General features: G+C 65.5%; 200 protein-coding genes, 5 tRNA genes, 2 pseudogenes and 1 riboswitch (1 of these 208 running past the window's edge). Of the genes and pseudogenes, 115 read left to right on the top strand and 92 right to left on the bottom strand.

Going from position 1 to position 211,827, the window contains the following annotated elements:
* The 4 genes from GGR17_RS14330 to GGR17_RS14345 form a co-directional block, all read left to right on the top strand.
* Positions 1–121 carry the end of an 8-oxoguanine deaminase gene (locus tag GGR17_RS14330; RefSeq protein WP_054539301.1) on the top strand. The gene continues 1,220 nt to the left of window position 1, outside the view, so the window shows 121 of its 1,341 coding nt (coding positions 1,221–1,341); its start codon lies beyond the left edge, outside the window; its stop codon occupies positions 119–121.
* 175 nt (positions 122–296) lie between these two features.
* Positions 297–1,676, top strand: coding sequence for an aminotransferase (locus GGR17_RS14335; protein WP_207642705.1), 1,380 nt, complete (start codon positions 297–299; stop codon positions 1,674–1,676).
* Positions 1,677–1,679: 3 nt separating this feature from the next.
* On the top strand, positions 1,680–3,107 hold the full coding sequence (locus tag GGR17_RS14340) for an aldehyde dehydrogenase family protein (protein WP_054539300.1): 1,428 nt from the start codon (positions 1,680–1,682) through the stop codon (positions 3,105–3,107).
* Between the two features lie 23 nt (positions 3,108–3,130).
* Positions 3,131–3,964 carry an ABC transporter ATP-binding protein gene (locus tag GGR17_RS14345; RefSeq protein ID WP_235974506.1) on the top strand — a complete coding sequence of 278 codons (834 nt, stop codon included), beginning with the start codon at positions 3,131–3,133 and terminating at the stop codon, positions 3,962–3,964.
* Between the two features lie 25 nt (positions 3,965–3,989).
* On the opposite strand, the gene GGR17_RS14350 is transcribed toward GGR17_RS14345, so the two are convergent.
* Positions 3,990–4,439 carry a VOC family protein gene (locus GGR17_RS14350; RefSeq protein WP_054539299.1) on the bottom strand — a complete coding sequence of 150 codons (450 nt, stop codon included), beginning with the start codon at positions 4,437–4,439 and terminating at the stop codon, positions 3,990–3,992.
* Entirely contained in the window at positions 4,436–6,013 is a 1,578-nt protein-coding gene (locus GGR17_RS14355) for an ABC transporter permease (protein WP_054539298.1), read from the bottom strand. Before GGR17_RS14355 ends, GGR17_RS14350 begins: the two co-directional genes overlap by 4 nt.
* A gap of 452 nt (positions 6,014–6,465) precedes the next feature.
* On the opposite strand from GGR17_RS14355, the gene GGR17_RS14360 reads away from it, so the two are divergent.
* From GGR17_RS14360 to GGR17_RS14370, 3 genes are read left to right on the top strand one after another with little or no spacing between them, the layout of a single operon-like run.
* Positions 6,466–7,446 (top strand): ABC transporter substrate-binding protein, encoded by a 981-nt coding sequence (locus GGR17_RS14360; protein ID WP_054539297.1) that lies wholly within the window; start codon positions 6,466–6,468, stop codon positions 7,444–7,446.
* Positions 7,446–8,573 (top strand): NADH:flavin oxidoreductase/NADH oxidase, encoded by a 1,128-nt coding sequence (locus tag GGR17_RS14365; RefSeq protein ID WP_054539296.1) that lies wholly within the window; start codon positions 7,446–7,448, stop codon positions 8,571–8,573. The genes GGR17_RS14360 and GGR17_RS14365 overlap by 1 nt, the downstream gene beginning before the upstream one ends.
* Positions 8,570–9,589: an aldo/keto reductase gene (locus tag GGR17_RS14370; RefSeq protein ID WP_054539295.1), complete on the top strand. Its 1,020-nt coding sequence runs from the start codon at positions 8,570–8,572 to the stop codon at positions 9,587–9,589. The genes GGR17_RS14365 and GGR17_RS14370 overlap by 4 nt, the downstream gene beginning before the upstream one ends.
* 20 nt (positions 9,590–9,609) lie before the next feature.
* On the opposite strand, the gene GGR17_RS14375 is transcribed toward GGR17_RS14370, so the two are convergent.
* From GGR17_RS14375 to GGR17_RS14415, 9 genes are all read right to left on the bottom strand, one after another.
* Positions 9,610–10,359: a maleate cis-trans isomerase family protein gene (locus tag GGR17_RS14375; RefSeq protein WP_054539294.1), complete on the bottom strand. Its 750-nt coding sequence runs from the start codon at positions 10,357–10,359 to the stop codon at positions 9,610–9,612.
* Positions 10,360–10,365: 6 nt separating this feature from the next.
* Positions 10,366–11,826, bottom strand: coding sequence for an amidohydrolase family protein (locus tag GGR17_RS14380; protein ID WP_054539293.1), 1,461 nt, complete (start codon positions 11,824–11,826; stop codon positions 10,366–10,368).
* Positions 11,823–12,719, bottom strand: a complete 897-nt coding sequence (locus GGR17_RS14385; RefSeq protein WP_054539292.1) for a polysaccharide deacetylase family protein — start codon at positions 12,717–12,719, stop codon at positions 11,823–11,825. Before GGR17_RS14385 ends, GGR17_RS14380 begins: the two co-directional genes overlap by 4 nt.
* Positions 12,716–13,906: an amidase gene (locus GGR17_RS14390; RefSeq protein WP_054539291.1), complete on the bottom strand. Its 1,191-nt coding sequence runs from the start codon at positions 13,904–13,906 to the stop codon at positions 12,716–12,718. The genes GGR17_RS14385 and GGR17_RS14390 overlap by 4 nt, the downstream gene beginning before the upstream one ends.
* A gap of 2 nt (positions 13,907–13,908) precedes the next feature.
* Positions 13,909–15,390 (bottom strand): 4-hydroxyphenylacetate 3-hydroxylase family protein, encoded by a 1,482-nt coding sequence (locus GGR17_RS14395; RefSeq protein ID WP_054539290.1) that lies wholly within the window; start codon positions 15,388–15,390, stop codon positions 13,909–13,911.
* Between the two features lie 236 nt (positions 15,391–15,626).
* Positions 15,627–16,610, bottom strand: a complete 984-nt coding sequence (locus GGR17_RS14400; RefSeq protein ID WP_054539289.1) for a type 2 periplasmic-binding domain-containing protein — start codon at positions 16,608–16,610, stop codon at positions 15,627–15,629.
* Between the two features lie 3 nt (positions 16,611–16,613).
* Positions 16,614–17,645, bottom strand: a complete 1,032-nt coding sequence (locus tag GGR17_RS14405) for a DUF5591 domain-containing protein (protein WP_054539288.1) — start codon at positions 17,643–17,645, stop codon at positions 16,614–16,616.
* A 10-nt stretch (positions 17,646–17,655) separates the two neighbouring features.
* Entirely contained in the window at positions 17,656–19,110 is a 1,455-nt protein-coding gene (locus GGR17_RS14410; RefSeq protein ID WP_082386611.1) for an NAD(P)-binding domain-containing protein, read from the bottom strand.
* Between the two features lie 308 nt (positions 19,111–19,418).
* The gene (locus GGR17_RS14415) at positions 19,419–20,858 is read right to left on the bottom strand and encodes an acetamidase/formamidase family protein (protein WP_054539287.1); all 1,440 of its coding nucleotides are present in this window, start codon (positions 20,856–20,858) and stop codon (positions 19,419–19,421) included.
* A 343-nt stretch (positions 20,859–21,201) separates the two neighbouring features.
* On the opposite strand from GGR17_RS14415, the gene GGR17_RS14420 reads away from it, so the two are divergent.
* The 4 genes from GGR17_RS14420 (at position 21,202) to GGR17_RS14435 (ending at position 29,050) form a co-directional block, all read left to right on the top strand.
* Entirely contained in the window at positions 21,202–23,562 is a 2,361-nt protein-coding gene (locus tag GGR17_RS14420) for an acetamidase/formamidase family protein (protein ID WP_054540417.1), read from the top strand.
* A 130-nt stretch (positions 23,563–23,692) separates the two neighbouring features.
* On the top strand, positions 23,693–24,274 hold the full coding sequence (locus GGR17_RS14425) for an ImuA family protein (RefSeq protein ID WP_037208999.1): 582 nt from the start codon (positions 23,693–23,695) through the stop codon (positions 24,272–24,274).
* Entirely contained in the window at positions 24,189–25,670 is a 1,482-nt protein-coding gene (locus tag GGR17_RS14430) for a Y-family DNA polymerase (RefSeq protein ID WP_054539286.1), read from the top strand. The genes GGR17_RS14425 and GGR17_RS14430 overlap by 86 nt, the downstream gene beginning before the upstream one ends.
* On the top strand, positions 25,667–29,050 hold the full coding sequence (locus GGR17_RS14435; RefSeq protein ID WP_054539285.1) for an error-prone DNA polymerase: 3,384 nt from the start codon (positions 25,667–25,669) through the stop codon (positions 29,048–29,050). Before GGR17_RS14430 ends, GGR17_RS14435 begins: the two co-directional genes overlap by 4 nt.
* Before the next feature lie 193 nt (positions 29,051–29,243).
* Here GGR17_RS14435 and GGR17_RS14440 read toward each other — a convergent pair whose 3' ends face one another.
* Both GGR17_RS14440 and GGR17_RS14445 read right to left on the bottom strand, forming a co-directional pair.
* Positions 29,244–29,849, bottom strand: coding sequence for a TetR/AcrR family transcriptional regulator (locus tag GGR17_RS14440; RefSeq protein ID WP_054539284.1), 606 nt, complete (start codon positions 29,847–29,849; stop codon positions 29,244–29,246).
* Positions 29,850–29,933: 84 nt separating this feature from the next.
* Entirely contained in the window at positions 29,934–30,656 is a 723-nt protein-coding gene (locus GGR17_RS14445; protein WP_157445576.1) for an alpha/beta fold hydrolase, read from the bottom strand.
* A gap of 202 nt (positions 30,657–30,858) precedes the next feature.
* Here GGR17_RS14445 and GGR17_RS14450 point away from each other — a divergent pair, with 202 nt between their 5' ends.
* Positions 30,859–32,622: an ABC transporter ATP-binding protein gene (locus GGR17_RS14450; protein WP_054539282.1), complete on the top strand. Its 1,764-nt coding sequence runs from the start codon at positions 30,859–30,861 to the stop codon at positions 32,620–32,622.
* Here the strand turns inward: GGR17_RS14450 and GGR17_RS14455 are convergent.
* Both GGR17_RS14455 and GGR17_RS14460 read right to left on the bottom strand, forming a co-directional pair.
* Positions 32,619–33,662: a glycosyltransferase family 2 protein gene (locus tag GGR17_RS14455; RefSeq protein WP_054539281.1), complete on the bottom strand. Its 1,044-nt coding sequence runs from the start codon at positions 33,660–33,662 to the stop codon at positions 32,619–32,621. The genes GGR17_RS14450 and GGR17_RS14455 overlap by 4 nt on opposite strands.
* Before the next feature lie 32 nt (positions 33,663–33,694).
* Positions 33,695–34,783: a polysaccharide deacetylase family protein gene (locus GGR17_RS14460; protein WP_054539280.1), complete on the bottom strand. Its 1,089-nt coding sequence runs from the start codon at positions 34,781–34,783 to the stop codon at positions 33,695–33,697.
* 232 nt (positions 34,784–35,015) lie between these two features.
* Here GGR17_RS14460 and galE point away from each other — a divergent pair, with 232 nt between their 5' ends.
* A complete protein-coding gene (gene galE / locus GGR17_RS14465) occupies positions 35,016–36,065 on the top strand; it encodes a UDP-glucose 4-epimerase GalE (RefSeq protein ID WP_054539279.1) in 1,050 nt (349 codons plus the stop codon).
* Between the two features lie 36 nt (positions 36,066–36,101).
* Positions 36,102–37,196: a glycosyltransferase family 2 protein gene (locus GGR17_RS14470; RefSeq protein ID WP_162231823.1), complete on the top strand. Its 1,095-nt coding sequence runs from the start codon at positions 36,102–36,104 to the stop codon at positions 37,194–37,196.
* On the opposite strand, the gene GGR17_RS14475 is transcribed toward GGR17_RS14470, so the two are convergent.
* The 8 genes from GGR17_RS14475 to GGR17_RS14510 all read right to left on the bottom strand — a co-directional run bounded on the left by GGR17_RS14475 (position 37,151) and on the right by GGR17_RS14510 (position 45,089).
* Positions 37,151–38,638, bottom strand: a complete 1,488-nt coding sequence (locus tag GGR17_RS14475; RefSeq protein WP_157445575.1) for a hypothetical protein — start codon at positions 38,636–38,638, stop codon at positions 37,151–37,153. The two genes, GGR17_RS14470 and GGR17_RS14475, sit on opposite strands and share 46 nt — an antisense overlap.
* Before the next feature lie 112 nt (positions 38,639–38,750).
* Positions 38,751–39,686, bottom strand: coding sequence for an AEC family transporter (locus GGR17_RS14480; protein WP_054539276.1), 936 nt, complete (start codon positions 39,684–39,686; stop codon positions 38,751–38,753).
* A gap of 3 nt (positions 39,687–39,689) precedes the next feature.
* Entirely contained in the window at positions 39,690–40,487 is a 798-nt protein-coding gene (locus tag GGR17_RS14485; RefSeq protein WP_054539275.1) for an MBL fold metallo-hydrolase, read from the bottom strand.
* Positions 40,487–41,293, bottom strand: a complete 807-nt coding sequence (locus GGR17_RS14490) for a TatD family hydrolase (protein WP_054539274.1) — start codon at positions 41,291–41,293, stop codon at positions 40,487–40,489. Before GGR17_RS14490 ends, GGR17_RS14485 begins: the two co-directional genes overlap by 1 nt.
* Positions 41,290–42,426, bottom strand: a complete 1,137-nt coding sequence (locus tag GGR17_RS14495) for a DNA polymerase III subunit delta' (RefSeq protein WP_054539273.1) — start codon at positions 42,424–42,426, stop codon at positions 41,290–41,292. The genes GGR17_RS14490 and GGR17_RS14495 overlap by 4 nt, the downstream gene beginning before the upstream one ends.
* On the bottom strand, positions 42,423–43,049 hold the full coding sequence (tmk, locus tag GGR17_RS14500) for a dTMP kinase (RefSeq protein ID WP_054539272.1): 627 nt from the start codon (positions 43,047–43,049) through the stop codon (positions 42,423–42,425). The genes GGR17_RS14495 and tmk overlap by 4 nt, the downstream gene beginning before the upstream one ends.
* Positions 43,050–43,051: 2 nt before the next feature.
* Positions 43,052–44,212 carry a D-alanyl-D-alanine carboxypeptidase family protein gene (locus GGR17_RS14505; protein ID WP_054539271.1) on the bottom strand — a complete coding sequence of 387 codons (1,161 nt, stop codon included), beginning with the start codon at positions 44,210–44,212 and terminating at the stop codon, positions 43,052–43,054.
* Between the two features lie 28 nt (positions 44,213–44,240).
* Positions 44,241–45,089, bottom strand: a complete 849-nt coding sequence (locus GGR17_RS14510) for an SPOR domain-containing protein (protein ID WP_054539270.1) — start codon at positions 45,087–45,089, stop codon at positions 44,241–44,243.
* Positions 45,090–45,307: 218 nt separating this feature from the next.
* On the opposite strand from GGR17_RS14510, the gene GGR17_RS14515 reads away from it, so the two are divergent.
* From GGR17_RS14515 to GGR17_RS14540, 6 genes are all read left to right on the top strand, one after another.
* A tRNA-Ser gene (locus GGR17_RS14515) sits at positions 45,308–45,397 on the top strand.
* A 322-nt stretch (positions 45,398–45,719) separates the two neighbouring features.
* Positions 45,720–46,751, top strand: coding sequence for a BMP family protein (locus tag GGR17_RS14520; protein WP_054539269.1), 1,032 nt, complete (start codon positions 45,720–45,722; stop codon positions 46,749–46,751).
* A complete protein-coding gene (locus GGR17_RS14525; protein WP_054539268.1) occupies positions 46,752–48,302 on the top strand; it encodes an ABC transporter ATP-binding protein in 1,551 nt (516 codons plus the stop codon). It abuts the gene before it with no gap.
* A complete protein-coding gene (locus GGR17_RS14530; RefSeq protein WP_054539267.1) occupies positions 48,292–49,341 on the top strand; it encodes an ABC transporter permease in 1,050 nt (349 codons plus the stop codon). The genes GGR17_RS14525 and GGR17_RS14530 overlap by 11 nt, the downstream gene beginning before the upstream one ends.
* Before the next feature lie 3 nt (positions 49,342–49,344).
* Entirely contained in the window at positions 49,345–50,289 is a 945-nt protein-coding gene (locus GGR17_RS14535) for an ABC transporter permease (protein ID WP_054539266.1), read from the top strand.
* The gene (locus GGR17_RS14540; protein ID WP_054539265.1) at positions 50,289–51,578 is read left to right on the top strand and encodes an amidohydrolase family protein; all 1,290 of its coding nucleotides are present in this window, start codon (positions 50,289–50,291) and stop codon (positions 51,576–51,578) included. The genes GGR17_RS14535 and GGR17_RS14540 overlap by 1 nt, the downstream gene beginning before the upstream one ends.
* A 17-nt stretch (positions 51,579–51,595) precedes the next feature.
* On the opposite strand, the gene GGR17_RS14545 is transcribed toward GGR17_RS14540, so the two are convergent.
* The 3 genes from GGR17_RS14545 to GGR17_RS14555 all read right to left on the bottom strand — a co-directional run bounded on the left by GGR17_RS14545 (position 51,596) and on the right by GGR17_RS14555 (position 53,611).
* Complete coding sequence (locus GGR17_RS14545; RefSeq protein WP_054539264.1) at positions 51,596–52,642, bottom strand: YeeE/YedE family protein; 1,047 nt, start codon at positions 52,640–52,642, stop codon at positions 51,596–51,598.
* A 49-nt stretch (positions 52,643–52,691) separates the two neighbouring features.
* On the bottom strand, positions 52,692–52,979 hold the full coding sequence (locus tag GGR17_RS14550) for an ArsR/SmtB family transcription factor (protein ID WP_037208673.1): 288 nt from the start codon (positions 52,977–52,979) through the stop codon (positions 52,692–52,694).
* Between the two features lie 242 nt (positions 52,980–53,221).
* Positions 53,222–53,611: a hypothetical protein gene (locus tag GGR17_RS14555; RefSeq protein ID WP_235213598.1), complete on the bottom strand. Its 390-nt coding sequence runs from the start codon at positions 53,609–53,611 to the stop codon at positions 53,222–53,224.
* A gap of 69 nt (positions 53,612–53,680) precedes the next feature.
* Here GGR17_RS14555 and GGR17_RS14560 point away from each other — a divergent pair, with 69 nt between their 5' ends.
* The 10 genes from GGR17_RS14560 (at position 53,681) to GGR17_RS14605 (ending at position 62,220) form a co-directional block, all read left to right on the top strand.
* On the top strand, positions 53,681–54,418 hold the full coding sequence (locus tag GGR17_RS14560; RefSeq protein ID WP_054539263.1) for a cytochrome c biogenesis CcdA family protein: 738 nt from the start codon (positions 53,681–53,683) through the stop codon (positions 54,416–54,418).
* Positions 54,419–54,435: 17 nt separating this feature from the next.
* Complete coding sequence (locus GGR17_RS14565) at positions 54,436–55,002, top strand: thioredoxin family protein (RefSeq protein ID WP_054539262.1); 567 nt, start codon at positions 54,436–54,438, stop codon at positions 55,000–55,002.
* A 156-nt stretch (positions 55,003–55,158) separates the two neighbouring features.
* Positions 55,159–55,644, top strand: coding sequence for a sulfur oxidation c-type cytochrome SoxX (soxX, locus tag GGR17_RS14570; protein ID WP_054539261.1), 486 nt, complete (start codon positions 55,159–55,161; stop codon positions 55,642–55,644).
* A gap of 35 nt (positions 55,645–55,679) precedes the next feature.
* A complete protein-coding gene (gene soxY / locus GGR17_RS14575) occupies positions 55,680–56,096 on the top strand; it encodes a thiosulfate oxidation carrier protein SoxY (protein ID WP_054539260.1) in 417 nt (138 codons plus the stop codon).
* Between the two features lie 17 nt (positions 56,097–56,113).
* Entirely contained in the window at positions 56,114–56,443 is a 330-nt protein-coding gene (gene soxZ / locus GGR17_RS14580) for a thiosulfate oxidation carrier complex protein SoxZ (RefSeq protein ID WP_054539259.1), read from the top strand.
* Positions 56,444–56,472: 29 nt separating this feature from the next.
* Complete coding sequence (gene soxA / locus GGR17_RS14585) at positions 56,473–57,327, top strand: sulfur oxidation c-type cytochrome SoxA (protein ID WP_054539258.1); 855 nt, start codon at positions 56,473–56,475, stop codon at positions 57,325–57,327.
* A gap of 130 nt (positions 57,328–57,457) precedes the next feature.
* Positions 57,458–59,149 (top strand): thiosulfohydrolase SoxB, encoded by a 1,692-nt coding sequence (gene soxB / locus GGR17_RS14590; protein ID WP_054539257.1) that lies wholly within the window; start codon positions 57,458–57,460, stop codon positions 59,147–59,149.
* A 68-nt stretch (positions 59,150–59,217) separates the two neighbouring features.
* Complete coding sequence (gene soxC, locus GGR17_RS14595; protein WP_054539256.1) at positions 59,218–60,483, top strand: sulfite dehydrogenase; 1,266 nt, start codon at positions 59,218–59,220, stop codon at positions 60,481–60,483.
* Positions 60,467–61,516 carry a c-type cytochrome gene (locus GGR17_RS14600; protein WP_054539255.1) on the top strand — a complete coding sequence of 350 codons (1,050 nt, stop codon included), beginning with the start codon at positions 60,467–60,469 and terminating at the stop codon, positions 61,514–61,516. The genes soxC and GGR17_RS14600 overlap by 17 nt, the downstream gene beginning before the upstream one ends.
* Positions 61,517–61,626: 110 nt before the next feature.
* Positions 61,627–62,220 (top strand): thioredoxin family protein, encoded by a 594-nt coding sequence (locus GGR17_RS14605; RefSeq protein WP_157445574.1) that lies wholly within the window; start codon positions 61,627–61,629, stop codon positions 62,218–62,220.
* 9 nt (positions 62,221–62,229) lie between these two features.
* Here GGR17_RS14605 and GGR17_RS14610 read toward each other — a convergent pair whose 3' ends face one another.
* Positions 62,230–62,724, bottom strand: coding sequence for a flavin reductase family protein (locus GGR17_RS14610; RefSeq protein WP_255353429.1), 495 nt, complete (start codon positions 62,722–62,724; stop codon positions 62,230–62,232).
* A 201-nt stretch (positions 62,725–62,925) separates the two neighbouring features.
* Between GGR17_RS14610 and phnC (GGR17_RS14615) the strand changes: the two genes are divergently transcribed.
* From phnC (GGR17_RS14615) to GGR17_RS14635, 5 genes are all read left to right on the top strand, one after another.
* Positions 62,926–63,750: a phosphonate ABC transporter ATP-binding protein gene (phnC, locus tag GGR17_RS14615; protein WP_369817398.1), complete on the top strand. Its 825-nt coding sequence runs from the start codon at positions 62,926–62,928 to the stop codon at positions 63,748–63,750.
* A gap of 53 nt (positions 63,751–63,803) precedes the next feature.
* On the top strand, positions 63,804–64,706 hold the full coding sequence (gene phnD / locus GGR17_RS14620; RefSeq protein WP_054539253.1) for a phosphonate ABC transporter substrate-binding protein: 903 nt from the start codon (positions 63,804–63,806) through the stop codon (positions 64,704–64,706).
* A gap of 71 nt (positions 64,707–64,777) precedes the next feature.
* Entirely contained in the window at positions 64,778–65,650 is an 873-nt protein-coding gene (gene phnE, locus GGR17_RS14625; RefSeq protein ID WP_054539252.1) for a phosphonate ABC transporter, permease protein PhnE, read from the top strand.
* Positions 65,647–66,978, top strand: coding sequence for a phosphonate ABC transporter, permease protein PhnE (gene phnE, locus GGR17_RS14630; RefSeq protein ID WP_054539251.1), 1,332 nt, complete (start codon positions 65,647–65,649; stop codon positions 66,976–66,978). Before phnE (GGR17_RS14625) ends, phnE (GGR17_RS14630) begins: the two co-directional genes overlap by 4 nt.
* 69 nt (positions 66,979–67,047) lie before the next feature.
* Positions 67,048–67,665, top strand: coding sequence for an LbetaH domain-containing protein (locus tag GGR17_RS14635; RefSeq protein WP_054539250.1), 618 nt, complete (start codon positions 67,048–67,050; stop codon positions 67,663–67,665).
* 235 nt (positions 67,666–67,900) lie between these two features.
* On the opposite strand, the gene GGR17_RS14640 is transcribed toward GGR17_RS14635, so the two are convergent.
* From GGR17_RS14640 to phnF, 3 genes are all read right to left on the bottom strand, one after another.
* Positions 67,901–69,130: a glycerophosphodiester phosphodiesterase family protein gene (locus GGR17_RS14640; protein WP_054539249.1), complete on the bottom strand. Its 1,230-nt coding sequence runs from the start codon at positions 69,128–69,130 to the stop codon at positions 67,901–67,903.
* Between the two features lie 92 nt (positions 69,131–69,222).
* Positions 69,223–70,404 carry an alpha-D-ribose 1-methylphosphonate 5-triphosphate diphosphatase gene (locus GGR17_RS14645; RefSeq protein ID WP_037208629.1) on the bottom strand — a complete coding sequence of 394 codons (1,182 nt, stop codon included), beginning with the start codon at positions 70,402–70,404 and terminating at the stop codon, positions 69,223–69,225.
* An 81-nt stretch (positions 70,405–70,485) separates the two neighbouring features.
* Entirely contained in the window at positions 70,486–71,196 is a 711-nt protein-coding gene (gene phnF / locus GGR17_RS14650; protein WP_037208631.1) for a phosphonate metabolism transcriptional regulator PhnF, read from the bottom strand.
* Between the two features lie 105 nt (positions 71,197–71,301).
* Here phnF and phnG (GGR17_RS14655) point away from each other — a divergent pair, with 105 nt between their 5' ends.
* From phnG (GGR17_RS14655) to GGR17_RS14665, 3 genes are read left to right on the top strand one after another with little or no spacing between them, the layout of a single operon-like run.
* On the top strand, positions 71,302–71,748 hold the full coding sequence (gene phnG / locus GGR17_RS14655; RefSeq protein ID WP_054539248.1) for a phosphonate C-P lyase system protein PhnG: 447 nt from the start codon (positions 71,302–71,304) through the stop codon (positions 71,746–71,748).
* Between the two features lie 3 nt (positions 71,749–71,751).
* Complete coding sequence (gene phnH / locus GGR17_RS14660) at positions 71,752–72,351, top strand: phosphonate C-P lyase system protein PhnH (protein WP_054539247.1); 600 nt, start codon at positions 71,752–71,754, stop codon at positions 72,349–72,351.
* Positions 72,351–73,439 carry a carbon-phosphorus lyase complex subunit PhnI gene (locus tag GGR17_RS14665; protein ID WP_054539246.1) on the top strand — a complete coding sequence of 363 codons (1,089 nt, stop codon included), beginning with the start codon at positions 72,351–72,353 and terminating at the stop codon, positions 73,437–73,439. The genes phnH and GGR17_RS14665 overlap by 1 nt, the downstream gene beginning before the upstream one ends.
* A 5-nt stretch (positions 73,440–73,444) precedes the next feature.
* Here the strand turns inward: GGR17_RS14665 and GGR17_RS14670 are convergent, their stop codons facing one another.
* Positions 73,445–73,588 (bottom strand): hypothetical protein, encoded by a 144-nt coding sequence (locus GGR17_RS14670; protein WP_157445573.1) that lies wholly within the window; start codon positions 73,586–73,588, stop codon positions 73,445–73,447.
* A 56-nt stretch (positions 73,589–73,644) separates the two neighbouring features.
* On the opposite strand from GGR17_RS14670, the gene GGR17_RS14675 reads away from it, so the two are divergent.
* The 5 genes from GGR17_RS14675 to phnN all read left to right on the top strand — a co-directional run bounded on the left by GGR17_RS14675 (position 73,645) and on the right by phnN (position 77,627).
* Positions 73,645–74,523, top strand: a complete 879-nt coding sequence (locus tag GGR17_RS14675) for an alpha-D-ribose 1-methylphosphonate 5-phosphate C-P-lyase PhnJ (RefSeq protein ID WP_054539245.1) — start codon at positions 73,645–73,647, stop codon at positions 74,521–74,523.
* 85 nt (positions 74,524–74,608) lie between these two features.
* On the top strand, positions 74,609–75,379 hold the full coding sequence (gene phnK / locus GGR17_RS14680; RefSeq protein ID WP_054539244.1) for a phosphonate C-P lyase system protein PhnK: 771 nt from the start codon (positions 74,609–74,611) through the stop codon (positions 75,377–75,379).
* Positions 75,380–75,407: 28 nt separating this feature from the next.
* Positions 75,408–76,376, top strand: coding sequence for a magnesium transporter CorA family protein (locus tag GGR17_RS14685; RefSeq protein ID WP_054539243.1), 969 nt, complete (start codon positions 75,408–75,410; stop codon positions 76,374–76,376).
* A 28-nt stretch (positions 76,377–76,404) separates the two neighbouring features.
* Positions 76,405–77,085: a phosphonate C-P lyase system protein PhnL gene (gene phnL, locus GGR17_RS14690; RefSeq protein ID WP_054539242.1), complete on the top strand. Its 681-nt coding sequence runs from the start codon at positions 76,405–76,407 to the stop codon at positions 77,083–77,085.
* The gene (phnN, locus tag GGR17_RS14695; protein WP_054539241.1) at positions 77,085–77,627 is read left to right on the top strand and encodes a phosphonate metabolism protein/1,5-bisphosphokinase (PRPP-forming) PhnN; all 543 of its coding nucleotides are present in this window, start codon (positions 77,085–77,087) and stop codon (positions 77,625–77,627) included. The genes phnL and phnN overlap by 1 nt, the downstream gene beginning before the upstream one ends.
* Here phnN and GGR17_RS14700 read toward each other — a convergent pair.
* The gene (locus tag GGR17_RS14700; protein WP_054540414.1) at positions 77,609–78,298 is read right to left on the bottom strand and encodes a DUF1045 domain-containing protein; all 690 of its coding nucleotides are present in this window, start codon (positions 78,296–78,298) and stop codon (positions 77,609–77,611) included. The two genes, phnN and GGR17_RS14700, sit on opposite strands and share 19 nt — an antisense overlap.
* 80 nt (positions 78,299–78,378) lie before the next feature.
* Here GGR17_RS14700 and GGR17_RS14705 point away from each other — a divergent pair, with 80 nt between their 5' ends.
* Complete coding sequence (locus tag GGR17_RS14705) at positions 78,379–79,518, top strand: alpha-D-ribose 1-methylphosphonate 5-triphosphate diphosphatase (protein ID WP_054539240.1); 1,140 nt, start codon at positions 78,379–78,381, stop codon at positions 79,516–79,518.
* A gap of 172 nt (positions 79,519–79,690) precedes the next feature.
* Entirely contained in the window at positions 79,691–80,008 is a 318-nt protein-coding gene (locus tag GGR17_RS14710; RefSeq protein WP_054539239.1) for a phasin family protein, read from the top strand.
* Between the two features lie 75 nt (positions 80,009–80,083).
* On the opposite strand, the gene GGR17_RS14715 is transcribed toward GGR17_RS14710, so the two are convergent.
* From GGR17_RS14715 to GGR17_RS14780, 14 genes are all read right to left on the bottom strand, one after another.
* Positions 80,084–81,769 carry a bifunctional protein tyrosine phosphatase family protein/NAD(P)/FAD-dependent oxidoreductase gene (locus tag GGR17_RS14715; protein ID WP_054539238.1) on the bottom strand — a complete coding sequence of 562 codons (1,686 nt, stop codon included), beginning with the start codon at positions 81,767–81,769 and terminating at the stop codon, positions 80,084–80,086.
* Positions 81,770–81,885: 116 nt separating this feature from the next.
* Positions 81,886–82,560 carry a phosphoglycolate phosphatase gene (gene gph / locus GGR17_RS14720; protein WP_037208650.1) on the bottom strand — a complete coding sequence of 225 codons (675 nt, stop codon included), beginning with the start codon at positions 82,558–82,560 and terminating at the stop codon, positions 81,886–81,888.
* Entirely contained in the window at positions 82,557–83,114 is a 558-nt protein-coding gene (locus tag GGR17_RS14725) for a thioredoxin family protein (protein ID WP_054539237.1), read from the bottom strand. The genes gph and GGR17_RS14725 overlap by 4 nt, the downstream gene beginning before the upstream one ends.
* Positions 83,114–84,058, bottom strand: a complete 945-nt coding sequence (locus GGR17_RS14730; RefSeq protein ID WP_054539236.1) for an MBL fold metallo-hydrolase — start codon at positions 84,056–84,058, stop codon at positions 83,114–83,116. The genes GGR17_RS14725 and GGR17_RS14730 overlap by 1 nt, the downstream gene beginning before the upstream one ends.
* 68 nt (positions 84,059–84,126) lie before the next feature.
* Positions 84,127–84,825, bottom strand: a complete 699-nt coding sequence (rpe, locus tag GGR17_RS14735) for a ribulose-phosphate 3-epimerase (RefSeq protein ID WP_054539235.1) — start codon at positions 84,823–84,825, stop codon at positions 84,127–84,129.
* The gene (cbbX, locus tag GGR17_RS14740; protein WP_037208658.1) at positions 84,822–85,742 is read right to left on the bottom strand and encodes a CbbX protein; all 921 of its coding nucleotides are present in this window, start codon (positions 85,740–85,742) and stop codon (positions 84,822–84,824) included. The genes rpe and cbbX overlap by 4 nt, the downstream gene beginning before the upstream one ends.
* Positions 85,743–85,889: 147 nt before the next feature.
* Entirely contained in the window at positions 85,890–86,279 is a 390-nt protein-coding gene (locus GGR17_RS14745; protein WP_037208660.1) for a ribulose bisphosphate carboxylase small subunit, read from the bottom strand.
* 11 nt (positions 86,280–86,290) lie between these two features.
* A complete protein-coding gene (locus GGR17_RS14750; RefSeq protein WP_054539234.1) occupies positions 86,291–87,757 on the bottom strand; it encodes a form I ribulose bisphosphate carboxylase large subunit in 1,467 nt (488 codons plus the stop codon).
* A gap of 20 nt (positions 87,758–87,777) precedes the next feature.
* A complete protein-coding gene (gene fba, locus GGR17_RS14755; RefSeq protein WP_054539233.1) occupies positions 87,778–88,857 on the bottom strand; it encodes a class II fructose-bisphosphate aldolase in 1,080 nt (359 codons plus the stop codon).
* Positions 88,858–88,869: 12 nt separating this feature from the next.
* Positions 88,870–90,075, bottom strand: a complete 1,206-nt coding sequence (locus GGR17_RS14760) for a phosphoglycerate kinase (protein WP_054540413.1) — start codon at positions 90,073–90,075, stop codon at positions 88,870–88,872.
* Positions 90,075–91,076: a type I glyceraldehyde-3-phosphate dehydrogenase gene (gene gap, locus GGR17_RS14765; RefSeq protein WP_054540412.1), complete on the bottom strand. Its 1,002-nt coding sequence runs from the start codon at positions 91,074–91,076 to the stop codon at positions 90,075–90,077. Before gap (GGR17_RS14765) ends, GGR17_RS14760 begins: the two co-directional genes overlap by 1 nt.
* A 13-nt stretch (positions 91,077–91,089) precedes the next feature.
* Entirely contained in the window at positions 91,090–93,075 is a 1,986-nt protein-coding gene (tkt, locus tag GGR17_RS14770; RefSeq protein ID WP_054539232.1) for a transketolase, read from the bottom strand.
* 12 nt (positions 93,076–93,087) lie between these two features.
* Complete coding sequence (locus GGR17_RS14775) at positions 93,088–93,960, bottom strand: phosphoribulokinase (RefSeq protein ID WP_037211442.1); 873 nt, start codon at positions 93,958–93,960, stop codon at positions 93,088–93,090.
* A gap of 11 nt (positions 93,961–93,971) precedes the next feature.
* Positions 93,972–94,979, bottom strand: a complete 1,008-nt coding sequence (locus GGR17_RS14780) for a class 1 fructose-bisphosphatase (protein WP_054539231.1) — start codon at positions 94,977–94,979, stop codon at positions 93,972–93,974.
* Positions 94,980–95,084: 105 nt separating this feature from the next.
* On the opposite strand from GGR17_RS14780, the gene cbbR reads away from it, so the two are divergent.
* From cbbR to cueR, 3 genes are all read left to right on the top strand, one after another.
* Positions 95,085–96,005, top strand: coding sequence for a LysR family regulator CbbR (cbbR, locus tag GGR17_RS14785; protein WP_054539230.1), 921 nt, complete (start codon positions 95,085–95,087; stop codon positions 96,003–96,005).
* 82 nt (positions 96,006–96,087) lie between these two features.
* The gene (locus GGR17_RS14790) at positions 96,088–98,517 is read left to right on the top strand and encodes a heavy metal translocating P-type ATPase (protein ID WP_054539229.1); all 2,430 of its coding nucleotides are present in this window, start codon (positions 96,088–96,090) and stop codon (positions 98,515–98,517) included.
* Positions 98,514–98,906: a Cu(I)-responsive transcriptional regulator gene (cueR, locus tag GGR17_RS14795; protein ID WP_054539228.1), complete on the top strand. Its 393-nt coding sequence runs from the start codon at positions 98,514–98,516 to the stop codon at positions 98,904–98,906. The genes GGR17_RS14790 and cueR overlap by 4 nt, the downstream gene beginning before the upstream one ends.
* Before the next feature lie 109 nt (positions 98,907–99,015).
* Here the strand turns inward: cueR and GGR17_RS14800 are convergent, their stop codons facing one another.
* From GGR17_RS14800 to phnC (GGR17_RS14830), 7 genes are read right to left on the bottom strand one after another with little or no spacing between them, the layout of a single operon-like run.
* The gene (locus GGR17_RS14800) at positions 99,016–99,504 is read right to left on the bottom strand and encodes a hypothetical protein (RefSeq protein ID WP_054539227.1); all 489 of its coding nucleotides are present in this window, start codon (positions 99,502–99,504) and stop codon (positions 99,016–99,018) included.
* Positions 99,501–100,052 (bottom strand): permease, encoded by a 552-nt coding sequence (locus tag GGR17_RS14805; protein WP_054539226.1) that lies wholly within the window; start codon positions 100,050–100,052, stop codon positions 99,501–99,503. The genes GGR17_RS14800 and GGR17_RS14805 overlap by 4 nt, the downstream gene beginning before the upstream one ends.
* A gap of 46 nt (positions 100,053–100,098) precedes the next feature.
* The gene (locus GGR17_RS14810; protein ID WP_054539225.1) at positions 100,099–100,752 is read right to left on the bottom strand and encodes an LbetaH domain-containing protein; all 654 of its coding nucleotides are present in this window, start codon (positions 100,750–100,752) and stop codon (positions 100,099–100,101) included.
* On the bottom strand, positions 100,734–101,591 hold the full coding sequence (phnE, locus tag GGR17_RS14815) for a phosphonate ABC transporter, permease protein PhnE (protein WP_054539224.1): 858 nt from the start codon (positions 101,589–101,591) through the stop codon (positions 100,734–100,736). Before phnE (GGR17_RS14815) ends, GGR17_RS14810 begins: the two co-directional genes overlap by 19 nt.
* On the bottom strand, positions 101,588–102,508 hold the full coding sequence (phnE, locus tag GGR17_RS14820) for a phosphonate ABC transporter, permease protein PhnE (protein ID WP_054539223.1): 921 nt from the start codon (positions 102,506–102,508) through the stop codon (positions 101,588–101,590). The genes phnE (GGR17_RS14815) and phnE (GGR17_RS14820) overlap by 4 nt, the downstream gene beginning before the upstream one ends.
* 52 nt (positions 102,509–102,560) lie before the next feature.
* Positions 102,561–103,466 (bottom strand): phosphonate ABC transporter substrate-binding protein, encoded by a 906-nt coding sequence (phnD, locus tag GGR17_RS14825; protein WP_054539222.1) that lies wholly within the window; start codon positions 103,464–103,466, stop codon positions 102,561–102,563.
* 30 nt (positions 103,467–103,496) lie between these two features.
* On the bottom strand, positions 103,497–104,303 hold the full coding sequence (gene phnC / locus GGR17_RS14830; protein ID WP_054539221.1) for a phosphonate ABC transporter ATP-binding protein: 807 nt from the start codon (positions 104,301–104,303) through the stop codon (positions 103,497–103,499).
* Between the two features lie 463 nt (positions 104,304–104,766).
* Between phnC (GGR17_RS14830) and GGR17_RS14835 the strand changes: the two genes are divergently transcribed.
* The 17 genes from GGR17_RS14835 to GGR17_RS14915 all read left to right on the top strand — a co-directional run bounded on the left by GGR17_RS14835 (position 104,767) and on the right by GGR17_RS14915 (position 120,465).
* Positions 104,767–105,636, top strand: coding sequence for a phosphate/phosphite/phosphonate ABC transporter substrate-binding protein (locus GGR17_RS14835; protein ID WP_054539220.1), 870 nt, complete (start codon positions 104,767–104,769; stop codon positions 105,634–105,636).
* A 4-nt stretch (positions 105,637–105,640) separates the two neighbouring features.
* Positions 105,641–106,423: a phosphonate ABC transporter ATP-binding protein gene (locus GGR17_RS14840; protein WP_054539219.1), complete on the top strand. Its 783-nt coding sequence runs from the start codon at positions 105,641–105,643 to the stop codon at positions 106,421–106,423.
* Positions 106,416–107,216: a phosphonate ABC transporter, permease protein PhnE gene (gene phnE, locus GGR17_RS14845; protein ID WP_054539218.1), complete on the top strand. Its 801-nt coding sequence runs from the start codon at positions 106,416–106,418 to the stop codon at positions 107,214–107,216. The genes GGR17_RS14840 and phnE (GGR17_RS14845) overlap by 8 nt, the downstream gene beginning before the upstream one ends.
* Entirely contained in the window at positions 107,213–107,869 is a 657-nt protein-coding gene (locus GGR17_RS14850; RefSeq protein WP_054539217.1) for a class I SAM-dependent methyltransferase, read from the top strand. The genes phnE (GGR17_RS14845) and GGR17_RS14850 overlap by 4 nt, the downstream gene beginning before the upstream one ends.
* Positions 107,869–109,083, top strand: coding sequence for an alpha-D-ribose 1-methylphosphonate 5-triphosphate diphosphatase (locus GGR17_RS14855; RefSeq protein WP_054539216.1), 1,215 nt, complete (start codon positions 107,869–107,871; stop codon positions 109,081–109,083). Before GGR17_RS14850 ends, GGR17_RS14855 begins: the two co-directional genes overlap by 1 nt.
* Positions 109,080–109,856, top strand: coding sequence for a class I SAM-dependent methyltransferase (locus GGR17_RS14860; RefSeq protein WP_054539215.1), 777 nt, complete (start codon positions 109,080–109,082; stop codon positions 109,854–109,856). The genes GGR17_RS14855 and GGR17_RS14860 overlap by 4 nt, the downstream gene beginning before the upstream one ends.
* Positions 109,838–110,293, top strand: a complete 456-nt coding sequence (phnG, locus tag GGR17_RS14865; RefSeq protein WP_054539214.1) for a phosphonate C-P lyase system protein PhnG — start codon at positions 109,838–109,840, stop codon at positions 110,291–110,293. The genes GGR17_RS14860 and phnG (GGR17_RS14865) overlap by 19 nt, the downstream gene beginning before the upstream one ends.
* Positions 110,294–111,376: a carbon-phosphorus lyase complex subunit PhnI gene (locus GGR17_RS14870; RefSeq protein ID WP_054539213.1), complete on the top strand. Its 1,083-nt coding sequence runs from the start codon at positions 110,294–110,296 to the stop codon at positions 111,374–111,376.
* Positions 111,373–111,966, top strand: coding sequence for an HAD family hydrolase (locus GGR17_RS14875; protein ID WP_054539212.1), 594 nt, complete (start codon positions 111,373–111,375; stop codon positions 111,964–111,966). Before GGR17_RS14870 ends, GGR17_RS14875 begins: the two co-directional genes overlap by 4 nt.
* A gap of 97 nt (positions 111,967–112,063) precedes the next feature.
* Positions 112,064–112,930 (top strand): alpha-D-ribose 1-methylphosphonate 5-phosphate C-P-lyase PhnJ, encoded by an 867-nt coding sequence (locus GGR17_RS14880; protein WP_054540411.1) that lies wholly within the window; start codon positions 112,064–112,066, stop codon positions 112,928–112,930.
* Positions 112,931–112,943: 13 nt separating this feature from the next.
* Positions 112,944–114,098: an alpha-D-ribose 1-methylphosphonate 5-triphosphate diphosphatase gene (locus tag GGR17_RS14885; protein WP_054539211.1), complete on the top strand. Its 1,155-nt coding sequence runs from the start codon at positions 112,944–112,946 to the stop codon at positions 114,096–114,098.
* A 66-nt stretch (positions 114,099–114,164) separates the two neighbouring features.
* Positions 114,165–114,364: riboswitch (cobalamin riboswitch) on the top strand.
* Between the two features lie 140 nt (positions 114,365–114,504).
* The gene (locus GGR17_RS14890) at positions 114,505–116,397 is read left to right on the top strand and encodes a TonB-dependent receptor plug domain-containing protein (protein ID WP_054539210.1); all 1,893 of its coding nucleotides are present in this window, start codon (positions 114,505–114,507) and stop codon (positions 116,395–116,397) included.
* A gap of 20 nt (positions 116,398–116,417) precedes the next feature.
* The gene (locus GGR17_RS14895; protein WP_054539209.1) at positions 116,418–117,254 is read left to right on the top strand and encodes an ABC transporter substrate-binding protein; all 837 of its coding nucleotides are present in this window, start codon (positions 116,418–116,420) and stop codon (positions 117,252–117,254) included.
* Positions 117,251–118,240, top strand: a complete 990-nt coding sequence (locus tag GGR17_RS14900) for a FecCD family ABC transporter permease (protein ID WP_037210690.1) — start codon at positions 117,251–117,253, stop codon at positions 118,238–118,240. The genes GGR17_RS14895 and GGR17_RS14900 overlap by 4 nt, the downstream gene beginning before the upstream one ends.
* Positions 118,237–118,995, top strand: a complete 759-nt coding sequence (locus GGR17_RS14905; protein ID WP_054539208.1) for an ABC transporter ATP-binding protein — start codon at positions 118,237–118,239, stop codon at positions 118,993–118,995. Before GGR17_RS14900 ends, GGR17_RS14905 begins: the two co-directional genes overlap by 4 nt.
* Positions 118,992–119,609 carry a MotA/TolQ/ExbB proton channel family protein gene (locus GGR17_RS14910; protein ID WP_054539207.1) on the top strand — a complete coding sequence of 206 codons (618 nt, stop codon included), beginning with the start codon at positions 118,992–118,994 and terminating at the stop codon, positions 119,607–119,609. The genes GGR17_RS14905 and GGR17_RS14910 overlap by 4 nt, the downstream gene beginning before the upstream one ends.
* Positions 119,610–119,676: 67 nt before the next feature.
* The gene (locus GGR17_RS14915) at positions 119,677–120,465 is read left to right on the top strand and encodes an energy transducer TonB (protein WP_054539206.1); all 789 of its coding nucleotides are present in this window, start codon (positions 119,677–119,679) and stop codon (positions 120,463–120,465) included.
* On the opposite strand, the gene GGR17_RS14920 is transcribed toward GGR17_RS14915, so the two are convergent.
* From GGR17_RS14920 to GGR17_RS14945, 6 genes are all read right to left on the bottom strand, one after another.
* A complete protein-coding gene (locus GGR17_RS14920) occupies positions 120,462–120,683 on the bottom strand; it encodes a formate dehydrogenase subunit delta (RefSeq protein ID WP_054539205.1) in 222 nt (73 codons plus the stop codon). The genes GGR17_RS14915 and GGR17_RS14920 overlap by 4 nt on opposite strands.
* Complete coding sequence (gene fdhD, locus GGR17_RS14925; protein ID WP_054539204.1) at positions 120,673–121,497, bottom strand: formate dehydrogenase accessory sulfurtransferase FdhD; 825 nt, start codon at positions 121,495–121,497, stop codon at positions 120,673–120,675. The genes GGR17_RS14920 and fdhD overlap by 11 nt, the downstream gene beginning before the upstream one ends.
* On the bottom strand, positions 121,494–124,367 hold the full coding sequence (gene fdhF / locus GGR17_RS14930; protein ID WP_054539203.1) for a formate dehydrogenase subunit alpha: 2,874 nt from the start codon (positions 124,365–124,367) through the stop codon (positions 121,494–121,496). Before fdhF ends, fdhD begins: the two co-directional genes overlap by 4 nt.
* A gap of 106 nt (positions 124,368–124,473) precedes the next feature.
* Entirely contained in the window at positions 124,474–126,006 is a 1,533-nt protein-coding gene (locus GGR17_RS14935) for a formate dehydrogenase beta subunit (protein WP_054540410.1), read from the bottom strand.
* 2 nt (positions 126,007–126,008) lie between these two features.
* Positions 126,009–126,485 (bottom strand): formate dehydrogenase subunit gamma, encoded by a 477-nt coding sequence (locus GGR17_RS14940; protein ID WP_054539202.1) that lies wholly within the window; start codon positions 126,483–126,485, stop codon positions 126,009–126,011.
* Positions 126,486–126,574: 89 nt separating this feature from the next.
* The gene (locus tag GGR17_RS14945; protein ID WP_054539201.1) at positions 126,575–127,465 is read right to left on the bottom strand and encodes a LysR family transcriptional regulator; all 891 of its coding nucleotides are present in this window, start codon (positions 127,463–127,465) and stop codon (positions 126,575–126,577) included.
* 142 nt (positions 127,466–127,607) lie between these two features.
* On the opposite strand from GGR17_RS14945, the gene GGR17_RS14950 reads away from it, so the two are divergent.
* The 5 genes from GGR17_RS14950 (at position 127,608) to GGR17_RS14970 (ending at position 134,070) form a co-directional block, all read left to right on the top strand.
* Positions 127,608–129,407 (top strand): ATP-binding protein, encoded by a 1,800-nt coding sequence (locus GGR17_RS14950; RefSeq protein ID WP_054539200.1) that lies wholly within the window; start codon positions 127,608–127,610, stop codon positions 129,405–129,407.
* Positions 129,404–130,630 (top strand): sigma-54-dependent transcriptional regulator, encoded by a 1,227-nt coding sequence (locus tag GGR17_RS14955; RefSeq protein ID WP_054539199.1) that lies wholly within the window; start codon positions 129,404–129,406, stop codon positions 130,628–130,630. The genes GGR17_RS14950 and GGR17_RS14955 overlap by 4 nt, the downstream gene beginning before the upstream one ends.
* A gap of 247 nt (positions 130,631–130,877) precedes the next feature.
* Positions 130,878–131,882: a DctP family TRAP transporter solute-binding subunit gene (locus tag GGR17_RS14960; protein ID WP_054539198.1), complete on the top strand. Its 1,005-nt coding sequence runs from the start codon at positions 130,878–130,880 to the stop codon at positions 131,880–131,882.
* A 98-nt stretch (positions 131,883–131,980) separates the two neighbouring features.
* Positions 131,981–132,667, top strand: coding sequence for a TRAP transporter small permease (locus GGR17_RS14965; RefSeq protein WP_054539197.1), 687 nt, complete (start codon positions 131,981–131,983; stop codon positions 132,665–132,667).
* A 5-nt stretch (positions 132,668–132,672) separates the two neighbouring features.
* Positions 132,673–134,070, top strand: coding sequence for a TRAP transporter large permease (locus GGR17_RS14970; protein WP_054539196.1), 1,398 nt, complete (start codon positions 132,673–132,675; stop codon positions 134,068–134,070).
* Between the two features lie 130 nt (positions 134,071–134,200).
* Here the strand turns inward: GGR17_RS14970 and tpiA are convergent, their stop codons facing one another.
* The 7 genes from tpiA to rimK all read right to left on the bottom strand — a co-directional run bounded on the left by tpiA (position 134,201) and on the right by rimK (position 139,305).
* Complete coding sequence (gene tpiA, locus GGR17_RS14975; protein WP_054539195.1) at positions 134,201–134,947, bottom strand: triose-phosphate isomerase; 747 nt, start codon at positions 134,945–134,947, stop codon at positions 134,201–134,203.
* A gap of 90 nt (positions 134,948–135,037) precedes the next feature.
* Entirely contained in the window at positions 135,038–135,394 is a 357-nt protein-coding gene (locus GGR17_RS14980) for a TfoX/Sxy family protein (protein ID WP_054539194.1), read from the bottom strand.
* A complete protein-coding gene (locus GGR17_RS14985) occupies positions 135,394–135,744 on the bottom strand; it encodes a HesB/IscA family protein (RefSeq protein ID WP_054539193.1) in 351 nt (116 codons plus the stop codon). Before GGR17_RS14985 ends, GGR17_RS14980 begins: the two co-directional genes overlap by 1 nt.
* Positions 135,745–135,772: 28 nt before the next feature.
* Positions 135,773–136,501, bottom strand: coding sequence for a DUF3307 domain-containing protein (locus GGR17_RS14990; RefSeq protein ID WP_054539192.1), 729 nt, complete (start codon positions 136,499–136,501; stop codon positions 135,773–135,775).
* A gap of 150 nt (positions 136,502–136,651) precedes the next feature.
* Complete coding sequence (locus tag GGR17_RS14995; RefSeq protein WP_054539191.1) at positions 136,652–137,281, bottom strand: hypothetical protein; 630 nt, start codon at positions 137,279–137,281, stop codon at positions 136,652–136,654.
* 84 nt (positions 137,282–137,365) lie between these two features.
* The gene (locus GGR17_RS15000; protein WP_037208014.1) at positions 137,366–137,728 is read right to left on the bottom strand and encodes an SUF system Fe-S cluster assembly protein; all 363 of its coding nucleotides are present in this window, start codon (positions 137,726–137,728) and stop codon (positions 137,366–137,368) included.
* Between the two features lie 158 nt (positions 137,729–137,886).
* A complete protein-coding gene (gene rimK / locus GGR17_RS15005; RefSeq protein WP_369817396.1) occupies positions 137,887–139,305 on the bottom strand; it encodes a 30S ribosomal protein S6--L-glutamate ligase in 1,419 nt (472 codons plus the stop codon).
* 70 nt (positions 139,306–139,375) lie between these two features.
* Between rimK and tgt the strand changes: the two genes are divergently transcribed.
* Both tgt and GGR17_RS15015 read left to right on the top strand, forming a co-directional pair.
* Entirely contained in the window at positions 139,376–140,506 is a 1,131-nt protein-coding gene (tgt, locus tag GGR17_RS15010; protein ID WP_054539190.1) for a tRNA guanosine(34) transglycosylase Tgt, read from the top strand.
* A gap of 244 nt (positions 140,507–140,750) precedes the next feature.
* Positions 140,751–141,848 (top strand): alkene reductase, encoded by a 1,098-nt coding sequence (locus tag GGR17_RS15015; RefSeq protein WP_037208008.1) that lies wholly within the window; start codon positions 140,751–140,753, stop codon positions 141,846–141,848.
* Between the two features lie 46 nt (positions 141,849–141,894).
* Here GGR17_RS15015 and GGR17_RS15020 read toward each other — a convergent pair whose 3' ends face one another.
* Positions 141,895–142,899, bottom strand: a complete 1,005-nt coding sequence (locus GGR17_RS15020; protein ID WP_054539189.1) for a Hint domain-containing protein — start codon at positions 142,897–142,899, stop codon at positions 141,895–141,897.
* Positions 142,900–143,256: 357 nt separating this feature from the next.
* On the opposite strand from GGR17_RS15020, the gene lon reads away from it, so the two are divergent.
* From lon to GGR17_RS15040, 4 genes are all read left to right on the top strand, one after another.
* A complete protein-coding gene (gene lon, locus GGR17_RS15025) occupies positions 143,257–145,665 on the top strand; it encodes an endopeptidase La (RefSeq protein ID WP_054539188.1) in 2,409 nt (802 codons plus the stop codon).
* 172 nt (positions 145,666–145,837) lie between these two features.
* Entirely contained in the window at positions 145,838–146,236 is a 399-nt protein-coding gene (locus GGR17_RS15030) for an HU family DNA-binding protein (protein ID WP_054539187.1), read from the top strand.
* 19 nt (positions 146,237–146,255) lie between these two features.
* Positions 146,256–146,330, top strand: a tRNA-Val gene (locus GGR17_RS15035).
* Positions 146,331–146,484: 154 nt separating this feature from the next.
* Positions 146,485–146,560, top strand: a tRNA-Val gene (locus GGR17_RS15040).
* A 149-nt stretch (positions 146,561–146,709) separates the two neighbouring features.
* On the opposite strand, the gene GGR17_RS15045 is transcribed toward GGR17_RS15040, so the two are convergent.
* Positions 146,710–147,078: a hypothetical protein gene (locus tag GGR17_RS15045; protein WP_054539186.1), complete on the bottom strand. Its 369-nt coding sequence runs from the start codon at positions 147,076–147,078 to the stop codon at positions 146,710–146,712.
* Positions 147,079–147,260: 182 nt separating this feature from the next.
* Here GGR17_RS15045 and ade point away from each other — a divergent pair, with 182 nt between their 5' ends.
* From ade to GGR17_RS15075, 6 genes are all read left to right on the top strand, one after another.
* Positions 147,261–148,961, top strand: coding sequence for an adenine deaminase (gene ade, locus GGR17_RS15050; RefSeq protein ID WP_054539185.1), 1,701 nt, complete (start codon positions 147,261–147,263; stop codon positions 148,959–148,961).
* A gap of 93 nt (positions 148,962–149,054) precedes the next feature.
* Entirely contained in the window at positions 149,055–149,993 is a 939-nt protein-coding gene (locus GGR17_RS15055) for a pirin family protein (RefSeq protein ID WP_054539184.1), read from the top strand.
* 115 nt (positions 149,994–150,108) lie between these two features.
* A tRNA-Asp gene (locus tag GGR17_RS15060) sits at positions 150,109–150,185 on the top strand.
* Between the two features lie 32 nt (positions 150,186–150,217).
* Positions 150,218–150,294, top strand: a tRNA-Asp gene (locus tag GGR17_RS15065).
* 60 nt (positions 150,295–150,354) lie between these two features.
* Positions 150,355–150,573 (top strand): hypothetical protein, encoded by a 219-nt coding sequence (locus GGR17_RS15070; RefSeq protein ID WP_054539183.1) that lies wholly within the window; start codon positions 150,355–150,357, stop codon positions 150,571–150,573.
* A gap of 114 nt (positions 150,574–150,687) precedes the next feature.
* Positions 150,688–152,226, top strand: coding sequence for an alkaline phosphatase D family protein (locus tag GGR17_RS15075; protein WP_054539182.1), 1,539 nt, complete (start codon positions 150,688–150,690; stop codon positions 152,224–152,226).
* Positions 152,227–152,435: 209 nt separating this feature from the next.
* Here GGR17_RS15075 and GGR17_RS15080 read toward each other — a convergent pair whose 3' ends face one another.
* Positions 152,436–153,809, bottom strand: coding sequence for a M20/M25/M40 family metallo-hydrolase (locus tag GGR17_RS15080; RefSeq protein ID WP_054539181.1), 1,374 nt, complete (start codon positions 153,807–153,809; stop codon positions 152,436–152,438).
* A 487-nt stretch (positions 153,810–154,296) separates the two neighbouring features.
* Here GGR17_RS15080 and hemA point away from each other — a divergent pair, with 487 nt between their 5' ends.
* The 3 genes from hemA (at position 154,297) to ispG (ending at position 158,031) form a co-directional block, all read left to right on the top strand.
* Positions 154,297–155,520 (top strand): 5-aminolevulinate synthase, encoded by a 1,224-nt coding sequence (gene hemA / locus GGR17_RS15085; RefSeq protein ID WP_054539180.1) that lies wholly within the window; start codon positions 154,297–154,299, stop codon positions 155,518–155,520.
* 117 nt (positions 155,521–155,637) lie between these two features.
* Positions 155,638–156,831: a helix-turn-helix domain-containing protein gene (locus GGR17_RS15090; protein ID WP_054539179.1), complete on the top strand. Its 1,194-nt coding sequence runs from the start codon at positions 155,638–155,640 to the stop codon at positions 156,829–156,831.
* A gap of 72 nt (positions 156,832–156,903) precedes the next feature.
* Positions 156,904–158,031: a flavodoxin-dependent (E)-4-hydroxy-3-methylbut-2-enyl-diphosphate synthase gene (gene ispG, locus GGR17_RS15095; protein ID WP_054539178.1), complete on the top strand. Its 1,128-nt coding sequence runs from the start codon at positions 156,904–156,906 to the stop codon at positions 158,029–158,031.
* Positions 158,032–158,051: 20 nt separating this feature from the next.
* On the opposite strand, the gene GGR17_RS15100 is transcribed toward ispG, so the two are convergent.
* A complete protein-coding gene (locus GGR17_RS15100; protein ID WP_037207972.1) occupies positions 158,052–158,792 on the bottom strand; it encodes a DsbA family protein in 741 nt (246 codons plus the stop codon).
* A gap of 174 nt (positions 158,793–158,966) precedes the next feature.
* Entirely contained in the window at positions 158,967–160,286 is a 1,320-nt protein-coding gene (locus GGR17_RS15105) for a M48 family metalloprotease (protein ID WP_157445572.1), read from the bottom strand.
* A 59-nt stretch (positions 160,287–160,345) separates the two neighbouring features.
* On the opposite strand from GGR17_RS15105, the gene GGR17_RS15110 reads away from it, so the two are divergent.
* Positions 160,346–161,491, top strand: a complete 1,146-nt coding sequence (locus GGR17_RS15110) for a pyridoxal phosphate-dependent aminotransferase (RefSeq protein ID WP_054539176.1) — start codon at positions 160,346–160,348, stop codon at positions 161,489–161,491.
* Positions 161,492–161,551: 60 nt separating this feature from the next.
* A complete protein-coding gene (locus GGR17_RS15115) occupies positions 161,552–162,781 on the top strand; it encodes an N-acetylmuramoyl-L-alanine amidase (RefSeq protein ID WP_054539175.1) in 1,230 nt (409 codons plus the stop codon).
* Here GGR17_RS15115 and GGR17_RS15120 read toward each other — a convergent pair.
* Positions 162,771–163,373, bottom strand: coding sequence for a class I SAM-dependent methyltransferase (locus tag GGR17_RS15120; RefSeq protein WP_054539174.1), 603 nt, complete (start codon positions 163,371–163,373; stop codon positions 162,771–162,773). The genes GGR17_RS15115 and GGR17_RS15120 overlap by 11 nt on opposite strands.
* Before the next feature lie 154 nt (positions 163,374–163,527).
* Between GGR17_RS15120 and GGR17_RS15125 the strand changes: the two genes are divergently transcribed.
* The 3 genes from GGR17_RS15125 to GGR17_RS15135 all read left to right on the top strand — a co-directional run bounded on the left by GGR17_RS15125 (position 163,528) and on the right by GGR17_RS15135 (position 168,134).
* Entirely contained in the window at positions 163,528–166,080 is a 2,553-nt protein-coding gene (locus tag GGR17_RS15125; protein ID WP_054539173.1) for a penicillin-binding protein 1A, read from the top strand.
* Positions 166,081–166,154: 74 nt separating this feature from the next.
* On the top strand, positions 166,155–167,282 hold the full coding sequence (prfB, locus tag GGR17_RS15130) for a peptide chain release factor 2 (RefSeq protein ID WP_037207958.1): 1,128 nt from the start codon (positions 166,155–166,157) through the stop codon (positions 167,280–167,282).
* A 75-nt stretch (positions 167,283–167,357) separates the two neighbouring features.
* On the top strand, positions 167,358–168,134 hold the full coding sequence (locus tag GGR17_RS15135) for a DUF2189 domain-containing protein (RefSeq protein ID WP_054539172.1): 777 nt from the start codon (positions 167,358–167,360) through the stop codon (positions 168,132–168,134).
* Between the two features lie 72 nt (positions 168,135–168,206).
* Here the strand turns inward: GGR17_RS15135 and GGR17_RS15140 are convergent, their stop codons facing one another.
* The 4 genes from GGR17_RS15140 to bcp all read right to left on the bottom strand — a co-directional run bounded on the left by GGR17_RS15140 (position 168,207) and on the right by bcp (position 171,475).
* Positions 168,207–168,695 (bottom strand): bactofilin family protein, encoded by a 489-nt coding sequence (locus tag GGR17_RS15140; protein WP_054539171.1) that lies wholly within the window; start codon positions 168,693–168,695, stop codon positions 168,207–168,209.
* A complete protein-coding gene (locus GGR17_RS15145) occupies positions 168,685–170,007 on the bottom strand; it encodes a M23 family metallopeptidase (RefSeq protein WP_235974507.1) in 1,323 nt (440 codons plus the stop codon). The genes GGR17_RS15140 and GGR17_RS15145 overlap by 11 nt, the downstream gene beginning before the upstream one ends.
* A 185-nt stretch (positions 170,008–170,192) precedes the next feature.
* A complete protein-coding gene (locus GGR17_RS15150; protein WP_054539170.1) occupies positions 170,193–170,993 on the bottom strand; it encodes a ferritin-like domain-containing protein in 801 nt (266 codons plus the stop codon).
* Between the two features lie 20 nt (positions 170,994–171,013).
* Positions 171,014–171,475 carry a thioredoxin-dependent thiol peroxidase gene (gene bcp / locus GGR17_RS15155; protein ID WP_037208507.1) on the bottom strand — a complete coding sequence of 154 codons (462 nt, stop codon included), beginning with the start codon at positions 171,473–171,475 and terminating at the stop codon, positions 171,014–171,016.
* A gap of 105 nt (positions 171,476–171,580) precedes the next feature.
* On the opposite strand from bcp, the gene GGR17_RS20555 reads away from it, so the two are divergent.
* The 5 genes from GGR17_RS20555 to lpdA all read left to right on the top strand — a co-directional run bounded on the left by GGR17_RS20555 (position 171,581) and on the right by lpdA (position 179,421).
* On the top strand, positions 171,581–174,850 hold the full coding sequence (locus GGR17_RS20555) for an AsmA-like C-terminal region-containing protein (RefSeq protein WP_054539169.1): 3,270 nt from the start codon (positions 171,581–171,583) through the stop codon (positions 174,848–174,850).
* On the top strand, positions 174,847–175,896 hold the full coding sequence (queA, locus tag GGR17_RS15165; RefSeq protein WP_054539168.1) for a tRNA preQ1(34) S-adenosylmethionine ribosyltransferase-isomerase QueA: 1,050 nt from the start codon (positions 174,847–174,849) through the stop codon (positions 175,894–175,896). The genes GGR17_RS20555 and queA overlap by 4 nt, the downstream gene beginning before the upstream one ends.
* A 92-nt stretch (positions 175,897–175,988) precedes the next feature.
* A complete protein-coding gene (locus GGR17_RS15170; RefSeq protein ID WP_054539167.1) occupies positions 175,989–177,260 on the top strand; it encodes an MFS transporter in 1,272 nt (423 codons plus the stop codon).
* Positions 177,261–177,338: 78 nt separating this feature from the next.
* Positions 177,339–177,911 (top strand): DUF924 family protein, encoded by a 573-nt coding sequence (locus tag GGR17_RS15175; RefSeq protein ID WP_054539166.1) that lies wholly within the window; start codon positions 177,339–177,341, stop codon positions 177,909–177,911.
* A gap of 115 nt (positions 177,912–178,026) precedes the next feature.
* Positions 178,027–179,421 (top strand): dihydrolipoyl dehydrogenase, encoded by a 1,395-nt coding sequence (gene lpdA / locus GGR17_RS15180; RefSeq protein WP_054539165.1) that lies wholly within the window; start codon positions 178,027–178,029, stop codon positions 179,419–179,421.
* A gap of 60 nt (positions 179,422–179,481) precedes the next feature.
* On the opposite strand, the gene GGR17_RS15185 is transcribed toward lpdA, so the two are convergent.
* Positions 179,482–179,775 (bottom strand): DUF1330 domain-containing protein, encoded by a 294-nt coding sequence (locus tag GGR17_RS15185; RefSeq protein ID WP_054539164.1) that lies wholly within the window; start codon positions 179,773–179,775, stop codon positions 179,482–179,484.
* 112 nt (positions 179,776–179,887) lie between these two features.
* Between GGR17_RS15185 and GGR17_RS15190 the strand changes: the two genes are divergently transcribed.
* Complete coding sequence (locus GGR17_RS15190) at positions 179,888–180,784, top strand: LysR family transcriptional regulator (RefSeq protein ID WP_054539163.1); 897 nt, start codon at positions 179,888–179,890, stop codon at positions 180,782–180,784.
* A gap of 5 nt (positions 180,785–180,789) precedes the next feature.
* Here GGR17_RS15190 and GGR17_RS15195 read toward each other — a convergent pair whose 3' ends face one another.
* On the bottom strand, positions 180,790–181,158 hold the full coding sequence (locus tag GGR17_RS15195) for a rhodanese-like domain-containing protein (protein WP_054539162.1): 369 nt from the start codon (positions 181,156–181,158) through the stop codon (positions 180,790–180,792).
* Positions 181,159–181,403: 245 nt separating this feature from the next.
* Between GGR17_RS15195 and uvrA the strand changes: the two genes are divergently transcribed.
* Complete coding sequence (gene uvrA, locus GGR17_RS15200; protein ID WP_054539161.1) at positions 181,404–184,268, top strand: excinuclease ABC subunit UvrA; 2,865 nt, start codon at positions 181,404–181,406, stop codon at positions 184,266–184,268.
* A 13-nt stretch (positions 184,269–184,281) separates the two neighbouring features.
* Here the strand turns inward: uvrA and GGR17_RS15205 are convergent, their stop codons facing one another.
* The 5 genes from GGR17_RS15205 to GGR17_RS15225 form a co-directional block, all read right to left on the bottom strand.
* Complete coding sequence (locus GGR17_RS15205; protein ID WP_054539160.1) at positions 184,282–184,488, bottom strand: YgaP family membrane protein; 207 nt, start codon at positions 184,486–184,488, stop codon at positions 184,282–184,284.
* Between the two features lie 163 nt (positions 184,489–184,651).
* A complete protein-coding gene (locus tag GGR17_RS15210) occupies positions 184,652–184,984 on the bottom strand; it encodes a hypothetical protein (protein WP_054539159.1) in 333 nt (110 codons plus the stop codon).
* Between the two features lie 108 nt (positions 184,985–185,092).
* Positions 185,093–185,680 carry a L,D-transpeptidase gene (locus tag GGR17_RS15215; protein ID WP_037208472.1) on the bottom strand — a complete coding sequence of 196 codons (588 nt, stop codon included), beginning with the start codon at positions 185,678–185,680 and terminating at the stop codon, positions 185,093–185,095.
* 122 nt (positions 185,681–185,802) lie between these two features.
* Positions 185,803–186,936 (bottom strand): carboxylate-amine ligase, encoded by a 1,134-nt coding sequence (locus tag GGR17_RS15220; RefSeq protein ID WP_054539158.1) that lies wholly within the window; start codon positions 186,934–186,936, stop codon positions 185,803–185,805.
* Between the two features lie 137 nt (positions 186,937–187,073).
* Positions 187,074–188,573: a CoA-acylating methylmalonate-semialdehyde dehydrogenase gene (locus tag GGR17_RS15225; protein ID WP_037208467.1), complete on the bottom strand. Its 1,500-nt coding sequence runs from the start codon at positions 188,571–188,573 to the stop codon at positions 187,074–187,076.
* Between the two features lie 103 nt (positions 188,574–188,676).
* Here GGR17_RS15225 and GGR17_RS15230 point away from each other — a divergent pair, with 103 nt between their 5' ends.
* The 4 genes and pseudogenes from GGR17_RS15230 to GGR17_RS15245 form a co-directional block, all read left to right on the top strand.
* Complete coding sequence (locus tag GGR17_RS15230) at positions 188,677–189,573, top strand: LysR family transcriptional regulator (RefSeq protein WP_037208466.1); 897 nt, start codon at positions 188,677–188,679, stop codon at positions 189,571–189,573.
* Between the two features lie 52 nt (positions 189,574–189,625).
* Entirely contained in the window at positions 189,626–190,060 is a 435-nt protein-coding gene (locus GGR17_RS15235; protein WP_054539157.1) for a CBS domain-containing protein, read from the top strand.
* 68 nt (positions 190,061–190,128) lie between these two features.
* Positions 190,129–190,620 carry a pantetheine-phosphate adenylyltransferase gene (gene coaD, locus GGR17_RS15240; RefSeq protein WP_054539156.1) on the top strand — a complete coding sequence of 164 codons (492 nt, stop codon included), beginning with the start codon at positions 190,129–190,131 and terminating at the stop codon, positions 190,618–190,620.
* Between the two features lie 1,094 nt (positions 190,621–191,714).
* Positions 191,715–191,972, top strand: a pseudogene (locus tag GGR17_RS15245) (addiction module antidote protein); the annotation flags it as partial.
* Positions 191,973–192,068: 96 nt separating this feature from the next.
* Here GGR17_RS15245 and gap (GGR17_RS15250) read toward each other — a convergent pair.
* The 4 genes from gap (GGR17_RS15250) to GGR17_RS15265 all read right to left on the bottom strand — a co-directional run bounded on the left by gap (GGR17_RS15250) (position 192,069) and on the right by GGR17_RS15265 (position 195,075).
* Entirely contained in the window at positions 192,069–193,070 is a 1,002-nt protein-coding gene (gene gap / locus GGR17_RS15250; RefSeq protein WP_054539154.1) for a type I glyceraldehyde-3-phosphate dehydrogenase, read from the bottom strand.
* A gap of 99 nt (positions 193,071–193,169) precedes the next feature.
* On the bottom strand, positions 193,170–193,313 hold the full coding sequence (locus tag GGR17_RS15255) for a hypothetical protein (protein ID WP_037208460.1): 144 nt from the start codon (positions 193,311–193,313) through the stop codon (positions 193,170–193,172).
* Between the two features lie 39 nt (positions 193,314–193,352).
* The gene (gene gap, locus GGR17_RS15260) at positions 193,353–194,357 is read right to left on the bottom strand and encodes a type I glyceraldehyde-3-phosphate dehydrogenase (protein WP_054539153.1); all 1,005 of its coding nucleotides are present in this window, start codon (positions 194,355–194,357) and stop codon (positions 193,353–193,355) included.
* 166 nt (positions 194,358–194,523) lie between these two features.
* Positions 194,524–195,075: an HPF/RaiA family ribosome-associated protein gene (locus GGR17_RS15265; protein WP_054540407.1), complete on the bottom strand. Its 552-nt coding sequence runs from the start codon at positions 195,073–195,075 to the stop codon at positions 194,524–194,526.
* 172 nt (positions 195,076–195,247) lie between these two features.
* Between GGR17_RS15265 and GGR17_RS15270 the strand changes: the two genes are divergently transcribed.
* The gene (locus GGR17_RS15270; protein ID WP_054539152.1) at positions 195,248–195,679 is read left to right on the top strand and encodes a DUF2267 domain-containing protein; all 432 of its coding nucleotides are present in this window, start codon (positions 195,248–195,250) and stop codon (positions 195,677–195,679) included.
* A gap of 57 nt (positions 195,680–195,736) precedes the next feature.
* Here the strand turns inward: GGR17_RS15270 and tkt (GGR17_RS15275) are convergent, their stop codons facing one another.
* Positions 195,737–197,752 (bottom strand): transketolase, encoded by a 2,016-nt coding sequence (gene tkt / locus GGR17_RS15275; protein WP_054539151.1) that lies wholly within the window; start codon positions 197,750–197,752, stop codon positions 195,737–195,739.
* 216 nt (positions 197,753–197,968) lie between these two features.
* On the opposite strand from tkt (GGR17_RS15275), the gene GGR17_RS15280 reads away from it, so the two are divergent.
* Positions 197,969–198,481, top strand: coding sequence for a hypothetical protein (locus tag GGR17_RS15280; protein ID WP_054539150.1), 513 nt, complete (start codon positions 197,969–197,971; stop codon positions 198,479–198,481).
* Entirely contained in the window at positions 198,474–198,854 is a 381-nt protein-coding gene (locus GGR17_RS15285; RefSeq protein ID WP_037208450.1) for a cell division protein ZapA, read from the top strand. Before GGR17_RS15280 ends, GGR17_RS15285 begins: the two co-directional genes overlap by 8 nt.
* Before the next feature lie 18 nt (positions 198,855–198,872).
* Here GGR17_RS15285 and grxD read toward each other — a convergent pair whose 3' ends face one another.
* The 4 genes from grxD to GGR17_RS15305 all read right to left on the bottom strand — a co-directional run bounded on the left by grxD (position 198,873) and on the right by GGR17_RS15305 (position 202,970).
* Entirely contained in the window at positions 198,873–199,235 is a 363-nt protein-coding gene (gene grxD / locus GGR17_RS15290) for a Grx4 family monothiol glutaredoxin (RefSeq protein WP_054539149.1), read from the bottom strand.
* 109 nt (positions 199,236–199,344) lie between these two features.
* On the bottom strand, positions 199,345–199,587 hold the full coding sequence (locus tag GGR17_RS15295) for a BolA family protein (protein ID WP_037208446.1): 243 nt from the start codon (positions 199,585–199,587) through the stop codon (positions 199,345–199,347).
* A 58-nt stretch (positions 199,588–199,645) separates the two neighbouring features.
* Positions 199,646–201,805 (bottom strand): phosphoribosylformylglycinamidine synthase subunit PurL, encoded by a 2,160-nt coding sequence (gene purL, locus GGR17_RS15300; RefSeq protein WP_054540406.1) that lies wholly within the window; start codon positions 201,803–201,805, stop codon positions 199,646–199,648.
* 259 nt (positions 201,806–202,064) lie between these two features.
* Positions 202,065–202,970: a LysR family transcriptional regulator gene (locus GGR17_RS15305; protein ID WP_054539148.1), complete on the bottom strand. Its 906-nt coding sequence runs from the start codon at positions 202,968–202,970 to the stop codon at positions 202,065–202,067.
* A 383-nt stretch (positions 202,971–203,353) separates the two neighbouring features.
* Between GGR17_RS15305 and GGR17_RS15310 the strand changes: the two genes are divergently transcribed.
* From GGR17_RS15310 to GGR17_RS20635, 11 genes and pseudogenes are all read left to right on the top strand, one after another.
* Entirely contained in the window at positions 203,354–204,226 is an 873-nt protein-coding gene (locus tag GGR17_RS15310) for a lysophospholipid acyltransferase family protein (RefSeq protein WP_054539147.1), read from the top strand.
* Complete coding sequence (locus GGR17_RS15315) at positions 204,226–205,038, top strand: glutamate racemase (protein WP_054539146.1); 813 nt, start codon at positions 204,226–204,228, stop codon at positions 205,036–205,038. The genes GGR17_RS15310 and GGR17_RS15315 overlap by 1 nt, the downstream gene beginning before the upstream one ends.
* A gap of 57 nt (positions 205,039–205,095) precedes the next feature.
* A complete protein-coding gene (gene argC / locus GGR17_RS15320) occupies positions 205,096–206,124 on the top strand; it encodes an N-acetyl-gamma-glutamyl-phosphate reductase (protein ID WP_054539145.1) in 1,029 nt (342 codons plus the stop codon).
* A 14-nt stretch (positions 206,125–206,138) separates the two neighbouring features.
* Positions 206,139–206,585, top strand: a complete 447-nt coding sequence (gene ccmE / locus GGR17_RS15325; RefSeq protein WP_054539144.1) for a cytochrome c maturation protein CcmE — start codon at positions 206,139–206,141, stop codon at positions 206,583–206,585.
* 62 nt (positions 206,586–206,647) lie between these two features.
* Positions 206,648–207,259 (top strand): holin-associated N-acetylmuramidase, encoded by a 612-nt coding sequence (locus GGR17_RS15330; RefSeq protein ID WP_054539143.1) that lies wholly within the window; start codon positions 206,648–206,650, stop codon positions 207,257–207,259.
* On the top strand, positions 207,250–207,786 hold the full coding sequence (locus GGR17_RS15335; RefSeq protein WP_054539142.1) for a holin family protein: 537 nt from the start codon (positions 207,250–207,252) through the stop codon (positions 207,784–207,786). Before GGR17_RS15330 ends, GGR17_RS15335 begins: the two co-directional genes overlap by 10 nt.
* Positions 207,783–207,923 carry a hypothetical protein gene (locus GGR17_RS15340; protein ID WP_157445571.1) on the top strand — a complete coding sequence of 47 codons (141 nt, stop codon included), beginning with the start codon at positions 207,783–207,785 and terminating at the stop codon, positions 207,921–207,923. Before GGR17_RS15335 ends, GGR17_RS15340 begins: the two co-directional genes overlap by 4 nt.
* Before the next feature lie 79 nt (positions 207,924–208,002).
* Entirely contained in the window at positions 208,003–209,982 is a 1,980-nt protein-coding gene (locus tag GGR17_RS15345) for a heme lyase CcmF/NrfE family subunit (protein WP_054540405.1), read from the top strand.
* A 5-nt stretch (positions 209,983–209,987) separates the two neighbouring features.
* On the top strand, positions 209,988–210,443 hold the full coding sequence (locus GGR17_RS15350) for a cytochrome c-type biogenesis protein (RefSeq protein WP_054539141.1): 456 nt from the start codon (positions 209,988–209,990) through the stop codon (positions 210,441–210,443).
* Positions 210,444–210,516: 73 nt separating this feature from the next.
* Entirely contained in the window at positions 210,517–211,293 is a 777-nt protein-coding gene (locus tag GGR17_RS15355) for an enoyl-CoA hydratase-related protein (protein WP_054539140.1), read from the top strand.
* A 176-nt stretch (positions 211,294–211,469) separates the two neighbouring features.
* Positions 211,470–211,580 (top strand): annotated as a pseudogene (locus tag GGR17_RS20635) (hypothetical protein); the annotation flags it as partial.
* Positions 211,581–211,827: the final 247 nt, after the last annotated feature.

The following is a 211,827-nucleotide window of genomic DNA, read 5'->3' on the forward strand; positions in this document are numbered from 1 at the left end:
CGACCGGGTGATGGTCGGCGGCGAATGGCGCGTGCTCGACGGTGTGCCGCTCGGTGTCGATCTGGACGCCTTGCGCCGCGACCACGCCGCCGCTGCCGCGCGGTTCCTGCACGCCGCGTAGCCGCGCCGATCCACCCCCGAAGCGCCGCCGGCCCGGCGGCCCGGTGCCGCGCATGTCCCGACATGTTTTGTCGCCAGTCGGGGCCAGAGGGTCCGATGGCCCCGTCCGGCGCCGCGGTGTTTAGTGGGGGCAGGCGGCCCCGTTGGATGGCCGCGCCGGAACGGGAAGAAACACCATGTTCTATCGACAGATGGAAACGCGGAAATGGCAGGAGCTGGATCAGGCGCATTACCTGCATCCTTTCACCGATCACAAGGCGCTGCGCGAGATCGGATCGCGCGTGGCGGTTCGCGGCGAGGGCGTCCATGTCTGGGACACAGAAGGCCGGAAGATCATCGACGGGCTGTCCGGCCTGGGCTGCGTGAACATCGGCTACGGGCGGCCCGAACTGGTGGCCGCCGCCAGCGCGCAGATGAGCGACCTTTCCTTTTGCCAGTCCTTCTTCAACACCACGCATCCCGCCGCCGTTCTGCTGGCCGAGAAGCTGGTGAAGCTGACGCCGGAGGGGCTGAACCACGTCTTCTTCCAATGCTCGGGCTCCGAGGCGAACGAGACCGCCGTGCGCGCGATCCGGCGCTATTGGGATCTGCAGGGGCAGCCCGGCAAAAAGCTGATCATCGCCCGGGAATATGCCTATCACGGCTCGACCCATCTGGCGGCGTCGCTTTCGGGGCTGGAACCGATGCACCACGCCGGCGGTGACGTGCCGATGCCGGTGGTTCACCGCATCAAGACCGCCTATCCCTATCGCGAGAAGCCCGCCGCGATGCCGGATGACGAATTCGGGCGCCTTGCCGCATCCTGGCTGGAAGACAAGATACTGGAGCTGGGCCCCGAGAATGTGGCGGCCTTCTTTGCCGAGCCGGCGCAATCGGCCGGCGGCTCGATCGTGCCACCGATGAGCTATTGGCCCGCGATTCAGGATATCTGCAGGAAATATGACGTGCTGCTGGCGCTGGACGAGGTGGTGATGGGCTTTGGCCGCACCGGCAAATGGTTTGGCTCTTTCCACTATGGGATCACGCCGGATCTGATGCAGATCGGCAAGGGGCTGACCTCTGGCTATCTGCCCTTGTCGGCTTGCCTCATGTCCGACCGTGTCGCCGATGTGCTGATCGACAAGGGTGGCGAATGGGCCCATGGCTATACCTATTCCGGGCACCCCTCGTGCTGCGCCGTGGCGCTCGCCAATATCGAGGTGATCGAGAGCGAGGGGCTGATCGAGAATGCCGCCGACACGCTGATCCCGCATTTCGAGGCAAGGCTGGCCGAATTCACCGATCATCCGCTGATGGGGGATGTGCGCTCTGTCGGGCTGATGGCCGGGCTGGAGCTGGTGGCCGACCGGGCGACCGGCGAGGCGTTTGACGGCGCGTTGCGGGTTGGTCAGCATTGCTCGGCCGAGGGGCTTTCGCGCGGGCTGGCGTTTCGTGCCAATGGCGATACCATGGCGCTGATGCCGCCGCTGGTGATGACGGTCGGGCAGATGGACGAGATGTTCGCCATCGTGCGCGCGGCGCTTGATGCCACCGCCCGGCATCTGGGGATGGCGTAGCGCATGGTGCGGACCGACAAGTTCTATATCGACGGGGGCTGGGTGGCGCCTGCGGGGGAGGCGACAGGCCCGGTGATCAACCCCGCCACGGGCGAACCGGTCGCCGAAGTGGCCTGGGGCGGGCCCGAGGATGTAGAGCGTGCCGTGCGCGCGGCGCGGGCCGCCTTTCCCGCCTTTTCGGCGGCACCGGTGGCCGAGCGCGTGGCGCTGCTGCGCCGCATCGCGCAGGTATTCACGGCGCGCAAGAAGGAACTGGAAGCGGCGGTGACCGCCGAAATGGGCAGCCCCGCCGATCTGTCCGACTGGATGCAGACCGGTTCCGCGATCCTCTATTTCAACGAGGCCGCCGACACGGCCGAGGCCTTCGGCTTTGAACAGCCGCATGGCACGACGCGGCTGCGCTATGAGGCGATTGGCGTGGCCGGGCTGATCACGCCGTGGAACTGGCCGCTGAACCAGATCGTCACCAAGCTGGCCCCGGCGCTGGCGGCGGGCTGTACGGTGGTTCTGAAACCTTCGGAAATCTCGCCGCTGTCGGCGCTGCTTCTGGCCGAGGTGCTGGACGAGGCCGGGGTGCCGGCGGGGGTGTTCAACCTGATCAACGGGTCGGGGCAGGATGTGGGCGCGGCGATCTGCCGTCATCCGGGGATCGACATGGTGTCTTTCACCGGCTCCACCCGAACCGGAATCGCGGTGGCGCAGGCCGCCGCGCCCACGGTAAAGCGCGTTCATCAGGAGCTGGGCGGGAAATCCGCCAACATCATACTGCCCGATGCAGATCCGGGGCGGGCGCTGGCCGACGGGGTGGGGCGGTGTTTCATCAACTCGGGCCAGAGCTGCATCGCGCCCAGCCGGATGCTGATCCCCCGCGCGCGGCAGGCGGAGATGCACGCGGGCCTTCTGGCCGAGGCGGCAAAGGTGCGTATCGGCGATCCCGCCCGCGCGGAAACGACGATGGGGCCTGTCGCGTGCCGGGCGCAGTGGGACCGGGTGCAGGCGATGATCGCGCGCGGCATCGCGGAAGGGGCGCGGCTTTTGTGCGGCGGCACCGGCCTGCCCGAGGGGATGAACCGGGGGTTCTATGTGCGCCCGACGATCTTCGTGGATGTGACCAACGACATGGATATCGCCCGGCAGGAAATCTTCGGCCCGGTTCTGAGCGTGATCGCCTATGATACGGTCGATGAGGCCATCGAGATCGCGAATGACAGCGAATACGGGCTGGCGGGCTATGTCTACGGGCGAAACCCGGATGAGGCCGAAGCGGTGGCACGGCGCCTGCGCGCGGGGCGCATTTTCATCAACAACCCGCCCTTCGATTTCTCGGCGCCCTTCGGCGGGTACAGGAAATCGGGGAACGGGCGAGAGCTTGGCCTGTTCGGCCTGACCGAGTATCTGGAGGTCAAGGCCATGCTCGGGTATCGCAACTGACCGGCGCCGGGAAAGGACGACAGATGGACATGGGTCCGAGTGCCGAGGCCACCCCGCCTGCCGGGGGCGATGCGGGGAACAATCCCGTCGATATCCTCGTCGATCATGTCGAGAAGAATTTTCAGACCAGAAACGGTGTGATCAAGGCGCTGGAGGATGTCACGCTGAAGATCCGCCGGGGCGCGTTCGTGGCGCTGATCGGCCCTTCGGGCTGCGGCAAGTCCACCCTGCTGCGCCTGGTGGCGGGGCTGGATGCGCCGGATGACGGATCGGTCCGGATCAGGGGGCATCAACCGCTGGAGTTTCGCAACCAGGGCCGCCTTGGCATCGCCTTTCAGGACGCGGCCCTGATGCCCTGGCGCTCGGTCTATCAGAATATCGCGCTGCCGCTTCAGGTTCTCAAGCGCCCGGTCAGGGCGCATGACGACAAGATCCGCGAATTGATCGAGTTGGTCGGCCTGAAGGGCTGCGAGGATCATCTGCCGGCGCAGCTTTCGGGGGGCATGCGCCAACGGGTGGCCATCGCCCGTTCGCTGGTCAGCGCGCCGGAGGTGCTGTTGATGGACGAACCTTTCGGCGCGCTCGACCAGATCCTGCGGCGCACGATGAATATCGAGTTGCAGCGGATCTGGAGCCGGCAGAAGACGACGACGCTTCTGGTCACGCATGGGATCGACGAGGCATTGTTTCTTGCCGATCAGGTCGTCGTCATGCATGCGCGCCCGGGGCGCGTGGCCGAGGTGGTCGATGTGCCCTTTGCGCGCCCGCGTACCAAGGCGCTGTTTTCGGACCCGCAGTTCCACGCGATGTGCGAAGACCTGATGGAAAAGCTGCATCCCGGCCACAAGGACGGCTGAAAGGCATCACGCGCCGAATGTCGTCTCAGGGCGTCGGTTCGGCGGGGACGATCCACTCCAGCTCGACAAAGGCACCGCCGGGGCTGCGCAGATAGCAGCAGCGCCCGCCGGGAAAGCCGATGACCTCGCCCAGCAGTTCGGCCCCGGCGGCGCGGCAGGTGTCGAGCGCCTTTTCCAGATCGTCGACGTGAAAACAGATGTGGCCCGCCCCCGGCCGCCACGGCAGCGCATCCCCCTGCGGCGCGGGGCCGGCGGCATCGTGAAAGCAGATCAGCTCCAACACCATACCCGGGCCCGGCGCGCGCATCTGGGTGAAGGCGCAAAGCAGCCCCGCGTGCCCTGCCATGCGGGCGATGTCGGGGCCCATGTCTTCTTCCACGAAATCGGCGTGAAAGCCGAAAGCCTTCGTGAAAAACGCCATGGCCGCGGGCAGATCGCCGACCGTGAGAGAGACGTGGTGAAGATGAAAGCTCATCGCCGGGTCTTGCGTTCGAGCATGCCGACCAGTTCGTAAGTGCCGGCCGAGATCAGGATGGAGACCAGCGCGCCGGCCCAGATGGTTTCGTAATCCAGCGCCGGGCGGGAAATGTTCAGCAGATTGCCCAGACCGACCCCGCTGACCAGCCATTCCGCCACCATGACGCCCAGCAGCGCCATGGGCGCGACCATCTTGGCCGCCGCGAAGAAATAGCTGATCGAATAGGGCACCGCGATGCGCCACAAAAGCTGCCAGCGCGACCCGCCATAGACCGACACCAGATCCCGCGCCGCCGCCGGGATGGCGGCAAAGCCCTGATTCAGCAGCACATAGGCCGGGAAAAAGACCACCAGCATCGCCAGAAAGACCGAGGCCGTGATCCCGCGCCCGAAGGCCAGCACGACAAAGGGCACCAACGCCACCAGCGGCGTGTTCTGAACGAGCATCGCCACCGGCACCAGCGCCCGCGCCACTGCCGGGGCGAGGATCGACAGCGCCGCCAGCACGAAGGAAAAGGCCAGCCCCGCGATCAGCCCCAGCGCCGCCATCGGCAGGGTAACGCCTAGCGCCTTCCAGATCGGATAGGCGTTTTCGGTAAAGATGAACCGGATCGTCTCGATCGGGGTGGGCGCGATGATCGGCGGCAGGTCGGCGCCCTTGATCAGAAGCGCCCAGAGCACGAAGGGCAGCAGCAGCGCGATCAGGCCAAAGCCGGCCCGCCCCCACCGGCCGCCGGCAGGAGGGTCGGTGTGCAGCGCGGGCGCCAGCGTCACGCTTTGCGTGGTGCGTTGCAGCCAGACGGCGGGCAGAAGAAAGACGAGATAGCCGCAAAGCGCGATGGCCGAGGTCGAGATCGCGATGCCCCAGAGCCGCGCCGGATTGGCCTGCGGCAGGGTCGAGAGCAGGAAAGAGCCAAAGCCGAAGCGGGTGCCGGAGCCGAACTCGCCCAGCACCGCGCCCAGCACCGCGATCGGTGCGGCCACACGCAGCCCGGCGAAGATCTGCGGCAGGCTGCCGCGCAGGCGCACATAGCGCATCAGCTCTGCCTCGCCGCCACCATAGACCTCGATCAGGTCCGACAGGCGGCGGTCGACCTCTTTCAGGCCAAGCAGCATCGTTGACATGGCGGGGAAATAGACCATCAGCGCCGCCAGGATGGTCTGCGGCCAGTCGCCTTTGAAGAACAGCACCAGAAGCGGGCCGATCACGATCGCCGGCATGGTGTAGATCGCGATATTCACCCCGCGAAAAACGGTATGAAGCCACGGCACGAGGCAAAAGAGCAGCGCGCCGATGAAGGCCGCGCCGCAGCCTAGGGCGAAGCCGGTCAGCGCGACCCTGATCGTCGCGACCCCGTGCATCACGAAAAGATCCGCGCCGATCCACAGTTCCCGGAGGATGTAGACCGGGCTGGACAGGATCAGCCGGCCCGTCTGTGTGCCCGAGCCGAGCAGATGCCAGGCCAGCAGCACCAGAGCCGCCACAAGGACCCGCCCCAAGGCCCGCGCAGCGCGGATGCGGGGCCGCGAACGGGCGAGGCGGGGGGAAAGGGAAAACATCTTGGCGGGCATGTGAACCGATCTTGGCCAGTAGGGAGGCGCGGCAGTCTGGACGGCCATGCCGGGATGCCCGCCCTGTCTGACAGATTGCCGTGTTGGCGCGGGGGCGGCCACACTCGTGGCTCGACCCGTGACGCGGTAAAACTTGGCCGCAGATGCGGGCCTGTCATGAAACTGTATAAAAGCTGTGCAACGGGCCGTGACACTCGGGAAACGCGCGCGGCCCGGCGGCTTGTGAAAGTGCAAAACCGGCTTCAAATTCAGCGTTTTGCGGCGTTTCGCTTGGTATTTTATCGCTTTTCGGCGCTTGTCGCGGCCGCGCGAAATTAAACAAGTCAGCGCGCAGTGGCAGGCAAGACAGCCAAATTGACCGTGCCCCACAAGGCTTTCTAAGCTTTCGCGACGGGAACCGGAAAAACGGACCGCGCCGAAGCTTTCAACAATCCCAACATCAGGATATTGCCATGACCAAGCTTTCCCGCCGCGCTTTCACCGCCTCCGCCCTGGGTGGCCTTGCCGCCGCTGCCGTGCTTCCGGGCCGGGCAGCGCTTGGCGCCACCACGAAACTCACCCTGCAGGCCATCTGGATCAACGATCCCGAATTCAACGGGTATTACATCGCCATGGAAGAAGGGTTCTACGCCGAGGAAGGGCTGGAGATCGACTATATCCCCGGCGGCCCCGATGTGATCCCGCAGGCCTCGCTTCTGACCGGCAAGGCCGATGTCGCGCTGACCTCGCCGCTGGAAACCGCCGAGGCGATCTTTGAAAAGGGCGCCAGGTTCAAGGTGATCGGCGCGCAGTTTCAGAAAAGCCCCGACAGCGTGATCTTTCTGAAGGAAAGCGGCATCACCACGCTGAAGGATCTGGAAGGCAAGACCATCGCCTGCCCGCCGCTGAACATCGGCCCGTTCAAGATCGTGCTGGACCTGAACAATGTCGATGCCGACAAGATCACCTTTGTTCCCTACACCTTCGACCCGACCCCGCTTGCGCTGGGGCAGGTGGATGCGGTCGTCGATTTCATGACCTCGATGCCCTATGTCGTGGCCCAGGCGGCGCAAAAGGAAACGGGCTTCATCCTCTTTTCCGATGTCGGCATGGTCTATGGACAGGATCTCGTGTGCGTGACAGAGGATACGCTGGCCGCGCGGCGCGACGATTTGGTCGGGTTTCTGCGCGCCTCGCGCAAGGGATGGGTCGAAGAGTTCAAGGCCCCCGGCAACGCCGCCCTCGGATGGGAGGACAGCTGGTTCAAGGGCAACGGTTACACCCCGGACATGACCCAGTTCCACTCGAACATCCAGGTGGGCCTGATCGACCATCCCGAGGGGGTCTATTCGATGGATGACGTCTGGATCGAGCAGACACTTGCCTCGCTCAACAATGTCGGCATCCCGGCCACCAAAGACATGTTCGACACGTCGCTGCTTGCCGAAATCTGATGAACGACATGAAACTCGGGCAAGGGATTGCCCTGTTCACACCCCTGACAATCAGGGGTGTGACCTTTCGCAACCGCATGGTTCTGTCACCCATGAGCCAATATGCGGCCGAGGATGGCCGGGCGGGCGGCTGGCATTTCGATCATTACGCGCATATGGCGCTTTCCGGCCTCGGCGGCGCGCTGGTCGAGGCGACGGCGATCAGCCCCGAAGGGCGGATCACGCCCGACTGTCTTGGCCTTTGGCGGGATGACCAGGTCGAGGGCCTGTCGCGCGTCGCGGCGATCTTTCACCGCCATGGTATCCCCGTCGGTATCCAGATCGGCCATGCCGGGCGCAAGGGGTCAACCGATGCGCCCTGGAACGGGGGCCGGTTCCTGCCGGAGAGCGATCCGCGATATTGGCAAACGCTGGCCCCTTCGGCGCTGAAATATCACGATGACTGGCCCACGCCCCGCGCGCTGACGCTGGACGGGATCGTGCAGGTGCGCGCCGATTTCGTTTCCGCCGCCCGGCGCGCCGTGGCCGCCGGTTTCGATTTCATCGAAATCCACGGCGCGCATGGCTATCTGCTGCACAGCTTCGTGTCGCCGCTGTGCAACGCGCGCGAAGATGGCTATGGCGGCACGGCCGGCAACCGCATGCGCCTGCCGCTGGAGATCACGGCCGATCTGCGCGGCGTGATCCCCGCCGATATGCCGCTGTTCTACCGCGCGTCCTGTATCGACCGCGTCGAGGGCGGGTTGGTGATCGAAGATACCCTGGCCCTTGCACAGGGGCTGAAAGAGGCCGGGGCCGATCTGGTCGATTGCTCCGCCGGTGGCGCGGCGATGAGCACGAACGGCGCCTATATCAAGGGCGACATCACCGAGCAGCACGATATGGCGGCAACGATCCGCGCGGAAAGCGGGCTGGCGACCATGGCGGTGGGCGGCATCCACAGCCCCGAGACGGCCGCCGGTATCCTGGATGCGGGCAAGGCCGATCTTGTGGCGATCGCCAGCGAGATGTTGAACAATTTCGACTTTCCGCGCCAATGCGCCGAAGCACTGGGCGCTGAACGGCCGGATTTCGTGCAGCCGCTGCGCTATGCCTTCTACAACCAGTTCCGCCGGGCAAAGCCATGAGACCAGCGCGGGCGGAGCTTGGCGAAACCGGTCTGGGCGTCAGCCGGATCGGTTTCGGCACCGCCCCGCTGGGCGATTTCTATGCCCGGCTCGAAGAACACGAGGCGATCGCCACGGTCGAGGCCGCGCTGCGCGCCGGGATCAATCTGGTCGATACCTCGCCCCATTACGGCAATGGGCTGGCCGAGCATCGCACCGGCACCGCGCTGCGCGGCGTCGCCCGGGACGAGGTGGTGATCTGCACCAAGGTCGGCCGGGTCATGCAGCCGCAGCGACAGGGAAAACCGGCCGCTCCCGCGCGCGGTTTCGTCGGCTCTTTGCCGCATCGGCCGCAGTTCGATTACAGCTATGACGGCGCCATGCGGTCGGTCGAACAATCGCTGCTGCGTCTGGGGACCGACCGGATCGACCTGTTGCTGATCCATGACACAGACCCCTGGACCCATGGCGCGGACCGGATCGAAGCCGGCTACCGCGAAGCGGTGGAGGGCGCCACGCGCGCGCTTTCGGATCTGAAATCACAAGGGGTTATCGCGGGATACGGCCTTGGCCTTGACGATCATGAGATGGCCGAGCGGTTCCTGGGCGATGCGGATTACGATGTGATCCTGCTTGCCGGCCGCTATTCGCTGCTCGAGCAGCCCGCGCTTGCCACGCTGATGCCCAAGGCGAAAGCCACCGGCACGGCGCTGATCCTCGGCGGGGTGTTCAACTCCGGCATCCTTGCCACCGGCGCGGTGGCCGGGGCCCGGTATAACTATGAAACCGCGCCCCCAGACATCATGGCCCGCGTCGCGCGGATAGAGGCGGTTTGCGCCGCCCATGCCGTGCCGCTGCCCGATGCCGCGGTGCAATTCGCGCTGGCCCATCCCGGCGTCGCCTCGGTGGTGCTTGGCGGGGTCAAACCGGCCGAGGTTCTGCGCAACCTGGCCGCCCTTGAAACTGTCATCCCCCCGGCGCTCTGGTCCGACCTGAAATCCCAAGGGCTGCTGGTGCAAGACGCGCCGACGCCCTGAGCATCGCCGCCGGGACAGTATCACATATCGAACATCTTGCCCCAGCCGGTGATCCTCGGCGTCACCCCGGCCTTCAGGCAGGCGTCGAGATAGGTGACCGAGATGGAATCCGCCATGGCGATGCCTGTCTCTGCCTCGATCTCCTCTGCCAGGGCGGTGGCCGGAAAATTCGTGCAGACCACGGCGATGCAATCGGCGGCGTCATGGGCGGCGGCGCGCAGCAGCGCGCGCACCTTGTCCGGCGGGGTCGCGCCGATATCGACATTCGCCACGCAGCCGAGCGAGACCGCATGCACCACCTCGAAACCGGAGCGCGTGTAATTCTCGACGATCGCGGCGGTCACGTCTTCGGTATAGGGCACGGCGAGGGAAATCTTCTTCCAGTTCTTCCGCGCGAAGAGGTCATAATAGCCGATGGTGGCCGAGGTCGCCTTGATCCCCGTTTCGGCCTCGATCGCCTCGCACAGCCTGAGATCCTGCTCTATCCCGCGCCAGCTGGCGGCAGTGCCGTTCCAGGTGATCACGTCGAGCGGCGCATCGGCCAGCAGACGCGCGGCGGCGCGCATCGGTTCGAACTGGAAATGCGCCTCGGAAGCGGCATTCAGCGCCAGTTTCTGCACCGTGATGCGCGAGAAATGGTGCGATATCCGCCCGGCCTCCTGCATGTTCATCGCGTAGGTCAGCGGCTCTGCCCAGGTGTTGGACGAGGGCATGATATGGCCGATGCGCGTGTAGCTCTCGGCCGGGTTATAGGGATAGGGCAGGGGCATGGGACCTCATTCGCAGGGCAGGTTTCGGGTAAAGCCCAGATCGGGGCGGCGGCGGTTGTCCAGGAAACGGCGGACATGGGGCACGGTGGTTTCGGCAAGGGCGCGGATGTCGGCGCGGTTCGCCTCGAGCCGGGGCATGAATCCTGCGATCCGGGCGCGCAGGGCGTCGGGGTCAAAGCCGGTGGGGCGGCCCGCATGCAGCACCTCGCGCCCGGCGACGAAGACATGGGCGACAGAGGCGCCGTTTTCGGCCGTGACCATCTGGGTAATCGGCGCGTTGAGCGGACAGAAAGCCGGGCTTTGCAGTGACAGGCAGACCAGATCGGCCGGCGCACCGGGGGCGAGCGTCGCGGGCGCCAGCCCCATGGCCGCGGCCCCGCCCAGCGTCGCCATCCCGTAGGCCTGCGCGGCGCCGACCCAGCGGCGGGCCGGCGTCTCCCACAGCCGCGACAGGTTGGTGGCGTGGCGCATCGCCTCGAACATGTTCATCGCGTCCGAGGAATTGGCGCCATCGGTGGCAAGGGCCACGGTCACCCCTTCTTCGAGCATCATCCGCAGGGGGGCGACACCGGCGCCAAGCCTTTGATTGGACGCGGGAACATGGGCGATCGTCGCGCCATAGCGGGCCAGGGTGGCAAAATCGCGCCGCTCCAGCCAGACGGCGTGGCCGACGGTGAAGTCGGGGCCCAGAATCCCAAGCTCGTGCAGACGATCGACCGGCGAGGCGTTCCAGAGCGCGCGCGCCACCTCGGCCTGAAGGCGGCTTTCGGCGACATGCATATGCAGGCGCCAGCCCCGCGCGCGGGCCAGGTCGGCGGCGCCTTGCAGAAACTCGGGCGTGCATTGGTGCGGAATTGTCGGGGCAAGGCCCCAGACGATCCCCTCGGGCAGATCAAAGCCCATGGCCTCGTCGATCCTGCGCAGCAGGGTCTGGGGATCCTGCGGCGTGCCGGTCAGCGCTTTGGCCCTGCCGGCGGGCAGCGCGTCGGCCAGGCCGGGGATCGAGTCGGCGAAGCCGATATCGGCGACCATGGGGGCGATGACGGCACGCAGCCCGGCGTCGTGATAGGCCCGGGCCACGGCGTGCAGATGCTCGGGTTCCGGCGCGGGCATTCCGACGACCAGATCATAGACCGCTGTGACGCCGCTCGACAGCATGTCCCACGCGCCCAGCAGCGTGGAATCGTAAACCATCTGCGCGTCGCGCCCGGCAGCCATCCAGCCGCCATGCGTCAGCGAAAATTCCAGCGGCCAGAGGTCTGCCACCCCCTTGTTCAGGTTCGCGTGGCCGTGGGTATGGGCATTGATCAGCCCCGCGATGACCATATGGCCCGAAATGTCGCGCTGCGGCAGGTCGGTGCCGTGATCCCCGGCGATCCGCCCGTCACGGATCACCAGATCACGCGGCACGACCTTTGCGGTCAGCGGGCAGGCGACGAGCCCGCCCTTGAGCACCAGCCCGCTCATGCCGCCGGGGGCGGCGGGCAGACGCCTGCGAAATGACGCGCCACATCGGCGCGCCCGGCGAACCACACGCCCTCGGTTGCGCGGATGTCGGCCAGGAAGCCGCGCAGCGCGTCGAACCGCGCCGGCTGACCCGAGACGCGGTTGTGCAGGCTGATCGTCATCAGCCGCGGCGAGCTCCGGCTTTCGCGCAGCAGCGTGGTGAACGCAGAGGCCAGATAGGCGCGGAAATCCTCGGCCGTGGGCAGCTTGGCGCTGGCCAGGCGGTTGTCGTTCAGCGTGAAGCTGTGCGGTACGATCAGCCGCCCGTCATGCCAGAAAGGCAGATCGTCGGCATAGCTGTCGGCGTCGTAGAACAGGCATTCATGCTCTGCGATCAGCGCGCGGGTGCGGACCGATGGCGCATAGCGGCTCTGCCAGCCGGTCGGCGGCCGCCCGATGGCGCGGGTGATGCCCGACACGGCATTGGCGATGGCGGCGCGTTCCTGTGCGTCGTCCATCAGGAAATGACGCATGAACCGGTCGCCATGGGCGCAGACATCCCAGCCCGCTTCGGCGATCAGCCCGGCGGCGTCGGGGTTGCGCGCCAGCGCCTGTGCGCAGGCCGAAACCGTCGGTGGCAGGTCCAGCTCGGCAAAGAGATCGGCCAGCCGCCAGAACCCGGCACGGCTGCCGTATTCAAAAAGGCTTTCGGCCACCAGATCGCGCGTGCCGGCGGGCACCTCGCCGATGATCGCATCGGTGAGCGCAAGTTCGGTTGCCGGATCACCGTCGGGGATCGAGGGCTCGGCGCCTTCCTCGAAGTTCAGCACCACGACGATGGCCAGACCCGCCCCGCCGGGCCAGCGGAAATCGGGCTTGTGCCGCCCGTAGCCGATGAAATCGCGCTGGCTCATGCGGCCCGCCCTGCCGGGAGTTGCGCGTGGAGCGTGGCGGCCATGGCCAGCAGGCGCTCCTCTCCGCGCGGGCCGGCGATGAACGAAAGGCCGACCGGCACGCCCTCGACCATCGTCGCGGGGATGTTGAGCTGGGGCAGGCGGGCGAGCGAGGCCACGCAGGTCAGCGCAAGGGTTTTCTCGCGGAACTCGATCAACTGCTCCAGACCGCCGCCCACGAAGGGGGGCAGATCGTGGGCTGTGGGGATGCAGATCACCCCGTCCGCGCCCAGCAGATCTATCATGTGCTCCGTCAGCCCTTCGCGCCAGCGCGCGGCGGGGGCGATATCGGCGGCGGTCACTGTCGCGGCCAGTGCCATGCGTTGCGCGATCGAGGCCGAGACCTGCCGCCCCTCCGCCGCCGCCCAGGTGCCGAGCGTGGCGTGAAGATCGCCCAGTTGCAGCGGGCGGAACGTATCGAGCCAATGCGCCACGCCGCCGCGATACAGATCGACCTCGGCCACGGGGCCAAGCGCCCTGGCCAGCGGCAAGAGCGCCTGCGCCACGCGGGGGTTGGGGATCGCGAAAGCATCGCGCGCCAGCAACAGGCGGGTGGCGGACAGATCGCCCGTGGGGCCGAAGTAAACCTCGCCCACACGGGACATCACGGCCGGAGAACGCGCCATCCAGCCCACGGTATCAAAGCTGGGCGCCATCGCCATGACACCGGCCACGGAGATCCGTCCGAAGGTGGTGCGCAGCCCGAAGATGCCGCAAAAGCTGCCCGGCACCCGGATCGAGCCGCCGGTATCGGTGCCAAGCGCGAAATCGACCAGCCCGCCCGCCACCGCCGAGGCCGAGCCGGCGGAAGATCCGCCCGGCACCCTGTCGGGGGCGGCGGGGTTGATCGGCGTGCCGAAGAACTCGTTGTCGCCGAACATGCCGCAGGCGACCTCGTCGGTATGGGTCTTGCCGGCGCATTGCGCCCCGGCGGCCAGCGGAATCTGCACCGCGGGCGCCGTGGCGCGGGCGATCACCCCCGCCTTCAGCCGGTCGGGGTTGCCGCAGGCTGTCACCGCGCCTTCGATATCGAACAGATCCTTCACCGCGAAGGAGAGATCGGCCAACGGCCCTTCCCATGTGGCGCGAAAGGGCGCGGGGCTATGCCCGACGAAGGCGGCCCGGCGGATCGTTTCAATCTGCGTCATGATCACTCCGCCGCGACGTTCAGCTTGTTCTCGACGTCGAGATCGTAGCTGGCCATGAAATCATCCACCCGGGTCTTGGCGTTGTCCCAATCGAAGAAGCGGAAGCTGTTGCCGCGGGTCACGAATTGCGCGCCGGAATAGAACATCTCGTATTGCAGGTGCCGCGAGCCGAACTCTGACCCGACCGCATCCCACGCCAGTTTCATCAGCTTCACCCGGTCGTGCGAACCGGCAACGGGCGAACGCTGGGTGCGGGCGATGATGTCGGCGGTTTCGTCCGCCGCGAAATCCAGATGCGATGACGGCACCATGATCATGCCGCCCCCCGACAACAGGCGGATCGCCTCGACGATCTCGGGATAGGTCGTCTGCGCCACCACCTGCGCGGTACACAGCAGGCTGCGGTCGGGGACGAAATACTGCCCGAACTGCTCGCCTTTCGCTTCCATCGCGATGACAAGCGCATCCATGTTGGCGACCTTGGCGGCGATAAGGCCGAGCTGTTCGCGCACCTGCGGATAGGTGATGATGTTGTTCAGATCGGCGATCTTGCGCGCCAGACCCAGCAGGAAATGCAGCTTCTGCGTCAGCCGGATCATGCTTTGATAGTTCTGCATCACATGGGCGCGGGTCTGGTGCCACTGGGCCTGCGCCATCTTCAGATCCCTGTAGACGAAGACCCGCTCCCACGGCACTTTGACATCGTCGAAGACCACCACCGCGTCATTCTCGTCGAAGCGCGCGGAGAGCGGGTAGTCGAAGGTCGAGGTGGCCGCGCCTTCGTAAGAGCGGCGCGACAAGAGTTTCAGCCCCCTGGTCGCCAGCGGCATGGCGACGGTAAAGGCGTAATCCTCGTCGCCCTGCTGCAGTGCCTGAAAGCCCGACACCATGATCTCGTTCGCCAGGATACCGGAGGTGGCCAGCATCTTGGCCCCCCGGATCGTCACGCCCTCGGCGTCTTCATCAACGATGGAGGCGACGAGGTTCTTGTCGGGCTGGCCGGAGGCGGATTTCGCCTTGTCTGCCTGCGGATTGACGATCACGTAGGACAGGAACATGTCATTGTCGCGGATGTAGTCGAAATAATCGGCCAGCGCGGCGGCGCGTTTGGGATCATTCGCGCCGAACACATCCAGCCCCATGCGGAAACCCACGAAGGTCGAGGCGACGTGATCGGGCGACCGGCCCAGCATGCCGCAGGTCTGTGCCGACCAGCGTTCGATCGACACGCGCCGCGCGACAAGCTCGGCGTGGCTGGTGGGCATCATCCAGGATTTGTTCACCCGCGCGCCGGTCTTTGGCGAGGCGAAGGTCATCGTCTCGATATTCTCGGGTGCGGCCTGGTAATCATAAAGGGCGCAGGCCGAGGCCACGGCGCCCCTGAAGGCGGGATCGGTGGTGACATTCTCGACCCGCTTGCCATCGATGAAGACGCAGCGGTCGTCCTGAAGGCTTGCAAGGTGGGCGGCGCCGTTCTTGGGCATGGGGTAAACTCCGGTCTCGGCGGCGCAGGGGAATCTTATCCTGCGATGCACCGCGGGCATCTGGTTTGCAAACGGCCCCCGTCTCCACTTGCCCTTTTTCGGATCCGGCGACGGGGTGTCGCGGCAAGTCTGGAAAGGCGGCGCAAGTGGGTCAATCCCGCAGAAAACGCCCCGCAGGCACAGGCATTTCAGAGCGCAGGGGCGGCCATATCCTGCCTGCCCCCGTGCGGGGCTTTTCAGGTGGCGCGCATATCGGCATCGAACATGTCCCCGGCCGTCAAATCTGTCGTCAGCAGGCCCTCGTTCCTCATGTAGCCTATCACGGTCTCCAGCGTCTCGCGATTGGCCGCGAAGCCGGCGGCCCAGTAATCCGCGCCGAGCCTGCGTTCGCTTTCCAGCAGGTGGTCGAACAGCCATGGCAGCATGACGTTGAGCGCGGCGCTGTTGAAAAGCCGTGCGCGCGCCTCGCCCTGCGCATCGCAGAGCGCGGCGTAAAGGCGCCGTGTCAGGCCCGGATTGGCCTCGGCGATCTCGCGTTTCAGGGCGAAGATATGCATCGGCGGGAAGATCCCGGTCTTTTGGTAATAGGCCGTCTCTGCCGCCACCGGATCATCAAACAGCCGCGCGACGGGGCAATCCGGATCATGGGGGGCATAGGTTGACGGGGCGCCGGCGGTGTAGAGCGCGTCGATCTTGCCGTCCGCCAGCATCTTCGCCAGCCCGCCGTCATCGCTGGCGTGGATGATCTCGAACCCGCCGGGATAGGCCTGCGGGTGCTCGTCGGCGGTGCGGCCGAACTCCAGCCCGTTGGTCACATAGACCGGCGCCCGCATGTCGAGGCCATGGTGTTCGTCGAAAATTCCCCGCAGCCAGACGGCGGCGGCCATGTCCCAGATCGGTATGCCGACACGCTTGCCGGCCAGATCGGCGGGGGCCTTCAGCCCGGCGGCCTTGTTCACGAAGACGCAGGAAAAGCGGAAATGGCGCGAGGGAAAGACCGGCAGCGCCAGATAGCGCCGCGCGCCTTCGAGATCACGCAGATAGGTTGCCAGCGGAAATTCGGCCGCGTCATAGGTATGGTGCGTGCATTGTTCGTTGAAAAGCTGCTGCACGCCGTGAACATGCCAATCGGCCTCGACCCCGTCGATCGTGACCGCCCCGTCGATCAGCGGCCGGATACGGTCGCAGTCAGAGGCCCCTATACTCAGTTTCAACGTCATGGCTCAGCTTTCCAGTTGGTGAATGCGGGTGATCAGCACGTCGAGAAGTTCGGGCAGGGCGAGCGGTGTGGCATTGGCGCCGCCCCGCGACCAGGCCCCGCCGACACGATCGGGCGTGGTGCCGAGACGCCGCGCCAGCTGCTCTATCGCATCGGTGCAATCGGCGGTCTCGGGCAGGCAGGTGATGCGAAGCTCGGGCGGCAGGAGATCGTTGGCACCGACGAAGGCCAGCCGCTCTGTGCCGCAAAGCTTGGAGGCGGTGACGCCGTGTTCCTTGCGCGCCGCCTTTTCCAGCACGAAACTGCGGTGCGTCAGGCCGGGCGCCACCCATGAAATCCGCGCATCGTAAAGCCCGCCGATCCGTTCCATTACCTTGGCCAGCAAGGTGGCCATGATATTGTGCATCTCGACATAGGCGCGTTTCTCGTTCGCGCCCCAGATCCACTTGCCGGGCCCGACCTGTTGCGCCGTGCTGTCCGCCCGCCAGGGAGAGACCGCATTGCCGCGCTTTTCGAAAAGCCCCGGATCGTCGTAGGCATGGGAGGGCGAGGGCTTGCCCTCGTACCCGGTAACCGTTTCGTAGGGGACCAGCGCCATGGGCTCGGAAATCACCGCGCGGTGGATATACGTCCCCTTGCCGTCGCTCAGGATCGAGACGTCCATCAGCTCTTGCGGATCGTCCGGCCCGAGGCGCGCGCAAAGCTCCTGCGCCAGCGGCTGGCGGGCGATGGGGCGGAAGCCTTCGTCGTAGAGCCGCCGGTTGATCGCCCGATGTTCCGAGGAAAAGGGATAGGGCTTTGTCGCCGTGCAGGGCAGCATCAGCAGCACCTTGCGCCCCTCTTGCGGCAGCTCCGGCATGTAGCGCTCGGTGATGAAGGCGATCCAGTCGGCGATCCGCGGATGGGTGAGGGATTCGAGGTTGTCCTGCGGGCTGTAGAGGCACAGCTCGGGGTCCAGCGCATAGGGGGGCTGGATCTTTTCCTGCGACTGGTGGAACCGGTCCGCCTTGTCTTCGACGATCACTTTGTTCGACATCTGAAACCTTTCACACAGGTGTTTCGCTGGAATCGGCAAGGGCGGGATCAGGCATGGGCGCGGCCTCGGGGCGCAGTTCGGGTTCGTCATAGGCCATCAGTGCGGCCAGATGGGCGTCGGCATCTTCGGTGAAAAGCTGCCGCGTGATGCCGCGCACCACCCGCTCGGCCCCGAATTTCAGGGCCGAGATGCCGGCGGAGCAGCCCTGTGACACCATCGACGCGAAGGTGTAGCAGTAATGCCGGGCGAGCATGGCGTCGCTTTCTTCGGTCTTGCCCCGGAACTGGAAGGCATCGCCCAGATAGGGATAGCTGCCCAGCCCGTAATCCCCGGGGCCACGCGCGGGCCCGTGCCTGTCGGCCCAGGTGGCGATGTCGGCGGCCATCCGGCGCAGCTCTGGCCGGGCGGTGAAATCCACCACCATGCCGGTGCCCACGATCAGGAAATCCGCGTCGAAACCGCCCTTTGGCGTGGTGATGCGGATCTTGCCGCCGGCCTCATGCAGATCGGTGAAGGGGCTTTCATAATGGATGCGGAAGGCCCCGAACACGGCGCAGCGGTTGTAGGTGTCCTGCGGGGGCGGCTGGTTCATGCGGAAGATCCGCTGCATGAACGCCCATTTTCTCGCATCATCCAGATCCGGAAAATTGCGCAGAAAGCCGGTGAACTCCATCCAGCGATAGGGGTTCACCGGCGGCAGTTTCGGCCTGCGCACAAACATATCCACATGCGCGCCCGCCTCCAGCGCCCGGGCGGCGTTGTCGAAGGCCGAGGCCCCGCCACCCAGCACGGCGACACGCTTGCCCTTCAACGCGGCAAAGTCGATGTCATCGGCGGTATGCGCAAACAGCGGCTCGGGCAGGGCGGCGCGCGCGAAATCGGGCACCGCCCAGGCGCCGGTGGCCTCTATCCCCGGGGTCAGCACCACGGCGCGGGCGTAATCCACCGTCTCGCGCCCCGCGGCATCGCGCTGGCGAACGGCGGTGATGCCGCCGGGAAGGGGCTCCAGATCCACCACTTCGACGCCGTGCCGGATCGGCGGGTTCACCGTGTCGCGCAGCCAGTCCAGATAATCCTGCCAGTCTTCGCGCGGGATCTTGCCAAGCTGCGCCCAGGCCAGATCCCCGAAACGGGCCCGGTACCACGCCTCGGGCGTCAGCGCCGGTATCCCCATCTCGGGGCCGGAGACATGTTTCGGGGTTCGCAACGTCTTCATCCGCGCGAAGCTGCGCCAGGGCCCGGCCTTGCCCGGCAAGGCCCGTTCATAAAGGCGGATATTCGTCACGTTCTCACGCATCAAACCGAGCGCGATGGTCATGCCGGATTGCCCGGCGCCCACGATCGCGACGTCCAGCACCTCGGTGCCCTCATGCTGGCGCGGAACGACCCATGGCCGCGCGGGATAGGACAGCATGTCAAGCTGGGCTTGCGCCTGCGCGGCCAACGCGTCGAGCGGATCGGTCATGGAAACTCCTGATCAGGGCGGATGGACGCCCCCGTTCAGGGGGCTGGCTTCGGGCGTGCCCGTTTCTCCGGTTGCAACGACCTGTCTCGGCCTCCGTTCTAAGGATTTTCCGGGGTGGGGTTTAGAAGGGCGGAAGCCCCGCCCGGTGCGCTGCCAAGCGAGCAAAGAAAACACGCGCGCTCGTCCACGCTTGTGCCTAAATCTTGTTCAGCCGTGCAAGGCGCAGGGGCCGCTGGCGTGCCGGCGCCCCCCGAACAGCCCGGTGCGCGGACCCGAAGGCGCGCGCACCGGATGCCTGAAACGCCGGATCAGACGCGGCCCGCGAAGATGTCTTTCTTGACGATCGCATGGACGCCCCAGTTGCCGTCGACGACCTGCGTGATACCGAAATCGACCCCGACCGACATCAGCGAATGCGCCTCGTCCTCGGTCAGGCCCTTGGTGGTCATCAGGAATTTCCGCATCTTGCGGAACGCATCGCGCATCGCATCGTCGATCGAGGATTTGCCATAGATGTCGGATTGCGCGGTCGGCCCCAGCGTGTCGAGGTAGTTGGGCACCGAAAAGCCGTGCACCAGCCACTCGGTCTGGGTTTCGAGCATCGGGTGATCCATCTCTTCCAGCGGCGTGCCGCCCAGATCGGCCTTCTTGTGCAGGATCAGCTGGAAGGTGCCGGTCAGCGAACATTCGATCGCCGTTCCGCAAAGCTCGCTGTCGCCCTGAGAGGCGTGGGGGTCGCCGACCGACAGCAGCGCGCCGTCGACCGCGACGGGGTAGTACATGGTCGCCCCCTTGCCGATGCGCCAGTTGTCGACATTGCCGCCGGTGTAGCTGGGCGGCACGGAATCGACGAAATCGGCCTCGGACGGCGCGACGCCAAGGGTGCCGAAATGCGGGCGGATCGGCACGCGGATGCCCTTGAGCACATCGTAGTTGCGGCTGGTCAGGCTGTGATCGACCGGCACGCCGGGATAGTCGATCGTGGGGTGGGTGATGCCGTAGGGATCGGTCTGGGGCACCCATTTGAAGTTATAGACCGCCTGGGCCCAGCTCTTGTCGCCGGTGGCATCAACCTCGTAGATCGTGATGACCTCGCGCTTGGCGTCATTCAGCATGTCGTTATAGTGAAACCCCCACCAGGCGGCGGCGTTCGAGCCAAAGCTCTTGCCGGTGAATTCGGGGTTGGCCGAGGGGCGCGGGGTGCAATCGAGGATCCGCACCTCCAGCACGTCGCCGGGTTCCGCGCCGCGCACATAGACCGGGCCGGTCATGATATGCACGCCCTGTCCTTCGCCCGAGCCGATCTTGTAGACCGCCGGATCGGTGGAACCGGCCCCGCGCCGTTCCACGCCCTTCTTGTCCTTGGTCCACAGATACACGCTCTCGGCGCCTTCATCGCCCTGGACCATCCGCTCCAGATCATCGGCGGCATGGTGGGTCAGGGTCTCGATGGTGACAAAATCGCCGCTGTCGATTTCGACGCGGGGGCTCAGGGTCTTGCTGAAATAGCCCCAATGCACGGTCTCGGCAGTGGCCGGAAGGTAGTGGAAAGACGGCGTGGCGGGGCCGTTCCTGGCGCTGGTCTGGGCCAGCGCCGGGGTCACGAGCGACAGGCCGCCCGCCGCGCCCGCGGCCGCGCCCAGCATGCCGCTGCGCAGGAAATTCCGGCGGCCCGGGTCGATCTCCTGCTTGAAGGCTTTGAAATGGGTCTCGAAATCGGGGCAGTTCACATCATCTCCACGGCACATGTTATCTCTCTCCTGCTGGTGGTCACTTTGGTGTGGTTCCTAGCAATGGACGCAGTCCGGCGAATCCGGCAACCGTTGCGCCACACCGGCAGAATCGCCTGCACACGCGCCTGAAAAGGCGTGAATATGACGTAAAATCAGAAGGGTATGGGACCTGTCGGAGGGGGAGGGGCGGGCGCGTGCCATGCCGGGCTGCGCGCCCGGGCAACAGATTGTGCATATGGTGAAAAGCGCGTGGCGACACTTCCGCGCAAAAAAGCGGCATAGTGGCGGAAAGTCAAAAACGCAAGACGATTACAGGCCCGGCATCACGCGGCCGCGCGTTAGGCTTGGAGCAATGGATATGACATCTGACCCCGATCACCTGGATCTTTCGACCTTTCCCGAAGCGGCACGGGCCGATGTCTGGCGCCAGCGCCTGGCGGCGTTCGGGCTGGCGGCGGCGGAGGATGCCGGGGCCGGGTTGAGCGGGGCGCTCAGCGTTCTGCAATCGGTCAGCGGCTTGCGGATCGGCCGGATCGTGGCCCCGGCGCAGGATCTGCGCCCCGCCAGGGTTCAGCCGCGGCCGGCCCCGCTTCTGTTTGTCCTGACGCTGCGCAGCCGCGGCGTTCTTTCGGCACAGGGCCACCTGCAATATTTCGCGCAGAACGATCTGGCGGTGCTCGATCAGGGCAATGACTGGCAGTTGCGCTGGTCGGGGGATGCGAAGGCGATCCTGCTGGAACTGCCCCGCTCGGCCGTGGCGACGCGCCTTGGCCGCCAGAAGCCCCGGCTGCCGCTTGTGCTGGGCGGGTCCGTGGCCGCCGACATGGCGCGCTCGATGCTGGGGGTTCTGGGGGCGCAGTTCGATGCCCTGACGCAAGAGGATCTGGCCGCGAGCGAGGGCGCGCTGCTGGATCTGCTGTGCAGCGCCCTGATCGGAGAGGCCGATTTCGACGGGGGCGCCATGACGCCGGTGCAGGTCGCCCATTTCCGGCGCGTGGCGGCGGCGATCGACACACGGTTGCAGCGGCCCGATCTGACACTGGCCGACATCGCGGGGCAGGTGGGCCTTTCGGCGCGCTATGTGCAGCGGTTGTTCGAGCTTCATGGCGACAGCTTCTCGCGCTATGTCCGCCAGAAGCGGCTGGAGCGCAGCCGGGCCGATCTTCTGAACATCAGCCAGAATGGCGTGAGCATCGCCCAGATCGCCCATCGCTGGGGCTTTGCCAGCGCGTCGCATTTCAGCCGCTCGTTCCGCGAGGCCTTCGGCATATCGGCCAGCGCCCTGCGCGAGGACAATCTGGAGGCCCGCCTGCCATATGCGTTTCGCGGCCATCCGGGCGGTGCGGTGAAGCATCCCGCGAAAGGCCAGCCTCCGCCGCCCCATGGCGAGCCCTGCGATCCGGCCTCGGACCTGCCCGAACCGGCGCCGAACCCCGACAACATGGCTGATTTCCTGTTGCCCGCCCGTGCGGATACGGTGCATTGGGGCTATATCAGCCGCGCCATTCCGCCCGTTCTTTACGTGCCGTCCGGCGCGGTGGTCAGGGTTGAAACCCTGACCCAGCACGGCGGTGACGATTACGCCCGTTTTGTCGAGGGCGATCCGGGCGCGCAAAGCGTGTTTCACTGGACCCGCGAGGCCAAGCCGGTGGATCGGCGCGGCGCCGGGCCGATGGATGCCTCGATCTTCGGGCGCGGCGCGGGCGAGGGCTTTGGCGTTCACATCTGCACCGGGCCGATCCATGTCAACGGCGCCGAGCCGGGCGATGTGCTCGAGGTCGAAATCCTCGAGATCGCCCCGCGCCCCTCGGCCAATCCGCTGTACCGTGGCAAGGCGTTCGGCTCGAACGCCTCGGCCTGGTGGGGATATCAGTACAACGACCCGCTCAAGGGCACCAAGCGGCACGAGACGATCACCATCTTCGAGGTCGATCTCGAGCGGCCGGACGAGGCGCGGGCGCTGTATCAATATGTCTGGACACCGCAGACCGACCCGTTCGGCGTGGTGCATGAGACGATGGATTACCCGGGGATCCCGGTCGATCATCGCCTGATCGAACGGCGGCCTTCCCTCGACAATGTCACCATCCCCGCGCGCCCGCATTTCGGTTTCATCGGCGTCGCCCCGCGCGAGGCGGAGATCGTCGACAGCATCCCGCCCGGCTATTTCGGCGGCAATGTCGACAACTGGCGCGCCGGGCCGGGATCGCGCGTCTATCTGCCCGTCGCGGTCGAGGGGGCGCTGCTGTCGATCGGCGACGGCCATTTCAGCCAGGGCGACGGCGAGATCAACGGCACAGGGCTCGAGATGTCGCTCACCGGCACGGTCCGCCTGCGCCTGCACAAGGCGGGGGCACAGACCGTTCCGCAGATCCGGGGCCTCTCGACGCCGCTGATCGAGACGCCCGAGGAATGGGTGATCCAGAGCTTCAGTTTCGAAAACCACCTGCGCGATCTCGGCCGCAGCGCGCAGACCGATGTCTACACGCGCGCGTCACTTGACCGCGCGTTGCGAAACGCTTTCCGTCAGGCCCGCCGCTTTCTGATCGACACTTATGGTTTGACCGAAGACGATGCCCACGCGCTGTTGTCCGTCGCGGCGGATTTCAGCGTTACCCAGGTTGCGGATGGGAATTTCGGCGTCCATGTCAGTATCCGGCGCTCCTTGTTCGGCGACAAGCACAGCGGCAATGCCGTGGGTGGATCATCGGGTTCCTGAACGGGCTTGCGGCCAGGGGGCGCGGGCCCGGCATTCGGGGAGTGGGTGGGAAGGCGCCTGGGCGATTTCCGAAAAGGTTGACGTATGAGAGGCGCTTTCTTTCGGGCCGGTCGCGCGATAGATTGCGGCCATGCCTGCCGATCTTTCCGCCCATTTCCCCTTGCGCAAATCCCGCGTCCACGAAGCTTGTGGGCCGGGGGCGCCCGGTTTTGCCGGGGCGGTCTGCGCGCAAGGCAGCGGCCCTGTGCTCTGGGTTGTCGAGGCCTGGCGGCATGAGCAGGTGAATCCGGTTGCCTTCGGCGCCTTTGCCGATCCTGCGCGCTTGCTGGTGGCGCGGGCCGGTGACCAGCGCGAAGCGCTGGCCGTGGCCGAAGTGGCGCTGGGCGATGGCGCCGTGCCGTTGGTGATCGTCGAGCTTGGCGCGCCCCTCAGCCTGAAGGCGGGCCGGCGGCTGCAACTGGCGGCCAAGTCCGGCGGCACCACGGGGCTGTGCCTGATCCCCGAGGGGATGGGCAGCAATGCCGCCGAAACCCGCTGGCACTGCACCCCGGTTTTCGACGCATCTGACTCGACTCGGATGCGATGGGAGCTTATCAAGAACAAATCAGGAACACTTGGGGTCTGGGATGTTCGATGGGATGCAGCGGCGCGTCGTCTCGATGTGGTTCCCCCGGCTGGGAAGCGACCGGGTTCTCAGGGCGCGCCCGGTTGAAGGGCCTTTCGCCCTGACGCTGAAGCAGAACAATGCCGAGCGGCTTTCTTGCCTGAACGCGCTGGCCGAAGGGCAGGGCCTGCACCGCGGTATGGCCTATGCCGATGCGCGCGCCTTTTGCCCGGATCTGATCACCAGGCCCGCCGACCCGGCACAGGAGGCGCGGTTTCTGCACGCCCTGCGCCGCTGGGCCACGCGCTATTGCCCCTGGGTGGGGCTGGAGGGCGCGGATGGTCTGGTGCTTGATATCACCGGCTCGGCGCATCTGTGGGGCGGCGAGGGCGAAATGCTGGCCGATATGCGCGCGCGGATGGCGCGGACGGGGGTGTCGGTGCGGCTGGGGCTGGCCGATACGCGCGGTGCGGCATGGGCGCTGGCCCGCCATGGCGAGGGCGTGGCGCCCCCGGGTGCGGCGCTGGCGGCGCTCGGGCCGCTGCCGGTGGCGGCGCTGCGGCTGGAACAGGCGACATCGGTGGCCCTGCAGCGGCTGGGGTTGCGGACAGTGGCTGATCTGGCCGCCGCACCCCGCGCGCCCCTGGCGCGGCGCTTTGGGCCGGGGCTGTTGCTGCGCCTGGATCAGGCATCGGGCGCGCAGGCCGAAGAGATCAGCCCGCTGGCCGACCCTCCTCATTTCGGTGTGCGGATGGCCCTGCCGGACCCGATCGGCCTGGCCGATGACGTGATGGCCGGAACCGAGCGCCTGCTGTCCCGGCTTTGCGCCCGGCTGAAAGCCCACGAGATGGGCGCGCGGGTGTTGTGCCTGACCCTGCGCCGCGTCGATCAGGGCAGCCAGCAGCTCGAGCTGCGCCTTGCCAGCGCCATGCGGGATCCGCACCGCATCTTGCCCCTGTTCCGGCGCGGCGTGGAAGGGATCGAGGCCGGTTTCGGCATTGACCAGCTGCGGCTTGAAGCGGTCCAGATCGAGCCCTTGCCGATGCAACAGCTCGGCCATGGCGGCCCGCCGGGGCAGGACGGGCTGGATGATCTCGTGACCCGTATCGGCAACCGTATCGGGCTGGAGAATGTGCTGCGCTTTCTGCCCGCCGACAGCCATATCCCCGAGCGCGCCTTTCTGATCGCCCCCGCCGCTTATTCCGCGCCGGAAAACGGCCCGTGGGTGGCTCCGCGCCCGCGCCCCCTGCGCCTGTTCCCGCCCGAGCCCATCGCGGGTTCGGGCGCCCGCCCGCCAAAGCATTTCCGCTGGCGGCGCATGGCGTTTGCGGCCGCGCGGGCAACGGGGCCGGAACGCATCGCCCCCGAATGGTGGCTGGAGGATGACAACTGGCGCAGTGGCGTGCGCGACTACTGGCAGGTGGAAACCCTGCAGGGGCGGCGGCTCTGGCTTTATTATACGCCGCAAAACCCCGGCTGGTTCGTGCAGGGGGAATTCGCATGATCGAAGTGAACCGTGATTTGCGGCCCGTAAAGGCCTTCCGCCGTGATCTGCTGCAGAGCGGGGCCGGCGCACCGGGCTATGCCGAGCTGTGCGTCACCTCGAATTTCACCTTTCTCACGGGGGCCTCTCATCCCGAGGAGCTGATCGCCCGGGCCGCCGAACTGGGGCTCGAGGCCATCGCCATCACCGACCGCAACTCGCTGGCGGGCGTGGTGCGGGCGTTTTCGGCGCTGAAGGAACTGCGGCGCGAGGCCGAAGAGGCGATCCGCATCCGCTCTCAATGCCGCACCGACAGTTGCTCGCGGCAGGAGCTGGGCAATGCGCAAGGCATCTCGCGCCCTTCGGCACCCAAACTGCCCCGGCTGATCATTGGCTGCCGCCTGGTCCTGCGTGACAGCCCCGTGGACTGGATCGCCCTGCCACGGGACCGGGCGGCCTATCAGCGGCTGACACGCCTGCTGTCTCTGGGCAAGCGGCGGGCCGGGAAGGGCGAATGCCACCTCGACATGGCGGACATGCTGCGATCCTGCACCGGCATGATCCTGATCGCCCTGCCGCGCGCGGGCGTGGAGGTGGCCGAGGCGCCTATCCGGCAAGTCCGCAAAAGTTTCCCCGGCCATGTCTTCGTAGGGGCCGCGCCGCGGTATGACGGGTCCGATCAGGCCTGGCTGACTGCCTGCGCCCGCCTTGCCCAGAAGACATCCGCGCCGATGGTCGCGGTGGGGGATGTTCTGATGCACCGGGCCAGCCGCAAGCAACTGGCCGATGTGCTGACCTGCATGCGCGCGCATATCACCATCGATCAGATCGGCACCCGCGCCCTGCCCAATGCCGAACGCCGCCTGAAAGGGGGCGCAGATATGGCGCGCCTGTTCCGCGATCATCCCGCCGCCCTGCGCCGAACCCTGGAAATCGCCGCCCGGTGCGCCTTCTGCCTGAGTGAGCTGAGCTATGAATATCCCGATGAAGCCTCTCAGGGCGAAGCCCCGCAGGAGCGGCTGGAGCGCCTGGCCCGCGAAGGGCTCGGGCGCCGCTATCCGGGTGGCGCGTCCGGGCGGGTTCTCGGCCTGATGACGAAAGAGTTGAAGCTGGTCGCGGAGCTGGGCTTTTCCGCCTATTTCCTGACGGTCCACGACATTGTCCAATATGCCCGCTCGCAGGGCATCCTGTGCCAGGGGCGCGGCTCGGCGGCCAATTCGATCCTGTGCTATCTGCTCGGCATCACCGATGTCAGCCCCGACCAGATCGCCATGGTGTTTGAGCGCTTCGTCTCGAAATACCGGGGCGAGCCGCCGGATATCGATGTGGATTTCGAGCATGAGCGACGCGAAGAGGTGATTCAGTGGATCTATGAAAAATACGGCCGCCACCGCGCCGGGCTATGCGCGACCGTGATCCATTTCCGCAGCCGTGCCGCGATCCGCGAGGTGGGCAAGGTGATGGGGCTGTCCCAGGATGTGACAGCCGGTCTTTCGGGGCAGATCTGGGGCCATTCCAACAGTGGCGCCGATGCCGGGCGCATTCGCGAACTGGGGCTCGACCCGGCCGACCGCCGGCTTGCCCAGACCATCCGCCTGATCGGCGAGATCATCGGCTTTCCCCGGCATCTGTCGCAGCATGTGGGCGGTTTCGTCATCACCAGGGGGCGGCTGGACGAATTGTGCCCGATCGAGAACGCGGCGATGGAGGCGCGCACGATCATCGAATGGGACAAGGACGATATCGACACGCTGGGCATTCTGAAGGTCGATGTGCTGGGCCTTGGCATGCTGACCTGTATCCGCAAGGCTTTCGGGCTGATGCAGCGGCACGAGGACAGGGCGTTGACGATCGCCACCGTCCCGCAAGAGGACAGGCAGACCTACGACATGTTGCAAAGGGCCGATGCGATCGGGGTGTTTCAGGTCGAAAGCCGGGCGCAGATGAACTTCCTGCCCCGGATGCGGCCCGCGACCTTCTATGATCTGGTGATCGAGGTCGCCATCGTCCGCCCCGGCCCGATCCAGGGGGGGATGGTTCAGCCCTATATCCGGCGGCGGCAGGGGCTGGAGGTGCCGGAGCCGTTCGGCCCGGCGCTGGAGGAGGTCACGAAACGCACCCTGGGTGTGCCGCTGTTTCAGGAGCAGGCGATGCAGATCGCCGTGGTGGGCGCGGGTTTTACCGCCGAAGAGGCCGACCACCTGCGCCGCTCGCTGGCGTCGTTCCGGCGGATGGGCACGATCGGGGCCTTCCGGGACAAATTCATCAACGGGATGCTGGGCAACGGCTATGGCCTTGATGTGGCGGAACGCTGTTTCGGGCAGATCGAGGGGTTCGCCGACTACGGCTTTCCCGAAAGCCATGCCGCCGCCTTCGCCATGCTCGCCTATGTCTCGGCCTGGCTGAAATGCCATCACCCGGCAATCTTTGCCTGCGCGCTTCTCAATTCGCAGCCGATGGGGTTCTACGCCCCGGCCCAGATCGTGCGCGATGCCCGTGAACATCAGGTCGAGGTGCGGCCGGTCTGCGTCAACAGCAGCGTGTGGGACAATACGCTGGAGCGCCGTATGGATGGCACGCTGGCCCTGCGGCTCGGGTTTCGGCAGATCAAGGGCTTCAGGAAAGAGGATGCGGACCTGATCGTCCGGCATCGCGGCAACGGTTATCGCCAGCCGGAATCGGTCTGGCTGCGCGCCGGTGTCGCGCCGCCGGTGCTGGAGCGGCTGGCCGAGGCGGATGCGTTCGCCGACATGGGATTGACCCGGCGCGATGCGATCTGGCAGGTCCGGGCCGTTCGCGGACAGGCCCCTTTGCCGCTGTTCGACGATCCGATCGACGGGGAGAGCATCCAAGAACCGCAGGTGGACCTGCCCGCCATGCACCTGGGAGAGGAGGTGGTCGAGGATTACGTCTCGATGCGCCTGTCGCTCCGGGCGCATCCGCTGGAATTGCTGCGCCCCACCATGCCGGGCCTGACACCACATGACAGGCTGATCACCGCACCGCTCAAACGCACCAGCGTCTGTGGCCTTGTCATCACCCGCCAACGCCCCGGCACCGCCTCGGGCGTGATCTTCCTGACCCTGGAGGATGAAACCGGCGTTTCGAATGTGGTGGTCTGGCCCAAAGTCTATGAGCGCTTCCGCCGTATCGTCATGGGCGGGCGGCTGCTGCGGGTTACAGGGCATCTGCAGCGCGAGGGGAGTGTCGTGCATCTGATCGCACAACAAATCGAGGATATGTCACACCGGCTGGCCGAACTGGGCCACCCGCTTGATGACGCTATCGGCATCACGCAGCCCCGGGCCGACGATGCGCCGCGCAAGCCCCACCAGCCCGCCCGCGCCAGGCATCCACGCGAACAGGCCAAGCGGCTGTTTCCCAGCCGGGACTTTCACTGACGGCCCGCGCCGCGATTGGTTTGTTCGCAGAACAAGCGCCTTTCTCGTGCCGGGCCCGCCGGCTTGGGCCCACAGCGCGGCCCGAGGGGGCCTTGCGGATAGCGGCGCGCCCCGTAACCGCGCGCGCAAATCCATCCGGGATCAGATCATTCGGGTGGCCGGTTCCTGGGAAGGCGCTAGTATCGGGGGCTGTCTACAGCAGTTCCTTGCGGTCGGTCAGCACCGCCACCACGCGGGCGATCGCGCGGTCGAGTTCGCGCCGGTCGATCACCGAAAGGCGCGGCTCGCGCCCCAGCGCGACCAGCCCGTGGACCGTGGCGAACAGGATGCGGGCGTTTTCAATATTGGTGCGGTCGGTGTTGACCGGCGAAAGCCGGGCCAGCGGGCCGGCGTAAAGCGCGATCAGCGGGGCCATCGCATCGTGAAACCCCGGCGTGTCTTCCCCCGGCGAAAGCCCGATGGAAAACAGCGTGCTCCAGCGCGGGGCCTCGGTTTCGGCATAGGCCAGATAGGCGTGGGACAGGGTAATCAGAACATCGGTGGGCGCCTCTTCCGCCAGCCCTTCGACGGCGCGGGCCATCTGCGCGGTCATATGCACCATGGTGCGGCGGTTCACCTCGACCGCGATATCGCCCAGATCACCAAAGACCGTATAGATCGCCCCCAGCGCGCAGCCCGCCTCCTGCGCCAGATCGCGGGCGCGCAGGGCGACGATGCCGCCACGGGCGATCTCGGCCTCGGCGATATCCAGAAGCCTGGCCCGCAGGGCATCGCGTTTCGGATTGGGGTTGCGGGCCATGGCTGCCTCCGTCCTGAACGTGGTTCAAGCGTGGCATGCAGTTTCCCATGCGTCAACGGTTGAGTTTTCCGGCGGCGGGGCCGGTCACGCAGCCTGTGAAATGATCCTGTTCAGAAGCTCTGCCAGCTCGGGGGCCGCGGTCAGCTGCGGGAAATGCCCGGTCGGCAGCGTGTGAACCGCCGCGCAGGCGGTTTCGGTGGCCATGGTCTTTTGCAGCGCGGGCGTGATGGTGCGATCCGATGCGCAGAGGATATAGGATTTGGGCACCGAGCCGACGCGCGCGGCGGTCAGATGCACCGGATCGGTCTGTGCCGCGTTGGACTGGGGCCCCAGATGGCGCAGGCCTTCGGCGCGCTGTGCGGGCGTGGCATCGTGAAACAGGTAATCCGCCGCAAGCTCGGGGGCCAGCCGGGTGGTGCCTTTCACCGGGCCGGGGATCACCGCCGCGCCGATGGTCGGACCCTCGCGCTTTTTCAGCGACAGCAGGCTGTCGCCGTCACGCGGCAGGAACGCGGCCAGATAGATCAGATGCGCCACGCGCTCCGGCATCGCCTCGGCCACCGCCGAGATGACCATGCCGGCCATGGAATGGCCGATCAGAACCGCGGGCGGCCCCTCTGGCAGCAGCGCGGCAACCGCGCGGGCGTAATCCGCCAGGCTCACGCTTTCGGGCGCGGTTGGATCGGCGCCGTGGCCGGGCAGGTCGGGCACTGCAACCTCATGCCCGCGCGCGGCCAGAAGCGGCCCCACCGCCCCCCAGCTTCGGGCGCAGCTCCAGGCGCCATGTACAAGGATCAGGCGCGCCATGTTTGCCTCGGTTGTCGGCTCATGCGCCTTGAAGTCATCGTTCGGCCCGGCAAAGTCAAGCCAAACCGCCCGTGCCCCTGTTGCGGCCAGGAGACAGGCCGGCGCATCCTTTGAAAATTCCGCATCAGCGCGCTTGCGCGGCAATCTGTGCAGGCGACAGTCGGGCGGTATCTGTAGAGAGTGACGGAAAACGGGGGGTGATGTGACAGGCGCGCATTCAACATCCGGGGAGGCTCGGGCCAGACCCGCCACGCCGCTGCGCGAAACCGCCCGGCTGGCGGCCTATTTCACCGAACAGAAATGGGCGGCGCTGCTGATGGTCGTGCTCGGCCTTGGCGCCGCGCTGGCCGAGACGCTGGGCATCGGTCTGGCGGTCATGCTGCTGTTCGCGCTGCTGGATCAGAGCGCCCAGATCATGGAGGGCGGCGGCCTTCTGGCGCGGCTTTACGGCGCGATCCAGAACGTTTTCGGCGCGTCGGCCTCGCTGATCGCCGTGGTGTTCTTCATGCTGATCCTGTTCAACGCCCTGCTGATCTATGCCTATCAGCTCATGGCCGCGACCATGCTGAACCTCGTGGCCGAGCGCTTGCGCGACATGGTGCACCGGCAATATGTGACGGTGGGCTACCGGTTCCTGCAGCAGCGTGAACATGGCGAGCTGATCCATACGCTGGCGACGGAAACATGGACGGTGTCAGGCGCGTTTTTCTCGATCGCGCGGATCGTGGTGAACATGTGCGCCGTTCTGGTGTTCGGGCTGGGCATTTTCGCCCTGTCATGGGTGGTGGGGCTGACGGCGCTGGTCTGCGCCGTGGCGGTGTTCGCGCTGCTGCGGCTGCTGGCGCGCCCGGTCCGGCGGCTGGGCCAGGAAACGCTGGAGGCCAACCAGATCCTGGCGGAGCGGATGCTGGTCAGCCTGACCGGGATGCGCACCTTGCGGGTATTCGCGCAGGAGAGCTATGTGCTGCGGGTGTTCGGCAGCGCGTCGTCGCGAGTGCGCCGGCTGGCGGTGCGGACAGAGCGGATCAAGGCTCTGATCGGCCCGCTGGGCGAGCTGGGCAGCATTTCCACCCTGATCATCATCGCGCTGGTGGCCAAGGCGGCCGGGGTCGATGTGCCGACGATCGTGGCGGCGGTTCTGCTGCTGTTCCGGTTGCAGCCGCATCTGCAGGAGATCGAGACCCACCGCATGGCGCTGGCCGAGATGCAGGCCTCGTTGCGAAACGTGCGCGAGATGCTCGACCGCTCCGACAAGCCCTGGCCGACCGAGGGCACGCTGACCTTTCCGGGCCTGGCACGCGAGGTGCGGTTCGAGAATGTGAACTTCTTCCACGATCCGCGGCGCGGGCCCAGCCTGGGTGATGCGAGCTTCACGATCCGGCGGGGCGAGACGACGGCCCTGTCGGGGCCCAGCGGATCGGGCAAGACGACGGTCATGAACCTGTTGCTGCGGCTCTACGAGCCAGATTCAGGGCGGATACTGGTCGATGGCGCCGATCTGAACGATTTCACGCGGGCAAGCTGGCTGTCGCGGCTTGCGATTGCCGGGCAGGATGTGGAGCTGATCGAGGGCACGGTGGAGCAGAACATCCGCCTTGCCGCCCATGACGCGACCATCGAGGAGATCCGCGCGGTCTGCGAAATGGTCGAGATTCTGGATGATATCGAATGTCTGCCCGACGGGTTCGACGCGCGGATCGGTGCGGGCGGCCTGAACTTTTCGGGCGGGCAGCGGCAGCGGATCGGGCTGGCGCGGGCGCTGTTGCGCGACCCGGAATTCCTGATTCTGGATGAGGCGATGAGCGCGATCGAACCGGCGCGCGAAGACCGGATCCGCCGGCGCATCGCCGAAATGATGCGCGGGCGCACGATCCTTGTGGTCAGCCATCGCAGCACCCCGAGCATCGACGCCGATCACACGGTTTTCGTCGAGAACGGCCGCGCGCGAGAGGCGGCGCGCGCTTAGTGCACGTCTTCGATATCCACCACGCCAAGCCGGAACCGGCGCCGCAGATAATTGTAGAACCTCGGCGTCAGCAGGAAGATCACGAGGCGCCGGATACGCATGTTCACCCGGTCGGTCAGGGCAGTGGGGATATTCAGCAGCCGCCACAGGCGCGGCCTGTCGAAGCGGAACATCTCGGCCCGGAAGGCGCGCCACAGCCGGCGGCTGGTGAAGCCGTTCTTGATCATGTAGTCCTGCAACCATTCCAGAAAGACCGGGCGCATGGCCGCGTCGCCCGCCGACCCACCGGCCTGATGGCAGGCTGAATCCGGGTGCTGGCGGTAATAGTCGAGCACCTGATCGGTGGTGATCACCCGGTAATGAAGGGTCATCTTGAAGAAGAACACCTGATCTTCGTAAAGCGTGCGGAACGAAGCCTCGAACCCGCCGACCGCCAGCAGATCCTCGCGCCGGACAAGCAGGCTGCAGATACCTGGCACGTTGCCGCCGTGGTTTTCGAGAAAGCCGATGGCGACGATCGGCGGCTCCAGCACCTGGCCGACCGGCAGGCCCAGCTCCGTCTGGATGTCGGAGGCCAGCCAGGGACGGCGGCGCGGCAGGTTTTCGCTGTTCCAGTTCGACCATAGCAGCGTCGGCCCCATGACCATGGACACATCCGGGTGCTCCGCCAGGATGCGGGTATGCACCGCGAGCCGCTCCGGCAACCAGATATCGTCGGCATCGAGAAAGGCGATAAATTCGCCGCGCGCCAGATGCAGCCCGGCATTGCGCGAGGCGCTCATGCCGCGATTTTCGTGGCCCGGATGCTCGGTATAGATGATGCGGCCGGGGTGGGCGGCGGCATAGCGCTGCGCGATCGCGGTGGCGCCGTCGGTGGACCCGTCGTCGACCAGGATCAGTTCCCAGTCGGTCATGGTCTGCGACAGAACGCTTTCGATGGCCTCTGCCAGATAGGCCTCGCCATTGAGGAAGATGATGATGCCTGAAACCTTCGGCGCATCGCCGGGTGCGGTCGTTACGGAAGTCGTCTCACTCGTCATTTTGCTGTCCCGGAAGGTGGCGTTGGGTTGTCTCAGGGGCCCGTGAACTCTCTGAGCATGGCTTCGAACATGTCTCCGGGCCAGTTTTTCACATGGATGCGCGGGATCTGGAACGGGTCTGACCTGGTGGTCGCGATGTCTTCGTAGACGGTGCAGGCGCAGCGCAGACCGGCTGCCTGCGTGTGCTCCAGCACGTTGCGGTCATACTTGCCGAAGGGATAGGCAAAGCTGGTGACGGGCCGGCCCAGCCAGCCTTCCAGATCGGCGCGGCTCTGGGTGATTTCGCGGGCGGCCTGATCGGGCGGGATCATGTCCAGCGGCGGATGCCAGACCGTATGCGCCCCGATCTCGATCAGGTCACAGGCGGCGAGTTCGTCCAGCTCTGCCCGGTTCATGGGGTGATCGGCCGGATCGCCCAGCGGCGGCAGCCCGGCCCAGGCGGCCAGCGCGTCGATCGCGCGCATGCTGTCGTCATTGTCCGCCATCAGCAGCGCCCGCCACACCTCGGTAAAGGCCAGAAGCCGCGGATCGCGCGGGGGGCGGCGGGGCATCTTCCACGCGTCATAGGATTGCGCGGGCGCATCGGGGATGGCCCATTCCCGGCGCGCGCCGCCGATGTCGAGCGTCAGGGTCGGTGGCAGCGGGGCGCCCGTCAGGAAAATACGCACCAGCGCATCCCACCAGAACTCCCGCGCCGCGCCGATCGTGCCGGTGGCGACGAAGATGGTGGCAGGCACCCCGGCGGCCTTCAGCGCGGGCAGGCCGGCGGCCATATTGTCGAGATAGCCATCGTCGAAGGTGACGGCGACCGAGCGTTTGGGCGGGGCGGGGCCAGCCAGGGTATCGGCCAGGTCGGTGAAGGTCTTGCAGGCGCCGAATCGGCGCAGGACCTCGAGCTGTTGAGCGAAATTCTCGGGCGAGACCGACAGATCCCAGGGATCGGCGGAGGGTTCGGCGATACGGTGATAGAGCAGCACGATCCCATGCGGCGCGGTAGCGGCGCGCAGCCGTGTCGGAAACCGCCGCGCGCGGCGGGCCCGGGCAATCAGTAACGTCTTCAGGTCACCGGGTTTTCCGTGATCGGGCGGGTGTTTGCCTGAGGTGGCGTTGGCGTCCGTCATGCTCGAAATTCCTGCCGTGCCGGGGCGGCGTTCCATATGATTTGAGGGGCATAAGCCCCGACTGACAATGTTTTGACAGCTAATCTTGTTTCTTGAGAAAGATCAATGTGGTCAATAAATTACCAATGTAATCTACATGTATTAGGCGAATTGTTCTTCTTTACACAGGGTCCGATTCGCCATCCTGATTGCCTTGGGGCACTATCGTCTGTGATTGAAGGATGAGTTTTTCATGTTGGAGATCGACCGTAATTCCTGGTCTACCTCGCCGCGTACTGTCCTGATCACTGGCGTCGCCGGGTATATCGGCAGCCACACCGCGCTCGCCTTTCTGGATGCCGGGTGGCAGGTGATCGGCATAGACAACCTGTCGGTGGGAAAGCAGCGCGCGGTGCCGCAGGGGTTGGATTTCATTCAGATCGACTGCACCGATCCCGCATTGCCGCTGATCATGCGGCAGATGAACATAGATGCCGCCGTGCATTTCGCCGGGCTGATCAGGGTGGATGAATCGGTTCAGAAGCCGGTTGAATATTATCAGGCAAACCTTTGTAATGCTGGTACATTCTTTAAATCCGCCTTGGCCATGGGCATAAAGGCGGTGGTGTTTTCCTCGACTGCGGCGGTTTACGGCGATACCGGTTCCGCGCCGGTGGTGGAGAACACGCCGACGCTGCCGATGTCGCCCTACGGGCGGTCGAAACTGGCCGCCGAATGGGTGTTGCGGGATCTTTGCGCGGCGTCGGATCTGCGGCATGTCATTTTCCGTTATTTCAACGTCGCGGGCGCCGATCCCTGCGGGCGGGCGGGGCCGCGCAAGGACGCCTCGCATCTGATAAAGGCCGTGTCGGAGGCGGCCGTCGGGCGACGCACCAGCCTCGTGATCAACGGCGAGGATTACGACACACCCGACGGCACCTGCGTGCGCGACTACATCCATGTGTCGGATCTGGCCGATGCCCATGTCGCCGCGGTGACCCATCTTCTGCATGGCGGGCAGAGCATGACGCTGAACTGCGGCTACGGGCGCGGGTTTTCGGTGCGGGATGTGATCGACCGCGCGTTGCCGCTGGCCGATCGACCGTTCGACGTTGCCGTTGGCCCGCGCCGGCCCGGCGACTCTCCGAGTGTGGTCGCGGATGTTCAGGCGTTGTGGAAGGCGTTACGCTGGACACCACGGTTCGATGATCTCGGCTTGATCCTCAAAACCGCGATCGACTGGGACCGGGCGACGCTTCTGTCGGAGCCGGAGGCTGCGGAAACCGCCGGGCAGCAGGCCTGAGGCTCTGACGGGGGCGGGCAGCATGGATTGTACAACGTGACGCGTGTCACTGTGATCATCCCGGCATATAATGCCCGGGCGACGCTGGGCCGGACATTGCAGAGCGTGTTTGATCAGACCCACCGCAACCTAGAGATCTTCGTCGTCGATGACGGGTCTACCGACAGCACGCCCCTGCTGGCCGAAAGGGCGGCCTGCCGCGACAAGCGCGTCATCGTGCTGCGCCAGCAGAACGCGGGCGTGGCGGCGGCGCGGAACCTGGCCCTGGCGCAGGCGTCGGGCGAATATACCGCCTGGCTGGATGCCGACGATCTGTGGCACCCGACCAAGATCGAAAAGCAGCTCGCGGTATTCGCGAATGCGCCCGAGCCGCCAAGCTTTGTCTACACCGGCTATCGGCTGATCGACACGGACGACCGGATCCTGCCCAATTTCCGCACCCTGACGGATGTGTCCGGCCATACGCTCTGCCGCCAGATCGCGACCAATTTCTTCAGCAATGTCAGCAGCATCATGATCCCGACAGAGCTTGCGCGGCGGTTTGGCGGGCATGATCCGCGGCTGCGCGGCTGGGGGATCGAAGGGGCGGAGGATCTGTTGTTGCAGCTTCAGCTTTCCACCATCGGCCCGGCCGGCTGCTGCCCCGAGGCGCTGGTGGGTTACCGGATGCATCCGCATAACATGTCGCTGGGCCACAAGCGGGCGGCACGCTCGAACCTGCGGGCGCTGGACCTGATCGAAGAGATGGACCCCGATGTGCCGGGCTGGGTGTTCCGGCTGGGGCGGGCGCGGACGGTCGGCTATGTGCTGCACATGCTGCATGGTGGCGATGTGGCGGGCGCGCGGGCGCTGTTGTGGTGCGTATTGAAGCGGCAGCCGCTCTACACGCTGCTGACGCTGGCGCTGATCGCCCGGTGGAAGCTGTGCGCGGCGCTTGGCATCGGCCCGCAGCGCGATCCGGAGGTCGGCACCGATTTCCTGCAGGCCGATCCGGTGCGCGCGCCGTGGCATGGCCATATGCTGCTGACATCGTGGCACCGGCGCAGGCTCGACGCCGCCGATGCGGCGCGGCGCGAGGCGATCCCTCAGCCGGCCACCGGCACCTGTTCGCGCCGCCAGAAGGGCATATAGGCCAGCAGCACAACAAGCATCATCGGCAGCAGAAAGATCACCCGCGCCCCATAGCGCTCCGCCGGTTGGGAAATGCCGCCGCAGACCAGCGCATTGGCCAGCACCCCCAGCAGAACCATCGCCACGAAACCGCGTATCCGCGCCGGTGGCCCGGCGTGGGGCATCACCATCAGGGCCAGAACCAGAACCGCGCTGAGGCGATAGAGGATGCGGTGCCACGCCTCGACCTCGTCCAGCCAGGGCGGCACCTGTGTCAGGCGCGACTGCCACAGGACCTGCGGCAACTCGTCGGTCATCGCGGCCATAAGCTCCAGCGTGTTGTCGATCGGCAGGGTCATGACGATGCTGACGGTTTCAAGCTGTTCGACCATATTGCCCAGAACCGCCAGCGCCACACCCACCGGATGGGTCCGGATCACATCAGAGACGAAGGCGGATTGTTCATAGGCGATGCGCTTTTGCGTCTCGCCGTCCAGCAGCGCGAAAGAACCCAGTTCGTCGGATTTGCCGAACATGATCTGGCTGGCGTCGATCCGTTCCGGGTGATCCTCGAGCGTGGCGTAGAGATCGCATGTGGCCAGCGTGTCGGACGGGCAGACATCGGCCAGCCTGTCCATCCCCGGGCCGTCGACGATGAAGCGCACGGTCAGGAACGGCTGATACACCACCTCGGCATGCTGAACGGTTTCGACAACCGTCTTGAACGCGGCGCGCTCGGCCAGACCGGCCACCGCGACGAGGCCGACAAGGGCGATGCCCAGCCATCCGCGCCGGGGCCGGATGGCCAGCGCCACGAGGATCGCGGCAGGCACTGCCAGCCCCGCGATCAGAAGGTGCGACGGGTGGGTGGTGACGGCCCAGGCGGCCAGCAAAACGCTCAGCAGCATTTCCCACCACCGCATGACCCCGGCAAAGAGGGTCAGCGCCGAGAGGCACAGGATCATGATCGGGGTGAAGATGTCGGGCATCAGATAGACGGTGTAGAAAGCGGCGGAGCCAAGGCAGGCGGCGCCGATGGCAAGGGCGGTGGCCGGCGCGGTTTTTGGCACGGTTTGCGGGGCCCCGGGCGCTGTGCGGGACGCCACGCGGAACGTCAGAAACACGGCCAGGACCAGCAGCGCCGATTGCAGCACAGGGGCCGCGCCCGCGCCAAGCGCGCGGGTGGCAAGCGTCAGGAACAGCGCGTAGGTGGCCGAGCGGCTGCCGGTGACGACATCGTCGTTCTGCCCCGAGCCGGACGCGCCCCCGCCCTCGGCGCCGGCCGTGTCACGCCGAAAATCCAGCCCCAGCGCATCGGCCGAGGCCGCGCCCTGGGCGAAATAGGCGCCCGTGTCCACATAGGCCAGCGGCGCGCGGTTCACCGCCCACATCACAAGGCAGGCGGCCAGCGCGGCCGCGTACCACAAGCTATTGTAAAGCCGGGGTGAAATTGCGTTTCTCATGGTGTCTCCGGCCCGGCTGAAATATGATTACGGGTGGTGTTTCGCGGCAATGAGGAAACGCTACAGGCCCGCAGGGGCTTCGCCAAGGGGGCAGATCCGCCCCGGCCGGTTCTCAGGGCAGCAGCGCCAGCCAGACCCAGACGGTGAAGATGGATGACAGCGTGCCGACAAGCACCGCAGAGGCCGCGACCCGCCGCGCCGCGCCGTACATGTTGGCGAAGAGATAGGCATTCACGCCCGGCGCCATCGCCGCCGTCAGGATGGCAGAGCGAAACTGCCCCGTGGGCAGCGACAGCGCGGTGCCCATGAGCCAGACGACGGCCGGATGTAGCACGAGAGACACCGCACAGACAAAGGCGATGGTTTTCAGATCCCCCTCGGGGCGATAGCGGAACAGCACGCCGCCAAGGCCGAACAGGGCAGCGGGCAGGGCGGCGCGGATCATCAAGTCAATCGCGTCTTTCAGAACGCCGGGCACAGGCAGCCCGGTGAGGTTCACCGTAAAGCCAAGGACGATTCCGATGACCAGTGCATTTGAAAATATCGCCTTCAGCACCGAGCCCGCAGTGCCGGCAAGCCCGCGCCCGGTGCCACGGTTGCGCACGATCTCCATCACCGTGATGCCCAGAGTATAGCAGAACGGCGAATGTATCGCGATGATCGCATAGTTGGGTTCCAGCGCGTCGGGGCCATAGGCGCGCTCGGTGATCGGCAGGCCCAGCAGCAGCGAGTTGGAGAACAGCCCGACAAAGCCGATGGCGACGCTGTCTTCCCAGCTGCGCTTGAACAGATAGCGCGCGCCGAGCAGCCCGGCGAGAAAACCGGTGCTCGCCCCGGTGTAGAAGCTGAGCAGCAGGCGGATATCGAAGTGCTGATCCAGATCGAGGGTCGAGATCGCGCGGAACAGCAGGCAGGGGATGGCGAAGTTCTGGGCGAATCTCATCAGCCCGTCCACGCCTTCATCGGTTATCATGCCGCGCCATGCGGCGGCATAGCCGAACCCGAGGACCAGGAAAACCGGAAGGATGACCTGGATCAGCGCTTCCATCGGCTAAAGATCAAAGCTGATGGTCAGCCCGTCATACGCCGGGGTGACGTGTTCGGGCGTTTCGGCCGCGACCTTTTCGTAATCCAGATCGATATGCATGTTGGTCAGCACCGCCCGGCGCGGGGCCGTGCGCGCGATCCACTCCAGCGCCTTGTCCAGATGCAGATGCGTGGGGTGGGGCGTGCGGCGCAGTGCGTCGAGGATGAGCAGGTCCAGCCCTTCCAGCGCGGGCCAGCCTTCGGGGTACATCTCGGCCACGTCGGGCACATAGGCGACATCCAGCACCCGGAAGCCAAGCGCGTCGGTCGTGCCGTGGTTGACGCGGAACGGGGTCAGGGTGATCGTGCCGCCGGCGCCGGTGATCACGACGTCGCCCCGGACCGTGTGCATTTCAAGGATGGCGGGATAGGGAGAGCCTTCGGGCTGGGTGAAGGCATAGCCGAAGCGGGAATAAAGCGCGTCCTGGGTGGGGCCGTCGGCCCAGACCGGCAGCCGCGCCCCGGTGTTGAAGACGATCTGGCGCAGATCGTCCAGCCCGTGCACGTGATCGGCATGGGCATGGGTATAGACGACGGCGTCCAGCTCTCCGATCCCGGCGTTCAGAAGCTGGGTGCGCATGTCGGGTGTGGTGTCGATCAGCACGCGGGTGACGGCGCCCTCATCCTCGCGCTCGACCAGAAGCGAGCAGCGCAGGCGCTGGTTCTTCGGGTTGTCCGGGTCGCAATCGCCCCAGTGCCCGCCCAGCCGTGGCACCCCGCCGGAAGAGCCGCAGCCCAGAATGGTGAAATGCATCCGCGCCATCAGACGTCTTCCTCCCATGCGGCGGCCTTGCGGAACAGCCGGTCAAAGTTGGTCTGGGTCTGGGCGGCGAAATCGGCATAGTCCATGTCGAACAGCTGCGCCCCGACATGGGCGGTGTGGCGGGTATAGGCAGGCTCGTTGCGTTTGCCCCGATGCGGCGGCGGGGCAAGATAGGGCGCATCGGTTTCCACCAGAATGCGGCTGACCGGGGCGGCGGCGAAAATGTCGCGCAGCTCTGCCGATTTGGGAAAGGCGGAGATGCCGGACATCGACAGGTAGAACCCCAGATCAAGCGCCGCCTGCGCCAGCTCGGCGCTCGACGAAAAGCAGTGCATGACGCAGGAATAGGCGCCGGCGCTGTGTTCTTCGGCCAGAATGCGGGCCATGTCCTTGTCGGCGGCGCGGGCGTGGATGATCAGGGGCAGGCCGGTCTGGCGCGCGGCCTCGATATGCACGCGCAGGCTTTGCTTCTGCGCATCGGCGCTTTCGGCGCTGTAGTGGTAATCCAGCCCGGTTTCGCCGATACCCACGAATTTCGGGTGGCGGGCCAGCGTGATCAGTTCCTCGACCGTGGCCATCGGCTCTTCCGCCGCGCTCATGGGATGGGTGCCGGCGGCGAAGAAGACAGGCGCGTGGGCCTCGGCGATGGCGCGGACCTGCGGTTCAAGCCGCAGCTTGGTGCAGATCGTCACCATCCGCGTCACCCCGGCGGCCAGCGCCCGGTCGATGACCTGTGGCAGTTCGTCGGCGAAATCGGGAAAGTCCAGATGGCAATGGCTGTCGGTAATCTCTGGGGTGCTGGTCATGCGCTCGCCTGCCGGGCGGCAAGGGTTGCCGCCGTATCGTCAATCCTCAGAACCGTATCAAGGATCAGCGCGGCGGGGTCAAGGTTCACCGCGCGGCCATGGCGCGCGCGCGTGCCCAGCGTTTCGGCGGTTTCGGCCCAGACCCGCGCGGCATGGGCATCGGGGCAGAGCCGCGCCATCATCTCGGCCTCGCCCGGCGCGGCCTGTTGCGCCGGCGGGCCGGTGACGCCGCTGCGCGCCAGCCGCGACAGGAACAGATCGAACAGGCGCAGCATCAGATCGAACCGGGCCGCGCTGGCCTTGCCGGCGGCGCTGTCGGCCAGCTTCAGGGCGCGGGGCCGGTCGAGCCGGGGCAGGGTGGCAAAGAGCGCCACGATCTCGGAATAAAGCGCCAGCCCGTCCAGGTTGGTCAGCCGGATCGCCTCGCCCACCGAGCCTCCGGAAAGGGCGGCCAGCGTCCCCGCGTCGTTCACCTGCGCCCCGGCGGCCAGAAGCGCCTCGGCCATATCGTCGGCGCCCAGCGTGGCAAGCCGCAGCTCGCGGCAGCGCGAGCGGATGGTGGGCAACAGGCGCGAGGGCTGATGCGAGATCAGCAGAAGCGTGGCCTTTTCGGGCGGCTCCTCGAGCAGTTTCAGCAGCGCGTTGGCGGCGTTCACATTCATCTCGTCGGCCGCGTCCACGATCACCACGCGCCGGCCACCGTCGGAGGCAGAGAGCGAAAAGAACCCCTTCAGCCGGCGCAGCTCATCGACGGTGATGACGGTTTTCAGGCCCTTTTTCTTGTCGTCCCACGCGCGGCGCAGCAGGAAAAGGCCGGGGGCCGACATCGCCGCCACCTGGCGGGCGACCGGATGATCCGGTGCGATGTCGAGCGTGCCGGGCGGCGGCGGCGCGCCGAAAAGCCCGCCGTCCTCCTCTGCCGGCCGGGCCAGCAGGAACCGCGCGATGCGCCAGGCCAGCGTCGCCTTGCCCACCCCGCGCGGGCCGGTGATCAGCCAGCCGTGATGCATGCGCCCGGTGTTGAATGCTTCCAGAAACCCGGCCTCGGCGGCGCTCTGCCCCAGCAGGGCCAGCGTTTCGCGCGGATGCGGCGCACCCTCGACGCGGTCGGCTTCGGGGATGTCGTCGCTCATCCCAGGCGCCCGTCGGCAAGCCGCGCGACATCGGCGGCCACTGCGTCAATGCCCCGGTTGCCATCCACGACGACACAGCGATCCGCGAATTCCCGGGCCAGATCCAGAAACCCGGCGCGCATCTTTTGCTGCAGCGCCTCGCCGAAATCCTCGAACCGTTCCTCGGCGCCGTTGCGCCCCTTGGCGCGGGCCAGGCCAAGCGCGGGGTCCATGTCGATGATGAAGGTCAGGTCGGGCTCGCGCCCGATCATCAGCGCGTGAAGCTGATCGACCACCCCGCGCAGATCGCCGCGGGTGATGCCCTGATAGAGCCGGGTGGAATCCGCGAAACGGTCGCAGATGACGGCCTTGCCGGCGGCCAGCGCCGGGGCGATTGTCTTTTCCAGATGGTCGCGGCGGGCCGCTGTGAACAGCAATATCTCGGTTTCCGCCGACCACCGGTCGGGGTCGCCTTCCAGCACCAGACGGCGGATCTCCTCGGCGCCCGGAGAGCCGCCCGGCTCCCGCGTCAGAACCACGTCGCGACCGATGGCGCGCAGATGGTCGGCCAGCCGCCGCGCCTGGGTGGATTTGCCGGACCCGTCGATACCCTCGAAGGTGATGAACACGCCCTGCGCCGCCATGCTCAGAGGCCTTGCGCCTCTGCCGTCATCTTGCGGAACAGTACCTGCGCGGCGGTGCGCAGACGGGGCAGGAAACCGCCCCTGGCCACGGCTGTCGCGGCCACCAGCGGCACGCGCACCTCCTCCATGTCGGGCAGGTTGATGACCAGTTCGCCGATCTCCTGGCCCGCCGCGATCGGCGCTTCGATCGGGGTTTCGAAGGCGATTTCGGCGTTGATCCCGCCCTGAAGCACGGCGGGCACGACCAGTTCTATATCGTCGGCGGCCACAAGGCCGACACGCGGCGCGGCCCCCAGCCAGACCCGCGCCTCGGCCAGGCGGGTGCCTTTTTCGACCACGGTTTTCTGCACGAACTGCCGGAATGCCCAGTTGATCAGCCGCTCGGCCTCTTGCGCGCGCTCGGCTTCGGAATTGAGCCCGGATATCACCACGATCACCCGGCGCGGCCCCTGCTGGGCAGAGCCGACAAGGCCATATCCGGCCTCCTGGGTGTGGCCGGTCTTCATGCCATCGGCGCCGATGCCCATTTTCAAAAGCGGGTTGCGGTTGAACCGGTTCTGCGGCGCGCGGCCGTCAAATTCATATTCCGCCTCGCCGAAGAAACCGTAATATTCGGGGAATTCGGTGATCAGCCGGTTCGCCAGAATGGCCAGGTCCTTCATGCTCATCCGGTGGCCGGGGTTGGGCCAGCCCGAGGCATTGGCGAAGGTTGAGTTTTCCATCCCCAGCGCGCGGGCGCGTTCGTTCATCAGCCGGGCGAACCCGTCTTCGGTTCCGGCCAGCCCCTCGGCCACCACCACGCAGGCGTCATTGCCCGATTGCACGATGATGCCCCGAATGAGGTCGCGCACGGTCGGGCGGTCACGGTCGTTCAGGAACATGGTCGAGCCGCCCATGTTCATGGCGTTCGTCGACACGGAAAACTGCGTGTCCATCGTCACCCGCCCGTCGCGCAGCGCTTCGAACAGCATGTTCAGCGTCATCAGCTTGGACATCGACGCCGGCGGCAGCGGCGTTTCGGCATTCTTGCTCAGCAGCACCGTGCCGGTGGTCTGGTCCAGCACATAGGCCGCGGTTGCGCGCGTTTCGAACGAGGCGCGCGCGGCAGAGGCAAGGGGCAGGGCGGCCAGCAAGGCCAGAAGCGTGATGTATATGCGTCGCATCGGTTCGTCCGCTATGGTGTCAGAGGCTTTAGTTGGTCACGAAATACGCGTCCGTAAAGCCAAGCTCTTTTACGTTTTTCAAAAGCGCCGCGCGCTCGGCGCTGGTGCCGACAGGGCCGATGAGGACGCGCCAGAAGGTCTTGCCGCTGCTTTCCTGCATCAGCACCGTGGGCACGATCCCGCTGTCACGCAACAGGTTGCCGGTGCCGGTGGCGTTTTCCTCGACCCCGAAGATGCCGATCTGGATGAAGGGTTTTTCCAGCGCCGAGGGTTTCGGGGCAGCGGCCGCTATCGGAGGCTCGGGCGCGATATCGGCCGCGGGCGCCCCGGTTTCAGCCTCGTCCAGCGCGGCGGCAGCCGCCGCCAGCGGGGCCAGCGGTTCGGCTTCGATGGGTTCGGGGGCGTCAAGCGCGGCCGTCGGTTCGGGGGCGGGCGGGTTCAGCGGCACCTCTTCCTTGCGCAGCGCGGTCACGTTCAGCAATGTCGGCTGCCCGGCCAGCATTCCCAGCGCCGAAGCCGCATCGGAAGAGATCATCAGCTTCGGCCCGGGATTTTCCCGTTCGCGCCGGAACAGCGCGCCGATCACGAATTTGCCGTTGGTTTCATTGCGGATGATCACCCGCTCCGGGTCGGTGACGCCGGGATAGGCCACCCAGATGCCGCCCAGCGAGGGGCGCCCGTCCCACAGGCCGTTTTCATTGGCCTGAAACACATCGGGTGCCTCGACATCGCGCTCGACCAGCCTAGTGGCGGTGGATGCCGTCGGGGTGTCGCCGGATTTGCCCGAGGGCGGGAACAGCCCGCCTTCTTCGCATCCGGCCAGCGCGACGGCCACGCATAGTGAAAGCGAAACCTTAAACAAACCCTTGGAAATCATGCCTTGCCCCTGTTCGCGCACGACCGCTCCGCCGCGCCTGCGGCCTGTTCGTCCGACCGCCTGTCTGCCCGTTGACGCGTTGCTGTTATTTTGCGCCGTGCCACATCATAACGTCACCGGCGCTTCAAGGAAAGGGCGGGGCGGGGCGGCGGCGGCAAAAAACGGCCATTCTGCGGGCTTTCAGAATCGCACGGGCCGGGCTAAGCCGGGATGCCGTCGGAGGGGTGGCAGAGTGGTCGAATGCGGCGGTCTTGAAAACCGTTGAAGGTTTGCGCCTTCCGGGGGTTCGAATCCCCCTCCCTCCGCCACATCCGATTATCGTCAGCAGTGTGCGATCCGCCCTTCGCGGTCGATTGAGTGCTGGGATGCGGCAAGGTCCGGCATCGCGGCTCTTGCCCCCTGTGCAGGGAAATGTCCGCCGCGCGGGACTCTCGGGCGTGCGTCGCCTTCACCGCCCGGAGTGGGGCCTGCCCCCGCCGTGCCAGGGCGCCAGGCAGGCGTTCGTCAGACATGAGCTGCACAATTCTTGTTCAGGAAAAGAAAAGCCGCGCCACGCGTCACGACATTTCTTGACAGCCTTAAAATTTAATCAAACGGTAAAGCGTGATTTGCAGAGGGGTGGAAAAAAATATGGAAAATCAACGTAAAGTTCGGCACGGGCGCGGGCTGACGCGTCGCGGGCTTCTGGCGACAAGCGTCGCGCTGGTCGCGGTTTCGACACTCGGCGCGGGCGTCGCGGTGGCGGCCGAGCCCGTGAAAGTGGCGGGCATCTATACCGTTCCGGTCGAGCAGCAATGGGTCAGCCGCATTCACAAGGCGGCCGAAACGGCGCAGGCGCGCGGCGACATCGACTACGCGTTTACCGAAAACGTCAGCAACACCGATTACGCCCGCGTCATGCGCGAATACGCCGAGAAGGGCTATCAACTGATCATCGGCGAGATTTTCGGCGCCGAGCAGGAAGCCCGCGAAGTCGCCGCCGATTACCCCGACATCGCGTTCCTGCTGGGTTCCAGCTTCAAGGAAGACCCGGCGCTCGCCAATCTGGCGGTCTTCGACAATTACATCCAGGACGCGGCCTATCTGTCGGGCATCATCGCCGGGGCGATGACGAAAACCGGCAACATCGGCATGGTCGGCGGCTTTCCGATCCCCGAGGTGAACCGCCTGATGAACGCGTTCATGGCCGGCGCGCATGAGATGAACCCCGAGATCACGTTCCAGGTCAGCTTCATCGGCAGTTGGTTCGATCCGCCCAAGGCCAAGGAAACCGCCTTCGCGATGATCGAGCAGGGCGCGGATGTGCTCTATGCCGAGCGCTTCGGCGTGTCGGACGCGGCGCAGGAACGGAATGTGCTGGCCATCGGCAACGTGATCGACACCCAGGCCGATTATCCCGAAACGGTCGTGGCCTCGGCGATCTGGCATTTCGAACCGACGCTGGATCACGCCATCGCCGAGGTGAAGGCGGGCACGTTCAAGGCCGCCGATTACGGCGTCTATTCCTTCATGGCCGAGGGCGGCAGTTCGCTCGCGCCGCTGGGCACGTTCGAGGGCAAGGTGCCCGAGGCGGCGCTGGCGCTGGTGGCCGAGCGGGAAGCCGCGATCCGGGCCGGGACCTTCTCTGTCGAAATCAACGATGAAGAACCGAAGTCTTCCTGAGTGGCGGGGACTGCACACAAGGCGCCGGTTGTCCTGCGCCTTGACCGCATCACCAAGACCTTCGGCGCGCTGACCGCGAATGACGCGATCAGCTTTGATCTGCGCGAAGGCGAGGTGATCGCCCTTCTGGGCGAGAACGGCGCGGGCAAGACCACATTGATGAACATCCTGTTTGGCCAGTACACGGCCGACAGCGGGTCTGTGGCCGTGTTCGGCAAGACGCTGCCGCCGGGCAATCCGCGCGCGGCGCTGACGGCGGGCGTGGGGATGGTGCATCAGCACTTCACGCTGGCCGACAACATGACGGTGCTGGAAAACATCGTGCTGGGCACGCAGCCGCTGTGGAAGGCCGGGTTCAACCGGGCCGGCGCGCGCCAGCGCATTCTCGAACTGGTGGGGGCCTACGGGCTGAGCGTCGATCCCGACGCGCTTGTCGGCAGTCTGACGGTGGGCGAGCGGCAGCGGGTAGAGATCCTCAAGGCGCTCTATCGCGATGCGCGCATCCTGATCCTGGATGAGCCGACCGCTGTTCTGACGCCGCAGGAAACCGACGATCTGTTCGCCACGCTGCGCAAGGCCGTGGCACTGGGGCTGTCGGTGATCTTCATCTCGCACAAGCTGCACGAGGTGATGGCGGTGTCAGACAGGGTGGTGGTGCTGCGCCATGGCAGGCTGGTGGCGGAAACCGAAACCGCCGCGACCGACAAGTACACCCTGGCCGAGCTGATGGTCGGCGCGCGGATCGACCCGCCCGCCGTGCAGGCCGCGCCGGTGGGCCGGGTTCTGATCGAGCTGGAGAATGTCAGCACCCCTGACCGGGGCGCCGCGCCGGGGCTGAAATCGGTGCATCTGAAGATCCGGGGCGGGCAGATCGTCGGGCTGGCCGGGGTGTCGGGCAACGGCCAGGCGGCGCTGTTCGATGTTCTGGGCGGCCTGATCACGCCGGCGCGGGGTGTGCTGCGGCGCGACGGTGCCGTGCCCGGCCGCTGGTCGCCGCGCGCGGCGGTGGCGGGCGGGATCGCGCGCATCCCCGAGGACCGGCACAAAACCGGCACGATCCCCGATTTCAACCTGACCGAAAACGCGGTGCTGGAACTCTACGGGCAGCCACCCTTCAGCCGCAGGGGCTGGCTGAACCGGGGCGCGGCGCGGGCCTTCGCGCGCCGGATCATCGATGCCTACGACGTGCGCTGCCCCGGGCCGGAGACGCGTATCCGGCTGCTGTCGGGCGGAAACATGCAAAAGCTGATTCTGGGCCGCGTGCTCGAGACGGTGCCGGATGTCATTCTGGCCAATCAGCCGGTGCGCGGGCTTGATATCGGGGCGCTGACATATGTGCATGAACAGCTTTTGGCGGCGCGTGGTCGCGGGGCAGGGGTGTTGCTGATTTCGGAAGACCTGGATGAGATCATGGCCTTGTCGGATGTGATTCACGTGATTTCGGAAGGGCGGCTTTCGCCGGGGTTCGAGCGCGGCAGCAAGACCACGGCAGAGCTGGGCGTCTGGCTGGCGGGTCACGGGTTTGGCGAGGGCGACTCCGATGCGGCTTGAACCGGTCGCGCAACCGACTCTGATCCGCACCATCGGCCTGCCGGCATTGGCGCTGGCGGCCACGGTCGCCATCGCCTCGCTGCTGGCGATGGTCGCGGGGGCGCCGCCGCTTTCGGTTCTGGGGCTGATCCTGCAGGGTGCCTTCGGATCGAAATTCGCGCTACTGGAAACGCTCAACCGGGCCACGCCGCTGATCTTCACCGGGCTTGCGGTGGCGGTGGCCTTTCGCGCCCGGCTCTGGAACATCGGCGCCGAGGCGCAGCTTTACGCGGGGGCGGTGGTTACGGCGACGCTGGGAACCGGGGCGCTGGCCTGGCCCTCGGGCCTGTTGCTGCCGTCGATCGCATCGGCGGCGATGCTGGCGGGAGCCATTGTGCTGCTGGTGCCGACCGTCCTGAAGACCCGGTTCGGGGTGGATGAGGTGGTAACGACACTGCTGCTGAATTTCGTGGTGCTCTTGTGGGTGTCGATGCTGCTGGAAGGCCCGCTGAAGGATCCGATGGGGATGGGCTGGCCCAAATCCGCGCGCCTGATCCCCGAGGCGCGGCTGCCGCGCATCGTCGAGGGGCTGCGCCTGCACTGGGGCTTCGGGCTGGCGCTGATCGCGGCGGCGGTGATCTGGCTGGTGCAGGCCCGCACCACGCTGGGGTACGAGATGCGCGCCGTCGGGTTGAACCGGGCCGCCGCGAAATTCGCGGGCATCCCCGTCGGCCCGGTTCTGATCAAGACGGCGCTGCTGTCGGGGGGGCTGGCCGCGCTTGCCGGGTTTTCCGAAGTGGCGGGTCTCAAGGGAAGCCTGACCTTGGATATTTCCCCCGGCTTTGGCTATACCGGCATCATCGTGGCGATGCTGGCGCTGCTCAACCCCTTCGGCGTCGTGGTGGCGGCACTGTTTGTCGCCGGGGTGTTCGTCGGGGCCGACAGCATGAGCCGCGCGGTGGGCGTGCCGACCTATCTGGCCGATATCATGCTGGCCACGGCCCTGCTGCTCATGGTGCTGGCGCTGATGCTGACCCGGTTCCGGGTCCGGTGGGCGTAGGCCGTGGATATCGTTGACATCCTTCTGTCCGCCAGTTTCTGGGCCGCCGCGATCCGCATCGCCAGCCCGCTGATCTTCGCCGCGCTGGGCGAGCTGATCTGCGAGCGGGCCGGGGTGCTGAACCTCGGGATCGAAGGCATCATGGTGGTGGGGGCCTTTGCCGGCTGGATGACCGTCTATTCCGGCGGCGGCCTTTGGGCCGGGGTCGGGGTGGCGATGCTGGCGGGCATGCTGTTCGGGCTGCTGCACGCTGTGCTGACGGTGCCGTTCGGCCTGTCGCAGCATGTGGTCGGGCTTGGCATCACCATGCTGGCGACCGCGCTGACCTATTTCAGCTACCGGCTGGCCTTGCCCGAAGTCACCTCGCCCCCCAAGATCGAGGCGTTCCAGCCGCTGCCGGTTCCGGTTCTGTCGGATATTCCGGTGCTCGGGCCGGCGGTGTTCAGCCAGACCCCGCTGACCTATCTGGCCTTCGGTCTGGTGATTGCGGTTTCGGTGATCCTGTACCGCACCCCGCTGGGCCTGGCGCTGCGCGCGGCGGGCGAGAATCCGGCGGCGGTGGCCGCCCAGGGCCTTTCGGTCGGGGCGATCCGCATCGGCGCGGTGATGGCGGGCAGCGGGCTCATGGCGCTGGGCGGCGCGTTTCTGACCATGTCGGCCTTCAACTCGTTCTTCTTCGAAATGGTGAACGGGCGCGGCTGGATCTGCATTGCGCTTGTGGTCTTCGGATCGTGGCGGCCGGGCAAGACGCTGATCGGCGCGATCCTGTTCGCCGCCTTCGACGCGCTGCAGGTTCGTGTGCAGCAAACGCCACTGGGCGCCGATCTGCCCTATCAGATATTCCTGATGATGCCCTATCTTCTGTCGATCCTGGCGCTTGTCGTCATGTCGCGGCGGGCGCAGGTGCCGGCGGCCCTGATGGTGCCGTTCAACAAGGGAGAGCGCTGATGTTCGATCTGATCGTCAAGGGCGGCAGCCTGCCGGACGGGCGTGTCGCCGATATCGGGATCGAGGCCGGAAAGATCACCGCGATCGGCACGATCGAGGCCGAGGCCGGCCGGATCATAGAGGCAACGGGCGATCTGGTCTGCCCGCCGTTCGTGGATCCGCATTTCCATATGGATGCGACCCTTTCCTATGGCACCCCGAGGATCAACGCCTCCGGCACGTTGCTGGAAGGGATCGGCCTGTGGGGCGAGCTGAAGGACGAGATGACCTTCGAACAGGTCCGCGACCGCGCGCTGGCCTATTGCGACTGGGCCGCGTCGATGGGATTGCTGGCCATTCGCAGCCATGTCGATACCTGCGACGACCGGCTGCTGGGGGTTCAGGCCCTGCTTGAGGTCAGAAAGCAGGTCTCGGGTTACATCGACCTGCAGTTGGTGGCCTTTCCGCAGGATGGCCTTTACCGCGACCCGACGGCACTGGCCAACACGATCCGCGCGCTGGACATGGGGGTCGAGGTCGTGGGCGGCATTCCGCATTTCGAACGCACCATGGCCGATGGCGCCGCCTCGGTGACGCAGCTGTGCGAGATCGCGGCAGAGCGCGGCCTGATGGTCGATATGCATTGCGACGAGACCGACGATCCCCTGTCGCGCCACATCGAAACGCTGGCCTATGAGGCGCAAAGGCTGGGCCTGCAGGGGCGCGTTGCAGGCTCGCATCTGACGTCGATGCATTCGATGGACAATTACTATGTCTCGAAACTGCTGCCGCTGATGCAGGAGGCCGGTATCGCCGCCATTCCCAACCCGCTGATCAATATCGTGCTTCAGGGGCGCCACGACAGCTTTCCCAAGCGCCGGGGCCTGACCCGCGTCAAGGAGATGCTGGCGATGGGGATCACGGTGGGCTTCGGGCAGGATTGCGTCATGGACCCGTGGTACAGCATGGGCACGGCGGATATGCTGGATGTGGCCTTCATGGGGTTGCATGTGGCACAGATGACCAGCCCCGAAGAGATGCGCCAGTGCTTCGAGATGGTAACCACGAGCAATGCGAGGATCATGGGCCTGTCCGACTACGGGCTGCGCGTCGGTGCGAAGGCGTCGCTTGTGGTGCTGGACGCGGGCAACCCGATCGAGGCGCTGCGGCTGCGGCCCGACAGGCTTTGCGTGATCGCCGGCGGGCAGGTGATCGCCAGCAGGGCCAAGAACGACGCGCGGCTGTCACTGCCGGGGCGGCCCGCATCCGTGCGCCGGCGGCACCCGGCCCATACGGGCGCGCGGGCGTAGCGCCGGGAACGGCGGCGTCAGTCCGGCTGATACCCCTGGATCAGGCGGCGCAGGCCGTAGAGCGCGCCGAAATAGATCGCGGCCAGCGTCACCGGTGCCGAATAGGCCAGCGTGGCAAAGCCGGTCAGCCCCTGGCCGACCGAACAGCCCATGGCGACGATACCGCCGACGCCCATCAGCGCCGCGCCCGACACCTGCCGGCCCAGCTCGCGCGGGTCTTCGCAGGCTTCCCAGCGGAAGTGGCCCTTGATCGAGGATCCGATGAACGCGCCGGCCAGCACCCCGGCGACGGAGCCGACGGCAAAGCCCAGCCCGCCCGAGGACGCCGTCATCAGCCACAAGAGCGCGCGGCCGAGCGGCGCGGTAAAGCTGTGGCCCTCGACGGGCACAGCGCCAAAGCTCATTGCGTTCAGCGTGCTGGTGCCCCAGAGCGCAAGGCTGATCGACAGGCCGGCAGCCACGCCCCAGCCGATGCGGTGGTGTGCCCGGCGCAGCGGGGCATAGGACAGGGCCCAGACCGTCAGCGCCGCCGCGACGATCGTGGCGAAGGCCAGCGGCGGCAGGCCAAGCTGGGCCGCCACCAGATGCGCATATCCTTGTGGCGCGTCGGCCGGGTGCTGCGGAAAGGCCAGAATGCGCAGATTGGCCAGCGGCCCGTTCAGCGTGACGTAGCCGCTGATCGCCATGACCACGACAACGACAAAGGCGCGCAGATCGCCGCCGCCGAACCGCGCCAGCGCGCCGAAGCCGCAGTTGCCGGCCAGCGCCATGCCATATCCGAAAACCGCGCCGCCTATGATACTGGCCAGCGGGTTCCAGGCGATGGCGTGATAGATCGTGGCCTCGATGTCGATCAGCCCCGCATCGGCCAGCAGGAAGGTGCTGAAGATGGCAGTGCCCAGCACGATGCCCCACAGGCGCAGGCGCCGCTGGTCATCGCCATAGATCGCGCTTTCGATGGCGCCCAATGTGCAGAATTCGCCCAGCCGCGCGGCCAGCCCTAGAACCATTCCGGTCATCAGGCCAATCAGCGCGGCGAGGGCGCCAATCGGTAGCATGCCCATGCGTCCCCTCCCGCGGACGGGTCGGTCGTTGCGACCCGGCCGCCCGGTTTCAGTCCGGTGTCTTGCAGAACATGTCGTAGACGAGTTCGATCGTGCGCCGCGCGCGATCGTCGGCCAGCGAATAGAAGATCGCCTTGCCATCGCGGCGATGGGCGACGAGCCCCTCCAGCCGCAGCCGCGCGAGTTGCTGGCTGACGGCAGCCTGGCGCGACGACAACAGGCGCTCCAGCTCGGTCACGGTCTTTTCGCCGGTGGACAGGTGGCACAGGATCATCAGCCGCCCTTCATGCGACAGCGCCTTGAGAAAGCTTGATGCCGCCTCGGCCTTGGTGACCATGTCATTGGCGACGACGGATGCGTCTTCGCCATCCCCTGCCGCGTCCCGGACATCAAGGTCGAATGTGTGAATTGCGTCGGTCATGTTCGTTCTATGGGGCGCTTTTGGGCCCCGTCCTCTGGTCTTGCGTGCCCTTGGCCGGGCGGGATTTCATTTTCGCTTAGCATGGAATTCGTTAATCTGCGAAGTAGCCTTTGTTTTAAGCAACGAAATTGTGACTGTGGCGCACCGATTTAATGCGGTTAGCCTTCGGCATCGCCGTTTAATTGGGCAGTCCACTCCGGCTGGTTTTCCAGCATCTTGCCCAGAAGCCCCCAAAAGAAATCCTCTCCCGGATAGCCTTCGATGCGCCGAAGCTCGACCCCGTCGCGCAGCAGGATGAAGGTTGGCGTGAACTGCGGCTTGGAGCGCAGGGTGATATCGTCGGGCAGGGCGCGCAGGCTTTCCTTGCGCAGCGGCGCGGCGCGACCTTCGGAGGTTTTGGGGTAGATCGGGCCGATCTGCTTTTCCCACATGATGCAATAGGCGCAGCCCTGCTGTTCGACCATCAGAAGACGAAGGTCGGCGCGGGCCGGCACGGTGGCAGCCGCAAGCGCCATCGCAGCGGCGCAGGCCAGTGAGAGAATTCGCATCATAGCTCTTTCCAGATAGATCTAAAAAACATAATGTGTTTTAGCGTCCGGAACAAGGGAGGGTCCGCGGTGCTTGATATTTCCTTTGGTGCGGCGGCCCTGGCGGGAATCCTGTCTTTCCTGTCGCCCTGCATCCTGCCGATCGTGCCGTTCTATCTGTGCTACATGGCCGGCATTTCAATGGCCGAGCTGCGCAGCGACGATACGATCGCGCCGGGCGCGCAGCGGCGGCTGGTGCTCTCGGCGGTGTTCTTCGCGCTTGGCGTGACCTCGATCTTCGTGCTGCTGGGGATGGGGGCGACCGCACTTGGCCAGGCGTTCATCGCGTGGAAAGAGCCGCTGTCTTATGTGGCCGCCGCGATGCTGATCGTGTTCGGCCTGCATTTTCTGGGCGTCATGCGCATCCCTTTCCTGTACCGGGAGGCGCGGATCGAAAGCAAGGCGGAGCCCACCACCGTTCTGGGCGCCTATCTGATGGGGCTGGCCTTCGGCTTTGGCTGGACGCCCTGCGTGGGCCCGGCGCTGGCGGCGATCCTGATGGTGGCCAGCGGCATGGGCGACATCTGGCGCGGCGGATTGCTGCTGCTTGTCTACGGGCTGTCGATGACCGCGCCGTTCATCGTGGCGGCGCTGTTTGCCCGGCCGTTTCTGGGCTGGGCGCAGCGCAACCGAAAATACATGGGCTATGTGGAAAAGGCGATGGGGGTTATGCTGATCCTGTTCGGGATTCTGATCGCCACCAACGCCGTATCCTATATCGCCCAGTTCATGATCGAACATGTCCCGTGGTTTTCGACCATCGGGTAAGTGAGGGAGAGATTGATATGCGACTGATGTCTTTTCTGGCGGCGGGTTTCCTGGCGCTTGCCGCCCCGGCCTTCGCCACCGCCCCGATGGGCGACGACGGGCTGCACAAGCCCGAGTGGCTGCAGGACACGTTCAAGGACATGACCGAGGATCTCGAGGCGGCCACCGCCGAGGGCAAGCGCCTGCTGGTGATCTGGGAGCAGCGCGGCTGCATCTACTGCAAGAAGATGCACGAAGAGGTATTCCCCGACCCCGAGATCGCGGCGCTGATCGAGGAGAATTACTTCGTGGTGCAGATGAATCTGTTCGGCGATGTCGAGGTGACCGATTTCGACGGTACCGCCCTGTCGGAAAAGGATATGGCCCGGCGCTGGGGGGTTGTCTTCACGCCCACGATGATGTTCATGCCCGACACGCTGCCCGATGGCGGCACCACCGCCGCGCAGGCCGCTGTGGTGACGATGCCGGGGGCTTTCGGCAAGGGAACCACCGAAAGCCTGCTGCGTTGGGTTCTGGAAAAAGGCTACGAGGGCGATGAACATTTCCAGAAATATCTTGCGCGCAAACTCAGCGAAGGCCAATGATGGCTAACAATGTTGCGCAATCGCACCCATGATCGAAACAAAGGCGCGACACTGCGTCCGTTCAATGACATGCAATAAATTAGATTTGTTGTTGCATACAAATGGATACCTCAGCTAGTTTGGGCTGACGGGAAAAGACACTGGGAGGAGTCTTGAATGAAACGCGTAATCCTGAGCACCGCTTGCCTGGTGGCTGGTGTCGGTCTTGCTTCGGCTTCTGAAGTCGCGCCGGAGAATGTGAAATATGACGAGTATGGCGCGATCTCCGAATCCCTGACGGGTGTTCCGGGAGACGCCGCCAACGGCCGCGTGATCATGGGCACCAAGAGCCTCGGCAACTGTGTGTCCTGCCATGCGATTTCGGAAATGGCCGAAGACGTGCCGTTCCACGGCGAGGTCGGGCCGATCCTGGACGGCGTCGCCGACCGCTGGACCGAGGCGGAGCTGCGCGGCATCGTGGCCAATGCCAAGATGACCTATGATGGCACGGTGATGCCGGCCTTCTTCAAGACCACCGGTTATATCCGTCCGGGTGACGCCTATACCGGAAAGGCGGCAAAGACCGATCCGCTGCCGCCGCTTCTGACGGGGCAGCAGATCGAGGATGTCGTCGCTTACCTGATGACGTTGAAAGAGGAGTGATCCCGCGCGGATCCTTCCCGACAAAGGAGAGAGCAATGGAACTTACAAGACGTGGGGCGATTGCGCTTGGAGCCGGTGTAGCGGCGACCCTCGCGCTGCCCATCCGTGCGGTGGCGAGCGTTGACGACGCGATTGCCGCCTTCACCGGCGGCGCCGACATGGCCGATGCCGGCATCACGCTGACCAGCCCCGAGATTGCAGAGAACGGCAATACCGTTCCGGTCAGCGTCGATGCCCCCGGCGCGGTGTCGGTAATGCTTCTGGCATCCGGCAACCCCACCCCGGCTGTGTGCACGTTCAACTTCGGCCCGCTGGCCGCATCGCAGAGCGCGTCCACCCGGATCCGTCTGGCCGGCACGCAGGATGTGGTCGCCATCGCCAAGATGGCCGACGGCAGCTTTGCCCGTGCCTCCAACACCGTGAAAGTCACCATCGGCGGCTGCGGCGGCTGATCAGAGGAGATTGAGAAATGGCAACTGGTGTAAAACCCCGCGTTAAGGTTCCGAAAACGGCATCGGCTGGTGAAGCGATCACGATCAAGACCCTTATCAGCCACCCGATGGAATCGGGCCAGCGCAAGGACAGCAACGGGAACATCATCCCGCGCTCGATCATCAACCGCTTCACCTGCGATTTCAACGGCCAGAACGTCATCGACGTGACGCTGGAGCCCGCGATCTCGACCAACCCGTATTTCGAATTCGAGGCCCTGGTGCCCGAAGCCGGTGAGTTCAAGTTCACCTGGTATGACGATGACGGCTCGGTCTACGAGGAAGCCAAGCCGATCGCGATCGGCTGAGCGGGTTGCTGCATTCAGGGAGGAAACGCATGGAACTGAAATCGCTCAAGGCTGTCACGTCTGCTGTTGCACTGCTCGCGCTTGGCGCGGGCCTTGCATCGGCGGGTGAAGACGATCAGCTCATCATCAACGGCGAGACCGAAATGGTGACCCGGACCGAAGCGCCGGCGCATATGGAGTATATCGACGAAATCCGCTCCGGCTGGACGTTCCGTTCCGACGAAACGCAGGCGCTGCAGATGGATGACTTCGATAACCCCGGCATGATCTTCGTCGATCAGGGGCTCGACACCTGGAACGAGGTCGACGGCTCCGAAGGCAAATCCTGCGCGTCGTGCCACGACGGGCCGGAGAGCCTGGCCGGCCTGCGCGCGGCGATGCCGAAGTATAACGAGGCCGCTGGCGAAGTCTGGACGATGGAGATGTATATCAACGACTGCCGCGAAAACCGGATGGGCGCCGAGAAATGGGGCTGGAATTCCAACCCCATGGTCAACACGACCGCCCTGATCTCGCTGCAGTCACGCGGTATGCCGGTGGATGTGAAGATCGACGGCCCGGCCCAGGAAACCTGGGAAAAGGGCAAGGAGATCTATTACACCCGCTACGGTCAGCTCGAACTGTCCTGTGCGAATTGTCACGAAGACAATTATGACAACCTGATCCGCGCAGACCATCTGAGCCAGGGTCAGATCAACGGCTTCCCGGCCTATCGCCTGAAGAACGCCAAGCTGAACTCGATCCACAACCGGTTCAAGGGCTGCATCCGCGACACCCGTGCCGAGACCTTCAAGGAAGGCTCGGCCGAGTTCATCGCGCTGGAGCTTTACGTCGCCTCGCGCGGCAACGGCCTGTCGGTCGAAGGCCCTTCGGTGCGCAACTAAGCACACATCCCCGCGCGGGCCTGTTTCGCGCGGGGCATTCGTTAGTTCCTTTACCCAGCGCCTTGTCGCCGGCAGATGCTTCGCATTTCGCCGGACGGTGGGTTGCATTCTGAACGGAGAGACGACGAGCATGATTTCGCGGCGAGATTTTCTGCAGGCCACCGTGGCGGCCTCGGCCATCTATGGCGCTTCGGGCGTTGGCAACTGGTCGAAACTGGCGGCGCAGCAGGCGCTGACGCAGGATGACCTGCTTCAGTTCGATACGTTCGGCAACATCACCCTTGTGCATGTGACAGACATCCACGGCCAGCTGAAGCCGGTCTATTTCCGCGAGCCCGAGATCAACCTCGGCGTTGGCGCCGTGAACGGGCTGCCGCCGCATGTGACCGGCGCCGATTTCCTGAAGATGTTCAACATCGCCCCCGGCACGCCCGAGGCCTATGCGCTGACCTATCCCGATTTCGCGGCCCTGGCGAAAAGCTACGGCCGGATGGGCGGGCTGGACAGGGTGGCGACGATCCTGAACGCGATCCGCGCCGACCGGCCCGACGCGCTGCTGCTGGATGGCGGCGACACCTGGCACGGCTCCTACACCTGCCTGAAGACCGGCGCGCAGGACATGGTCAACGTGATGAACGCGCTCAAGCCCGACGCGATGACCAGCCACTGGGAATTCACCCTGGGCGTGGATCGGGTGAACGAGATCGTTGAAGGGCTGGATTTCCCCTTCCTCGGCGCCAACATCTTCGACGCCGAATGGGACGAGCCGGCCTATGAACCCTACAAGATGTTCGAGCGGGGCGGTGCCAAGGTTGCCGTGATCGGGCAAGCCTTTCCCTATCTGCCGATCGCCAACCCGAAATACATGTTCCCCGGCCTCAGCTTCGGCGTGCGCGAAGAGCGGATGAACGAGGTGGTGCAAGAGGTGCGCGACGCGGGTGCCGAACTGGTGGTGGTGCTGTCGCACAACGGCTTCGACGTTGATCGCAAGATGGCCGCCCAGGTGCCAGGCATCGACGTGATCCTGACCGGCCACACCCATGACGCGCTGCCAGAGCCGGTGATGGTGGGCGGCACGATGCTGATCGCCTCGGGCTCGAACGGCAAGTTCGTCACCCGGCTGGATCTGGATGTTCAGAACGGCCAGCTCATGGGCTTCCGCCACAAGCTGATCCCGGTGTTTTCCGACGTGATCGCCCCCGACAAGCAGGTCGCCGCCCTGATCGACGAACAGCGCGCGCCCTATGAGGCCGAGCTGTCCGAGGTTCTGGGCCACACCGACAGCCTGCTGTACCGGCGCGGCAATTTCAACGGCACCTGGGACGATCTGATCTGCAACGCGCTGATTGATGAGCGTGAGGCGGATATCGCCATGTCGCCCGGTTTCCGCTGGGGGCCGAGCCTGCTGCCCGGCGATGCGATCACCCGCGAGGATCTGTTCAACGCCACCTCGATGTCCTATCCGGCGGCCTATCGGTCGGAGATGACCGGCGAGACGATCCACGTGATCCTGGAAGATGTGGCCGACAACCTGTTCAACCCCGACCCCTATTATCAGCAGGGCGGCGACATGGTTCGCGTCGGCGGCATGGGCTATCACATCGACGTCAGCAAGCCGCAGGGCAGCCGCATCACCAACATGACGCTGCTGAAAACCGGCGAGGCGATCGATCGGGCCAAGAGCTATGTCGTGTCCGGTTGGGCCAGCGTGAACGAGGGCACCGAGGGCCCCGCGATCTGGGATGTGGTGGAGAGCTACGTCAAGCGTATGGGCACGGTCAGCATCGACCCGAACAAATCGGTGAAGGTGACCGGGGCGTGACCGATCATCGCATTCATACATCGAACAAACCGAATATAACCCACGCATCTTCAGAGGAGGTTGCAGATATGACGGACAAGTCAGACCCCACGACCACCCGGCGCGGCTTTCTGAAAGCCGGGCTTGCCGCGGGTGGTGCGGTGGCCGCCGGTGGCGCGGCCCATGCGGCGGGCGATCCGCTGATCACCGAGATCCAGCCCTGGGCGCAGGGCCTTGGCGAAGGCGTCGACGCCACGCCCTATGGCCTGCCGATCAAGTATGAGGGCGACGTGGTGCGCCGCAACGTGGAATGGCTGACCGCCGACACGATCAGCTCGATCAACTTCACGCCGATTCATGCGCTGGATGGCACGATCACCCCCCAGGGCTGCGCGTTCGAACGCCACCATTCGGGCGCGATCGAGCTGCGCAAGGAAGACTACCGGCTGATGATCAACGGGCTGGTCGATACGCCGCTGGTGTTCACCTACGCCGATCTGGAGCGTTTTCCGCGCGTCACGCGCACCTATTTCCTTGAATGCGCGGCGAACACCGGCATGGAATGGGCGGGTGCGCAGCTCAACGGCTCGCAGTTCACGCATGGCATGATCCACAACATGGAATATACCGGCGTCACCCTGCGCACGCTTCTGGAAGAGGCGGGCGTGAAGCCCGAGGGCAAGTGGGTGATGGTCGAAGGCGCCGATGCGTCATCGAACGCCCGCTCGATCCCGCTGGAAAAGGCGATGGACGATTGCCTTGTCGCCTTCAAGGCCAATGGCGAGGCGCTGCGCATGGAGCATGGCTATCCGGTGCGTCTGTGTGTGCCCGGCTGGGAAGGCAACATGTGGGTGAAATGGCTGCGCCGCATCGAAGTGGGCGACAAGCCCTGGGAAAGCCGCGAAGAGACCAGCAAATACACCGACACGCTGGAAGATGGTACGAGCCGCAAGTGGACCTGGGTGATGGATGCCAAATCCGTCGTCACCAGCCCCAGCCCGCAGATGCCGATCACCCATGGCAAGGGGCCGCTGGTCATCACCGGGCTGGCCTGGTCGGGCCGCGGCGCGATCGCCCGTGTCGATGTGTCGGTCGATGGCGGCAAGAACTGGAAAGAGGCGCGGTTGGCCGCGCCGGGCCAGGACATGGCGCTGACCCGGTTCTACCTGGATCACGATTGGGACGGCTCCGAGATGTTCCTGCAAAGCCGCGCGATCGACAGCACCGGCTATGTGCAGCCGACAAAGACCCAGCTGCGCGAGGTGCGCGGGCTGAACTCGATCTATCACAACAATTGCATTCAGACCTGGTGGGTCAAGCCGAGCGGGGAGGCAGAGAATGTCGAAGTATCGTAATCTGGTGATCGGCACGGCGCTGGCCTCGGCGCTCATGGCCGCGCCGGCGCTGGCCGAAAAGCTTGGCCTCGGCCGCCCGGCCTTGCCCGAAGAGGTCGCCGCCTGGGACAAGGACGTGCGCCCCGACGGGCTGGGCCTGCCCGACGGGTCGGGCTCGGTCGAGGATGGCGAGATGATCTTCGCCGACAGTTGCGCCGTCTGCCATGGCGACTTTGCCGAAGGCGTGGGCAACTGGCCGAAACTGGCGGGCGGGGCGAATACGCTCGATCACGCCGACCCGCTGAAGACGGTCGGCTCCTACTGGCCCTACCTTTCCACCACATGGGACTATGTGCATCGCTCGATGCCTTTCGGCGACGCCCAGACCCTGAGCGCGGACGAGGTTTATGCGATCGTGGCCTATATCCTCTATTCCAACGATCTGGTGGAGGATGATTTCGTTCTGTCGAAGGAAAACTTCCTCGAGGTGGAGATGCCCAACGCGGACGGTTTCATCGTGGATGACCGGGAAGAGACGGAACTGCCGCTGTTCACCGCCGAGCCCTGCATGGAGAATTGCAAGGACACGGTGGAAGTCACCATGCGCGCCGCGGTTCTGGACGTGACCCCGGACATTGGCGAAGAGGCCGCCGCCGAAACGCCGGCCGAGGCCGAGGTGGCTGAAGCGGCCCCCGCCGCCGAAGAGCCGCCTGCCGCTGAAACCGCCGCGCTTGACCCCGAGATGGTTGCCAAGGGCGAGAAGGTCTTCAAGAAGTGCAAGGCCTGCCATCAGGTGGGCGAGGGGGCGAAGAACCGGACCGGCCCGGTGCTGAACGGCGTCTTCGGCCGCACGGCGGGTATGGTTGACGGGTTCAAATACTCCAAGGTGATGGCCGCCGCCGCCGATGACGGGCTGGTCTGGGACCACGAAACCCTGAGCGCCTATCTGGAAAACCCGAAGGCCTATCTTCCCAAGAACAAGATGTCCTTCGCCGGGCTGAAGAAAGAGGAAGACCGCGCCGCCGTGATCGCCTATCTGCGGTCGTTCGACTAGACGCGCCTTGCCTCACGTAAAATTGCGGGCGGTCCTTCGGGGCCGCCCGCCTGCGTTTTGGCCAACCCGCCCCGAATGTGCTAGACTACCTTCTGAAAAGGGAGGAGATCATGCTGTCACGGCGCGTGATGCTTGGGGCCGTTGCCGCGCTTGCCGCGCCGCGCCTGTCGGTCGCGGCGGCCCGGTTGGGCGATGACGGGTTGCACAAGCAGGACTGGTTTCTCGACAGTTTCCTGGAGCTTGGCGACGATCTGGAAACGGCGGCGGCGCAGGGGCGCGGCCTGATGGTTCTGGTCGAACAGGCGGGCTGCCCCTATTGCCGGGAGCTGCATCTCGTCAATTTCGAACGGGCCGCGATCGTGGAGTACATCACCGCGCATTTCGACGTTGTGCAGCTTGATCTGTGGGGCGCGCGGGCGGTGCTGGATTTCGATGGGGAAGAGCTGGAAGAGCGGCGCCTGGCCGCGAAGTGGGGGGTGAATTTCACCCCGACCACGCTGCTCTTCCCGGCCGCGAATGCGGGTGCCACGCGCGCCGCGCAGGCCGAGGCGTTTCGGCTGCCAGGCTATCTGAAACCGTTCCACTACCTGTCGTCTCTGGAATATGTGGCGCGGGGGGAATACCTCAAACAGCCCTTTCAGCGCTATCTGCAAGACAGGTTCGAGGCCCTGCGCGCGCAGGGCATCGAACCGGATGTCTGGTGACCGGGCCGCTCAGGGCGCCGGGGCGAAGCGCCCGTAGCATCCGTCGACGAAGATCAGCGGCGGCAGCGCGCTGACAATGGCCTCTTTGACCAGGCCCAGAACCAGCACGTGATCGCCGGCATCATGCACCGCGTGGCGGGTGCAGGTGAACCGCGCCGCGAAATCGGCAAGGCGCGGGCAACCCTGCGCATCCTCGTGCCAGTCGACCGGGGTGAAATCCTGCCCGTTGCGCGCGAAATGCCGGGCCAGCGAAAGCTGGTTTTCCGCCAGAACATGGATGGCAAAGCGCTGCGCGTCGCGGAAGGGTTCGAACCGGCTGGAGGCCTTGGCCGGCGCCCACAGAACAAGCGGCGGGTCCAGCGACACCGATGAAAAGCTGTTGGCGGTGATGGCCAGCGGCCCCCGCGGGCCGGCTGTGGTGATGATGGTGACGCCGGTGGCGAAACGGCCCAGGGCATCGCGATAGGCGCGTTCGGCCCCCGGCTGCGGTGTAACGCTTTTCACGCGTGGCTCTCCTTTTGCCGGCATGGCGTGGCTTTCGTGCGACCGCCCGACGGCGTGCCGTGCCTGCACATACCATGATTACCGGGCCGGGCAACCCGGCCCCCGGCGCGCGCGCGGGCTGCGTTACAAAAGCTTCAAAAATCTGAAACATTCATTTCGCACCCGGTCTGTATCCGGCGCAGGACTGGTTATGGGGATCACATGCTGCTGAGCGTCGAGAGCGTCACGAAGACATTCGGGCGAAACAACGCGGTGGAAAACGCAAGTTTCGCCGTCGAAAAATCCGCGATGATCGGCATCATCGGGCGCTCGGGCGCCGGGAAATCCACTTTTCTGCGGATGATGAACCGCCTGACCGACGCCACATCGGGTGCGATCAAGTTCGATGGGCGGAACATCCTTCCGCTGCAGGGCGCGCAGAAGCGCGCTTGGCAATCCGAATGTGCGATGATCTTTCAGCAGTTCAACCTGGTGCCGCGCATGGATGTGGTGTCCAACGTGCTGCATGGCACGTTGAACCGCCGCTCGACCCTGGCCACCATGTTCAACCTGTTCCCGCAATCCGACATTCACCGCGCCATCGACATTCTGGATCGGCTCGGCATCGCCGAACAGGCCCCCAAGCGGGCCGAGGCGCTTTCGGGCGGCCAGCAGCAGCGGGTGGCGATCGCCCGCGCGCTGATGCAGGACCCCAAGATCATCCTGGCCGACGAACCGATCGCCAGCCTCGATCCGATGAATGCCCAGGTGGTGATGGACGCGCTGCGCCGCATTCACGAAGAAGACGGCCGCATGGTCATCGCCAATCTTCACACGCTTGATACCGCCCGGCGCTATTGTGACCGCGTGATCGGCATGCGCGACGGGCGCATCGTGTTCGACGGCACGCCCGAACAGCTGACCACAGGCGTGGCGCGCGACATCTACGGCGCCGATGCCTCGTTCTCCGAGGCCGCGACCTCCACCTCCATCGACGCGCTGAACGAAGACGCCCGCGCGATGATGGAGGCCAAAGAAGTTATCTGAGTTTTCATCCGTCCGGCGCTCCTCGCCGGGCAAGTTCAACCTGGAGAGAAAAGATGAAAAAACTGCTGGCCGCCCTCGTGGCAACCACTGCCCTGGCCGCCCCGGCCCTGGCCGAAGACATCACGGAATTCCGCATCGGAATTCTTGGCGGCGAAAACGCCCAGGACCGTCTGAACAGCCACGAGTGCCTGAAGAACTACACCGAGGAAACCCTCGGCGTTCCGGTCAAGCTCTTCGCCCCGGCCGACTATAACGGCGTGATCCAGGGCCTGCTGGGCGGCACCATCGACATGGCCTGGCTGGGCGCGTCGGGCTACGCCGCGACCTATCTGAACGATCCCGAAGCGGTCGAGCCGGTTCTGGTCAAGATCAACCTGGATGGCTCCTACGGCTATCACTCGATCGGTTTCGCCCGCAAGGACAGCGGCATCACCTCTCTGGCCGACATGAAGGGCAAGAGCTTCGGCTTCGGTGATCCGAACTCCACCTCCGGCTACCTGATCCCGTCGATCGAGATCCCGATGGAAACCAGCGCCTCGATGGAATCCGGCGACTATTTCGGCGAAGTGAAATTCACCGGTGGCCATGAGCAGACCATCGTTGCCGTGAACAACGGCGACGTGAACGCCGGCGTGACCTGGGCCGACGGCCAGGGCAACTGGGAAGACGGCTTCAACTCGGGCGCGCTGCGCAAGGCGGTTGACGCCGGCCTGATCGACATGAACGATCTGGTCGAAATCTGGCGCTCCAAGCCGATCCCGGAAGGCCCGATCGTGCTGCGCAAGGCGCTGCCCGAAGATGTGAAGGCCAAGATGGTCGCCCTGGTCGACGGCATGTATGACGCCGACAAAGAGTGCACCTACAACATCTCCGCCGGTGAATCGCTGGGCTTCGACCCGATCACCCACGAGGCCTATCTGTCGATCATCGAGGCCCGCAAGGCCAAATCCAACTAAGCACCGCTTAGAACCGGACGGGCCCCGCCACTTGCGCGGGGCCCGTCCTTCGCATTCAAAGGCAGCATGAAATGGCAGAGCTTTCGGCATCGACCGGCCCCGGCGTGATGGACACGCGCGCGCAATACATGGCGATGATCCGCCGCAAACGGATGTATGGCGGCCTGATGCTTTCGATTTTCACGCTGTTGATGGTGTCGGGCTTCATACTGGCCGACGAACGCAACGCCGGCGGGTTCTGGGACGGCATCCTGAACATCTTCGATTTCCCGTCCGAAGTGGTATCCGAGGCCTGGTCCAAGATCGACCTTCTGCCCGGCCATCTCGTGACCTTCTTCCCGGCGCTGGTCGAAACCATCAACATCGCCGCGGTCTCCAGCCTGCTGGGCGCGGCCGTCGGCATGGTCCTGTCGCTTCTGTCGACCCGCGGCCTGGCGCGGTTCCCGCGCCTGATCCCGCTGTTTCGCCGGATCATGGATATCATGCGCGCCATCCCCGAGATCGTGATCGCGCTGGTACTGATCTTCATCCTCGGCGGCGGCCCTGTGCCCGCCATGATCGCCATCGCGTTTCATACCGCCGGCGCCCTGGGCAAGCTTTTCTCCGAGGTCAATGAAAACGCCGATCTCAAGCCCGTCGAGGGGCTGCAATCGGTCGGCGCCAGCTGGGCACAGCGCATGTGGCTCGGGGTGATCCCGCAGGTCGCGCCCAACTACCTCAGCTATGCGCTGCTGCGGTTCGAGATCAACATCCGCGCCTCCGCAATCCTAGGCTTCGTCGGCGCCGGCGGCATCGGCTATGAGCTGAAGAACGCGATGAGCTGGGGCCAGGGCAAGTTCGACGAGGCCGCGGCGATCTTCATCCTGCTGTTCCTGTCGATCGTTTTCTTCGATCAGCTCTCCAGCCACTTCCGCAACCGGCTGACAAGCGGAGGTCCTGCATGAACACCATCGCGCTCAAGGCCGAGGCCGACCAGATATTCACCCGCAAGCGCCTGACGAATTTCGGCCTGCCGGCGGTGGTGCTGGCCTATCTGGCCTATATCTTCTTCGCCTTCGATATCCCCGGCCTGGCCGAACGCGCCCGGATGGACAATGCCCGCACTCTGGTCGCCGACAGCTACAGCTACAAAACCCACGTGACGCGCGACAACCGGTCCGGCGCGGTCACGGTGTCGATCGAGGGCGAGCGCAAGGGCAACTACCCCGAAGGGCAGACGCCCGCCTGGGTGACGGTGAACGACGGCACAACCCTGATCGATCTGGGCGACGGGCATCTGGTGAACTTCCACGCCGACGGCGGCATGGACTACACCATCCCCGACTTCGGGCTGATCACCGCCCGCCCGACCACCGGCGGGGTGGAAACCAACCTCGATCCCGCCGCGGTGCCCGACTGGATCAACCTGTCGAAGAACCGCCTTGCCATCACCACCGGGGCAGGGCGCGTCAGCGTCACCCGCAACCGGACCGAGGTCTTCCGCTACTTCCCGGGTTGGGAGCTCTTCTTCTTCACCCTCGACAGCCCGTTCCACGGCCGCTCGCCACTCGATCTGGCCGGGCTCGCCCTGTCGTCCGACCGGGTAGAGCCCGCCCGTTCCAACCTCTCCGCGATCGTCGATGATTTCTGGAACAATGCCATGTGGCGTCACGGCGATGTCGCCTGGGCCCTGTTCGAAACCATCCTGATGGCCTTCCTCGGCACGATGGGGGCGGCGATGGTTGCGCTGCCGATGGCCTTCATGGCGGCAAAGAACTTCACCCCGGTGCTGACCGTGCGTTTCGGCATCCGCCGGCTGTTCGACTTCGTGCGCGGGGTCGACGGGCTGATCTGGACGATCATCCTCTCCCGTGCCTTCGGCCCCGGCCCGATGACGGGGGCGCTGGCGATCCTGGTCACCGATACCGGCAGCTTCGGCAAGATGTTCTCCGAGGCGCTGGAAAACGTCGACGGCAAACAGATCGAGGGCGTGCAATCCACCGGGGCCAAACCGCTGCAACGCTACCGCTTCGGGGTGATCCCGCAAATCACCCCGGTGCTGCTCAGCCAGGTGCTCTACTATCTGGAATCCAACACCCGCAGCGCGACCATCATCGGTGCGATCACCGGCGGCGGCATCGGCCTGCTGCTGACACAGGCGATCATCACCCAGAAAGACTGGGAAGAGGTCACCTATTACATCGTGCTTGTCATCCTCATGGTGATGATGATGGATTGGCTGTCCGGGCTGCTGCGCCGCCGCCTGATCCGCGGCGATGAAAGCGGCCACTGATCCGCCTCATCTTTCCGGAAATATCCCCGCCGGAGGCAAGAAAGTCTCCGGCGCCACGAAAGCCACGCCATGCCCCGCCTGAATGAACATACGCCCTATCTTCACCCCGATTGCGACGTGGTCGACAGCACCTTCGGAAAATTCGTCGAAATCGGCCGCGGCTCGCGCGTGGCCCGCTCGGAGTTCGGCGATTACTCCTATTGCGACCGCTACGCCGACATCGCCAATACGACGATCGGCAAATTCGCCAATATCGCCAGCTTCACCCGCATCGGCCCGACCGACCACCCGATGCACCGCGCCTCGCTGCATCATTTCCTCTACCGATCCGCCGACTACTGGGACGATGCCGAAGCCGATGCCGCGTTCTTCGATCACCGGCGTTCGCGCCGCGCGGAGATCGGCCATGACACCTGGATCGGGCATGGCGCGATCATCCGCCCCGAGGTAACCATCGGCCATGGCGCCGTTGTCGCCGCCGGGGCGGTGGTGACAAAGGATGTCGCGCCTTACATGATCGTCGCCGGCCTCCCGGCCACGCCGCTGCGCGAACGATTTCCCGGCCCGGTCGCGGACCGGCTGATGGCGCTGGCCTGGTGGGATTGGTCGCATGACCGGCTGCGCGCCGCGCTGCATGATTTCCGCAGCCTCGCGATAGAGGCGTTCCTCGAGAGATATGGCGGCTGAGGCGCGGAAAAAGGGGGCGGTCATCGACCACCCCCGGCACTGATGAAAAGGATTTGTGATGAAATCCGCGCTGCCGCCCGCAGCGGCATATTCATTTACACCCCAAAACTGCGCCCGCGATGTAACGCCCGCTTGAAACTCCGGCGAAGGTTTTCTGTCGCGGCGCAGGGCCCGCGCCAAACGAAAACGGGCGGCCCCGGGGCCGCCCGCCGAAAATCCGCGCCGGTGGCGGGGATCAGTTCAGGCCCATGCAGCTTGCATAATAGCTGACGGTCGCCGGCCAGTCGCTGAACACGCCCTCGACACCCACGTCCTGCGCCAGCACGTCGAGAATTTCGAAGTAATCCGCATCATTGTCGACGGTATCGGCCACCGACTGGAAGTACCAGCCGCCGCCGGTGCCCAGCGGGCCAGAGCGTTCCAGTGTCCAGGTGATGATCTTCAGGCCGGCCGCCTTGGCCTGCGTGGCATAGGGCGAGGGCACCATCTTGCCGTCTTCCAGGGTCACGAGCATCCACATCGGCGGCGCGATGTATTTCACGCCCATATCCGCCAGGTCCTGCATCGAGGGCTGAAAGGTTTCGGGCTTCTGCGGGTCGAGCAGGCCGCCGTCACCTTCCACGGCTTCATAACGGTCATCCAGATAAACCGCCTGCGCGCCGAACTGGGGCTCGTGCTCGATCCAGTACAGGATGTCCTGCAGGTTGAAGCTCTGGGCCCAGACGTCAGAGGCCGGAACGCCGGCGGCCTTGTATTCGTCGATCATCTTCTGGGCATAGTCGGCCTGTGTGAAGCCGTCATAGGGCATCTCGACCGAGGCGGATTTCAGCTCGGGGGTGAACTTCACGCCCAGATCCTTGAACAGCGCGATCGATTCGGCGTGGGTCATGACGGTGCCACCCTGAACCGCGTAAAGATCGGTGCGCCAGGGGGCGGTGGCGTTCATGTATTCCTCGGCCGTGGTCGCGGCCTTGTTGCCCGCATCCATCTTGCCGCTCAGGCTCTGGAACTCGGCCAGCGTCAGGTCGGAGGCGCGGCATTCCACCGTGGCGCTGTCGTCGCCCGCGGCGGGGGTAAAGGGGGTGGTGCATTTCTCGGCCAGATCCGTGGCCAGGATGTTGGTGGTGGTGTGCAGGTCGTTCTGCGCGTGGCGGCAGACCAGCTCCTTGTCGGCGGTGAAGGTCACGTCGCATTCGACGATGCCGGCGCCCATCCGCGCGGCGGCGCGATAGCTTTCCTTTGTATGTTCGGGGAACATCATCGCGGCGCCGCGGTGGCCGATGGAAAACAGGGTGCGCTTGACCGGCGCATCGGCGCAGGCGGCAAGCTTGTCCTTCAGCGCGCCGTCTTCCATGCGGTCGATCAGGTAATAGGGGCGGGGGCCGACCTCGACCTCGGCGGCGCCGGCGGCAGTGGCGCCGAAAGCGGCGAGAATGGCGATCAGACTGGAGCTTTTGGAAAGCATGATGTTCCCTCGGGTGGTTGATGAAGACCCGGAACCATTGACGAAATTACATGACGAGTTGTTGACCCGCATGTAACGCCCGTCTGAAGCTTTTATTCCGCTGCCATGTTCAGCGCGGTGATGCGCCCGGAAAAGCGGTGCGCGGCCTCGCCCGACAGAAAGCTGAGCCTGCCGCCGGCGATTGTCATCTCGATCCGGCGGGTCTGTCGGTTGATCACGCACAGATCGGCGCGCTTGCCGAAATCGAGCCGCCCGCGATCGGGCAGCCGCAGGATTTCCGCCGGTTTCTGCGAGATCATCGCCCAGGCGGCGGGCAGCCCCATCACCCCTTCATCGACCAGCCGCCACGCGGCGCCGGCCAGCGCGGGGTAGTAGTAATCGGATACCAGCGCATCGCACAGGCCCTGATGGATCAGGTCCATCGCCGCGATATTCCCCGATTGCGATCCGCCGCGCATCACGTTGGGCGCGCCCATCAACACCGGGTCGTTCATCGCCTTGGCCGCCGCCGCAGCCTTGCGCGAGGTCGGGAATTCGGCGATGCGGGCGCCGATCATCGAATAACGCTCGCGGGTTTCACCGTCCGGATCGTCATGCGAGCCATAAAGCACGCCCATCTCGTCAAAGGCTTCGGCCAGGCTGCACAGATGGCGCGGCACTTCGCGGGCGCGGGCCAGCGCGCCGTTGACCAGGGTCATGTGCTCATCCGGGGTGCGCCCGGCCTGACGGGCCCAGTGATAGATCACCTCGGGCCGTTCGCGGGCATGATCGACCGCTTCTTCCAGATGGTTGTTGAACACCACATAGTCGATGCCGTGCCGCCGGATCGCCGCCAGCAGGCGCGGGCCGCTGTCGACCAGATGGGTTTCGCAGCGCACCTGAAGGCGCAGATCGGTCAGGGCGTGGTTGCGATAGGCGCTCAGCGCGGCCATGATCTCTTCGGCGCGCTCGGGGCCGCGATGGCCGCCTTCCCAGGACCAGCTTTGCGCCAGCCACGCGGTTGTCACGCCATTGGCGGCGGCGTCACGGTCGGTACTGGCCAGCCCGGTCGGCAAGTCGAACGGGGCCGAGGGGCGCGGCGCGATGTGGCGCTCGAACGCGTCGCCATGCAGGTCGATGATGCCGGGCAGGATCAGGTATCCCGAAAGATCCACCTCGGGCAGGGGGCCTTTCGTGATCCGACCATCCGCGATCGCGAGCGAGCGCTGCTGCAACTCGCCGTCACGAAGGATGGTTGCGCCGGTAAAGCGCAAGGGATGAAGAACCTGCGGCATAAGTCTGCTCGTCAATTGGGTTTTGCCTGTGGATAACCCGAATCTGTATCGCGGATGTGACAGGAAACAGCGGTATTCCGACTATTCGGGGGTGATCGTCAGGCTGATCCGGTCGCCGGCGAACCAGGTGTGGCCATATTCCACTGGTTGATCATGCTCATCCACGTTCACGTTTATGGTGCGGAGAATCGGCGCGCCCTCGGAAATCCGCAGGTGCAGGGCCTGTGTGGCCGTGGCCAGTTTGGCGGTCAGCCGGGTCGAGGCGCGGGTGTAATCGGCCAGCCCTTCGCGGGCCAGCGCCGCCGTGACCGAATGGGTTTCTTCCAGCGCCGACAGCAGGCCGGGAAAGCGGGCGGCGGGAAACACGCTGCGCGACAGGGCCAAGGGCGCGCCATCGGCAAGCGAGATGCCTTCGTACACATGCACCTCGCTGTTTTCCGGCAGGTTCAGCGCCTCTGCCTCGCGGCTGTCGGCCAGGCGCGTTTCCAGGCGAAGGATCTGTTTTTCAGGGGTTTGCCCGGCCGCCTTCAGGTTCTGGTGGAACCGCACCCGCCGGCCGATCGGGTAATCTGTGGGCTTGGCCGCCACGAACACGCCGGCGCCGCGGCGGGCGTGTATCATCCCGCGCTCGCCCATGTCGGCCAGTGCCCGGCGCACCGTGTGCCGGTTGACGCCGAACCGCTGGGCCAGCTCCGCCTCGGAAGGCAGCTTGTCACCGGGGCGATAGTGGCCTTCGCCGATTTCCGTGGTCAGCGACGCGGCGATGGATTTCCAGATCGGGGTGCGGGCCATTCTGTCACCAAATATTCATATGACTTTGCTTGCGCGACTCGATCGTCGTGCGTAATAACTTGTCTAGTTGTATAGAAATATAGACAAATCGGCAAGCTGTCTAACATGAAAAAAATCGACACACGGCAAGGCTGGATGGGCCTTTTGGCGAAGGCCCCGGCAGAGGCGGTCGGGCGGTACTGGGCGGCGCTGGGGATGGCGCCCGCCTTTACCTGGCTGCGCACGCCCGAGATCGGCGGCGTGATGGTGCGCGGCCGCATGGGCGGCACCGGCGCGCCCTTCAACATGGGCGAGATGACGGTGACCCGCTGCGCGCTGCGGCTGGAGCAGGGCGGGGCCATCGGCCATGCCTATGTGCAGGGGCGCGACAAGGCCAAGGCCGAGCAGGCGGCGCTGCTGGACGCGCTGATGCAGACAGGTGACGCCGACAGCGTGCGCGTGGGGGTGCTGGAGCCTTTGGCGGCGGAGATGGAGGCCGTGGCCGCGACCCGCGCCGCCAAGGCCGCCGCCACCAAGGTTGATTTCTTCACAATGGTCCGCGGAGAGGATTGAGCGATGCAAGGCAATGCCCTGACCGGCGGTTTCGAAAACGCCCCGATCGACGCGGCCCATGCGTTCCGCGCGGCGCTGAACGCGATGGCCCGGCCCGGCCGGATCTACACGATCACCGGCGCCACGCCGCCCGCGCCCCTGTCGAAGGCGGCCGGCACGCTGTTGCTGACGCTGGCGGATGCGGAAACGCCGGTCTATCTGGCCCCGTCGCATGATCTGCCCGAGCTGCGCGACTGGCTGACCTTTCACACCGGCGCGCCGCTCTGCGGCCCGCAGGAGGCGGTATTCGCGGTGGGCGGCTGGTCGGCGCTGCAGCCGCTGAAGGCCTACCGGATCGGCGAGCCGGAATACCCCGATCGCTCGGCCACGCTGATCGTGGAAGTGGGAGTGCTCTGCAAGGATGCGGGCGCCACCCTGACAGGGCCGGGGATCGAGGTGTCGGAAACGCTGCGCCTGCCCAAGGTCACCGCGTTTCAGAACAATGCGGCGCTCTTCCCGCTGGGGCTCGATTTCTATTTCACCGCCGGCGATGAGCTGGCCGCGCTGCCGCGTACCACGAAGGTGACCGCAACCGCGGAAAACAGCGAAATGGGGGCCGTCTGATGTATGTTGCCGTCAAGGGGGGCGAACGCGCCATCGACAACGCCCATGCCTGGCTTGCCGAAGAGCGGCGCGGCGACACATCCGTGGCCGAGCTTTCGGTCGCGCAGATCCGCGAGCAGCTGGCGCTGGCGGTCAACCGGGTGATGGCCGAAGGTTCGCTCTACGATCCCGATCTCGCGGCGCTGGCGATCAAACAGGCGCGCGGCGATCTGATCGAGGCGATCTTCCTGATCCGCGCCTATCGCACGACGCTGCCGCGTATCGGCAATTCCAACCCGGTGGATACCGGCGCGATGGCCTGTGACCGCCGCATCTCGGCCACCTTCAAGGATGCGCCGGGGGGGCAGGTTCTGGGGCCGACCTTCGATTACACCCACCGGCTGCTGGATTTCAAACTGGCCGCCGATGGCGAGGCGCCCGAGGCACCGCAGGCCACGCCCGGAAATGCGGACGTGCCACATATCACCAGCTTTCTGAATCGTGACGGGTTGATCCAGACCGAAGAGCCCGGCGACGAAACGCCGCCCGACCTGACCCGCGCGCCGCTGGAATTTCCCGCCAGCCGCGCCCTGCGCCTGCAGTCGCTGACGCGCGGGGACGAGGGGTTCGTTCTGTCGATGGCCTATTCCACACAGCGCGGCTATGGCCGCAACCACCCGTTCGTGGGCGAGCTTCGGGTGGGCCGCGTGGCGGTGGAGATGGAGATCCCCGAGCTGGGCTTTGCCATCGAGATCGGCGAGGTGCAGATGACCGAATGCGAGACGGTCAACCAGTTCACGGGCTCAAAGACCGAGCCGCCGCAGTTCACCCGGGGCTACGGGCTGACCTTCGGCCATGCCGAGCGCAAGGCCATTTCCATGGCGCTGGTCGACCGGGCGTTGCGGTGGCAGGAACTGGGCGAGGACAATATCGGCGCGCCCGCCCAGAACGAGGAATTCGTGCTGAGCCATTCCGACAATATTCAGGCCACGGGGTTTCTGGAGCATATCAAGCTGCCCCATTACGTGGATTTTCAGTCGGAACTGGAACTGGTGCGCAAGCTGCGGGCCGAAGTGGCCGCGTCGGCCAAACGGGACGCGGCGGAATGAGCCGCCTATTCCGCCCCGGTATCCACCAGCCAGCCACCGGGGCCGGCGATGTCATCGGGCAGGAGCTGAACCATCGCGCCGCGGATCGTGGCAAGGGTCAGAAAGCTGATTGCCAGTTGATCAAAGGTGATGGTGGACAGCCATGCCATGTCGTGAACTCCGTTCCTGCTACGCGATCTGAATCGCAGGAAAAAAGGGCCTAAAAATGACGGAAAGCGGTCAATATAATTTTGCCTATCTCGATGAGCAGACAAAGCGGATGATCCGCCGCGCCTTGCTGAAGGCGCTGGCGGTTCCGGGCTATCAGGTGCCCTTTGCCAGCCGCGAAATGCCGATGCCCTATGGCTGGGGCACGGGCGGTGTGCAGGTTTCGGCGGCCTGCCTGACCCCCGACGACACGTTCAAGGTGATCGATCAGGGCGCCGACGACACCACCAACGCGGTATCGATCCGCAAGTTCTTTCAGCACACGGCCGGGGTGAACGTCACCGAGCATACCGCCGAGGCCACCGTGATCCAGACCCGCCACCGCATCCCCGAGCAGGCGTTGGGCGAGGATCAGATCCTCGTCTATCAGGTGCCGATCCCCGAACCGCTGCGCTATCTCGAGCCGCGCGAGACTGAGACTCGCAAGATGCATGCGTTGCAGGAATACGGGCTGATGCATGTGAAGCTCTACGAGGATATCGCGCGGCACGGCTCCATCGCCACCTCCTATGCCTATCCGGTGAAGGTCGAGGAGCGCTATGTGATGGATCCGTCACCGATCCCGAAATTCGACAATCCGAAGCTGGAAATGGCGGGGATTCAGCTGTTCGGCGCCGGGCGCGAGCAGCGGATCTATGCCGTGCCGCCCTATACCCGCGTCGTCAGCCTGGATTTCGAGGATTACCCGTTCGAAGCGTCGAAGGCCGATCATCCCTGCGGGCTTTGCGGCGCGGAAGATACCTATCTGGACGAGGTGATCATGGATGACGAGGGCGGGCGGATGTTCGTCTGCTCCGACACCGATTACTGCGCCAGCCGCCGCGCCGCCGGCCACGTGGGCGCCATGGGCGTGCCTGTCGGGGAGGACGCGGCATGAGCGGAATCGGAAAAATCTTCCCGAAGATTTTTCAGCCGAAAATTTTTCGGGAAAAATTTTCATCAGCCGGGATCGGAGATCTGCGATGACACCGCTTCTGAAAGTACAGAACATCACGAAAACCTATGGCGCGCGGATCGGCTGCGCCGATGTGTCGTTCGATCTCTATCCGGGCGAGGTGATGGGGATCGTCGGCGAAAGCGGCTCGGGCAAATCGACGCTGCTGAACTGCATGGCCGGGCACCTGACGCCCGACAGTGGCGAGGTCTTGTTCGATACCCGCACCGAGGGGCTGAAAGACACCGTGAAGATGAACGAGCCCGAGCGGCGGATGCTGTCGCGCACCGATTGGGCCTTCGTGCATCAGAACCCGCGTGACGGGCTGCGCATGGGTGTCAGCGCGGGCGGCAATGTCGGCGAGCGGTTGATGGCCGTGGGCGCGCGGCATTACGGCAATATCCGCGAGAGCGCGCTGGACTGGCTGGGCCGGGTGGAAATCGCGGGCGACCGTATCGATGACAGGCCGTCGGCGTTTTCGGGGGGCATGCAGCAGCGGCTGCAGATCGCGCGCAACCTGGTGACCGGGCCGCGGCTGGTGTTCATGGATGAACCCACCGGCGGGCTGGATGTCAGCGTGCAGGCGCGGCTGCTGGATCTGCTGCGCGGGCTGGTGCGGCAAATGGGGCTTTCGGCGATCATCGTCACCCATGATCTTGCCGTGGTGCGGCTTCTGGCGGATCGTCTGATGGTGATGAAATCGGGCCATGTGGTGGAAACCGGCCTGACCGATCAGGTGCTTGACGATCCGCAGCACGCCTATACCCAACTTCTGGTAAGTTCGGTGCTGCAGGTCTGAGCGGACCGCCGAACAACAGGAGTATGCCATGATCCGCGCCTTTGCCCATGAGAACGGACAGCTTGCCCAGCTTGAGGGCCCCGCGGTGCCGGACGCGGCGATCTGGGTCGACCTCGCCTTGCCCGACGCGCAGGAGATCGCGCTTGTCGCACAGCAGGTCGGTGTGCCCCTGCCGTCGCGCGCGGATATGGAAGAGATCGAGCTTTCCAGCCGGCTCTACCACGATCATGGCGCCGATTACCTGACAGTGATGGTGCCCGGCGCGATCGAGACGGATCACGCCACCGTCGCGCCCGTTACCTTTGTGGTGATGCCCGGGCGGATCGTCACCCTGCGCCATCACGCGCCCCGGCCGTTCGATACCTTCCCGGCCCATGCCGGCAAGACCACCTTCGGCTGCGCCGGCAGCGATGCGGTGCTTCTGGGCCTGTTCGAAGAGATCATCGACCGTATCGCCGATATTCTGGAGCTGATCAGCGGCGAGCTGGAACAGCTCTCGCGCCGGGTGTTCGACGGCGATGCCACCGGCACGGGCGGGCCCGGCGCGCTGCAAAGCACGCTGGCGGCGATCGGGCGCAAGGGCGATCTGGTGGGCGATATCCGCTTGTCGCTGCTGACGCTGGAGCGGGCACTGGCCTATCTGGGGCCGACCCTCGCGCGGCGTGACAGCCCCGCCGCCATCGTCATGGCGCTGGACATCGGCGCGCGCGATATCCGGTCGCTGAACGAACATTCGGGGTTCCTGTCGCAAAAGGCCAGCCTGATGCTCGAGGCGACGCTGGGCATGATCAACATCGAGCAGAACGCGACCATCAAGATCTTCTCGGTGGTGGCGGTGGTGTTCATGCCGCCGACTCTGATCGCCTCGATCTACGGAATGAACTTTGGCCGAATGCCCGAGCTTGGCTGGGATTTCGGTTACCCGCTCGCCCTTGTGGCCATGGCCGTTTCGGCGGTGATGCCCTATTTCTATTTCAAGCGCCGCGGCTGGCTCTAGCCCCGCCCGCGCAAGCCCGGAGACCCTCATGATCGCCATCGAAAATCTCTGCAAATCCTTCACGCTGCACAATCAGGGCAGCGCGGTGATCCCGGTGATGTCCGGGGCGCATTTCACGGTCGAGCCGGGCGAATGCGTGGCGCTGGTCGGGGCGTCGGGCGCGGGCAAGTCCACGCTGATGCGGATGATCTACGGCAATTACCTGGCGCAAAGCGGCCGCATTCTGGTAGGCGGGGTCGATGTGGCCCGGGCCGAACCGCGCGAGATTCTGGAGCTGCGGCGCCACACGCTGGGCTATGTCAGCCAGTTCCTGCGCGTCGTGCCGCGCGTGCCCACCGTCGAGGTGGTGGCCGAGCCGCTGCTGACCGTGGGCCGCGACAGGGACGCCGCGCTGGCCCATGCGCGCGGGTTGCTGGCCCGGCTGAACATCCCCGAACGGCTGTGGGCCCTGTCGCCCACCACCTTTTCGGGCGGCGAGCAGCAGCGGGTGAACATCGCGCGCGGTTTCGCCTACGACTACCCGGCGATGCTGCTGGACGAACCCACCGCCAGCCTTGACGCCACCAACCGCGAGGTGGTGCTGGGCCTGATCGAAGAGGCCAAGGCGCGCGGCGCCGCGATCGTCGGCATTTTCCATGACGAGGCGGCGCGCAAGCGGGTCTGCGACCGCGAGGTGGATGTATCCGTCTTCACCCCGCGGGCGGCGTGATGGCCGGGCGCCTGTTCGCCGTGGTCGGCCCCTCGGGCGCGGGCAAGGATACGCTGATGGCGGCGGTCAGCCAGCGGCGGCCCGATCTGCATCTCGTGCGCCGGGTCATCACCCGGCCGTCGGATGCGGGGGGCGAGGAGTTCGACGGCGTGACAGAGGCCGAATTCCTGCGGATGCGCGATGCCGGCGGTTTCGCCATCTGGTGGCAGGCGCACGGGCTTTTCTATGGTATCCCGGCCGGGATCGACGCGGTGCTGGCCGAAGGGCGCGATGTGGTGTTCAACGGCTCGCGCGGGGTGCTGCGCGCCGCGGCGCAGCGCTATCCCGGTCTGGTGGTGCTGCATGTCACCGCATCGGTGCCGACGCTGGCCGCGCGGCTGTCGGCGCGCGGGCGCGAAAGCGCCGCCGATATCGCCCGGCGGCTGGATCGGGCCTCTTACGCGCTGCCGGGCGGGCTCGATGTTCGCACGATCCACAATGATGGGACGCTCGCGGCGGCGGTGGACCAGATGCTGGGCGCGCTTCAGCCGGAAAGCGTATAGCGGTGCAGCAGGCGGAACCGTCCATCATCAGCCTCGGCGAACAGGCACAGGCTGTCGACCCGGAACGGCGCGGGCAGCAGCGGCGCCACGACCGGGGCCAGCGCGTCGATGGTGGCGCCGGCGTCCTCGTCCGACAGTTTGCCCGACAGGGTCATGTGGAAGCGGAACTCCTCCATCACATAGGGATAGCCCCAGCGTCTGAGCAGGGCGCGCTGGGTTTCGCTCAGGCTTTTGGGGTTGCGGCGGGCGATCTCGGCCTCGGTCAGGGGCGCGCGGAACCCGTCCAGCTCCATCACCGCCAGCGAGGCGAGCGAGGCCAGTTCCGTGGTCCGGCCCACCGGCGTCAGCGCCAGAAACTGGCCGATGCGCGACAGGCGCAGACCGTCGAGCGTTACCGGCTGCAGCCGTCGGGCGAGGGTTGCCGCCTCGGCATGCAGCTCTTCGCCGGTGGTGCCGTCGGCCAGGCGGAAGGGCGGCTTGATGGTGCCGTGGAACCCGTATTTGCGCGGGGTTTCGGTGATGTCGGCGGCGCGGCGGGGCAGGCCCGGCAGCGCCGGTGGCACCCGTTCCGTACCGGTGACGGGATCCCATCCCAGCCAGTCGGCCGCGAAATCGGCCAGCGGGCCCGGTTCGGGCGCGTAATATATGGCGTATCTGTTGTAACCGTTCATGCCCCGACCCATAAAATGCCCGCGCGACACGCGCATGACAGGCATCGCACGGCACCGACCCGACCTTCAAGGAGGCTTTCATGACCGACACCATTCTGGCCAATGCCACGCTGATCCTGCCCGGCGAGGTGGTGCAGGGTGCGGTGCGCCTGAGCGATGGCCATATCGCCCAGATCGATCAGGGTCGCGCAGTGCCCGCCGGCGCGATCGACTGCGGCGGCGACATGATCATGCCCGGCCTGATCGAACTGCACACCGACAATCTGGAGCGTCACATCCAGCCGCGCCCCAAGGTTGACTGGCCCCATGCCAGCGCCATCATCGCCCATGACGCCGAACTGGCGGGGGTGGGCATCACCACCGTGTTCGACGCGATGCGCGTGGGCTCGATCCCCAGCGGCAAGGGGCGCTATCTGGCCTATGCGCGCGGGCTGGCCAGCGAGCTGCTGGACCTGCGCGCGCGCGATGCGCTGCGGATCAGCCATTTCCTGCATCTGCGGGCCGAGGTCTGTTCGGAAACCCTGGTACAGGAGATGGCGGAGTTCGGGCCGGAGGATCGCGTGGGTATCGTCAGCCTGATGGATCACACGCCGGGGCAGCGGCAGTTCCGCGATATTTCCAAACTCAAGGCCTATGTGATGGGCAAGAACAACCTGACGGAGGATGAGTTCGCCGCCCATGTCGCCAACCTCAAGGAGATGCGCGACAGGCTGGGCGACCGGCATGAGGCCGCCGCGGTGGCCGAGGCGCGCCGCTATGGCGCGATCCTGGCCAGCCATGACGATACCACCGCCGCGCATGTCGATGTGTCGGCCGCGCATGGCATCCGGCTGGCCGAGTTTCCGACCACGGTCGAGGCGGCGCAGGCCTGCCGCGCGCACGGGATCGCGGTGATGATGGGCGCGCCGAACCTGATCCGTGGCGGATCGCATTCGGGCAATGTGGCGGCGGCGACGCTGGCCGAGATGGATCTGCTGGATATCGTGTCGTCCGATTACGTGCCCTCGGCGCTTTTGATGGCGGCGGTGATGCTGGGCGATCTGTGGGATGACATGGCGCGCGGCATCGCCACGGTGACCCGGGCACCGGCGGATGCCAGCGGGCTGCCCGACAGGGGCCGGATAGAGCCGGGCGCGCGCGCCGATCTGATCCGGGTGGCCCGTATCGATGGCACGCCGATGGTGCGCGAGACATGGGTGCAGGGGCGGCGGGTGGCCTGATCTGCACGTTTGGCGGGCAAAAGCCAGAATATTGTGCTTTGGTGACACTGTGCCGCGTTTTATTATGCTAAAGTTGTCTTAGGGTAAACAACTGTTGCGGGAATCGGGTCAGCCTTGGCCTGACGCGACGCCATTGGAGGTTCAGATTATGGCACAGACCGGAAAAACCACTATGTCCACCAAGACGCCGCTGTCGATATTCCCGGCGGGAGATACCGAAGGGTTTTCGGCGCTCAGCACATTCGGCACCTCCATCATGGAGAATATGGGGCGCTATGGCACTGAAGTTGTTGAGTTCATGAGCCTGCGCCTGCAAGAGGATTTCAAAACCCAGCACGAGCTGATGCAGTGCCGTGACATGTCGAAGCTGGCCGAGATCCAGTCGCGCTATCTGAAAACGGCGATGGATCAGTACAGTGCCGAGACCGGCAAGCTGATGAAAATGGGCACGGAGATTTTCGGCGACGCGTTCAAGAACGCCAAAAGCTGAGCTTGAAACACAGTTGCCTGCTGCCAGAAAACGCCCCCGATTCTGCGTCGGGGGCGATTTGGTATCCGGCGGGGCTCAGTCCGTTCCGATCTTCTTGAAGCTGACATGCGGCGCGGCCAGGTATTCGCGGCCCCGGAACATGCCCTGCCAATAGACCGGGGGCAGCATGCGTTCCTTCAGGAACCACGCCCGGCGCGAGGGTTTCTTGCCGTCGATGACCCATTCGGGGAAGCTGGGCAACAGCTTGCCGCCGTAGCCGAATTCCGCCAGCACGATCTTGCCGCGCTCCACCGTCAGCGGGCAGGAGCCATAGCCGTCATACTGCGCCACCAGTTCCTGACCGTCGAGCACGGCCAGCGCGTTGACGGCCACCACCGGCGCCTGTTTGCGCACGGCGGCGACGGTCTTGGCATTGGGGGTGGAGCAGCCGTCGCCCAGGCCGAAGACGTTGGGGAATTTCCGGTGTTGCAGCGTTGCCTGATCCACATCCACCCAGCCCGCGGCATCGGCCAGCGGCGAGGCCTTGATGAAGTCCAGCCCGGTCTGGGGCGGGCAGACATGCATCATGTCGAACTCTTTCTCGACAGTGCTCCTGGTCTCTCCATCGGTCACTTCGAAGGTCGCCACCTTGTTCTCGCCATCGACCTTGATCAGGTTGTGGAAGAATGAAAGCTGCGCGTTGTATTTGTGAACGTATTCCATCAGCGCGGGCACGTAATCGGGGACACCGAACAGCACGCCGCCGGCATTGCAGAACTCGACCTCGATATCCTTCAGTACCCCGGTGCGCAGCCAGTAATCCGATGACAGATACATCACCTTCTGCGGCGCGCCGGCGCATTTGATCGGCATCGGCGGCTGCGTGAACAGCGCTTTGCCCTTGCGCATCTGCTGCGTCAGCTCATAGGTGTAAGGCGCCAGATCGAAACGGTAATTCGACGTCACGCCATTCTTGCCCAGGGTTTCGGGCAGGCCCTGCACCGCCTCCCACGCCAGTTTCAGGCCGGGCGAAACCACCAGCACCTCATAGCCGTAGCGGGCGCCGTTCTCCAGCGTCACCTCATTGGTGTCGGGCAGGAAGCCGGCCACCGCGCCATGGATCCATTTCACCCCGTCGGGCAGCACGTCGCCCATCCGGCGTACCGTCTGGCTCTTGTCGAAGATGCCCGCGCCGACCAGCGTCCAGCCGGGCTGATAGTAATGCTCCTCGCGCGGCTCGATGATGGCCACGCTGGCATGCGGTCGGCGTTTGAGGATCGAGGCCGCCGTCGCGATCCCGCCGGCACCGCCGCCGACGATCAGCACGTCGAACCCTTCGGGCTGTGCCCGCTGCACATCCATGCCGAACCGCTGTTCCAGACGCGGGCGCAGCGCCGACAGATCGTACCCGGCCTGCGCCGTGGCCGACAGGATGGCGTCGGGCGACAGCATGTCGGCCCGCGCCAGCGCCCAGAGCGTGGATGACCGTGTGCCGGTGCGGCAATAGGCCAGAACCGGCCCCTTGCAGGTTTTCAGAACATCCTCGAACGCCCGCAGCGTGTCGTCAGAGATCATGCCGGGCTTGAAGGGCAGGAACCGGAATTCCACCCCCGCCGCGCGCGCGGCCTCGGCGATTTCCGAGGCGGGCGGCTGATCGTCGGCCTCGCCATCTGGGCGGTTGCAGACGATCGTCTTGTAACCGGCCTCTGCGGCAAGGGTGACATCGGATGGCTGGATCTGCGGCGATGCCGCGAAACTCGGGGCGATGGGTTTGATTTCCATGATGTCCTCCAAAAGAAGCCGGGCCGGCCGCGGGTTTTCCGAAACATATAGTAAGTTGAATGTTTCACAAGAAGCGCGGGGCCGGTCTCACTCCAGTATCACAAGGCGGTGGCCGATCAAGGCGCGCGCGTTTCGGCGGGCCGGGGGGCCAGACGGGCGACGATGGCGGGCAGATCGGCGAAATCGGCGAAACTCGCATCGTGATGCAGCTCTTGCACCGGCTGGCGGCGATAGCCTTCGGTGAAGAGCGCGAAGGGCAGGCCGGTGGCCGCGGCGGTTTGCGCATCGACGCCGCTGTCGCCGACATAGACGGTGCTGTCGCGCCCCAGCGCCCGTGCCGCCGCCAAAAGCGGCGCCGGATCGGGCTTGTGCACCGGCAACGTGTCGCCGCCGATCACCACGGCGAACATCGCGTCGAGACCGAAGGCGGCCAGAATGCTGCGGGTCGGCGCCTCGGGCTTGTTGGTGCAGATGCCCAGGGCGATGCCCTCTGCCGCGAACTGCTCCAGCACCGCCCGGGCATTGGGGTAGAGCGTGGTCAGCGTCGCCGGATCGGCGTTGTAGTGGCGCAGGAACAGCTCGTGCAGCGCGGAATGGCGGGCCTCGTGCAGCCCCCTGGCCGCCATCACCCGTTCGATCAGTACCGGAACACCGTTGCCGATGAAAGAGCGGACGGTCTCGGGGCTCAGCGCCTCCTCGTCGATCTCGGCCAGCATGCGGTTGACGGCGGCGTGGATGTCGGGCGCGCTGTCGATCAGCGTGCCGTCGAGATCGAAGATAACTGCCCTCATGCCGCGTCTTTCCATTTGATCGAACAGCCCATCGAGGGGATCTGCTCCGCCGGGCCCCGGCCGGTTTCGGCCACCTGCTTCATCGCCTCGTAAAGGTCGCGCCGCAGATCCGCCGGCCCCGCCGCCTTGCGCGAGGCATCGAGCCGGCCCCGGTACTGCAGGCCCAGACCGGCATCGAAGCCAAAGAAATCGGGCGTGCAGACCGCGCCATAGGCGCGCGCCACCGATTGATCGGCGTCATAGAGATAGGGGAAGGGCAGGGCCAGCTCTTCGGCCAGCTCCGTCATCCGCTCGTAACTGTCTTCGGGATAGGCCCCGGCATCGTTCGAACTGATCGCGACAACGCCGATCCCCAGCGCCTGAAGATCCTTCGCATCGCGGATGATCCTGTCGCGCACGGCGATCACATAGGGGCAGTGGTTGCAGATGAACATCACCACAGTACCCTTTTCCCCCGCCACGTCGGCGAGGCGATGCGCCCTGCCATCGGTGCCAGGCAGAAAGAAATCAGGCGCATGCCATCCGAAATCGCAGACAGGGGGCGAAACGGCCATCACTCGAACTCCATTTCCGTGAACACGACGCCGGCGTTCTTTGTGGCCAGCTCCTCGAACGTGTCGAGATGGGCATAGGGCGACTGATCGACGTAATAGGCATCGTCCAGCGCGCCGCCATTTTCCAGGTGTTCGCCGATCTTGCCGCGCAGATAGACAAGGTAGTCGTGGGTATAACGGCGCACCTGATCCATGTTGGTCGGGTGGCCGTGGCCGGGGATCACGTAAAGCGCGCCCAGCGGCTCGAACGCGGTTTCCCATGTCTCGATCCAGCAAGAGGTGCAGGTTTCGGCAAAGATCGGCGGCATACGCTCGTGAAAGGCGATGTCTCCGGCGATGACGAAGCGCTGTTCGGGCAGCCAGACCTGAATATCGCCGGGGCTGTGCGCCGGGCCCAGATGCAGCACCTCGATATGCATGTCGCCCATGTCGATGGTGTAGCTATCCTCGAAGGTGATGGTCGGGCCCTGCGCCACGGTGCCTTGCGCATTCTCACGTGCATAGCGCTTCATGCCTTCGAGCAGTTGAAAGGAGGTGTCGGCGAATTCCTCGGCCGCGTCCACATGGGCCAGAACGTCGATACCCTGCTCGACCCAATAGCTGTTGCCCAGCATCGCATGGCCCTGGCCATTCTCGTTGATCACCAGCTTGACCGGCTGATCGATCACCGCCCGGATCTCGTCATGCAGGGCCTTCGCCAGCGCGGCGTTGGCGCCGGCATTCACCACGATCACCCCGTCGCCCGTGACGATGAAGGACAGGTTGTTGTTATGGCCGGCGTTCTCATAGGTCGGCGGGGCGGTGGCGCCAATCGCCGAGAAAATGCCGGGGATCACCTCCACCGGTTTTTCATACAGCACCGACTGCGGATACTGATCGGGGATATCCTCGCTGGCCAGCGCGGGTGCGGCCAGCAGCGCCAAAAGCAACGTCTTGCGGATCATGCGTCCTCTCCTCCCAAGTGACGGGGAAGCATAGTCACATCTGAATGTGTTCGGCCAGCCCCGCGATGTCACGCGGCCCGCGCGACAGCCTCGGCCGCGGCGCGGATGGCGCGGATATTCTCGCCATAGGGCGCCGGGTTCGACACCGAGCCACCCTTGAACACGGCCGACCCGGCCACCAGAACATCCGCCCCCGCGGCGGCCATCAGCGGCGCGGTGTCGGGGGTGATGCCGCCGTCGATCTCGATATGCACGGGCCGGTCGCCGATCATCGCGCGCAGGCGCTTGACCTTGTCGATCTGGGAGTGGATGAACTTCTGCCCGCCGAAACCGGGGTTCACCGTCATCACGCAGACCAGATCCACCATATCCAGCAGATAGTCCACATCCTCGATCCCGGTGCCGGGGTTCAGCGCCAGCCCTGCCTTGCAGCCGGCGCCACGAATGGCCTGCAGCGTGCGATGGATGTGCGGCCCGGCCTCCAGATGGGCGGTGATGATATCGCTGCCCGCCTCGGCAAAGGCCTCGATATAGGGATCGACGGGCGAGATCATCAGATGCACATCCATCACCGTCTTCACATGCGGGCGGATCGCCTTGCACAGCGGCGGGCCGAAGGTCAGGTTGGGCACGAAATGCCCGTCCATCACATCGACATGCACCCAATCGCAGCCCTGCGCCTCGATGGCCTGGATCTCGGCGCCGAAATTGGCGAAATCGGCAGACAGGATCGACGGGGCGATCTTGATGGAACGGTCAAAGCTCATGCTTTCTCTCCTTCAGCTGGGCGGTCCACGTCCAGGCCCCCCCGGAACACGCGGCTCGCACGGATGTCTTCCTCGCCGATCGTGCTGAGCTGCTCGGCATCAAGCGGCCCCTTGGCGGTTTGAAACAGGCGGTTGGCCTGGCGCAGCCGCGCCCGGTCCAGCGCGTTGCGGATCGAGCGGGCATTGGCGAAATGCGGCTGTTTGCGCCGAAGGTCAATATATTCCTTCAAAGCAAGCGCCGCACCCGCGCTCAGCACGTAGTTCTGCTCTTCCAGCATCCGCTCCGAAATCCGCAGCAATTCCGCGTCACTGTAATCGGGAAACTCGATGTGATGCGCGATGCGCGACCGGAAACCGGGATTTGCGGAAAAGAACTTGTCCATCCGGTCGGCATAGCCGGCCATGATGACCACCAGATCGTCGCGGTTGTTCTCCATCACCTGCAGCAATATCTCGATTGCCTCCTGCCCGTAGTCGCGCTCGTTGTCGGGGCGGTAGAGGTAATAGGCCTCGTCGATGAACAGCACCCCGCCCATGGCCTTTTTCAGCACCTCTTTGGTCTTGGGCGCGGTATGTCCGATATATTGCCCGACCAGATCATCGCGGGTGACCGACACCAGATGCCCCTTGCGCACATAGCCCAGCCGGTGCAGCAGCCCGGCCATTTTCAGCGCCACGGTGGTCTTGCCGGTGCCGGGATTGCCGGTGAAACTCATGTGCAGGGTCGGGGTCTCATGGCTCAGCCCCATGTCGCGGCGGGCGCGGTCCACCAGCAGCAGCGCGGCGGTTTCGCGGATGCGCCGCTTGACCGGCTCCAGCCCGATCAGCTCCTCGTCCAGCTCGCGCAACACCTCGGCCACACCCGAAGCCTCGTATTCGGCGGCCAGATCGACGGTCTTCGGAACAGCGCTGTCCATCCTGATACTCCTTGCTTTCATCTTTCTGCAAATATCCCCGCCGGAGGCATTGAATCTTTTCGGGCACGCCGGAACTTTCTTGCCTCCGGCGGGGATATTTAGGGAAAGATGAAGGGCAGCCGGCCGCAGGCGCAGGCCGCCCCCTGTTCAGCGCCGCACGTCCCAGGCGTAGCTTTGCGCCCTGCCGGAGGTATCCGTGCGCTGCATGTGGATCGTCGGTTCGGTGTCCGGCCGGTTGACGATGAAAGACATCCGCACGGTTTCGAAGCCGCGTTCATCGTGGAAGGCGATCAGGCGGATGTAGGACTGGCCGTGCGCCTTGCGGCAGTCGTCCAGCTCCATCATCACGCCCTTGGCGTCGCGCAGGTCGAACATGGGGTTGCCCCACATCTCCCAGTAGGTGTTCCGGGGATGGGGGTCATCGGTATATTCGATGCCGATGGCCCAGCCCTTTTCGAGGCAATAGTCCACCTGCGCGGTGATCTGGGTGTCGTCGAGATCGGGCAGGAAAGAGAAGCAGCCCTGGGTGATACGCATGTGTTTTCTCCTTACATTGCCGGGGTTTCGGTCGGCACGAAATCCGACGTGTCGGTCGAGGTGTAGTTGAAGGTGATGTTGCCCCAGGTATCGAGCGCGGCCTCAAGCGGTTTGCACCACCTGGCGGCGGCGCGCAGGATTTCGGGGCCTTCGTTGCGGATGTCGCGGCCTTCGTTGCGGGCGAGCACCATGGATTCCAGCGCCACGCGGTTGGCGGTGGCGCCCGCCTGAATGCCCATCGGATGGCCGATGGTGCCGCCGCCGAACTGCAGCACAACGTCATCGCCGAAGAGATCCAGAAGCTGGTGCATCTGTCCGGCGTGGATGCCGCCGGAGGCGACCGGCATCACTTTCTTGATGTCGGCCCAGTCCTGTTCGAAGAACAGCCCGCGGGGCAGGTCGATCTCGTTACGGGTTTCGCGGCAGACGTTGTAATAGCCCTGCACGGTCAGCGGGTCGCCCTCGAGCTTGCCCACGGCGGTGCCGGTGTGCAGGTGATCGACGCCCGCCAGGCGCAGCCATTTGGCGATCACGCGAAAGCTGATGCCGTGGTTTTTCTGGCGGGTGTAGGTGCCGTGGCCTGCCCGGTGCATGTGCAGGATCATATCGTTGTCGCGGCACCATTTGCTGATCGACTGGATCGCGGTCCAGCCGATGATCAGGTCAACCATCACGATGACGCTGCCGAGCTGTTTGGCGAACGCGGCGCGGGCGTACATTTCTTCCATCGTGCCGGCGGTGATGTTCAGGTAGTGGCCCTTGACCTCTCCGGTTTCGGCGGTGGCCTTGTTTACGGCCTCCATGCAGTAGAGGAACCGGTCGCGCCAGTGCATGAAGGGCTGCGAGTTGATGTTCTCGTCATCCTTCATGAAGTCGAGGCCGCCTTTCAGCCCCTCATAGACCACGCGGCCGTAGTTCTTGCCCGACAGGCCCAGCTTGGGCTTGGTGGTGGCGCCCAGCAGCGGCTTGCCGAACTTGTCGAGCCTTTCACGCTCGACCACGATGCCGGTGGGCGGACCGGCGAAGGTTTTGCAATAGGCGACGGGGAAGCGCATGTCTTCCAGCCGCGCGGCCTTCAGCGGTTTGAAGCTGAACACATTGCCGATGATCGAGGCCGTGAGGTTGGCGATGGAGCCTTCCTCGAACAGGATCAGGTCATAGGCCACGTAGCAGAAATACTGGCCCGGATTGTTGGGCACCTGTTCCACCTTGTAGGCCTTGGCGCGGTACTGGTCGCAGGCGGTCAGCCGGTCCGTCCAGACCACGGTCCAGGTGGCGGTGGAGCTTTCGCCCGCCACCGCCGCGGCGGCCTCGATCGGATCCACGCCGTCCTGCGGGGTGATGCGGAACAGCGCCAGCACGTCGGTATCCTTGGGTTCATAATCGCCGTCCCAATAGCCCATCTGGGCGTATTTCAGAACGCCGGCCTTGTAGCGCTCCTTGCCCTTGATTTCCTTGGGGGTGGTTTGCTTGTTCATGACACGTCCTCCTTGAGCGGTCAGGCGGCTGCCGCGGCAGCGGTTTTCGGGTCGAGCGCGCCGGCGGTATAGCGGGCGGCCATGTCGTCCATCGGGATCACCCTGATCCTGCCGGCATGGCCGGCGGTGCCGAACCGTTCGAACCGGTCGGCGACCAGGGTTTCCATCTCTTTCATCGCGGGGATCAGGAACTTGCGCGGGTCGAATTCCTGTGGATTGCCGGTGGCGACCTTGCGGAACTGGCCGGTCATCGCCATCCGGCAGTCGGTGTCGATGTTCACCTTGCGCACGCCCATGCGGATGCCGCGCTCGATTTCCTCGACGGGCACGCCATAGGTTTGCGGCATCTCGCCGCCGTTGGCGTTGATCAGATCCTGCAACGCCTGCGGCACCGAAGACGAGCCGTGCATCACAAGATGGGTGTCTGGCAGTTTGCGGTGGATCGCCTCGATCGTCGACATCGCAAGGATGTCGCCAGTCGGCTTGCGGGTGAACTTGTAGGCGCCGTGGCTGGTGCCGCAGGCGATGGCCAGCGCATCGCATTTGGTTTTCAGCACAAAATCGACGGCCTGATCGGGATCGGTCAGAAGCTGATCGTGGGTCAGCTTGCCAACCGCGCCAGACCCGTCTTCCGCGCCCGCTTCGCCGGTTTCAAGGCTGCCCAGAACGCCCAGCTCTCCCTCGACCGATGCGCCAACCCAATGGGCGGCTTCGGTCACGCGGCGGGTGATATCGACGTTGTAATCGTAGGAGGCCGGGGTTTTCATGTCGGCCTCCAGGCTGCCGTCCATCATCACGCTGGTGAAGCCATGGCGGATGGCGGTCAGGCAGGTGGCTTCGTTATTGCCGTGGTCCTGATGCAGGCAGATGGGAATATCGGGGTACATTTCCGACAGCGCCTGCACCATGTGGCGCAGCATGATGTCGCCCGCGTAGGAGCGCGCGCCGCGGCTGGCCTGCAGGATCACCGGCGCCTCCACGGCCCTGGCCGCGTTCATGATCGCCAGCCCCTGTTCCATGTTGTTGATGTTGAAGGCGGGCACGCCATAGCCGTGCTCGGCCGCGTGATCGAGAAGTTGCCTCAGGGTTATCAATGCCATTGTTATCCTCCGTCAGGCGGCTTGATCGGCGCGGTCCAGCGCCGCGATACCGGGGAGGACACGCCCCTCCAGCCATTCCAGAAAGGCCCCACCGGCGGTGGAGACATAGGTGAAATCATCGGCCACACCGGCCGTGTTCAGCGCCGCCACGGTGTCGCCCCCGCCGGCGACGGACACGCACAGCCCGGCGCGGGTCAGCTCGGCCGCGGTTTCGGCCAGCGCCATGGTCGAATGATCGAAGGGCGGGATTTCGAAGGCGCCCAGCGGGCCGTTCCACAGGATGGTCTGCGCCCCGGCCAGCACCCCCTGAAAGTTGCGCAGCGCGGCGCTGCCCGCGTCGAGGATCATGGCGTCTTCGGGGCATTCGTTCCAGACGACGATCTTCTTGCGCGCGCCTTCCCTGAACTCTTTCGCGACAACCACGTCTTCGGGCAAAAAGATTTCGCATTTGGCAGCTTTCGCCAGCAGCAGGATTTCCTTCACCGTCTCAACCTGATCGGCCTCATGCAGGGATTTCCCCATCGGCGCGCCCTTGGCGAACAGGAAGGTGTTGGCCATGCCGCCACCCACGATCACCGCGTCCAGCTTTTGCACCAGATGTTTCAGTACCGCGATCTTGCTGGAAACTTTTGCCCCGCCGACAATCGCGACAGAGGGGCGGTTTGAGGCCTCAAGGGCGGCCGTCAACGCCTCCATCTCCTCAATCATCAACGGGCCGGCGGTGGCGGGCAAAAGCTCTGCGATGGCCGCGGTAGAGGCATGGGCGCGATGGGCACAGGAAAACGCGTCATTAACGTAGATGTCGCCAAGGGCTGCGAATTTTCGCGCCAGGCCGGGGTCGTTCATCTCTTCGCCGCGTTCGAACCGCACGTTTTCACACAGCAGCACTTCGCCGTCCTTCAGGGCGGCAGCGGCGTTTTCCGCCACTGGCCCCGCGCAGGTTTCACCAAAGGTCACCGGGCATCCAAGGGCATCTGCCAATGTGCTTTCGATTTGATGCAGGCAAAACGCCGGGTTCAACTCGCCCTTCGGGCGGCCAAGGTGGCTAAGGATGACCAGCCGCGCACCTTGGGCGAGCAGGGGTTTCATCCCTTGGGCAAAGCGGGTGATGCGGGTGGCATCGGCGACCTTGCCATCGGCCAGCGGAACATTCAGATCCGCCCGTACGACAAGCCGCTTGCCCGCCACATTGATGTCAGTGATCGGGGTAATCGCCATCAGATCAGCGCCCCCATCGCCACGGCGGTATCGGCCATGCGGTTCGAAAAGCCCCATTCGTTGTCGTACCAAGACAGGATGCGGACCATGTTGCCGTCCATCACCTTGGTCTGATCCATGTGGAAGACCGAGGAATGCGGATCGTGGTTGAAATCGATCGAAACATTGGCCTCGTCCGTAAAGCCAAGGACGCCGGTCAGTGGCCCGTTGGCGGCGGTGCGGATGGCGGCGTTCACCTCGTCCACCGTGGTCTCGCGCGCGGCCTCGAAGGTCAGATCCACCACCGACACGTTCGGGGTGGGCACCCGGATCGCGACACCGTCCAGCTTGCCGTTCAGCTCGGGCAGCACCAGGCCCACGGCCTTGGCGGCACCCGTCGAGGTGGGGATCATGCTCATCGCGGCGGCGCGGGCGCGGTAGAGATCCTTGTGCATCGTGTCCAGCGTCGGCTGATCGCCGGTATAGCTGTGGATCGTGGTCATGAACCCGCGCTTGATGCCGATGGCGTCGTTCAGCACCTTGGCCACGGGCGCCAGGCAGTTGGTGGTGCAGGAGGCGTTGGAGACCACGGTATCGGCGGCGCCGAGCGTGCCATGATTGACGCCGTAGACGATGGTCTTGTCGGCGTCCGCGCCGGGGGCCGAGATCAGCACGCGGCTCGATCCGTTCTCCAGATGCAGCGCGGCTTTTTCGCGGGCGGTGAACAGGCCGGTGCATTCCAGCGCCACGTCGATGCCGGCCCAGGGCAGCGCCTTGGGATCGCGGATCGCGGTCACCTCGATCGGGCCACGGCCCACGTCGATGGTGTTGCCGGCCACCGTGACCTCGCCGGGAAAGCGGCCATGCACGCTGTCGAAGCGCAGCAGATGGGCGTTGGTTTCCACCGGCCCCAGATCGTTGATCGCCACCACCTCGATATCGGTGCGGCCCGATTCCACGATCCCGCGCAGCACATTGCGCCCGATGCGGCCGAAACCGTTGATTGCAACTTTGATGGTCATGTCCATCCCTTCTTCAGATCAGGTTCCTGGCGGCCGCCGCGACGGCCTCGGCGGTGATGCCGAAATGTTGGTAGAGCGCGGCAATCGGGGCCGAGGCGCCGAAGCCTTGCATGCCCACGAAGGCGCTGTTGTCGCCCAGCAGCTTGTCCCAGCCCTGTTCCACCGCGGCCTCCACCCCCACGCGGGGCGCGGTGCCAAGAACGGCGGCGCGGTAGCCGGCATCCTGCGCGGCGAAAAGTTCGAAACAGGGGGCCGAGACGACGGCGGCGCGGATACCCCCGGCGGCCAGCAGATCGGCGGCCTTCATCGCGATTTCCACCTCCGATCCGGTGGCGATCAGGGTCACGTCGCGGGTGCCGTCGGCTTCGCGCAGCAGGTAGGCGCCGCGCGCCACCCTGTTTTCGCTGCTGTGCGTTGTGCGCAGGGTCGGCAGCCCCTGACGCGATAGGGCCAGCACGCTGGGGGTGCCGGCCGATGTGGCCGCAAGCGCCCAGGCTTCGGCGGTTTCGACCGCGTCGCAGGGGCGGAACAGGTTGAGGTTGGGCATGGCGCGCAGAGAGGCCAGATGCTCCACCGGTTGATGGGTAGGGCCGTCTTCGCCCAGCCCGATGCTGTCATGGGTCATGACATAGGTGACAGGCACCCCCATCAGTGCCGACAGCCGGATCGCCGGGCGGCAGTAATCGGTGAACACCAGGAACGTGCCGCCATAGGCAACGAACCCGCCGTGCAGCGCGACGCCGTTCATCGCGGCGGCCATGCCATGTTCGCGGATGCCGTAGTGGATGTAGTCGCCGCCGTAGCTGTCGCGGCTGACCGGGGTCATGCCCTTGGTGCGGGTCAGGTTCGAGCCGGTCAGGTCGGCCGAGCCACCGATCATGTTGGGCAGGGTGGCATTGACCACCTCCAGCGCCATCTCGCTGGCCTTGCGGGTGGCCAGCCTGGGCGCCTCCGCCGAAAGGCGGGCCTTGTACTCGGAGATCGCATCGCCCAGCCGCGCGGCATCGGGGGCCGCCAGCGCGCCGGTGAAGGCACCGGCGCGGGGCGAGGCCGCCAGCCGCTCCTCCCAGGCCAGCCGCACGGCGTGGCCACGCTTTGCGACGGCGCGCCAGGCGGTGGCGGCCTCTTCGGGGATCTCGAACGGCGGGCTGGTCCAGCCGAGCGCCTTGCGGGCGGCGGCGATCTCTGCCTCGCCCAGCGGGGCGCCATGGGTGGCGGATGTGCCCTGCTTGTTCGGCGCGCCGAAGCCGATGATGGTGCGGCAGGCGATCAGGCTGGGGCGCGGATCCTCGCGCGCCGCCTCGATCGCATCGGCGATCTCGACCGTGTTGTGGCCGTCGATCGACAGCACCTGCCACCCCGAGGCGGCGAAGCGTGCCTTCTGATCGGTCGAGGTGGACAGGGTGGTGGACCCGTCGATGGTGATCTTGTTGTCGTCCCACAGCACGATCAGCCGGCCCAGGCCCCAGTGGCCGGCCAAGTCGGCGGCTTCCTGGCTGATGCCTTCCATCAGGCACCCGTCGCCGGCGATGACATAGGTGAAGTGATCCACCAGATCGCCGCCGAACCGCGCATTCTGCATCCGTTCGGCCAGCGCCATGCCGACGGCGGTGGCGATGCCCTGGCCCAGCGGGCCGGTGGTGACCTCGATGCCGTCGGCATGGCCGTATTCGGGGTGGCCCGCGGTGCGCGATCCCATCTGGCGAAAGGCGCGGATCTGATCCATGCCCATATCCGCATAGCCCAGCATGTGGTTGATCGCGTAGATCAGCATCGAACCATGCCCGGCCGACAGAACAAACCGATCACGGTCGGCCCATCTGGGCGCGCTTGGGTCGATGGCCATGAAGCGGTTGAACAGCACGGCGGCGACATCGGCCATGCCCATCGGCATGCCGGGGTGGCCGGAGTTGGCGGCCTGAACCGCATCCATCGTCAGGGCGCGGATGGCATTGGCCATGATCGCCTCATGGGCGGTTGAAACACGCATCTGGTTCATCTCGGCTCCTCCTCAGGCGCGGCGGGATTCATGGACAAGGCGCTCGATCATCGGGGTGAAGATGAGCTGCATCGCCAGATCCATCTTGCCGCCCGGAATGACGATGGAATTGGCCCGGCTCATCCAGCTGTCGTGGATCATCGAGGTCAGATAGGAAAAATCGATGCCGCGCGGATTGGCGAAGCGGATCACCACCAGGCTTTCGTCGGGCGTGGGGATCCAGCGGGCGATGAACGGGTTCGAGGTATCGACCACCGGCACGCGCTGGAAATTCACATCCGTTTGGGTGAACTGCGGCGTGATGCAATGCACATAGGCATGCATCCGGCGCAGGATCACATCGGTCACCGCCTCGGTGGTGTAGCCGCGCTTTTCCTTGTCGCGGTGGATCTTCTGGATCCACTCCAGATTCACCACCGGCACCACGCCCACCTTCAGATCGGCGTGTTTGGCCAGGTTGACCTGCGCATTCACCACCGCGCCATGCAGGCCTTCGTAGAACAGCAGGTCGCTGCCATCCTCGAACGCGGCCCAGCCGGTGAACTCGCCCGGCGGCACGCCCCAGCGCGCGGCCTCGTCATCGTCATGCACATAGTGGCGGGTCTTGCCGCTGCCGCTGGCGCCATAGTCGCGGAACACCCGCTCCAGCTCCGAAAGCTCGTTGGCCTCGTAGGAGAAATGGCTGAACGTCGGGTCGCCCTCGGCATAGCGGCGATCCAGCTCGGCCTTCATCTCGGCGCGGTTGTAGCGGTGAAAGGCGTCGCCCTCGATCGACACGGCCTTGATACCCTCGCGGCGGAAGATCTGATCGAACGTATGCTTGACGGTCGAGGTGCCGGCGCCGGACGAGCCGGTGACCGAAATGATCGGATGTTTCTTGCTCATCGGTTCTTTCCTCAGACGCGGAACAGGCCGCGGGCGCCGAACAGGGCAGAGACCTCCTGTTCGGGCAGATCGAAATAGGCAGCGACACGGGCGACTTTTTCGGGCGAGCCGAACACGAACGGGGTGCGGGCATGCAGGGTTTCGGCGGTCTTGCCCATGATCCGGTCATGCCCGTCGGTGGCGCCGCCGCCGGCCTGCTCCATCACAAAGGCGATGGGGGCGCATTCATAGACCATGCGCAGGCGGCCCATCGCATAGCCTTCGCGGGCATCGCCCGGATAGAGAAACACCCCGCCACGGGTCAGGATGCGGTGGGTTTCGGCCACCAGAGACGCCACCCAGCGCATGTTGAAATTCTGCGCGCGCGGGCCTTCCTCGCCAGCGATGCAATCGTCGATATAGGCGCGTATCGGCTGCGGCCAGTGGCGATAGTTCGAGGCGTTGATCGCGAACTCGCGCGAGGTGTCGGGCACGCGCACCGCCGGGTTGATCAGCAGCCACTCGCGGCTGTCGGGGTCCAGCAGGTATTCCTGCGTGCCGTCGCCGAAGGTGACCACCAGCATCGTCTGCGGTCCATAGATGATATAGCCGCCCGCGATCTGCTCGGTCGCCGGGCGCAGCACGCTTTCATCGGCGCCGTCCTTGGCCTCGAACACCGAAAAGATGGTGCCGATCGACACGTTCACATCGATGTTCGATGATCCGTCGAGCGGGTCGATGGCCAGCGCGTAGCGGCCGGCGGGATCAAGCTCGATCACCTCGTCCTGCTCTTCGGAGGCGTACCAGCGCACCGAGGCGAGTTTCAGCCGCGCGGCAAAGGCGGCATCGGCCATGATGTCCAGCGCCTTTTGTCCGTCGCCGCCCAGATTGGTGCCGACCTCTTGCCCCAGCGCGCCGCCCAGCGGACCCCGCTGAATGGTGCGCGCCAGTTCCGCGCCGACCTCGGCCAGCGCCACGATAAGCGGCCGGAGCGCAGTGGGGACATGCTCCGATTTTCCAATCGGAATCACAGTCTGCATAATTTCCTCCCGAATCTGGCACCGGAGTGCGCAACAATCTTGCTATCCCAGACTCATTCAGATTATAGAATTTAATAAGCTGTAATTCGCATTAAGGAAAATCTAATGACCAAGCCCGAAGCGGTTACTTTCAAGCAGTTACGTGCGCTGGGGGCCGTGGCGGCCTGCGGCTCGATAACGCAGGCGGCCGAGGCGCTGGGCCTGACCCCGCCGGCGGTGCATACCCAGCTGCGCCTGCTGGAGGAGAATTTCGCCAGCAAACTGCTGCACCGCAGCGCCAGCGGCGGGGCGCAGCTCACCCGTCAGGGCCAGACCGTGCTGTCGGCCGCGCAGGTGATCGAGGCCACGCTGGCCTCCTGCGCCGGGCATGTGCGCGCCCTCAACAGCGGGATGGAAGGGCTGGTGGTGCTGGGCATCGTGTCCACCGGCAAATATTTTGCGCCGGCGCTGGTGGCGCGGCTGCAGGCGGTCTATCCGAAAATCGAGGTGCAGATGAAGGTCGGCAACCGCGACAGCGTTGTCGCATGGCTGCAGAACGGTTCCATCGACATGGCGATCATGGGCCGCCCGCCGCGCAGCCCCGCCGTGTCCTCCCTGCCGCTGGGCCCGCACCCGCACGTGCTGATCGCGCCGCCCGACCACCCGCTGGCAGGGCCGGGGATGGTCCCGCCCGACGCGCTGATGAACGAAACCTTTCTGGCGCGCGAGGAAGGTTCGGGCACGCGTATCCTGATGGTGCGGTATCTGGATCGCGTGGGGCAGGGCACGACCTACAAGATCGTCGAGATCGGCACCAACGAGACCATCAAGCAGGCGGTCATCGCGGGGCTCGGCATCGCGCTGATCTCGCGCCACACGGTCACCGAGGAGCTGCGCGCCGGGCGCCTTGTCGAACTGAACATCGAAGGGCTGCCCATCGTGCGGCAATGGTTCCTGCTGCACCGTTCGGATGTCGAGCTGAGCGCGGCCAGCCAGCGGGTGCAACGCTTCATCGCCGATCAGAACGGCGCGTTCCTTCCGGTCTGAGCGCGAATTGTCCCGTGGCGACCCTTGACCTTCCAGTAACTGGAAGCACTATCTTCGGCAGGACCTGAAAAGGAGCCCGGCCATGAGCGCCATGCAAACCACCCGTTTCCGCATCGAAGGACTGAACTGCGCCTCTTGCGTGCGCCGCGCCGAAACCGCGCTGGCCGCCGTGCCGGAGGTGGAGCAGGCATCGGTGAACCTCGCCTCGGAAACCGCCGAAGTGTCCTATACCGGCCCACTGGATACCGTGCTGGAGGCCGTGAAGAACGCGGGCTTCGGCGTGGATACGCAAGAGGCGGTATTCAATGTCAGCGGCGCCAGCTGCGCGTCCTGCGTGGGCCGCATCGAAAAGGCGGCGCTGGCCGAGCCGGGGGTTCTGGGCGCCTCAATGAACCTGGCCTCGGGGCAGCTTCGGGTGCAGATGGCGGGGGGCGATGCCGCCGCCGTTGCCGCCGCCGTTTCCGCGGCGGGCTATGAGGCCGTGCCCGAACAGGCCGGCGACGCCCCCGCCGAAGACCGGCAGGAGGCCGAGGCGCAGGCCCTGCGCCGCGATCTTCTGATCGCCGCCGGGCTGACCCTGCCGGTGGTGATCCTCGCCATGGGCGGCCACCTGTTCCCGGCGTTTCATGCCTTCATCGGACAGACCATCGGCCACACGGCCGCGAATGTGATCCAGTTCGCCCTGACCACGCTGGTCCTGGCCTGGCCCGGCCAGCGGTTCTTCCGCAAGGGCGTGCCGCTGCTGCTGCGCCGCGCGCCCGACATGAATTCGCTGGTGGTGCTGGGCACCTCGGCCGCCTGGGCCTATTCCACCCTGGCCACCTTCGCGCCCTCCGTGCTGCCCGAGGGCACGCGCAATGTCTATTTCGAGGCGGCGGCGGTGATCGTCACGCTGATCCTGCTGGGCCGGATGCTCGAGGCACGGGCCAAGGGCCGCACCGGCTCCGCCATCCGCGCGCTGATGGGGCTGCGCCCCGACACCGCGCGCGTGATCGGCGCGAACGGCCCCGAAGAGCGCCCGATAGAGGCGATCCGCGTGGGCGACCTGATCCAGTTGCGGCCCGGCGAGCGGGTGGCGACCGATGGCGAGGTGACCGAGGGGCAGTCCTTCGTTGACGAGGCGATGATCACCGGCGAGCCGCTGCCGGTTGAAAAAGGCCCCGGCGACCCGCTGACCGGTGGCACGATCAACGGGCAGGGCGCGCTGACCTTCCGCGCCACGCGCGTGGGGCGTGATACGGTGCTGGCCCGGATCATCGCGATGGTGCAACAGGCCCAGGGCGCGAAACTGCCGATCCAGGGGATGGTCGACCGGATCACCGCCTGGTTCGTGCCGGCGGTTCTGGCCGCGGCGCTGCTGACCGTTCTGGCATGGCTGGTGTTCGGCCCGCAGCCCGCGCTGGCGCTGGCGCTGGTGTCGGGCGTTTCGGTGCTGATCATCGCCTGCCCCTGCGCCATGGGCCTGGCGACGCCGACGTCGATCATGGTCGGGACCGGGCGCGCGGCGGAACTCGGCGTGCTGTTCCGGCGCGGCGACGCGCTGCAGGCGTTGCAATCCGTGCGCGTGATCGCCTTCGACAAGACAGGCACGCTGACCGAAGGCTGCCCCGCGCTGACCTCGATCACCGTGGCCGAGGGGGTCGAACGGGCGGATGTGCTGGCCCGGGTCGCCGCGGCCGAGGCGTTTTCCGAACATCCCATCGCACGGGCCATCGTGGCAGAGGCGGGGCCCGAGGCCGCCCCGCCCGCAGAAGGGTTTCAGGCGCTGCCGGGCTTCGGCCTGCGCGCGACAGTGGGCGGGGCCGCGGTGCTGGTCGGCGCCGAACGGCTGATGGCGCGGGAAGGCATCGCGCTGGGGGCGCTGTCGGCGAAGGGCGCGGAACTGGCCCGGACGGGCGCGACCCCGGTCTACGCGGCGATCGACGGGCGCGCGGCGGCGGTGATCGGCGTGTCGGACCCGGTGAAACCCTCGGCCAGGGCCGCCATCGCCGCGCTGCACGCGCGCGGGGTGAAAACCGCGATGATCACGGGCGACGCGCAGGCCACGGCCAATGCCATCGCCGCCGATCTGGGCATCGACCATGTGGTGGCCGAGGTTCTGCCCGAAGGCAAGGTCGCCGCTGTCGAAGAGCTGATGGCGCATGGCCGCCTGGCCTTCGTGGGCGATGGCATCAACGACGCGCCGGCGCTGGCCCGCGCCGACATCGGCATCGCCATCGGCACCGGAACCGATGTGGCGATCGAGGCGGCGGATGTGGTGCTGATGTCGGGCGATGTGGCGGGCGTGGTCAACGCGCTGGAAATCAGCCGCCGCACCATGGGCAACATCCGGCAGAACCTGTTCTGGGCCTTCGGCTACAACGTGCTGCTGATCCCGGTCGCGGCGGGGGTGCTGGCCATCTTCGGCGGGCCGCTGTTGTCACCGATTCTGGCGGCCGCGGCCATGGCGCTGTCTTCGGTCTTCGTGGTGTCGAACGCGCTGCGGCTGCGGTTCGTCAGGGGCGCGGCATGAATATCAGCCAGGCCGCCACCCGGGCGGGCCTTCCGGCAAAGACCATCCGCTATTACGAAGAGATCGGGCTGATCACCCCCGGCAGGGGCGCCAACGGGTATCGCGATTTTTCACAGACGGATGTGCACAATCTGCGCTTCCTTGCCCGCGCCCGGTCGCTCGGGTTCACGATCGAGGAATGCCGCGCGCTTCTGACGCTCTATGCCGACAAGGGCCGGGCCAGCGGCGATGTCAAACGCATCGCGCAGAAACATCTGGAGCAGATCGACAGCAAGATCGCGGAGCTTCGGTCGATGCGCGCCACACTGTCCGACCTGATTTCCGCCTGTGCGGGTGATCACCGCCCGGATTGCCCGATCCTGACAGGGTTGGCGGGAGAAAGCCGCTGACCCTTTCATCTTTCGGGAAATATCCCCGCCGGAGGCAAGAATGTTTCTGTCCGGACCTTGGTTTTCTTGCCTCCGGCGGGGATATTTCGGGAAAGATGAAGGCGCTTCGTCAGAACAGCAGAAGCCATGCCCCCAGCAGAATGGGAAGCGGCAGAGAGGCCGCGCTGCGGAACAACAGGAAGCGGCGGCCCATGAAGGGAAGTTCATAGGCGATCGAACGGTTCAGGTTCATCACCGACCATGATGTGACATAGGCGATCAGCGGCGCCCAGCCCGCGCCCGCCTTCAGTGCGGCCGCGCCGATCGCGAAGGCCACGAAGGGGCCGCCCGGTGTCGCGGCGCCGAACAGCGTGGCCAGCAGCACACCCGCGAGGCCCGAGTTTGCTCCGAAATAGCGATCGATCTGATCCACCGGCAGAAGTTCCGCCAGGAAGCCCGCACCGATCAAGCCTATGAAGATGCGGGGGACCATGAACAGGAAGGTGGATTTGCCGCGGGCATAGACCGCGGGCAGGCTTTCGGGTGCCTGTGTCTTCAGGCGGCGCAGCATCAAAAGCGCCAGCGCCCAGAGCAGGATGGTTCCGATCAGGATGTTCATCGTGCTGCACCGTTGATGTAGCGCCGGACGGCCCATCCGATCAGCACCGGCGCGGGCAGCGACAGGGCCACGCGCAGGGCGACGAATTCCGGCGGCAGGAAGGACAGCTCCCAGATCAGCGTGCGGTTCAGCCCCACCAGCACCCAGCCCGACACCAGCGCGACCCCCGCGCCCAGATCGGCGCCGGCGGACATCAGGCCGAGGGTCAGCGGGTAGGTCACGCTGGGCCCGCCGGGGATCACCACACCGGCGAGCGTGGCGATCATCAGCCCGCGCAGCCCGCTTTCGGGGCCGATCAGCGCCTGGATACGGCGCTGCGACATCAGCAGGGGCAGGCAGGAGGCGATGAGGATGCCAGCCAGGATTTTCGGCAGCAGCATCACGGCGAAGCCGGTTTCGATCAGAAGGATCTCCCGGAACTTGTCGCCGCCTTTCAGCCACCAAACCCCGGCGCCGCCGGCAACGGCGAGGGCGGTGATGAAGATCAGGCTGCCGTCGATGAGTTTGCGCGGCGTGCTGGAGCCGGGAGAGGGCGGATCGGGTTGCATGGCTGCGGGTTTCGCATGGGGCGAGCGCCCGCGCAATGGGCTGGCGTCAGAGGGTGCCATTGCGGCAGGCCGAAATGAAATCGTCGATCCCGAGCGCGCGGATATCGGGCAGGGCATTCGCAAATCGATCCCGGGGCCAATCCCACCAGGCGATGTCCAGCAGCGCCTCGGCCTGGGCCTCGGAAAACCGGCGGCGGATGGGGCGGGCGGGCACGCCGCCGGTGATGGTATAGGGCGCCACGTCGCGCGTGACCACCGCGCCCGCCCCGACCACGGCGCCGGTGCCGATGGTCACGCCCGCAGTCACCGTCACCCCGTGACCGAGCCACACGTCATGGCCCAGCGTCACCCAGTCGTCGCGGCGCCAGGCGAAGAAACCGTGATCGTCCTCGCCCAGCCCGTAGGCCTGCGACCGGTAGACCGAATGGTGCTGGCAGGCGCGCCAGGTGGGGTGGTTGCCGGGGTTGAGCCGGGTCTGGTTGGCGATCGAGCAGAACTTGCCGATCGTGCTCCAGACCACGTGGCAATCCTGGGTGATGTAGGAGTAATCGCCCATCTCGGCCTGTTTCATCACGGTGCCGCGGCCGACCTCTGTCCAGGCGCCGAGGGTGCACTCGGTCACGTGCGCCCCGGGGTGGATCGTGGGGGCCTCTGTGAGCGGTGCTTTGGTGCCTGCGCCGCTCACCGCGCGCCTTCCCATTTGCCGATGAACCGGGCGCGGAGCAGGCCCGATGCCCAGTCGATGGCATAGACCATCAGGATGATCAGGAAGATGATCGACCAGGCTTCGTCCCATCTGTAGGCGGCGATGCGGTCGGACAGCAGAAACCCGATGCCGCCGGCGCCGACGATGCCCAGAATGGTGCCGGAGCGGACGTTGGATTCGAAATTGTAGAGCACGATCGACAGGATCACCGGCATCACCTGTGGCATCACGCCAAAGCGCACCGATTGCACCCGCGATCCGCCCGAGGCGACGACGCCCTCGACCGGTTTTCTGGACGTGTTCTCGATTGCTTCGGAAAAGAGCTTGGCGAAGGTGCCGATTTCGCTGACCGCGATGGCCAGAACGCCGGGCAGGGGCCCCAGGCCGAAGGCGCGGATGAAGATCAGCGCCAGGATCAGCACCTCGAAGGCGCGGATGATGTCATAGCCGCGCCGGGTGCCAAGGCGCAGGGCGTTCATCCGGTTGATGTTCTTGGCCCCCAGAAACGACAGCGGAAAGGCGATGACCGCGCCCAGCAGCGTGCCGAGAAAGGCCATCGACAGGGTTTCGCCCAGCCCCTTTAGGATTTCCGAGAACGCCTCCCAGCTTTTCCAGACATGCGGCGGGAACATGAAGCTGATCACCCGGCCCAGACGGCCAAGCCCTGTCCAGATCCGTTCGGGTGAAAAATCGAAAGCGTAGAAGCACCAGCCGAACAGGCCGATGAAAAGCGCCCAGAGCGCATAGCGGCGGATGCGCACCGGCAGCGGCGCCTGAAAGGCCAGCGGCAATTCGGCCCGGGCGGCGGCGATCTGAGCAGCGGTTACGGTCATGCGGACTGTCCCATGTCGATGATGCGGTGGCGCAGCTTTTCCGAGCCATAGTCGATGGCGATCACGGTCAGGAAGATGATCAGGAACAGCGCCGAAAGATCGGTGTATTCCTGCAGGCTCATCGCCTCGCGGAATTCCTGGCCCAGCCCGCCGGCGCCGACATAGCCGATGATCGAGGATGAACGCACGTTGATCTCGAACCGCAGCAATGTGTAGCTGATGATGTTGGGCAGCACCTGCGGCACCGCGCCATAGCGGATCTGGTCGAACCATGATCCGCCGGCGGCCTTGACGCCTTCCAGCGGGCGCATGTCGATGTTTTCGTTGACCTCGGAGTAGAGCTTGCCAAGCGCGCCGGTCGCGTGCACCGCGATCGCCAGCACACCGGCCAGGGGGCCGACCGAAAAGCAGAAGACGAAGATCAGCGCCCAGACCAGATCGGGCACGGTGCGCGCGATCTCCAGATAGCGCCGCGAGAACCACAGCACCCATGTGTTGGGCGCCAGGTTGCGCGCGGCGGGAAAAGACAGCGCAAAGCCGCCGATCACGCCCAGCGACGTGGCCATGAAGGCGATCAGCACGGTTTCCACCAGCAGCCGCAGCCAGATCTTCCAGCGCCAGAACCATTCGCCGAAATCGGCCCAGAAACTGTCGAGCCGCAGGGTGGGGATGGTCTTGGCGACATATTCGCCCAGGCGCGGGATGCCGGCCGGAACGATCCAGCGGTCGGCGCGGGTGCCGTCGGGCAGGGTCACCTGTGTGACCTTGAAGAAATCGCTCAGCTGCGCCGAGAGCAGGAAGGCGGCGAAGAACAGCATCGATCCCACGGCCCAGCCGATGCGGGCACGGCGGCGCTGAAGCGCGAAGTCGCGGTCGAAGGCCGCGATGGGCGGCAGGGTGTCGGCGGTGAGTGTCATGTGAAAAAGAGGCGGGCGGCCCGGTTCCGGGCCGCCCGTCTGTCCTTGAGCGTTACGAGGAACGGCGCTGTTTCTTCAGCCAGTCGCGCATGTCGACGATCCACTGATAGCGCTCGTGATCGACGCGGACCCAGCCCTTCTGGGTAGAGGACTCCCCACCCGTCATCTCGACAAAGGCGTTGTGATCTTTTTCCGGCACCGTTTCGACGGCGGCGGTCATCGCCTCGACCAGATCGTCGGGCAGGTTGGTGCGCGCGGCCAGCGGGCCCGAGGTGATTTCCGGCGATTTCCAGATCGGGCAGGCGACGCCTTCGTCGATCATCCCCTTGGACACCATGCGCGCGATCACGCCCGAGGTTTCGTTGGTCATGTAGGTCGAGGCGCTGTCGAACGTGCCGTTGACGACACCCTGAACACCGGCTTCGTGCGAGCCGGAGAAGGGGATCGCCTTGAAATGCTCTTTCGGCTCATAGCCCTGCTTGGCCATGTTGAAATAGGGCACGGCATAGCCAGAGGTGCTGTCGGGGTCGGCGAAGGCGTGAACCTTGCCCTTCAGATCGTCCAGCGAGGTCAGGCCGCTGTCGCAGCGGGTGACGACGATGGAGTAATAGCCGGTGGAGCCATCTTTCTGCTGACGGGTCAGCAGCGGCTTCACGCCGCCATTGGTTTCGGTATAGGCGGCGGCATAGGACGACGAACCGAAGAAGGCGAATTCGATCTGATCGGCGGCCATGGCCTGGATCACGCCGTCATAGGAGCCGGCGGTGAAGATTTCCACGTCCACGCCCAGTTCTTTCTCGAGGTATTTCTCGAACGGGGTGTAGCGCTGGATCCGGTCTTTCTCGTTCTCGCCAGACAGGATGCCGAACTTGATGACCTTGTAATCGTCCTTCCAGCCCTCGGCGAGTGCGGGCAGGGCGACCAGGGTGGCCAGGGCGGTGGTGAGCAGAAGACGCATGGGGGTACTCCCTGTTTTGCGGTTTGGTGGTCAGGCCGTCACATGCGGCCGTGCGGCGGTAGAGGTGACGGCCTCGTTGAATTCCATCAGCCCTTCGGTGCCGTAGATGTCGCGCACCACACCGTCGGTCAGCTGCGCGGCGGTGCCGTCGAACATAACCCGGCCCGCGCGCATGGCGATGATCCGGTCGCAATAGGCGCGCGCGGTGTCCAGCGTGTGCAGGTTGACCAGAACGGTCAGCCCGTCTTCGCTGTTGATCGCGGCCAGCGCGTCCATCACCTTGGTGGCATTGGCGGGGTCGAGGCTGGCGATGGGTTCGTCGGCCAGCATGATCCGGGGCTGTTGTACCAGCGCCTTGGCGATGGCCACGCGCTGCTGCTGGCCGCCTGAAAGCGTTCCGGCGCGTTGCAGCGCCTGCGGCACCAGATCAAGCCGGTCCAGCGCCTGAATCGCCATCGTGCGTTCGACGTCGGAGAAATTCATGGTCATCGACGACAGGAACCCGTGATGCGCCAGCCGCCCGATCAGCACGTTGGTCAGCACATCCAGCCGGTCGACGAGGTTGAACTGCTGAAAGATCATCGCGCAATCGGCGCGCCACTGGCGCAGGGCTCGGCCCCGGAGCGCGGTGATCTCCTGCCCGCCGAAGCTGACGGAGCCGTCCGAGGGGTCGATCAGCCGGTTGAGCAGGCGCAGCAGGGTGGATTTGCCCGCGCCCGAACGGCCGATGACGCCGACGAACTGGCCCGGTTCGATCTCGAGGCTGACGTTGTGCACGGCGTTGGTGTCGCCGAAGGTTTTGGTCAGACCCGAAAGAGTGAGTGCGTGTTGTGACATGGCGCAAACCATCGGACCGGCAAGTAACCGGCGCCTGTCGCTGCGGTGAAATTTGCAAAACGCTGATATGACGCGGGCGTGACGGCCGCAGGTGTGACATGACGGTTTTCAAAAGCTTAGCCGCAGATGCCCGTTTTCCGGGCGGGCGGAAATCTCATCGCGCCGCCCCTGCGCGCCTGTTCCGGCGCGGCCGCCGGACTCTGCCGCGGGCATCGGATTCTGCACCGGACGGGCGGGTGAAAACGCCTGCACCCCTTGGGCGGATGGATGAGCTTTGTTCAATAACCTGCTGTGGAATATTGATTTTATCAAAGTTACAGCCCCGAAAAATGCCATGACGCGGCGGGCGGCGTCATATTTTCGTCGCCCGAACGTGATCCACCCATCATAAAACCGAGAACCTGCCGTTACGCGCGGCCACTAGCCTCCAACGCGCTTGTCCCTAGCCATCTGGAGTGCTCTCATGCGCCTGAAACACCTTGTCCTGGGCACCGCCCTGGCCGCCTTTTCCGCCTTCTCCGCCGCCGCCGAAACCTGGAAGCTCGCCGTCACCGACGTCGAGGGGCTGGAGCGTCTGCAAACCGAATGGGGCCCGTTCAAGGCCGCGCTCGAGCAGGCCACCGGCGAAAGCTTTGAATTCTTCGCCGTGAACTCGCGCACCGCCGCCGCCGAGGCGCTGCGCAACAAGTCGGTCGATTTCGTCATCACCGGCCCGGCCGAATACATCGTCATCAACAAGTTGACAGACGCCACGCCGCTGATCGGCCTTGGCCGCCCGGATTATCACTGCGCCATCGTGGTGCGCGCCGACAGCGGCATCAACGTGCCCGCCGATCTCAAGGGCAAGAAGGTTGCCTTCGGCGACATCGGCTCGACCTCGAACATGCTGTGCCCGATGCAGCTGATGGCCGATTACGGCGTCGATCCGGTGAAGGACATCGACAAGATCCACACCTCGCGCAACATCGCCCATGAGGCGCTGAAGGCCGGCGACGTGGCCGCCATCGGCACCAACGCCAATTCCTGGATGGGTGTGCGCGCCAAGGAAACAGAGCTGCCCTACGGCTTCTTCAAGATCATCGCGCGTTCGGGCGATCTGCCCAATGACATGATCGTCGTGGCCGCCCATGTGCCCGCCGAGGCGGCCGAAAAGGTGAAGACCGGCATCCTGGACCACAAGACGGCCGTGATCGCCGGCATCACCGCCCATGAAGAGAACGACAAGTATATCGGCATGGATCTGGTGGCGATCAACGATGCCGCCTATGACAAGGTGCGCGCGATGTACCGGAATGCGGGCTATCCGCAGTTCGACAACTTCATCGGCGAATAGGCGCATGCCGCTTGATCGGAAGATCGGGGTTTCGGCCCCGGTCCTCAGCCATGATCTGGCTGTGGCGGGGCTGACCAAGGCCTACGGCCCCGCCGCGCCGGTGTTTACCGACGTTTCCTTTTCCGTCGCGCGGGGCGAGGCGGTGGCGCTGGTGGGGGCCAACGGCACCGGCAAGTCGACGCTGCTGCGCTGTGCCCTTGGCCTGATCGCGCCGACGCGGGGCACGGTGGATATTCTGGGCACCCGCATCGGCCCCGGCGCCACCGCGCAGATGCGCGGGCTGCGGGCGCAGACCGGGCTGGTGGCGCAGAAACACAATCTGGTGCCGCGCCTGTCGGTGCTGTCCAACGTCATTCACGGGCTGCTGGGGCAGGGCGCCGGGCCGCGCTACTGGACCCACATGCTGGCCCCGGCCGAGGCGCGCGACGCGGCAATGGCCGCGCTGGAAAAAGTGTCGATGGCCGATTTCGCCCACCGCCGCGCCGACCGTCTGTCGGGCGGACAGTCGCAGCGGGTGGCGATCGCGCGCGCGCTGGTCGGCCGGCCGCGCCTGCTGATCGCCGATGAACCGACCGCATCGCTTGATCCGGCGGCGGGCGAAGAGGTGATGGCCCTGTTCTTCAGCCTTGTGCGCCGCGAGGGCGTGACCGTCATCTTCATCTCGCACAACATGAGCCATGCGCTCAGCTATGGCGACAGGGTGCTGGGGCTGGCGCGCGGGCAGCTGCGGCTGAACGCCCCGGCGCGGGATCTGAAAATCGCCGATCTTCGGGGGCTATATGACTGACCGGACCATTCCCGCCCGTTTCGAACGCCCCTCGGCGCTGGCCTTCCTGGGCTATGGCGCGGCGGTGCTGTTGATCCTGTGGTCCTTTCAGGGGGCGGGCTGGTCGGCCGACAGGCTGATGCGCTCGCCCCCCGCGCTGGCCGATTTCATGTCGCGCAGCTGGCCGCCCTCGACCCATAACCTGGGCCGGCTGAGCCTGAAGATGGTCGAAACCCTGCAGATCGCGCTGGCGGGCGCGGTGCTGGGGGTGCTGCTTTCGGTGCCGGTGGCGATGCTGGCGGCGCGCGGGCTGATCGCGGGGCCGGTGGTCAACAGCGTGGTGCGCATCGTGCTGGGCTTTTTCCGCGCGGTGCCCGACATTGCCTGGGCGCTGGTGTTCGTGGTGGCGGTGGGGCTTGGCCCATTTGCCGGGATGCTGGCCATCGTGGTGGATACGCTGGGGTTTTGCGGCCGGTTCTTCGCCGATGACATGGAAGGCGTCGACAAGGGCCCGGCCGAGGCGCTGACCGCCACCGGCGCGCGCCGCATCGACATCGCCGCCTGCGCCGTCATCCCCGCCGCCATGCCCGCCTTCATCTCGACCTCGCTCTATGCGCTGGAAAAGGCCGTGCGCTCCTCCACCATCCTCGGGCTGGTGGGCGCGGGCGGCATCGGCATCGAACTGAAGGTGGGGTTCGATCTGTTCGACTATCCCACCGCGCTGACCGTGATCCTGATGATCGCGGTGGTGGTGATCGGGGTGGAGCAACTGGGCGTTCTGGCCCGCAGGAAAATCATAGGTGTGGAAAGATGACGACCGATACCGCGTACCAACACTGGAACGACGAATGGGCCAAGGCCGATGGCACCTCGAAATGGGAGCAGGCCGAGCCGGAAGTGCTGAGCTTTGCCGCGACCCTGCCCGCGGGCGCGCGGGTGCTGGATCTTGGCGCCGGGGTCGGGCGGCATGCGCTGGCCTATGCCCGGGCGGGGCTGAACGTGGCTGCGCTGGACGCCGCGCCGGACGGGATTTCCGCGATCACCGCCGCCGCCGCGCGCGAAGGGCTGACCATCGACGCCCGTCTGGGAATGATGACCGAACTGCCCTTCGCCGACGGATCGTTCGACCATGTCCTGTCGTGGAACGTGATCTATCACGGCGACGAGGGCGTGCTGAAGACCGCTATCGCCGAAATCGCACGGGTGCTGCGGCCGGGCGGCACGTTTCAGGGCACCATGCTGTCGAAGCGCCGGGTGCCGCTGGAGCTGGCCAAGGCGCCGGGGCGCGAGATTTCGCGCAACACCTGGGTGTTCGAGGGCGGCGGCGACAAGGCGCATCCGCACTATTTCTGCACCGGGCGCGAACTGGCGGAGCTGTTCGGCGCCTTCGAGTTCTGGCGGCTGGAGGACCGGGAGCATGACACGCCCGGCTCTTTCCACTGGCACCTGCTGATGGAACGGCTGTGATGGCAATTCAGATAGAGGGCGCCCGGGCGATCCTGCCCGGCGGGGTCGAGCGTGTGTCTGTCCGGGTCGAGGGCGGGCGCGTCACCGGGCTCGACACCCCCGCCGACGGCGCGCGGGTGATCGACGCGCGCGGGCTGGTGCTGGCGCCCGCGCTGGTCGATGTGCATGGCGACGCGTTCGAACGGCAGGTGATGCCGCGCCCCAACGTGTTCTTCCCGACAGAGGCCGCGGTGCTGGAAACCGACCGGCATCTGGCGGTCAACGGCATCGCCACCGCCTATCACGCGCTGACCCTGAGCTGGGAGCCGGGGCTGCGGTCGGTCGGGCGCGGGGCGGAATTCATCGATGCGCTGGCCGCGCTGGCCCCGCGCCTGACCGTGGAAAACCGGGTGCAGCTTCGGTGGGAAACCTTCGCCTTCGAGGCGCTGGATCTGATCGAGCGGGCACTGGCCGGCCCGCTCCTGCCCTCTGTTGCGTTCAATGATCACACCTCGATGTCGATGCGTGCCTTCGACGTGCCGATCCAGCAGCGCCGGTTCGAACAGTCGCCGGATTACACCATCGCCGCGCTGGATGATGACCGGCTGCGCCAGCGCACCGCCGGCAATGCCAAGCGCGCCGGGCTGACGACGGATGAATATATCGCCCATCTCGGCCAGATCTGGGAGCGGCGCAGAGAGGTGGACGCCACCATCCGCCGCGTGGCCGGGGCCGGGCGCGGACGGGCGGCGCCGATGCTCAGCCATGACGACACGCAGGTGGAAACCCGCGCCTATTATCGCGACCTCGGCGCCCGGATCGCCGAATTCCCGATGACGGTCGAGGTGGCGCAGGCGGCGCGCGAGGGGGGCGACGCGATCATCTTCGGCGCGCCCAATGTGATGCGCGGCGGCTCGCATATCGGTTCGCCCTCGGCGGGGGAAATGGTGGAGCGCGGGCTGTGCGATATTCTGGCTTCGGATTACTTCTATCCTGCGATGCTGGCCGCCGTGGCCCGGATGCTCGCCGACGGGCGCGGTTCGCTGCACGATCTGTGGAAGACCGTGTCGTCCAACCCCGCCGCCGCGTCCGGCCTGACCGACCGGGGCGAGATCGCGCCGGGCAAACGCGCCGACCTGCTGCTGCTCGACTGGCCCGAGGGGCATCTGCCCGCGGTGCGGCTGACACTGTCGGGCGGGCGTGTGGCCTATGGCACCGAAGGGGTCACGCCATGAGGGAGAACGCCCAGCGGTTCGACGGGCTGGCCGAAGCCTATGATGTCTATCGCCCGGGCTATCCGCCGCAGCTTTTCGAGGCGCTGGCCGGAGAGATGCCCGAGGGTGTGCGCTGCGCCATCGACGTGGGCGCGGGCACCGGCATCTCCACCCGGCATCTGCTGGATGCGCTGGGGCCCAAATGGCTGATCATCGCGGTCGAACCGGGCGCCGACATGCGCCGGGTGCTGTCCCGCCGGTTTCGCGCCGTGCCGAACGTGCAGGTGCTGGACGCCAGCGGCGAGCATCTGTCGGTGCCCGACAAATCCGCCAGCCTGGTGGTCGCCTGCACCGCCTTTCACTGGTTCGACCGCGACCGCTTCTATGCCGAGGCCGCCCGCGTGCTGATCCCCGACGGGGTGATGGCCATTGTCCGCAACCGCCGCAAGCCCGATCCGCTGATCCGCAAGTTCGATGCGTTTCTGGCCCGGCACAATCACGAGATCGGCGATTTCGAACAGCGCGAGAAACGCAAGGAACCCTCGGTGCGGGAACTGGCGGCGCTGACCGCATTCAAATCCCCGAAATCCCGCACCGAAAACTGGCATAACCGGATGACCTGCCGCCAGTTGATCGACCTTTACCTCACCCGCTCGACCACCTCGACGGTGGTGCGCCAGAAGGGGCTGGGCTTCGTGATGGACGAGCTGCAGCAGATCTGCGCCGCCGAACGGGCGCAAGAGCCGTTCACGGTGGCCTGGGAGGCGACGATGAAATGGACCAAGAAGAAATGATGGCGCGCGCGGATTGGCTGGCGGTTCTGGCGCGCGCGCCGCAGGCGGCAATGGAGGCGGCGCTGAGCGGGGTGACAACCGGCCCCGTGGTCTGGATCCGTCCCGCCGGGATCGGCATGGTGATGCTCGAGGGGCGCGCCGGCGGCACCGGTCAGCGGTTTTCACTGGGTCAGGCCACGGTCACGCGCGCGACCTGCCGCGCGGGCGAGCAGATCGGCGTGGGCTATGTCCTGGGCCATTTCCCCCGCCGGGCAGAGCTGATGGCGCTGTGCGACGCGGCGCTGCAGGGGCCTTCGGGCGCGGCGCTGATGGCCCGGCTGATCACCCCGCAGCAGGCCGCGCAACGCGCCGCGCGCGACGATCGCGCCCGCGCCGCCGCCGCCACCAAGGTTGAATTCTTCACCATGGCCCGGCACGCCGGCGCAAGGAGCACGTGAATGGCCTATGTTCCCGTCAAGGGCGGCGAAGAGGCGATCCTCAATTCGCTCGGCATGGTCGCGGAAGAGCGGCGCGGCGATCCCGCCACCCCCGAACTGACCATCGCCCAGATCCGCCAGCAACAGGCTCGCGCGGTCGACCGGGTGATGGCCGAAGGCTCGCTCTACGATCCCGATCTGGCCGCGCTGGCCCTGAAACAGGCGCAGGGCGACGCCACCGAGGCCGCCTTCCTGCTGCGCGCCTATCGCACCACGCTGGAACAGTTCGCCACCGCGCCCCCGCTGGATACCGCGCGGATGGCGATCCGCCGTCGCATCTCGGCCACCTACAAGGATCTGCCGGGCGGGCAGGTGCTGGGCCCGTCCTATGACTACACCCACCGGATGCTCGATTTCGATCTGATGCAGGATGGCCCCCGCGCGCCAGCCGCCCGCGCCGGTACGCCCGTCGATGCCCATATGCCCCGCGTCCCCGATCTGGTGGCGAACGAAGGCTTCATGGAACCGGCGTTGCCCCCCGAGGGCGACCCCGCGCCGGGCGATCTGACGCGCCAGCCCCTGGGCTTTCCCGCCGGCCGCGACACCCGCCTGCAAAACCTCGCGCGCGGCGACGAGGGGTTCCTGCTGGGGCTGGCCTATTCCACCCAGCGCGGGTTCGGGTCGAACCACCCCTACGCGGGCGAGATACGGGCAGGCGAGGTGCCGGTCGAGGTGGTGCCGGAGGAACTTGGCTTTGTCATCGACATCGGCGAGGTCACGGTGACCGAAAGCCAGATGATCACCTCGATCAAGGGCGCCTCGGGCGAAAACCCCCGGTTCACGCGCGGATACGGGCTGGTCTTCGGCCATTCCGAACGCAAGGCGATGTCGATGGCGCTGATCGACCGCGCCCTGCGCGCCGATGAATTCGCCGAACCACGCAAATACCCCGCCCAGGACGAGGAGTTCGTTTTGTACCACAGCGACAACGTTGAAAGCTCGGGTTTCGTGCAGCACCTGAAACTGCCGCATTACGTCGATTTCCAGGCCGAACTTAAGATGCTGCGCGAGATGCGCGCCGAGCGGCAGGAGGCATCGCAATGAACGCCGTGATCTTCGATATCGGCAATGTCCTGATCCGCTGGCGCCCCGAGGCGGCGCTCGCCCCGCTGTTCGCATCACCCTCCGACCTCGAGGAGGCGTTGCAACGCGCGGGTTTTTCCGCCTGGAACCGCGAACAGGACCGTGGCCGAAGCTGGGAAGACGGGATAGCCGCCGCGGCCACACCGCAGGACGCGCGCCTTTTCCGCGCCTATTACGAAGGGCTTGCCGCCGCCCATGCCGAAACGATCCCCCAAACCGTCGCCCTGCTCGAACAGCTGGCGGAACGCGCCGTGCCGCTCTATGCGCTCACCAACGCCTCGGTGGAAACGGCCCGGATCGTGGCCCGCACCCACGGCTTCATGGCGCGGTTCAGGGATGTCTGCATCTCGGGTGCCGAGGCGGTGCTGAAACCGGATCCCGAAATCTACCGGCGCCTGCTTGCGCGCAACGCGCTGGATGCCGGCGATTGCCTGTTCGTCGATGACAGCGCGGCCAATGTCGCCGGGGCACAGGCGGTGGGGATGAAGGCGCATCACTACACCGGCGCGGACGGGCTTCGCGAGCGCCTGCAACACGAAGGCCTGCTGTGATCGTTCCCCCTTTCATCTTTCCAGAAATATCCCCGCCGGAGGCATCGGATTTTCGCAGAAAATCCGCCCCCCGAACGAATGGGTCAAACACATGCCGATGAGCGCCCCGTCCCGACGTTACAACTACGGCTATCTCGATGAAGGCACCAAGCGCATGGTGCGCCGGGCGCTGCTCAAGGCGGTGGCGATCCCCGGCTATCAGGTACCCTTCGGCAGCCGCGAAATGCCCATCCCCTATGGCTGGGGCACCGGCGGGATGCAGATCACCGCGTCCATGATCACGCCCGCCGACCGGCTGAAGGTGATCGACCAGGGCGCCGACGACACCACCAACGCGGTCAATATCCGCCGCTTCTTTGCCAGGGTGGCCGATGTGCAGACCACCGACAAGACATCTGCGGCCACCCTGATCCAGACCCGTCACCGCATTCCCGAAGAGCCGCTGACCGAAGATCAGGTGATTGTGCTGCAGGTGCCCCAGCCCGAACCGATGCGCGGGCTGGAACCGCGCGAGACCGAATGCCGCAAGATCCACGCCTGGGGCGAATACGGGCTGATGCATCTGAAGCTCTACGAAAGCGTGGCCCAGACCGGGCGCATCACCATAAACCATTCCTATCCGGTGCTGGTCGGCGGGCGCTATGTGATGTCGCCCACGCCGATTCCGCGGTTCGACAATCCGAAGATGACGGGCATGCCCGCGCTGCAGCTTTTCGGGGCGGGGCGCGAGCGGCGGATCTATGCGGTACCGCCCTATACCGAGGTCAAGAGCCTCGATTTCGAGGATCACCCCTTCACGCCACAGCATTTTCCCGATCCCTGCGGGCTGTGCGGCGCGGTGGGGGTCTATCAGGATGAAATCCTTCTGGACGACAGGGGCGGCAAGATGTTCGTCTGTTCCGACAGTGATTTCTGCGCCCGCCGCCGTGCCGCGGGCCACAAGGGCCCGATGGCCGAGGACTAAGCCAGGAGTTTCGATGTTCGATCACATTTCCCCCGCCAGCTTCCGCCTGACCAACGCCCGTATCGTGACCGGCGACCGGGTGCTGCAAGGCTCCGTCTCGGTCGAGCAGGGGCTGATCGCCGAGTTGCGCGAAGGTCCGGCCGACGGCATTGATTGCGGCGGGGCCTATCTCACCCCCGGCGTGGTCGACATCCACACCGATCACGTGGAAACCCATGTCTTTCCCCGCGCGTCGGTGATGTGGGACTTTCTGAATGCGCTGATGGCCCATGACATGGTGGTGATCGGCGCCGGCACCACGACCGTATTCGACAGCCTGTCGGTCGGCGCCTCGATGAAACGCCCCGAGCGGCGCGAAATTCTGGGCCCGCTGGTCGAGGCGCTGGAGCAGGGCGTGGCGCGCGGGCTGTTCCGGGCCGAACATTTCCTGCACATGCGCTGCGAGATCAGCGACCCCGACACGATGGCGCTGGTCGATGCCAATATCGGCCGGCCGATCACGCGGCTGGCCTCGGTCATGGATCACACGCCGGGCGACCGTCAGAGCCTGGATGTCGATCACTGGACAGAACGCATGGCGCGCGAGATGAAGCTCGGCACCGAAGAGATGGCGGAACGGCGCGAAGAGCTTTTCGCCCGCTCGGCCCGCGTGGGGGCACAGGTGCGCGCCCATGTGGTGGCCGCCGCCGCCGCGCGACGCCTGCCGCTGATGACCCATGACGACCGGACGCTGGCGCATGTGGAGCAATCCCATGCCGAGGGCATTGCGGTGTCGGAGTTTCCCTGCACGGTCGAGGCCGCCGAACGCGCCCGCGCCCTTGGGCAGATCATCGTGGCCGGCGCGCCGAACTATCTGCGCGGCGGCTCGCAATCGGGCAATGTGGCGGTGGCGGAGCTGATGGCCGCCGGGCTGGTCGATGTTCTGGCTTCCGACTACGTGCCGCGCAGCCCGATCGACGCGGCCTTCGCCATCGCCGAGGACCCGGCGCTGCCGCAGGATCTGCCGCAGATGATCGCGATGGTCAGCCGCGCGCCGGCGCGCCTGGCCGGGCTGACCGACCGGGGCGAGATCGCACCCGGTCAGCGGGCCGATCTGCTGCGTATCCACCGCCGCGACGGGCGCAACCATATCGCTGCGGTCTGGCGGGGCGGCCAGCGGGTTCTGTAGCCCGCCCCCGGCGCCGCTTTTCGCGCCGGTCGGGGATTTGGCGTTTGACTCTTCCTTTCATTGCGCTAATCACGGGGCCACTTCGGTTCTGCCCTTCGGGGCGGATGAAAAGGGAACGCGGTGATGCCTTCGGGCCAATCCGCGGCTGCCCCCGCAACTGTAGGCGGAGAGCGAGGCTGACAATGCCACTGGGGCCGATGCCCCCGGGAAGGCCAGCCGAGCCCAGACCCGCGAGCCAGGAGACCTGCCGAGGTGATCACCCTTTCCGGGGCGCGGGGCGCGTGTCGGAAGCGGTCTGTCCGCAGAGGTGACGTTTTCACCGTCTGCGGCGGGGTCACGCCCTTTCCAAGGACACCATGACTGCAGGCGCCGGGCAAAGACCCGCGCGTTGGACGAGGGCAAGACAATGACGCATAAACTCATCACCGCCGGGGCCGTTCTGGCCGCCACCATTCCGGCGGCCGCCGCCGCGCAGGACGTGATCGTGCTGGACAGGATCGTGGCCTCGGGCGGCTTCACCCCGATCGAGGCGCAGACCTATGGCCGCTCCTACTCCATCCTGACCGGCGAAGAGATGGAGCAAAAGGGCCTGCGCACCGTGCAAGAGGCGATCCGCACCCTGCCGGGCGTCGCCGTCAGCCAGACCGACCCCTATAACACCCAGGTCCGCATTCGCGGCGGCGAGGGCAACCATGTGCTGGTGCTGATCGACGGGGTCGCGGCCACGGCGGGCGACAATGGCGAATATTACTTCTCGGGGCTCCAGACTGCCGATATCGAACGGATCGAACTGCTGCGCGGCCCGCAATCGGTGCTTTACGGCGCCAATGCGATGACCGGGGTGATCTCGATCATCACCAAACGCGCCGCGCAGCCGGGCACCAGCTATGAGGCCGGCACGGTCGCGGGCACGGATGGTACCTATGGCGCCGATTTCGCCCTGCGCACGCGCGGCGCGGCAGGGGAGCTGAACTTTTCCGTCCAGTCGCGCCATGACGGCGGCTATGACGTTTCGGGCGACGACGGCGGCGACGATGACAGCAGCACCCGCAGCACGATCAACCTGACCGGGCGCACCGCCTTCGCCTCGGGGATCGAGGCCGGGTTCACCCTGCGCGCCACCACCCAGGACTACGATTTCGACGACACCAATTACGCGGCCACCGACGCCGACAGCTATATTGTCGACACCGACAATACCGGCGACCGGGATGAGCTCTTCGCCTCTGTCTGGGCCGAGGCCGAGGCGATGGGCGGGCGGATGCGCAACCGGCTGACCTTCTCGGGCAATGACATCGACACGAAGACCTACGATCCGGCCGATGTTCTGACCTCGCAATCCGACAGCAGCCGCCGCGCGGCGCAGGCCAGGCTGAGCTATGCGCTCGACGCGCCGGCGCTGGGGCAGGCGCGCCATATCCTGAATGCGGTGGCCGAGCATGAATACCTGACCTTCCGCCGCGCCTCGGGGGGCACGGAATATGACCGGCGGATGAATTCGGTCGCGCTCGAATATCAGGGCGAGGTGACCGACGCGCTGAACGTGCAGGCGGGCGTGCGGCGCGATTTCAACTCGGATTTCGAGGATGCGACAAGCTGGAACATCGCCGCCTCCTACGCTTTCGCCAGCGGCGCGCGGCTGCACACATCGGCGGGCAAGGCCGTGGTCAACCCTTCGATGTATGAGCTTTACGGCTATTCGCCGGGTTTCTACACCGGCAACCCCGATCTGAACCCCGAGGAATCGGTCGGCTTCGACATCGGGATCGAACTGCCCTTCGCCGGCGGGCGCGGTCTGGTCGATGTGACCTATTTCCACGAGGATCTGGAAGACGAGATCGTCTACACCCCCAGCTTCACCTCGGCCGACAATCTGGACGGCACCTCCAAACGCCGGGGGGTGGAACTGGCGGCCAGCTATGAGGTGACGCCGGTGCTGGATATGGCGCTGAGCTATACCTACACCGATGCCGAAACCGCGACAGGCACCGTCGAGGTGCGCCGCCCCGAGCATCAGGTCGGGCTGGAAGCCACGCTCGCCGTGCTCGACGGGCGCGGCAGCGTCAGCCTCGGGTTACGCCATGTGGCGGGCAATTTCGACACCCAGGACTGGGGCGCCTATGCCACCGAGGAGCTGCCCGACTACACCGTCGCCACCCTCTCGGGGCATTATGCGCTTAGCGACCGGGCCGAGCTGGTGGCCCGGATCGAGAACCTGACCGACGAGGATTATTCCGAGGTCTGGGGTTATGAGGCGGCCGGGCGCAGCGCCTATCTGGGCCTGAGGGCCAGGTGGTAGGCCAATCGCCTTTTCGCCGCGTGCGGGCTGTCCTGCGCGCGGTGTTTTGCGCGGTGCTCGGCGCGGCCACGGTCACGGCTGCGGGCGCGGCGCCGGAGCGGGTGGTCTCGCTCAACCTGTGCACCGATCAGCTTGCCATGCTGCTGGCCGCGCCCGGCCAGCTTGTCTCGGTTTCGTTCCTCGCGCAGGATCCGATGAATTCCGCCATGGCCGACGCGGCGCGGGCCTTTCCCGCCAACCGTGGCCAGGCCGAAGAGGTGTTCCTGATGAAGCCCGATCTGGTGCTGGCGGGCACCTATACCTCACGCGCGGCGGTGTCGATGCTGCGGCGGCTGGGGATCGAGGTGGTGGAGTTTCCGCCCGAACGATCGCTTGACGATGTGCGCCGGCATCTGCGCCTGATGGGGCAGGTGCTGGGGCAGCAGGCAAGGGCCGAAGCGATGATCGCCGACTATGACACGCGGCTGGCCGCCCTGCGCGCGGATCCGGCCCACCGGCCGCGCGCGGCGCTGTATTCGGCCAACGGCTATACCACCGGCGGCAACACGCTTTCGGGCGAAATCCTGGCCGCCGCAGGCTTCGACAATATCGCCGCCGAGGCGGGTGTGCCCGCAGGCGGCGCCCTGCCGCTGGAGGTGCTGGTGATGCTGCGGCCCGATCTGGTGATCACCGGCGCGCGTTATCCTGGCGCGTCACGGTCCGAGGCGCTGCTGGATCACCCGGCGCTGGCCCCGCTTCTGGCGGCAGTGCCCGACGCGCCCGCCACCAATGCCGATTGGGTCTGCGGTACGCCCTATGTGCTGCGCGCCATCGAAGGTCTGGTGGCGGCCCGCAAGGCGCTGGAGGACGGGCGATGAGGTACGGCACGCTGATCGCCGGGCTGGGCGCGCTCGTGCTGGTGCTTTTCGCCGCCTCGCTGCTGATCGGCCCCGCCGCGCTGGGGCTGGGCGATAGCCTGGGCGCGCTGTTCGCCGGGCGGGGCGAGGCCGCCGTTCTGGTGATGCGCGAAATCCGGCTGCCGCGCGCGCTGCTGGGGGTCATGCTGGGCGCATCGCTGGGCCTGTCGGGGGCGGCGATGCAGGGCTATCTGCGCAACCCGCTGGCCGAGCCGGGGCTGATCGGCGTGTCCTCCTCGGCCGCGCTGGGGGCGGTGCTGGCGCTGCAGACCGGGCTGGCCGCCAGCTTCGCGCTGGCGCTGCCGCTGATGGCGCTGGCCGGCGCGGTGCTTTCGGTGCTGTTGCTGTTGCTGCTGGCGGGGCCGCGCGGCTCGTCGCTGACGCTGATCCTGGCGGGGATCGCGCTTTCGGCCTTTGCCGGGGCGCTGACCTCGCTGGTGCTGAACCTGTCGCCCAACCCCTATGCGGCGGCGGAGATCATCTTCTGGATGCTGGGCTCGCTCGGCGACCGGTCGTTCACCCATGTCTGGCTGGCGCTGCCCTTCATGGCGCTGGGCTGGGTGCTGCTGGCCACGCTGGGCCGGGGGCTGGACGCGCTGACCCTGGGCGAGGATGCGGCGGCGGCGCTTGGCATCCGGCTGGCGCGTCTGCGGCTGGTGCTGATCCTGGGCGTGGCCGCCTGCGTGGGCGCGGGCGTCGCCGTGGCCGGGGCGGTGGGGTTTGTCGGGCTGGTGGTGCCGCATCTGTTGCGCCCGCTTGTCGGCGCGCGGCCCGGCCGCCTGCTGCCCGCCTCGGCGCTGGGCGGGGCGGCGATGCTGCTGGCCGCCGATATCGCGGTGCGGGTGATCGCGCCGGGACGCGACCTGAAACTGGGGGTGCTGACCGCGCTGGTGGGCGCGCCGCTGTTCCTGCACCTGATCTACAAGACCCGGAGGGAGGGGCTGTGAGCCTGCTGACGCTCGATCACCTGACCGTGCATCGCGGCGACCGCGCCGTGGTGCGGGACGTGTCGCTGCGCGTGGGCGCGGGCGAATGCGTCGGCCTGATCGGCCCCAATGGCGCGGGCAAGACAACACTGATGCGCGCCGCCCTTGGCCTGTTACCCGCGACCGGAACAAGCTCTGTCGCCGCGCTGCCGGCTGCCGCGCGGGCCCGGCAGGCGGCCTGGTTGCCGCAAATGCGCGATATCGCTTGGCCCGTCAGCGTCGAAACCCTCGTCGCGCTCGGCCGCACGCCGCATCTGGCACCCGGCGGCCGGCTGCGCGAGGCCGATCGCGCGGCGGTTGACGCGGCGCTGGCGCGGCTGGATCTGGCGGCGTTCCGCAGCCGCATCGCCACGCAGCTTTCGGGGGGCGAACAGGCGCGGGTTCTGATCGCACGGGCATTGGCGCAGGACGCGCCGCTGTTGCTGGCCGACGAGCCGATTGCCGGCCTCGACCCGGCGCATCAGATCATGACGATGACGGTTTTCGCCGCGCTGGCGGCAGAAGGGCGGGCGGTGATCGCCTCGCTTCACGATCTGGGGCTCGCGGCGCGGCATTGCACGCGGCTGGTGCTGATGGGGGCCGGGCGGCTGGTGGCCGATGGCGCGCCCGCCGATGTGCTGACACCGGAAAACCTGGCGCAGGTGTTCGGCGTGCGCGCCTATTACGCGCAAACGCCTGATGGCCCGGTATTTCAGCCACTGGAGGTGGTGAAATGAGTGAGATGCTTGCATTCCTGCAAAAGGGCGGCCCGGCGATCTGGGCGATCACGGCGCTGTCGGTGGTGACGCTGACGCTGATCCTGTGGAAGCTCTGGCGGCTGGTGGCGGCGGGCGCCTGGGCGGGCGCGCGGGCCGAAAAGGCGGTGGCGCTGTGGCAGGCGGGCGAGCGTGACGCGGCGCGCGCGGCGGTCGCGGGCCGGGCCGGGCTGCGCGCCCGGCTGGTGCGCGCGGCGATGGCCGCGCTTTCGGGCGGCATGGGGCAGGCCGCCGCGCGCGAGGAAACCACCCGCGTGGCACGGGCGCTGCTGGCCGAGGCGCGCAGCGGGCTGCGCGCGCTGGAGCTGATCTCGGTCATCGCGCCCCTTCTGGGCCTTCTGGGCACGGTGCTGGGCATGATCGAGGCGTTCCAGACGCTGGAATCCGCTGGCAGCCAGGCCGATCCTGCCACGCTGGCCGGCGGCATATGGGAGGCGCTGCTGACCACGGCGGCGGGCATGGCGGTGGCCATTCCGGCATCAATGGCGCTGAGCTGGTTCGAAAGCGTGGTGGATGCCGCCCGGCATGACATAGAAGACTTGGCCACAAGGCTGTTCGTGGCGGAGGCGGGCTGATGGACGCGCCGTTGATCCTGCGCGCCGATGCAACGCTGCCGGGGGCGGTGCTGGTGGTGGCGCGGCAATGAGGCGGATCGCCGAGATAGGGCTGTTCCTGCCGGTGGCGGTGGCGCTGCATCTGGCGGGCTTCGGGCTGGCCGGTGGCGCGCGGACGGGCAGTGAGGCGGGCGCTCAGGGGGCGGGCGGTGAAAACCTGCTGACGCTTGCCGCCGCGCCGCCGCAGATCTCGGCGCTGGTGGCGGTATGGGACAGCCCGCCAGAGGTTTCGGCCGCGCCAGCGGCGGTTCAGCCGCCACCGGCCGCCACCGCCGCACTGCCCCGCGTGCTGCCCGCGCCCGCCTCTGACCCGCCGGATCGCGCCGGCGTTGCCGCAAGACCCAGCCGTCCGACGCCCGACCCGGAGCCCGATATCCGCACGGAGGAAGCCGCGCCGCAGCCGCGCCCCGAGGCGCCGAAGAAGCCCGCGCCGCCACCCGAGGCGCCGGCAAAGCGGGCGGCGGGCACGGGTGGCGGCGCGCAGGCCGGGGAGGCGGGCGCCTCGGCCAACCCGGGCCAGCAGCGGGCGCTGGCGTCGTCCTGGGCGGGGCAGATTCAGGCTCGGGTCGCGCGGGTGCATCGGATGCCTGCGGCCGCGCTCCGCCTGGGGCTTTATGGCGATGTCACGGTGCGCATCACCGTCGCGCGTGACGGGCAGCTGCAATCGGCGCGGGTGGTGAAAAGCGCCGGGATCGCCGTGCTGGATCAGGCGGCGCTGCAGTCGGTGCGCCGTGCCGGGCGCTTCCCGCCCGCGCCCGAGGGCCTGACCCGCCCGGCAATGAGCTTCGACGTGCCGCTTGCCTTCGAGCGGGGTTAGGCGGGCGCGGCCCTGCGGATCTGCGCGCCGGCCCGCATCACCACGGGCGACAGGCCCGCGCCGCCGGATGCGATGATCCCGAGCAGCCGCGCGCGCATGGCCGGCGCCCAGAAATCGTTGATATGGCTGGCGACGTTCCCCGCCGCTTCGGCCTCCGGCAGGTTGGCGAAGGCGGTGGCGATCTGGTTGGCCATGTAGATCAGTTTCTCAGGCGACATCGCTGGCCCTTGCAGTGGCAATCCGGTGCGGATGGGTGAAGATCTCGAACATCTCGCCGCGCGCGAGCGCCGCCAGCGTCAGCCCTGCGGTTTCGGCCAGGCGGATGGCATGGGCGGTGGGGGCGGAGACGGCCACCAGCACCGGCGCACCGGCCAGCACCGCCTTCTGCACCATCTCGACCGACACCCGGCTGGTCAGGATCAGCGCGCCCGCGTGCGCCTCGTGCCCGGTGCGGGCCAGGGCGCCCACCAGCTTGTCCAGCGCGTTGTGGCGGCCCACATCCTCGCGCGCCGCCACCAGCCCGGCATCGGGGGTAAAGAACCCGGCGGCGTGAACCGCGCGCGTGATGTCATGCAGCGCCTGCGCGCCGCGCAGCGCCTCGGCGCCGGCGCTGATCTGCGCCGGCGTCAGTGACAGCGGGGTATCGGGCAGGGTGGGCAGCGGGCGGATCGCCTGGTCCAGACTGTCGATGCCGCACAGCCCGCAGCCCACCGGCCCGGCCATGTGCCGACGGCGGCGGGCAAGGCGGGCCTCGGCGCCCGGCGCCAGCCACATCTGCACCTCGATGCCGTTCGGGTGCGCCTCTATCGTCAGGCGTTCGATCTCGGACAGATCCTTGACGATCTCTTCGCTCAGCGTGAAGCCCGCCGCGAAATCCTCCAGATCGGCGGGGCTGGCCATCATCACCGCCTGGGTGGTGCCGTTGTAGGACAGCGCCACCGGCACTTCCTCTGCCACGGCGCGGGTGCCGGGGCGCGCTACCCCGCGCGCCACCGCCAGTGACGGGGCCGAGATATGGGCGCGGGCCTTCATTCGGCCGCCGGAAGGATACGCCGGGCGCGGGCGGCCTGTTCGGCATAATCCTTCTGCCAGTCCGATGGTCCGTTCGAAGGGCTGATCTGCACCGCCGTCACCTTGTATTCGGGGCAGTTGGTGGCCCAGTCGGAATAGTCGGTGGTGATGACATTGGCCTGCGTGTCGGGGTGGTGGAACGTGGTATAGACCACGCCCGGCGCCACCCGTTCGGTGATCTTCGCGCGCAGCGTCGTCTCTCCCGAGCGCGAGGCGAGACGCACCCATCCGCCATCGCGGATGCCGCGCTGTTCGGCGTCATGCGGGTGGATCTCCAGCACGTCCTCGTCATGCCAGACCACGTTTTCGGTGCGCCGGGTCTGGGCGCCGACGTTATACTGGCTGAGGATGCGGCCCGTCGTCAGCAGCAGCGGAAAGCGCGGGCCGGTGCGTTCGTCGGTGGGCACATATTCGGTGACCACGAAATTGCCCTTGCCACGCACGAAGCCATCGACATGCATCACGGGCGTGCCTGCGGGCGCGGCATCGTTGCAGGGCCACTGAACCGATCCCTCACGCTCGAGCAATTCATAACTTACATTTGAAAATGAGGGAGTTGTGGCCGATATTTCATCCATCACCTGAGAGGGGTGGGTATAGTGCCAGCCGGCGCCCATCGCCCGCGCCAGCATCTGGGTGACTTCCCAATCGGCATAGCCGTTCTTCGGCGCCATCACCCGCCGCACCCGGTTGATACGGCGTTCGGCATTGGTAAAGGTGCCGTCTTTCTCCAGAAAGCTCGATCCGGGCAGGAAGACATGCGCGTAATTGGCTGTTTCATTTAGGAAAAGATCGTGCACGATCACGCAATCCATCGCCGCCAGCCCGGCGGCCACATGTTTGGTGTTCGGGTCCGATTGCAGGATATCCTCGCCCTGAACATAGAGGCCCCGGAACGTGCCCTCGACCGCCGCATCCAGCATGTTGGGGATTCGCAAACCGGGTTCGTTGCTAAGCGTAACCCCCCACAGGTTTTCGAAAATCGCGCGGGTGGCATCGTCCTGCACATGGCGGTAACCGGGCAGCTCATGCGGGAAGCTGCCCATGTCGCAGGCGCCCTGCACGTTGTTCTGGCCGCGCAGCGGGTTCACGCCGACGCCGGGGCGCCCGATATTGCCGGTGACCATGGCCAGGTTGGCGATCGCCATGACAGTGGTGGAGCCTTGCGAATGCTCGGTCACGCCCAGCCCGTAGTAGATCGCGCCGTTGCCGCCGGTGGCGAAGAGGCGCGCGGCGGCGCGCAGTTCGGCGGCCGGCACACCGGTCAGCAGGGCGGTGGCCTCGGGGCTGTGGCGGTCATCGGCCACGAAGGCGGCCCAATCCTGAAACCCGTCCCAATCGCAGCGGCTGCGGATGAAACCCTCGTCGGCCAGCCCTTCGGTGACGATCACATGGGCCAGCGCCGTCAGGACCGCGACATTGGTGCCCGGCGTCAGCGCCAGGTGATGCGCGGCCTGCACATGCGGGCTGCGCACCAGATCGATCCGGCGCGGGTCGATGACGATCAGCCTTGCCCCCGCCCGCAGCCGCTTCTTCAGCCGCGAGGCAAAGACGGGGTGGCCGTCGGTGGGGTTGGCGCCGATCACGATCACCACGTCGGTTTGCGCGACACTGTCGAAATCCTGGGTGCCGGCCGAGGTGCCGAAGGTGGTTTTCAGCCCGTATCCGGTGGGCGAATGGCAAACGCGGGCGCAGGTATCGACGTTGTTGTTGCCAAAGACCTGGCGGATCAGTTTCTGCACCAGATAGGTTTCCTCATTGGTGCAGCGCGACGAGGTGATGCCGCCGATCGCGCCTGGCCCGTGCTGATCCTGGATGCGGCGCAGGCGGGTGGCGGTGAAGGTCATCGCCTCGTCCCAGCTTACTTCGCGCCAGGGGTCTTCGATGCGCTCTCGGATCATCGGGTTCAGGATACGGTCGGCATGGCTGGCATAGCCATAGGCGAAGCGGCCCTTGACGCAGCTGTGCCCCCGGTTCGCCTTGCCCTGTTTCCAGGGCACCATGCGGACCAGCGTATCGCCCTTCATCTCGGCCCGGAAGCTGCAGCCGACACCGCAATAGGCGCAGGTCGTCACCACCGAGTGATCGGGCTGACCCATGTCGATGATCGCGTTTTCCTGAAGCGTGGCGGTCGGGCAGGCCTGCACGCAGGCGCCGCAGGACACGCAGTCGGACGACAGGAAATCCTGCCCCGCGCCGCTGGCCACGCGGCTGTCGAATCCGCGCCCTTCGATCGTCAGGGCGAAGGTGCCCTGCACCTCTTCGCAGGCGCGCACGCAGCGTGAGCAGACGATGCATTTGGCCGGGTCATAGGTGAAATAGGGGTTGGAGGTGTCTTTCGGGATGTAACGCGGGTTTTCTTCACCGTTGCAACGGGTTGCGAAGTGGTTTTCACCCGGCCGATACCGCACCTCGCGCAGGCCTACGGCACCGGCCATGTCCTGCAGCTCGCAATCGCCATTGGCCGCGCAGGTCAGGCAGTCGAGCGGGTGGTCGGAGATGTAAAGCTCCATCACCCCGCGCCGCAGCCCGGCCAGCTTGTCGGTCTGGGTATGCACCACCATCCCCTCGGTCACCGGCGTGGTGCAGGAGGCGGGGGTGCCGCGCCGGCCCTCGATCTCGACAAGGCACAGGCGGCACGAGCCGAACGCTTCGATGCTGTCGGTGGCGCAAAGTCTGGGTACCTTGATGCCCGCCTCGGCGCTGGCGCGCATGACGCTGGTGCCCTCGGGCACGGTGACGGGGGTGCCGTCGACCACCAGCGTCACCATGGTTTTCGATTTTGACGCCGGGGTGCCGAAATCGGCATCGGGGAGGATGAAGTCTTTCATCTGGGGGCCTTCCTTCCGGCGGTTTTTCCGAGTTTGGCGGCGCGTTCGACAACCCATTCCGCCCGGGGTGCCCTCGGCCGGGCACCGCCCTGTGTTCGTGCAACCCTCATTCCGCCGCCTCCTTGCGGGGCGCGGTGAAATCCTCGGGGAAATGGGTCAGCGCGCTCATCACCGGATAGGGGGTGAAACCACCCAGAGCGCAGAGCGATCCATCGCGCATCGTGTCGCACAGCTCTGTCAGCAGGCCGATGGCGGCGGTATCGCCGGCGGCGATCCTGTCCACGGTTTCCACACCGCGCACCGCGCCGATCCGGCAGGGGGTGCACTTGCCGCAGGATTCAATGGCGCAGAACTCCATGGCGAAGCGCGCCTGCTTCAGCATGTCGGCCTGATCATCGAACACCACGATACCGGCATGGCCGATCAGCCCGCCGGCCCCATCGAATTCTTCGTAACCGAAGGGCGTATCGAATTTCTCGCGCGGGAAATAGGCGCCCAGCGGGCCGCCCACCTGCACCGCCTTCACCGGCCGCCCGGTGGCGGTGCCGCCCGCGATGTCATCGACCAACGCGCCCAGTGTCATGCCAAAGCCTGCCTCGAACAGCCCGCCATGTTTCACATTTCCCGCGATCTGCACCGGGATCGTGCCGCGCGACCGGCCCAGCCCGAAGCCGGCATAGTGCTGCGCCCCCCTGGCCAGGATCACGGGAACAGAGGCCAGGCTGATCACGTTGTTCACCACGGTGGGGCGGCCCAGAAACCCCTGGTGCGCGGGCAGGGGCGGCTTGGCCCGCACCACGCCGCGCTTGCCTTCGAGCGAGTTCAAAAGGCTGGTTTCCTCGCCGCAGACATAGGCGCCGGCGCCCACGCGGATTTCCATGTCGAACGCGGGGCCGGTGCCCAGCACATGCGCGCCCAGTATCCCGGCACGGCGCGCGATATCGACGGCGGCATGCATCACCCGGATCGCATCGGGATATTCCGAGCGCAGATAGACGTAGCCGCGGGTGGCGCCGACCGCCAGGCCGGCGATCACCATGCCTTCGATCAGGGCGAAGGGGTCGCCCTCCATCAGCATCCGGTCGGCGAATGTGCCGCTGTCACCCTCATCGGCGTTGCAGATGATGTATTTCCGCGGCCCTTCGGCCTCCGACACCGTTTTCCACTTGAGCCCGGTGGGAAAGCCCGCGCCGCCGCGTCCGCGCAGCCCGCTTTCGGTGACCGTCTGGACAATCTCGCCGGGGGCCATGGGCAGGGCGGCCCGCAACCCGTCCAGCCCCCCATGCGCCCGGTAGTCCTCAAGCGACAGAGGGTCGGTCAGGCCGCAGCGGGCGAAGGTCAGGCGGGTCTGCCGGGCGAAGAACGGGATATCCTCGACCGGGCCGAGCGCAAGCGCATGATCGCCGAAGCCGGCATCGAAGAGCGCGGGCACGTCGGCCGCGCGCACCGGGCCGAAGGCGGTGCGGCCGGCGGCGGTTTCGACCTCGACCAGCGGTTCCAGCCAGACCATCCCGCGCGTGCCGTTGCGGATCAGCGTGACCGTGACGCCGCGCCGGGCCGCCTCGGCCCGCACGGCTTGCGCCACCTCGTCGGCCCCGAGGGCGCGGGCGGCTGCATCGCCGGGAACATAGATGCGCAGGGTCATGCCAAGACCTCGTCGATCAGGGCGTCCAGCCGCGCGTCATCGACCCGGCCCACAACCCTGCCGTCGATCATGGCGGCGGGCGCGCAGGCGCACAGGCCCAGGCAGTAGACGGGCTCCAGCGTCACGGCGCCATCGGCGGTGGTGCCGTGCCAGTCGACGCCCAGAGCGGCAAGGGCGCGGGCGGCCACCGCATCGGCGCCCATCGCCTGACAGGCCTCGGCGCGGCAGATCTTCAGCACCTTGCGCCCGGCGGGTTCGGCGCGGAAATCATGGTAGAAGGACATCACGCCGTACACCTCGGCGCGCGACAGGTTCAGCACATCGGCGATCACGGGCAGGGCGGCGGCGGGCACATGCCCGCACGCGGCCTGAACCGCGTGCAGGATCGGCAGCAGCGGCCCTTCGAGCGGCGCAAGCTCTGCGGCGATCGCGCGCACGCGCGCCTCGATTTCGGTTGCGTCTGGCTCTGCCATGCCATCCTCCCGGCCCGTTTTTCGGAATTCTGCGGCGGATGAAAGGCCAAATCAATGCAACATACCCGTTGGCTGATAGGGGTTTTCTATCAATCGCTCGGGCTGCCCAGCCTGCGCGCGGCTGTCAGCAAGGCGTCCAGCACCGGCGTGTGCGGCTCTCGGTGCGGGGCGACGAGCCCGACAAGATGCGCGGCCTCGGGCGCCACGATCGGCACCGCCGACAGCGCGCCGGAGGCCAGAAAGAACTCTGCCGTCTGCAGCGGCAGGATCGTGGCCCAGTCGCCCGTCAGCACATGCGACGTCAGCGTGATGACGGAGTTCGATTCCAGCCGGGGCGCCACCTGCGCCCCGGCCTGCGCCATGTGCCGGTTGATGATCCGCCGGTTCTGCATGTCGGGCGTCAGCAGGCACAGGGGCAGGGCGGCCACCTCGGCCCAGGTCACCGACTGCCGGTCGCTCAGCGGCGTGTCGGCGCGGGTGACCAGATTATAGTGCTCTGCGAACAGCGGCACGGTGGTGACCCGGCCCAGCGGCTCGTTGTCGAGATAGGTGATGCCCGCGTCGATCTCGAGGTTTTCCAGAAGCTGCAGGATCTCGGCCGATGTGCGTGACAGGACGGTGAATTTCAGGTTCGGGTGACGCGCCGACAGCGGCGTGGTCAGGCTCGACATCATCGCCAGCGCGGTGGGGATCACCGCCAGCCGCAGCTTGCCCGACAGGCCCTGTTTCACCGCGCGCATCTCTTCGCGCATGGTGCGCGCGTCGCCCACGATCTGCCGCGCCCATTCCAGCACCCGCGCGCCTTCGGGCGTCAGCCCGCGATAGCGCGAACCGCGCCAGACCAGCATCACGCCCAGCTGCTCTTCCAGTTGCTTGATCGCGGCGGAGAGCGTGGGCTGCGTGACGCCGCATTCTTCTGCGGCGCGGCCGAAATGCCGGTTTCGGGCGAGCGCGATGAACATTTCCAGCTTGTCGATCATTGGGGGGCTGTCCGCCTTGGCCGTGCTGATCCAGCTTTAGGGTAAAACCGTGCCTCTGGCCATCCGCGCCGGGCGCGATCAAAGGCACTGGCCTTTGCCGGGCGCGTTTCCTATTCTGCGGCCCCGATAACGGGAGTAGGCGATGCCGCGTCTGGCCCTGGCCGTTCTTGTCTTTCTGCTGCTCGCTTCCGGTTTTGCCGGCGGTGTGTGGTGGTTTGCCTATTCCTCGGCGCTGGATCAGCTGGTCGACAGGGGCCGGGCCGACCTTTCGCTCGCCTCCGACAGGCTGGTGGGGCAGTTGCAGCAATATCGCGAACTGGCGGTTCTGATGGCCGATCACCCGACGCTTTCGGGGGTGTTGCTGGGCGAAGACCCGGCGAAGGCGGCCGAACTGCTGCTGCTGCGCACGGCCGACAAGACCGGCACGCTCAGCATCCATCTGATCCGTGCCGACGGGCGGGTGGCGGCAAGCTCGGTTCAGGGGGGCGCGGCGCCAACCGATCTGTCCGCGCACCCCGGTTTCCGCCGGGCGATGCAGGGCGCGCTCGGGGCGCATCACGCCCGCACCGATGAGGCGGGCGGGCGGCGGTTCACCTATGCCGCGCCGGTCTTTGCGGATGGCCCCCGGCCACTGGGCGCGGTGTCTGTCGATGTGAACATCCGCAGCCTGGAAAGCGGCTGGGCGGGCGATCCCGAGGCGATGTATTTCACCGATGCCCTTGGCGTCGTCTTCATCTCGAACCGGAGCGAGCTGTTGTTCAGCGCGCCTGATCCGGCCGCGCTCTCGGCCGAGAGCCTGGCCGGTTTCGGGTACCGCCCCGACATGATCGCGCCGCTGCCCCAAGCCGGCCGGTTGCAGCGTTCGGGGCACGACATCTGGCTTCTGGACGCGGGCCCGTACCTGCCCGCGCGGGCCCTGCACCTGACGCAGGACCTGCCCGTCATCGGCATGACTGGCGCATTGCTGCTGGATGTGGCGCCGGCGGAACGGATCGCATCGTTGCAGGCGGCGGTGGCGGCGGCGCTGGCGCTGGTGTTCGGCTCGACGCTGTTCCTGCTGTCGCAGCGGCGCCGGGCGCTGGCCGACCGGCTGGCGCTGGAGGCCGAGGCGAAATCGGCCCTCGAAAGCCGCGTCGCCGCGCGCACGGCCGAATTGTCAGAGGCCAACCGCAGGCTGCGCCGCGAGGTGGCTGAGCGCAAGGAAGCCGAGGCGGCGCTGAAACGCGCGCAGGAAGAACTGGTGCAGGCGGGCAAGCTGTCGGCGCTGGGGAAGATGTCGGCAGGGCTGAGCCATGAGCTGAACCAGCCTTTGATGGCGATCCGTTCGTTTTCGGAAAATGCGACGCTGTTTCTGGAGCGCGGTGCGCCCGAAAAGGCGGCACAGAACCTGACGCGCATCTCGGATCTGTCGCGCCGCATGGGGCGTATCATCAAGAACCTGCGTGCCTTCGCCCGGCAGGAGATAGAGCCGATCGCCGATGTCGATGTCGTCGCCGTGGTCGATGCGGTGCTGGAGATGAGCGACCGCCGGATCCACGAGGCGGGGGTGACGGTGATCTGGCCGCGCCCGGCGCTGCCGGTTCTGGTGCGCGGCGGCGAGGTGCGGCTGCAGCAGGTGCTGCTCAACCTCGTGACCAACGCGCTCGACGCGATGGCCGGCGGCACGGTGCGGCGGCTGGAGATCGGGCTGGCGCGGGACGGCGGGCAGGTGCGGCTTTCGGTGCGCGACACCGGGCCGGGCATCGCCGAGCCGGAAAAGATCTTCGATCCGTTCTATTCCACCAAGGAGGTGGGCCAGAGCGAGGGGATGGGGCTGGGCCTGTCGATCTCCTACGGTCTGGTGCAGGGCTTCGGCGGCGCGATCCGCGGGCGCAACCATGCGGAGGGCGGCGCGGTGTTCACCGTCGAACTGGCCGCCGCCGCACAGGAGGAAGCGGCATGAGCCGGAAGGTTTTGCTTGTCGATGATGATCCGCCGGTGCGCGAGGCGCTGGGGCAGACGCTGGAGCTGGCGGGGCTGAGCCCGGTGCTGGCCGGCAGCTATATCGAGGCCAAGGATCACGTCACACCCGGCTTCGAAGGGGTGGTGGTGACCGATATCCGCATGCCCGGCAAGGACGGTTTCGCGCTGCTCGAGTTTTCCCAGCGGATCGACCCCGACCTGCCCGTGATCCTGCTGACGGGCGAGGGGGATATTCCGATGGCGGTGCGGGGCATTTCCGCCGGGGCGTTTGATTTTCTTGAAAAACCCTGCGCGCCCAGGGAATTCGTGGCGATCGTCGAGAAGGCGCTGAAGACCCGGACGCTGGTGCTGGAAAACAGGCGGCTGAAGCGGCAGGTCGAAAGTGGCGACGCGGCGGCGCGGATGCTGTTCGGCGAGTCGCGTCAGGCCGACGAGCTGCGCGCGCGGGTGCGCAGCGCGGCGCGCTCTTCGGCCGAGGTGCTGATCACCGGCGCGCCGGGCACCGGCACCTCGAAAGTGGCCGAGGTGATCCACCTGTTGTCGGCCGGATCGCTGCGCCCGTTTCAGAAACTGGCCGCCGCCTCCGCCAGCCCCGAGTCGCTGGCCGGGGCCTTTGCCGCGGCCGAGGGCGGATCGCTGTTTCTGGACGAGCTGGCGGCGCTTGGGCCGGCGGCCCAATTCACCCTGCTGGAACTGCTGGACGGCGACGGCGGGCCGCGCGTCATCGCCGGAACCTATCGCGATCTGGATGCGGAGGTGGCCGAGGGGCGGTTCAACCCCGACCTGTTCTACAAGCTCGACGTGATGCGGGTGCGCATCCCGGCGCTGCGCGAGCGGCCCGATGACATCCCGGTGCTGTTTCGCCATTACGTGTCGATCGCCTGCGAACAGGCCGCGCTGCCGCAGCCCGAGATCACCACCGACGTGATCGCCCGGCTGATGGCGCAGGACTGGCCCGGCAACGCCCGCTCGCTGATGAACGCGGCGATGCGCTTTGCGATGGGGCTGAACGAGGTGGAGCAGGTGGAAGAGCAGGCGGGCCTGGCCGAACAGCTTGCCCGCGTCGAAAAATCCCTGTTGATCGAGGCATTGCGCCGCGCCGATGGCCATGCGACCGAGGCCGCGAAGGCGCTGAAACTGCCGCGCAAGACTTTCTATGACAAGCTGGCGCGGCACGGGATTCGCCCCGAGGCCTATCGCTGAGAACTGTGCGGTTTTCCGCACAACCCGTGGCGGTGCCTGTGCGGGTTTTCGCCCAGGCGGGCGCGGGCGCCGCTGATGGAAAGGTGAGGTTCGCGCGCCAACCAATTGAAAATATAAGTTATATTCTCCATCAAGGGGGGCGAAAATCTTTTTCTTGAGGCGTGAATCCGTCTGGGCTTTCTATTGTGCGGGTGCCCCGACTGGGGCGCACAGTATCTGATTGTCAGGATATCTGGGAGGATACCTTATGAAACTCGTACATGTCGCCGCGGCCTCTGCCGTGGCGCTGACCATGGCCGCCGGCGCGGGCCTTGCGCAATGCGACGACGGCGAAGTCGTCATCAAGTTCAGCCATGTCACCAACACCGACCGCCACCCCAAGGGGATCGCCGCGTCACTGCTGATGGAGCGTGTGAACGCCGAGATGGACGGCAAGGCCTGCATGGAGGTCTTCCCGAACTCCACGCTCTACAACGATGATCAGGTGCTCGAGGCGATGCTCCAGGGCGATGTGCAGCTTGCCGCGCCCTCGCTTTCGAAATTCGAGGCTTTTACCAAGAAATTCCGCATCTTCGACCTGCCGTTCATGTTCAAGAACATCGAGGCGGTGGATGCGTTCCAGGCGTCTGAAACCGGCGTCGCGATGAAAGAGTCGATGACCCGCCGCGGCCTGCTGGGGCTGGATTTCTGGCACAACGGGATGAAGCAGTTTTCGGCCAACAAACCGCTGCTGATGCCCGACGACGCGAAGGGCATGAAGTTCCGGGTACAGACCTCGGACGTGCTCGTGGCGCAGATGAAGGCGCTTGGCGCGTCGCCGCAGCCGATGGCGTTTTCCGAAGTGTACGGCGCGCTGCAGACCGGCGTTGTCGACGGGCAGGAAAACACCTGGTCCAACATCTATGGCCAGAAGTTCTTCGAAGTGCAGAACGGCACCACCGAAACCAACCACGGGGTGCTGGATTATCTGGTCGTGACCTCGGTCGACTGGTGGGACAGCCTGGATGCCGATGTGCGCGATCAGCTTGCCACCATCCTGCATGAGGTCACCGCCACCCGGAACGCCGAGTCGTTCAAGGTGAACCAGGAAGCCCGGCAGGCCATCATCGACGCCGGCGGTGTCGTGCGTGAGCTGAACGCCGAACAGCGTGCCGCCTGGGTCGAGGCGATGAATCCGGTCTGGGCCGAGTTCGAAGGCGATGTCGGCGCCGAAAACATCGCCGCCGCGCAGGAAATCAACACGATGTACTAGGGCATCCGCCCGAGCTTTGGACCGGCCCGGCGCTTCGCAAGGCGCCGGGCCGTTTCCCAACACCAATAACGCTTACCTGCCGGAGGGGGACCGCAGACATGAGTGGCCATACCCATACCTACGCCCAAAGCAGCCTTGGCCGGGCGGTCAACACGCTGGAGGAAACCGCGCTTGCGCTCATACTGGGCCTGATGACGCTGGTCACCTTCGTCAACGTGGTGCTGCGCTATGGCTTCAACACCTCGCTGATCTGGGGGCTGGAACTGACGCTGGTGCTGTTCGCCTGGCTGGTGCTGTTCGGCATCAGCTATGGCTTCAAGATCACCGCGCACCTGGGGGTTGATGCGGTTCTGAACATGGTCTCGTCACGGACCCGGAGGATCATGATTCTGCTGACCACCGTGGCCTGCCTGATCTATGCGCTGCTGTTGCTGAAAGGCGCGTGGGATTACTGGGCGCCCTTCGCCGGGCTCGACGCCACCACCGGGCGCTGGTTTCCCACCGGCTTTGCCAACAGCCGCGATCAGGCGTGGTACGAGACCGAGCAGATCCCGATGCTGGATTGGCTGCGCTTCATCGAGCCGGTGTTCAATCAGGGCGAGGCCTATGAAAAGCTGCCCCGCTTCATTCCCTATTCCATCCTGCCGTTCGGCGCCGCGCTGATCCTGTTTCGCCTGATCCAGGCGACGCTGCGCATTCTGCGCGGAACGCAGGACAGCCTGATCGTCAGCCACGAAGCCGAAGATGCCGTTGACGAGGCCGCGGCGATGAGCCGGAAAGGATAAGCCCGATGGATGTCGTCTTTCTGTTCACCATGGTGGTGGGTCTTTTGCTGATCGGCGTGCCGATTGCGGTGTCGCTGGGCCTGTCGTCGATGATCTTTCTGCTGGCCTTCTCCGACACCTCGCTCGCCTCGATCGCGCAGGCGCTTTATCAGGCGATGGCCGGGCACTACACGCTGCTGGCGATCCCGTTCTTCATCCTAGCCTCCAGCTTCATGTCGACGGGCGGGGTGGCCAGGCGGATCATCCGGTTCTCGATCGCCTGCGTCGGCCATATGCGCGGCGGGCTGGCGATTGCCGGCGTCTTTGCCTGCATGCTGTTCGCGGCGCTGTCGGGTTCTTCGCCCGCCACCGTTGTCGCCATCGGGTCCATCGTCATCGCGGCGATGCAGCAGGCGGGCTATTCCAAGGATTTCGCCGCCGGCGTGATCTGCAACGCGGGCACGCTGGGCATCCTGATCCCGCCGTCGATCGTGATGGTGGTCTATGCCTCGGCCACCGATGTGTCGGTGGGCCGCATGTTCCTGGCCGGTGTCATTCCCGGGATCATGGCGGGGCTGATGCTGATGGTCACGATCTACGTGATGGCGCGGATCCGCAACATGCCCAAGGGGCAGTGGCAGGGCTGGGGAGAGATCCTGCGCTCGTTCTCGGATGCGTTCTGGGGGCTGATGCTGATCGTCATCATCATGGTGGGGATCTATGGCATCCCCGGCATCACCGGCGCCATCTTCACGCCGACCGAGGCCGCCGCCGTCGCCTCTGTCTATGCCTTCCTGATCGCCGTGTTCGTCTATCGCGACATGGGGCCGCTGGCGCCAGAGCAGGCGGGCGGGCGGCCGGTCAGCCTGTTGCGCAAGCCGCAGGCGCTGGTGACGGCCTTCTTCCACCGCGACACCAAGAACACGCTGCTGGATGCCGGCAAGCTGACCATCATGCTGATGTTCATCATCGCCAACGCGCTGATCCTGAAACACGTGCTGACCGACGAGCAGATCCCGCAGCAGATCGCCGGCGCGATGCTGGAGGCGGGCTTTGGCAAGATCATGTTCCTGATCATCGTCAACGTGATCCTGCTGATCGGCGGGCAGTTCATGGAGCCTTCGGGGCTGATCGTGATCGTGGCGCCGCTGGTGTTTCCCATTGCGATCGAGCTGGGGGTGGACCCGATCCATCTGGGCATCATCATGGTGGTGAACATGGAAATCGGCATGATCACCCCGCCGGTGGGGCTGAACCTGTTCGTCACCTCGGGCGTAGCGGGGATGCCGATGATGCGCGTGGTGCGCGCGGCGCTGCCGTTCCTTGTGGTGCTGTTCGTGTTCCTGATCCTGGTGACCTATATTCCATTCCTGTCCACCTGGCTGCCGATCAGCCTGATGGGGCCGGAGATCATCACCAACTGACCGGGCCGATCTGCGCCGCAGATGCGGCGGCGCAGATCGGCGGGCAGCTGCCGCATCCTTGCCGCGCGACATGGAGAAGAAAATTCACGAATTTTCTTCGGTGCCGAAAAATCTTCGGGAAGATTTTTCCTCAGGCCGCTTCCAGCGCCGCGATAATGCCCGAAAAATCCGCGGCCTTCAGCGAAGCACCGCCGACCAGCGCGCCATCCACATTGGAGGTCGCGAAAATCTCTGGCGCGTTGCCGGGCTTGACCGACCCGCCGTAGAGCAGGCGCATGTCTGCGGCCGTGTCGCCAAACCGCGCGGCCAGCCGGGCGCGCATGAAATCATGCACCTCGGCGATCTGTTCCAGCGTCGGCACCTTGCCGGTGCCGATGGCCCAGACCGGCTCATAGGCCACCACCAGCGTCGCGCCGGTGCAGCCATCGGGGATCGACCCGGCCAGTTGGGTGCCGATCACATCCAGCGTCTCGCCGGCGTCGCGCTGCGCCTCGGTCTCGCCCACGCAGACCACGGCGATCAGCCCGGCGGCCAGGGCGGCAGCCGTTTTTGCACACACATCGGTATCGGTTTCGCCATGATCTGTGCGCCGCTCGGAATGGCCGAGGATCACATGGGTCGCACCGGCGTCGCGCAGCATTCCGGCGGAAATGTCGCCGGTATGGGCCCCCGCGGCTTCGGCATGGCAATCCTGCCCGCCGGTGACCAGCGCCCCGCCCGCTGCAAGATCGGACATGCGCGCCAGAAGCGTGGCTGGCGGGCACAGAAGAATGTCGACCGAGGGTGCCGGATGCGCGGCGCTCAGCGCCTTGACTTCGGCCAGGTCGGCCGAGGTTCCGTTCATCTTCCAGTTGCCGGCGGCAAGTTTTCGTCCCATCACACGCTCCCACACAGATTTTCCGCCAAGTTCCCCGAAACCGGCCCGGGAGGCAAGGCAAGAGGCCCGCGCGCGTCGTTTGAGCGCGACTTATCGGCGCCTTGCGCGTTTGCGCGCGGCGGCCGTTTCCGCATCGGCAAGGGATTTGCGGGCCCAGTCCAGCGCCTCGTCGGGGTCGTCCAGCGCGCTGTCGGGCAGGGAGGTCAGGCCGGGAATGGCCCGACGCCCGGCCTTGGTGCCATAGGAAAACGGCTCTGACCCCGCAGCCTGGTAGGCGGCCACCAGCGGACCCTCGGCCTTCATGTAGATGGTATCGCCCAGAAGCGCGGCGAACATGGCATCGCCGATGTAAAGGCCGGTGCCGCCGAACATGCGTTTCGTGGAAATCGGGCCGAGCGGTGCAAACAGATCACGGGCAAAGGTCAGAAAGCCCGGATCGGTCGCCATCAGGTTTCGGCGAACTTGATCGACTCGCCGCAGCCGCAGGCATCGACCACGTTGGGGTTGCGGAACTTGAACCCGCTTTCCAGCAGCGATGTCTCATAGTCGATCTCGGTGCCGAACAGGAACATCTGCGCCATCGGCGCGATCATCACCCGGGCGCCGTCCTGTTCCACGACCTCGTCCAGCGGATCAACCTCTGACACATAGTCCATCGTGTATTCCATGCCCGCGCAGCCGCCCTTCTTGACGCCGATGCGCAGCCCCTGTGTTTCATCGCGCGCCATAAGCCTGGCGATCTGTTTTGCTGCGGCGGGGGTGATGGTTACCGCCTGTTTGCCGGGAATGCCGAACATTGCCTGTCTCCACGTGGTTGCCCCTAATCTAGGCCCCCCGGAGCGCGATCTCAAGCGCGGGCATGGTCCGAAGCAGCGACAATGTCGCGTAAGTGATCAAGAGCGCCCAGGCGAAGGACGCCAGAGTGCCGATGATCACATATTCCGATGCGCGCTGATCCTGCGACGCGGTGTCGAAGCGCAGGATCGATTTCGCGGCGATCAGAAAGCCGATCCCGGCCGGTTCGCCCACCATCACCATCAGAAAAATCAGCGCCCGTTCCAGCACTCCGATCAGCCGCCCGCCATTGCGCAGCCCCTCGGGAAGGGCGGCGTCCTGATAGGGGCGCATCAGCATGCCCACGGCAAACCCGCCCGCCCGCGTGACAAGCAGCAACCCGGTGACAAGCAGCATGATCTGCGGCAGGGCGGGCAGCCCGGCCCAGAGGCCGGAGGCGTATAGCGCCGGGCTGATGGCCGCGACGGCGATGATCGTGGCAAGATGCGCCGCCTGATCGGCAAGATAGGCGGCCAATGTATCGCCCAGCCCTTTGGGCAGGTGGGTCTTGATCGCGTCGATCACACCATGCGCCAGCGCCAGCGCGATCAGCTCCGGCGCGTCCCAGCGCCCGGTGGCGGCCTGCGCCGTCACCAGAACGATCAGCACATGCAGCAGCAGCACCTGCGGCCTGCGCTTGTTTTCGGTCGACCATCTGGTCTGAAAGACGAAATCAGCCAGCACATGGGCGAAGAGAAGTGCAACCAGAGTTTCGATCATCCGCAGCCCCCGGTGCCTACAAGCTTTGAGATTTGTGAAATCACTTTACAAGGCCATGGCCTCATGCCCAAAGACGGAACTGCCGGCAATTCACAAGTCCTCAAGCCTGTAACTCGCACTACAAGCCCCAAAGCTTGTTCTGCCCGGTGCTCACGCATAGCTTCGCGCCTCGAACAGCCGCAAACTCTCGTCCAGCCCCCACAGCCCCGCGCCGTTCAGGCGGATGGCGAAAGCCTGCTGGGTGATGCCCAACTTCGCCGCCATCTCGCTTTGCGACGGGGCGCCAGGGGCCAGGGCAAGGGTCAGCGCCTCGGCCTGTTTCGCGGTCCAGTGGCGCGACAAGGCATCGGCGAGGGCGAACACACCCGCCGCCTCGCCCGGAAGGGCCGGGGCGGCCAGCACCAGCCGGCGCCCGCGCGGCATGGTATCCAGCGCATGCCCCGACAGCTCGAACGCGGCGCCCCCGGCACTGTCGAGCCGGCCCGCGGGCAGCTCGGGCACCACCCCGATCCCGGCCGCAATCCGCGTGGCAAGCCCCGCGTCACCGGCCCGCAGACAGGCGGTCAGATACAGGCAGGCCCGAAAGGCAAGCCCCGGATGTTCAAGATAAATTTGCCAGCCATCCCCCCTGAACCGGGTGAAGCGCGTGTCTGCCCCCGTCCAGCCCGCCACCACCTGCGCCCCGGCACCGAGCGCGGCCATCGCGGCTTCTACAGCCGTCGGCCCGGCCTTGGTCGATCCCACCAGATCGCCTGTCAATACGGCTGCCACGCTGCTCATGTCATCTCCGGCCTGATTTGACGGGATGATAGAAGCGGTCAGCCGCAAGACGCAACAGAACCCTGTGGAAAAGACAGGGCCGTCTTACATGAAGCCCAGTTCCAGCCGTGCCTCGTCGCTCATCATGTCCATGCCCCAGGGCGGATCGAATGTCATCTCGACATCCACCTGCTTCACCCCCGGCAAGGGCTCGATGGCTTCCGCCAGCCACCCCGGCATCTCGCCCGCGACCGGGCAGCCGGGTGCCGTCAGCGTCATCATCACGCGCACCGCGTTCTCGGCGTCGATCTCGATCGTGTAAACCAGACCAAGATCATAGATATTCACCGGAATTTCCGGGTCATAAACCGTGCGGCAGGCCTCCACGACCGAATCGTAAAGCGGATGTTCCGTGGTCGAAGGCTTGATGAGGGGCGCACCCTCCAGCGGTTCGCTCGGCTGTGTCATATGCTCTGCTCTCCAAAGTTGAGGGAATATATAAGAATTATGCCGCGAAGGTCCAGAGCCCCGGCGCGCGCGCCTGCGTATTTCATCTTTCCGAAAATATCCCCGCCGGAGGCGTACCCGAGGCGCCGCAGGCGCCGAGACAAGAACAATGGCCCGGATCAGCCCGCGCTCCGTGTCCGCCTGCGCGCCGGGGCCGGGCGCACCCGCTTCTCGATCTCGTCGAACAGAAGCGCCGCCACATTCTTCGAGCTGGCCTTTTCGATCCCCTCGAACCCCGGCGATGAATTCACCTCCAGCACCTTCGGCCCGTCGTCCGAGCGCAGCAGATCCACTCCCGCCATGTTCAGCCGGAACGCCCGCGCCGCGCGCACCGCCGTCTCGCGCTCGGTCTTGGTGATGCGCACCGCCTCGGCCCGCCCGCCCTGATGCAGGTTCGAGCGGAACTCGCCCGGCTCGGCCACCCGGCGCATCGCCGCCACCACCTTGCCGCCGATCACCAGACAGCGGATATCCTCGCCCGCCGCCTCTTTCACGAAATGCTGCACCAGAAAACTGGCCTTGAGCCCGCGAAACGCCGAAATCACCGATTGCGCGGCCTTCCTGGTTTCGGCCAGCACCACGCCCTTGCCCTGGGTCGATTCCAGCAGCTTCACGATCAGCGGCGCCCCGCCCACCAGTTCGATCAGGCTGTCATTGTCCTTGGGCGAGGCGGCGAAGGCTGTGGTCGGCATCCCGATGCGGTGGCGCGCAAGGATCTGATGGGCATAAAGCTTGTCGCGGCTGGCGGTGATCCCGTCAGAGCCGTTCACGCAATAGGTGCCGATGGTTTCGAACTGGCGGATCACCGCGGTGCCGTAAGAGGTGAACGAGGCGCCGATGCGCGGGATCACCGCGTCATAGCGGGGCAGGCGCTGGCCGTCATAATGCACCTCGGGCGCCAGCGCGTTGATCGCCATGTAGCAGCGCGAGGTGTCGATCACCTCGACGACATGGCCCCGCTTTTCGCCCTCGGCCACGATTCGCCGGGTCGAGAAGTTATGTTCCTCGCGGCTGAGCACGGCGATGCGCAGGGTCCGTGCCGGGGCGACTTCGCGCACGGCGGTGGAGTGATACACGTCATACGACAGGCGCGGCTGGCAAAAGCTTTCGCCGGGGCTGATCACCACGTTGTCGCCAAAGGCCTGACGGCCCAGCAGCATCCGATAGGCCATCGACCCGCGGTCGGTCAGCGTCACTTCGATCGGCCAGGTCCGCGTGCCCATGGCGATGTCGCAGCGGATCACATAGCGCAGTTCCGTCTCGCCGTTCGAGGATGTCACCTCGCGCCGGTCGACGATATCGGCCGAGCAGGGGATCGTCAGATCCTCGCGCCCGGGTATCGGATGCACCGCGAAGCGCACGCGCGGCCGGTCGGCCGGGCCGAAGGGCTCGATATCGAACGCATGCAGCGCCGAGGTCTTGGCCCCGGTGTCCACCTTGGCCTTCAGCGCCGGCAGCCCGAGGCCGGGCAGGGCGGCCCATTCTTCCCATCCCAGGCGAAAATCGCCAGTCTCATTGCCGGTGCCGTCCATCGTCATGCGCCCCTTCTTGGATTTTCCGTGGAATCGCCTATACCGGCTGTCCCATCGGTGGCTTGCAGGAACAGATATGGCCGAGCGTTTCAACTTCCATGTGAACTCGCGTGACGGAATGGCCCGCCAGGGTGTGATTTCCACACCGCGCGGCGACATTCGCACGCCGGCCTTCATGCCGGTGGGCACTGCGGCCACCGTCAAGGCGATGATGCCTGAAAGCGTGGCCGCCACCGGCGCCGATATCTTGCTGGGCAACACCTATCACCTGATGCTGCGCCCCACCGCCGAGCGGATCGACCGGCTGGGCGGGCTGCACCGGTTCATGAACTGGCAAAAGCCGATCCTGACCGACAGCGGCGGCTTTCAGGTCATGAGCCTGACCGGCCTGCGCAAGCTGACCGAACAGGGGGTGAAGTTCAAATCCCACATCGACGGGTCCGAACACATGCTGACGCCCGAGCGCAGCATGGAGATCCAGCGCCTGCTGGGCAGCGACATCGTGATGTGTTTCGACGAATGTCCCGCCCTGCCCGCCCCGGAAGAGCGCGTGGCCGAGAGCATGCGCATGTCGATGCGTTGGGCCGCGCGCTCGCGCGACGCGTTCGGCGACAGGCCAGGCCATGCGCTGTTCGGAATTCAGCAGGGCGGCGTCACCCGGGATCTGCGCGCCGAAAGCGCCGAAAAGCTGCGCGCGATCGGCTTTGACGGCTACGCGGTGGGCGGCCTCGCCGTGGGCGAGGGCCAGGAGGCGATGTTCGGCGTGCTTGACTATGCCACCGACATGCTGCCGGAGGACAAGCCGCGCTATCTGATGGGCGTGGGCAAGCCCGACGATATCGTCGGCGCCGTGGCGCGCGGCATCGACATGATGGATTGCGTGCTTCCCTCGCGCTCCGGCCGCACCGGGCAGGTGTTCACGCGCCGGGGCGTGGTCAACATCAAGAATGCCCGCCATCAGGACGATCCCCGCCCGCTGGACGAGACATGCGCCTGCCCGGCCTGCCGGGGCTACAGCCGCGCCTATCTGCACCACGTGTTCCGCGCGCAGGAGATCATCAGCTCGATGCTGCTGACATGGCACAACCTGCATTATTATCAGGAGTTGATGCAGGGCATCCGCGAGGCCATCGCCGCGGGCAGGTTCGAGGCCTTTCAGGCGGATTTCCATGCGCAGCGGGCCGAGGGCGACATCGCGCCGCTCTGATCATCTGCGCAGGGTGGTCTGTGCATCACTGCGGCAGGTGATAAACCGGCGCTTTATCAAGGCATTGGGGCGGGCGATCCGAGATATCACAATTGCGTGATCGGTGCCGGCATTGCCGCAGGTGCATGGGCCGGTAGATGTTGGGCGAGTGCTGACACTTCAGGCAGGTGCCATCGCCGCATTGCCCTGCGCGTGCGGACCGATCCCTTTGCCCGGAGTTGACCCCTTTCCAAGGATGCGATCCATGACCGAAAAACTCTTTACCCCCTTTACCGCCGGCGAGATCGAGCTGCGCAACCGCGTTGTGATGGCCCCGCTCACACGCAACCGGGCCGACCCGGCAACCGACGCCCCCACCGACATGCACGTCACCTATTACACCCAGCGCGCCGGTGCCGGGCTGATCATCACCGAGGCGTCGCAGATCAGCCCCGAGGGCAAGGGCTATCTGGCCACGCCCGGCATCTACAGCGATGCGCAGGTCGCGGGTTGGAAAGCGGTGACCGACGCGGTGCATGAAAAGGGCGGCAGGATGGTGATCCAGCTGTGGCATGTGGGCCGCGTGTCGCATTGCTCGCTCCAGCCGGACGGGGGGCAGCCTGTCGCGCCCTCGGCCATCGCGGCGGAGGCGATGACCTATACCGAGGAAGGGTTCGTTCCCACGTCCGAGCCGCGCGCGCTGGCGCTGGACGAGATCCCGCGCATCGTCGAGGACTATCGCAAGGCCGCGGCGGCGGCGCGCGCGGCCGGGTTCGACGGGGTCGAGGTGCATGGCGCCAACGGCTATCTGCTGGACCAGTTCATGCGCGATGGCAGCAACACGCGCGACGATGCCTATGGCGGGTCGATCGAGAACCGCACCAGGCTGTTGTTCGAGGTGCTGGACGCCGTGACCGGAGAGTTGGGCGGGGGCCGCGTCGGCCTGCGTCTGAGCCCGTTCTCGAAATCGAACGGTATTTCGGAAAGCGATCCGATGACGCTGTTTACCCATGTGATCAAGGGGCTGAACCGCTATGGCCTGGCCTATTTGCACATGGTCGAGGGCCAGACAGGCGGATCGCGGGAACTGGACGCTGGAAACAGCATCGACACCCTGCGCGGCCTGTTCGAGGGGGCCTATATGGCCAACAACGGTTATGACCGTGATCTTGCCATTCGCGCGGTGGACGAGGGAAAGGCCGATCTGGTGGCCTTCGGGCGCCCCTTCATCGCCAACCCCGATCTGGTCGAGCGGCTGAAGCAGGATGCGCCGTTGAACCCGCTGCGCCAGGAGTTGCTCTATGGCGGCGGGGCCGAGGGCTATACCGACTATCCGTCGCTTCAGGACAGCGTGGTGGCCTGAGCCGGGATGGTCGGGCCGTCCCGCCGCAGGGAGGGGCGGCCCGCTTTCAGGCCGCCCGCGCAGCGGCCAGCAGCCGTGCCTCGTAGGATTTGACGGAATAAAAGGCATCGCTCCGCCGGCAAAGGCGGCGGCGCCAGCGCTTCGGGATTTCGGCGAAGAAATCCAGCCGTGCTTCGGCGGCAAGGCCGTTCAGCGCGGGCAGGGAGGGTTGATAGCTTTCGGTCTCCAGCCCGTTCGACAGCACGATATCATGATCCTCGAGCAGGAGGTGGTAATAGGTCACGCCCCCGTCCGGGCAGGCCTGGCGGGCGCTTTCACCCAGAAGGTATTTCGCGGGCACCAGAACCTCGGGCTCTCCGAAATGCAGCGTGTTGCGCCAGCTGCGCACCAGAACGCGGTGCTGGGGCGACACATAAAGATCGCTGTGCGGGCGCCGGTGGCCGAACGCGTTGCGCGGGATGCAGATCGGGCGGAACTGGGGCGCCTGTTCCAGCTCGGCGGCTGAAAGCGTGCGCCGGGCGACCCAGATCAGCGGCACCGCCCGCCCCAGGTTGTTCAGGATCAGGTCGCCCGCCTTCAGCACCTCGACCCGCCGCTCGCCGTCGGGCGTGTCGATCAGGGTGCCGCCCGCGAAACAGATCAGGATATCCGTCGTCGTATCCAGATTGGCGATCGGGTGGGCGCCGTTGGGAAACGCATTCATCGTGGCGGCGGAAGCCGGGGTGCCCGTCAGGAAGAAATAGCGCTGGCCGTCGTCGGTGGTGATGACAGTGATCGGCTCTCCGCGCAGATCCTCGCCGTTGACGTCGGACAGTTTGTTGGTGTCCGGCAGATCGCCCGAGAATTCGACCGTAAAGCTCATCGGCACACCGTCGACCAACACCGTCGTGTCCGGATCGGGCAGCCCGCCATTGTAATCCAGCACAAAGTCGCCCGCCTGAGACTGGAATTCAAGCTGCGCCACCGGCGTCTTGTTCGTGCCCTGCGCGTTCAGCGACGCATTATTCGCCTTAGAACTGTCACCCCGCGCAAAGAAGGTGGGATTTGCCATTTTTTACTGCTCGGTCGCATATTTTTGTTATCGGCCTCCAGATTGCGGTGAAAATGTGGCACGAATTGGGCGGCGTTCGATTTGTAACGCCCATATATGCGGTTAACGGCTGGTGAATCGGCCGGATTGCGGAACAATTGGCTAAAATCGGTGGTTTTCGTTGCTGACACTGTCGGATTTCCGGCGATGCGCGCTTGCACGTCTTTGGCGTCGAAGGCATGCTGTGTTACAAAGCTGACGCAGGTCGTGGTTGAAACGGGGGGGCGAACCCCCAGATATTGATACCAAGACCGGAGAAGGCCGGATGCCGCCGACGATCGGGGCTGGCGCCTTCTTGCAACGAACCAAGGAAACAGAATGCAAGAGCAAATCAGTCAATCCTATCCCGTTCTCCCGCTGCGCGACATCGTGGTTTTCCCGCATATGATCGTGCCGCTTTTCGTGGGGCGCGAACGGTCCGTCCGCGCATTGGAAGAAGTGATGGCGGATGACAAGCAGATTTTGCTGTCCAGCCAGATCGACCCGTCGGTGGACGATCCGACGGCAGAGGGCATCTATCGCACCGGTGTTCTGGCCAATGTCCTGCAACTGCTGAAGCTGCCCGACGGCACCGTGAAGGTGCTGGTCGAAGGCCGCGCGCGCGTGCGCATCACCGAATTCCTCGAGAACGAGGATTTCTTCGAGGCCAGCGCCGAGGTGCTGGAAGAAGTGCCGGGCGATGATGATACGCTCGAGGCGCTGGTGCGTTCCGTCTCGAAGGAATTCGAGCGCTATGCCAAGATCAAGAAGAACATCCCCGAAGAGGCGATGGCCGCTGTTTCGGACACCCGCGAGGCCGCGAAGCTGGCCGATCTGGTGGCCGGGCATCTGGGCATCGAGGTCGACCAGAAGCAGGAGCTTCTGGAAACACTCTCTGTCGCCGAGCGGCTGGAGAAGATTTATGGCCTGATGCAGGGCGAGATGTCGGTGCTTCAGGTCGAGAAGAAGATCAAGACCCGCGTCAAGAGCCAGATGGAGCGGACCCAGCGCGAATATTATCTGAATGAGCAGATGAAGGCCATTCAGAAGGAACTGGGCGATGGCGACGAAGGCCAGAACGAGATTGCCGAGCTGGAGCAGCGTATCGCCGCCACCAAGCTGAGCAAGGAGGCCCGCGAAAAGGCCGACGCCGAGATCAAGAAGCTGAAGTCGATGTCGCCGATGTCGGCCGAGGCCACGGTCGTGCGTAACTATCTGGAGTGGATGCTGTCGATCCCGTGGGGCGTGCGCAGCCGCGTCAAGAAGGATCTGGGCCGGGCTCAGGGCGTGCTGGATACCGATCACTATGGCCTGGAGAAGGTCAAGGAGCGGATCGTCGAATATCTGGCCGTGCAGCAGCGGTCGAAAAAGCTGAAAGGCCCGATCCTGTGCCTTGTCGGCCCTCCGGGCGTGGGCAAGACCAGCCTGGGCAAATCGGTGGCCAAGGCCACGGGGCGCGAGTTCATCCGCATCAGCCTTGGCGGCGTGCGCGACGAATCCGAGATTCGCGGCCACCGCCGGACCTATATCGGCTCGATGCCGGGCAAGATCATCCAGGCGCTGAAAAAGGCGAAAACCACCAATCCGCTGATCCTGCTCGACGAGATCGACAAGATGGGCCAGGATTTCCGGGGCGACCCGGCCAGCGCGATGCTGGAGGTGCTGGACCCCGAACAGAACGCCACTTTCGTGGATCACTATCTGGAGGTCGAATACGATCTTTCGGATGTGATGTTCCTGACCACGGCGAACTCCTACAACATGCCGGGCCCGCTTCTGGACCGGATGGAGATCATCCCGCTGGCCGGCTACACCGAGGACGAAAAGCGCGAGATCGCCAAGCAGCACCTGATCGCCAAGCAGGTCAAGAACCACGGGCTGCGCAAGGATGAGTTCGAGCTGACCGACGAGGCGCTGATCGAGATGATCCGCACCTATACCCGCGAAGCGGGCGTGCGGAACCTTGAACGTGAGATCGCCAAGCTGGCGCGCAAGGCTGTCACCCGGATCGTCCGCAAGGATGTGGACAAGGTGATGATCACGCCCGAGAACCTCGAAGATTATCTCGGGGTGAAGCGCTTCCGCTATGGTCTGGCTGAACAGGAAGATCAGGTGGGCGTCGTCACCGGCCTGGCCTGGACCAGCGTGGGCGGCGAGCTGCTGTCGATCGAGGCGCTGAAACTGCCGGGCAAGGGCCGGATGAAGACCACCGGCAAGCTGGGCGACGTGATGAAGGAAAGCATCGACGCGGCGTCGAGCTTCGTGCGGTCCATCGCGCCCGAGATCGGGGTGAAGCCGCCGGTGTTCGAGAAGGTGGATATCCACGTTCACGTCCCCGAGGGCGCGACGCCCAAGGACGGGCCGAGCGCCGGTGTCGGCATGGTCACGTCGATCGTGTCGGTGCTGACCCACATTCCGGTCCGCAAGGACATCGCCATGACCGGCGAGGTCACGCTGCGCGGCAATGTGCTGGCCATCGGCGGGCTGAAGGAAAAGCTGCTGGCGGCCCTGCGCGGCGGGATCAAGACGGTGCTCATTCCGCAGGAGAATGAGAAGGATCTGACCGAGATCCCGGACAATGTGAAGCAGGGGCTGACGATCATCCCGGTTTCGCATGTGCGCGATGTGCTCAAACACGCGCTGGTGCGCGCGCCCGAGCCCATCGAATGGGACGAGGCCGCCGAAGAGGCCGCCGCCCAGGCCGCGCTTGCGGCCCGGTCGGAAGGGGCTCCGGCGACAGCGCACTGAGCCTCCGGCACAAGCAACGAAGGCACGCCCTCACCGGCGTGCCTTTTCTTTAGTCAGATGCCTGTAAATGCGCGCCACGCCATGCGAGATTTCTGGCGTATGGGCCGTGAATCCGCTAATGTGATGTTCGAGTAGAAGCAATAATCCCGGAAAATTCGAGGATGATACAGGCATGTTCAACATGACAAATTCACGCAAGACGACCACCACCAGAAACATCAGCGCGGTCGCCGACATCACCGACGCGACGGAGGCCGAAGCCGTTGTCGCCGAAGAGGGTGGCGAAGAAGCCGTCGCCCCCAATGCGCTGCGCAAGAAGGAACTGATCGACCGTGTGGTCGAGGTTTCGGGGATGAAGAAAAAGGACGTCAAGCCGATCGTCGAGGCGACGCTTGCCGTTCTGGGGGCTGCGCTCTCGAACGAAGAGACGATGAACCTGCCCCCGATGGGCAAGATCGTCATCAACCGCAAGAAGGATCTTGCGAATGGCGAGGTTCTGATGACCCGCATCCGGCGCAGCACAAAGGCGGCCGAAACCGGAGAAGAACCTCTTGCAGAGGTTTCGGAGTAACGCTATTACGCCGTCCACCGGGTGATTAGCTCAGTGGTAGAGCGCTTCGTTCACATCGAAGATGTCAGGAGTTCGAATCTCTTATCACCCACCATGAGATTCCAGAAAACGCGCCAGACCGGTCTGGCGCGTTTCCCTTTTCCGGCTGTCGGTGCGGGCAGGGGGGCGCGGGCGGCGGCTGGCCGGGCGATTCACGGTAATTCCACCCTTGCCATGAGAGAAAACGCGCGATAGTAACCGCGCCTGTCGGGTGATTAGCTCAGTTGGTAGAGCGCTTCGTTTACACCGAAGATGTCGGGAGTTCGAGCCTCTCATCACCCACCATAATATCTGGCTTACGGCGATTTTACGAACAGTCCGAAGGTTCATCGAACCTTCCGCAGATTTCCAAAGTCCGGAATGTCGCGTGTCGCAAAAGAAAAGGCGGCCGGCGCGCAGGCCGACCGCCAGATGGGCCTTCGGGGGCCCGGGCCTTACTTGATGACCTCGATATCGGTCAGTTCCGATTTGGCCAGGCTGTCCACCGCGCTTTCCGGGATGGACAGGGTAATCACACCATCGCCGACCGCGAGGACGTCTTCGCCATCCATTTCGACCTCATTGCCGTTGGGCAGCTTGAACATGATCCGGTCCAGCTCGCCGGTTTCGGGATCGATGATCGACAGGGTCACATTGCCGACAAACTGGCCATGTTCCCCCTGCACGGCATAGCCGGCATATTCGCCGGGCGCGTCGGGGATGAATTTGGTATCGTTGCTTTCATCGCCCTGTGCCAGTGCGGCACCGCCCAGAGACAGGGCGAGGATCGAGGAAAGGGCGGTCATTTTAAACATCGGTTTCATTGTCGAACTCCTTTCGTTCGGCTGTTCCGTTATGCGATATCAACGAAGAACCGCGCCGCTGGTTCCCTGATGCCATCGTGCCGGGCGGCGACCGGCTGCCCGGCTTCCCAACGCAACGGAAGCTGCACCTTGATCCTGTCGGCCGTGCCTGCAACTCTGTCTGAAACCGCAGGAGCCCCGCCATGACCAACCCGCCCCTTTCCGATCTCATCGACCAGGGGCGCGGGGCCGCGCCCGCCGATCTGGTGCTGCGCGGCGGGCAGGTGTTCGATCTTGTCACCGGCGCGATGATCGCGGGCGATGTCGCGATCTGCGGCGATACCATCGTGGGGATCGGGGCCGATTACGAGGCGCGCGAGGTGATCGACGTGTCGGGCCTGACACTGGTGCCGGGGTTCATCGATACGCATCTGCATATCGAAAGCTCGCTGGTGACGCCGTTCGAGTTCGATCGCTGCGTGTGTCCGCGCGGGGTGACCACCGCGATATGCGATCCGCATGAGATCGCCAATGTGGTTGGTGTGCCGGGGATCGCGTATTTTCTGGAAGCGTCGGCGCGCACGGTGATGGATATCCGGGTGCAGCTGTCTTCCTGCGTGCCCTCGACCGAGATGGAGACGGCTGGCGCGCGGATCGGGGCAGAGGAACTTTCGGCGCTGAAGGATCATCCGCGGGTCATCGGGCTGGCGGAGTTCATGAACTATCCGGGGGTGATCTACAAAGACCCGGGCGCCATGGCCAAGCTGGAGGCGTTTCGGGCGCGCCATATCGACGGGCATGCGCCGCAACTGTCGGGCCGGGATCTGAACGCCTATATCGCGGCGGGCATCCGCACCGAACATGAGGCGACGACGGCGGGCGAGGCCCTGGAAAAGCTGCGCAAGGGGATGCGGGTGCTGATCCGCGAGGGATCGGTTTCCAAGGATCTGCATGCGCTGCAGCCGGTGCTGACGCAGATGACCGCACCTTATATGTGCCTGTGCACCGATGACCGTAATCCGCTCGATATCGCCGAACACGGGCATCTGGATTATATGATCCGCACCCTGATCGCGTTGGGAACGCCGGTTCTGGCGGCGTATCGTGCGGCCAGCCTTTCGGCGGCCGAGGCGTTCGGGCTGAAGGACAGGGGCCAGATCGCGCCGGGCAAGCGGGCCGATATCGTGGCGCTGCCCGATCTGGCAGAGTGTCGGGCGGCTCTGGTGATCGCCGGGGGCAAGCGGGTGGATGCGGCGGCTTTCGCCGCGCGCGACGAGATCGCGCCGGTGGCCCGCCATTCGGTGAAGGCGCCGCGGGTCACGGGCGGCTCTTTCCGCTCCGCCGCCAACCGGGAAGATACCGACGTGATCGGCATTCTGCCCGGCAAGATCATCACCGAGCACCTGCATGAGGTGATCCCGGTGGTGGATGGCGACAAGCGCCCCGATCCGGCGCGTGATCTGATCAAGATCGCGGTGGTCGAGCGGCATGGCAAGAACGGCAATATCGCCACCGGCTTCGTGAAGGGCTTTGGCTTGGCGAAGGGGGCCATCGCCTCGACCGTCTGCCATGACCATCACAATATCGCGGTGGTGGGGGCCGATTATGATGACATGGCGCTCGCCTCCAATCGCCTGTCCGAGATCGAGGGCGGATTCGTGGTGGCCGAAGCCGGGCGAGTGCTGGCCGAACTGGCCCTGCCGGTGGCAGGATTGATGAGCCTGAAGCGTTTCGAGGAGGTCGAGCAGGAGCTTGTCGCCCTGCGCGCGGCGGCCAGGAGCCTGGGCGTGACCCTGGAAGAGCCGTTCCTGCAACTGGCCTTTCTGGCGCTGCCGGTGATTCCCGCGTTGAAGATCACCGACCGGGGGCTGGTCGATGTCGTGAAATTCGAGATCATCCCGTGATCTGTGCAACAGCGCGCAAAGGCGGCGCTTGCATGTGGCTTATGTGAACGGGGGAATGGGTTATCTTTCTTTCCGAAACAGGAGGATACCGCGATGAGCTGGAACCCCGCGCTTGATCCGCACACCCCCACCGGTGATCAGGTGGACGCGATCGAAACCGTCATCGTGCCGCGCGCGCGCGATATAGGCGGGTTCGAGGTGCGCCGCGCCTTGCCCGCGCCCAGGCGGCAGATGGTGGGGCCGTTCATCTTTTTCGATCAGATGGGACCGGCTGAATTCGTGACCGGCGAAGGGCTCGATGTGCGCCCGCATCCGCATATCGGCCTGGCGACGGTGACATATCTTCTGCAAGGTTCGATCCATCACCGCGATTCCCTTGGAACCGATCAATGGATCGAACCCGGCGCGGTGAACCTGATGATCGCGGGCAACGGCATCACCCATTCCGAACGCACCGACGGCGCCGCGCGGCAAAAGCCCCACAGCCTGTTCGGCATCCAGACATGGGTGGCCATGCCGAAAGGCGCCGAAGACAGCGCGCCCGGGTTCGAACATGCGGACAAGGCAGCGCTGCCGCTGCTGGAGGGCGAGGGGAAGCAGGTGCGGCTCATTCTGGGCGACGCCTGGGGCGCGCGCGCGCCGGTCCGCACCCCGTCGGAGATGTTCTATGCCGATGCCGTTCTGGCGCCGGGGGCCGCGATCCCGCTGCCGGACAATCACGAAGACCGCGGGATCTACGTGATGGAAGGCGAGGTGGCCGTGGCGGGCGACAGATTCGCGGCCGGGCGGATGCTGGTGTTTCGCACCGGAGATCGGGTCAGCCTGCGGGCCGGCCCGCAGGGGGCAAGGGTGCTTTTGCTGGGCGGCGCGACCCTGGAAGGCCCACGCTATATCTGGTGGAATTTCGTGGCCTCGTCGAAGGAACGGATCGAGGCGGCAAAAGAAGCCTGGCGCCAGGAAGATTGGGCGCATGGCCGGTTCCGGCTGCCCCCGGGCGACGATACCGCCTTCGTTCCGCTGCCGGCGCGCTGAGGGCGGAAAAAACTACCGGCAAAACCGGGGGAATCGCCGTTATCGGCGCTTGACGCGGCCAGTGGCGGGGCATAAAACCCCCCTCACGCCGGGCCTAGCCCCGGGGGAATGCAATGCGGTTGTAGCTCAGTTGGTTAGAGTACCGGCCTGTCACGCCGGGGGTCGCGGGTTCGAGCCCCGTCAACCGCGCCACTGCCTTTCCCCGAACGCCCAGCGTGAAACGCGCGGTTGTAGCTCAGCTGGTTAGAGTACCGGCCTGTCACGCCGGGGGTCGCGGGTTCGAGCCCCGTCAACCGCGCCACTTTTCCTTTTCGGGACCGGCTGATAGGTCTGCGGCACATGCCCGCCCGGAAGGTGCCCCATGCTTCGCCTGCTTGATGACATTCCGCTGTTTGCCGCGATGGCGCTTGCCGCGACACTGGGCCTCGCGCCGTTTTCGCCGGAGCCGCATGTCTGGGAAAAGCTCACGTTGCTGGCCGCGGGCGGGCTGACACGGCCCGTTGACATGTTCGACCTGGCCTTGCACGGCGCGCCCTGGCTGCTTGTCGTGGCCAAGCTGGCGCGGCGCCCGCGCGCATAGCGCTGTCATGTTGGTGACGTGTTCGATTCACCGTAACGTCATCGCTGTGCCGTACGGCTGAAAAACGCTGCTGCTATCCGGGACTCCCGTCAAACCGGAACTGCGGAGTTTCCCATGCCAAGCATTCGTTTCACCCGTCGCCAGGCCCTCGTCGGGTCGGCCGCTCTTGCCTCCACCCTCGCCATGCCCTCGATCAGCCGCGCCAATGGCCGGCCGGTTCTGACCCATGGCGTTCAGTCCGGCGATGTCGCCCATGACGGCGCCGTCTTGTGGGCGCGCGCCGACCGCGAAGCCAAGATGGCGGTGGAATGGTCCACCACCGAAAGCTTCGCCAACGCGCGTAAGGTGCAGGCGCTGAACGTCGGCACAGCGACCGATTTCACCGGCAAGCTGGCACTGGAAGGGCTGCCCTCGGATCAGGATGTCTTCTACCGCGTGACCATGACCGACCTGGCCGATGCCAATGCGGTCTCCGCGCCGGTCACCGGCCATTTCCGCACCGCCCCGATGGCGCTGCGCGACATCTCTTTCGTCTGGTCGGGCGATACCGCCGGCCAGGGCTGGGGCATCGACGAATCCCGTGGCGGCATGACCACCTACAAGACCATGCTGGGCCACACGCCCGATTTCATGATCCACTCCGGCGACACCGTCTATGCCGACGGCCCGCTGAAATCCGAGGTCGAACTGAAAGACGGCACCGTCTGGAAGAACCTCGTGACCGAGCAGAAAACCAAGGTTGCCGAAACGCTTGACGAATTCCGCGGCCAGCACCTCTACAACATGCTCGACGCCAATGTTCGCGCCTTCAACGCCGAAGTTCCGGTGATGTATCAGTGGGACGACCATGAGGTCACCAACAACTGGTACCCGAACGAGATGCTGATCTCGGATGACCGCTACAAGGTCAAATCCATGCAGCAGCTCTCGGCCCGCGCCGCCCGCGCCTTCCATGAGATGTACCCGATCCGCTCGAACCTGTCCGAGCCTTACCGCGTGTATCGCAAAGTGTCCTACGGCCCGCTGCTGGACATCTTCTTCATCGACATGCGCAGCTACCGCGGCGACAACACCGCCAACAATCAGCCCGAAGGCGCGCCCTTCCTCGGGGCGGAACAACTGGCATGGCTGAAGCGCGAGCTGACCGCGTCCAACGCCACCTGGAAAGTCATCGCTTCCGACATGCCGATCGGCATGGTGGTGCGCGACGGTGACAATTTCGAGAACGGCGCCAACTCCGACGGCCCGCCGCTCGGCCGCGAACTGGACATCGCCGATCTGTTGTCCTTCATCAAGCACGGCGCGGTGAAGAACACGGTCTGGCTGACCGCCGACGTGCATTACACCGCCGCGCATCATTACAGCCCCGACCGCGCCCAGTTCCAGGATTTCGATCCGTTCTGGGAATTCGTCTCAGGCCCGCTGCACGCCGGAACCTTCGGCCCCAACGACTATGACAACACCTTCGGGGTCGAGGTGCGCTATGCCAAGCATCCGAGCGAGGAGCAGGGCGTGAACCTGCCGCCCTCTATGGGGCTGCAGTTCTTCGGCAAGGTGGACATCGCCGCCGATACCGGGGTGATGACCGTCAGCCTGCTGGACAGTGCCGACACGGTTCTGTGGGCGACGGAGATCGAGCCGGATATGGCCTGACGCTCTGGCCGGGGCGCATGATGCCCCGGCCTCGCGCATTTGTGCATGTCTTGTGTTTTCCGGCCCTGCGGGCCGGGATGCCTCCGGCGGGGATATTTGGCCAAAGCAAGCGGCAGAACTTGGGTCTTCATGCTTGCTTTGGTGCAAATATCCCGGGGTCTGGGGCGGAGCCCCAGATGAACCGCTCTCTTGCGCCGAAGGCGCGCCGCTTATTTCGTCAGCGCGTCCAGGATCCGCGCCCAGCTTCTGATCCCCTTGTGGAAGCTTTTCAGGTCGTATTTCTCGTTCGGGGAATGGATCGCGTCGTCATCCTTGCCGAACCCGATCAACATCGCGTCGGTGCCCAGCACATCCTTGAAATACCCCGCGATCGGGATCGATCCGCCGCAGCCGACATAGGCCGCCGGGTTGGGCCACTCGTCCGACAGCGCTGCGCGCGCCTTTTCGAAGGCGGGCAGGTCGATCGACATCTGGCCGGCGGGCGAGGCGCCGTGGCCATGGAACTCTACCTTGCAGTCGGGCGGCAGCATTGACGTGACATACGCGCGGAAGCTTTGCCGGATCTTCGCGGGGTCCTGTGTGCCGACAAGGCGGAAGCTGATCTTGGCCGAGGCTTGCGAGGGCAGCACCGTCTTGAAGCCCTTGCCGGTATAGCCGCCGATGATGCCGTTCACTTCGCAGGTCGGGCGTGACCAGATCATCTCCAGCGCCGACCGGCCCTGTTCACCGGCCGGTTCCGACAGGCCGACCTCGCCCAGAAATTCCTTGTGATCGAAACCGAGTGCCTGCCATTGCGCGGCGATGTCTTCGGGCAGTTCGGGCACGCCGTCGTAGAAGCCCGGCACCGTGACCCGGCCTGTGCTGTCGTGCAGCGCGGCGATGATCCTTGCCAGCACCCGGATCGGGTTCATCGCGGCGCCGCCATACATGCCCGAATGAAGGTCTTTCGACGGGCCGGTGATCGTCAGTTCTTCGCCCAGAAGCCCACGCAGCATGGTGACGATTGCCGGGGTATTGTCGCCGAACAGGCCCGTGTCGCAGATCAGCGCCACGTCGGCGCGCAGCTCTTGCGCGTTTTCGCGCATGAACGGGATCAGCGAGGGGGAGCCGGATTCCTCTTCCCCTTCGAAGAAGAACGAGATCTTCGCGGGCAGGCTGCCATGCACCGCCTTCCAGGCCCGGCAGGCCTCGACAAAGGTCATCAGCTGGCCCTTGTCATCGGATGATCCGCGCCCGCGGATCACGGTGCCGGCGGGGGTTTCCTCCAGCGCCGGGTCGAACGGATCGCGGTTCCACAGGTTCAGCGGATCGACCGGCTGTACGTCATAGTGGCCGTAGAACATCAGGTGCGGGCCGGGGCCGTCGCCATGGGCCACCACCATGGGATGGCCGGGCGTGGGGCGTTTTTCCGCGTCGAAGCCGATGGAGCGCAGATCGGCCACCAGCCAGTCCGCTGCGCGTGCGCATTCCGCGTCATAGGCCGGATCGGTCGAGATCGAGGGGATCCGCAGAAGCTCCAGCAGCCTTTCGGTGGCCTGGGGCAGGTCGGCATCAATGCGGGCGAGGACGGAGTCGAGAGCCAAGGCGGCCTCCTGCTGCGGGGAATTCCCTTCATTCCTATCAGCCTCGGGGCGCCTGTCCAGAGGGGCAGGGGGCACCGACGGGGCCATGGGTGAAGAAAAGCGCGTAGAAACAAGCTGTTTCCCCCAAGCTTGACCGACATCAAGGCAGGGGGTAACAAATCGGGCCAGAAACAGTAATGTGATGCTTCCGGCCCGAACATGGCGCGAATGTGTTTCCGATCGGAACCACGTTTCGCCGGAAAAGGCGGGGAAATGAAGGAAATGATGGATTCGGGCCGCGACAACTTGCGCCTCTATCACTAGTTTCCTGAGTGTGAAGAATGTGCAAAGACTGATGCACTTATGCTTCGGCATCCGTTGGCGGAGGAGCGTCGCAAGGCGAAGCCGGCGGATGGGATGCGGTCGGAGGAGTTCGGCGTATCGTGCCTGAGGGCGCCGTGGCATCGGAGAACGGGCCGATGGGCCGCAAAGGACGAAGGAGAAGCCGGTGGATTATACCGCGGGATTGGACGTTGCACTGAACCGTCTGCACGAAGAGGGCCGCTACCGTACCTTCATCGACATCGAACGGCGCAAGGGCGCGTTTCCAAATGCGGTGTGGCGGCGCCCCGACGGAACCGAAAAAGACATCACCGTGTGGTGCGGCAACGACTATCTGGGCATGGGCCAGCATCCGGTCGTGCTGGCGGCCATGCACGAGGCGATCGACGCCACCGGGGCGGGATCGGGCGGCACGCGCAACATTTCGGGCACCACGGTCTATCACAAGGCGCTGGAGGCCGAGCTGGCCGATCTGCATGGCAAGGAGGCGGCGCTTGTCTTCACCTCGGCCTATATCGCCAATGACGCCACGCTTTCGACCCTGCCCAAGCTGTTTCCCGGTCTGATCATCTATTCCGACGAGTTGAACCACGCCTCGATGATCGAGGGTATCCGCCGCAACGGCGGCGCCAAGCGCATCTTCCGCCACAATGACGTGTCCCATCTGCGCGCGCTGCTGGAAGCGGACGATCCGAAGGCGCCGAAGCTGATTGCCTTTGAATCGATCTATTCGATGGATGGCGATTTCGGCCCGATCGCCGAAATCCTCGACCTGGCCGACGAGTTCAACGCCCTGACCTATATCGACGAGGTGCACGCGGTCGGCATGTACGGGCCGCGGGGCGCCGGCGTGGCCGAACGCGACGGGCTGATGGGCCGTATCGACATCATCAACGGCACCCTGGCCAAGGCCTACGGCGTGATGGGCGGCTACATCGCCTCGAGCGCGAAGATGTGTGACGCCATCCGCTCTTACGCGCCGGGCTTCATCTTCACCACCTCGCTGCCGCCGGCGATTGCAGCGGGTGCGGCCGCCTCGGTGCGGCATCTGAAAACCGATCAGGCGCGGCGGGATCAGCAACAGCTTCAGGCCCGTATCCTGAAAATGCGGCTCAAGGGGCTGGGCCTGCCGATCATCGATCATGGCAGCCATATCGTGCCGGTGATCGTGGGTGATCCGGTGCATACCAAGATGATCTCGGACATGCTGCTGGAACGGTTCGGCATCTATGTGCAGCCGATCAATTTCCCGACAGTTCCGCGCGGCACCGAGCGTTTGCGCTTTACCCCGTCGCCGGTACATGGCCCCAAGGAGATCGACGCCCTGGTTCAGTCGATGGATGAGCTTTGGGCACAATGTGCGCTGAATCGTGCTGAGCTTTCGGCCTGATCCGTTCTGCGGATGCAAATTCGCTTGCCCTGTGGTATTAATAACCTAAGAGATTGGCACGGTCAGAGAATCGCCGATCCTTAGGGGACAGCACGTGGCAGGCACGGGATTGAGCACATGATTGGGCGCAGGCAGCCGCCCGTTTCCGCTGAGCAAGAGCAGCGCACCGGGGGATTTGACTCCTTCGAGCTGAAGCTCGGCGACATCATGCGCGGCGAGCGTGCGACGCTTGGAAAATCCCTGCTCGACGTGCAGCGAGAGCTGAAGATCAAGGCGACCTATATCGCCGCGATCGAGAATGCCGATCCCACGGCCTTTGAAACCCCCGGTTTCGTGGCGGGCTATGTCCGCTCTTACGCACGCTATCTGGGGCTTGACCCCGAATGGGCCTATACCACCTTCTGCGAAGAGGGAAAATTCGCCACCGTCCACGGGATGGACAAGGCGGCCTCTGGCGTCAAACCCGCCGCCAGAACCCCGCGCAAGCCTGACGCGCCGCGCGATCCGCTGGCCGATCCCAACGCCACCTTCGTGCCGCGGGGCGAGGCGTTCTTTTCCGGGATCGAACCCGGCGCCGTGGGGTCCGTTCTGGTGCTGTTGATGCTGATCGGCGGGCTCGGGTTCGGCGGCTGGACGGTGTTGCAACAGATTCAACGGGTGCGCCTGACTCCGGTGGATCAGGCCCCCGGCGTGATTGCCGAAATCGATCCGCTGGCCGGTGCCGGCACGATGATCGCCGATGTCACCGACAATGCCGGCATGTCCGCGCCCTCGGCCGATGCGCTGGACCGGCTGTACCGCCCGCAGCCGCTGGACGTGCCGGTGATGGTCGCGCGGGACGGGCCGATCTCGACGCTGCAGCCCGGCGCGCTCGGCGCGTTGGTGGATGCACCCGAGGCGCCGGAAACCGTCGCTGCGGCAAATCGTTCCGCGCCGCAGGAACCGTCGACGCCCGTTCAGGTGGTGGCCGAAACCGCGCCCGAGCTGGTGCTGTTCGCCGTGCGCCCGGCGTGGGTGCGGGTCACCGCTGCCGAAGGCACGGTTTTGCTGGAAAAGATTCTGGACGCGGGCGAGCGCTATGTGCTGCCCCCGACGGAGGAACCGCCGCTGCTGCGCACCGGCTATGCCGGCGCCGTGTACTTCGCGGTGAACGGTACCGCTTATGGCCCGGCCGGTGAGGGTGCCGCCGTGATCAAGAACATCGCCCTGGGCCCGGACGAGCTGAAGGCCGCGTTCCAGCTTGCCGATCTGACGCAGAACCCGGAGCTGGCCAGCCTGGTGGCGGAAGTCACGCAAATCGTCGAAGAATAGCCTGCGCCCGTTGCCGGGAGGCGTGCGGAGGGTTATCTAACCCCTGAACGATCCAAGGCGGAGAGAAGGCGGATGTCGCTTAACCATGTGCGCCCGTGGCGCAACATCTACCGGCGCGAATCCCGCAAGATTTACGTCGGCCCTGTGCCGGTGGGCGGCGATGCGCCGATCTCGGTGCAGACGATGACCAACACCATCACCACGGATGTGAAGGCCACCATCGCCCAGGTGCAGGCCTGCGCCGAGGCGGGGGCCGATATCGTCCGCGTTTCCACCCCCGACGAGGCCAGCGCCCGGGCGTTGAAAGAGATCGTCGCCGAAAGCCCGGTGCCGATCGTGGCCGACATCCATTTCCATTACAAACGCGCGATCGAGGCCGCCGAGAGCGGCGCGGCCTGCCTGCGGATCAACCCCGGCAACATCGGCGACGCGGCCCGCGTGAAAGAGGTGATCCAGGCGGCAAAGGATCACGGCTGTTCGATCCGCATCGGGGTGAACGCCGGATCGCTGGAAAAGCACCTGCTGGAGAAATACGGCGAGCCATGCCCCGAGGCGATGGTGGAGTCGGGGCTGGAGCATATCCGCATCCTGCAGGACAATGATTTCCACGAATTCAAGATCAGCGTGAAGGCCAGCGATGTGTTCCTGTCGGCCGCCGCCTATCAGGGCATTGCCGAGGCGACCGACGCGCCGATCCATCTGGGCATCACCGAGGCCGGCGGGCTGATGTCGGGCACGATCAAATCCGCGATCGGGCTGGGCAACCTGCTGTGGATGGGCATCGGCGATACGCTGCGTGTGTCACTCTCCGCTGATCCGGTGCAAGAGGTCAAGGTCGGCTATGAGATCCTGAAATCGCTGGGCCTGCGGCACCGGGGGGTCAACATCATTTCTTGCCCGTCCTGCGCGCGGCAGGGGTTCGACGTGATCAAGACGGTCGAGGCGCTGGAAAAGCGGCTGGAGCATATCAAGACGCCCATGAGCCTGAGCATCATCGGCTGCGTCGTGAACGGCCCGGGCGAGGCGCTGATGACCGATGTCGGCTTTACCGGCGGCGGGGCCGGCAGCGGCATGGTCTATCTGGCGGGCAGGCAGAGCCACAAGCTGAGCAACGATCAGATGATCGAGCATATCGTCGAGCAGGTCGAGAAAAAGGCCGCCGAGATCGAAGCGGCGGCCTCTGCCCAGGCGGCGGAATAGCCGCGCCCGGTGGAACAGGCTCAGTTGGCGCGCAGGTCGCTGACGATCTCGCGCATCCCGGCCAGAGGTACATAGCCGCGCAGCATCTGATCTTTCAGCACGAAGGTCGGCGTGCCCGAGATCTGCAGGCGGCTGGCCAGCGCGCGGTTGGCCTGAATCACCTGATCAACCTCTTCGCTGCTCATCCGTGCCAGAACCGCGCCGGCATCCAGCCCCAGCCGCCCGGCCAGTTTTTCCAGATTGGCCGGCGTGACCTTGCCGCGGAAGGTGATCAGCGCGTCATGGGTCTGCTTGTAGGCCTCGTCCCCGGCGATCAGCTTGGTGGCGATGGCAAAGCGGGACGACAGCTCTGATTCCTCGCCCAGGATCGGGAATTCCTTCACGATAAAGCGGATGTTTCCGTCGGAGCGGATCAGCGTCGCCACTTCCTCATGCGCCTTGCGGCAATAGCCGCAGCGGTAATCGGTGAACTCCACCAGGGTGATGTCGCCCTCGGGGTTGCCGCCCACCCAGGAATGGCCGTCGCGGAAGATGTCTTCGGCGTTGACCTTGATCAGCGTCGCGTCATTCGAAGCCTGCTGCCCGGCCTGGCGCTGCTCAAGCACCGCGATCGCCTCCATCAGCACTTCGGGATTGTCCAGCAGATAGGCCCGCACCTCGGCGCGGAAGGCTTCCCGCTCGGCGGCGCTCATGTCGGCGGCATGGGCCGGGGCGGCCAGTGTCAGAGCCGCGAGGGCAGCGGCAAGGATCGGGCGGGTCATGGGCATTCTCTCCGTTTGTCGCAGCGGGCTGCGGCCTATCTATCTCACAGCCGGCGGCGGGCGGCAATTGCGCTGGCCGCTTCCGATACCTTCCGTCGCGTTTTGCCGACCACACTGCACCGGCGCGCGCGTCCGACCAACCTTTTGCGGATCACAAAAGCGGGAGCGTCGGGCTTACTGGGTGGCGGCGCGGGCGGTGTGCAGAACGTCCTGCGCGCGCAGCGCCCCGGAAGAGCCGTGCGGCAACAGCCCCGCCGCCCGTTCGGCATGCACCGCCGCATCCCGAAACCGCCCCTGCACCGCATAGCGTTCGGCCGTCGCGAGCGAGGCCATGCCGTTGTTGCCCAGCCGCGCATAGGCCACCGCCAGATCGCGCAGCAGCCGCGGATCGAACGGATCCCGCGCGCGGGCCTGTTCCAGCACCGAAAGCGCCCGGCGGGTGCCATCGGCCGTATCAAGCGCCAGAAGCGACCGGCCATAGCCGGCCTGGATCAGCGGCTCGTTCGGGGCAAGCTGCACCGCCCGCTGATAAGATCGGACGGCCCCCCCGAAATCCCGCGATTCCAGCAGGATCTGCCCGCGCAGTTCCTCGATATAGCCATCCGACGGGCGGCGCGCGGCCAGGGTGTTGATCTCGCGCAGGGCGGCCTTGGCGTCGGGTTTGCGGTGATAGGCGATGGCGCGCCGCATGAGCGCGCTGTCGGATGTGTCGGAGGGTTTGATCCGCCGCAGCGTATAGGACGGATTCTGCATGAACGCGCCCAGCTTTCCCTGGGCCCGGTTGAACCAGTATTCGGCGGCCGGATTCGCCTGCGCCGTGCCGCCATAGGCCGCGGCGAATCCCCGCATCGCGCGCAGCCTGTCCTGCGTCAGCGGATGGGTGCGTACGTAGGGATCCTGCCGGCCCGGGCTCAGCGCCTCTTGCCCGCGAAAGATCTCCAGCACATCGACCATCGCCGCCGGGTCCAGCCCGGCACGCGCCATGTAGCGCACCCCGGCCTGATCGGCAGAGGCTTCCTCGGCTCTTGTATGGGCGAAGAACAGGCGCTGCGCCGAAGAGGACGATCCGGCCGCGACCCCGGCCGCCGCCTGTGGATTGCCGCTCAGCGCCAGCGCCGCCGACATCAAAAGCCCCATCCCCGCCGCAGATTGCGCCCCGCGCAGATTGGCCATGCGGCGGGTGATATGGCCGTTGGCGATATGGGCCATCTCATGGGCCAGCACGCCCTGCACCTGCTCGGCGCTGTCCAGCTTCAGCAGCAGGCCGGAATGGACGAAGATCGTGCGCCCGTCGATGACGAAGGCGTTCAGCGAGGCATCGTTGATCACCATGACCCTCAGTTGCGAGGCGCTGAAGCCGGCGGCCGTGGCCACGGGGGCGACGAGCTGGCGCAGGGCATGTTCGATCTCCGCATCGCGGATCAGCCCCTGCGCCCGCGCCGCCGGCGCCCAGAGCATGCCGAGGGCGAGCAGCAGGGCGATGCCCGCTGCCATTGACTGTCTGCACATGCGCTGGAACAAAGCTGCCATGATGGCAGAGTAAGGAGAGTGCGGTGCGAAGTTCAAGGCGAAGCGGGGTCGATCCTTTCATCGTGATGGATGTGCTGGAGCATGCGCGCCGCGCAGAGGCCGCCGGCCGGCGCATCATCCACATGGAAATCGGCCAGCCCGCCACGCCCGCCCCGTCGGGCGCGCGCGCTGCCGTCACCGAGGCGATGGCAGGGGATGCCATGGGATACACCGTCGCCCTGGGCCTGCCGGCGCTGCGCCAACGCATCGCAAGGCTTTATGGCGACTGGTATAATGTTGATCTGGACCCGGGGCGGGTGATCGTCACCTCGGGCTCGTCTGCGGCCTTCCTGCTGGCCTTCACCGCGCTTTTCGACACGGGCGACCGGGTGGGGATCGGGGCGCCGGGCTATCCGTCTTACCGGCAGATCCTGCGCGCGCTGGATCTGCGGCCGGTGATGCTGGAAACGGCGGCGGAAAACCGCCTGCAGCCGGTGCCGGGGGATCTTCCCGCCGATCTGGCCGGGCTGATGATCGCCTCGCCCGCCAACCCCAGCGGCACCATGCTGGACCGGGCTGCGATGGCTGCGCTGATCGGGGCCTGCGCGGCGCAGGGAACGGCGTTCATCTCCGACGAGATCTATCACGGCATCGAGTATGACAAGAAGGCCGTGACTGCGCTGGAGATCAGCGACGAGGTTTACGTGATCAACTCCTTTTCCAAGTATTTTTCGATGACCGGCTGGCGGGTGGGCTGGATGGTGGTGCCGCCCGATCATGTGCGTATCATCGAACGGCTGGCCCAGAACATGTTCATCTGCGCGCCTCATGTCAGCCAGATCGCGGCGCTGGCGGCAATGGACTGCGAGCCGGAGCTTCAGGCCAACATGGCTGTCTACCGCGAGAACCGGCGCTTGATGCTGGAGGGTCTGCCGGAGGCCGGCTTCACCCGCATCGCGCCGCCGGACGGCGGCTTTTATGTGTATGCCGATGTATCGCATCTGACGCAGGACAGCCGCGCACTCGCCGCCGAGATATTGGAACAGGCGGGCGTGGCGGTGGCGCCGGGGCTGGATTTCGACCCTTCGCGCGGGGCGGGCACCTTGCGGTTTTCCTATGCCACCGCGACCGGCGACATCCGCGAAGGGCTGGCCCGGCTCAAGACGTTCATGCAGGCGCGCTTTGGCTGATCGGCGGTTTCGCCGGGGCGGGTGACCGGGTATACTTGCGCAAAACGGGCGTCGGGGCGCATGGGCAGGATTTTCAGGATTTTCGGGTTATGCGCCGCGGTGACGCTTTGGGCGGCGGCAGGTGGCATGGCGCAGGAGCTTTCGGCGCTGGCGCGGGTCAATGCCGCGCGCTCGGGCGTGATCGATGCGGGGCAGGGGATCGAGCTGCGGCTGGATCTCAGCCAGCCGGTGCCGTTCCGCGTGCGTACGCTTGACGCGCCGCCCCGGCTCGTCGTCGATTTCCGCGAGATCGCCTGGGATGGCATCGCGCCTGACGCGTTGCTGCGCGGCAGCCGGGCCAGCGGCCTGCGGATGGGGCCGGTGCGGCCGGGCTGGTCGCGGCTGGTGCTGGATCTGACCGGGCCTTTCGCGGTGCAAAGCGCCGAGATGCGGCGTGATGACGCAACCGGGCGGGCGGATCTGGTGATGCGCCTCGCCCCGGTCAGCGCCGCTGATTTCGCGGCCGCCGCCGCCACGCCCGAAGCCGTGCTCTGGGGGTTGCCGCAAGCGGTTGCGCTGGCGCCGCCGCGCCAGCGTCAGGACGGATCGCGGCCGCTGCGCGTGGTGCTTGACCCGGGCCATGGCGGTATCGATCCGGGGGCCGAGCGTGGCGGGGTGCGCGAAGCAGATCTGATGCTGACCTTCGCGCGCGAGCTGAAAGAGGTGTTGCTGCGCGCCGGCGCCGAGGTGGCGTTGACCCGCGAAGAGGATAGTTTCGTGCCGCTGGAAAGCCGCATCTCCATCGCCCGCGCCGCCCGGGCGGATGTGTTTCTGTCGCTTCATGCTGATGTGCTGGCCGAAGGCCATGCCACGGGCGCCACGATCTATACCCTGTCCGACACCGCCTCCGACAAGGCATCGCAGAAGCTGGCCGAGCGCCACGACCGCGCCGATCTTCTGGCCGGGGTGGATCTGTCGCATCAGGATGACGTGATCGCGGATGTGCTGATGGATCTTGCCCGGCGCGATACGGCGCCGCGCTCCGATGCGCTGGCCGATGCGCTGGTCGCGGGGCTGCGGCAGGCGGTGGAACATATGCACAAGCGCCCGCGCCAGTCGGCCGGGTTTTCGGTGCTCAAGTCGCCCGATATCCCGTCGGTCCTGATCGAGCTTGGCTTTCTGTCGTCGAAACGCGACCGGGAAAACCTGACCGACCCCGAATGGCGGCGCAAAGCGGCGCAGGGCATCCGCGACGCCCTGCTGAACTGGGCGCAATCCGATGCCGCGCAGGCGACGCTGCTCAGGAAATAGCGGTGTAGCGCGCCAGCCAGATGGTATGGCCGCGGCAGGCCGGATCCTCTGGCGCGAAATCGATCACCGAAAAGCCGTTGTCGGACAGAAGCGCACGGTATTCGGCGGGCGACAGGCTGGCGTGATAGACGGTTTCGCCCTCGACCTCGCCAATCGCCTCTCCCTCGTCCGAACCCGAGGTGAACATCAGCACCGCGCGCGGCGCGGCATGCATGGCAAAGGTGGGGAACATGGCGCGCTGGTCGGCGGCGGAGAGGTGGAAAAAGCTGTTCCACGCCAGGATCGCGTCGAACCGCCGGCCCAGCGACAGGCCGCGCATATCGGCCTCTATCGCCTCGGCGCCGGGCAGGGCGGCGCGAAACAGCGCCACCATCTCGGCGGCGCCATCCACCCCGGTGACCTGCGCGCGCCGCTCGCTCAGATAGGTGGCGATGGGCTTGCCCGGCCCGCAGCCAAGATCCAGCACCCGCCGCCCGATGGCATGGGCCAGCATCCTGTCCAGCCAGCGGCGTTCGAACAGGGTCTTGTCGCGGTGTCGGGCAAAGCCTTGGGCGACTCGGGCGTAGGTGGGCAGGATGTCTTCGGGATGCATGGCTTTGCGCTACGCTGCCGCGACGTCTGGCGCAAGCCCTTCGCGGAACCGTGAACGCGGTGGCGGCGCGAATTGGCCGAACCGCCGCGCGTTGGTTTTGACCGCACCGGGCAGGGGGCGTATAGAGGCGAAGTTATTTCAGGGGGCGCACGCCGTGTTCAGAACGATCCTATCCTTCTTCGGGGCGGTTTTCAGCTTTGTCACGATCGGCATTGCCATGGGCGCGGCGATGATCGGCGCGGTATTCTGGATGTATGCGCGCGATCTGCCCAGCCACGAGGAGCTGGCCACCTATACCCCCAAGACGATCAGCCGCATCTATTCCGGCCAGGGCCGCCTGATCGACGAATTCGCCGAAGAGCGCCGGCTTTACGCGCCGGCCGACGAGATCCCGGAACTGGTGAAGGGCGCGTTCATCTCGGCCGAGGACAAGAATTTCTACAGCCATAACGGCTATGACGCGCGCGGCATCATCGCCGCCGCCATCGACGCGGTGAAAAGCCGGGGCAAGAACGTGCGTGGCGCCTCGACCATCACCCAGCAGGTGATGAAGAATTTCCTGCTGAGCGGCGACCGGACCGGCGAACGCAAGATCAAGGAACTGATCCTGGCCACCCGCATCGAGGACACGCTGAGCAAGGACCGTATTCTGGAGCTTTATCTCAACGAGATTTTCCTGGGCCAGAACTCCTATGGCGTTGCCGCCGCCGCGCAGACCTATTTCAACAAGACCCTGGCCGAGCTTGCCCCCCAAGAGGCCGCCTATCTGGCCGCGCTGCCCAAGGCGCCCTCCACCTATCACCCGGTCCGCCAGAAGGAACGCGCGCTGGAGCGGCGGAATTTCGTGCTGCGCGAGATGAACGAGAACGGCTATATCGATGACGCGGCCTATGTGCTGGCCAAGGCGGCCCCGCTGAAGACCGTGCAGAACGGCGATTACCCGCCCTTCCGTCAGAGCCTGCCGCCGCGCGACTATTTCACCGACGAGATCCGCCGCCAGCTGAGCGAGGATTTCGGCGAGGGCGAGTTCTTTGGGGGCGGCCTGACCATCCGCGCCACGGTTGATCCCGATATGCAACAGCAGGCGGCCGAGGCCCTGCGCGACGGGCTGGAGAAATACGACCGTGGCCGGGGCGTGTGGCGCGGCACGGGCAAGACGGTTGCGCTGGAACATCTGGCGGACGAGGCGCGCTGGCGCGCGGCGCTGGCCGGCACCGATGTGGCGCGCGACATCGAAGGATGGGCGCCGGCCGTGGTTCTGGAACTGAGCAATTCCGCCGCCCGCATCGGCATCGAAGGCGTGGCCGAAGACAGCGACGGCCACTGGATCGTCGCCAAGGACGTGACATGGGCCCGCAAGCGGCGCGCCGATGGCAGCCTGGGCCCGCGGGCGCAAAAGGCGTCGGACCTGCTCGAGGTTGGCGATGTCGTTCATGTGCGCGAAATGCGGTCGGACGAGGACGGCTCGTTCATCCGCTGGACGCTGCGGCAGGTGCCCGAGGTGCAGGGCGGTTTCGTGGCGATGGACGTGAACACCGGCCGCGTCATCGCCATGCAGGGCGGTTTTTCCTATCAGGATTCGGTCTTCAACCGGGCCACCCAGGCCACGCGTCAGCCGGGCTCGTCGTTCAAGCCCTTCGTCTACGCCGCCGCGCTGGACAGCGGCTTCACCCCGGCCACCATCGTCATCGACGCCCCGATCGAGGTGGAAACCGGCGAAGGCATCTGGCGGCCCAGGAACGCGTCGAACAAGTTCTACGGCCCCACGCCTCTGCGCACCGGCATCGAACGCTCGCGCAACCTGATGACGGTGCGTCTGGCCCAGGAAATCGGGATGGATCTGGTGGCGGGCTATGCCGAACGCTTTGGCGTGTATGACCGGATGGATCCGTTCCTGGCCAATGCGCTCGGCAGTCAGGAAACCACGCTTTACAAGATGGTCGCGGCCTATGCGATGTTCGCCAACGGCGGCGAGCGGGTGGAACCGACGCTGGTGGACCGGGTGCAGGACCGTTGGGGCCGGACCATCTATCGGCATGATCCGCGCATCTGCGAAGACTGCCGGACCGCGTCGCTGAACCCCGGAGCGGCGCCCACCATCCTTTCGAACCGGCCACGGGTGATCAACGCGATCACCGCCTATCAGCTCAGCTCGATGATGCGGGGCGTGGTGGAGCGGGGCACGGCCTCGGGCAGCGTCCATCTTCCGGTGCCGACCGCAGGCAAGACCGGCACCACCAACGAGGCCAAGGATGTCTGGTTCATCGGTTTCACCTCGAACATCGTCGCGGGCTGTTACATAGGTTATGACCGGCCCGAGCCGCTTGGGCGCGGCGCGTCGGGCGGCGGCATGTGCGGGCCGGTCTTCAACAGCTTCATGACCGAGGCGACGAAGAAATTCGGCGGCGGCGAATTCAAGGTGCCCCCCGGCGGCCACTTCATCAAGATCGACCGTTTCTCGGGCGAGCGTCTGCCCGATGACGCGGAGGGTGAAAACGTCGTGGCCGAATATTTCCGTGATGGCGAAGAGCCCGTCTTCGGCCTTGCCGCGCTGATCGACGGCGGCTTCGCCATGGGCTCCAACCTGCCGCTTTTTGCCCCCGGCGAAAGCGATGACGGAACCGAGGTCACGACCTCGACCGGCAAAAAGGCCACCGTGGGGCCCAAGGCCAGCTTCGGCACCCTGTCGTCGGGCGGGCTTTACTGAGCTTGCCCGCGCGCGCCCAAGCCGCTATCACCCCCATCTGAACGCAAACAGCAGCAAACGAGGGTTCGCCCACCATGCGTGCCGACACGCAAAACACCATCGAGGACATCCGCAAATCCCTGGCCCTGCTGGCGCAGCGGCTGGATTGGGAGACGGCCGAGCACCGGCTGGAAGAGTTCAACGCCCGGGTTGAAGACCCCGATTTGTGGAATGATCCCGCCAACGCGCAAAAGCTGATGCGCGAGCGGCAGGCGCTTGTCGATGCGATGAACACCTACAAGGGCATCGGCCAGGAGCTGTCGGACAATATCGAGCTGATCGAGCTGGGCGAGATGGAAGAGGATGCCGAGGTGGTGACCGAGGCCGAGGCCGCGCTGAAGGCGCTGGCCGAGAAGGCGGCGCAGAAAGAGATCGAGGCGCTGCTGGATGGCGAGGCGGATGCCAACGACACCTTTCTGGAGATCAACGCCGGCGCCGGCGGCACCGAAAGCTGCGACTGGGCCAGCATGCTGGCGCGGATGTATGTTCGCTGGGCCGAGAAGAAGGGCTACAAGGTCGAACTTCAGTCCGAGAGCGCGGGCGAAGAGGCGGGCATCAAATCCGCGACCTACAAGATTTCCGGCCACAACGCTTATGGCTGGCTGAAATCCGAAAGCGGCGTGCACCGGCTGGTGCGGATTTCACCTTACGACAGTGCGGCAAGACGCCACACCTCTTTCAGCTCTGTCTGGGTCTATCCGGTTGTGGATGACAATATCGAGATCGAGGTGAACCCGGCCGATATCCGCATCGACACCTATCGTTCTTCGGGGGCGGGCGGGCAGCACGTCAACACCACCGATTCGGCCGTGCGGATCACCCATATGCCCACCGGCATTGTCGTGACCAGTTCGGAAAAATCCCAGCACCAGAACCGCGACATCGCGATGAAGGCCCTGAAATCAAGGCTTTATCAGATGGAGCTGGACCGGCGCAATGCCGCCATCACCGAAGCGCATGAAAACAAGGGCGATGCGGGCTGGGGCAACCAGATCAGATCCTACGTGCTGCAGCCCTATCAGATGGTCAAGGATCTGCGCACCAACGTGGAAACCTCCGACACACAGGGCGTGCTGGACGGGGATCTGGACCAGTTCATGGCCGCCACGCTGGCGCTGGACGTGGCCGGCAAAAGCCGCGCCGAGGCGCAGGCTGAGGGTTGATTTCTTCTTGATCCGCGAAAAATCCGTGTAAAATGCCCCCGAATACGCCGTCAGACGCGTATACGGGAGGGTCACATGACGGAAGTAACAGCGGCGGCGCCCTCACGGGTGCCGGAGATTCAGCGCGTGAGCTGCGGCACGGTTTTCACGGCGCTGAAACGGGGCTGGCGCGATTTTCTGGCGGCACCGGGCTATGGCGCGTTTTTCGGTGGTTTCTATGTGGTCTGCGGTATCGCGATGTTCTGGGTCACCCAGGTGACCGGACAGATCTACTGGCTGGCGATCCTGGTGTTCGGCTTTCCGTTGCTCGGGCCTTTCGCGGCTGTCGGGCTCTACGAGGTCAGCCGCCGCCTGGAAAACGGCACGCCCTTGAACTGGCGAGAGATTCTGGGCGTGATCTGGCGGCAGAAAGACCGTCAGCTTCCTTCGATCAGCGCCATCATCATCCTGATCTTCCTGTTCTGGTCCTTCATCGGCCACATGATTTTCGCCCTGTTCCTGGGGCTTTCGACGATGACCAACGTCACTTCGTCCTACGAGGTGTTCCTTACGGCGAACGGGCTGATGATGCTGGGCGTGGGATCGCTTGTGGGGGCGGGGCTGGCGGCGCTGATCTTTGCCGTCACGGTTGTCGGCCTGCCGCTGTTGCTGGACAGAGAGATTGATTTCGTCACCGCGATGATCGTCAGCGTCAGCACGGTCACGGCCAATCCCGGCCCGATGCTGTTGTGGGGGATAACGCTCATCGGGCTGCTGTTTGCGGGGATGCTGCCGTTTTTCATCGGGCTGCTGGTGGTGTTGCCGGTGCTTGGCCATGCCACCTGGCACCTTTACCGCGCCGCCTTGGTGTGACGCATGGGCGTGGGTGCAAAACGGGCGCGGTCATCCCTGGCCGCGCCCGTTGAATTCTGCCGTGTGAAAGGCTCAGGCCTTTGGCGCGGCGGGCTTTTGCGGGGCAGGGCCGTTGCTCAGCGGATCGTCCTGACGCTGAACCGAACCTTCGAAATGCGCGCCGCTTTCGATCGCGATGGTCTTGTGGATGATGTCGCCCTCGACACGCGCCGTCGAGGTCAGGCGCACCTTCAGGCCGCGCACGCGGCCGACGACGCGGCCGTTGACCACAACGTCATCGGCGACCACCTCCCCCTTCACGGTGGCGCCCTCGCCAACGGTCAGAAGATGGGCGCGAATGTCGCCTTCCACGGTGCCTTCGATCTGGATGTCGCCGGTTGTCCGAAGGTTGCCGGTGATGGTCAGATCCGACGACAGGACCGATGCCGGCGGCTTCGGCTTGGGCGCGGTTGCGGGCTTTTCACCCGCCTGGGGCATCGGCTTTGCCATTTCCGGCATGGCGGGTTTCTCTGCCTCGCCCGCTTTGGGGCCGGGCTCATTGATCCTGCTTTTAGAAAACATCTCTCGCTGCCTTGATATAGATCATCGGGTTGACGGGTTTGCCCCCTACGCGCACCTCATAGTGCAGGTGCGTGCCGGTAGACCGACCAGAGTTCCCCATATCACCAATCCGGTCCCCGCGCGAGACCCTTTGCCCGACCGTCACGTGGATTTTAGACATATGCGCGTAGCGGGTCTCGATCCCGAACTCGTGCTGAATTTTCACCACGCGGCCATATCCCGACATCCAGCCGGCGTGGATGACCACGCCATCGGCCGTCGAATAGATCGGCGTGCCGTAGGAAGCGGCGAAATCGGTGCCGTTGTGCATACGGCCCCAGCGCGCCCCGAACCCGCTGGTAAAGCGGAAAGAGGATTTGAGCGGCAGCGAGAACGGCGTCTTTTCCGCCGCGATGCGATAGAGGTTGAGCTGATCCAGCCGGTCGAGAATCCCGTTGGCCCGCAGCGTTTCGGGATCGGTCAGCTCGCCCTTGGTCGACACCGACAGCGGTGTCAGCGGGCCGCCCTGGCCGGAATAGCCGCGGCGCACCTGTTCGATCAGCGTATCGGTGTTCAGCCCGGCCGAGCGGAACATCTTGTCCAGCGGCTCGATCGAGATTGTCAGCGCGTCTTCGAGCTGGCCGAAGATCCGGTCATTCCGATCCTGCGAAAGCTGCCGGTCGAAATCCAGCGCCCCGGCCAGTTCATAGGCAGCGGCGGCTTCGGCGGCGATGGTGTCACGCTCCGTCGCGGTCAGGTTCAGCGCCTCGGACAGGAAGGCGACCGTTTCGCGCATGTCTTCGGCATGGCCGGCCCCCGACTTGTCGGCATCGGTGCTCTCGGCCAGCGCGACGGTCAGGTTTTCCGCCTCTGCCAGGGCCGTGTCACGCTCCGACATGGTGCGACGCAGGGTGGACTGGATGACCCCGATCCCGGTTTCCAGCTCTTTGCGGCGGTCTTCGGAGGCCAGCAGCGCCGACTGCATCTTCGACACTTCGGTAAGGGCCAGGTTGAACCGGTTCTGCGCGTTGCGGGTTTCTTCGGCGCGCAGGTCACGCTCGCCGGCCAGCGCGTTCAGCCGCTCTTCATACATCGCCTGTTCGCGCCGCGCCTGATCGCGCAGGCTGCCGGCGCCGATCGTATCCATGATCAGCATCGCGCTGGCGATGATCGACCAGCCCACGATCGCGGCGCAGCCCGTGAGGGCAACCAACTGCGTCCCCGGGCTCAGCCGGATGAACCGCGTTTCCGTTTCCGATCTCAGAAAAAGCCGCTGTTCCGGCAAATAGCGCTCAAGCGCCATGTTCATCCGTCTTATGACATTAGATTGCAAACCATCGCCCCGTCTGCCTTGTCCCCGTTGTAGTGGTGACCAGCTTTCCCCAAAAAAGCGGTCGTTAACTCCATAGGTCATGGCCGGGGAGCGCTGCAAGTTTTTTGAGCGTTTGGGTTCCACGATCGTGCTTCTAAAGGACAATCTTGCGCGGGAATTCGCCGACAACGCGGGCGGAAACCGGCTCAGGCCGGCGGGTCGGCTTCGGTGAGAGGCCAGTAAAAGTCGGGGGGCATCCCGGCTTCGGCGCGCTTTTCCTCGTTGAAGGGCGGTTTCAGCGTGCTGTGGAAGTATTTGTGAACGAGCGTGTGAAACACCTCTTTGGGGTCTTCGTCATGGCGCCCGCACAGGAAATGGAACCATTTGGAGCCATAGGCCACATGCGCCACCTCTTCGCCATAGATCACCTCCAGCGCCTCGACCGCGTGATCGTCGCCCGCCTTGCGGAACACCTCGATCATGCCGGGCGTCACGTCCAGCCCGCGCGCCTCCAGCACCATCGGCACCACGGCAAGCCGCCCCATCAGGTCATCGGCGGTATCCTCGGCCGCGCGCCACATGCCGGCATGGGCGGGCAGCGCGCCGTAGTGGCTGCCCATGCGCTCCAGGCAGTCGCAGATCAGGTTGAAATGCTTTGATTCCTCATCGGGCGCCTTCACCCAGTCGTCGAAGAACCCGGCGGGCATGGGCACGTCGGCGAAGCGCGCGATGATGTCCCAGTGCAGATCGACCGCGTTCAGTTCGATATGCGCGACCGCGTGCAGCAGCGCCTTGCGCCCCTCGGGCGTGCCGGGGCGGCGGCGCGGCACGTCGCGCGGCGACAGAAGCTCTGGCCGGTCGGGGCGCGCGGGGCGCAGGGGCGGGCTGGCCCGGCCCACCTCGAGCGGCGCGCCGGCGTCGCGCGCCGCGAACCAGGCCGCGGCGTGGCGGCGCGACAGCGCGGTCTTGGCGCGGCCGTCGGCGGTGGTCAGAACCTGCACCGCCATCTGCGCCAGGCATTCTCCGCTCAAAGCGCGCGCACCGCGTCGAGTACGGCCTCGGCATGGCCCGGCACCTTCACCTTGCGCCAGATCCGGGCGATATTGCCCGCGCCGTCGATCAGGAAGGTCGCACGCTCGATCCCCATGTATTTACGGCCATACATGTTCTTCTCGACCCAGACGCCATAAGCCTCGCAGACCGTATCATCGGCATCCGAAAGCAGCGGCACCGAGAGGGAGTGCTTGTCGCGGAATTTCTCGTGTTTGGTCACCGGATCCTTGGAAACGCCGAAGACATGCGCGCCTTCGCTGTTGAACTCCGCCAGGATTTCGGTGAAGGCAATGGCTTCCTTCGTGCAGCCCGGCGTGTCATCCTTGGGATAGAAATACAGCACCACGGGCGCCGGCCGCAGCGCGGACAGCGTGACAGTGTCGCCGCCATCGCGGGGAAGGGTGAAATCGGGGGCGGGCTGGCCACATTCGGTCATGAAAGGCTCCTCGGGAATTGGCAGATTGTCCATACCCTTCCGGGGCGCGGGGCGCGAGAAAAAAGACAGGGCCAAAAGGCAAATGGGCGCCGGGCAGGGCACAGAATGAACGAGCGGACGGCGCAGACGCCGCGCAGGCGGGGCCATTTCCGGCTTTGGCTGTCGCTCGGCTTTGTTGTGCTGAGCGCGATGTTCCTGATTTCCGTACTGTCGCTGACCGGTCGCGCAATTCCTGCGCCCGCATGGATGGCGCAGCGGCTGGAGACACGGCTGAACGCGGCGCTTGGCCCGGTGCAGATGACATTGGGCGGCATCAACGTGACCTTCACGCGCCACAAGCTGCCTCAGGTTCATCTGCGCGACGTCGCCCTTTCGGATGGGGCCGGCCGGCCGGTGGCGATGCTGCGCGATGTGCACGCGGCGATGAGCCTGCGCCCGTTCGCCGAGCGGCGCGTCACCCTGCGCCGGGTGGCGCTGTCGGGGGCAGAGCTGGCGCTGACGCGGGCGGTGGATGGCAGCATCGACCTGACGCTGGGCGAGGAGTTCGCCCCCGACGGCGCCGCGGCCAGCCTGCCCGACGTTCTGCGCAGGATCGACGCGGTGTTTGCCAGCCCGGCGCTGTCCGGGCTCGAAGATCTGTCGGTCGAGGATCTGACACTCAGCTATGCCGACGCCCGCGCGCAGCGCAGCTGGCAGATCGAGGGCGGGCTTCTGACCATCGAGCAGACCGCGACCGACCTGTCTTCGCGGCTGTTCTTTTCGCTGACCAACGATCTGGGCGTGCCGTCGGAGGTGGCGCTGAGCTTCGATCTGGCGAAGGGCTCGCTGCTTTCGCGGATGTCGGCCAACTTCAGCAACGTGCCCTCGGCCGACATCGCGGCGCAATCCCCCGCGCTGACCTTCCTGCGGGTCATCGACGCGCCGCTGTCGGGCGCCTTGCGCTCGGGGGTGGGGGCCGACGGGCATCTTACGCCGCTCAGCGCCGCGCTGGAGCTTGGCGCCGGTGCGATCCACCCGGTCGCGGGGGTCGCGCCGATCCCGTTCCGCCGCGGCAAAAGCTATTTCACCTATGATCCGGCGGCTGACAAGATCACCATGAACGAGACCGAGCTTGATACCGCCGCCGTCCGGCTGAAGGCGGAAGGCCACGCCTATCTGGGCGACGAGGTGGATGGCTGGCCCACCAGCCTGGTCACCCAGATGCAGTTCCGCGAGGTCGCGCTGGACCCCGAGGGGTTTTTCGAACAGCCGGCGCGGTTCAACTCCGGCGCGCTGGACATGAAGCTTGCGCTTGATCCGTTCACCGTGACCATCGGCCAGGTCGTGCTGCTCGACAATGCCGGGACGGCCTATCGCGGCGATGGCGTGATCAAGGCCCGCAATGACGGCTGGAAGCTCGATCTCGATTTCGGCGTGGATCAGATCACCCGTGACCGGCTGATCGCGCTATGGCCGGTGGGCCTTGTTCCGCCGACCCGCCGCTGGGTGAGCGAGAATGTGTTCGAAGGGGTGCTTTTCAACGTCGAGGCGGCCCTGCGGATCGCCCCGGATCACCCGGTTCGTCTGTCGCTGGTGCATGAGTTCCGCGATGCGACGGTGCAGTTCATCAAGTCCATGCCACCGGTTCATGGCGGGTTCGGCTATGTCACGATGACGGAGATGACATTCACCATGGTGCTGGACAAGGGCATCGTCGATGCGCCTGGCGGCGGCGGCCCCGTCGATGCCACCGGCACCGTGTTTCACGTGCCCGACATCACGCAAAGGCCGGCGCGGGCCGAGATCGACCTGAAAACCGAAAGCACCGTCGGGGCGATGCTCGCGCTGCTGGATCATCCGGTGTTCAACATCATGTCGCGCGCCGGCCAGCCGACCGACCTTGCCGAAGGCCACGCCCGGATGGAGGCGAAGATCGGCCTGAGCCTCGCCAAGAAGGTCACGCCGCAGGACGTGGACTATTCGGTTTCGGGTGTGCTGAGCGATCTGCGCAGTGAAAAGGCGGTTCCGAACCGTGTGCTGGAGGCGGATACGCTGAACCTGAGCGCGGACCGGGACCAGATCTCGATCAGTGGCGCGGCGCGGCTGGACGGGGTGCCGGTGCAGGGTGTCTGGAGCCAGGCGCTCGGCCCCGAGCAACAGGGGCAAAGCCGGGTCGAAGGCACGGTGGAACTGTCGCCGCGTTTCGTGAAAGCCTTCGGGATCGGGCTGCCCGACGGCACTGTCACCGGCAGCGGGCTGGGCCATGTCGCCATTGATCTGGCAAAGGACACGGCGGCGCGGTTCGAACTGACCTCCGATCTGAACCGGGTGGGGCTGAGCCTGCCGGGGCTGGGCTGGTCGAAGCCGCGCAATGCGCACGGCTCGCTTCAGGTGTCGGGCAGCCTCGGGGCGCCGCCGGTAATCGACAGCCTGTCAATCTCGGCGCCCGGCCTTTCGGCGGCGGGCACGCTGGCGATCGGCGGCGACGGCGCGCTGCGCGAGGCGCGGTTTTCGCGCGTCCGGGTGGGCGACTGGCTTGACGCGCCGGTGGTGCTTGGCGGGCGCGGCCCCGGAAGGCCGCCCAGCGTTGCGATCAAGGGCGGGCGGCTGGATCTACGCAACAGCCCCTTTGCCAAGGGCCGGGGCACCGGCGAGGGCGGGCCGGTGGCGGTGGCGCTGGACCGTCTGATCGTGTCGCGCGCGATCACGCTTTATGATGTGCGCGGGGTGCTGACGCCCGAAGGCGCTCTGAACGGCCGGTTGCGCGGGCGCGTGGGCAACGGCGCGCCGGTGGTCGCCACATTGGTGCCCGCGCGCGGCGGCACCGCGATCCATGTTCAGTCGGATGACGCGGGCGGTGTGCTGCGCGGGGCCGGGATCTTCGAGAAATCCCGTGGCGGCACGCTCGACCTGATGCTGACGCCCCGCGGCGCGCCCGGCGAATACAACGGCCGGATGACCATCCGCAACACGCGGGTCAAGGGCGCGCCGGTTCTGGCCGAGCTGCTGAGCGCGATTTCGGTCGTCGGGATCCTGCAGCTTCTGGATGGCGAGGGGCTGACCTTCAGCGAGGTGTCGGCCGATTTCATCCTGACCCCGAACGCGCTTCAGATCAGCCGGGGCAGCGCCATCGGCACATCGCTGGGCATTTCGCTGGCCGGGGTCTATGACCTGAAGGCGAACCGGGTCGATATGCAGGGCGTGATCTCGCCCATCTATCTGCTCAACAGCGTCGGCAGTTTCCTGACCCGCAAGGGCGAGGGGCTGTTCGGCTTCAACTACCGGCTGTCGGGTGATGCGGCCGCCCCGTCGGTCGGGGTCAACGTTCTTTCAATTCTGACGCCGGGGATGTTTCGCGAGATCTTCCGCCGGCCGCCGCCGGAGATTGCCGAGTGAAACTTTCCGATTTCGATTTCGACCTGCCCGAAGAGCTGATCGCCACCCGGCCCGCCCGCCCGCGCACCGCCGCCCGGATGCTGGTGGCCGAGGGCGACACGTTGCGCGACTGTCATGTCTACGACCTGCCGTCGCTGCTGCGCGCAGGCGACCGGCTGGTGCTGAACAACACAAAGGTGATCCCGGCGCGCCTGTTCGGCCGCCGCCTGCGGCATACGCCCGAAGGTGTCGTCGAGGCGAAGGTGGAAATCACGCTGCTGGAGCCGCAGCCGGGCGGCGGCTGGGCGGCGCTGGCCAAGCCCCTGCGCAAGCTGAAACAGGGCGAGGAGATCGTGTTCTCCGACGCGCTCTCGGCCCGTGTCACCGAGCGGCGCGAGGGCGACGTGGTGCTTGGCTTCAATCTGGCGGGTGATGATTTCGATGCCGCGCTGGCCGAGGCGGGCGCCATGCCGCTGCCGCCCTATATCGCCGCCAAACGCCCCGCCGACGCGCAGGACAAGACCGACTATCAGACCGTCTTCGCCCGCCACGCCGGCGCGGTGGCCGCGCCGACCGCCTCGCTGCATTTCGATGCGGAGCTGCTGGAAAAGCTGCGGACGATCGGGGTGACGTTCACCGAGGTCACGCTGCATGTGGGGGCGGGCACCTTCCTGCCGGTGAAGGTCGAGGATGTGGAAACCCACAAGATGCACGCCGAATGGGGCGAGGTGACGGCGCAGGCGGCGGCCGAGATCAACGCGACCCGCGCCGCGGGCGCGCGCATCATCCCCGTGGGCACCACCGCGCTGCGCCTGATCGAAAGCGCGGCGCAGGCGGATGGCACCATGGTGCCGTGGCGCGGCGAGACCGATATCTTCATCCGCCCCGGATACCGCTTTCGCGTCACGGGCGCGCTGATGACCAATTTTCACCTGCCGAAATCCACCCTGCTGATGCTGGTTTCCGCGCTGATGGGGGTGGAGCGGATGCGTGCCGTCTATGCCCATGCGGTGGCCGGGCGATACCGCTTTTTCTCTTACGGCGATGCGTCGCTTCTGATCCCGTGAGGGCGCATTCGCGACACCGAATGTCGCCCTGGCACATATCCCCTGACAGTGTCCGTCGTAGTGAGGGCACGTAACGTGATTCGAGGTGTAACGTGATCAAGGTTCTTGCCAGTTCCTGGGCATTGCTGCTGGGGATGCTTCTGCTGATGGTCGGAAACGGTCTGCAGGGCACGCTTCTGGGTGTGCGCGGGGGGCTGGAAGGTTTCACCACCCTGCAGATGTCGCTTGTGATGTCGGCCTATTTCCTAGGGTTTCTGGGCGGCTCGCGGATGGCGCCCGAAATGATCCGGCGCGTGGGCCACGTGCGGGTGTTCGCGGCGCTGGGGTCGTTCATCTCGGCGGTGCTGATCCTTTACCCGGCGATCACCGATCCCTGGGCCTGGACGCTGCTGCGGGTGATCATCGGTTTTTGCTTTTCCGGCGTCTACGTGACCGCCGAGAGCTGGCTCAACAACGCCGCCACCAACGAAACCCGGGGGCAGGCGCTTTCGCTTTACATGATTGTCCAGATGGCGGGGATCGTCGCGGCGCAGGGCCTGCTGACGCTGGGCGACCCGTCGGGGTTCATCCTGTTCATCATCCCGTCGGTACTGGTCTCGATCTCCTTCGCGCCGATCCTTCTGTCGGTCTCGCCGACGCCGCCCTTCGAGACCACCAAACCGATGAGCATCCGCGCGCTCTACCACGTCTCTCCGCTGGGCTGCGTCGGGGCGTTTCTGCTGGGCGGGGTCTATTCCGCGCTGTTCGGCATGGCGGCTGTCTATGGTACCCAGTCGGGGCTCAGCGTGGCGCAGATTTCCGCCTTCGTCGCGGCGATCTATGTCGGCGGGCTGCTGATGCAGTTTCCCATCGGCTGGATGTCGGACCGGATGGACAGGCGACAGCTGATCCTCGGCACGGCCGTGCTGGGGTGTGTTGGCGCGCTGGCCGGGCTGCTGTTCGAAAGCCGGTTTTCCGTGCTGCTGGGCGCGATGTTCGTGGTGGGCGGTACCAGCAACCCGCTGTATGCGCTGATCATCGCCTATACCAACGATTTTCTGGAGCATGAGGATATGGCCGCGGCTTCCGGCGGGATGATCTTTCTGAACGGGGTCGGCGCGGTGGCGGGCCCGCTCATCACCGGCTGGATCATGGGATACGCCGGGCCCTCGGGGTTCTTCCTGTTCCTGGCCGCGCTGCTGGGCAGCCTCTCGGCCTATGCCGCCTATCGAATGACCCAGCGCCGGGCGCCGCTCGTGTCGGAAACCGGAACCTATTCGCCGGTGCTGCCGTCAGCCACCTCTGTCGCGGTGGAGGCCGCGCAGGAAGTCTTTATCGAGGGGCAGGAAGAGGAGCACGCCCGCCATGCCATCGATGCGGCATAGGGTCTGCCCCCTTGCACGGCCTCAACTTATCTGAAACGCTGAAGAAAATGCCGGTAAGGGCAGTCAGGAGGAGTGGTCATGCAAACCCCGGATGAGGTTCTGCGGTTCTGGTTGGAAGAGGTCGGGCCAAAGGGCTGGTACATCGGCGGCGCCGCGCTCGACGATGACATCCGCGTCCGGTTCGAAGCGCTCTGGCAGGAGGCGCTTGAGGGCGGGCTGCACGAATGGCTGACACAGCCGCGCACGGCGCTGGCCTATCTTCTGCTGACCGATCAGTTCCCGCGCAACATGTTCCGCGGCGAGGCGCGGGCGTTTTCCACCGATCCGATGGCGCGCAAGGCGGCCAAACATACGATCGACCGCGAATTCGACATGCGCGTGGAAGAGCCCGAACGGCAGTTTTTCTATCTGCCGCTGATGCATTCGGAATGCCTGACGGATCAGGACCGTTGCGTGCGCCTGATGCTCACGCGCATGCCCGAAACCGGCGCCGACAATCTGCTCCATGCCAAGGCGCACCGCGAGGTTATCCGCCGCTTTGGCCGGTTTCCGTTCCGCAACGACGCGCTCGCGCGTTGCAGCAGCGAGGATGAGCGCACCTTTCTGGCAGAGGGCGGCTATCCCGCGATCGTCGAGGCGTTGCGCGGCTGAACATACCGCGTTTCCCGGCGGCGACGGAAAAATCCGGCCTTGCGGCCTTCGGTCCGTTGATGTGTAATTTGATATAGTTTAATATCAAACTACTTTTCGGACAAAGGGGAAGCAGATGGCTGCCAGGAATTTTGACATGATCGTGATCGGCGCCGGGCCGGGGGGCTATGTCGCTGCAATTCGCGGTGCGCAGCTTGGCCAGAAGGTTGCGATTGTCGAACGCGAGCATTTGGGCGGTATCTGCCTGAACTGGGGGTGCATCCCCACCAAGGCGCTGCTGCGCTCGTCCGAAGTGTTTCACTTGATGCACCGGGCCAAGGAATTCGGGCTCACGGCCGAGGGCATCGGCTATGATCTCGACGCGGTCGTCAAACGCTCGCGCGGGGTTGCGGGGCAGTTGTCGGGCGGCATCGGCCATCTGATGAAGAAGAACAAGATCACCGTGGTGATGGGCGAGGCGACGCTGCCGGCCAAGGGCAAGGTCTCGGTCAAGACCGACAAGGGCAGCGAAGAGCTGACCGCCAAGAACATCGTGCTGGCCACCGGCGCCCGCGCGCGCGAACTGCCGGGGCTGGAGGCGGATGGCGATCTGGTCTGGACCTATAAGCACGCGCTGACGCCGCCGCGCATGCCGAAAAAGCTGCTGGTCATCGGGTCGGGCGCCATCGGCATCGAATTCGCCAGCTTCTACAACACGCTGGGCGCTGACACGACTGTCGTCGAGGTGATGGACCGTATCCTGCCGGTGGAAGACGCCGAGATTTCGGCCTTCGCCAAGAAGCAGTTCACCAAGCAGGGCATGAAGATCATGGAAAAGGCCATGGTCAAACAGCTCGACCGTGGCAAGGGCAAGGTCACCGCGCATATCGAGGCGGGCGGCAAGGTTGAAACCCATGAGTTCGACACGGTGATTTCCGCCGTGGGCATCGTCGGCAATGTCGAGGGGTTGGGTTTGGAAGGCCTGGGCGTCAAGATCGACCGCACCCATGTGGTGACGGATGAATATTGCCGCACCGGGGCCGACGGGCTTTATGCCATCGGCGATATCGCGGGCGCGCCCTGGCTGGCGCACAAGGCCAGCCACGAGGGCGTGATGGTGGCCGAACTGATCGCGGGCGGGCATCCGCATCCGGTAAAGCCCGAAAGCATCGCCGGCTGCACCTATTGTCAGCCGCAGGTGGCCAGCGTCGGCTATACCGAGGCCAAGGCCAAAGAGCTGGGCTATACGGTCAAGGTTGGCCGCTTCCCCTTCATCGGCAACGGCAAGGCGATTGCCCTGGGCGAGCCCGAGGGGATGATCAAGACCGTGTTCGACGCCAAGACCGGCGAATTGCTGGGCGCGCACATGGTGGGGGCAGAGGTGACGGAGCTGATCCAGGGCTATGTGGTCGGCCGTCAGCTGGAAACCACCGAAGAAGATCTGATGAACACGGTCTTCCCGCATCCCACGCTGAGCGAGATGATGCACGAAAGCGTGCTCGACGCTTATGATCGCGTGATTCACATGTAAGCCATGCAGGCGCCCCGCAAGCGGGGCGCCGCAGACTTGCCGCGCGGGCCCGGCCCTTTGTCAGCCTATCGGGGGCAGCAGCAGGATCGTGGTCTGCGCGCCGTCACGACGCATCGCATGCACCTCGGCCAGTTCGGGGTCATTGATCCAGGCGCGCGCGGCCTCGGCGTCCGGGAAGGCCACGATCAGGCAGGTCGAAGGCCCCGCGCCGGTATCTTCCAGAACTTCGATCTCCGGCCCGCCCGCGATCGGCTGTCCGCCGTGTTTGGCAAGGGCTGCGCCCCCCTTGGCCCGATAGGCCGCGAAGGCATCGGCATCTTTCACGATCAACTGAACAACAACGTAATGAGGCATGGTTTTTTCCCTTTGGTTCCCGTGCCGCCATTTAGGCGAGGCATGGGGGTTGCGGGAATGGGCTATCTTCGGAATACCCTTGTACGGAAATAGCTCAGGCTTCGGGGTCGCCATGCAGGATTGGGACAGTTTGCGCATCGTTCTGGCGGTGGCGCGCCATGGCGGGCTGAACGGCGCGGCGCGCTGCCTTGGGGTGACCCATGCGACCGTATCGCGACAACTGGCGCGGGCCGAAGAGCAGGCCGGGCTGCGCCTGTTCGACCGGCTTCCGACCGGCCTTGTGCCGACGGCGCCGGGCCGTACCGCCATCGCCCATGCCGAAGAGGTCGAGGCGCGGGTGCATGCGCTGGATTTCGCGCTGGAAGCAGAGCGGGGGCAGGGGCCGGGCGCCCTGGCCATCACTGTGCCGCCGCTGGTGGCCAATGCCGATTTCGCCGCCGACATTGCGGTGTTCCGCGCCCGTCATCCCGGCATCATGCTCAGCCTGCTGGGCGACAACCGCGTTCTGAATCTGCATCGGCGCGAAGCCGATGTCGCCCTCCGCGTATCGCACAGCCCGGCCGAAAGCCTGTGGGGCCGGGTCATTGCCCGGCAGCGCGCCGGTTGGTTCGCCAGCCGCGATTATATCGAGGCCCATCAAGCGGTTCTGTCCGGCGAAGACCGGCAGAGGCCGCTGCCCTATGTGGCCTTCACCGCCTGGACGGCAGCGCGCCCCGCCGCGCTCGAGGCGCGGTTTCCCGGCGCCGTTCCCGTCATTGAGAGCGATGACATGATCACGGCGCTCAACCTCGCGCGGGCGGGGCAGGTGATGGTGCGCGCGCCCTGCCTGATCGGTGCGGGGGATGCGGTGCTGATACGGGTGCCGGGGCTCGCGCTGATCGACTATGCGCCGATCTGGGCGGTGACCCATCCGGATCTGCGCCGCGTGCCACGGGTCGCGGAATTCATCCGTTTCATCGCGGCGCGTTTCGCGGCGCGGGCCGAGACCTATTTCGGCCCCGACGGCTGACGCCCTCAGCCCCGGGTGACCGGGCCGCCCGCCATCTGCCAGTGCTGCAATCCGCCAAGGTTATAAACTTCTTTATACCCCATCTGCATCATCGCCTGCGCCGCCGCCCCCGACCGCGCCCCCGAGGCACAGTAAAGCGCTACGGGTTTGTCGACCGAAAGCTCCGGCAGCAGCTCGGGGCTCGACGGATCGACCTTCATCCGGAACACCATCATCGGGATGTGCAGCGCACCCTCGGCATAGCCGGTCATGCGCAGCTCATCCGCCTCGCGGACGTCGATCAGCGTCATTTCGCCGGCTGCGACCTTGTCGATGGCGTCCTTGGTGTCGATCCGGGCCATCTGCGGTCCCGGCTGTTTGAAACCTGAAAACATTCTCGTTTCCCTCGATATCCTGTGTTGCGCCCTGGCCGGCGGTGGCGGCAGATATACATTCGACCTGGCGAATGTGAAGGGCGGGGTGGTTTGTGGCGCTCAGGGGATGCCAAAAACCGGGCAGGGGCAAGGTGCAAGGGGCGGTTCCTGCGCTCAGGTGGATATATTCCCCATTTGTTCTCTCTTTTCGGTTGGAGACTCGGGCAAGCTAAACTATTTCTTAATCGTTCAACCTGGGGGCTTTGATGGCCGAGCTGAAAAAGATCGAGGTGCGCGGCGCGCGCGAGCACAACCTCAAGAACATCGACGTGGATATCCCGCGCGATGAACTGGTGGTGATCACCGGGCTTTCGGGCTCCGGCAAATCCAGCCTGGCCTTCGATACGATCTATGCCGAGGGCCAGCGCCGCTATGTCGAATCGCTGTCGGCCTATGCGCGGCAGTTCCTCGATATGATGGAAAAGCCGGATGTGGATCACATCACCGGCCTCTCCCCCGCGATTTCCATCGAACAGAAGACGACGAGCAAGAACCCGCGCTCGACCGTCGGCACGGTGACGGAGATTTACGACTATCTGCGCCTGCTGTTCGCCCGCGTCGGCACGCCCTATTCCCCCGCGACCGGCCTGCCGATCGAGGCGCAGCAGGTGCAGGACATGGTCGACCGGGTGATGGCGATGGAGGAGGGCACGCGCGCCTTTCTGTTGGCGCCGATCATCCGCGACCGGAAGGGCGAATACAGAAAAGAGTTTCTGGAACTGCGCAAGCAGGGGTTTCAGCGGGTCAAGGTGGATGGGCAGTTCCATGAACTGGACGAACCGCCGACGCTCGACAAGAAATTCCGCCACGATATCGACGTAGTGGTGGACCGGATCGTTGTGCGCGAGGGGCTGGAGACGCGGCTGGCTGACAGTTTCCGCACGGCGCTGGATCTGGCTGATGGCATCGCCATTCTGGAAACCGCCCCGAAAGAGGGCGAGGGAGAGCCAGAGCGCATCACCTTCAGCGAGAATTTCGCCTGCCCGGTATCGGGGTTCACCATTCCCGAGATCGAGCCGCGGTTGTTTTCCTTCAACGCGCCCTTCGGAGCCTGCCCCGATTGTGACGGGCTGGGGGTGGAGCTGTTCTTTGACGAACGGCTCGTGGTTCCCGACGCGGCGCTGAAGCTCTATGACGGCGCGCTGGCACCCTGGCGCAAGGGCAAGTCGCCCTATTTCCTGCAAACGATCGAGGCCATCGCCAAACACTACGAATTCGACAAGAACACGCCGTGGAAAGACCTGCCGGCCCATGTGCAGCAGGTGTTCCTCTACGGTTCGGGTGATGACGAGATCCGGTTCCGCTATGACGAGGGCGGGCGTGTCTATGAGGTGACGCGCACGTTCGAGGGGGTGATCCCCAATATGGAGCGGCGCTATCGCGAGACAGACAGCAACTGGGTGCGCGAGGAATTCGAACGCTACCAGAACAACCGCCCCTGCCACAGCTGCGGCGGCTACCGGCTGCGGCCGGAGGCGCTGGCGGTGAAAATCGCCGGGCTGCATGTGGGGCAGGTGGTGCAGATGTCGATCCGCGAGGCCTATGCCTGGTGCGCGACGGTGCCGGAAAAACTGACCGCCCAGCGAAACGAGATCGCCCGCACCATCCTGAAGGAAATCCGCGAAAGGCTGGGGTTCCTGAACAATGTGGGTCTGGAATACCTGACCCTCTCGCGCAATGCCGGCACGCTTTCGGGGGGCGAAAGCCAGCGGATCAGGCTGGCCAGCCAGATCGGATCGGGTCTGACCGGGGTGCTCTATGTGCTCGACGAACCCTCCATCGGGCTGCACCAGCGTGACAACGGGCGGTTGCTGCAGACGCTCAAGAACCTGCGCGATCAGGGCAACACGGTGATCGTGGTCGAGCATGACGAAGAGGCGATCCGCGAGGCCGATTACGTGTTCGACATCGGCCCAGGCGCCGGCATCCATGGCGGGCGCGTCGTTGCGCATGGCACCCCGGCGCAAATCGCCGCCGATCCGGCGTCGATCACCGGGCAATACCTATCGGGCACGCGTGAAATCGCGGTGCCGGGAACGCGGCGCAAGGGCAACAAGAAGAAGATCACCGTGGTCAAGGCCTGCGGCAACAACCTGCAGGATGTGACCGTGGATTTCCCGCTGGGCAAGTTCGTCTGCGTGTCGGGCGTGTCGGGCGGGGGCAAGTCGACGCTGACCATCGAGACGCTGTTCAAGACCGCCTCGATGCGGCTGAACGGCGCCCGGCAGACGCCCGCGCCCTGCGAGACGATCAAGGGGTTGGAGCATCTGGACAAGGTGATCGACATCGACCAGCGCCCCATCGGGCGTACACCCCGATCCAACCCGGCCACCTATACCGGCGCCTTCACCCCGATCCGCGACTGGTTCGCCGGCCTGCCCGAGGCCAAGGCGCGCGGCTACAAGCCCGGCCGCTTCAGCTTCAACGTCAAGGGCGGGCGCTGCGAGGCGTGCCAGGGCGACGGCGTGATCAAGATCGAGATGCACTTTCTGCCCGATGTCTATGTCACCTGCGAAACCTGCCACGGCGCGCGCTACAATCGCGAAACGCTGGAAGTTCGGTTCAAGGGCAAGAGTATAGCCGACGTTCTTGATATGAACGTTGAAGATGCGCAGGAGTTTTTCAAGGCGGTGCCCAGCATCCGCGACAAGATGGATGCGCTGATGCGCGTGGGGCTTGGCTATATCAAGGTCGGCCAGCAGGCGACGACCCTGTCAGGGGGCGAGGCGCAGCGCGTGAAACTGTCGAAGGAGTTGAGCAAACGCGCCACGGGCCGCACGCTCTACATCCTCGACGAGCCCACCACGGGCCTGCACTTCGAGGATGTGAAAAAGCTTCTGGAGGTGCTGCATGAACTGGTGGAGCAGGGCAACACCGTGGTGGTGATCGAGCATAACCTCGACGTCATCAAGACCGCCGACTGGATCATCGACATCGGCCCCGAAGGCGGCGACGGCGGCGGCCGGGTGGTGGCCACAGGCACACCGGAACAGGTGGCCGAAGCCGAGCAGAGCCACACCGGCCGCTACCTCAAGCAGATACTCGACGCGCGCAAGCTGGCGGCCGAATAGCGCGCGGCGCGGCTTATTCCTCTGATTTGGGGCAGGTGTTCATCCCGAAGATCGAATAGATCGGGCAGCTCGACATCAGCCCGGTCACCAGCGGGATGATCCCGATCAGGTACAGCCAGCGATACGTCGCTTCGGTATGCAGGAAGAAGCCCGCCAACAGGGCAAGGCCGACAATGATGCGAATGGCGCGGTCAATTCCGCCGACATTTTTCGTGAACATGCGTCTTCTCCGGTGTGCAGGTCCGACCAGTTCGGACAACCAGAGCGTAATATGCATTACTGCGCATGTATATCATCTTGGGCGCGGGGAGGCAGGGTAATTCTGTCGCGGTCAAAGGGTGGCCGGGCCCGTTGGGGGCGAGCCCGGCCGGGGGTTGCCGCAGTTATTGCTGCGACGGGGCGTTGATTTCCTCGTCAAGGCCGAGGGTCTGGAAGGCCTGGTGATCCATCACCACAACCTCCGAACCGTCGATCTCCACAAGGAAGCTGTTGGGCTCCAGGCCCAGCTCGCGCGGCTCTTCGAGGATGGCGTAGCCATCGGTCACGATCGTGTCGCCGTCACGCTTGAGCACCTCGAGCCGGACGCTGCCGGTGGGCATGCATTGCGTACCCTCCAGAACGGTGCCTTCGGGGCAGACATAGTCAGTAGCGGCGAAGGCGGCGGCCGGAGCGATGGTCAGAACGGCGATGGCGGAAGCAAAGGTATTCTTGAGCATGATAATCTCCTTTCGTGTCTGGCAGGACAACGCAAGGAGGGGGCTTTTGTTCCCGGGTTTATCTCGGGCACCGGCCAGGGGGCATGCCGTGTGGCCGGTGCCGGCGGTTCAGATCAGCCGAACCTGCGCGCCGACCGGGACCAGTTCGAACAGTTCCGCGATCTTTTCGTTGAACAGCCCGATGCAGCCCGACGATGACCGCCGCCCGATCTTGCGCGTGTCATGCGTGCCGTGGATCAGATAGGCCGGCCAGCTGAGGTAGAGCGCGTGGGTGCCCAGCGGGTTGCCCGGGCCGGGCGGCATGTAGGGCGGCAGCGAGGGATCGTTCTTGCGCATGTCCGGGGTCGGGGTCCAGTCGGGGCCGACGCGTTTGCGCACCACTTCGGTATAGCCCCGCCGGGTCAGCTCGTCCGTCCGGGGCACCGAGGTCGGGTAGAGCCGGTAATCGGTGCCATCAGCGTTCCAGTAGTGCAGCGCCCGCGATTTGGTGTCGGCGACGATCGTGGCGACGCCCAGACTGTCGAAATGATCCTGCCAGTTCTGCACCTGAAAGCTCGAGATGTTGTGGCGGGTCGTTTCCGTTCCCTCGATGGCGGGCTCGATAACCTGCGCGCGCAGAAGCGACGGGGCGGCCAGCGTGCCTGCCATGGCAAGCCCGCCCAGGATGGTGCGGCGGCTGTGGGTCTTGTTGCTCATGTTCTGCGTTTCCTTCGTGATTTCAGCCTGTTCGCCGTGAGCCTCGCAAATACGGCTGGATGCGTCCAGCCCGCGACATATCACAAATCGAGAATGCACGGGAATGTGTATGGCGGCGGGCGTTACAGCCCCTGCTGAAACTCGTCAATCAGCATTCGCACGACGGCTTGCAGCGCCTCGTCGCGGTCGAGCCCGGCGGCACGGGCCGCGTGGAAGGCCGCGCGCTGCTGATCGGCGCTGGTGCCGCGCAGGAGGATGTCGCGCGCGGCCTCGACCTCGGCCATGCAGCCAAGCGCCTCGGCGTCTTCGGAGACCAGCGCGATCAGCTCGTCCAGAAGCACCGGCATCGGCTTGATCGTGCCGGCGCCGAAGTCGATCAGCCCCTCGGAGACCCCGTAGCGCTGCGCGCGCCAGCGGTTTTCGGCCAGCAGGAAGGTATCGTACTGGCGCCACTGCTGGTTCTTGCGGGTCAGCCGGTAGAGCATGCGGGTGATGCATTGCGTCAGCGCCGCCAGTGAAAGCGTGTTCTCCAGCCGGGGCGAGACATCGCAGATGCGCGATTCGATGGTCGGGAACCGGGCCGAGGGGCGCAGATCCCACCAGATTTTCGAGCTGTCCTCGATCAGGTTCAGGCCGGTCAGCGTATCGACCATCAGCTGATAATCGGCCCAGCTTTGCGGGCGCGGCGGCAGCCCGGTGCGGGGCAGATTGTCGAACACCGTCAGCCGGTAAGAGCTCAGCCCGGTATCCACGCCTTGCCAGAACGGCGAAGAGGTGGAAAGCGCCAGCAGATGCGGCAGGAAATAGGTGAGCTGGTTCATCAGCTCTATGCGCATCGCCTGATCGGCGATCCCCACATGCACATGCATACCGCAGACCAGCATCCGCCGCGCCACCCCGGCCAGATCCTTGCTGAGCGTGTTATAGCGCTCCTTGTCGGTATGGTGCTGATCTTTCCAGTCGCTGAACGGATGGCAGGAGACGGCAATCGGCGCCAGACCGAAATCGCCGGCGATACGTGCCACCGTGCCCCGCAGGCGGCGCAGATCATCGCGCGCCTCGGCTATATCGCGGCAGACGCGGGTGCCGATTTCCACCTGGCATTGCAGGAATTCGGGGCTGAACTGGCCCTCAAGCTCTGCCGTGCAGGCGCTCATCAGGGCATCGGGTGCCGTGGCGAGGGCCAGCGTATCGCAATCCACCAGAAGATATTCTTCCTCGATTCCAATCGTGAAGTCGGGGTCTGCGGGCGACATGACTGTCCCTTTGTGATTTTCATCAAGCAAAGCAGAGCAGCCCCGGTGCGGCAAGCGCGAATGGCTGCGGGCGCCTGCGGCATGAAAAAACCCCGGGCCGCTGGCCCGGGGTTCGATAACTGGCACTGAAAGCCGGCTCAGTCCATCTGTTTGAAGTGGAACTCGCCGCCTTCCTTCAGGCCCGACGGCCAGCGCGACGTCACCGTCTTGGTGCGGGTGTAGAAGCGGAAGCTGTCCGGCCCGTGCTGGTTCAGATCGCCGAAGCCCGATTTCTTCCATCCGCCGAAGGTGTGATAGGCCAGCGGCACCGGGATCGGCACGTTGATGCCCACCATGCCGACATTGATCCGGCTGGCGAAATCGCGCGCGGCGTCGCCGTCGCGGGTGAAGATCGCGGTCCCGTTGCCATATTCGTGGTCCATGGCGTAGCCGATCGCCTCTTCATAGGTTTCGGCGCGGACCTGACACAGAACGGGGCCGAAGATCTCTTTCTTGTAGATGTCCATGTCGGTGGTGACACGGTCAAAGAGATGCGGGCCGACGAAGAAGCCGTCTTCATAGCCCTGCAGGTTGAAGTCGCGGCCGTCGACAACCAGCTCGGCACCCTGATCCACACCCGATTGCACCAGGCCCAGGATGTTCTGCTTGGCGGCGGCGGTCACGACCGGGCCGTAATCCACATCGGCGCCGGCGGTATAGGGGCCGACCTTCAGCTTTTCGATCCGCGGCACCAGCTTTTCGATCAGCATGTCAGCGGTTTTCTCACCCACCGGCACGGCAACAGAAATCGCCATGCAGCGTTCGCCCGCCGCGCCAAAGCCGGCACCCACCAGCGCATCGGCAGCCTGATCCATATCGGCATCGGGCAGGATGATCATGTGGTTCTTGGCGCCGCCGAAACACTGCGCCCGCTTGCCGTTCGCCGTGGCGCGGGAATAGATGTATTGCGCGATCGGGGTCGAGCCGACGAAGCCCACCGCCTGAATGGTTTCATTGTCCAGAATCGCGTCCACCGATTCCTTGTCGCCGTTGACGACCTGCAGGATGCCGTCGGGCAGGCCGGCCTCTTTCGCCAGCTCGGCCAGCATCAGCGGCACCGAGGGGTCACGCTCGGACGGTTTCAGGATGAAGGCGTTACCGCAGGACAGGGCAGGGCCCATCTTCCACAGCGGGATCATGGCCGGGAAGTTGAACGGCGTGATGCCCGCAACAACGCCCAGCGGCTGGCGCATGGAATACATGTCGATGCCGGGGCCGGCGCTGTCGGTGAATTCGCCTTTCAGCAGATGCGGCGCACCGATGCAGAACTCGATTACCTCAAGCCCGCGCTGCACGTCGCCCTTGGCGTCGGGGATGGTCTTGCCATGCTCGCGGCTCAGCGCCTCGGCCAGCTTTTCCATGTCGCGGTTGATCAGGCGAACAAATTCCATCATCACCCGGCCGCGCTTCTGCGGGTTGGTGGCGCCCCATTTGGGCTGCGCTTCGGCGGCGGCGGCAATGGCGGCGTCCATCTCGTCTTTCGTGGCCAGCGGAACGCGGGCCTGCACCTCGCCGGTGGCGGGGTTGAAGACGTCGGCGAAACGGCCCGAGGTGCCCTTGACCCGCTGACCGTTGATGAAATGACTCAGTTCTTCCATGGAATCCTCCCGAAATGATGTCCGGGTGCAGAATAGTCTTGCAATAATGCGGCGAAAACCAGCATTTTTAAAAAAACACTTTGCAATAAACAAGGGGCGGGCAATGGAGCCGAACTGGGATGATATGCGTGTTTTCCTTGCGGTCGCGCGGGCGGAAAGCCTGAGCGGGGCAGGGAAGGTGCTGAAGATGGACCCGGCCACGGTGGGTCGGCGCATCCAGCGGCTCGAAGAGGCGCTCGGCACCACGCTGTTCGCAAAATCGCCCCAGGGCTACAGCCTGAGCGCCGAGGGCGAGCGGCTGCTGTCCTGGGCGGAACAGGCCGAACAGTCGATTTCCCTCGCGACCGAGGAATCGCGGGGCCAGGCCGGGCAACTGACCGGATCAATTCGCATCGGTGCGCCCGACGGCTGCGCCAATTTCCTGCTGCCACGGGTCTGTACCGAGATTTGCGACCGGCATCCGGGGCTTGAAATTCAGGTGGTCTCGCAGCCCCGCGTGGTCAACCTGACCCGGCGCGAGGCGGACATGGCCATCGCCGTCAGCCCGCCCGACACCGGCCGGCTGCTGGTGCAGAAGGTGACCGATTACAAGCTGCACCTCGCCGCGTCCCGCCGCTATCTCAAGCGCAAGGGGGATATCGAAACCGCCGAGGCGCTGCAGGGCCACCGGATGATCGGCTATATTCCCGACATGATCTTCGACAAGGAGCTGGATTATATCTCGGCGATCGGGGTCGAGCGGGTGGGGCTTGCCTCCAACTCGGTGTCGGTCCAGCTCAATTTCCTGCGCCAGGGCGCGGGGCTGGGCATCGTCCATGATTTCGCGCTGCCCTTCGCGCCGAACCTCAACAAGGTGCTGCCCGATCTGGTGTCGCTGACGCGCAGCTTCTACCTGGTCCGGCACGCCGACGACCGCAAGGTCGAGCGGCTCAACCGGTTCGCCGATGAGCTGGTCGACGGGCTCAAGCGTGAGGTGGCCCGGCTCGAAGCTCTGACTTGACAGAATGTCGCAGTTGGGGCGACGCTGGGGAAACCGTTAGGGAGGGTCGTTCATGCATGTGCAACAAATTCTGAAATCCAAGGCCGATGACACCGTCGTTACCATCATACCGGGCGCGTCGGTGCGCGAGGCGGCCGAGCTTCTGTCGGCGCGGCGTATCGGATCGCTGGTCGTGTCCTTGGGCGACTCCCGGATCGCCGGCATCCTGTCAGAGCGCGATATCGTGCGCGAACTGGGGCGTCGCGGCCCGGCCTGCCTGTCGGACCGGGTGGATGACCTGATGACGCGCGATATCATTACCTGCGGCGTCAGCGACAGCACCGATGAGGTTTTGCGCAAAATGACCGATGGCCGTTTCCGCCACATGCCGGTGGTCGAGGACGGTAGGATGGTCGGGCTGATATCCATCGGCGACGTGGTCAAGGCACGGCTGGCCGAGCTTTCGATGGAAAAAGACGCGCTGGAAGGCATGATCATGGGCCACTGAGCCCCGCGCCCCCTTGCATTGCCCTCCGCAATATTGTTGCGTGGCCGAAACGGGGGAAGGGGACAGTCATGCGTATCGGCCTTTATCCGGGCACGTTCGATCCGGTCACGCTGGGGCATATCGACATCATCCAGCGGGCATCGACCCTGGTGGACAGGCTGGTCATCGGGGTGGCGATCAATCGCGACAAGGGGCCGTTGTTCAGCCTCGAAGAGCGGGTGTCGATGGTCGAGGCGGAATGCGCCAAGCTTGCGGTGCCGGGTGGCCCCGAATTCGTGGTGCATCCGTTCGAGAACCTGCTGATCGATTGCGCCCGTGATGTGAACGCGACCATGATCATCCGCGGCCTGCGCGCCGTTGCCGACTTCGAATACGAATTCCAGATGGTCGGCATGAACCGGGTTCTGGATGCCAGCGTCGAGACGGTGTTCCTGATGGCCGATGCGCGGCGGCAGGCGATCGCCTCGAAGCTGGTGAAAGAGATCGCGCGGCTGGGCGGGGATGTGTCGAAATTCGTGCCGGAGGCGGTGAACGCGAAATTGCTGGCCAAGTTCGCCTGACCTTCGCCTGACCGAGGCGCGACCTGCTGTCAAAAGGAAAAAGCCGCCCCGTGGGCATCGGTGCGGACACAAAAACATCCTGAACTTGATAGCCAACCTGGTTTGCAACCAACCCGAACTTCCCGATACCACCAGCGGCAAGAGAGCTTGCGCTGTTGGTGGAAATCATCTGAGCCTCTGGCAGGTCAAGCGTGCGCATGCGGTCTTTGTCTGAAATCACACCAGCCTTTTGGGCGGCATTCAGAGCCTCAATCGCATGCTCATAGCGCTTGCTGGTAGCGTATAGCGGATCTACAGAGGCCCTTAGCTGCTCGTATCCTTGCGATGCCATGGCAGTTGCCTGCACCGCTTTACGCTCTGCATCAGCGGCGCGCTCGCTGGCCGTAGCAACCCGCATGTAACGGCTTGCGGCCTGCTCCAAGACAATGTTCGCTGCCCGCTGGCTGGTCTCTCCCGTTTTGACCATAGATGCGAGCTGCTGCTGCACCTCACGATAGCGAACCGTCGCGGCATAGGCTGGATCGATCGAGGCGCGGAGCTGCTTAAATGTCCTTGCTTGGGTCTTCCCGGCCTCCGTCATCCTACCCATGCCGGAAGTCATGGATTTTTCCAGGCCTGTGACCTGCTGACCGAGACGCGCCATCGCCTTTTCAATCGACCCCATGTCGATCTTGAGGCTGCCCTCGACCCGTGCGCCAGTGCGAGCGATATTATCGAGTGCCTTTTCGCCGGCGGCTACTGACGTGCTGTCAACGATCAAAGCCAGGGTGCCGACGGTTGTTGACATGGGGCTGCTCCTTGTCGAACAGAGAAAGGCCCCGTAGCTTGCCGCTCTACGAGGCTTGGAGGTTTGAAATGTGGCGGTATTTTCTTGTTGGCGCGCTATGCGCTGCAGCTGGGGCAGCTGGAATGTTCTATTACCTGCTTCACCTGACGCCTCGGTCGTTCTTGTATAACGAATGCCGCTTCAGCCTCATCCTGGATGATGGAAGCCCAGAGAAATGGGAACAGCGATTGGGCGGCGGAGACGGAACCGCTGCAATCGAGCTGTGCAGGCTTATCGTTAAATGAGCATCTAGACCAAACCGTTTGATGCGGCCGAGCACCTCAACACTCCCGAGGCGCAGGCCGAGTTCATGCAAGACGCCATGGAGACCGGGGACGCCGGCTACATTGCCCATGCCCTTGGTGTCATCGCTCGTGCACATGGCATGTCGCAGATCGCCAAGGAGGCAGGTCTCAGCCAAGAAGCACTTTACAAAGCTCTCAGCCCAGATGGCAACCCAACGCTCTCAACCCTGCTCGGCGTGATGAAGGCCCTCCATATCAAACTGACCGTATCCGAAATGTAAGCCGAGTGGCCTGTAGCCAATCCAAGCAACCGCCCACTATTTCTCCGGCGCCCCGTTGGGCGGCTTTTGCGTTTTTGAACCGATTGGCGCGGGGTGTCAGAGGAATTTCCCCAACGCCACGGCGGTATCGGCCATGCGGTTCGAAAAGCCCCATTCGTTGTCGTACCAAGACAGGATGCGGACCATGTTGCCGTCCATCACCTTGGTCTGATCCAGGTGGAAGACCGAGGAATGCGGATCGTGGTTGAAATCGATCGAGACGTTGGGGTGCTCGGTATACCCCAGGATCCCCTTCAGCGGGCCCTGAGCGGCGGCCTTGATGGCGGCGTTGATCTCTTCGGCGCTGGTATCACGCGCGGCCTCGAAGGTCAGATCCACCACCGACACGTTCGGCGTGGGCACCCGGATCGCGACACCGTCCAGCTTGCCGTTCAGCTCGGGCAGCACCAGGCCCACGGCCTTGGCCGCGCCGGTTGAGGTGGGGATCATGCTCATCGCGGCGGCGCGGGCGCGGTAGAGATCCTTGTGCATCGTGTCCAGCGTCGGCTGGTCGCCCGTGTAGCTGTGGATCGTGGTCATGAACCCGCGCTTGATGCCGATGGCGTCGTTCAGCACCTTGGCCACGGGCGCCAGGCAGTTGGTGGTGCAGGAGGCGTTGGAGACCACGGTATCGGCGGCGCCGAGCGTGCCATGGTTGACGCCGTAGACGATGGTCTTGTCGGCGTCCGCGCCGGGGGCCGAGATCAGCACGCGGCTTGATCCGTTCTCCAGATGCAGCGCGGCTTTTTCGCGGGCGGTGAACAGGCCGGTGCATTCCAGCGCCACGTCGACGCCGGCCCAGGGCAGCGCCTTGGGGTCGCGGATCGCGGTCACCTCGATCGGGCCACGGCCCACGTCGATGGTGTTGCCGGCCACCGTGACCTCGCCGGGAAAGCGGCCATGCACGCTGTCGAAGCGCAGCAGATGGGCGTTGGTTTCCACCGGCCCCAGATCGTTGATCGCCACCACCTCGATATCGGTGCGGCCCGATTCCACGATCCCGCGCAGCACATTGCGCCCGATGCGGCCGAAACCGTTGATTGCAACTTTGATGGTCATGCGAGCCTCCCCAAGGGTTGTCCGGTGTAGGCCGAAGCCTTGGGGTTTTTGACCTGCAGGTCAACCGCGAAGCACGGTCTCGTGCCAGAAGGCCGCGCCCTAGCGCCAGAAGGCGATGTATTCGCTCAGCGCGGCCAGCTTCTTTGCCAGGAACAGGCTGCTTTGCATGTCACCGAATACCAGATCGACCAAAAGCAGAACGATGATCACGCCGCCCAGGAAAATCGCCAGCTTGTTGGTCATTCGTGGGGCCGGGGGCCCATGTGGCAGGCCCCGCTCTCCTTAATGCAGAAGCCGCCCCATGGTTGCCGCGACATCGGCCATCCGGCAGGAGAAGCCCCATTCATTGTCATACCAGGCCAGCACCCGAACGGTGCGCCCGCCGATCACTTTCGTCTGATCCGGGGCAAAGATAGACGAATGCGGCGTGTGGTTGAAGTCGATAGAGACCTTGGGCTCGGGGTCATAGGCCAGAACCGCGCCCATATGGCCGGCGGCGGCTTCGCGCACGGCCTCGTTCACATCGTCCACGGTCACGTCCCTGCTGGCCTCGAAGGTCAGATCCACGGCCGAGACATTGGGCGTGGGCACCCGCAGGGCGGTGCCGTCGAGCCGACCCTTGAGTTCGGGCAGAACCTCGCCAATGGCCTTGGCCGCGCCTGTCGAGGTGGGGATCACCGCCATGGCCGCGGCGCGGGCGCGGTAAAGATCGTTGTGGCGGCGATCCAGCGTCGGCTGGTCGCCGGTATAGCTGTGGATCGTCGTCATGATGCCGCGCTCGATGCCGATGGCATCGTTCAGCACCTTGGCCAGCGGCGCCAGACAGTTGGTGGTGCACGAGCCGTTCGAGATCACGTGATCGTCTACGGTCAGCGCCCGGTGGTTCACGCCGTAGACGATCGTCTTGTCGACATTCTTGGCCGGGGCGGAGATCAGCACCCGCTTGGCGCCACGCTCCAGATGCACGGCGGCCTTGTCGCGTGCATTGAACTTGCCGGTGCATTCCAGAACCACGTCGCAGCCCGACCAGTCCAGTTCCGTCGGATCATAGGTGGAGAACACCTGCATCGGGCCGCGGCCAAGATCGAGCGTATCGCCGTCAACCGTGATCTCGCCGCCGAACCGGCCGTGGATGCTGTCGTATTTCAGCAGATGCGCATTGGTCGCGATCGGGCCGGTTGCGTTGATCTTGACCACCTGAACGTCGTTGCGCGCCGTTTCGGCGATATGCGCCAGGGTGCAGCGCCCGATACGGCCAAACCCGTTGATACCAAGGGTAATCGTCATATTCACTCTCCGTCACCAAAGGCTTGCGCCCATCCGTCGCGTTGCGTGGGTGAATACCGGTCTTTCCGCGTTGGCGAAAGGAGAAATGAGAATATATAACAGCATGTTAGCGCAAAAACATGCCGTTAGCGCCAACAAAAGGCGCAAAGCCGCCGATTGCCGCGACTCAGAATCGCAAAGACACGTTCACCGCGAACGGCCCCTTTTCGCCATCCATCAGGCTGAATTGCAGGTCGCTTTCCAGATCCAGCTTTTCCCAGTCGTCGCGGACAACGCTGTCACGCTGAAAGTAAACCTCGTCTCCGCCCTCGGTCCGGATGAAGCCATAGCCTTCGTCGGGAAACAGCCGCACGACCTTGCCGTGGCGCTTTTCCGGGTGTGATTTGACGTGCACGCCGCCGGTCTTGCGGACGTGATCCTCAAGCTGGCGCCGCGCGGCATCGAAACTGTCGCGGATCGCGACGCGGGCATCTTCATGCGCGTAGATATTGCCGGGCGTTCGGTTGACCGACACCATGCCGCCGGGCACCTCCATCTCGATCGCGACTTCGTAGAGATGCCCCTTGCGGCCCTGCCGGTGCGGCAGTTCCACCGTGACCCGGCAAGAGGTGATGCGATCGTAAAACTGTTCCAGCTTCGCGATCCGTTCCCCGATCAACGCCGTCAGCGCGGGCGAGGCATCGAGGCCGTGAAAGGTGATCTGCGGATCGGTTTCCATGGGCGTGTCCTCCTCGGCCATTTTCTGCAGGCAGGATGCCGGGCGCCACCGGGGGCTGCCATGATCTGCATCAACAGGGGGCGCGGGGGCGGATGATGCAGGTCAAAGCGCCCGCGTACCGCCTGTGGTTTCTTAACAATATCCGGCATCAGGCTGGCAGGAGGACAGAAACATGAGCGCACTCGGGCTGAAGATCATCGACGAGTCGGTTCAGGCCGCCAATTCCTGGATCAACGATCTGGACGACCTGACGGGGTGGGGCCACAAGCAGCGCAGCTATCGCTTGCTGCGGGCGGTGATCCATGTGATCCGCGACCATCTGAATGTGGACGAGGCGGCGCAGTTCGGCGCGCAGCTGCCGGTGCTTATCCGGGGCATTTACTACGAAGGCTGGAACCCTTCGAAAACGCCGGTGACCGAGCGTAGCCGCGACGGCTTTATCGAGCGCGTGCAGGCGGCGTTCCGCACCGATCCGATGGGCGACGCGCCCGAGGCGATCGCGGCGGTGATGACGCTGCTGGACGCGCGCATCTCGGCCGGAGAGATGGAGGATGTGCGCGGCACCTTCACGCGGCAGATCCGTACGCTGTTTCCCGACGCCTGAACGAAACCGGCCGCGCGAAGATCGCACGGCCGGAGGATTTCATTTTGAAACAATGCGTTACAGCAGCGCCTTGACCTTTTCGGCCACGGCTTCGGCGGTGATGCCGAAGTGGGTGTAAAGCTCATTCGCCGGGGCCGAGGCCCCGAAACCTTCCATCCCGACAAACCCCGCCTTCGCCTCGCGCCCGCGCTCGCCCAGCAGCCACTGATCCCAGCCGAAGCGCACGCCGGCCTCGATGCCCACGCGAACCGGCCCGGCCGGGAGCACGCGCTTGCGATAGCTCGCGTCCTGCTGCGCGAACAGCTCCCAGCAGGGCATGGAAACGACGCGGGTGCCGATGCCTTCGGCCTGCAGCAGATCGCGCGCTTTCATCGCGATCTCGACCTCAGAGCCGGTGGCCAACAGGATCGCCTGGCGCTTGCCCTCGGCCTCGGCCAGGACATAGGCGCCTTGGGCCGTCAGGTTCTTGACCTTGTGCTCCAGCCGCACGGTGGGCAGGCCCTGGCGCGACAGCGCCAGAACCGATGGCGTGGTTTTCGCGGTCAGCGCGATTTCCCAGGCTTCGGCGGTTTCGATCGTGTCGGCGGGGCGGAACACCATCATGTTGGGCGTCGCGCGCAGCATGGCCACATGTTCGACAGGCTGGTGGGTCGGGCCGTCTTCGCCCAGGCCGATGCTGTCATGCGTCATGACATAGGTGACGGGAATGCCCATCAGCGCCGACAGCCGGATCGAGCCGCGCGCGTAATCGGTGAAGCACAGGAAGGTGCCGCCATAGGGCCGCACACCGCCATGCAGGGCCAAGCCGTTCATCGCGGCGGCCATGCCATGTTCGCGGATGCCGTAGTAGACGTACCGCCCGGCGCGGTTTTCAGGGTCGAACACGCCCAGATCGCCGGTCTTGGTGTTGTTCGATCCGGTCAGATCGGCCGAGCCTCCGACGGTTTCGGACATGATCGGGTTGATCACCTCCAGCACCATCTCGCTTGACTTGCGGGTGGCGACCTTCGGCGCCTCGTCACTGATCTGCTTTTTCAGCGCCTTGATCGTGGCCGAAAGCTTTTTCGGCGCGTCCCCGGCATAAATACGGGCGAATTCCGCCTGTTTGGTACCGGAGAGGGCGGCCAGACGGGCCTCCCACGCGGCGCGCTCTTCGGCGCCACGGCTGCCGATCGCTTCCCATGCGGCCTTCACGCCGGCGGGGATCTCGAACGGCGCGTGGAGCCATCCATAGGCGGCCTTGGTGTCGGCGATCAGTTGCGCATCGGTCAGCGCGCCATGCGCCTTGGGCGTGTCCTGCGCCGACGAGCCCAGGCCGATATGGGTCTTGCAGGCGATCAGCGTCGGGGTTTTCGAGCCCTTGGCGGCGACGATCACCCGGTCGATATCCTCGGGGTCATGCCCGTCGCATTCATAGACGGACCAGCCCGAGGCCTCGAACCGCTTCAACTGATCGGTCTTGTCGGCGATCTCGACCTTGCCGTCGATGGTGATGCCGTTGTTGTCCCAGAACACGATCAGCTTGCTCAGCTCATGCTTGCCGGCAAGGCCGATCGCCTCCTGGCTGACACCTTCCATCAGACAGCCGTCACCGGCGATGACATAGGTGTAGTGATCGACGATCTTCTTGCCGTATTGCGCGCGCTGGATTTCCTCGGCCATGGCGAAGCCGACGGCATTGGCGATGCCCTGACCCAGCGGACCGGTCGTGGTTTCGATGCCCTTGGCATGGCCGTATTCGGGGTGGCCGGCGGTGATCGCGCCCATCTGGCGGAAGTTCTTCACCTGGTCGAGCGTCATGTCTTCATAGCCGGTCAGATGCAGCAGCGCATAGAGCAGCATCGAGCCATGTCCGGCCGACAGGATGAACCGGTCGCGATCGGGCCAGTCGGGGGCCGACGCGTCGAACTTCAGGTGTTTTTCGAACAGAACGGTGGCCACGTCGGCCATGCCCATCGGCATTCCGGAATGGCCGGAATTGGCGGCGTGAATCGCATCCATCGCCAGCGTGCGGATCGCGCAGGCTTTCGACCAGTGGTCGGGATGGGCTTTGGCAAGGGCTTGGATGTCCACTCGGGCTGTCCTTCTTCGGTCAGAGCGCAATTTGCTGCGGCTATATTCAGCGGGGCGCGCAAGATCAAGCGCGGCGGCCAATGTATCGCGCGGAAATGGGGCGCATTTCGCCGGTTCATTGGATAAGATCGGCCGAAGTTTAACCCGCTTCGATTCGCGCGACCGTCCCATGGCGCGCGGGGCGGATGGAAAAAACAAGACCGGGGACAGGCACGAATGAGCGATATTACCGAACTGGAACGCCGGATCACGGCCGCGCTTGAACGGATCGGGCAGGGCACAGAGGCCCTTGCCGCAGCGGCCCAGGCCGGAGCGGCCGAGGATCGGACCGAAACGGCGGCCGATGCCGAGGCGCTTGCCACGGCGCTTGCGGCGCTGGAGGCCGAGCGCGAGGCGAGCGCGAAGCTGGAGGCGCGGGTCAAGGCGATCGGCGAAAAGCAGGACAAGCAGGTGGCCCAGCTGGAGGCGCGGGTGACCAAGCTGACCGCGCGTGCCGAGGCCACCGAGGGCGAGATCGAGCGGCTGCGCCGCGTGAACGCGCAGCTGCGCGCCAACAACAAGGCCCTGCGCGAGGCGAATGCCAAGGGGCTGGGCGATGGCGAGTTGATCAACACATCTATGAAGGCCGAGCTTGACGCCCTGCGCGCCGTGCGCGACACCGACAGGAGCGAGCTGGACGAGATACTGGGCATGCTCGCGCCGCTTGCCGCGGAGGACACCAATGCCTGAAGTTCAGATCAACATCGGCGGCCGCAGCTTTTCGGTCGCCTGCCAGGCCGGCGAAGAGCCGTTTCTTCAGGCCGCCGCCGGGCTGCTGGATGCCGAGGCCTCATCGCTGGTCAGCCAGATCGGGCGACTGCCCGAGGCGCGGATGCTGCTGATGGCCGGGCTGATGCTGGCCGACAAGACCGTCGGGCTGGAAGAGCGGGTGCGCGTGGCCGAGGATGAGCTTGCCCGGCTGCGCAGCGCGCCGGGGCCGGAGCCCAAGCGGATGGAAGTGCCGGTCATCCCCGACAGCGTGACCGAAACCATGGCCGAACTCGCGGCACGGGCCGAGGCGCTGGCCGACGCGGTAGAAGACAAGCTGGCCGCGGCGGGCTGACCCCCCGCGGCCGGGGCGTCAGGCGTTGGCTTCGCGGATCTTTTCGGCGGCGGCCTTGTCATAGGCCACGCCCTGCGCTTCGAAAAGCTGATCCAGCTCGCCCGACAGGGTCATCTCGGTGATGATGTCGCAGCCGCCCACGAACTCACCCTTCACATAAAGCTGCGGGATCGTCGGCCAGTCGGAAAATTCCTTGATGCCCTGGCGCACCGCGTCATCGGCCAGAACGTTGATGTCCTTGAACTGTACGCCCATGAAGTTCAGCACACCGGCCACGCGGCTGGAAAAGCCGCATTGCGGCATCTCTTTGGTGCCTTTCATGTAGAGCACGACGTCATTGCTGGTGATAACGTCTTCAATCAGGATCTTTGTTTCGGTCATACCGGGCTCCTTTATCGTCGGTTTCGGGCCTTTGGGGGGGCACCCCCGGCCCGTGTGTCACGTCCTTGGCCGCGGCGCCCGTCAGCACGCGCGGTCACAGCCGCGCCGGCTATTCCGGCGCCTTGGTGGTCAGCGCCAGCGCGTGAAGCGCGCCGTCATTGCCCGCCATTTTCTCTTTCAGCGCGGCATAGACCGCGCGCTGTTGCTGAACTCGGTTCAACCCGCGAAAGCTTTCATCGACCACCTCGGCGGCCCAATGGTTGCCGTCGCCCGCAAGATCGGTGATCGTAATCTTCGCATCGGGAAACCGCGCGCGGATCAGATGTTCGATTTCCTGGGATTCCATCGCCATGCTCAGCGTCCTTTTTTCTGCCCTGAAATGTAAGTGCCCGGCCCCCGGCTGACAAGCGTCAGGCAAGCGCTGCGGCAAAGGCGCCGCGATAGAGGGCGGAAAAGCCGGCCATGTCCGACTCTTTTGCCCCGAATTTCACCACATCGCCGCCAAACCGGCCTACCGTTTCGAGATGCACGCCGGCATGGCCCGCCGCCACCATCAGCGCCTCGGCCTGATCAAAGCTGCAGGCCAGCAGGTAGCGGCCCTGATCCTCGCCGAAGAGGGTGGGGGTGTCTTCCGCGTCCAGATGCACGCCGATCCCGCCCGCCTCGGCCATTTCGAACGCGGCCAGCGCCAGCCCGCCATCAGACAGATCCGTGCAGGCGCCGATCAGGTCGCGGTTGGCGCGGATGAATTCGCCATTGCGCCGCTCGGCGTCCAGCTCCACATGCGGCGCGTCGCCGTCTTCGCGGTGGAACACCTCGTAGAGCAGGGCGGATTGGCCAAGGTGGCCCGCCGTCTCGCCGACAAGAAGCGCGATCTGGCCCTCCTCGGGCACGCCCGCGATCAGCTCGTCCAGATGCGTGAGAAGGCCGACCGCGCCGATCGTCGGCGTCGGCAGGATGCCCGAGCCGTCGGTTTCGTTGTAAAGAGAGACGTTGCCCGAGACGATCGGCATATCCAGTGCCGAACAGGCCGCGCCGATGCCTTTGATCGCGCCGACGAACTGGCCCATGATCTCGGGCTTTTCGGGGTTGCCGAAATTCAGGTTGTCGGTGGTGGCCAACGGACGGGCGCCCACGGCGCACAGGTTACGATAGGCTTCGGCCACCGCCTGCTTGCCGCCTTCGAACGGGTTGGCCTTCACGTAGCGCGGCGTCACGTCGGAGGTGAAGGCCAGCGCCTTGTCGGTGCCATGCACCCGCACCACGCCCGCGCCAAGGCCGGGGGTGCGCACCGTGTCGGCCATGACCTGGCTGTCATATTGTTCGTACACCCAGTTCTTGGCGGCATAGTTGGGCGAGGTGATCAGCGCGCGCAACGCGTCGATCGGATCAATGCCGGGCACGTCGTCCAGCGGCGCGGCGGCGGGGGTTTCGACCCATGGGCGATCATATTCGGGCGCGGTGCCCGAGAGCGCCTTGAGCGGCAGATCGGCCTTGCACTGGCCATCATGCATGACAAGGAAGCGATCCTCGTCGATCGTTTCGCCGACGATGGCAAAATCGAGATCCCATTTGTCGAACACCGCCTTGGCCTCGGCCTCTTTCTCGGGGCGCAGCACCATCAGCATCCGTTCCTGGGATTCCGACAGCATCATCTCATAGGCGGTCATGTTCTCTTCGCGGCAGGGCACCTTTTCCAGATCGAGCCGCACGCCCAGATCGCCCTTGTCGCCCATTTCGACGGCCGAGCAGGTGAGGCCCGCCGCGCCCATATCCTGAATCGAGATCACCGCGCCCGTGGCCATCAGCTCCAGCGTGGCCTCCATCAGCCGCTTTTCGGTGAACGGGTCACCGACCTGAACGGTGGGGCGCTTTTCCTCGATCGTGTCGTCGAATTCGGCCGATGCCATGGTGGCGCCGCCGACGCCGTCGCGCCCGGTCTTCGCGCCAAGATAGACCACCGGCATGCCGACGCCCGACGCGGCGGAATAGAAGATCTTGTCCGCATCGGCGAGACCCGCGGCGAAGGCGTTCACAAGGCAGTTGCCGTTATAGGCGGCGTGGAACCGCACCTCGCCGCCCACTGTCGGAACGCCGAAACAGTTGCCATATCCGCCCACGCCCTCGACCACGCCGTTCACAAGCTGCCGGGTTTTGGGATGGCTGGTTTCGCCGAAGCTGAGAGCGTTCATCGCGGCGATGGGGCGCGCGCCCATGGTGAACACGTCGCGCAGGATGCCGCCCACGCCTGTGGCCGCGCCCTGATAGGGCTCGATATACGACGGGTGGTTGTGGCTTTCCATCTTGAACACCACGGCCTGACCATCGCCGATATCGACAACGCCGGCGTTTTCGCCGGGGCCGCAGATCACCTGCGCGCCGGTGGTGGGCAGGGTGCGCAGCCATTTCTTGGAGGATTTGTAGGAACAATGCTCGTTCCACATGGCCGAAAAGATGCCAAGCTCGGTAAAGGAGGGCTCCCGGTTCAGCAGCCGGATGATCTCGGCATATTCATCGGAATTCAGCCCGTGGGCGGCAATAAGCTCTTCGGTGATCTGCGGCTCTTGCATTTCGCGGTTCATCCCCCTGGATATCGGTTGCGCCGGTCTTAAGCCAAGCGGCTGCGCGGGGGAAGGGCCAATGGGGGCAGGCGCGCCGCGGTCGGGCGGGCAAAAAAAAGGCCGAGACAAAGCTCGGCCAAAGTCCAACAGGGAGGTGAAGGGATGGAATAACCATCGTCTTCGAGGCCTGATCTATGGGCCGTCCTCCACGCGTTCAAGGAAAAAATGCTGCATATGCATCATGACTGTCATGATCTCAGCGCATAGCTTACAACTTTGGCGTTTCTTTTTGCCGTTTCCGGTGCTCGATTATCTCTTCGGTCACAAAGTCGCGGAAGGCGGCGATGCGCTGAGACTGGCGCAATTCCTCGGGGTAGGCCAGGAACACCGGCACCTCGTTGCTTTCCAGTTCGGGCAGTACGCGCACCAGGGCGGGGAAATCCTCGGTCAGGTAGTTCGGCAGAACGCCGATTCCCAGACCGTTGATCACCCCCTGCAGAACCCCGAAATAGTTGTTTACCGTCAGCGTCGAGGGGATGTCGCGCATCATCAGCTCGCGCACCAGCGCGGCGCCCGCGCCCACCTGGGGGGCAGAGGTGTTTTGGCAGATCAGCCGGTGGGTGGTGAAATCTTCCATGGTTTCCGGCGTGCCCCGTTCAGCCAGATATTCCGGCGAGGCATAGAGCCGCATCCGAACCGTCATCAACCGCCGGCGGATCAGGTCGGCCTGGCTGGGCTCTTTCATGCGGATCGCCACGTCGGCCTCGCGCATGGGCAGATCCAGTACGCGTTCTTCCAGCATCAGGTCGATTTTCAGATCCGGGTATTTTTCGTAGAGCTTCGGCAGGCGCGGCGCCAGCCACAGGGTGCCGAACCCGGTGGTCGTGGTCACGCGCAATTCGCCGAACACCTCTTCCTCGCTGTCCTTGATGCGCGCGGCGGCGGTTTCAAGCCGTTTGATCATCGCGCTGGTCGCGTCGAACAGCAATTCCCCCTGCTCAGTCAGAATCAGCCCCCGCGCATGGCGGTGAAAAAGCGTGGTTCCCAGGCTTTCTTCCAGCGATCTGATCTGCCGGGACACAGCCGATTGCGACAGGTGCAGCACATCGCCCGCATGGGTCAGGCTGCCCGCATCCGCAACGGCGTGAAATATTCTGAGCTTGTCCCAATCCATCGTGAAATACGCCTACGCTCCTGATCTGCATTGCGCGAGTTACCTACGCTGACGCATAGCGGGTTTGCAAATGAAGACTGGATGAAAGCTGATTTTTTAGGTCGGGAATTTTCGCGTGATGTCATGTTATGCCGCCTTCACGGGGGGCTGTGCGTAATGAATGGGCATGAAATCGCGGGCATCTTGCATAATGCCCGTCGCTGGGTGCCTGAAAGCCCCGGCGCGGCGGACGGCCTGCCGCAAAAGGGGTGCATTGGCCGGGGCGCCAGCGTAAACTTCACCCAAACATGTCCGGCCCGTCATATTTTCTTCCCAGACCGGAGGATTTTCGCTAACCCGCGCCCGACGGCCCGAGGACGGGCGCGGCAATCAGGAAAACGGCCGTGAGCCACCACGCAACGCGCGAAATAAGCTATGCCAGCTCGGCCCGGTCCAAGGGCGGCCGGGTGCTGATCCGCGTTCTGGAAAACGCCACCGGCCGGCTGCGCCTGATCCGCCGCGCCGAGGGGTATGAAAACGAGGTCGCCGCGGGCCGTGATTTCTGGGACGTGATCGTGGAACGCTACGGGCTGAGCCTTGAGGTGACCGCCGGCTCCTTGTCGCGCATTCCCGCCAACGGGCCGCTGATTCTGATTGCCAACCATCCTTACGGCATCCTCGACGGGCTGATGATGGGCCATATCCTTTCGGAGGTGCGGGGCGATTTTCGCATCCTGGCCCATTCGGTGTTTCGCAAGGCCCACGAGCTGAACGAGATCATCCTGCCGATCAGCTTTGACGAAACCAAAGAGGCGCAGCGCCAGAACATCGAAACCCGCAAGAAGGCGCTGGACTATCTGGCGCGCGGCGGGGCGATCGGGGTGTTTCCCGGCGGCACCGTCTCCACTGCGGCGCGGCCGTTCTCGGCGCCGATGGATCCCGGCTGGCGCAGCTTCACCGCGCGGATGGTGGCCAAATCGAACGCCACGGTGGTGCCGATCTTCTTCGAGGGCCATAATTCGCGCCTGTTCCAGCTGGCCAGCCATCTGCATTCCACCCTGCGGCTCGCGCTTCTGATCAAGGAGTTCCGCGCCCGGGTCGATGAACCGGTGCGCGTGGTGGTGGGCGACCCGATCCCGCAGCCCGCGCTTCAGGCCCATTCGGGCGATCCCAAAGCAATGATGGATTTCCTGCGGAAGGCGACGTATGAGTTGTCGCCAAACCCCTTGAAGTCGTTCGATTACGGCTTCGAGTTCGAGGAGAAGCACAAGGCATAATGGCGGTTGGTATTTTCGATTCTGGTCTGGGCGGGCTGACCGTTCTGGACGTGGTGGCCAAGCGGCTGCCCGATGTGCCCTTTGTCTATTTCGGGGATAATGCGCATACGCCCTATGGCGTGCGCGACGCCGACGACGTGTTCAACCTGACCACCGCGGGGGTCGAGCGGCTGTGGGCGGCGGGCTGCGATCTTGTGATCCTGGCGTGCAACACCGCCTCGGCGGTGGCGCTGAAACGGATGCAGGAAACCTGGCTGCCCGATGACAAGCGCGTGCTGGGCGTTTTCGTGCCCCTGATCGAGGCGCTGACCGAAAGGCGCTGGGGCGACAATTCCCCCCCGCGCGAGGTTGCGGTCAAGCATGTGGCGCTGTTCGCGACACCGGCCACAGTTTCCAGCCGCGCGTTCCAGCGCGAGCTGGCTTTCCGCGCGGTCGGTGTGGATGTCGAGGCGCAGCCCTGCGGCGGCGTTGTCGATGCGATCGAGCAGGGCGACGAGATTCTGGCCGAGGCACTGGTGCGCAGCCATGTCGAGGCGCTGCTGCGCCGGATGCCGAAGCCCGAGGCCGCGATACTGGGCTGCACCCATTATCCGCTGATGCAGGCGGTGTTTCAGGATGCGCTGGGGCCGGATGTCACCGTCTATTCGCAGGCCGACCTGGTGGCCGAAAGCCTGGCCGATTACCTGGAGCGCCATCCCGACATGCTGGGCGCGGGCACGGAAACGATGTTCCTGACCACGGGCGATCCGGCGAAAGTGTCGAGCAAGGCCACACAGTTCCTGCGGCACCGCATCGAATTTCAGGCCGCGTGATTGCGGGCGGCGCCGATTCCCCCTACATCCACAGCAACATTTCCGGAAGGTCGCGCCATGACCCATAAAATCGCCATCCTCGGCGCCTCGGGCTATACCGGGGCAGAGCTTGTCCGGCTGATCGCCACCCATCCGACGATGGAGATCACCGCCCTGTCGGCCGACCGCAAGGCCGGGATGACGATGGGCGCGGTGTTCCCGCATCTGCGCCACCTGACGCTGCCCACGCTGGTGCGGATCGAAGAAATCGACTTTGCCGACGTCGATCTGGTGTTCTGCGCCCTGCCGCATGCCACCTCGCAGGAGGTCATCGCCGGGCTGCCGCGCCATCTGAAGGTCGTGGATCTGTCGGCCGATTTCCGTCTGCGCGATCCGGTGGAATATGAAAAATGGTATGGCAAACCCCATGCCGCGCCGGAGTTGCAGAAAGAGGCGGTTTACGGCCTGACCGAGTTCTACCGCGACGAGATCCGCGGCGCGCGGCTGGTGGCCGGCACCGGCTGCAACGCCGCCACCGGCCAATATGCCATCCGACCGCTGATCGAAGCGGCGGTGATCGACCTTGATGAAATCGTGATCGACCTGAAGGCTGCGGTATCGGGCGCGGGCCGGTCGTTGAAGGAAAACCTGCTGCATGCGGAGCTGTCCGAAGGCTATCAGGCCTATGCGGCGGGTGGCACGCACCGGCATCTGGGCGAGTTCGATCAGGAGTTCAGCAAGGCCGCCGGCCGGCCGGTGCAGGTGCAGTTCACCCCGCATCTGATCCCCGCGAACCGGGGTATCCTGGCCACCGTCTATCTGCGCGGTGATGCCGCAGCCGTGCATGACGCCTTGGCAAAGGCCTACGAAAATGAGACTTTCATAAAGGTTCTGCCGATGGGCGAACATCCGTCGACCAAACATGTGCGCGGTTCGAATTTCGTGCATATCGGCGTGGTGGCGGACCGGTTGCCGGGCCGGGTCATGGTGATCGCGGCGCTGGACAACCTGACCAAGGGATCGTCGGGGCAGGCGTTGCAGAACGCGAACCTGATGCTGGGGGGGGAAGAGACCGCGGGCCTGATGCTGGCACCGGTCTTCCCCTGAGGAGGAGGCGAAAGATGCATGGACTCAAGAAGAAACGGCGGGTGCAGATCGTTCTGGTGGCCTTTGCGGCACTGGCGATTTCCACCGCGCTGATCGGATATGCCATGCGCGACGGGATCAATTTCTTCCGCTCGCCCTCGCAGGTCGTCGAGGAACCGCCACGCGCGAACGAGGTGTTCCGCATCGGCGGGCTGGTCGAGGAAGGCACGCTGCAGCGCGGCGCGGGCGAAACCATCCGCTTCAGCGTTACCGATGGCGGGGCCACGGTACCTGTTACCTTTACCGGTGTGCTGCCGGATCTGTTTGGCGAGAATCAGGGGATGATCGGCACCGGTCGTTACATCAACGGTGTCTTTGAAGCGTCTGAAATCCTTGCCAAACATGACGAAAGCTACATGCCGAAAGAGGTTGTGGACGCGCTGAAGGAGCAGGGCGTCTACCAGGAACCGAACGGTAGCTGAGCAGCTTTTTAACCTGATATGGCCGAAATTTCCCCCGGGTTCCGCAAGGCTCGGGGGTTTTCATGTTGTCTGTGGAAGAAATCGCGAAGGCCATTGTCGCCCGTGAGGGCGGCTATGTGAATGACCCGGACGATCCGGGTGGCGCCACGAAATACGGCGTGACGATCGGCACGATGCGTCGGCTGGGCATGGATCTGACGGGCGACGGGCAGGTCACCGCCGAAGACGTGAAGCGCCTGACGCGCGAGCAGGCCGAGCGCCTGTTCATCGAGCACTATTATCATCGGCCCCGGATCGACGCCTTGCCCGAGGTGCTGCGGGCCTCTGTGTTCGACATGTATGTCAACGCGGGCGCCAATGCGGTGCGCATTCTGCAGCGGCTGCTGAACGAGATGGGGCAGGCGGTGACGGTCGATGGCGCGATCGGGCCGCAGACCATCGCCGCCGCCCATGCCGCCGCTGCCGCCGCGCCCCGGCACATCGCCGATGCCTATGGCATTGCCCGGCGCAACTACTATTACGCCCTGGCCGACAGCCGCCCGGCCAGCCGCAAATACGCAATGCGCCGCGATGGCGGCAAGGGCGGGTGGATTCGCCGGGCCGAGGAATTCATCGCGCCGGCCTACCACCTGACCGAGGCGGAACATGCGGAAAGGACAGGGGCATGGGGCTGATCGAGGGGATGTTGACGCTGCTGTTCGGCAATGGCCGCAATGTTCTGCGCGACACGGCGCAGGTGTTTCGCGAAAACGCGGAAGCGGGCGCGGGGCGTGATCTGGCGCGCTCCGACGCGGCGCTGGCGCAGTTCACCGCGGAATTTGCCCGCGTCGAACGCGGGCTGTTCGACCGGATCATCGACGGGCTCAACCGCCTGCCGCGCCCGGCGCTGGCGCTTGGCACCATCGCGCTGTTGGTGTCGGCGATGGTCGATCCGATCTGGTTCGCGACGCGGATGCAGGGCATCGCGCTGGTGCCGGAGCCGCTCTGGTGGCTGCTGGGCGCCATCATCTCTTTCTATTTCGGCGCGCGGCATCAGACGAAAGGGCAAGAGTTTCAACGCTCTATCGCCGAAACCGTGGCCCGCGCGCCGCAGGTGGCGCAGAACATCAGCGGGCTTGAGCTGTTGCGCGCGGACCCTGCTCCGGTGGCGGTGGCCGCCGCGCCGAATGCGGCGCTGGAGGATTGGAGGCGCGGCCGATGATCCCCTGTCTTGCGGCGCTGATCGCGGGTCTGTCGGCGCTCAGCCTGTTTGACCAGTGGAGCCGCGCCGGCGGGCGCGATCTGCTGAGCCTGGCGATGCTGGCGGCGGGCGCGATGCTGGTACTCGGCCAGGGCTGAGCCGGCTCACGAAACTGTGGCGCGGTACCGCAGGCGATGACAGTTGGCCTTGGCCGACATTGGCTTTAGTATCCGCACCATGATTACAGAGCTTGGCCACTTCGCCCTTATCCTCGCCTTCGCCGTCGCCATCGTGCAGATGGTGGTTCCCCTCGTCGGCGCCCACAAGGGCTGGAGCGGCTGGATGGCCGTGGCCGAGCCCGCCGCGACCGTGCAGTTCCTGCTGACGGCCGTCAGCTTCGCGGCGCTGACGCATGCCTTCGTCACCTCGGATTTCTCGGTGCAACTGGTGGTGGCGAACTCACACACCGCCAAGCCGATGCTCTACAAAGTGTCAGGCGTCTGGGGCAATCACGAAGGCTCTATGCTGCTGTGGGTGCTGATCCTGACACTGTTCGGTGCGCTGGCGGCATGGTTCGGGGGCAACCTGCCGCCCACGCTGCGCGCCCGGGTGCTGGGGGTGCAAAGCGCAATCGCCGTGGCGTTTTTCGCCTTTATCCTGTTCACCTCGAACCCGTTCGTGCGCATGGCGATCCCGCCGTTCAACGGGCAGGATCTGAACCCGCTGTTGCAGGATCCGGGGCTCGCCTTTCATCCGCCGTTTCTTTATCTCGGCTATGTCGGCCTTTCGATCTGCTTCTCCTTCGCCGTCGCCGCGCTGATCGAGGGGCGGGTGGATGCCGCGTGGGCGCGCTGGGTGCGGCCCTGGACCCTGCTGTCATGGATGTTCCTGACCGTCGGCATCGCATTGGGAAGCTGGTGGGCCTATTACGAACTGGGCTGGGGCGGGTTCTGGTTCTGGGATCCGGTCGAGAACGCCTCTTTCATGCCGTGGCTGATCGCCGCCGCGCTGCTGCATTCGGCCATCGTGGTGGAAAAGCGCGAGGCGCTGAAAAGCTGGACCATCCTGCTTGCGATCATGGCGTTCGGCTTTTCGCTGATCGGCACGTTCATCGTGCGCTCGGGCGTCATCACATCGGTGCATGCCTTTGCCAATGACCCGGAGCGCGGCGTGTTCATCCTGATGATTCTGGCCGTCTTCATGGGCGGCGCGCTGATCCTCTATGCGGCCCGCGCCGGCGTGATGCAGGCCAAGGGCGTGTTCGGCGTGGTCAGCCGTGAAACCGCGCTGGTGCTCAACAATGTGCTGCTGGCGGTCTCGGCGCTGGTGGTGTTCATCGGTACGATCTGGCCGCTGGTGGCAGAGATGGCCTTCGCCCGGAAACTTTCGGTCGGGCCGCCGTTCTTCGATATGGCTTTCACGCCCTTCATGGTCATCCTGGCACTGATCCTGCCCGTCGGCGCGATCCTGCCGTGGAAACGGGCGCGGATCGGCCGCGCCCTGAAACAGCTGCGGTGGGCGTTGATCCTGGCGCTGGCGCTGGGGGCGCTGGCCTGGGCAATGCAGACCGGCCGGTCGTCGCTGGGGCCCGTGGGGCTGTTCCTGGGCACATGGCTGGTGGCGGGGTCGGTCGTCGATCTGCTTGGCCGGACGGGGCGGGGCGCGATCGGCGCGCGGCTGCGCCGCATGGCCCGGCTGCCACGCGCCGACTGGGGCAAGGCGGTGGCCCATGCCGGGCTTGGTGTCACCATCTTCGGCGTCGCCGCCCTGACCGCCTGGCAGCAGGAGGATATCCGCGTCACCCGTATCGGCGAGCGGTTTCAGGTGGGTGACTGGGGCATTCAACTGGACGATGTGCAACGCCTGCAGGGGCCGAACTATGTCACCACGCAGGGCACCATTTCTGTCTGGCGCGACGACACCAAGCTCTATGAGCTTACTCCTGAAAAGCGGGTTTATCCGGTGGCGGGCATGCCCACCACCGAGGCCGCGATTCACAACGGCATCCTGCGCGATATCTATCTTGTGATCGGCGATCCGCAGAATGACGGCGGCTGGGCCGTGCGGACCTATCTCAAACCCTTTGCCAACTGGATCTGGACCGGCGCCATCATCATGGCCTTCGGCGGCGTGCTGAGCCTGTCGGACCGGCGCTACAGGGTCGCGGCGGGTGCTGCCAAGGCGGCTGCACGCCCCGCGGCGGTTCCGGCGGAGTGAGCGTGATGAAATACCTGATCCTCGCGCTGACGCTGTTCCTTTCGGCCCCGGCCTTCGCCGTCGAACCGGGCGAGGTGCTGACCGACCCGGCGCTTGAGGCGCGCGCGCGCGCGCTTTCCAAGGGGCTGCGCTGTCTGGTCTGCCGGAACGAGAGCATCGACGAATCCAACGCGGCCCTGGCCAAGGATCTGCGCCTGCTGGTCCGCGAGCGGCTGGTCGAGGGCGACACCGACGAACAGGCCATCGCCTTCATCGTGGATCGCTACGGCGAATATGTGCTGCTGAAACCCACCGCCAGCGGGGCCAACCTGGTGCTCTGGGTCGCGGGGCCGGCGATGCTGATCCTGGCGCTTGGCATCGGCGGGACCTATGTCGCGCGCCGGCGCAAGGCCGCGGAGGCGCCCGGTGAGGGCCTGAGTGAGGCCGAGCAGGCCCGGCTGAACGAAATTATGGCCGAGTAACCCCCGGTTTCGCTTTCCTGCCCGCCCGCCCGGCCTATGCTGCGCCAAAGGCACGGGCAGGGAGAGTGACGCGATGAACTATCAGGCCATCCTTCTGGATATCGAAGATGACGTGGCGGTGCTGACGCTGAACCGGCCGGCCGTGATGAACGCGCTGAACAGCCAGATGCGGGCGGAGATCGAGCATGCCGTGCGCATCGGGCAGGAAAACGCGCGGGTGCTGGTGCTGACCGGGGCAGGGCGCGCGTTTTGCGCGGGGCAGGATCTGGGCGACGCGGGCAATGCCGCCCAGCTTGATCTGGAGCGGACCCTGCGCGAGGAATACGAGCCGATGCTGCGCCGGCTGTTTGACTGCCCGATCCCGACCATCGCGGCGGTGCACGGGCCGGCGGCGGGGGCGGGGGCCAATCTGGCCCTTGCGGCGGATGTGGTCATCGCGGCCGAGAGCGCGAGCTTTCAGCAGGCCTTTACCCGGATCGGCCTGATCCCGGACGCGGGGGGCACCTACTGGCTGCCGCGGCAGATCGGGTTCGCCCGCGCCATGGGGGCCGCGCTGTTCGCCGAGCCGGTCACGGCGCGGCAGGCCGTGGACTGGGGCATGATCTGGGAGGTGGTCCCCGAGGACGCGTTCGCCGCGCATTGGCAGGCCCGTGCCGCCAGCCTCGCCTCTGGCCCGACGCAGGCCTATGCGGGGGTGAAACAGGCGCTTCGGGCATCCTTTGGCAACGGGGTGGACGAACAGCTTGCACTGGAGGCCCGCCTTCAGGGCGCCTGCGGAGAGACCCGTGATTTCAAGGAGGGGGTTCTGGCCTTTCTGGAAAAGCGCCCGGCGCGGTTCGAGGGGCGATAGGCGGGGTTGGGGGATGAACGGTCTTTCGCACCAACTAAGTCGATGTCCGCCAGCAGCTGCTACGCGGTTTTTTCTTTTGACCTTTGCAACTGCTCCGAACTGAGTGCCAGATTTTGCGTGTATTTCCGGCAAGCGCGGGGAGCGTACCGACACCGAAGGATTGATTTTCCAGCCAACAGATTGCCTGTGCGCTGAGGCAGGCAGAAGCCGGAACGACGGTGGGCGAAATTTGCCGCGAGATGGGGGGCGCAGAGACACCTGACAGGTCGATGACAGCCGCAACGTAACGCCTGCCCTCCACCGCCCAGATAGATGCAGGTGATCAACGGCCCATCTCTGGTTCGGGCCTTCCGCTTCGAACGATCGTTCGAGTAGGTCGGCAGCGATAATCGAGGGCGTGGCCCGATCTTTCGGTGATTGTTGGCGCATCAGGCGCCCCTCAGGCGCGTCAGGCTATGGGTCCGGCGGACAATGCATGTCCGCCGGAATCCGCTATTCGCCGCCGGCACGTCAGGCGAAGAGGAACGCGTCGGC

The sequence above is a fragment of the Actibacterium naphthalenivorans genome (assembly GCF_014196965.1).
Taxonomy (GTDB): Bacteria; Pseudomonadota; Alphaproteobacteria; order Rhodobacterales; family Rhodobacteraceae; genus Actibacterium_A; species Actibacterium_A naphthalenivorans.

What these genes read in the sequence shown, in the direction of transcription:
- GGR17_RS14335 (WP_207642705.1), top strand. Translation starts at nt 297, where the DNA reads ATGTTCTATCGACAGATGGAAACGCGGAAATGGCAGGAGCTGGATCAG.
- GGR17_RS14340 (WP_054539300.1), top strand. Translation starts at nt 1,680, where the DNA reads ATGGTGCGGACCGACAAGTTCTATATCGACGGGGGCTGGGTGGCGCCT.
- GGR17_RS14345 (WP_235974506.1), top strand. Translation starts at nt 3,131, where the DNA reads ATGGACATGGGTCCGAGTGCCGAGGCCACCCCGCCTGCCGGGGGCGAT.
- GGR17_RS14350 (WP_054539299.1), bottom strand. Translation starts at nt 4,439, where the DNA reads ATGAGCTTTCATCTTCACCACGTCTCTCTCACGGTCGGCGATCTGCCC.
- GGR17_RS14355 (WP_054539298.1), bottom strand. Translation starts at nt 6,013, where the DNA reads ATGCCCGCCAAGATGTTTTCCCTTTCCCCCCGCCTCGCCCGTTCGCGG.
- GGR17_RS14360 (WP_054539297.1), top strand. Translation starts at nt 6,466, where the DNA reads ATGACCAAGCTTTCCCGCCGCGCTTTCACCGCCTCCGCCCTGGGTGGC.
- GGR17_RS14365 (WP_054539296.1), top strand. Translation starts at nt 7,446, where the DNA reads ATGAACGACATGAAACTCGGGCAAGGGATTGCCCTGTTCACACCCCTG.
- GGR17_RS14370 (WP_054539295.1), top strand. Translation starts at nt 8,570, where the DNA reads ATGAGACCAGCGCGGGCGGAGCTTGGCGAAACCGGTCTGGGCGTCAGC.
- GGR17_RS14375 (WP_054539294.1), bottom strand. Translation starts at nt 10,359, where the DNA reads ATGCCCCTGCCCTATCCCTATAACCCGGCCGAGAGCTACACGCGCATC.
- GGR17_RS14380 (WP_054539293.1), bottom strand. Translation starts at nt 11,826, where the DNA reads ATGAGCGGGCTGGTGCTCAAGGGCGGGCTCGTCGCCTGCCCGCTGACC.
- GGR17_RS14385 (WP_054539292.1), bottom strand. Translation starts at nt 12,719, where the DNA reads ATGAGCCAGCGCGATTTCATCGGCTACGGGCGGCACAAGCCCGATTTC.
- GGR17_RS14390 (WP_054539291.1), bottom strand. Translation starts at nt 13,906, where the DNA reads ATGACGCAGATTGAAACGATCCGCCGGGCCGCCTTCGTCGGGCATAGC.
- GGR17_RS14395 (WP_054539290.1), bottom strand. Translation starts at nt 15,390, where the DNA reads ATGCCCAAGAACGGCGCCGCCCACCTTGCAAGCCTTCAGGACGACCGC.
- GGR17_RS14400 (WP_054539289.1), bottom strand. Translation starts at nt 16,610, where the DNA reads ATGACGTTGAAACTGAGTATAGGGGCCTCTGACTGCGACCGTATCCGG.
- GGR17_RS14405 (WP_054539288.1), bottom strand. Translation starts at nt 17,645, where the DNA reads ATGTCGAACAAAGTGATCGTCGAAGACAAGGCGGACCGGTTCCACCAG.
- GGR17_RS14410 (WP_082386611.1), bottom strand. Translation starts at nt 19,110, where the DNA reads ATGACCGATCCGCTCGACGCGTTGGCCGCGCAGGCGCAAGCCCAGCTT.
- GGR17_RS14415 (WP_054539287.1), bottom strand. Translation starts at nt 20,858, where the DNA reads ATGTGCCGTGGAGATGATGTGAACTGCCCCGATTTCGAGACCCATTTC.
- GGR17_RS14420 (WP_054540417.1), top strand. Translation starts at nt 21,202, where the DNA reads ATGACATCTGACCCCGATCACCTGGATCTTTCGACCTTTCCCGAAGCG.
- GGR17_RS14425 (WP_037208999.1), top strand. Translation starts at nt 23,693, where the DNA reads ATGCCTGCCGATCTTTCCGCCCATTTCCCCTTGCGCAAATCCCGCGTC.
- GGR17_RS14430 (WP_054539286.1), top strand. Translation starts at nt 24,189, where the DNA reads ATGTTCGATGGGATGCAGCGGCGCGTCGTCTCGATGTGGTTCCCCCGG.
- GGR17_RS14435 (WP_054539285.1), top strand. Translation starts at nt 25,667, where the DNA reads ATGATCGAAGTGAACCGTGATTTGCGGCCCGTAAAGGCCTTCCGCCGT.
- GGR17_RS14440 (WP_054539284.1), bottom strand. Translation starts at nt 29,849, where the DNA reads ATGGCCCGCAACCCCAATCCGAAACGCGATGCCCTGCGGGCCAGGCTT.
- GGR17_RS14445 (WP_157445576.1), bottom strand. Translation starts at nt 30,656, where the DNA reads ATGGCGCGCCTGATCCTTGTACATGGCGCCTGGAGCTGCGCCCGAAGC.
- GGR17_RS14455 (WP_054539281.1), bottom strand. Translation starts at nt 33,662, where the DNA reads ATGACGAGTGAGACGACTTCCGTAACGACCGCACCCGGCGATGCGCCG.
- GGR17_RS14460 (WP_054539280.1), bottom strand. Translation starts at nt 34,783, where the DNA reads ATGACGGACGCCAACGCCACCTCAGGCAAACACCCGCCCGATCACGGA.
- galE (WP_054539279.1), top strand. Translation starts at nt 35,016, where the DNA reads ATGTTGGAGATCGACCGTAATTCCTGGTCTACCTCGCCGCGTACTGTC.
- GGR17_RS14475 (WP_157445575.1), bottom strand. Translation starts at nt 38,638, where the DNA reads ATGAGAAACGCAATTTCACCCCGGCTTTACAATAGCTTGTGGTACGCG.
- GGR17_RS14480 (WP_054539276.1), bottom strand. Translation starts at nt 39,686, where the DNA reads ATGGAAGCGCTGATCCAGGTCATCCTTCCGGTTTTCCTGGTCCTCGGG.
- GGR17_RS14485 (WP_054539275.1), bottom strand. Translation starts at nt 40,487, where the DNA reads ATGGCGCGGATGCATTTCACCATTCTGGGCTGCGGCTCTTCCGGCGGG.
- GGR17_RS14490 (WP_054539274.1), bottom strand. Translation starts at nt 41,293, where the DNA reads ATGACCAGCACCCCAGAGATTACCGACAGCCATTGCCATCTGGACTTT.
- GGR17_RS14495 (WP_054539273.1), bottom strand. Translation starts at nt 42,426, where the DNA reads ATGAGCGACGACATCCCCGAAGCCGACCGCGTCGAGGGTGCGCCGCAT.
- tmk (WP_054539272.1), bottom strand. Translation starts at nt 43,049, where the DNA reads ATGGCGGCGCAGGGCGTGTTCATCACCTTCGAGGGTATCGACGGGTCC.
- GGR17_RS14505 (WP_054539271.1), bottom strand. Translation starts at nt 44,212, where the DNA reads ATGCGACGCATATACATCACGCTTCTGGCCTTGCTGGCCGCCCTGCCC.
- GGR17_RS14510 (WP_054539270.1), bottom strand. Translation starts at nt 45,089, where the DNA reads ATGATTTCCAAGGGTTTGTTTAAGGTTTCGCTTTCACTATGCGTGGCC.
- GGR17_RS14520 (WP_054539269.1), top strand. Translation starts at nt 45,720, where the DNA reads ATGGAAAATCAACGTAAAGTTCGGCACGGGCGCGGGCTGACGCGTCGC.
- GGR17_RS14530 (WP_054539267.1), top strand. Translation starts at nt 48,292, where the DNA reads ATGCGGCTTGAACCGGTCGCGCAACCGACTCTGATCCGCACCATCGGC.
- GGR17_RS14540 (WP_054539265.1), top strand. Translation starts at nt 50,289, where the DNA reads ATGTTCGATCTGATCGTCAAGGGCGGCAGCCTGCCGGACGGGCGTGTC.
- GGR17_RS14545 (WP_054539264.1), bottom strand. Translation starts at nt 52,642, where the DNA reads ATGGGCATGCTACCGATTGGCGCCCTCGCCGCGCTGATTGGCCTGATG.
- GGR17_RS14550 (WP_037208673.1), bottom strand. Translation starts at nt 52,979, where the DNA reads ATGGTCACCAAGGCCGAGGCGGCATCAAGCTTTCTCAAGGCGCTGTCG.
- GGR17_RS14555 (WP_235213598.1), bottom strand. Translation starts at nt 53,611, where the DNA reads ATGCGAATTCTCTCACTGGCCTGCGCCGCTGCGATGGCGCTTGCGGCT.
- GGR17_RS14565 (WP_054539262.1), top strand. Translation starts at nt 54,436, where the DNA reads ATGCGACTGATGTCTTTTCTGGCGGCGGGTTTCCTGGCGCTTGCCGCC.
- soxX (WP_054539261.1), top strand. Translation starts at nt 55,159, where the DNA reads ATGAAACGCGTAATCCTGAGCACCGCTTGCCTGGTGGCTGGTGTCGGT.
- soxY (WP_054539260.1), top strand. Translation starts at nt 55,680, where the DNA reads ATGGAACTTACAAGACGTGGGGCGATTGCGCTTGGAGCCGGTGTAGCG.
- soxZ (WP_054539259.1), top strand. Translation starts at nt 56,114, where the DNA reads ATGGCAACTGGTGTAAAACCCCGCGTTAAGGTTCCGAAAACGGCATCG.
- soxA (WP_054539258.1), top strand. Translation starts at nt 56,473, where the DNA reads ATGGAACTGAAATCGCTCAAGGCTGTCACGTCTGCTGTTGCACTGCTC.
- soxB (WP_054539257.1), top strand. Translation starts at nt 57,458, where the DNA reads ATGATTTCGCGGCGAGATTTTCTGCAGGCCACCGTGGCGGCCTCGGCC.
- soxC (WP_054539256.1), top strand. Translation starts at nt 59,218, where the DNA reads ATGACGGACAAGTCAGACCCCACGACCACCCGGCGCGGCTTTCTGAAA.
- GGR17_RS14600 (WP_054539255.1), top strand. Translation starts at nt 60,467, where the DNA reads ATGTCGAAGTATCGTAATCTGGTGATCGGCACGGCGCTGGCCTCGGCG.
- GGR17_RS14605 (WP_157445574.1), top strand. Translation starts at nt 61,627, where the DNA reads ATGCTGTCACGGCGCGTGATGCTTGGGGCCGTTGCCGCGCTTGCCGCG.
- phnC (WP_369817398.1), top strand. Translation starts at nt 62,926, where the DNA reads ATGCTGCTGAGCGTCGAGAGCGTCACGAAGACATTCGGGCGAAACAAC.
- phnD (WP_054539253.1), top strand. Translation starts at nt 63,804, where the DNA reads ATGAAAAAACTGCTGGCCGCCCTCGTGGCAACCACTGCCCTGGCCGCC.
- phnE (WP_054539252.1), top strand. Translation starts at nt 64,778, where the DNA reads ATGGCAGAGCTTTCGGCATCGACCGGCCCCGGCGTGATGGACACGCGC.
- phnE (WP_054539251.1), top strand. Translation starts at nt 65,647, where the DNA reads ATGAACACCATCGCGCTCAAGGCCGAGGCCGACCAGATATTCACCCGC.
- GGR17_RS14635 (WP_054539250.1), top strand. Translation starts at nt 67,048, where the DNA reads ATGCCCCGCCTGAATGAACATACGCCCTATCTTCACCCCGATTGCGAC.
- GGR17_RS14640 (WP_054539249.1), bottom strand. Translation starts at nt 69,130, where the DNA reads ATGCTTTCCAAAAGCTCCAGTCTGATCGCCATTCTCGCCGCTTTCGGC.
- GGR17_RS14645 (WP_037208629.1), bottom strand. Translation starts at nt 70,404, where the DNA reads ATGCCGCAGGTTCTTCATCCCTTGCGCTTTACCGGCGCAACCATCCTT.
- phnF (WP_037208631.1), bottom strand. Translation starts at nt 71,196, where the DNA reads ATGGCCCGCACCCCGATCTGGAAATCCATCGCCGCGTCGCTGACCACG.
- phnG (WP_054539248.1), top strand. Translation starts at nt 71,302, where the DNA reads ATGAAAAAAATCGACACACGGCAAGGCTGGATGGGCCTTTTGGCGAAG.
- phnH (WP_054539247.1), top strand. Translation starts at nt 71,752, where the DNA reads ATGCAAGGCAATGCCCTGACCGGCGGTTTCGAAAACGCCCCGATCGAC.
- GGR17_RS14665 (WP_054539246.1), top strand. Translation starts at nt 72,351, where the DNA reads ATGTATGTTGCCGTCAAGGGGGGCGAACGCGCCATCGACAACGCCCAT.
- GGR17_RS14670 (WP_157445573.1), bottom strand. Translation starts at nt 73,588, where the DNA reads ATGGCATGGCTGTCCACCATCACCTTTGATCAACTGGCAATCAGCTTT.
- GGR17_RS14675 (WP_054539245.1), top strand. Translation starts at nt 73,645, where the DNA reads ATGACGGAAAGCGGTCAATATAATTTTGCCTATCTCGATGAGCAGACA.
- phnK (WP_054539244.1), top strand. Translation starts at nt 74,609, where the DNA reads ATGACACCGCTTCTGAAAGTACAGAACATCACGAAAACCTATGGCGCG.
- GGR17_RS14685 (WP_054539243.1), top strand. Translation starts at nt 75,408, where the DNA reads ATGATCCGCGCCTTTGCCCATGAGAACGGACAGCTTGCCCAGCTTGAG.
- phnL (WP_054539242.1), top strand. Translation starts at nt 76,405, where the DNA reads ATGATCGCCATCGAAAATCTCTGCAAATCCTTCACGCTGCACAATCAG.
- phnN (WP_054539241.1), top strand. Translation starts at nt 77,085, where the DNA reads ATGGCCGGGCGCCTGTTCGCCGTGGTCGGCCCCTCGGGCGCGGGCAAG.
- GGR17_RS14700 (WP_054540414.1), bottom strand. Translation starts at nt 78,298, where the DNA reads ATGAACGGTTACAACAGATACGCCATATATTACGCGCCCGAACCGGGC.
- GGR17_RS14705 (WP_054539240.1), top strand. Translation starts at nt 78,379, where the DNA reads ATGACCGACACCATTCTGGCCAATGCCACGCTGATCCTGCCCGGCGAG.
- GGR17_RS14710 (WP_054539239.1), top strand. Translation starts at nt 79,691, where the DNA reads ATGTCCACCAAGACGCCGCTGTCGATATTCCCGGCGGGAGATACCGAA.
- GGR17_RS14715 (WP_054539238.1), bottom strand. Translation starts at nt 81,769, where the DNA reads ATGGAAATCAAACCCATCGCCCCGAGTTTCGCGGCATCGCCGCAGATC.
- gph (WP_037208650.1), bottom strand. Translation starts at nt 82,560, where the DNA reads ATGAGGGCAGTTATCTTCGATCTCGACGGCACGCTGATCGACAGCGCG.
- GGR17_RS14725 (WP_054539237.1), bottom strand. Translation starts at nt 83,114, where the DNA reads ATGGCCGTTTCGCCCCCTGTCTGCGATTTCGGATGGCATGCGCCTGAT.
- GGR17_RS14730 (WP_054539236.1), bottom strand. Translation starts at nt 84,058, where the DNA reads ATGATCCGCAAGACGTTGCTTTTGGCGCTGCTGGCCGCACCCGCGCTG.
- rpe (WP_054539235.1), bottom strand. Translation starts at nt 84,825, where the DNA reads ATGAGCTTTGACCGTTCCATCAAGATCGCCCCGTCGATCCTGTCTGCC.
- cbbX (WP_037208658.1), bottom strand. Translation starts at nt 85,742, where the DNA reads ATGGACAGCGCTGTTCCGAAGACCGTCGATCTGGCCGCCGAATACGAG.
- GGR17_RS14745 (WP_037208660.1), bottom strand. Translation starts at nt 86,279, where the DNA reads ATGCGTATCACCCAGGGCTGCTTCTCTTTCCTGCCCGATCTCGACGAC.
- GGR17_RS14750 (WP_054539234.1), bottom strand. Translation starts at nt 87,757, where the DNA reads ATGAACAAGCAAACCACCCCCAAGGAAATCAAGGGCAAGGAGCGCTAC.
- fba (WP_054539233.1), bottom strand. Translation starts at nt 88,857, where the DNA reads ATGGCATTGATAACCCTGAGGCAACTTCTCGATCACGCGGCCGAGCAC.
- GGR17_RS14760 (WP_054540413.1), bottom strand. Translation starts at nt 90,075, where the DNA reads ATGGCGATTACCCCGATCACTGACATCAATGTGGCGGGCAAGCGGCTT.
- gap (WP_054540412.1), bottom strand. Translation starts at nt 91,076, where the DNA reads ATGACCATCAAAGTTGCAATCAACGGTTTCGGCCGCATCGGGCGCAAT.
- tkt (WP_054539232.1), bottom strand. Translation starts at nt 93,075, where the DNA reads ATGAACCAGATGCGTGTTTCAACCGCCCATGAGGCGATCATGGCCAAT.
- GGR17_RS14775 (WP_037211442.1), bottom strand. Translation starts at nt 93,960, where the DNA reads ATGAGCAAGAAACATCCGATCATTTCGGTCACCGGCTCGTCCGGCGCC.
- GGR17_RS14780 (WP_054539231.1), bottom strand. Translation starts at nt 94,979, where the DNA reads ATGCAGACTGTGATTCCGATTGGAAAATCGGAGCATGTCCCCACTGCG.
- cbbR (WP_054539230.1), top strand. Translation starts at nt 95,085, where the DNA reads ATGACCAAGCCCGAAGCGGTTACTTTCAAGCAGTTACGTGCGCTGGGG.
- GGR17_RS14790 (WP_054539229.1), top strand. Translation starts at nt 96,088, where the DNA reads ATGAGCGCCATGCAAACCACCCGTTTCCGCATCGAAGGACTGAACTGC.
- cueR (WP_054539228.1), top strand. Translation starts at nt 98,514, where the DNA reads ATGAATATCAGCCAGGCCGCCACCCGGGCGGGCCTTCCGGCAAAGACC.
- GGR17_RS14800 (WP_054539227.1), bottom strand. Translation starts at nt 99,504, where the DNA reads ATGAACATCCTGATCGGAACCATCCTGCTCTGGGCGCTGGCGCTTTTG.
- GGR17_RS14805 (WP_054539226.1), bottom strand. Translation starts at nt 100,052, where the DNA reads ATGCAACCCGATCCGCCCTCTCCCGGCTCCAGCACGCCGCGCAAACTC.
- GGR17_RS14810 (WP_054539225.1), bottom strand. Translation starts at nt 100,752, where the DNA reads ATGGGAAGGCGCGCGGTGAGCGGCGCAGGCACCAAAGCACCGCTCACA.
- phnE (WP_054539224.1), bottom strand. Translation starts at nt 101,591, where the DNA reads ATGACCGTAACCGCTGCTCAGATCGCCGCCGCCCGGGCCGAATTGCCG.
- phnE (WP_054539223.1), bottom strand. Translation starts at nt 102,508, where the DNA reads ATGACACTCACCGCCGACACCCTGCCGCCCATCGCGGCCTTCGACCGC.
- phnD (WP_054539222.1), bottom strand. Translation starts at nt 103,466, where the DNA reads ATGCGTCTTCTGCTCACCACCGCCCTGGCCACCCTGGTCGCCCTGCCC.
- phnC (WP_054539221.1), bottom strand. Translation starts at nt 104,303, where the DNA reads ATGTCACAACACGCACTCACTCTTTCGGGTCTGACCAAAACCTTCGGC.
- GGR17_RS14835 (WP_054539220.1), top strand. Translation starts at nt 104,767, where the DNA reads ATGCGCCTGAAACACCTTGTCCTGGGCACCGCCCTGGCCGCCTTTTCC.
- GGR17_RS14840 (WP_054539219.1), top strand. Translation starts at nt 105,641, where the DNA reads ATGCCGCTTGATCGGAAGATCGGGGTTTCGGCCCCGGTCCTCAGCCAT.
- phnE (WP_054539218.1), top strand. Translation starts at nt 106,416, where the DNA reads ATGACTGACCGGACCATTCCCGCCCGTTTCGAACGCCCCTCGGCGCTG.
- GGR17_RS14850 (WP_054539217.1), top strand. Translation starts at nt 107,213, where the DNA reads ATGACGACCGATACCGCGTACCAACACTGGAACGACGAATGGGCCAAG.
- GGR17_RS14855 (WP_054539216.1), top strand. Translation starts at nt 107,869, where the DNA reads ATGGCAATTCAGATAGAGGGCGCCCGGGCGATCCTGCCCGGCGGGGTC.
- GGR17_RS14860 (WP_054539215.1), top strand. Translation starts at nt 109,080, where the DNA reads ATGAGGGAGAACGCCCAGCGGTTCGACGGGCTGGCCGAAGCCTATGAT.
- phnG (WP_054539214.1), top strand. Translation starts at nt 109,838, where the DNA reads ATGGACCAAGAAGAAATGATGGCGCGCGCGGATTGGCTGGCGGTTCTG.
- GGR17_RS14870 (WP_054539213.1), top strand. Translation starts at nt 110,294, where the DNA reads ATGGCCTATGTTCCCGTCAAGGGCGGCGAAGAGGCGATCCTCAATTCG.
- GGR17_RS14875 (WP_054539212.1), top strand. Translation starts at nt 111,373, where the DNA reads ATGAACGCCGTGATCTTCGATATCGGCAATGTCCTGATCCGCTGGCGC.
- GGR17_RS14880 (WP_054540411.1), top strand. Translation starts at nt 112,064, where the DNA reads ATGAGCGCCCCGTCCCGACGTTACAACTACGGCTATCTCGATGAAGGC.
- GGR17_RS14885 (WP_054539211.1), top strand. Translation starts at nt 112,944, where the DNA reads ATGTTCGATCACATTTCCCCCGCCAGCTTCCGCCTGACCAACGCCCGT.
- GGR17_RS14890 (WP_054539210.1), top strand. Translation starts at nt 114,505, where the DNA reads ATGACGCATAAACTCATCACCGCCGGGGCCGTTCTGGCCGCCACCATT.
- GGR17_RS14900 (WP_037210690.1), top strand. Translation starts at nt 117,251, where the DNA reads ATGAGGTACGGCACGCTGATCGCCGGGCTGGGCGCGCTCGTGCTGGTG.
- GGR17_RS14910 (WP_054539207.1), top strand. Translation starts at nt 118,992, where the DNA reads ATGAGTGAGATGCTTGCATTCCTGCAAAAGGGCGGCCCGGCGATCTGG.
- GGR17_RS14915 (WP_054539206.1), top strand. Translation starts at nt 119,677, where the DNA reads ATGAGGCGGATCGCCGAGATAGGGCTGTTCCTGCCGGTGGCGGTGGCG.
- GGR17_RS14920 (WP_054539205.1), bottom strand. Translation starts at nt 120,683, where the DNA reads ATGTCGCCTGAGAAACTGATCTACATGGCCAACCAGATCGCCACCGCC.
- fdhD (WP_054539204.1), bottom strand. Translation starts at nt 121,497, where the DNA reads ATGAAGGCCCGCGCCCATATCTCGGCCCCGTCACTGGCGGTGGCGCGC.
- fdhF (WP_054539203.1), bottom strand. Translation starts at nt 124,367, where the DNA reads ATGAAAGACTTCATCCTCCCCGATGCCGATTTCGGCACCCCGGCGTCA.
- GGR17_RS14940 (WP_054539202.1), bottom strand. Translation starts at nt 126,485, where the DNA reads ATGGCAGAGCCAGACGCAACCGAAATCGAGGCGCGCGTGCGCGCGATC.
- GGR17_RS14945 (WP_054539201.1), bottom strand. Translation starts at nt 127,465, where the DNA reads ATGATCGACAAGCTGGAAATGTTCATCGCGCTCGCCCGAAACCGGCAT.
- GGR17_RS14950 (WP_054539200.1), top strand. Translation starts at nt 127,608, where the DNA reads ATGCCGCGTCTGGCCCTGGCCGTTCTTGTCTTTCTGCTGCTCGCTTCC.
- GGR17_RS14955 (WP_054539199.1), top strand. Translation starts at nt 129,404, where the DNA reads ATGAGCCGGAAGGTTTTGCTTGTCGATGATGATCCGCCGGTGCGCGAG.
- GGR17_RS14960 (WP_054539198.1), top strand. Translation starts at nt 130,878, where the DNA reads ATGAAACTCGTACATGTCGCCGCGGCCTCTGCCGTGGCGCTGACCATG.
- GGR17_RS14965 (WP_054539197.1), top strand. Translation starts at nt 131,981, where the DNA reads ATGAGTGGCCATACCCATACCTACGCCCAAAGCAGCCTTGGCCGGGCG.
- GGR17_RS14970 (WP_054539196.1), top strand. Translation starts at nt 132,673, where the DNA reads ATGGATGTCGTCTTTCTGTTCACCATGGTGGTGGGTCTTTTGCTGATC.
- tpiA (WP_054539195.1), bottom strand. Translation starts at nt 134,947, where the DNA reads ATGGGACGAAAACTTGCCGCCGGCAACTGGAAGATGAACGGAACCTCG.
- GGR17_RS14980 (WP_054539194.1), bottom strand. Translation starts at nt 135,394, where the DNA reads ATGGCGACCGATCCGGGCTTTCTGACCTTTGCCCGTGATCTGTTTGCA.
- GGR17_RS14985 (WP_054539193.1), bottom strand. Translation starts at nt 135,744, where the DNA reads ATGTTCGGCATTCCCGGCAAACAGGCGGTAACCATCACCCCCGCCGCA.
- GGR17_RS14990 (WP_054539192.1), bottom strand. Translation starts at nt 136,501, where the DNA reads ATGATCGAAACTCTGGTTGCACTTCTCTTCGCCCATGTGCTGGCTGAT.
- GGR17_RS14995 (WP_054539191.1), bottom strand. Translation starts at nt 137,281, where the DNA reads ATGAGCAGCGTGGCAGCCGTATTGACAGGCGATCTGGTGGGATCGACC.
- GGR17_RS15000 (WP_037208014.1), bottom strand. Translation starts at nt 137,728, where the DNA reads ATGACACAGCCGAGCGAACCGCTGGAGGGTGCGCCCCTCATCAAGCCT.
- rimK (WP_369817396.1), bottom strand. Translation starts at nt 139,305, where the DNA reads ATGACGATGGACGGCACCGGCAATGAGACTGGCGATTTTCGCCTGGGA.
- tgt (WP_054539190.1), top strand. Translation starts at nt 139,376, where the DNA reads ATGGCCGAGCGTTTCAACTTCCATGTGAACTCGCGTGACGGAATGGCC.
- GGR17_RS15015 (WP_037208008.1), top strand. Translation starts at nt 140,751, where the DNA reads ATGACCGAAAAACTCTTTACCCCCTTTACCGCCGGCGAGATCGAGCTG.
- GGR17_RS15020 (WP_054539189.1), bottom strand. Translation starts at nt 142,899, where the DNA reads ATGGCAAATCCCACCTTCTTTGCGCGGGGTGACAGTTCTAAGGCGAAT.
- lon (WP_054539188.1), top strand. Translation starts at nt 143,257, where the DNA reads ATGCAAGAGCAAATCAGTCAATCCTATCCCGTTCTCCCGCTGCGCGAC.
- GGR17_RS15030 (WP_054539187.1), top strand. Translation starts at nt 145,838, where the DNA reads ATGTTCAACATGACAAATTCACGCAAGACGACCACCACCAGAAACATC.
- GGR17_RS15045 (WP_054539186.1), bottom strand. Translation starts at nt 147,078, where the DNA reads ATGAAACCGATGTTTAAAATGACCGCCCTTTCCTCGATCCTCGCCCTG.
- ade (WP_054539185.1), top strand. Translation starts at nt 147,261, where the DNA reads ATGACCAACCCGCCCCTTTCCGATCTCATCGACCAGGGGCGCGGGGCC.
- GGR17_RS15055 (WP_054539184.1), top strand. Translation starts at nt 149,055, where the DNA reads ATGAGCTGGAACCCCGCGCTTGATCCGCACACCCCCACCGGTGATCAG.
- GGR17_RS15070 (WP_054539183.1), top strand. Translation starts at nt 150,355, where the DNA reads ATGCTTCGCCTGCTTGATGACATTCCGCTGTTTGCCGCGATGGCGCTT.
- GGR17_RS15075 (WP_054539182.1), top strand. Translation starts at nt 150,688, where the DNA reads ATGCCAAGCATTCGTTTCACCCGTCGCCAGGCCCTCGTCGGGTCGGCC.
- GGR17_RS15090 (WP_054539179.1), top strand. Translation starts at nt 155,638, where the DNA reads ATGATTGGGCGCAGGCAGCCGCCCGTTTCCGCTGAGCAAGAGCAGCGC.
- ispG (WP_054539178.1), top strand. Translation starts at nt 156,904, where the DNA reads ATGTCGCTTAACCATGTGCGCCCGTGGCGCAACATCTACCGGCGCGAA.
- GGR17_RS15100 (WP_037207972.1), bottom strand. Translation starts at nt 158,792, where the DNA reads ATGACCCGCCCGATCCTTGCCGCTGCCCTCGCGGCTCTGACACTGGCC.
- GGR17_RS15105 (WP_157445572.1), bottom strand. Translation starts at nt 160,286, where the DNA reads ATGGCAGCGGGCATCGCCCTGCTGCTCGCCCTCGGCATGCTCTGGGCG.
- GGR17_RS15115 (WP_054539175.1), top strand. Translation starts at nt 161,552, where the DNA reads ATGGGCAGGATTTTCAGGATTTTCGGGTTATGCGCCGCGGTGACGCTT.
- GGR17_RS15120 (WP_054539174.1), bottom strand. Translation starts at nt 163,373, where the DNA reads ATGCATCCCGAAGACATCCTGCCCACCTACGCCCGAGTCGCCCAAGGC.
- prfB (WP_037207958.1), top strand. Translation starts at nt 166,155, where the DNA reads ATGCGTGCCGACACGCAAAACACCATCGAGGACATCCGCAAATCCCTG.
- GGR17_RS15135 (WP_054539172.1), top strand. Translation starts at nt 167,358, where the DNA reads ATGACGGAAGTAACAGCGGCGGCGCCCTCACGGGTGCCGGAGATTCAG.
- GGR17_RS15140 (WP_054539171.1), bottom strand. Translation starts at nt 168,695, where the DNA reads ATGTTTTCTAAAAGCAGGATCAATGAGCCCGGCCCCAAAGCGGGCGAG.
- GGR17_RS15150 (WP_054539170.1), bottom strand. Translation starts at nt 170,993, where the DNA reads ATGGCGGTGCAGGTTCTGACCACCGCCGACGGCCGCGCCAAGACCGCG.
- bcp (WP_037208507.1), bottom strand. Translation starts at nt 171,475, where the DNA reads ATGACCGAATGTGGCCAGCCCGCCCCCGATTTCACCCTTCCCCGCGAT.
- GGR17_RS20555 (WP_054539169.1), top strand. Translation starts at nt 171,581, where the DNA reads ATGAACGAGCGGACGGCGCAGACGCCGCGCAGGCGGGGCCATTTCCGG.
- GGR17_RS15175 (WP_054539166.1), top strand. Translation starts at nt 177,339, where the DNA reads ATGCAAACCCCGGATGAGGTTCTGCGGTTCTGGTTGGAAGAGGTCGGG.
- lpdA (WP_054539165.1), top strand. Translation starts at nt 178,027, where the DNA reads ATGGCTGCCAGGAATTTTGACATGATCGTGATCGGCGCCGGGCCGGGG.
- GGR17_RS15185 (WP_054539164.1), bottom strand. Translation starts at nt 179,775, where the DNA reads ATGCCTCATTACGTTGTTGTTCAGTTGATCGTGAAAGATGCCGATGCC.
- GGR17_RS15190 (WP_054539163.1), top strand. Translation starts at nt 179,888, where the DNA reads ATGCAGGATTGGGACAGTTTGCGCATCGTTCTGGCGGTGGCGCGCCAT.
- GGR17_RS15195 (WP_054539162.1), bottom strand. Translation starts at nt 181,158, where the DNA reads ATGTTTTCAGGTTTCAAACAGCCGGGACCGCAGATGGCCCGGATCGAC.
- uvrA (WP_054539161.1), top strand. Translation starts at nt 181,404, where the DNA reads ATGGCCGAGCTGAAAAAGATCGAGGTGCGCGGCGCGCGCGAGCACAAC.
- GGR17_RS15205 (WP_054539160.1), bottom strand. Translation starts at nt 184,488, where the DNA reads ATGTTCACGAAAAATGTCGGCGGAATTGACCGCGCCATTCGCATCATT.
- GGR17_RS15210 (WP_054539159.1), bottom strand. Translation starts at nt 184,984, where the DNA reads ATGCTCAAGAATACCTTTGCTTCCGCCATCGCCGTTCTGACCATCGCT.
- GGR17_RS15215 (WP_037208472.1), bottom strand. Translation starts at nt 185,680, where the DNA reads ATGAGCAACAAGACCCACAGCCGCCGCACCATCCTGGGCGGGCTTGCC.
- GGR17_RS15220 (WP_054539158.1), bottom strand. Translation starts at nt 186,936, where the DNA reads ATGTCGCCCGCAGACCCCGACTTCACGATTGGAATCGAGGAAGAATAT.
- GGR17_RS15225 (WP_037208467.1), bottom strand. Translation starts at nt 188,573, where the DNA reads ATGGAAGAACTGAGTCATTTCATCAACGGTCAGCGGGTCAAGGGCACC.
- GGR17_RS15230 (WP_037208466.1), top strand. Translation starts at nt 188,677, where the DNA reads ATGGAGCCGAACTGGGATGATATGCGTGTTTTCCTTGCGGTCGCGCGG.
- GGR17_RS15235 (WP_054539157.1), top strand. Translation starts at nt 189,626, where the DNA reads ATGCATGTGCAACAAATTCTGAAATCCAAGGCCGATGACACCGTCGTT.
- coaD (WP_054539156.1), top strand. Translation starts at nt 190,129, where the DNA reads ATGCGTATCGGCCTTTATCCGGGCACGTTCGATCCGGTCACGCTGGGG.
- gap (WP_054539154.1), bottom strand. Translation starts at nt 193,070, where the DNA reads ATGACCATCAAAGTTGCAATCAACGGTTTCGGCCGCATCGGGCGCAAT.
- GGR17_RS15255 (WP_037208460.1), bottom strand. Translation starts at nt 193,313, where the DNA reads ATGACCAACAAGCTGGCGATTTTCCTGGGCGGCGTGATCATCGTTCTG.
- gap (WP_054539153.1), bottom strand. Translation starts at nt 194,357, where the DNA reads ATGACGATTACCCTTGGTATCAACGGGTTTGGCCGTATCGGGCGCTGC.
- GGR17_RS15265 (WP_054540407.1), bottom strand. Translation starts at nt 195,075, where the DNA reads ATGGAAACCGATCCGCAGATCACCTTTCACGGCCTCGATGCCTCGCCC.
- GGR17_RS15270 (WP_054539152.1), top strand. Translation starts at nt 195,248, where the DNA reads ATGAGCGCACTCGGGCTGAAGATCATCGACGAGTCGGTTCAGGCCGCC.
- GGR17_RS15280 (WP_054539150.1), top strand. Translation starts at nt 197,969, where the DNA reads ATGAGCGATATTACCGAACTGGAACGCCGGATCACGGCCGCGCTTGAA.
- GGR17_RS15285 (WP_037208450.1), top strand. Translation starts at nt 198,474, where the DNA reads ATGCCTGAAGTTCAGATCAACATCGGCGGCCGCAGCTTTTCGGTCGCC.
- grxD (WP_054539149.1), bottom strand. Translation starts at nt 199,235, where the DNA reads ATGACCGAAACAAAGATCCTGATTGAAGACGTTATCACCAGCAATGAC.
- GGR17_RS15295 (WP_037208446.1), bottom strand. Translation starts at nt 199,587, where the DNA reads ATGGCGATGGAATCCCAGGAAATCGAACATCTGATCCGCGCGCGGTTT.
- purL (WP_054540406.1), bottom strand. Translation starts at nt 201,805, where the DNA reads ATGCAAGAGCCGCAGATCACCGAAGAGCTTATTGCCGCCCACGGGCTG.
- GGR17_RS15305 (WP_054539148.1), bottom strand. Translation starts at nt 202,970, where the DNA reads ATGGATTGGGACAAGCTCAGAATATTTCACGCCGTTGCGGATGCGGGC.
- GGR17_RS15315 (WP_054539146.1), top strand. Translation starts at nt 204,226, where the DNA reads ATGGCGGTTGGTATTTTCGATTCTGGTCTGGGCGGGCTGACCGTTCTG.
- argC (WP_054539145.1), top strand. Translation starts at nt 205,096, where the DNA reads ATGACCCATAAAATCGCCATCCTCGGCGCCTCGGGCTATACCGGGGCA.
- ccmE (WP_054539144.1), top strand. Translation starts at nt 206,139, where the DNA reads ATGCATGGACTCAAGAAGAAACGGCGGGTGCAGATCGTTCTGGTGGCC.
- GGR17_RS15330 (WP_054539143.1), top strand. Translation starts at nt 206,648, where the DNA reads ATGTTGTCTGTGGAAGAAATCGCGAAGGCCATTGTCGCCCGTGAGGGC.
- GGR17_RS15335 (WP_054539142.1), top strand. Translation starts at nt 207,250, where the DNA reads ATGGGGCTGATCGAGGGGATGTTGACGCTGCTGTTCGGCAATGGCCGC.
- GGR17_RS15340 (WP_157445571.1), top strand. Translation starts at nt 207,783, where the DNA reads ATGATCCCCTGTCTTGCGGCGCTGATCGCGGGTCTGTCGGCGCTCAGC.
- GGR17_RS15345 (WP_054540405.1), top strand. Translation starts at nt 208,003, where the DNA reads ATGATTACAGAGCTTGGCCACTTCGCCCTTATCCTCGCCTTCGCCGTC.
- GGR17_RS15350 (WP_054539141.1), top strand. Translation starts at nt 209,988, where the DNA reads ATGAAATACCTGATCCTCGCGCTGACGCTGTTCCTTTCGGCCCCGGCC.
- GGR17_RS15355 (WP_054539140.1), top strand. Translation starts at nt 210,517, where the DNA reads ATGAACTATCAGGCCATCCTTCTGGATATCGAAGATGACGTGGCGGTG.